At 68.3% G+C, this 228362-nt stretch carries 214 protein-coding genes, 1 tRNA gene and 3 pseudogenes (2 of these 218 running past the window's edge); 93 read left to right on the plus strand and 125 right to left on the minus strand.

The features are described 5' to 3' along the window. The 7 genes and pseudogenes from G6N14_RS14325 to G6N14_RS14355 form a co-directional block, all read left to right on the plus strand. Positions 1–94 carry the end of an NADH-ubiquinone oxidoreductase-F iron-sulfur binding region domain-containing protein gene (locus tag G6N14_RS14325; RefSeq protein WP_085135824.1) on the plus strand. It extends 1220 nt beyond the left edge of the window, so 94 of the gene's 1314 nt are visible here — the last part of the coding sequence; the start codon falls outside the window, past its left edge; it ends in the stop codon at positions 92–94. Next, positions 91–285, plus strand: a pseudogene (locus G6N14_RS14330) (ferredoxin); the annotation flags it as partial. The gene G6N14_RS14325 and the pseudogene G6N14_RS14330, both read left to right, overlap by 4 nt. 11 nt (positions 286–296) lie before the next feature. Beyond that, positions 297–1955 (plus strand): thiolase C-terminal domain-containing protein, encoded by a 1659-nt coding sequence (locus G6N14_RS14335; RefSeq protein ID WP_085135725.1) that lies wholly within the window; start codon positions 297–299, stop codon positions 1953–1955. A gap of 10 nt (positions 1956–1965) precedes the next feature. After that, the gene (locus tag G6N14_RS14340) at positions 1966–2847 is read left to right on the plus strand and encodes an alpha/beta hydrolase (protein WP_085135726.1); all 882 of its coding nucleotides are present in this window, start codon (positions 1966–1968) and stop codon (positions 2845–2847) included. Next, on the plus strand, positions 2847–3665 hold the full coding sequence (locus G6N14_RS14345) for an NAD(P)-dependent oxidoreductase (RefSeq protein WP_085135727.1): 819 nt from the start codon (positions 2847–2849) through the stop codon (positions 3663–3665). The genes G6N14_RS14340 and G6N14_RS14345 overlap by 1 nt, the downstream gene beginning before the upstream one ends. Positions 3666–3777: 112 nt before the next feature. Beyond that, a complete protein-coding gene (locus G6N14_RS14350) occupies positions 3778–4980 on the plus strand; it encodes a cytochrome P450 (RefSeq protein ID WP_085135728.1) in 1203 nt (400 codons plus the stop codon). A gap of 8 nt (positions 4981–4988) precedes the next feature. Then, entirely contained in the window at positions 4989–5201 is a 213-nt protein-coding gene (locus tag G6N14_RS14355) for a ferredoxin (protein ID WP_234808922.1), read from the plus strand. A 52-nt stretch (positions 5202–5253) separates the two neighbouring features. Here G6N14_RS14355 and G6N14_RS14360 read toward each other — a convergent pair whose 3' ends face one another. The 4 genes from G6N14_RS14360 to G6N14_RS14375 all read right to left on the minus strand — a co-directional run bounded on the left by G6N14_RS14360 (position 5254) and on the right by G6N14_RS14375 (position 8461). Continuing rightward, the gene (locus tag G6N14_RS14360) at positions 5254–5556 is read right to left on the minus strand and encodes a DUF1330 domain-containing protein (protein ID WP_085135730.1); all 303 of its coding nucleotides are present in this window, start codon (positions 5554–5556) and stop codon (positions 5254–5256) included. Further along, the gene (locus G6N14_RS14365; protein ID WP_085135731.1) at positions 5556–5771 is read right to left on the minus strand and encodes a ferredoxin; all 216 of its coding nucleotides are present in this window, start codon (positions 5769–5771) and stop codon (positions 5556–5558) included. Before G6N14_RS14365 ends, G6N14_RS14360 begins: the two co-directional genes overlap by 1 nt. Beyond that, entirely contained in the window at positions 5768–7063 is a 1296-nt protein-coding gene (locus G6N14_RS14370; protein WP_085135732.1) for a cytochrome P450, read from the minus strand. Before G6N14_RS14370 ends, G6N14_RS14365 begins: the two co-directional genes overlap by 4 nt. Before the next feature lie 117 nt (positions 7064–7180). Then, positions 7181–8461 (minus strand): amidohydrolase family protein, encoded by a 1281-nt coding sequence (locus tag G6N14_RS14375; RefSeq protein WP_085135825.1) that lies wholly within the window; start codon positions 8459–8461, stop codon positions 7181–7183. Positions 8462–8728: 267 nt separating this feature from the next. On the opposite strand from G6N14_RS14375, the gene G6N14_RS14380 reads away from it, so the two are divergent. From G6N14_RS14380 to G6N14_RS14410, 7 genes are read left to right on the plus strand one after another with little or no spacing between them, the layout of a single operon-like run. Next, positions 8729–9274 (plus strand): carboxymuconolactone decarboxylase family protein, encoded by a 546-nt coding sequence (locus G6N14_RS14380; RefSeq protein ID WP_085135826.1) that lies wholly within the window; start codon positions 8729–8731, stop codon positions 9272–9274. A gap of 4 nt (positions 9275–9278) precedes the next feature. Then, positions 9279–10556 carry an aromatic ring-hydroxylating oxygenase subunit alpha gene (locus G6N14_RS14385; RefSeq protein WP_085135733.1) on the plus strand — a complete coding sequence of 426 codons (1278 nt, stop codon included), beginning with the start codon at positions 9279–9281 and terminating at the stop codon, positions 10554–10556. Further along, positions 10540–10863: a hypothetical protein gene (locus G6N14_RS14390; protein ID WP_085135734.1), complete on the plus strand. Its 324-nt coding sequence runs from the start codon at positions 10540–10542 to the stop codon at positions 10861–10863. Before G6N14_RS14385 ends, G6N14_RS14390 begins: the two co-directional genes overlap by 17 nt. 2 nt (positions 10864–10865) lie before the next feature. Further along, a complete protein-coding gene (locus G6N14_RS14395; protein WP_085135735.1) occupies positions 10866–12095 on the plus strand; it encodes a metal-dependent hydrolase family protein in 1230 nt (409 codons plus the stop codon). After that, positions 12079–12501, plus strand: coding sequence for a nuclear transport factor 2 family protein (locus G6N14_RS14400; RefSeq protein ID WP_085135736.1), 423 nt, complete (start codon positions 12079–12081; stop codon positions 12499–12501). The genes G6N14_RS14395 and G6N14_RS14400 overlap by 17 nt, the downstream gene beginning before the upstream one ends. Beyond that, positions 12498–13670, plus strand: a complete 1173-nt coding sequence (locus G6N14_RS14405) for an acyl-CoA dehydrogenase family protein (RefSeq protein ID WP_085135737.1) — start codon at positions 12498–12500, stop codon at positions 13668–13670. Before G6N14_RS14400 ends, G6N14_RS14405 begins: the two co-directional genes overlap by 4 nt. Before the next feature lie 2 nt (positions 13671–13672). After that, on the plus strand, positions 13673–14476 hold the full coding sequence (locus tag G6N14_RS14410; protein WP_234808923.1) for an acyl-CoA dehydrogenase family protein: 804 nt from the start codon (positions 13673–13675) through the stop codon (positions 14474–14476). A gap of 79 nt (positions 14477–14555) precedes the next feature. Here the strand turns inward: G6N14_RS14410 and G6N14_RS14415 are convergent, their stop codons facing one another. After that, positions 14556–15728, minus strand: coding sequence for an acyl-CoA dehydrogenase family protein (locus G6N14_RS14415; protein WP_085135738.1), 1173 nt, complete (start codon positions 15726–15728; stop codon positions 14556–14558). A gap of 221 nt (positions 15729–15949) precedes the next feature. On the opposite strand from G6N14_RS14415, the gene G6N14_RS14420 reads away from it, so the two are divergent. The 3 genes from G6N14_RS14420 to G6N14_RS14430 all read left to right on the plus strand — a co-directional run bounded on the left by G6N14_RS14420 (position 15950) and on the right by G6N14_RS14430 (position 19300). Next, positions 15950–16636, plus strand: a complete 687-nt coding sequence (locus G6N14_RS14420; protein ID WP_085135828.1) for a TetR/AcrR family transcriptional regulator — start codon at positions 15950–15952, stop codon at positions 16634–16636. A gap of 110 nt (positions 16637–16746) precedes the next feature. Continuing rightward, positions 16747–18204 carry an aldehyde dehydrogenase family protein gene (locus G6N14_RS14425; protein WP_085135739.1) on the plus strand — a complete coding sequence of 486 codons (1458 nt, stop codon included), beginning with the start codon at positions 16747–16749 and terminating at the stop codon, positions 18202–18204. Positions 18205–18223: 19 nt separating this feature from the next. Further along, positions 18224–19300 (plus strand): NAD(P)H-dependent amine dehydrogenase family protein, encoded by a 1077-nt coding sequence (locus G6N14_RS14430; RefSeq protein WP_085135740.1) that lies wholly within the window; start codon positions 18224–18226, stop codon positions 19298–19300. Here G6N14_RS14430 and G6N14_RS14435 read toward each other — a convergent pair. The 10 genes from G6N14_RS14435 to G6N14_RS14480 form a co-directional block, all read right to left on the minus strand. Further along, positions 19288–19581 (minus strand): cytochrome C oxidase subunit IV family protein, encoded by a 294-nt coding sequence (locus G6N14_RS14435; RefSeq protein ID WP_085135741.1) that lies wholly within the window; start codon positions 19579–19581, stop codon positions 19288–19290. The genes G6N14_RS14430 and G6N14_RS14435 overlap by 13 nt on opposite strands. 6 nt (positions 19582–19587) lie before the next feature. Continuing rightward, the gene (locus tag G6N14_RS14440) at positions 19588–20181 is read right to left on the minus strand and encodes a cytochrome c oxidase subunit 3 (RefSeq protein ID WP_085135742.1); all 594 of its coding nucleotides are present in this window, start codon (positions 20179–20181) and stop codon (positions 19588–19590) included. Between the two features lie 16 nt (positions 20182–20197). Beyond that, positions 20198–20950: a hypothetical protein gene (locus G6N14_RS14445; RefSeq protein ID WP_179960840.1), complete on the minus strand. Its 753-nt coding sequence runs from the start codon at positions 20948–20950 to the stop codon at positions 20198–20200. Continuing rightward, positions 20947–21702, minus strand: a complete 756-nt coding sequence (locus tag G6N14_RS14450; protein ID WP_085135743.1) for a hypothetical protein — start codon at positions 21700–21702, stop codon at positions 20947–20949. The genes G6N14_RS14445 and G6N14_RS14450 overlap by 4 nt, the downstream gene beginning before the upstream one ends. A 105-nt stretch (positions 21703–21807) precedes the next feature. Beyond that, positions 21808–22404 carry a TetR/AcrR family transcriptional regulator gene (locus G6N14_RS14455; RefSeq protein WP_085135744.1) on the minus strand — a complete coding sequence of 199 codons (597 nt, stop codon included), beginning with the start codon at positions 22402–22404 and terminating at the stop codon, positions 21808–21810. A 21-nt stretch (positions 22405–22425) separates the two neighbouring features. Next, positions 22426–23295 (minus strand): methylmalonyl Co-A mutase-associated GTPase MeaB, encoded by an 870-nt coding sequence (meaB, locus tag G6N14_RS14460; protein WP_085135745.1) that lies wholly within the window; start codon positions 23293–23295, stop codon positions 22426–22428. Positions 23296–23302: 7 nt separating this feature from the next. Continuing rightward, on the minus strand, positions 23303–24070 hold the full coding sequence (locus G6N14_RS14465) for an enoyl-CoA hydratase/isomerase family protein (protein ID WP_085135746.1): 768 nt from the start codon (positions 24068–24070) through the stop codon (positions 23303–23305). Positions 24071–24205: 135 nt separating this feature from the next. Then, complete coding sequence (locus G6N14_RS14470; RefSeq protein ID WP_085135747.1) at positions 24206–25306, minus strand: acyl-CoA dehydrogenase family protein; 1101 nt, start codon at positions 25304–25306, stop codon at positions 24206–24208. Continuing rightward, positions 25293–26198 carry an acyl-CoA dehydrogenase family protein gene (locus G6N14_RS14475; protein WP_085135748.1) on the minus strand — a complete coding sequence of 302 codons (906 nt, stop codon included), beginning with the start codon at positions 26196–26198 and terminating at the stop codon, positions 25293–25295. The genes G6N14_RS14470 and G6N14_RS14475 overlap by 14 nt, the downstream gene beginning before the upstream one ends. After that, complete coding sequence (locus G6N14_RS14480) at positions 26183–27604, minus strand: class I adenylate-forming enzyme family protein (protein WP_085135749.1); 1422 nt, start codon at positions 27602–27604, stop codon at positions 26183–26185. Before G6N14_RS14480 ends, G6N14_RS14475 begins: the two co-directional genes overlap by 16 nt. Before the next feature lie 70 nt (positions 27605–27674). On the opposite strand from G6N14_RS14480, the gene G6N14_RS14485 reads away from it, so the two are divergent. Continuing rightward, complete coding sequence (locus tag G6N14_RS14485; RefSeq protein WP_085135750.1) at positions 27675–28676, plus strand: ferredoxin--NADP reductase; 1002 nt, start codon at positions 27675–27677, stop codon at positions 28674–28676. 15 nt (positions 28677–28691) lie between these two features. Here the strand turns inward: G6N14_RS14485 and G6N14_RS14490 are convergent, their stop codons facing one another. Genes G6N14_RS14490 through G6N14_RS14510 form a run of 5 tightly spaced genes read right to left on the minus strand, consistent with a single transcriptional unit; the run spans position 28692 to position 35255 of the window. Next, on the minus strand, positions 28692–30119 hold the full coding sequence (locus tag G6N14_RS14490; protein WP_085135751.1) for an aldehyde dehydrogenase family protein: 1428 nt from the start codon (positions 30117–30119) through the stop codon (positions 28692–28694). A gap of 16 nt (positions 30120–30135) precedes the next feature. Continuing rightward, positions 30136–31095, minus strand: a complete 960-nt coding sequence (locus G6N14_RS14495; RefSeq protein ID WP_085135752.1) for an SDR family NAD(P)-dependent oxidoreductase — start codon at positions 31093–31095, stop codon at positions 30136–30138. Positions 31096–31144: 49 nt separating this feature from the next. Further along, positions 31145–32989 carry a flavin-containing monooxygenase gene (locus G6N14_RS14500; protein WP_085135753.1) on the minus strand — a complete coding sequence of 615 codons (1845 nt, stop codon included), beginning with the start codon at positions 32987–32989 and terminating at the stop codon, positions 31145–31147. After that, positions 32986–34380 carry an aromatic ring-hydroxylating oxygenase subunit alpha gene (locus G6N14_RS14505; RefSeq protein WP_085135754.1) on the minus strand — a complete coding sequence of 465 codons (1395 nt, stop codon included), beginning with the start codon at positions 34378–34380 and terminating at the stop codon, positions 32986–32988. Before G6N14_RS14505 ends, G6N14_RS14500 begins: the two co-directional genes overlap by 4 nt. Continuing rightward, positions 34380–35255, minus strand: coding sequence for an SDR family NAD(P)-dependent oxidoreductase (locus tag G6N14_RS14510; protein WP_085135755.1), 876 nt, complete (start codon positions 35253–35255; stop codon positions 34380–34382). Before G6N14_RS14510 ends, G6N14_RS14505 begins: the two co-directional genes overlap by 1 nt. Before the next feature lie 369 nt (positions 35256–35624). Between G6N14_RS14510 and G6N14_RS14515 the strand changes: the two genes are divergently transcribed. From G6N14_RS14515 to phoU, 5 genes are all read left to right on the plus strand, one after another. Continuing rightward, on the plus strand, positions 35625–36209 hold the full coding sequence (locus G6N14_RS14515) for a TetR/AcrR family transcriptional regulator (protein WP_085135756.1): 585 nt from the start codon (positions 35625–35627) through the stop codon (positions 36207–36209). Between the two features lie 107 nt (positions 36210–36316). Next, positions 36317–37318 (plus strand): acyl-ACP desaturase, encoded by a 1002-nt coding sequence (locus G6N14_RS14520; protein ID WP_085135757.1) that lies wholly within the window; start codon positions 36317–36319, stop codon positions 37316–37318. Positions 37319–37359: 41 nt separating this feature from the next. After that, positions 37360–38517 carry a tRNA dihydrouridine synthase DusB gene (gene dusB / locus G6N14_RS14525; protein WP_179960841.1) on the plus strand — a complete coding sequence of 386 codons (1158 nt, stop codon included), beginning with the start codon at positions 37360–37362 and terminating at the stop codon, positions 38515–38517. Positions 38518–38762: 245 nt separating this feature from the next. Further along, entirely contained in the window at positions 38763–40829 is a 2067-nt protein-coding gene (locus G6N14_RS14530) for an LCP family protein (protein WP_234808924.1), read from the plus strand. A gap of 54 nt (positions 40830–40883) precedes the next feature. Beyond that, positions 40884–41552: a phosphate signaling complex protein PhoU gene (phoU, locus tag G6N14_RS14535; protein WP_046321270.1), complete on the plus strand. Its 669-nt coding sequence runs from the start codon at positions 40884–40886 to the stop codon at positions 41550–41552. Here phoU and hrpA read toward each other — a convergent pair. The 7 genes from hrpA to G6N14_RS14570 form a co-directional block, all read right to left on the minus strand. Further along, a complete protein-coding gene (hrpA, locus tag G6N14_RS14540; RefSeq protein ID WP_085135759.1) occupies positions 41541–45455 on the minus strand; it encodes an ATP-dependent RNA helicase HrpA in 3915 nt (1304 codons plus the stop codon). The genes phoU and hrpA overlap by 12 nt on opposite strands. Before the next feature lie 67 nt (positions 45456–45522). Next, positions 45523–46299: a phosphate ABC transporter ATP-binding protein PstB gene (gene pstB, locus G6N14_RS14545; protein ID WP_085129859.1), complete on the minus strand. Its 777-nt coding sequence runs from the start codon at positions 46297–46299 to the stop codon at positions 45523–45525. Positions 46300–46347: 48 nt separating this feature from the next. Continuing rightward, positions 46348–47262, minus strand: a complete 915-nt coding sequence (gene pstA / locus G6N14_RS14550) for a phosphate ABC transporter permease PstA (protein WP_085135760.1) — start codon at positions 47260–47262, stop codon at positions 46348–46350. Beyond that, entirely contained in the window at positions 47259–48212 is a 954-nt protein-coding gene (gene pstC, locus G6N14_RS14555; RefSeq protein ID WP_234808925.1) for a phosphate ABC transporter permease subunit PstC, read from the minus strand. Before pstC ends, pstA begins: the two co-directional genes overlap by 4 nt. Before the next feature lie 70 nt (positions 48213–48282). Continuing rightward, the gene (gene pstS, locus G6N14_RS14560) at positions 48283–49401 is read right to left on the minus strand and encodes a phosphate ABC transporter substrate-binding protein PstS (RefSeq protein ID WP_085135762.1); all 1119 of its coding nucleotides are present in this window, start codon (positions 49399–49401) and stop codon (positions 48283–48285) included. A 109-nt stretch (positions 49402–49510) separates the two neighbouring features. After that, positions 49511–50413, minus strand: coding sequence for a mycothiol synthase (gene mshD / locus G6N14_RS14565; protein WP_085135763.1), 903 nt, complete (start codon positions 50411–50413; stop codon positions 49511–49513). Next, positions 50410–51171 carry a winged helix-turn-helix transcriptional regulator gene (locus tag G6N14_RS14570; RefSeq protein WP_085135764.1) on the minus strand — a complete coding sequence of 254 codons (762 nt, stop codon included), beginning with the start codon at positions 51169–51171 and terminating at the stop codon, positions 50410–50412. Before G6N14_RS14570 ends, mshD begins: the two co-directional genes overlap by 4 nt. Positions 51172–51231: 60 nt before the next feature. Here G6N14_RS14570 and lmeA point away from each other — a divergent pair, with 60 nt between their 5' ends. The 7 genes from lmeA (at position 51232) to G6N14_RS14600 (ending at position 55076) form a co-directional block, all read left to right on the plus strand. After that, a complete protein-coding gene (gene lmeA, locus G6N14_RS14575; protein ID WP_170307443.1) occupies positions 51232–52023 on the plus strand; it encodes a mannan chain length control protein LmeA in 792 nt (263 codons plus the stop codon). Continuing rightward, positions 52020–52436 carry a thioredoxin family protein gene (locus tag G6N14_RS14580; protein WP_085135766.1) on the plus strand — a complete coding sequence of 139 codons (417 nt, stop codon included), beginning with the start codon at positions 52020–52022 and terminating at the stop codon, positions 52434–52436. The genes lmeA and G6N14_RS14580 overlap by 4 nt, the downstream gene beginning before the upstream one ends. A gap of 50 nt (positions 52437–52486) precedes the next feature. Further along, complete coding sequence (locus G6N14_RS21485) at positions 52487–52555, plus strand: putative leader peptide (protein ID WP_350355359.1); 69 nt, start codon at positions 52487–52489, stop codon at positions 52553–52555. Between the two features lie 93 nt (positions 52556–52648). Next, positions 52649–53104, plus strand: a complete 456-nt coding sequence (locus G6N14_RS14585; RefSeq protein ID WP_085135768.1) for a DUF4395 domain-containing protein — start codon at positions 52649–52651, stop codon at positions 53102–53104. Between the two features lie 39 nt (positions 53105–53143). After that, positions 53144–53977: a sulfurtransferase gene (locus tag G6N14_RS14590; protein ID WP_085135769.1), complete on the plus strand. Its 834-nt coding sequence runs from the start codon at positions 53144–53146 to the stop codon at positions 53975–53977. A gap of 1 nt (position 53978) precedes the next feature. Continuing rightward, the gene (locus G6N14_RS14595) at positions 53979–54281 is read left to right on the plus strand and encodes a DUF1416 domain-containing protein (RefSeq protein WP_085135770.1); all 303 of its coding nucleotides are present in this window, start codon (positions 53979–53981) and stop codon (positions 54279–54281) included. 117 nt (positions 54282–54398) lie between these two features. Beyond that, positions 54399–55076, plus strand: a complete 678-nt coding sequence (locus G6N14_RS14600) for a heme-binding beta-barrel domain-containing protein (protein ID WP_085135771.1) — start codon at positions 54399–54401, stop codon at positions 55074–55076. Positions 55077–55116: 40 nt separating this feature from the next. Here G6N14_RS14600 and G6N14_RS14605 read toward each other — a convergent pair whose 3' ends face one another. Next, positions 55117–55986, minus strand: a complete 870-nt coding sequence (locus G6N14_RS14605; protein ID WP_085135772.1) for an aminodeoxychorismate lyase — start codon at positions 55984–55986, stop codon at positions 55117–55119. A gap of 35 nt (positions 55987–56021) precedes the next feature. Between G6N14_RS14605 and ygfZ the strand changes: the two genes are divergently transcribed. Together ygfZ and G6N14_RS14615 are read left to right on the plus strand one after the other, a co-directional pair. Beyond that, positions 56022–57095, plus strand: coding sequence for a CAF17-like 4Fe-4S cluster assembly/insertion protein YgfZ (gene ygfZ / locus G6N14_RS14610; protein WP_085135773.1), 1074 nt, complete (start codon positions 56022–56024; stop codon positions 57093–57095). Between the two features lie 136 nt (positions 57096–57231). Next, positions 57232–57399: a DUF3073 domain-containing protein gene (locus G6N14_RS14615; protein WP_085135774.1), complete on the plus strand. Its 168-nt coding sequence runs from the start codon at positions 57232–57234 to the stop codon at positions 57397–57399. Positions 57400–57467: 68 nt separating this feature from the next. Here the strand turns inward: G6N14_RS14615 and purM are convergent, their stop codons facing one another. From purM to G6N14_RS14655, 8 genes are all read right to left on the minus strand, one after another. Further along, positions 57468–58553, minus strand: a complete 1086-nt coding sequence (gene purM / locus G6N14_RS14620) for a phosphoribosylformylglycinamidine cyclo-ligase (protein ID WP_085135775.1) — start codon at positions 58551–58553, stop codon at positions 57468–57470. A gap of 58 nt (positions 58554–58611) precedes the next feature. Continuing rightward, positions 58612–59841 carry an acyl-CoA dehydrogenase family protein gene (locus tag G6N14_RS14625; protein ID WP_085135776.1) on the minus strand — a complete coding sequence of 410 codons (1230 nt, stop codon included), beginning with the start codon at positions 59839–59841 and terminating at the stop codon, positions 58612–58614. Beyond that, the gene (locus tag G6N14_RS14630; protein ID WP_085135777.1) at positions 59838–60980 is read right to left on the minus strand and encodes an acyl-CoA dehydrogenase family protein; all 1143 of its coding nucleotides are present in this window, start codon (positions 60978–60980) and stop codon (positions 59838–59840) included. Before G6N14_RS14630 ends, G6N14_RS14625 begins: the two co-directional genes overlap by 4 nt. Positions 60981–61004: 24 nt before the next feature. Then, positions 61005–61850 carry a TauD/TfdA dioxygenase family protein gene (locus G6N14_RS14635; protein WP_085135778.1) on the minus strand — a complete coding sequence of 282 codons (846 nt, stop codon included), beginning with the start codon at positions 61848–61850 and terminating at the stop codon, positions 61005–61007. Positions 61851–61890: 40 nt separating this feature from the next. Further along, positions 61891–62226 carry a hypothetical protein gene (locus G6N14_RS14640; RefSeq protein WP_085135779.1) on the minus strand — a complete coding sequence of 112 codons (336 nt, stop codon included), beginning with the start codon at positions 62224–62226 and terminating at the stop codon, positions 61891–61893. Next, entirely contained in the window at positions 62223–63455 is a 1233-nt protein-coding gene (locus G6N14_RS14645; protein ID WP_085135780.1) for an aromatic ring-hydroxylating dioxygenase subunit alpha, read from the minus strand. Before G6N14_RS14645 ends, G6N14_RS14640 begins: the two co-directional genes overlap by 4 nt. After that, the gene (locus G6N14_RS14650; protein WP_085135781.1) at positions 63452–64210 is read right to left on the minus strand and encodes an SDR family NAD(P)-dependent oxidoreductase; all 759 of its coding nucleotides are present in this window, start codon (positions 64208–64210) and stop codon (positions 63452–63454) included. The genes G6N14_RS14645 and G6N14_RS14650 overlap by 4 nt, the downstream gene beginning before the upstream one ends. A gap of 86 nt (positions 64211–64296) precedes the next feature. Beyond that, positions 64297–64899: a TetR/AcrR family transcriptional regulator gene (locus G6N14_RS14655; RefSeq protein WP_085135782.1), complete on the minus strand. Its 603-nt coding sequence runs from the start codon at positions 64897–64899 to the stop codon at positions 64297–64299. 101 nt (positions 64900–65000) lie between these two features. On the opposite strand from G6N14_RS14655, the gene G6N14_RS14660 reads away from it, so the two are divergent. The 3 genes from G6N14_RS14660 to G6N14_RS14670 are packed head-to-tail and all read left to right on the plus strand — an operon-like array spanning position 65001 to position 68655. Next, positions 65001–66155 (plus strand): spirocyclase AveC family protein, encoded by a 1155-nt coding sequence (locus tag G6N14_RS14660; protein WP_085135783.1) that lies wholly within the window; start codon positions 65001–65003, stop codon positions 66153–66155. Between the two features lie 5 nt (positions 66156–66160). Next, entirely contained in the window at positions 66161–66979 is an 819-nt protein-coding gene (locus G6N14_RS14665) for a CbbQ/NirQ/NorQ/GpvN family protein (protein WP_085135784.1), read from the plus strand. Continuing rightward, complete coding sequence (locus G6N14_RS14670) at positions 66976–68655, plus strand: nitric oxide reductase activation protein NorD (RefSeq protein WP_085135785.1); 1680 nt, start codon at positions 66976–66978, stop codon at positions 68653–68655. Before G6N14_RS14665 ends, G6N14_RS14670 begins: the two co-directional genes overlap by 4 nt. On the opposite strand, the gene G6N14_RS14675 is transcribed toward G6N14_RS14670, so the two are convergent. The 10 genes from G6N14_RS14675 to G6N14_RS14720 form a co-directional block, all read right to left on the minus strand. Continuing rightward, positions 68656–69108: a MarR family winged helix-turn-helix transcriptional regulator gene (locus tag G6N14_RS14675; RefSeq protein WP_085135831.1), complete on the minus strand. Its 453-nt coding sequence runs from the start codon at positions 69106–69108 to the stop codon at positions 68656–68658. Between the two features lie 14 nt (positions 69109–69122). Beyond that, on the minus strand, positions 69123–70382 hold the full coding sequence (locus tag G6N14_RS14680) for a metal-dependent hydrolase family protein (protein ID WP_085135786.1): 1260 nt from the start codon (positions 70380–70382) through the stop codon (positions 69123–69125). After that, on the minus strand, positions 70379–70717 hold the full coding sequence (locus G6N14_RS14685) for a hypothetical protein (RefSeq protein ID WP_085135787.1): 339 nt from the start codon (positions 70715–70717) through the stop codon (positions 70379–70381). The genes G6N14_RS14680 and G6N14_RS14685 overlap by 4 nt, the downstream gene beginning before the upstream one ends. Further along, positions 70714–71979 carry an aromatic ring-hydroxylating oxygenase subunit alpha gene (locus G6N14_RS14690; protein ID WP_085135832.1) on the minus strand — a complete coding sequence of 422 codons (1266 nt, stop codon included), beginning with the start codon at positions 71977–71979 and terminating at the stop codon, positions 70714–70716. The genes G6N14_RS14685 and G6N14_RS14690 overlap by 4 nt, the downstream gene beginning before the upstream one ends. Positions 71980–72093: 114 nt before the next feature. After that, the gene (gene purF / locus G6N14_RS14695) at positions 72094–73611 is read right to left on the minus strand and encodes an amidophosphoribosyltransferase (protein WP_085135788.1); all 1518 of its coding nucleotides are present in this window, start codon (positions 73609–73611) and stop codon (positions 72094–72096) included. Between the two features lie 51 nt (positions 73612–73662). After that, positions 73663–74067 carry a sterol carrier family protein gene (locus tag G6N14_RS14700; protein ID WP_085135789.1) on the minus strand — a complete coding sequence of 135 codons (405 nt, stop codon included), beginning with the start codon at positions 74065–74067 and terminating at the stop codon, positions 73663–73665. A gap of 1 nt (position 74068) precedes the next feature. Continuing rightward, positions 74069–74911: an alpha/beta fold hydrolase gene (locus G6N14_RS14705; protein WP_085135790.1), complete on the minus strand. Its 843-nt coding sequence runs from the start codon at positions 74909–74911 to the stop codon at positions 74069–74071. 77 nt (positions 74912–74988) lie between these two features. Then, a complete protein-coding gene (locus G6N14_RS14710) occupies positions 74989–76680 on the minus strand; it encodes an alpha/beta hydrolase (RefSeq protein ID WP_085135791.1) in 1692 nt (563 codons plus the stop codon). 10 nt (positions 76681–76690) lie between these two features. After that, on the minus strand, positions 76691–78979 hold the full coding sequence (gene purL / locus G6N14_RS14715; protein WP_109559806.1) for a phosphoribosylformylglycinamidine synthase subunit PurL: 2289 nt from the start codon (positions 78977–78979) through the stop codon (positions 76691–76693). 28 nt (positions 78980–79007) lie between these two features. Then, complete coding sequence (locus G6N14_RS14720) at positions 79008–80273, minus strand: M18 family aminopeptidase (RefSeq protein WP_085135793.1); 1266 nt, start codon at positions 80271–80273, stop codon at positions 79008–79010. 52 nt (positions 80274–80325) lie between these two features. Here G6N14_RS14720 and G6N14_RS14725 point away from each other — a divergent pair, with 52 nt between their 5' ends. Then, positions 80326–81339 (plus strand): Dyp-type peroxidase, encoded by a 1014-nt coding sequence (locus G6N14_RS14725; protein WP_234808926.1) that lies wholly within the window; start codon positions 80326–80328, stop codon positions 81337–81339. Beyond that, positions 81340–82137 (plus strand): family 1 encapsulin nanocompartment shell protein, encoded by a 798-nt coding sequence (locus G6N14_RS14730; protein WP_085135795.1) that lies wholly within the window; start codon positions 81340–81342, stop codon positions 82135–82137. 39 nt (positions 82138–82176) lie between these two features. Here G6N14_RS14730 and G6N14_RS14735 read toward each other — a convergent pair whose 3' ends face one another. From G6N14_RS14735 to G6N14_RS14755, 5 genes are read right to left on the minus strand one after another with little or no spacing between them, the layout of a single operon-like run. Then, the gene (locus G6N14_RS14735; RefSeq protein ID WP_085135796.1) at positions 82177–83166 is read right to left on the minus strand and encodes a ferritin family protein; all 990 of its coding nucleotides are present in this window, start codon (positions 83164–83166) and stop codon (positions 82177–82179) included. A gap of 3 nt (positions 83167–83169) precedes the next feature. Continuing rightward, entirely contained in the window at positions 83170–83478 is a 309-nt protein-coding gene (locus G6N14_RS14740) for an MmoB/DmpM family protein (RefSeq protein ID WP_085135797.1), read from the minus strand. After that, entirely contained in the window at positions 83478–83810 is a 333-nt protein-coding gene (locus G6N14_RS14745; protein ID WP_085135798.1) for a Rieske 2Fe-2S domain-containing protein, read from the minus strand. The genes G6N14_RS14740 and G6N14_RS14745 overlap by 1 nt, the downstream gene beginning before the upstream one ends. Next, the gene (locus G6N14_RS14750; protein ID WP_046319159.1) at positions 83797–84048 is read right to left on the minus strand and encodes a toluene-4-monooxygenase system B family protein; all 252 of its coding nucleotides are present in this window, start codon (positions 84046–84048) and stop codon (positions 83797–83799) included. The genes G6N14_RS14745 and G6N14_RS14750 overlap by 14 nt, the downstream gene beginning before the upstream one ends. Before the next feature lie 4 nt (positions 84049–84052). Then, positions 84053–85561, minus strand: a complete 1509-nt coding sequence (locus tag G6N14_RS14755; RefSeq protein ID WP_085135799.1) for an aromatic/alkene/methane monooxygenase hydroxylase/oxygenase subunit alpha — start codon at positions 85559–85561, stop codon at positions 84053–84055. A 350-nt stretch (positions 85562–85911) separates the two neighbouring features. Here G6N14_RS14755 and G6N14_RS14760 point away from each other — a divergent pair, with 350 nt between their 5' ends. Continuing rightward, a complete protein-coding gene (locus tag G6N14_RS14760) occupies positions 85912–86430 on the plus strand; it encodes a MarR family winged helix-turn-helix transcriptional regulator (protein WP_085135800.1) in 519 nt (172 codons plus the stop codon). Positions 86431–86472: 42 nt separating this feature from the next. On the opposite strand, the gene purQ is transcribed toward G6N14_RS14760, so the two are convergent. Both purQ and purS read right to left on the minus strand, forming a co-directional pair. After that, a complete protein-coding gene (gene purQ / locus G6N14_RS14765) occupies positions 86473–87147 on the minus strand; it encodes a phosphoribosylformylglycinamidine synthase subunit PurQ (RefSeq protein ID WP_085135801.1) in 675 nt (224 codons plus the stop codon). Continuing rightward, entirely contained in the window at positions 87144–87383 is a 240-nt protein-coding gene (purS, locus tag G6N14_RS14770) for a phosphoribosylformylglycinamidine synthase subunit PurS (protein ID WP_085135802.1), read from the minus strand. Before purS ends, purQ begins: the two co-directional genes overlap by 4 nt. 83 nt (positions 87384–87466) lie before the next feature. On the opposite strand from purS, the gene G6N14_RS14775 reads away from it, so the two are divergent. Beyond that, positions 87467–88105, plus strand: a complete 639-nt coding sequence (locus G6N14_RS14775) for an MBL fold metallo-hydrolase (protein ID WP_085135833.1) — start codon at positions 87467–87469, stop codon at positions 88103–88105. A gap of 12 nt (positions 88106–88117) precedes the next feature. Here G6N14_RS14775 and G6N14_RS14780 read toward each other — a convergent pair whose 3' ends face one another. From G6N14_RS14780 to G6N14_RS14805, 6 genes are all read right to left on the minus strand, one after another. Next, entirely contained in the window at positions 88118–89773 is a 1656-nt protein-coding gene (locus tag G6N14_RS14780; RefSeq protein WP_085135803.1) for an FAD-binding dehydrogenase, read from the minus strand. Between the two features lie 19 nt (positions 89774–89792). Continuing rightward, on the minus strand, positions 89793–90506 hold the full coding sequence (locus tag G6N14_RS14785; RefSeq protein ID WP_085135804.1) for a DUF2334 domain-containing protein: 714 nt from the start codon (positions 90504–90506) through the stop codon (positions 89793–89795). A 68-nt stretch (positions 90507–90574) separates the two neighbouring features. Then, positions 90575–91912 carry a DUF2254 domain-containing protein gene (locus G6N14_RS14790; protein ID WP_085135805.1) on the minus strand — a complete coding sequence of 446 codons (1338 nt, stop codon included), beginning with the start codon at positions 91910–91912 and terminating at the stop codon, positions 90575–90577. Then, positions 91912–92400: a glutathione peroxidase gene (locus tag G6N14_RS14795; protein WP_085135806.1), complete on the minus strand. Its 489-nt coding sequence runs from the start codon at positions 92398–92400 to the stop codon at positions 91912–91914. The genes G6N14_RS14790 and G6N14_RS14795 overlap by 1 nt, the downstream gene beginning before the upstream one ends. A gap of 10 nt (positions 92401–92410) precedes the next feature. Next, positions 92411–94537 carry a S9 family peptidase gene (locus G6N14_RS14800; RefSeq protein WP_085135807.1) on the minus strand — a complete coding sequence of 709 codons (2127 nt, stop codon included), beginning with the start codon at positions 94535–94537 and terminating at the stop codon, positions 92411–92413. Continuing rightward, complete coding sequence (locus tag G6N14_RS14805) at positions 94534–95430, minus strand: phosphoribosylaminoimidazolesuccinocarboxamide synthase (RefSeq protein WP_085135808.1); 897 nt, start codon at positions 95428–95430, stop codon at positions 94534–94536. Before G6N14_RS14805 ends, G6N14_RS14800 begins: the two co-directional genes overlap by 4 nt. A gap of 127 nt (positions 95431–95557) precedes the next feature. Between G6N14_RS14805 and G6N14_RS14810 the strand changes: the two genes are divergently transcribed. After that, positions 95558–97711, plus strand: coding sequence for a cellulase family glycosylhydrolase (locus G6N14_RS14810; RefSeq protein ID WP_163787168.1), 2154 nt, complete (start codon positions 95558–95560; stop codon positions 97709–97711). 47 nt (positions 97712–97758) lie between these two features. Continuing rightward, positions 97759–98394 (plus strand): hypothetical protein, encoded by a 636-nt coding sequence (locus G6N14_RS14815; protein ID WP_085135810.1) that lies wholly within the window; start codon positions 97759–97761, stop codon positions 98392–98394. Between the two features lie 25 nt (positions 98395–98419). Here G6N14_RS14815 and G6N14_RS14820 read toward each other — a convergent pair whose 3' ends face one another. The 6 genes from G6N14_RS14820 to G6N14_RS14845 form a co-directional block, all read right to left on the minus strand. Beyond that, positions 98420–99643, minus strand: coding sequence for a cytochrome P450 (locus tag G6N14_RS14820; RefSeq protein WP_085135811.1), 1224 nt, complete (start codon positions 99641–99643; stop codon positions 98420–98422). Positions 99644–99648: 5 nt separating this feature from the next. Continuing rightward, positions 99649–101067, minus strand: coding sequence for an adenylosuccinate lyase (gene purB / locus G6N14_RS14825; protein ID WP_085135812.1), 1419 nt, complete (start codon positions 101065–101067; stop codon positions 99649–99651). A 76-nt stretch (positions 101068–101143) separates the two neighbouring features. Beyond that, on the minus strand, positions 101144–101671 hold the full coding sequence (locus G6N14_RS14830; protein WP_085135813.1) for a hypothetical protein: 528 nt from the start codon (positions 101669–101671) through the stop codon (positions 101144–101146). A gap of 268 nt (positions 101672–101939) precedes the next feature. Then, positions 101940–103361, minus strand: a complete 1422-nt coding sequence (pntB, locus tag G6N14_RS14835; RefSeq protein ID WP_085135814.1) for a Re/Si-specific NAD(P)(+) transhydrogenase subunit beta — start codon at positions 103359–103361, stop codon at positions 101940–101942. 35 nt (positions 103362–103396) lie between these two features. After that, positions 103397–104920, minus strand: a complete 1524-nt coding sequence (locus G6N14_RS14840; RefSeq protein ID WP_085135834.1) for a Re/Si-specific NAD(P)(+) transhydrogenase subunit alpha — start codon at positions 104918–104920, stop codon at positions 103397–103399. Positions 104921–105046: 126 nt separating this feature from the next. Further along, positions 105047–105664 carry a TetR/AcrR family transcriptional regulator gene (locus G6N14_RS14845; RefSeq protein ID WP_085135815.1) on the minus strand — a complete coding sequence of 206 codons (618 nt, stop codon included), beginning with the start codon at positions 105662–105664 and terminating at the stop codon, positions 105047–105049. Between the two features lie 89 nt (positions 105665–105753). Between G6N14_RS14845 and G6N14_RS14850 the strand changes: the two genes are divergently transcribed. Then, on the plus strand, positions 105754–106581 hold the full coding sequence (locus G6N14_RS14850) for an alpha/beta hydrolase (RefSeq protein WP_085135816.1): 828 nt from the start codon (positions 105754–105756) through the stop codon (positions 106579–106581). 37 nt (positions 106582–106618) lie between these two features. Here G6N14_RS14850 and G6N14_RS14855 read toward each other — a convergent pair whose 3' ends face one another. From G6N14_RS14855 to G6N14_RS14865, 3 genes are all read right to left on the minus strand, one after another. Then, on the minus strand, positions 106619–107242 hold the full coding sequence (locus G6N14_RS14855) for a hypothetical protein (RefSeq protein ID WP_085135817.1): 624 nt from the start codon (positions 107240–107242) through the stop codon (positions 106619–106621). Between the two features lie 29 nt (positions 107243–107271). After that, complete coding sequence (gene purD, locus G6N14_RS14860) at positions 107272–108540, minus strand: phosphoribosylamine--glycine ligase (protein ID WP_085135818.1); 1269 nt, start codon at positions 108538–108540, stop codon at positions 107272–107274. 116 nt (positions 108541–108656) lie between these two features. Further along, a complete protein-coding gene (locus G6N14_RS14865) occupies positions 108657–110834 on the minus strand; it encodes a hypothetical protein (protein WP_163787172.1) in 2178 nt (725 codons plus the stop codon). Here G6N14_RS14865 and G6N14_RS21235 point away from each other — a divergent pair. After that, complete coding sequence (locus tag G6N14_RS21235) at positions 110751–112925, plus strand: hypothetical protein (RefSeq protein WP_163787174.1); 2175 nt, start codon at positions 110751–110753, stop codon at positions 112923–112925. The two genes, G6N14_RS14865 and G6N14_RS21235, sit on opposite strands and share 84 nt — an antisense overlap. Here the strand turns inward: G6N14_RS21235 and G6N14_RS14875 are convergent. Both G6N14_RS14875 and G6N14_RS14880 read right to left on the minus strand, forming a co-directional pair. Then, positions 112906–113289 carry a hypothetical protein gene (locus G6N14_RS14875; protein WP_163787176.1) on the minus strand — a complete coding sequence of 128 codons (384 nt, stop codon included), beginning with the start codon at positions 113287–113289 and terminating at the stop codon, positions 112906–112908. The genes G6N14_RS21235 and G6N14_RS14875 overlap by 20 nt on opposite strands. A gap of 82 nt (positions 113290–113371) precedes the next feature. Further along, positions 113372–113764, minus strand: coding sequence for a hypothetical protein (locus G6N14_RS14880; RefSeq protein WP_163787177.1), 393 nt, complete (start codon positions 113762–113764; stop codon positions 113372–113374). On the opposite strand from G6N14_RS14880, the gene G6N14_RS14885 reads away from it, so the two are divergent. Both G6N14_RS14885 and G6N14_RS21240 read left to right on the plus strand, forming a co-directional pair. Next, on the plus strand, positions 113748–115394 hold the full coding sequence (locus G6N14_RS14885; RefSeq protein ID WP_163787179.1) for a hypothetical protein: 1647 nt from the start codon (positions 113748–113750) through the stop codon (positions 115392–115394). The two genes, G6N14_RS14880 and G6N14_RS14885, sit on opposite strands and share 17 nt — an antisense overlap. Positions 115395–115625: 231 nt before the next feature. After that, entirely contained in the window at positions 115626–116438 is an 813-nt protein-coding gene (locus G6N14_RS21240; protein WP_163787181.1) for a hypothetical protein, read from the plus strand. Between the two features lie 1243 nt (positions 116439–117681). On the opposite strand, the gene G6N14_RS14905 is transcribed toward G6N14_RS21240, so the two are convergent. From G6N14_RS14905 to G6N14_RS14925, 5 genes are all read right to left on the minus strand, one after another. Beyond that, positions 117682–118569 carry an SDR family NAD(P)-dependent oxidoreductase gene (locus G6N14_RS14905; RefSeq protein ID WP_085136351.1) on the minus strand — a complete coding sequence of 296 codons (888 nt, stop codon included), beginning with the start codon at positions 118567–118569 and terminating at the stop codon, positions 117682–117684. Beyond that, positions 118566–118991: a carboxymuconolactone decarboxylase family protein gene (locus G6N14_RS14910; protein WP_085136350.1), complete on the minus strand. Its 426-nt coding sequence runs from the start codon at positions 118989–118991 to the stop codon at positions 118566–118568. The genes G6N14_RS14905 and G6N14_RS14910 overlap by 4 nt, the downstream gene beginning before the upstream one ends. A gap of 10 nt (positions 118992–119001) precedes the next feature. Continuing rightward, positions 119002–119862, minus strand: a complete 861-nt coding sequence (locus G6N14_RS14915) for an NAD(P)-dependent oxidoreductase (protein WP_085136349.1) — start codon at positions 119860–119862, stop codon at positions 119002–119004. Between the two features lie 74 nt (positions 119863–119936). Beyond that, positions 119937–120689, minus strand: a complete 753-nt coding sequence (locus G6N14_RS14920; RefSeq protein ID WP_085136348.1) for an SDR family oxidoreductase — start codon at positions 120687–120689, stop codon at positions 119937–119939. Between the two features lie 31 nt (positions 120690–120720). Next, positions 120721–122190, minus strand: coding sequence for an aldehyde dehydrogenase (locus G6N14_RS14925; RefSeq protein ID WP_085136347.1), 1470 nt, complete (start codon positions 122188–122190; stop codon positions 120721–120723). A gap of 183 nt (positions 122191–122373) precedes the next feature. Between G6N14_RS14925 and G6N14_RS14930 the strand changes: the two genes are divergently transcribed. The 10 genes from G6N14_RS14930 (at position 122374) to G6N14_RS14975 (ending at position 131707) form a co-directional block, all read left to right on the plus strand. Next, positions 122374–123012: a TetR family transcriptional regulator gene (locus G6N14_RS14930; protein WP_085136346.1), complete on the plus strand. Its 639-nt coding sequence runs from the start codon at positions 122374–122376 to the stop codon at positions 123010–123012. Further along, complete coding sequence (locus G6N14_RS14935; protein WP_085136345.1) at positions 123009–124235, plus strand: cytochrome P450; 1227 nt, start codon at positions 123009–123011, stop codon at positions 124233–124235. The genes G6N14_RS14930 and G6N14_RS14935 overlap by 4 nt, the downstream gene beginning before the upstream one ends. After that, positions 124236–125063 carry an SDR family oxidoreductase gene (locus G6N14_RS14940; protein WP_085136344.1) on the plus strand — a complete coding sequence of 276 codons (828 nt, stop codon included), beginning with the start codon at positions 124236–124238 and terminating at the stop codon, positions 125061–125063. Next, positions 125060–126463: a lanosterol 14-alpha demethylase gene (locus G6N14_RS14945; protein ID WP_085136343.1), complete on the plus strand. Its 1404-nt coding sequence runs from the start codon at positions 125060–125062 to the stop codon at positions 126461–126463. The genes G6N14_RS14940 and G6N14_RS14945 overlap by 4 nt, the downstream gene beginning before the upstream one ends. Positions 126464–126482: 19 nt before the next feature. Then, on the plus strand, positions 126483–126689 hold the full coding sequence (locus G6N14_RS14950; RefSeq protein ID WP_085126802.1) for a ferredoxin: 207 nt from the start codon (positions 126483–126485) through the stop codon (positions 126687–126689). A 2-nt stretch (positions 126690–126691) separates the two neighbouring features. Further along, positions 126692–127246, plus strand: coding sequence for a nuclear transport factor 2-like protein (locus G6N14_RS14955; protein WP_085136342.1), 555 nt, complete (start codon positions 126692–126694; stop codon positions 127244–127246). A gap of 27 nt (positions 127247–127273) precedes the next feature. Continuing rightward, positions 127274–128380 (plus strand): NAD(P)H-dependent amine dehydrogenase family protein, encoded by a 1107-nt coding sequence (locus G6N14_RS14960; RefSeq protein ID WP_085136341.1) that lies wholly within the window; start codon positions 127274–127276, stop codon positions 128378–128380. An 18-nt stretch (positions 128381–128398) separates the two neighbouring features. After that, entirely contained in the window at positions 128399–129139 is a 741-nt protein-coding gene (locus G6N14_RS14965) for a glucose 1-dehydrogenase (RefSeq protein WP_085136340.1), read from the plus strand. Positions 129140–129198: 59 nt separating this feature from the next. Next, complete coding sequence (locus G6N14_RS14970) at positions 129199–130440, plus strand: cytochrome P450 (protein ID WP_085136339.1); 1242 nt, start codon at positions 129199–129201, stop codon at positions 130438–130440. Positions 130441–130579: 139 nt separating this feature from the next. Beyond that, complete coding sequence (locus tag G6N14_RS14975) at positions 130580–131707, plus strand: NDMA-dependent alcohol dehydrogenase (RefSeq protein ID WP_085136338.1); 1128 nt, start codon at positions 130580–130582, stop codon at positions 131705–131707. Between the two features lie 243 nt (positions 131708–131950). Here the strand turns inward: G6N14_RS14975 and G6N14_RS14980 are convergent, their stop codons facing one another. Next, the gene (locus G6N14_RS14980; RefSeq protein ID WP_085136358.1) at positions 131951–132481 is read right to left on the minus strand and encodes a YceI family protein; all 531 of its coding nucleotides are present in this window, start codon (positions 132479–132481) and stop codon (positions 131951–131953) included. Between the two features lie 111 nt (positions 132482–132592). Between G6N14_RS14980 and G6N14_RS14985 the strand changes: the two genes are divergently transcribed. Further along, on the plus strand, positions 132593–132997 hold the full coding sequence (locus tag G6N14_RS14985) for an HIT family protein (RefSeq protein WP_085136337.1): 405 nt from the start codon (positions 132593–132595) through the stop codon (positions 132995–132997). Positions 132998–133000: 3 nt separating this feature from the next. Here the strand turns inward: G6N14_RS14985 and G6N14_RS14990 are convergent, their stop codons facing one another. Continuing rightward, complete coding sequence (locus G6N14_RS14990; RefSeq protein WP_085136336.1) at positions 133001–134464, minus strand: sensor histidine kinase; 1464 nt, start codon at positions 134462–134464, stop codon at positions 133001–133003. 40 nt (positions 134465–134504) lie between these two features. Further along, positions 134505–135224 (minus strand): response regulator transcription factor, encoded by a 720-nt coding sequence (locus tag G6N14_RS14995; RefSeq protein WP_085136335.1) that lies wholly within the window; start codon positions 135222–135224, stop codon positions 134505–134507. A gap of 108 nt (positions 135225–135332) precedes the next feature. Here G6N14_RS14995 and G6N14_RS15000 point away from each other — a divergent pair, with 108 nt between their 5' ends. Continuing rightward, positions 135333–136106 carry a hypothetical protein gene (locus G6N14_RS15000; protein ID WP_085136334.1) on the plus strand — a complete coding sequence of 258 codons (774 nt, stop codon included), beginning with the start codon at positions 135333–135335 and terminating at the stop codon, positions 136104–136106. Between the two features lie 71 nt (positions 136107–136177). Next, a tRNA-Thr gene (locus G6N14_RS15005) sits at positions 136178–136252 on the plus strand. A 59-nt stretch (positions 136253–136311) separates the two neighbouring features. Here the strand turns inward: G6N14_RS15005 and G6N14_RS15010 are convergent. The 4 genes from G6N14_RS15010 to G6N14_RS15025 form a co-directional block, all read right to left on the minus strand. Further along, entirely contained in the window at positions 136312–137175 is an 864-nt protein-coding gene (locus G6N14_RS15010) for an alpha/beta fold hydrolase (RefSeq protein ID WP_085136333.1), read from the minus strand. 87 nt (positions 137176–137262) lie between these two features. Beyond that, positions 137263–138129: an SDR family oxidoreductase gene (locus G6N14_RS15015; protein ID WP_085136332.1), complete on the minus strand. Its 867-nt coding sequence runs from the start codon at positions 138127–138129 to the stop codon at positions 137263–137265. Positions 138130–138131: 2 nt separating this feature from the next. Then, entirely contained in the window at positions 138132–138956 is an 825-nt protein-coding gene (locus G6N14_RS15020) for an SDR family oxidoreductase (RefSeq protein WP_085136331.1), read from the minus strand. A gap of 64 nt (positions 138957–139020) precedes the next feature. Then, positions 139021–139953, minus strand: coding sequence for an enoyl-CoA hydratase (locus G6N14_RS15025; RefSeq protein WP_085136330.1), 933 nt, complete (start codon positions 139951–139953; stop codon positions 139021–139023). 99 nt (positions 139954–140052) lie between these two features. On the opposite strand from G6N14_RS15025, the gene G6N14_RS20560 reads away from it, so the two are divergent. Then, on the plus strand, positions 140053–140226 hold the full coding sequence (locus G6N14_RS20560) for a hypothetical protein (protein WP_109559861.1): 174 nt from the start codon (positions 140053–140055) through the stop codon (positions 140224–140226). After that, on the plus strand, positions 140226–141719 hold the full coding sequence (locus tag G6N14_RS15030) for an alpha,alpha-trehalose-phosphate synthase (UDP-forming) (RefSeq protein ID WP_407663125.1): 1494 nt from the start codon (positions 140226–140228) through the stop codon (positions 141717–141719). The genes G6N14_RS20560 and G6N14_RS15030 overlap by 1 nt, the downstream gene beginning before the upstream one ends. 41 nt (positions 141720–141760) lie before the next feature. Here G6N14_RS15030 and G6N14_RS15035 read toward each other — a convergent pair whose 3' ends face one another. The 13 genes from G6N14_RS15035 to G6N14_RS15095 all read right to left on the minus strand — a co-directional run bounded on the left by G6N14_RS15035 (position 141761) and on the right by G6N14_RS15095 (position 153989). After that, complete coding sequence (locus tag G6N14_RS15035; protein ID WP_133054927.1) at positions 141761–142300, minus strand: hypothetical protein; 540 nt, start codon at positions 142298–142300, stop codon at positions 141761–141763. 17 nt (positions 142301–142317) lie between these two features. Then, complete coding sequence (locus tag G6N14_RS15040) at positions 142318–142806, minus strand: mammalian cell entry protein (RefSeq protein WP_085136356.1); 489 nt, start codon at positions 142804–142806, stop codon at positions 142318–142320. Next, entirely contained in the window at positions 142803–143468 is a 666-nt protein-coding gene (locus G6N14_RS15045; protein WP_085136328.1) for an Rv1363c family protein, read from the minus strand. Before G6N14_RS15045 ends, G6N14_RS15040 begins: the two co-directional genes overlap by 4 nt. After that, complete coding sequence (locus G6N14_RS15050; protein ID WP_085136327.1) at positions 143465–145153, minus strand: MCE family protein; 1689 nt, start codon at positions 145151–145153, stop codon at positions 143465–143467. Before G6N14_RS15050 ends, G6N14_RS15045 begins: the two co-directional genes overlap by 4 nt. A gap of 6 nt (positions 145154–145159) precedes the next feature. Continuing rightward, complete coding sequence (locus G6N14_RS15055) at positions 145160–146347, minus strand: MCE family protein (RefSeq protein WP_085136326.1); 1188 nt, start codon at positions 146345–146347, stop codon at positions 145160–145162. Continuing rightward, positions 146344–147669 (minus strand): MCE family protein, encoded by a 1326-nt coding sequence (locus G6N14_RS15060; protein ID WP_085136325.1) that lies wholly within the window; start codon positions 147667–147669, stop codon positions 146344–146346. Before G6N14_RS15060 ends, G6N14_RS15055 begins: the two co-directional genes overlap by 4 nt. Next, a complete protein-coding gene (locus tag G6N14_RS15065) occupies positions 147666–148724 on the minus strand; it encodes an MCE family protein (RefSeq protein ID WP_085136324.1) in 1059 nt (352 codons plus the stop codon). The genes G6N14_RS15060 and G6N14_RS15065 overlap by 4 nt, the downstream gene beginning before the upstream one ends. Further along, on the minus strand, positions 148711–149748 hold the full coding sequence (locus tag G6N14_RS15070) for an MCE family protein (RefSeq protein WP_085136323.1): 1038 nt from the start codon (positions 149746–149748) through the stop codon (positions 148711–148713). The genes G6N14_RS15065 and G6N14_RS15070 overlap by 14 nt, the downstream gene beginning before the upstream one ends. Next, positions 149748–150920 carry an MCE family protein gene (locus tag G6N14_RS15075; protein ID WP_085136322.1) on the minus strand — a complete coding sequence of 391 codons (1173 nt, stop codon included), beginning with the start codon at positions 150918–150920 and terminating at the stop codon, positions 149748–149750. Before G6N14_RS15075 ends, G6N14_RS15070 begins: the two co-directional genes overlap by 1 nt. Before the next feature lie 40 nt (positions 150921–150960). After that, positions 150961–151803, minus strand: coding sequence for an MlaE family ABC transporter permease (locus G6N14_RS15080; RefSeq protein WP_085126764.1), 843 nt, complete (start codon positions 151801–151803; stop codon positions 150961–150963). After that, a complete protein-coding gene (locus tag G6N14_RS15085; protein ID WP_085126763.1) occupies positions 151800–152564 on the minus strand; it encodes an MlaE family ABC transporter permease in 765 nt (254 codons plus the stop codon). The genes G6N14_RS15080 and G6N14_RS15085 overlap by 4 nt, the downstream gene beginning before the upstream one ends. A 240-nt stretch (positions 152565–152804) precedes the next feature. Next, a complete protein-coding gene (locus tag G6N14_RS15090; protein ID WP_085136321.1) occupies positions 152805–153716 on the minus strand; it encodes a 3-oxoacyl-ACP reductase in 912 nt (303 codons plus the stop codon). A 78-nt stretch (positions 153717–153794) separates the two neighbouring features. Further along, on the minus strand, positions 153795–153989 hold the full coding sequence (locus G6N14_RS15095; RefSeq protein WP_046316706.1) for a ferredoxin: 195 nt from the start codon (positions 153987–153989) through the stop codon (positions 153795–153797). A 192-nt stretch (positions 153990–154181) separates the two neighbouring features. On the opposite strand from G6N14_RS15095, the gene G6N14_RS15100 reads away from it, so the two are divergent. After that, the gene (locus G6N14_RS15100; protein WP_085136320.1) at positions 154182–155360 is read left to right on the plus strand and encodes an acyl-CoA dehydrogenase family protein; all 1179 of its coding nucleotides are present in this window, start codon (positions 154182–154184) and stop codon (positions 155358–155360) included. A gap of 36 nt (positions 155361–155396) precedes the next feature. After that, positions 155397–156494, plus strand: a complete 1098-nt coding sequence (locus G6N14_RS15105) for an acyl-CoA dehydrogenase family protein (RefSeq protein WP_085136319.1) — start codon at positions 155397–155399, stop codon at positions 156492–156494. Between the two features lie 18 nt (positions 156495–156512). On the opposite strand, the gene G6N14_RS15110 is transcribed toward G6N14_RS15105, so the two are convergent. Beyond that, positions 156513–156986, minus strand: coding sequence for a nuclear transport factor 2 family protein (locus G6N14_RS15110; RefSeq protein WP_085136318.1), 474 nt, complete (start codon positions 156984–156986; stop codon positions 156513–156515). Positions 156987–157015: 29 nt separating this feature from the next. Here G6N14_RS15110 and fadD17 point away from each other — a divergent pair, with 29 nt between their 5' ends. Then, the gene (gene fadD17, locus G6N14_RS15115) at positions 157016–158533 is read left to right on the plus strand and encodes a long-chain-fatty-acid--CoA ligase FadD17 (protein WP_085136317.1); all 1518 of its coding nucleotides are present in this window, start codon (positions 157016–157018) and stop codon (positions 158531–158533) included. 38 nt (positions 158534–158571) lie between these two features. Here fadD17 and G6N14_RS15120 read toward each other — a convergent pair whose 3' ends face one another. Further along, a complete protein-coding gene (locus G6N14_RS15120; protein WP_179960842.1) occupies positions 158572–159117 on the minus strand; it encodes a TetR/AcrR family transcriptional regulator in 546 nt (181 codons plus the stop codon). A 186-nt stretch (positions 159118–159303) separates the two neighbouring features. On the opposite strand from G6N14_RS15120, the gene G6N14_RS15125 reads away from it, so the two are divergent. The 3 genes from G6N14_RS15125 to G6N14_RS15135 all read left to right on the plus strand — a co-directional run bounded on the left by G6N14_RS15125 (position 159304) and on the right by G6N14_RS15135 (position 163138). Next, the gene (locus G6N14_RS15125; protein WP_085136355.1) at positions 159304–160524 is read left to right on the plus strand and encodes a cytochrome P450; all 1221 of its coding nucleotides are present in this window, start codon (positions 159304–159306) and stop codon (positions 160522–160524) included. A 229-nt stretch (positions 160525–160753) separates the two neighbouring features. Beyond that, positions 160754–161542, plus strand: a complete 789-nt coding sequence (locus G6N14_RS15130; protein ID WP_234808959.1) for a serine hydrolase — start codon at positions 160754–160756, stop codon at positions 161540–161542. Between the two features lie 42 nt (positions 161543–161584). Then, positions 161585–163138: a succinic semialdehyde dehydrogenase gene (locus tag G6N14_RS15135; RefSeq protein ID WP_085136315.1), complete on the plus strand. Its 1554-nt coding sequence runs from the start codon at positions 161585–161587 to the stop codon at positions 163136–163138. A gap of 3 nt (positions 163139–163141) precedes the next feature. Here G6N14_RS15135 and G6N14_RS15140 read toward each other — a convergent pair whose 3' ends face one another. Together G6N14_RS15140 and G6N14_RS15145 are read right to left on the minus strand one after the other, a co-directional pair. Beyond that, positions 163142–164557: a WS/DGAT/MGAT family O-acyltransferase gene (locus G6N14_RS15140; protein ID WP_085136314.1), complete on the minus strand. Its 1416-nt coding sequence runs from the start codon at positions 164555–164557 to the stop codon at positions 163142–163144. Between the two features lie 64 nt (positions 164558–164621). Continuing rightward, entirely contained in the window at positions 164622–166274 is a 1653-nt protein-coding gene (locus G6N14_RS15145) for a medium/long-chain-fatty-acid--CoA/3-oxocholest-4-en-26-oate--CoA ligase (RefSeq protein WP_085136313.1), read from the minus strand. A gap of 69 nt (positions 166275–166343) precedes the next feature. Here G6N14_RS15145 and G6N14_RS15150 point away from each other — a divergent pair, with 69 nt between their 5' ends. The 3 genes from G6N14_RS15150 to G6N14_RS15160 all read left to right on the plus strand — a co-directional run bounded on the left by G6N14_RS15150 (position 166344) and on the right by G6N14_RS15160 (position 169170). Next, positions 166344–167144, plus strand: coding sequence for a crotonase/enoyl-CoA hydratase family protein (locus G6N14_RS15150; protein ID WP_085136312.1), 801 nt, complete (start codon positions 166344–166346; stop codon positions 167142–167144). Then, on the plus strand, positions 167144–168115 hold the full coding sequence (locus G6N14_RS15155) for an NAD-dependent epimerase/dehydratase family protein (RefSeq protein ID WP_085136311.1): 972 nt from the start codon (positions 167144–167146) through the stop codon (positions 168113–168115). The genes G6N14_RS15150 and G6N14_RS15155 overlap by 1 nt, the downstream gene beginning before the upstream one ends. Positions 168116–168294: 179 nt before the next feature. Further along, a complete protein-coding gene (locus G6N14_RS15160) occupies positions 168295–169170 on the plus strand; it encodes a type IV toxin-antitoxin system AbiEi family antitoxin (RefSeq protein ID WP_085136310.1) in 876 nt (291 codons plus the stop codon). Between the two features lie 73 nt (positions 169171–169243). Here the strand turns inward: G6N14_RS15160 and G6N14_RS15165 are convergent, their stop codons facing one another. Beyond that, entirely contained in the window at positions 169244–170461 is a 1218-nt protein-coding gene (locus tag G6N14_RS15165) for a cytochrome P450 (RefSeq protein ID WP_085136353.1), read from the minus strand. 40 nt (positions 170462–170501) lie between these two features. On the opposite strand from G6N14_RS15165, the gene G6N14_RS15170 reads away from it, so the two are divergent. Further along, a complete protein-coding gene (locus G6N14_RS15170) occupies positions 170502–171227 on the plus strand; it encodes an acetoacetate decarboxylase family protein (protein WP_109559863.1) in 726 nt (241 codons plus the stop codon). A 32-nt stretch (positions 171228–171259) separates the two neighbouring features. On the opposite strand, the gene G6N14_RS15175 is transcribed toward G6N14_RS15170, so the two are convergent. After that, positions 171260–172291 (minus strand): LLM class F420-dependent oxidoreductase, encoded by a 1032-nt coding sequence (locus G6N14_RS15175; RefSeq protein WP_085136308.1) that lies wholly within the window; start codon positions 172289–172291, stop codon positions 171260–171262. A 58-nt stretch (positions 172292–172349) separates the two neighbouring features. On the opposite strand from G6N14_RS15175, the gene G6N14_RS15180 reads away from it, so the two are divergent. Genes G6N14_RS15180 through G6N14_RS15195 form a run of 4 tightly spaced genes read left to right on the plus strand, consistent with a single transcriptional unit; the run spans position 172350 to position 176023 of the window. Further along, on the plus strand, positions 172350–173342 hold the full coding sequence (locus tag G6N14_RS15180; protein ID WP_085136307.1) for a Zn-ribbon domain-containing OB-fold protein: 993 nt from the start codon (positions 172350–172352) through the stop codon (positions 173340–173342). An 8-nt stretch (positions 173343–173350) separates the two neighbouring features. Beyond that, the gene (locus tag G6N14_RS15185; RefSeq protein WP_085136306.1) at positions 173351–174415 is read left to right on the plus strand and encodes a thiolase family protein; all 1065 of its coding nucleotides are present in this window, start codon (positions 173351–173353) and stop codon (positions 174413–174415) included. Continuing rightward, positions 174415–175599 carry a thiolase family protein gene (locus G6N14_RS15190; RefSeq protein ID WP_085136305.1) on the plus strand — a complete coding sequence of 395 codons (1185 nt, stop codon included), beginning with the start codon at positions 174415–174417 and terminating at the stop codon, positions 175597–175599. Before G6N14_RS15185 ends, G6N14_RS15190 begins: the two co-directional genes overlap by 1 nt. A 13-nt stretch (positions 175600–175612) precedes the next feature. Continuing rightward, positions 175613–176023, plus strand: a complete 411-nt coding sequence (locus tag G6N14_RS15195; protein ID WP_085126723.1) for a nuclear transport factor 2 family protein — start codon at positions 175613–175615, stop codon at positions 176021–176023. 99 nt (positions 176024–176122) lie between these two features. Here the strand turns inward: G6N14_RS15195 and G6N14_RS15200 are convergent. Next, positions 176123–176259: pseudogene (locus G6N14_RS15200) on the minus strand (gamma carbonic anhydrase family protein); the annotation flags it as partial. A 173-nt stretch (positions 176260–176432) separates the two neighbouring features. On the opposite strand from G6N14_RS15200, the gene G6N14_RS15205 reads away from it, so the two are divergent. Further along, entirely contained in the window at positions 176433–177596 is a 1164-nt protein-coding gene (locus tag G6N14_RS15205; protein WP_085136303.1) for a 3-ketosteroid-9-alpha-monooxygenase, oxygenase component, read from the plus strand. Between the two features lie 10 nt (positions 177597–177606). After that, positions 177607–178068: a hypothetical protein gene (locus G6N14_RS15210; RefSeq protein ID WP_046320120.1), complete on the plus strand. Its 462-nt coding sequence runs from the start codon at positions 177607–177609 to the stop codon at positions 178066–178068. 90 nt (positions 178069–178158) lie between these two features. Here the strand turns inward: G6N14_RS15210 and G6N14_RS15215 are convergent, their stop codons facing one another. The 3 genes from G6N14_RS15215 to G6N14_RS15225 are packed head-to-tail and all read right to left on the minus strand — an operon-like array spanning position 178159 to position 181216. Beyond that, entirely contained in the window at positions 178159–179304 is a 1146-nt protein-coding gene (locus tag G6N14_RS15215; protein ID WP_085136302.1) for a sulfotransferase family protein, read from the minus strand. Further along, positions 179304–180086, minus strand: coding sequence for an SDR family oxidoreductase (locus tag G6N14_RS15220; protein ID WP_109559862.1), 783 nt, complete (start codon positions 180084–180086; stop codon positions 179304–179306). Before G6N14_RS15220 ends, G6N14_RS15215 begins: the two co-directional genes overlap by 1 nt. A gap of 2 nt (positions 180087–180088) precedes the next feature. Next, positions 180089–181216: a hypothetical protein gene (locus tag G6N14_RS15225; RefSeq protein WP_085136300.1), complete on the minus strand. Its 1128-nt coding sequence runs from the start codon at positions 181214–181216 to the stop codon at positions 180089–180091. A gap of 97 nt (positions 181217–181313) precedes the next feature. Here G6N14_RS15225 and G6N14_RS15230 point away from each other — a divergent pair, with 97 nt between their 5' ends. The 4 genes from G6N14_RS15230 to G6N14_RS15245 are packed head-to-tail and all read left to right on the plus strand — an operon-like array spanning position 181314 to position 184396. Continuing rightward, entirely contained in the window at positions 181314–182264 is a 951-nt protein-coding gene (locus G6N14_RS15230; RefSeq protein WP_085136299.1) for an IclR family transcriptional regulator, read from the plus strand. Then, positions 182261–182731, plus strand: coding sequence for a nuclear transport factor 2 family protein (locus G6N14_RS15235; RefSeq protein WP_085136298.1), 471 nt, complete (start codon positions 182261–182263; stop codon positions 182729–182731). The genes G6N14_RS15230 and G6N14_RS15235 overlap by 4 nt, the downstream gene beginning before the upstream one ends. Next, positions 182728–183666, plus strand: coding sequence for a TIGR03619 family F420-dependent LLM class oxidoreductase (locus G6N14_RS15240; protein ID WP_085136297.1), 939 nt, complete (start codon positions 182728–182730; stop codon positions 183664–183666). The genes G6N14_RS15235 and G6N14_RS15240 overlap by 4 nt, the downstream gene beginning before the upstream one ends. Positions 183667–183676: 10 nt before the next feature. Continuing rightward, on the plus strand, positions 183677–184396 hold the full coding sequence (locus G6N14_RS15245; protein ID WP_085136296.1) for an EthD domain-containing protein: 720 nt from the start codon (positions 183677–183679) through the stop codon (positions 184394–184396). On the opposite strand, the gene G6N14_RS15250 is transcribed toward G6N14_RS15245, so the two are convergent. The 6 genes from G6N14_RS15250 to G6N14_RS15275 all read right to left on the minus strand — a co-directional run bounded on the left by G6N14_RS15250 (position 184371) and on the right by G6N14_RS15275 (position 190915). Beyond that, positions 184371–184634 (minus strand): heme-binding protein, encoded by a 264-nt coding sequence (locus G6N14_RS15250; RefSeq protein WP_085136295.1) that lies wholly within the window; start codon positions 184632–184634, stop codon positions 184371–184373. The genes G6N14_RS15245 and G6N14_RS15250 overlap by 26 nt on opposite strands. A 20-nt stretch (positions 184635–184654) precedes the next feature. Further along, positions 184655–186736, minus strand: a complete 2082-nt coding sequence (locus tag G6N14_RS15255) for a RecQ family ATP-dependent DNA helicase (protein WP_085136294.1) — start codon at positions 186734–186736, stop codon at positions 184655–184657. A 7-nt stretch (positions 186737–186743) separates the two neighbouring features. Next, entirely contained in the window at positions 186744–187772 is a 1029-nt protein-coding gene (gene dmpG, locus G6N14_RS15260) for a 4-hydroxy-2-oxovalerate aldolase (protein ID WP_163787145.1), read from the minus strand. Then, the gene (locus G6N14_RS15265) at positions 187765–188706 is read right to left on the minus strand and encodes an acetaldehyde dehydrogenase (acetylating) (protein WP_085134862.1); all 942 of its coding nucleotides are present in this window, start codon (positions 188704–188706) and stop codon (positions 187765–187767) included. Before G6N14_RS15265 ends, dmpG begins: the two co-directional genes overlap by 8 nt. Positions 188707–188726: 20 nt before the next feature. Next, positions 188727–189512: a 2-keto-4-pentenoate hydratase gene (locus G6N14_RS15270; protein ID WP_085135620.1), complete on the minus strand. Its 786-nt coding sequence runs from the start codon at positions 189510–189512 to the stop codon at positions 188727–188729. 143 nt (positions 189513–189655) lie between these two features. After that, the gene (locus tag G6N14_RS15275; protein ID WP_085135621.1) at positions 189656–190915 is read right to left on the minus strand and encodes a cytochrome P450; all 1260 of its coding nucleotides are present in this window, start codon (positions 190913–190915) and stop codon (positions 189656–189658) included. 255 nt (positions 190916–191170) lie between these two features. Here G6N14_RS15275 and kstD point away from each other — a divergent pair, with 255 nt between their 5' ends. The 3 genes from kstD (at position 191171) to G6N14_RS21380 (ending at position 195382) form a co-directional block, all read left to right on the plus strand. Next, complete coding sequence (kstD, locus tag G6N14_RS15280; protein WP_179960890.1) at positions 191171–192874, plus strand: 3-oxosteroid 1-dehydrogenase; 1704 nt, start codon at positions 191171–191173, stop codon at positions 192872–192874. 1 nt (position 192875) lies between these two features. Continuing rightward, positions 192876–193736, plus strand: a complete 861-nt coding sequence (locus G6N14_RS15285; RefSeq protein WP_085135622.1) for an enoyl-CoA hydratase ChsH3 — start codon at positions 192876–192878, stop codon at positions 193734–193736. A gap of 86 nt (positions 193737–193822) precedes the next feature. Then, on the plus strand, positions 193823–195382 hold the full coding sequence (locus tag G6N14_RS21380; protein WP_085135633.1) for a PPE domain-containing protein: 1560 nt from the start codon (positions 193823–193825) through the stop codon (positions 195380–195382). Here G6N14_RS21380 and G6N14_RS15295 read toward each other — a convergent pair. From G6N14_RS15295 to G6N14_RS15320, 6 genes are read right to left on the minus strand one after another with little or no spacing between them, the layout of a single operon-like run. After that, positions 195379–196536: a 17-hydroxy-3-oxo-4-pregnene-20-carboxyl-CoA lyase gene (locus tag G6N14_RS15295; protein ID WP_085135623.1), complete on the minus strand. Its 1158-nt coding sequence runs from the start codon at positions 196534–196536 to the stop codon at positions 195379–195381. The two genes, G6N14_RS21380 and G6N14_RS15295, sit on opposite strands and share 4 nt — an antisense overlap. Next, positions 196536–196937, minus strand: a complete 402-nt coding sequence (locus tag G6N14_RS15300; protein WP_085135624.1) for a MaoC family dehydratase — start codon at positions 196935–196937, stop codon at positions 196536–196538. Before G6N14_RS15300 ends, G6N14_RS15295 begins: the two co-directional genes overlap by 1 nt. Further along, a complete protein-coding gene (locus G6N14_RS15305) occupies positions 196934–197905 on the minus strand; it encodes a bifunctional MaoC family dehydratase N-terminal/OB-fold nucleic acid binding domain-containing protein (RefSeq protein WP_085135625.1) in 972 nt (323 codons plus the stop codon). The genes G6N14_RS15300 and G6N14_RS15305 overlap by 4 nt, the downstream gene beginning before the upstream one ends. Positions 197906–197918: 13 nt before the next feature. After that, positions 197919–199082: an acyl-CoA dehydrogenase FadE29 gene (gene fadE29, locus G6N14_RS15310; RefSeq protein ID WP_085135626.1), complete on the minus strand. Its 1164-nt coding sequence runs from the start codon at positions 199080–199082 to the stop codon at positions 197919–197921. Next, positions 199082–200086 (minus strand): acyl-CoA dehydrogenase family protein, encoded by a 1005-nt coding sequence (locus G6N14_RS15315; RefSeq protein ID WP_085135627.1) that lies wholly within the window; start codon positions 200084–200086, stop codon positions 199082–199084. Before G6N14_RS15315 ends, fadE29 begins: the two co-directional genes overlap by 1 nt. Positions 200087–200123: 37 nt before the next feature. Then, entirely contained in the window at positions 200124–201374 is a 1251-nt protein-coding gene (locus G6N14_RS15320; RefSeq protein ID WP_085135628.1) for a cytochrome P450, read from the minus strand. A gap of 179 nt (positions 201375–201553) precedes the next feature. Between G6N14_RS15320 and G6N14_RS15325 the strand changes: the two genes are divergently transcribed. From G6N14_RS15325 to G6N14_RS15335, 3 genes are read left to right on the plus strand one after another with little or no spacing between them, the layout of a single operon-like run. Beyond that, the gene (locus tag G6N14_RS15325; protein ID WP_085135629.1) at positions 201554–202705 is read left to right on the plus strand and encodes a steroid 3-ketoacyl-CoA thiolase; all 1152 of its coding nucleotides are present in this window, start codon (positions 201554–201556) and stop codon (positions 202703–202705) included. Next, a complete protein-coding gene (locus G6N14_RS15330; RefSeq protein ID WP_085135630.1) occupies positions 202705–203094 on the plus strand; it encodes a DUF8021 domain-containing protein in 390 nt (129 codons plus the stop codon). The genes G6N14_RS15325 and G6N14_RS15330 overlap by 1 nt, the downstream gene beginning before the upstream one ends. Positions 203095–203103: 9 nt before the next feature. Beyond that, the gene (locus G6N14_RS15335) at positions 203104–203592 is read left to right on the plus strand and encodes a nitroreductase family deazaflavin-dependent oxidoreductase (protein WP_085135631.1); all 489 of its coding nucleotides are present in this window, start codon (positions 203104–203106) and stop codon (positions 203590–203592) included. Between the two features lie 290 nt (positions 203593–203882). Here the strand turns inward: G6N14_RS15335 and G6N14_RS21530 are convergent, their stop codons facing one another. The 3 genes from G6N14_RS21530 to G6N14_RS21540 form a co-directional block, all read right to left on the minus strand. Further along, the gene (locus G6N14_RS21530; RefSeq protein WP_163787186.1) at positions 203883–207053 is read right to left on the minus strand and encodes a PE family protein; all 3171 of its coding nucleotides are present in this window, start codon (positions 207051–207053) and stop codon (positions 203883–203885) included. Between the two features lie 564 nt (positions 207054–207617). Further along, positions 207618–208715, minus strand: coding sequence for a hypothetical protein (locus G6N14_RS21535; RefSeq protein WP_163787188.1), 1098 nt, complete (start codon positions 208713–208715; stop codon positions 207618–207620). Continuing rightward, positions 208618–212235, minus strand: a complete 3618-nt coding sequence (locus tag G6N14_RS21540) for a hypothetical protein (protein WP_456085368.1) — start codon at positions 212233–212235, stop codon at positions 208618–208620. The genes G6N14_RS21535 and G6N14_RS21540 overlap by 98 nt, the downstream gene beginning before the upstream one ends. Positions 212236–213666: 1431 nt before the next feature. Here G6N14_RS21540 and G6N14_RS21260 point away from each other — a divergent pair. Together G6N14_RS21260 and G6N14_RS15370 are read left to right on the plus strand one after the other, a co-directional pair. Continuing rightward, positions 213667–215781: a hypothetical protein gene (locus tag G6N14_RS21260; protein WP_163787196.1), complete on the plus strand. Its 2115-nt coding sequence runs from the start codon at positions 213667–213669 to the stop codon at positions 215779–215781. 1052 nt (positions 215782–216833) lie between these two features. Further along, positions 216834–220091 (plus strand): LuxR C-terminal-related transcriptional regulator, encoded by a 3258-nt coding sequence (locus G6N14_RS15370; RefSeq protein ID WP_109559661.1) that lies wholly within the window; start codon positions 216834–216836, stop codon positions 220089–220091. 149 nt (positions 220092–220240) lie between these two features. On the opposite strand, the pseudogene G6N14_RS15375 reads toward G6N14_RS15370, so the two are convergent. The 3 genes and pseudogenes from G6N14_RS15375 to G6N14_RS15385 all read right to left on the minus strand — a co-directional run. After that, positions 220241–221167, minus strand: a pseudogene (locus G6N14_RS15375) (fatty acid desaturase); the annotation flags it as partial. A 367-nt stretch (positions 221168–221534) separates the two neighbouring features. Beyond that, entirely contained in the window at positions 221535–222440 is a 906-nt protein-coding gene (locus tag G6N14_RS15380) for an SDR family oxidoreductase (RefSeq protein WP_085134000.1), read from the minus strand. 14 nt (positions 222441–222454) lie between these two features. Next, positions 222455–223219, minus strand: a complete 765-nt coding sequence (locus G6N14_RS15385) for an SDR family oxidoreductase (protein ID WP_085134001.1) — start codon at positions 223217–223219, stop codon at positions 222455–222457. Positions 223220–223287: 68 nt separating this feature from the next. Between G6N14_RS15385 and echA20 the strand changes: the two genes are divergently transcribed. Genes echA20 through ipdC form a run of 4 tightly spaced genes read left to right on the plus strand, consistent with a single transcriptional unit; the run spans position 223288 to position 226737 of the window. Then, positions 223288–224043 carry a (7aS)-7a-methyl-1,5-dioxo-2,3,5,6,7,7a-hexahydro-1H-indene-carboxyl-CoA hydrolase gene (echA20, locus tag G6N14_RS15390; protein ID WP_085134002.1) on the plus strand — a complete coding sequence of 252 codons (756 nt, stop codon included), beginning with the start codon at positions 223288–223290 and terminating at the stop codon, positions 224041–224043. Continuing rightward, positions 224043–224924 (plus strand): cholesterol ring-cleaving hydrolase subunit IpdA, encoded by an 882-nt coding sequence (ipdA, locus tag G6N14_RS15395; RefSeq protein ID WP_085134003.1) that lies wholly within the window; start codon positions 224043–224045, stop codon positions 224922–224924. The genes echA20 and ipdA overlap by 1 nt, the downstream gene beginning before the upstream one ends. After that, complete coding sequence (ipdB, locus tag G6N14_RS15400) at positions 224921–225673, plus strand: cholesterol ring-cleaving hydrolase subunit IpdB (RefSeq protein ID WP_085134004.1); 753 nt, start codon at positions 224921–224923, stop codon at positions 225671–225673. The genes ipdA and ipdB overlap by 4 nt, the downstream gene beginning before the upstream one ends. After that, a complete protein-coding gene (ipdC, locus tag G6N14_RS15405) occupies positions 225670–226737 on the plus strand; it encodes a (3aS,4S,5R,7aS)-5-hydroxy-7a-methyl-1-oxo-octahydro-1H-indene-4-carboxyl-CoA dehydrogenase (RefSeq protein WP_085134005.1) in 1068 nt (355 codons plus the stop codon). Before ipdB ends, ipdC begins: the two co-directional genes overlap by 4 nt. A gap of 67 nt (positions 226738–226804) precedes the next feature. Here the strand turns inward: ipdC and G6N14_RS15410 are convergent, their stop codons facing one another. Further along, a complete protein-coding gene (locus G6N14_RS15410) occupies positions 226805–227194 on the minus strand; it encodes a VOC family protein (protein ID WP_085134006.1) in 390 nt (129 codons plus the stop codon). A 24-nt stretch (positions 227195–227218) separates the two neighbouring features. Then, positions 227219–227905 carry a DUF899 domain-containing protein gene (locus tag G6N14_RS15415; RefSeq protein WP_085134180.1) on the minus strand — a complete coding sequence of 229 codons (687 nt, stop codon included), beginning with the start codon at positions 227903–227905 and terminating at the stop codon, positions 227219–227221. A gap of 85 nt (positions 227906–227990) precedes the next feature. Here G6N14_RS15415 and G6N14_RS15420 point away from each other — a divergent pair, with 85 nt between their 5' ends. Then, positions 227991–228362, plus strand: partial view of a TetR/AcrR family transcriptional regulator gene (locus G6N14_RS15420; RefSeq protein ID WP_234808781.1) — the 5' portion only. Its footprint extends 231 nt past the window's final position; only the first 372 of its 603 coding nucleotides appear in the window; the start codon lies at positions 227991–227993; the stop codon falls past the right edge of the window.

The raw sequence follows: 228362 nt of genomic DNA on the forward strand, positions 1-228362 counted from the left end.
GGTGACCGCCCACCTGACCGACTCCTGCGCGACCTGCCGTGGTGGCGCCTTCCGCGCCGCACGTCCCTACGCGATCGAGGAGGCGACGGTATGAGGATCCGACTGGACCGCACGGTGTGCGACGGATTCGGCTACTGCGCCAAGCACGCACCGGAGTACTTCTCCCTGGACGACTGGGGGTATGCCTCCCTGACGGGCGACGGGTCGGTCGCCGCTGCCGACGAGCATGACGTCATGCGCGCCCTGCTGGACTGCCCGGTGCACGCCATCATCGAGGTCCCCGAGGAGGACGACGCGTGAGGTCACGCCCACTGCCCTTGGTCACGCCCGAGAACGAATTCTTCTGGACCGCCGGCGCCGACGGCGTCTTGCGACTGCAGAACTGCCTCGACTGCGCATCGCTGATCCATCCGCCCCAGCCGGTGTGTCGTTACTGCCGGGGGACGAACATGGGGGTACGAGACGTCTCCGGGCGGGCAACGCTGGCCGGTTTCACCGTCAACCACCGGTTCAGCCTTCCCGGGCTGCCGGCGCCCTACGTGGTGGCCCAGGTGGCGATCAACGAGGATCCCCGAGTTCGGCTCACCACCAACATCATCGACTGCGATCCCGACCAACTGGAGCTCGGCCGGCAGGTCGAGGTGGCGTTCGAGAACATCGAAGACGTGTGGCTGCCGCTGTTTCGTCTGGTACCGGCCGATGCGGAAGGGTCGCAGGACCGTCCACTTCCCGACGACGAGATCGCGCCCGAGGACTTCGCACAGCATGTGCGGCCGATGGTGACGACCGACAAGTTCGAGGACAAGTCGGCGATCACCGGGATCGGGGCTTCCCGCATTGGGCGACGGCTGATGGCTGCGCCCTTGGCTCTGACCGTGGAGGCATGCCAGGCGGCTGTCGCCGACGCCGGCTTGACCTTCGCGGACATCGACGGGCTCTCGACGTATCCGGGCCTCGACGTCGCAGGCATGGGCGAAGGCGGGATCTCGGCGCTGGAGGGCGCTTTGGGGCTGCGCCCGACCTGGATCAACGGCGGCATGGACACCTTCGGGCCCGCCGGCTCCGTGATCGCCGCGATGATGGCCGTAGCCACCGGACTGGCACGCCATGTGCTGTGTTTCCGAACGGTGTGGGAATCAACGTTCGGCGAGCTGATGAAAGTGGGCAAAGCCGCAATGCCCGGCGGGCGGCGCACGAACGGTTGGCAGGTCCCCTTCGGCGCCACCTCCGCGGCACACACGTTGGCGCTCAACGCTCAACGGCACTTCCACCGCTACGGCACCACCCGCGAGACACTCGGCTGGATCGCGTTGAACCAGCGCGCCAACGCCGCGCTGAACCCGACGGCCATCTACCGCGAACCGATGAGCATGGACGACTACCTGTCCGCCCGGATGATCACCACACCGTTCGGCCTCTACGACTGCGACGTGCCGTGCGACGGCGCGGTGGCGGTGATCGTCTCCGCCGTGGACGCCGCCCGGGACCTGGCCAAACCGCCGGTTCTGGTGGAGGCGGTCGGCACCCAGATCATCGAGCGGCTGGACTGGGACCAGAGCACCCTGACCCACGAGCCGCAGGTCCTCGGCCAGGCCGCACACCTGTGGTCGCGGACCTCGCTGCGCCCAGCCGACGTCGACGTCGCCGAACTGTACGACGGCTTCACCTTCAACTGCCTGTCCTGGATCGAGGCGCTGGGATTCTGCGGCATCGGCGAGGCCAAGAGCTTTCTCGACGGCGGCACCAATATCGCCCGCGACGGCGGCCTGCCCCTCAACACCCACGGGGGTCAGCTCTCGCACGGGCGCACGCACGGGATGGGGCTGATCCACGAGGCCGTCACGCAGCTGCGCGGGGAAGCCGGTGCGCGCCAGGTTGCCGGCGCCAGGGTCGCCGTGGCCAGCAGCGGCGGGCTGACACCGAGCGGAGTCATGTTGCTGCGGAACGATTCCTGAGGCTGGGCGTATGGGTCGAACAGTACGCCCGCGGATGATCAGCGCCGGCGGGGTGCCGATGTCGGCGCTGGTTGCCGAAGTCCCCGATCCGCACGCGGTCGTCGTCGCGCTGCACGGCGGCGGGACCACGTCGATCTATTTCGACTGCCCCGGGCAGCCGAGTCTGTCGCTGTTGAGAGCCGGTGCCGCACTGGGATACACCGTGATCGCACTCGACCGTCCCGGATACGGCAGCTCGGCACTGTACCCCGAAGAGACAGCAACGCCGCAGCAGCGGGTGCGGCTGGCCTATCTGGCCGTCGACCGGATTCTCGGGGACCGGGCGCGCGGCGCCGGCCTGTTCCTGCTGGGGCACTCCAACGGTTGCGAACTGGCGGTACGAATGGCCGCCGATGAGCGCGGCGCCGAGCTGCTGGGGGTGGAGCTGGCCGGTACCGGGCTGCGGTACAGCGACGCCGCCCGCGCCGCATTCAACGCACCCGCACCCGGCCAGCGCAACGCCGTCCTGCGCGACCTGCTCTGGGAGCCCGCGTCGCTGTATCCCGAAGCGGTACTGCGCGGGATCACCAAGGTGTCCTCGGGTGCGCCCTATGAGGCGGACATGGTCGGCAGTTGGCCACGCCGGGACTTTCCCGCGCTGGCCGCACAGATCCGGGTCCCGGTGCGCTTCACCTTCGCCGAGCACGAGAAGGTCTGGGAATCCGGCCCGGAGGCCCGCAAACAGATCCGCGAGGTGTTCAGCGCGGCAAACAGTTTCACCTGCAACGACCAAGAAAGCGCGGGCCACAATCTCAGCCTCGGATTCAGCGCGGAGCACTATCACCGGTCGGTGCTGTCATTCGTCAACAATTGCGCGGCCGCGGCGCTCGCGCGCGACAAGGAGGTCAGCTGATGCGGGTCGGTTTCATCGGGTTGGGCAGCCAGGGCGCGCCGATGGCGCGACGTATCGCCGAAGGCGGCTACCCCACCACGCTGTGGGCGCGCAGGCCGGCCACTTTGGAGCCCTTGTCCGACACCGAGGCGCGCGTCGCGGACTCCCCCGCCGAGCTGGGCAGCCTCAGCGACCTGGTCTGCCTGTGCGTCGTCGGTGACGCCGACGTCGAGCAGGTGGTTTGTGGCGACGACGGGGTACTGGCCGGTTTGCAGCCCGGCGGGATCATCGCGATTCACTCCACGGTGCATCCCGACACCTGCCGCCGCCTGGCGCAGCACTGCGAGCAGCACGGTGTTGCGGTGATCGATGCCCCGGTCAGCGGGGGCGGTCCGGCCGCTGCTGCCGGTACGTTGCTGGTGATGGCCGGCGGCGACGCCGAGGCCGTGGAGCGCTGCCGGCCGGTCTTCGAGACCTATGCGGACCCGGTGGTGCATCTGGGCGACCTCGGCTCCGGGCAGGTGACCAAGCTGCTCAACAATCTGTTGTTCACCGCCAACCTCGGGACCGCCGCCACGGCGCTGGCGCTCGGCAGGCAACTGGGTGTCGCCACCGAACAGCTTGCCGAAGTGGTGACACGGGGCAGCGCGAACAGCTTCGCACTGAACAGCATCCGAGGCTCCGGTGGAACCCTGGACCGGTTGGCCGGCCTGGCGGGTTCCTTGTTGCAAAAGGATGTTCGCTTGGTGTCGGACCTGGCGCAGCGGGCGGGAGCGGAGCCGGGAGCTGTGCTCGACGCCGCTGACGCTGCCCTGTCGCTGATGGACCACCCCCGGTGACATCGGTCAGCTGCATTTGCCTCCGGCGGCTTGCCGTTTGACTTACAGTAGCGGTTATAGTCCATCGTCTCTGCGTCGCCCGCTGCAGTGTGCGGCGCCCTGAGGAGGTCCGATGACCCAGGCCGAACTCGTCTTCGACCCGTTCTCCGAAGAGTATTTCGACAACCCGTTCGAGATCTATCGGCGAATGCGCGAGGAAGCCCCGCTGTACTACAACGCCGAAGAAGACTTCTACGCCCTGACCCGCCATGAGGACGTGGCAGCGGCGCTCAAGGACTTCGCGACCTACTCATCGACCCGCGGTTGCGACCTGGCGATGGTGCGCTCCGGTTCGGCGCCGGCGAAGATGATCATCTTCATGGACCCGCCGGACCACCGGAACATGCGCAGCCTGCTCAACAAGGCCTTCACCCCGCGCGCGATCCAGGCCCAGCGCGAGACTGTCATCGAACAGGTCGACCGGTTCCTCGGCGCCGTCGACCCCGACGGTTTCGACGTGGTGCAGGACTTCTCCGGGCCGTTCCCGGTGGAGGTCATCACCCGGATGGCCGGGGTTCCCGACGAGTACCGCCAGCAGGTGCGGCGCTGGATCGACACCGCGTTGCATCGCGAGCCGGGGCAGATCGAGACCAGTGAAGCCGGGATGCGCGCCAACATCGAGACCGCGACGTACTACTACGGACTGATCCAGGAACGGCGCGCCAACCCGCAAGACGACATGATCAGCAGGCTGATCGCTGCCGAAATGCCCGGCGAAGACGGCGAGATGCGTCGCCTCGACGATATTGAGATCACCGGATTCGCCTCGCTGCTCGGCGCCGCCGGGGCCGAGACCGTCACCAAGCTGATCGGCAACGCCGTGGTGATCTTCGCCCGTCAGCCCGATCAGTGGCAAAAGCTGCTCGATGATCGCAGCAAGATTCCCGCCGCGGTCGAGGAACTGCTGCGTTATGAGGGCCCGGTGCAGTACAACGTCCGGTACACCCTCAAAGAGGCCCACGTGGCGGGCGGAACGATTCCCGCCGGCAAGCCGGTCTTCCTGATCAGCGCCGCCGCCAACCGGGATCCGGAGGCCTTCACCGATCCCGACACCTTCGACATCGACCGGGACCAGACGCAGGCGCAGCATCTCGGCATGGGATACGGGATACACAGCTGCCTGGGAGCAGCGCTTGCCCGCATGGAAAGCGCCATCGCCTTGGACCGTCTCTTGGACTTCATGCCCCGCTACGAGGTGGATTGGGACGGCCTGCAACGGGTACACATGCAGAACGTCTCGGGATGGCACAACGTGCCGGTCCGAGTACGGCGGTAGGGGTAGCGGTGACCAAGCGTCAAGTGGTGGCGGATTACGGACTGTGCGAAGCCAATGCGGTGTGCATGGCCGTCAACCCCGAGGTGTTCCATGTCGACGACGACGACAACCTCTTCATCCTCAAACCCGACGTCACAGCCGACACCGAAGACGACATCGCCGAGGCTGTCAGACGGTGCCCCCGCCAGGCTTTGGCGATCGTCGAGGTGGACGACGACTAGGCGATCGCAAGCGCGGCGGAGCCGGGCGAAGCGGGTCGCCGTGTGAGGCTGCCTAACGCGCCGGGAAGCCCGCCAGGATCACCGCATTGCAGTCGGCCGCGCCCTGCCGGATCTTCGCGGCCGCCTGGTAGCCCTCGGAGTGGTACCAGGCGCGGGCTGCATCGACTGACTCGAATTCCAGCACCACGGTTTGGTTTCCGTGCCAATCGCCTTCCAGCAGCTCGGGCTTGGTGTCGACGGCCAGAATCCTCGCGCCGGCCATCGTCGGCCCAGCCGCCTTACCGTAGGCGAGCATGCCCTCCGGGTCCTTGATGGCCTCGGTCAAGATCACATACCCCTTGGGCGCGTCGGCCATCAGTTCTCCTTCGTGGGTGAGTCGTCGGTGATTTCGTCGATCGCATGTTCCGGGCATTGCTTGATCGCATCGCGCACCGCCCCTTCGAACTGCGCCGGTACCTCGTCGCCGGCGGCCTCGGCATACCCGTCGCCGTTGATGGCGAACACCTCCGGGCAGATCGTGGTACAGATGCCGTGTCCAGCGCAGCGATCCGGGTCGACCCAGGCCTTCATCGCGCCGCCCGCTCGACCGGGGTGAACTCCAGATTCAGTTGGATCAGCCCGCGCAGGATGTAGGTCGGGATGTAGTGGTAATTGCGTGCACCGTCGGGGCCGTGCAGCTCGTCAGAGATCCTGATGTCGCTGGTGCGGTCCAGCAGACGCTCGATGGCGATGCGGGTTTCGGCGCGGGCCAGCGGCGCGCCGGCGCAGCTGTGGATGCCACGCCCGAAGGTGATGTGCTGGCGAGCATTCGAGCGCGCCGGGTCGAAGGTCTCCGGGTCGGTGAACCGGCGCGGATCCCGGTTGGCCCCAGCCGCCAGCACCATCAGGGTCGTGCCGGCCGGGACGTGCACCCCACCAATCTCGGAGTCCACCCTCGACAGCCGGAAGTCGCCCTTGACCGGGCTCTCGAAGCGCAGCACCTCCTCGATGAAGTTCGGGATGAGGCTGCGGTCGTCACGCAGACGCTGCTGGATGTCGGGCCGCTCCCCGATGATCCTCAGAGCGGAACCGAGCAGACGCACCGTGGTTTCCTGGCCGGCCGAGTAGACGTTGGCGGCGACCTTGGCCACGTCCATCGGGTCGGGGATGGAGCCGTCCGGGAACGTCGCCTCCGCCATGCCGGTCAGCACATCGTCGCGCGGCACACTGCGCCGATCGGCGATGTAGCCGGCGAAGGTGGCGTAGAGGAACTCCAGCGGGCTGTGCGCCAGCGCCTTGGCATCGGTGCTGCCGATCCCGCCACCGACGTTGCGGTGCATGTTCTTGACGAATTCTTCGCGGTCCTCGTCCGGGACACCCAGCAGGTCCGCGATCACCAGCAGTGTGAACGGGGCTGCGAATCCTCCGATGAATTCGCCGGCCCCGGGCGCGAGGAACTCGTCGAGCACCGCGTCGGCGAGCTCCCACATGGCGTCCTCGTTCTCCTTGAGACGCTTGGGAGTCAGCAGCCGCATCAGCAGCGCGCGGTGGTCGGTGTGCGTCGGCGGGTCCAGCGTCGGCAGCTGGTCGCTGAACGGCAGTTCGTCACGGTGCTTGTCGATCAGGCTCGCGACGGTCTCGCCGCCGAGGTCACCGTCCAGCGGAACGGGGAAGCCCGGGAACGGTCCCGTCACCGCGATACACGAGGAGAACACCTCGGCGTTGCCGGCCACCGCGCACGCTTCCTCCCAGCCGGTCACCATCATCACGCCGTGATGGGCTTCCCGGGTGACCGGTGACCGCTCCCGGAGCGCGCGCAGGTAGGGGTATGGGTCGCCTACCACCGTTTGGTCGGTGAAGAAGTCGATTGTGTCTGGATCCATCGAGCTGTTCCGCTCCCTCTCGCATCCGAGAATGGCATTCTCGCAACCGGTGAACAGAATTTCATACCCCGATGGCCGCGTCAATGCCGACCATGACGCCGCTGCCGACGGCGAGACTCAGCTGTTGGACCGGGCGGCGTCCATCAGCGCGTTGGTCTGACGATCCCCATCCCGGTGATTGCTGAGCGCACGGATCGAGACGTCGTGCCCCTCGGCCGCCTTCCGCAGAGCGCCGACGGTGGCCTGCTCACGGGGGATGTGCGCGAACGGGTCGAACGAGTACCAGCGCATGGCGTTGCCGTGAGTCATCTTGTTGATGTCGTCATCGGACACGTTGTTGACGGTCAGCACATCCCACAACTCTTCGGGCGCCCCGGGCCACATCGAGTCGCTGTGCGGGTAGTCGGCCTCCCAGGCGATGTTGTCGATACCGATCAGGTGGCGTAGTTGAACACCCACCGGATCGGAGATGAAACAGGTCAAGAAGTGCTCCCGGAACACCTCGGAGGGAACCTTCCCGCCGAAGTCCTGGCCGGTCCAGGTCGAATGCATCTCGTAGGTGCGGTCCACCCGCTCCAGGAAGTACGGTATCCATCCGGTGCCACCCTCGGACAGGGCGATCTTGAGGTCCGGATACTGCTTGATCGGCTTGGACCACAACAGATCCGCGGCGGCTTGGACGATATTCATCGGCTGCAGGGTGATCATCACGTCCATCGGCGCATCGGGGGCGGTGATGGCCAACTTGCCGGACGATCCGATATGCACATTGAGCACCGTGCCGGTGTCGCAGAGCGCCTGCCACAGTGGGTTCCAGTATGCGTCGTGGAAACTCGGGTAGCCCATCGCGGCCGGGTTCTCGGTGAACGTCAAGGCGTGCACGCCCTTCTTGGACACCCGGCGCACCTCATCGGCGCACTTGTTCGCATCCCAGATCACCGGGATCGCCATCGGGATGAAGCGCCCGGGATAGGACCCGCACCATTCGTCGATGTGCCAGTCGTTGTAGGCCTGCACCAGTGCGACGGAGAAGTCCGGGTCGTCGGTGGCGAAGAGCCGGCCGGCGAAACCGGGGAATGACGGGAAGCAGATCGAGCCGAGAATGCCGCCGGCATTCATGTCCTTGACCCGTTCGTCGACGTTGTAGCAACCGGGCCGGATCTCGTCCAGGCCCTGCGGTTCCAGCCCGTACTCCTCCTTGGGCCGGCCCGCGACCGCGTTGAGCGCGACATTGGGGATCACCACGTCACGGAACTGCCACGAGTCAGAACCGTCGGGATTGTGCACCAGGCGCGGTGCGTCGTCGAGGTACTTGCGCGGCAGGTGGTTGGCGAACATGTCCGGTGGCTCCACGGTGTGGTCATCGACGCTGATCAGGATCATGTCGTCCTTGTTCACGGCCATCCTCCGTTCCGGGCGCGGCAGCGTGGCCGGCCCCCTGACGCTTCTGACGTCTCCGCTGAAAACTATCTTCCCCTTTTCGGAGAATCAACCTTCACGCAATCTCCAGGCGTTGCGGCGCCCGCGGCGCGACCGGCGATGCCGAGCGCTGCTCCGCCATCGCGCCTCACCTGCGCAAACGGCGAGGTGTTGACCAATCGAGCCAAACATGAAAATCTGTTGGTCAAATATGAGAATGCGATTCTCATGCCCGAGGAGGAACCGATGCGTCTGACTCCGCTGTCGGAGTCCCAGTGGGACGAGGAGGCGGTCCAGCGTGCGCTGGCCCAAGTGCTGACCGCGGACAGGCGCAACTCCCGCGACGCGGGCTCGGCGATGACCATGCTGGTTCACCACCCGAAGCTGGCCCGGGCGTTCCTCAAATTCAACGTCGAGCTGCTATACCGCGCGTCGCTGCCCGGAAACCTTCGCGAACTCGCGATCCTGCGGACCGCCCACCGCCGCGCCTGCGAATACGAGTGGGTGCACCACATCACGATCGGCAAAGCAGCCGGCCTCACCGACGCCGACATCGAAAACGTTCAGCACGGCGCGGGACGCGACGAGCTGTACCAGGCCGTGGTGAACGCGGCCGACGAACTCGACAACGCCTCCCGCCTGTCCCCCGCCACCGAGGCGGTCCTCACCAAACACCTGGACGAGCAACAACTGATGGAACTCGTCTTCACGGTCGGCTGTTATTCCATGCTGGCCATGGCCTTCAACACCTTTGGCGTTGAACTCGACGAAAACCCGGAATCAGAGAGGTAACACCGTGCCGCACTTCCCCAAGCCGGCTGCCGGCAGCTGGACGCAGAGCTATCCTGAACTGGGCACCGAGCCAGTCGATTACAGCGACTCTGTGGACCCGGCATTCTTCGAGGCCGAGCGCGAGGCGGTCTTCAAGCGCACGTGGATCAACGTCGGACGCGTCGAACGGCTCCCCAAGACCGGCAGCTACTTCACCCGGGAACTGCCCTCGGTGTGCAAGGGCACCTCGATCATCGTCGTCAAGACCAAGGACGGGTCGGTCAAGGCCTACCACAATATCTGCCGTCACCGCGGAAACAAGCTGGTGTGGAATGACTTTCCCAACGAGGAGACTTCCGGGATCTGCCGGCAGTTCACCTGCAAGTATCACGCCTGGCGCTACAGCCTGGACGGCGACCTGACCTTCGTCCAGCAGGAGGACGAGTTCTTCAACGTCAACAAGGCCGACTACGGCCTGGCAGGCGTGCGCTGCGAAGTATGGGAAGGCTTTATCTTCGTCAACTTCGACGACAACGCTCAGCCGCTCGCCGACTACCTCGGGCCCCTGGCCAAGGGGATCGAGGGCTACCCGTTCGGCGAGATGACCGAGACCTACTCCTACCGCGCCGAGGTCGGCAGCAACTGGAAGCTCTTCATCGACGCGTTCATCGAGTTCTACCACGCGCCGATCCTGCACCAGGGGCAGTACACCAAGGAGGAAGCCGCCAAAATCCAGAAGTTCGGCTACGAAGCGCTGCACTATGAGCTGGCCGGCCCGCACAGCCTGCAGTCGACGTGGGGCGGCCAGGCGCCGCCCCCCGACATGTCTATGGTCAAGCCATTGGACCGAGTGCTGCGCAGTGGGCTGTTCGGCCCCTGGGACAAGCCGGAACCCATCGCCAACCTCAAGGAACTGCCGCCGGGGGTCAACGTCAAGCGAGCGCCGCAGTGGGGCATCGACTCGTGGCTCTTCTACCCGAACTTTATGCTGCTGATCTGGGAGCCGGGCTGGTATCTGACCTACCAGTACTGGCCGACCGCCGTCGACAAGCACACCTTCGAGGCGAACCTGTACTTCGTGCCGCCGAAGAACGCGCGCGAACGCCTGGCCCAAGAACTGGCCGCCGTCACGTTCAAGGAGTACGCGCTACAGGACGCCAACACCCTGGAAGCCACCCAGACCATGATCGGCACCAAGGCCGTCAAGGACTTCCTGCTGTGCGACCAAGAGATCCTCATCCGCCACCTGCACAAGGTGAACCGCGACTTCGTAAAGGAGTACCACAGTGCCGCTGCCGTCTGAATTCGCTGCCCTGGAACCCTTTTTGGACTGGGACCTGGCTCATGAGCCCGACCGCTACGCCAAGCGGCTGGCGTCGTCCATGGCCGAGATGCAGCAGTTCTACGACGTCGCATTCCCGCTGCTGGAGGACGTCGTCACCTACTGCGACAAGTTCCCGCTGGACGACCTGCCCGACGACGCAAAAACTCTCATGCACATCATGCAGTCGCTGGTCATGGTGTCGTTCCCGATCGAGGCATGGAAGCAGCCGCGCGTCCCGGACAGCGGTGCGGCGTGGGTGGAACTGCTGAGCGAGCCGGTGATCTAGGGGTGCTGACGCTCAAGGCGGCAGGCCTTCTCGATGTCGACGCCGGTGAGATCATCCGGCCCGGCATCGTGCACGTCGACGGGGACCGGATCGTCGGAGTCGGCGAACGTGCCCCAGGCGACGCCGAAGCCGACGAGGTGCTCGACCTCGGCGACTCGATCCTGCTGCCCGGGTTGATGGACATGGAGGTCAACCTGCTGATGGGGGGCCGGGGCGAGAATCCCGGCCTGTCCCAGGTGCAGGACGATCCACCGACTCGGGTGCTGCGGGCGGTGGGCAACGCGCGACGCACGCTGCACGCCGGGTTCACCACGGTTCGCAATCTGGGCCTGTTCGTCAAGACCGGCGGATATCTGCTCGACGTGGCGCTGGGCAAGGCGATCGATGCCGGGTGGATCGAGGGGCCGCGGGTGGTGCCCGCAGGGCACGCGATCACCCCCACCGGCGGGCACCTGGATCCCACGATGTTCGCGGGTTTCATGCCGGGCGTGCTGGAGCTGAGCATCGAGGAGGGTATCGCCAACGGAGTCGACGAGATCCGCAAAGCGGTCCGCTACCAGATCAAGCACGGTGCGCAGCTGATCAAGGTGTGTTGTTCCGGTGGCGTGATGTCGCTGACCGGCGAGGCCGGCGCGCAACACTATTCGGACGAGGAACTGCGGGCGATCGTCGACGAGGCGCACCGCAGGGGTCTGCGGGTTGCCGCGCACACCCATGGCGCCGAGGCCGTCAAACACGCGGTGGCATGCGGCATCGACTGCATCGAACACGGCTTCCTGATGGACGACGAGGCCATCCGGATGCTGGTCGACAACGACCGCTTCCTGGTCACCACGCGGCGCCTGGCCGAGGCCATGGACGTGTCCAAGGCGCCCGCCGAACTGCAGGCCAAGGCGGCCGAGATGTTCCCCAAGGCCCGCACGTCGATCAAGGCGGCCTATGAGGCCGGGGTGAAGATCGCCGTCGGCACCGACGCGCCGGCCATCCCGCACGGCCGCAACGCCGACGAGCTGGTCACGCTGGTGGAGTGGGGCATGCCGCCGGCCGCCGTCCTGCGGGCCGCGACGGTGACCGCCGCCGAGCTCATCAACGCCGGCGACCGCGGGCGCCTGGCGGAGGGCTTGCTGGCCGATGTCATCGCGGTTCCCGGGGATCCGCTGACCGATATCGGCGTCACCCGCAACGTGAACTTCGTCATGAAAGGCGGCAAGGTATATGTCAACAAGAATTGACGACTTGGTCGAGATCCAGCAGACGCTGGCCCGCTACGCGGTGACCATCACCCAGGGCGATGTCGAGGGCCTGGTGGCGGTGTTCACCGAGGACGGCACCTATAGCGCCTTCGGCGAAACCTATTCGCTGGACCGGTTCCCGGTACTGGTCGAGGCAGCACCCAAAGGCCTGTTCATGACCGGCACCCCGGTGATCGAACTGGACGGCGACACCGCGACCGGCACCCAGCCGCTGTGCTTCATCGACCACGCCAGCCACGACATGCGCATCGGCTACTACAACGACACCTATGTGCGTACCCCCGAGGGCTGGCGGCTGCGGACTCGGGCGATGACGTTCATCCGTCGCAGCGGGGCCCATGACGCCGGGCGTCCGCACGCGGTCGGCCGTCCGTCCGCCCGATGACCACGCCGACCACAGCCGGGGGCGCTGCGGGCGCCGCCGGGGAAAGTCCGAGCTCGGAGGTCGATATCGCGCAGTTCCAGGCGGAGCTGCGCGCCTGGCTCGACGCCAACGACCTTCGCCCCGGCCCCGACGCGTCGCTGCAGGGACACCTCACACAGTTCGCCCGGGTCTCGGCCGCCCTCTACGAGGCGGGCTGGATGCGTTACGGCTGGCCCGTGCAGGCCGGTGGACTGGGCGGCCCGGCAATGCTGCGGGCCGTCGTCGGCGAAGAGGTGGTCGGTCGTGGGCTCGCCGAGCCCGGACCGTACTCGATGCTGGAAGTGCTGGCGCCCACCATGATCGACTACGCCTCACCCGAGCTCACAGCAGAGATGGTGCCGCGGTTGCTGTCCGGCCGCGAGCAGTGGTGTCAGGGCTTCTCCGAGCCCGGGTCCGGCAGCGACCTGGCATCGCTTTCCACCCGGGCCACGGCGCGCGGCGATCAGTGGGTGATCAACGGGCAGAAGGTTTGGACCAGCTTCGCCCAGTACTCGCACCGCTGCATCCTGTTGACGCGCACGGGTGGCGCCGATGCGCCGAATCACCAGGCCATCACCGCGTTCTTCGTGGACATGGACACCCCCGGCATCGAGGTGCGCCCGCTGGGCACCATGCACGGCGTCGACGAGTTCTGCGAGGTCTATTTCGACGATGTCGTCGTGGACGGCACCCGGATGCTCGGCCGCCCGGGCGACGGCTGGCAGCTGGCCATGGACCTGCTGCCGTTCGAACGTTCTACCTGCTTCTGGCAGCGCATCGCCTACCTGTACTCGCGCTTCGATGCGCTGATCGCCGAGGTGAAGCGCCAGGGCGCGGCGGTCGACGACGAGCTGGGCGCGGTGTACCTGGCGCTGCACACCCTGCGCTGCCGGTCCCGCGGCACCCAGCACCGGCTTGCCGACGGGCACCGGCTTGGCCCGGACACTTCCATCGACAAGGTGCTGCTGGCCAGCGCCGAACAGTTGCTCTACGACACCACGCGTGACCTGCTTCCGGGCCTGATCGAACTGAACGACAGCAGGTGGCGCCCGGAGTACCTGTACTCGCGAGCGGCCACCATCTACGGCGGCACCGCCGAAATCCAGCGCAACATCATCGCCCGCCGACTGCTCGATCTCGGGAAGGAGTGACGATGAGCACCGCCATGGATGCCACCTCGTTGGCTCTGCTGGAAGACACTCTGCGCAAGATCATGGCGTCTGCATCCGGCCCCGCTTTGGATCAGGCACTGGCCGAACTGGGCTGGGCAGAAATGCTTTCCGAGGACCCGGACGCGGCCATCCCACTGGTGTTCCGCCTGCTCGGCGAGACCGGGGCGCACGCCTCGGTACTCAACGACGTGGTACTGGAGACCATCGGCGGCCTGCCCGGCGGCACTCCGCCGATGCCGTACGCCGGTGGTAGCTGGGTGATTTGGGAGCGCAGCGAAAGCGCGGGCAACACCGTGCTGGGCGGCCTGCCGCTGCGCCAGGTGCCCAACGGCGAACTGATGCGTCTGGGTGAGGCACGTCGCGCGGTGGGCTGGTGGCTGGTGGGCTCGGCTCGGGCCATGCTGGCTCTGGCACGCCGGCACGCACTGGACAGAACACAGTTCGGTAAGCCGATCGCGGGATTTCAGGCGATTCGGCATCGGCTCGCCGAGACCCTGGTCGCCATCGAAGGGGCCGAGGCCACCCTCACCGTGCCCGTCACCGAGAGCCCGGACCTGACCTCGATGCTGGCCAAAGCGGCGGCGGGCAGGGCCGCGTTGACCGCGGCCAAGCACTGCCAACAGGTGCTCGCCGGCGTCGGTTTCACCGCGGAACACGACCTGCACCGCCACATCGAGCGAGCGCTGGTGCTCGACGGACTGCTCGGCAATGCCCGCGACCTGACCCGCCGGGTAGGCGGCGGCCTTAGGGCCCGGGGCTCGGCGCCACGACTGGTTCAGCTCTAGCCGGCGCCGGACAGCCCCAGGGGTTACGGCACTGCGGAATAACGGAGTTCCACCCCGACACGCGCCTGAATCCGGTGGCCTATCGCGGCAGTCCGAGCACGCGTTGCGCGATGATATTGCGCTGAATCTCCGAGGTTCCACCAGCGATGGTTCCCGAGAAACTGCGCAGGTACCGATCGAACCAGCTTCCGGTGGCGTAGTCCTCGTTGAGCGGCATGTAGACACCGGAGCTGGCGGGGTGGATCAGGCCGGCCGCGCCGGCATTGTCGAGTGCGTGTTCGGCAGCGTTCTGCACGGCCTCTGACCCGAGCAGTTTCAGCACCGACAGCGCGGGCACGTCCTGCTCGCCCCGGGCGGCCTTTGCCAGCGCCACCGAGCCGAGCAGCCGTAACGCCTCGTGGTCCATCAGCAGTGTGGCGAAGCGGTCGCGCGCCAGCGCATCACGCGGTCCGAAGTCGAGGATCAGATCGTGCAACCGGTCGGCGAAGCTCATCCACAGCAGTGTGCGTTCGTGCCCCAGCGAACCGTTGGCCACTGTCCACCCGCCGTTGAGCGGACCCACCAGATTCTCGGCGGGGACCACGACGTCGGTGAAGAAGACCTCGTTGAAGTCGACGTCGTCATAGGCGCAGGCCGAGGCGAAGGGCCGTCTCACCACGCCTGGGGAATCGGTGGAGATCAGCAACACGCTGATGCCCTTGTGCTTGGGCGCGTCAGGATCGGTGCGGACGAAGGTCAGCAACACGTCGGCGTCATGGGCGCCGGAGGTCCAGACCTTCTGGCCGTTGACCACGAAATGATCGCCGTCGAGCACCGCCCGGGTCTGCAGACCGGCCAGGTCCGAACCGGCGCCGGGTTCGCTCATGCCCAGCGACGCGGTGATCTCGGCCCGAAGAATCGGTACCGCCCACCGGCGTTTCTGCTCCTCGGTGCCGAAGGACAGCAGCGAGGCGGCGATGATGCCGACCCCCTGCGGATTGAAGCTGGGATAGATACGCCGGCGCGACAATTCCTCGGAATGCACGTACTGCTGCAGGATCGTGGCGTTGCGGCCGCCGAATTCGGGCGGATTGGCCGGCAGCAGCCAGCCGTTGTCGAACAACAATCGCTGCCACCGACGGGCCCAGCCAGGTACGTCGGAGCACGACTGAGAACGTTGCAGGGCCTCGGCGTCGGTGGGCAGATGTTCGTCGAGGAAGGCCGAGAATTCGGCCCGAAAGTTCTCGACTTCTGGATCGAAGGTCAGTTGCACTCCGAACTCCTCGGCTCGGGCGCCCCGGGAATACCGGTTTTCGAATACGGCGCCGATCTTGGGCGTCTGCTTCCCTAGACGCGCTGGTGAGAATATCATTCTCGAATGGAGAAGTTGCGATCTCTGAATCGTCACCCGCACGGCTCAGCGCTGCACCGGCGGCGCGCCACCCTCCCGTGCGCTCGCTCCGCGTCCCAGCCACCACGGCGTCCGGCACGCCGGTGACCACTCCCAGCGACGAACCCGCGTGGAAGCAGCGCGCGGTAGAACGCTCGATCAAGACCGCGAAGATCCGAGCCGGGCAACGTGTTCAACGGTTTCTCGATGCCGCGCAGTCGATCATCATCGAAAAGGGCAGCACGGACTTCACCGTCCAGGAGGTCGTCGACCGCTCGCGCCAATCCCTGCGCAGCTTTTATCTGCAGTTCGACGGCAAGCACGAGCTGCTGCTGGCACTGTTCGAAGATGCGTTGAGTCGCGCCGCGGATCAGATCCGCGCCGCAACGGCCAACCACTCCGATCCGCTGGACCGGCTGCGGGTTGCCGTCGAGTTGCTGTTCGAGTCTTCGCGCCCGGATCCGGCCGCCAAACGGCCACTGTTCACCGACTTCGCCCCCACCCTGCTGTTGACCCATCCCGCCGAAGTACGCGTGGCTCACACGCCACTGCTGGACCTACTCACCGAGCTGACCCAGCAAGCCGCCGAGGCGGGCCGGTTGCGCACCGACACCCACCCCCGGCGGCTGGCGGCCATGGTCATGCAGACCGTCCTGTTCAACGCCCAATCCAGCCCTTCCTCCGCTGACCCGGCCGTCAATCCGCTGACCGCCGAGGAGGTCTGGGACTTCTGCGCGCACGGCTTCGGACACCCTGAGCCGGACGCATCCATCTTGGCCGCACGCAGCTGAGATCCGGCGCCGGCTGCGCCGGCAGCGCCGCCGCGAACCCTGGACATCGACGGGGGAACCACATAGCCTCATGCGAACGGGATTATCGCTAGACGAGAAGGGGATTATCAATGTCGGTGCAGGCGGTGTTGGACGACATCCGGAAGGTGCCCGGAACCGGCGACGTGATCCCGATCATCGATCCGGCCACCGAGGAGCAGCTGACCGAATTCACCGACTGCGGACCTGAGGCGGTCAACGACGCCGTTGCCCGGGCCAAGGCCACCGCCGAGTCCGGGGTGTGGTCGCAGATGGCGGACTACGACCGGGCCCGGGTGCTGTGGAAGGTCGCCGACCTCATCGACGAGAACGCCGAACTCCTGGCCGAACTCGAGTCGGTCAACGCCGGCATCCCGGCCTCCCAGGCCGCAATCATCACCAAGGTCGGCTCCGAGTGGTTCCGCTACTACGCGGGCTGGTGCACCAAGATCGACGGCATCGCCCGCGACGTCAACACCGGCGGCCTGACCGGCATCGAGTCCCACCAGCACGTCTACACGCTGCGCGAGCCCTATGACGTGGTGGGGCTGATCTTCCCGTGGAACGGCCCGGTCTTCAACTTCTGCGCCAAGCTGGCACCGTCGCTGGCGGCGGGATGCAGCAGCGTCGTCAAACCGGCTGAAGAAACCCCGCTGTCCGCGCTGGTCCTCGACCGCATTCTGAGTGAAGCCGGCGTCCCCGACGGCGTGGTCAACATGGTGCTCGGCTACGGCCACACCGCCGGTGCCGCCATCACCGCGCACCCCGACGTGGACAAGGTCGCGTTCACCGGGTCCACCGAAGTCGGCCGCGAGATCGTACGCGCCTCTGCGGCAAGCAATCTGAACAAGGTGACCCTGGAGCTCGGCGGCAAATCACCGGTCCTGATCTACGACGACGCCGACCTCGACATGGCCATCACCATGGCGGCGTTCGGCACCTTCGTGCACTCCGGGCAAGCCTGCGTATGCGGTTCGCGCATCTTCGCCCAGCGCGGCGTCTACGAGCGCGTCGTCGAAGGCATCGCCAACATGGCCAACATGATGCAGCTCGGCGGCCCCAAGGACGAGGGCGTCATGGTCGGTCCGCTGATCAGTCAGAAGCAACTGAACCGGGTGCTCGGCTACCTCGAGCAGGGCCGGGCCGACGGCAACGAGCTCGTCACCGGTGGCCACCGGCTGGACCGCAAGGGTTACTTCGTGCACCCGACCGTGGTCACCAATGTCGACCCCGAATCCAGCCGGCTGTTCCAGGAGGAGATCTTCGGCCCGGTGGTCACGATCCTGCCGTTCGACGACGACGACGAGGCTATCGCGCTGGCCAACAACAGCAGCTACGGACTGGCCGCGACGGCGTGGACGTCCAACCTGGGCCGGGCGCACCGACTGGCCAAGCGACTCAAGGCCGGAACGGTCGGACTGAACTGTCAGATGCAGTTTGACCACTCGATGCCCTTCGGGGGCTACAAGCAGTCCGGCTGGGGTTACGAATCCGGCAAGGCGGGCATTGAAACCTATCTGCAGACCAAGATCGTCTGGGCGCAGATGTAGCCGAAGGACCTCACCCACCATGGCTGACTTCCCCACCGCCCCCTACCGGGTCGTCCAGTGGACGACCGGCAATGTCGGCAAGAGCTCCGTGCGGGCGATCGCCGGCAACCCCAACTACGAGCTCGTAGGCCTGTTCGCGTGGTCAGACGACAAAGCGGGCCGCGACGCCGGCGAGCTGGCCGGTATCGACCCGCTCGGCGTCACCGCGACCAACGACACCGCGGCGCTGCTGGGCCTCAAGCCCGACTGCGTCGTCTACAACCCGATGTGGCTCAACGTCGACCAGTTGGTGGACATCCTCTCGTCCGGAGCCAACGTGGTGACGTCGGCGTCGTTCATCACCGGACACAACCTCGGCGCAGACCGGGCGCGCCTCGAGGCGGCCTGCCGCAAGGGCGGGTCCACCCTGTTCGGGTCTGGTGTGAGTCCGGGATTCGCCGAACTGCTGGCGATCGTGGCGGCCACGGCGTGCGACCGGGTCGACAAGATCACCATCACCGAGACAGCCGACACCACCCTCTACGACTCTCCGGACACCGAACGGCCGGTGGGCTTCGGGACCGCGATCGACGATCCGGACCTGGAACCGATGGCCTCCCGTGGCACGGCGGTATTCGCCGAAGCCGTCCGCCTGGTTGCCGACGCGATGGGCGTCGAGCTCGATGAGATCACCTGCGTGGCCGAGTACGCCCAGACCACTGCCGACCTGCCGATGGCATCGTGGACCATCCCCGCTGGGCATGTGGCCGGGGTGTTCGCCAGCTGGCGGGGAATCGCGGGCGGCCGGACCGTCGTCGACATCAACGTGCGGTGGCGCAAAGGGCAGACCCTGCAACCGGACTGGCAGCTCGACGGCGAGGGCTGGAAGATCACCGTCGACGGCCGGCCCACGGTCAACATGCAGGTCGGTTTCACTCCGCCCCCCGACCTGATCGCCTCGGCCACATCCCTCGACGACTTCTTCGAACTGGGCCACATCATGACCGCGATACCGCCGATCAACGCCATCCCGGCCGTGGTGGCCGCCGAACCGGGCATCGCCACCTATAACGATCTGCCGCTGCCGCTGCCCCGGTTTCCCGCTCAGAACAAATAGATCACCAGTACGGCGAGCCACAGCACGGTCAGCCAGGCATCCGTGGCCCGGCGCAACCAGATCGGGGCGGTGCGCACCTCCATGAAATTGCGGATGATCAACCGGGCTTTGACGGCCGACAGCACGATCACAGTGACGGTGATGGGGATGCTCGGCTCCACGGGACCGGTGCTGTGTCCCGGCGACAGCCACCAGGCCAGCACGGTGATCGCCACCAGGACAACCCAACTGCCGGCGAGCACCGGGTCGGGATGGAAGCGGGAATGCTGCGGTGTGGTCACGGGTGATTACCTCATCACGTAGAGCAGGGCGAAGATGACGACCCAGAGCAGGTCGACCATGTGCCAATAGGTCGCGGCCTGTTCGACCATGCCGACCCGCGCCCGGCGCGGGTTGCGCAGGTCCCGGTATGCGACGCCCAGAATCAGCAGGCCGATTCCGACGTGGAAAAGATGCACGCCGGTCAGGACGTAGTAAAAGCTGAAGAACGTGCTGGAATTGGTGTAGCCGGCCTGTATTTCGGCGGACCACTCGTAGATCTTGAGCACGGCGAACAACACTCCGCACAACGCCCCACCCCGGATCAGCCCGAGGGCGCCGGCCCGATCACCGGTTCGGGCGGAGTGCACACTTTGGGCCACCAGCCACGAGCTGGTGATCAACACGATGGTGTTGACCACGCCGATGGTGATGTTGAGATGCTGCTGGTCGGCCAGGAACTGCTCGGGCGCGCGAGACCGGAATAGCAGGTAGGCGACGAAGTAGCCGCCGAAGATGATCAAGTCGCCGAGCACCATGAACCACATGTGGCCGTCACCGGGCAGGTGCGTCGCGCTCGTGGAATTCGGAGCCATCCGGGCGGGTGCTTGCTGGTCAGTCATGGCTGATCCCCCGTCTTCAGGTGACCGGCGGCGAGCCGGGGACTTCCCGCCGGCCGCTGAGATACATGATCGGAAAGATCAGCCCGATCCAAGCTGCGAAGATCACCACAGCGATGTAGAACGAGATGAGGCCGTTCCAGGCGAAGGCGCCCGATTCGAACAGCCACATCTGCGTCGCGATCACCTCGGTGACGATCTGCCAGACGCTCAGGTAGGCAAACCATTTCGGGAAGATCTTGTTTTTGTCGTAGAAGATCGCCACCGCCAGGCAGAAATAGGCGGCGGTGAAACAGCCCAGCGAACCGTTGTAACTCAGCGTGCCCAGGTCGTAGAAGAACCGCACCAGCTCAGGGTCGCGGTCCGGCCGGAACACCGCGAGTAGATAGCACAGCATCATCAGCTGAAAGCCCGGGACCGCCCCGACTGCCATAGCGCCGATGTAGCCGTAGGCCAGCACCGAACCGGAGCTCATCCGCTTCATGTGATATCCGATGAGCCCGTTGGAGATCGCGGCACCACCGGTGATCACCAGCAGCATCACGAAGCCGATCTGGATCGTCAGCGCGTGCTGGCGATACCAGCCCTGGATCTCGGGTATGCCGACATCGGGGCGCGGCGGCGGCGTCACCCTGCCCAGCAGACAGACGCCCAGGCCCATCAACAGGTAGAACGCCACCGACACCCAGAACACCACCCGCACATCCGGTCTGCCGCCGTCCGGCGGTGGTTCTTCGACGTCGGTGCCGTAGAGCAGCGCGGCGATGCTCACCGCGCCGGTCCTTCGATCAGACCTTCGCTCACCCCTTGCCGATACAGCGCGTCACGCAGCGCGAAGAACATCGCGATGACGAATATCGCGAAGGCACTGTTGCGGATCCAGAACGAGATCAGGCCGTCCCAGGCCAGCGGCCCGGTGGTGAACACCGAGGCCGCCGTGGAGGGCAGCATCGCCAGTGCGGTGAGCACCGACAAATGCGCCACCCAACGCGGGAACACCGGATCGGGCCCCCGGTCGAAATAGACGGCGCAGGCCAGCATCGCGAACTGCGCCACGCTCATGCCCACGGGCGCGATGAAGGACAGCCACGCCATGTCGTTGAGGGCTTGGACGATCTCTGGGTTGCGATCCGTGCGAAACGCCGCCACCCCGAAGTAGATGTTGGACAGCGCGAACAGTGTCGCGCCGCTGACCACGGCCGCCAGGTAGGCATAGGCGAAGACATGGCTTTGGGTCGACATCCGTTTCATCTGGCCCACGATCAGCACCAGGAACGGCACGATCATGATTCCGCACAGGTTGAAGCCGACCATGCTCAGCCGGATCCAGGACCGATGCTCGTCGTAGAACCGCGCCACCTGTTCGGCGGACATGGTCGGCGACATCGGCGGGAAGAAACCCGGGAACGCCACGAACATCGCCAGCAGCACCGCGGCGACCACCGGGCCCGACCACAGCAGCACCAGTTGGGCCCGGAATGCGCTGGCCTGCGGGGTCTCCTCCGCCGCGGCGATCATCTGCATGGTGTAGCCCCTTCGCTGCTCGCCCGGCGATCCCGACCAGTCGCACGGGAATCGCCGCCGCTAGCCGATCGACTACCCGAAAATAGCCGAGCGGCTACCCCACGGTCAATGCCCGTCGGACGCCTCCGGCGCGTCGATGAATCGTTTAGTGAGCCGGAGCAATTGGGCGCGCAGCTTCTCATCGTCGATATCGCCCACCAGGGGGTGCATCACGCCGACGGCGATAGCGCCGGACAGCATTGCCGCCGAGACCACCGCGTCGTCGCCGGCGTCGCCGACCAGCACCCCGTAGAGCCGCGCGATGAACTGCTGAAAGGGCTGATACTCGGCCAGCAGCCGGACGATCACCGGATCGAACTGCAAGGTGCTGGCCACACCTCGCCGGCGCACCGCCATGTCGATGACCCCATCGAGCAACACCTCGCGGGCCAGCGGGCGGCTCTGCTGGGCTTCGGCGGCCTCCAGAGCCTCCTCCAAGGCACCCAGCTCCCGCTCGGTGAGTGCGACCACGATTTCCTCTTTGGTTTTGAACTGGTGATAGACCGCTGCCTTGGTGACACCGATCGCATCCGCGATCATCTGCAGCGATGTTCCGCCCACCCCGTGGTCGCCGATCAGCACCAGCGCGGCATCGAGAATGCGGGTTTGGGCTGCGCTGCGGACGATGTGGCGGAATGGGCCGGCGGCCGGGGTGGAAGCCATGCGACGAGGGTAGCCATTCGGCTAGTCCGATAACAGCCGCTCCGCCGCCGAGTAGGGATCAAGGGCGCCGCCGGCGACCTGTTCGGTGAGGCCTTCCAGCGCGGGATGGGTGCGCAAGCGGGTCTGCGCCAGGGACAGGATCAGGGCCCGCGCGCGCGCCAGGCGCCGCAGCGGACTGTCGGCGCGGTCGTGGGCCTCAATGGCGGCCACCAGGTCGTCGAGCCCGTCGCCGCGCGCAGCGATCAGGGTGAGAATCGGTGCACCGGTGTGGTGCAACTCGACCCGCAGATCGCGAACGGTCTGCTCGGCCCCCTCGCGGTCGGCCTTGTTGACCACCACGATGTCGGCCACCTCCAGCAATCCGGCCTTGGCGGCCTGGATCGCGTCGCCGGCACCGGGATTGAGCACCACGACCGTCGGGTCGGCGATCGCGGCGATCTCGATCTCGGATTGGCCCACCCCCACCGTCTCCAACAGCAGCACATCGAAGCCGAGGGCGGCGAGCAACTGGATGGCCGCGGGCACCGCTTCGGCCAGCCCGCCCAGGTGCCCGCGGGCCGCCACCGACCGGATCAGCACCGCCGGGTCGTGGATGTGCTCGGCCATCCGGATCCGATCCCCTAGCAGCGCGCCACCACTGAACGGTGAAGACGGGTCCACCGCGAGCACCGCAACCCGCAGGCCGCGCTGCCGGTATGCGCCGACCAGCGCCCCGATCGTGGTGGACTTGCCCGCACCCGGCGGACCGGTCACCCCGATGACGCGCGTGGCGGCGGGTCCGACCGCGGACAGCACCTCGGCACGCCGACCGCTCTCGACCAGGCTGAGCAGTCGCCCGGTGGCGCGCACTGAACCGGCACGCGCCGCGGCGAGCAACTCGTCGATGGTCATCGGTGGATCAGTTCTTGTTGGCGGTGAGCCGATCGATGATGCAGGCGAAGTCGTCGGTCTTGAACGACAGGTCCTCGGCCATGTTCGCGAAATCCAGAGTGGCCAGCACCGCGCGCTCCAAGTGGATGTTGAGCAGCCGCTTGGTGCTCTCCACCGCCTGACGGGGAAGCTCGCAGATGCGCCGGGCACACGAGATCGCTTCGGCCACCGGGTCTTCCACCACGTGGTTGGCCAGCCCCAGCTGCGCCGCCCGGGCGGCGGGAATACGGGCCCCGGTCAGGGCGTACTCCTTGGCCAACAGCAGGCTCATCTGCAACGGCCAGGTCAGCGGACCGCCGTCCGCGGCGACCAGGCCCACCTGTACGTGCGGGTCGGCCAGATAGGCCGATTCGGCCATGTAGACGATGTCGCTCAGCGCCACCAGACTGCAGCCCAACCCGACGGCGGGCCCGTTCACCGCGGCGATGACGGGCGTGCGGCAGCGCGCCATGCCCAAGACGATCTCGCGCCCGTGTGCGATCGTCTTGGCGCGCAACTTGTCATCGCGCCGCAGTTCGTCGAGGTAGGCGAAGTCGCCGCCGGCGGAGAACGCTCGCCCGCTGCCGGTCAGCACCGCCGCCCGGGCGTCGTCGTCCTCATCGAGGAGCGGCCACAGTTTCGCCAGGCCGGTGTGCAGCGCGTCGTTGACGGCATTGAGCGCATCGGGGCGGTTGAGGGTGATGATCCGCAGTGGGCCGTCGGCGCGCACATCGATCTCAGCAGGCATGTCGTACACGTCAGACTCCTTTTTCGATACTGGCGATCACTGCTGCATTGGTCGTGACCCGCTTCGCCCGGGCTGCGCCCGCACCCGCGATCACTGCTTCATCGGTCGTGACCCGCTTCGCCCGGGCTGCGCCCGCACTCGCGATCACTGCGTCAATCCCAGAATGCGGCCGGCAATGATGTTCTTCTGGATCTGCGAGGTGCCACCCATCACGCTTTGGGCGCGGCTGTACAGGTAGGCGCTGAGCAGGTCCGGATCGTCGACGCCGCCCACCGCCAGCGCCGCATGGCCGACGGACTGCTCCACCCACGTCATCAGCAGCTTGTCCAGCGAGCCTTCCGGGCCGTGCGAAAGCCCGTCGAGCTGTTCGGAGAGCCGGCGGCGCACATGCAACCGCAGCATCTCGGTTTCCACCGCCGCCCAAGCCAATTCGTCGGGAACCTCGGCGCCGGCGGCGTCGACGCGTGCGGCCATCTGGCGGACCAGTTTGCCGTAGCGGGCCGAGTAGCCCAACGTCGACGGCTCCCGCTCGTGGCCGACCACTGTCATCGCCAGCGCCCAGCCCTCTCCCGGCTGACCGATCATCTGACTCGCCGGCACCCGCGCTCCGTCGAAGAGCACCTGACCGAACTCGGTGGTGACGCCGTTGATCATCCGCAGCGGCCGCTGTTCGATTCCGGGCTGGTGCATCGAGATGATGAATGCCGAGATGCCCCGGTGCCGTGGCGCGTCCTTGTCGGTGCGGGCCAGCAGCAGACACCAGTCGGCGACGTCGGAGTAGCTGGTCCAGATCTTGTGCCCGTGGATGACGTAGTCGTCGCCCTCCCGGGTCGCGGTGGTGGTCAGCGACGCCAGATCCGAGCCGGCCCCGGGCTCGGAGAATCCCTGGCACCAGCGTTGGCTGCCGTCGATCATTCCGGGCAGGAACCGTTGCTGCAGTTCCTTGCTCGCGTGCCGTCCAAGCCCGACGACCAGATACCCCAGACTCGGACGCGGCGGTGCACCGGCGGCGGCGAGTTCCTCGTCGACGATGACGTCGAAGACCGGCGGCAGCTCCTGGCCGCCGTACTCACGCGGCCAGGAGACCCCGAAGAACCCGCCCGCATAGAGTGCCTGGTGCCATTCGCCCTGACGCGTCCAGTACTCGTCGTCGCCGGCGGCGGGAAAGGTGCCGGCCCGCTCGGCCAGCCAGGACCGAAGCCTGCTGCGGAAGTCGGCCTCGGCGGGCGAGTCACGAAAGTCCATCTGCGATCTCCCTTATCGTCACGGGCCACAGGCCGGTCGAGGTCAAGGCGCGCCGCAGATACAGGTGCGCCGCGCACTCCCAGGTGTTGCCGATTCCACCGTGCACCTGGATCGCGGTCTCGCAGACCGTCCGGGCGGCCCGGGCGGAGTAGATCTTGGCGATCCGCGCGGCACGCACCGCCTCTGCCGCCGATGCCGCGTCCACCGCCCAGGCCGCATGCCGCAGCACACTCACCGATCCCTCGATGAGCGCCAGCCCCTCGGCGAGCAGGTGGGCGACGGCCTGATAGGAGCCGATGGGTTTGCCGTACTGCTCCCGGATCTTGGCGTAATCGCATGCCAGGGCGTGGGCGCCACGGGCGGTGCCGACCAGATCCGCGCAGGTCGCGACCAGCGCCAGCGCCTGCCAGCGCAGCGCGTCCTGGGCCCCGAGCTCGCCGAGTGACTGCGCCGTACCGGCAAGGTCGGCGACGGGCCGGGTCAGGTCAGCTCCGGTTCGGACCGCGCCGAGCGGGGCCGTCGCCACCTCGCGCTCGCGCACCCGCACGGCCTGTGCGGCACCGCGCGCGTCGATGGCGGTGTCGGCGACCGCAACGGTGGCAGGCCCCGCCCCAAGATCGACGTGGCGGCGAAGATCGTCGGCGAGCACCGGCCCTAAAAAGGCGACGTCGACCAGACCGCGACCGAACTCCTCGGCGACGATGGCCACCTCTACCCCCGATGCGCCATCGGAACGCAAAGCGCGCCAGCCGGTCTGGTTGACGGCACGTTCCAGCCTGGCGATCCGGCCGGCATCATCGAGCTCGGCCACCGAATCCGGCCCCAGATCGTCGGCAAGCTTGGCCGCTGCGTCCCGCAGCTGACGCTGCTCGGCATTCAGCCGGACGTCCATAGGCTCTCCTTCAGTAGTCGGCGCAACAGCTTTCCGGACGGCAACCGGGGAATCTCGGGAACGAACACAACCCGGCGCAGGCGCTTATAGGACGCGAGGCGCTCGCCGACCAGTTCGCACAGCTCCGCGTCGCTGACGGGTGCGCGCAGCGCGACCGCTGCGACGACCGCCTCGCCGTCACGCTCGTCGGGCACCCCGAACACGCCGCAGTCGGCGACCGCGGGATGTTCGTGCAGCACGGCCTCGATCTCGGCCGGGGCGACCTGAAAGCCGCGCACCTTGATCATCTCCTTACAGCGGTCGGTGATCCGCAGCCAACCGTCGCCGTCGAGGTATCCGACGTCACCGGTGTGAAACCACCCGTCGCGCACGACTTCTGCGGTCGCCGAAGCCGGAAGATAGCCGGCCATCAGCGATGCAGACCGCACCAGGATCTCGCCTGCGACGCCGGGCGGCACCGGCTGCCCGGCGGTGTCGCCATCGAGGCCCACCACCTTCACCTCGACTCCCGGCACCGGCATCCCGACGCTGTCCAGGCGCGCGGCGCCAACCGGATTGCAGGCGATCACCGGAAGTTCGCTGGTGCCGTAGGCCGGCACGAAGGGCACCCCGGTGCGCCGGGTGACGGTGTCGGCCACAGCCGCGGTCACCGGAGTGGCACCCCACATGATGAACCGCAGCGAGGACAGGTCGAATGATTCCAGGCCGGGGTGTGCGGCGATAGCCAGGGCGATCGGCGCCACCGCCATCTCCACGGTGATCCGGTCGGTCTCGATCGATCGCAGCATCACGTCGACGTCGAACCGCCGGTGCAACCGCACCCATGCGCCAACGCTGAGCGCGGTCGCGATGTTGAGCAGGCCGAGGATGTGGGATGGCGGCGTCGCCACCTGCAGGCGGTCGGCGGCGCTCAGACCCAGCGCATCGCGCCAGTGCTCCACCGCTGCGGCCAGCGAGGCGTGCGTGTGCCGAACCGCTTTGGGCATCCCGGTGGTTCCGGAGCTGAACACCAGCAGCGCGTCGGACCCGGCCGGCGGCGGATCGCCGGCCCAGCGGCCGGCGGGGGTGGTCGTGATGTCGTCCAGGTGCCGCATCGGCATCAGTTCGGCCAGCACCGGGTGGTCTCCGAGGGCATAACCCGGTTGCGCCAGCGCCAGGGCGTGGGCCACCTCGTCGCGCTTCCAGGCAGGGCTGATCAGGGCGGCCACGGCGCCCAGACGCCAGATGGCGCGCACCGCGATGACGAATTCCGGCCGGTTCGACGACATCACCGCCACCCGGTCCCCGGCCCGGACACCGTCGGCTGCCAGGACGGCCGCCAGGGCCTCGGCACGCGCGTCGATCTCGGACAGCTGCAACTGCCGGTCCTCGAAGGCGAGCACTGCGGTGGACGTGCCTGACAACATTTGAGAAGATCCTATCGGTTTGAGAGAATATTATTCTCTCAGGTGAAGAACGCAAACCGGAAGGGGTGGCATGGCGGTCCCTCATGTTTTCCAGCGGGCGACCGTGACGCGCATCGTGAAGGAGACCCCCGATGCCCACACCTTCGTGCTGGCGCCCCATGAGACACCGTTCGCCTACCGGGCCGGTCAGTACTCGACCTTCCGGGTGCAGGTCGACGGCACGGACCTCTACCGGTCCTACTCGATGTCGAGCGCACCCGAAGTCGACACCGAGCTGATGACCACGGTTAAGCGGGTACCCGGCGGCAAGGCCTCGAACTGGTTGCTGGACAACGTCGCCGAAGGCGACGAGCTGGTCATGACGCGTGCGGCGGGGGTGTTCTGCCTTGCGGAGTCGACGGCCCCACTGCTGGCGTTCTCCGGCGGCAGCGGGATCACGCCGATCCTGTCGCTGGCCAAGAGCGCCCTGGCGACCACCGGCCGCACGGTGCGACTGCTCTGCGCCGACCGGGACGCCTCCGCGGCGATCTTCGGGCGCACCCTGGACGAACTGGTCGCTCGCTACCCCGGGCGGCTATCGGTTCAGCGCACCTATGACACCGACCAGGGCCTGCTCGACGCCGCCGCGGTCACCGCCTTCGTCGGCGAGGACACCGCAGCGGACTGCTACGTCTGCGGCCCGGCGGGTTTCATGGCGGTGGTGCGCGCGGCCTGGCCCGGTCCGGGCCGGCTGTTCGTCGAGGACTTCGACATCGCGGCCGCGCCGGCGACCCCCGCCCCGGTCCGCGACTCCGAGGTCACGGGGACGGTGACGATCCACCTGGGGCGCCAGAAGGCGACGGTGCCCAGAGTCGCCCGCGAGACCCTGCTGGAAAGCGCCCGGCGCGCCGGACTGAATCCCCCGTTCTCCTGCGAGGCGGGCAACTGCGGTACCTGCATCGCGCAGATCACCGACGGCAGCGCGACCATGCACAACAACACGGCGCTCGACGACGACGAGGTCGCCGACGGGTACATCCTGACCTGCCAGGGCGTGCCCGACGGCGGCTCGATAACCGTGCGCTACGAGTGATTCGGGACGCGGAGCTCAGCCCGCCGCGCCATAACCCAATGTGCTCTTGGTCTCCAGGTACTCGTGGAATCCGGCGTCGCTCCACTCGCGGCCGTTGCCACTGCGCTTGTAGCCGCCGAACGGCGCATTGATGTCGAAGGCGTGGTTGATCGCCACCGAGCCGGCCCGGATCCGGCGAGCGATTCCGCGGGCGGCGTCGATGTCGGCACCCGAGACGTAACCGGCCAGGCCGTAGTCGGTGTCGTTGGCGATCTCGATGGCCTCGTCGAGGTTGTCATAGCCCAGGATGCACAGCACCGGACCGAAGATCTCTTCGCGCGCGATCGCCATCTGGTTGGTGACGTTGCCGAAGACCGTCGGCCGGACGAAGTAGCCGGCGTCGAGCCCGTCCGGCCGGCCGGCGCCGCCGGCCGCGACGGTCGCACCCTCGGCGATGCCCTGTTCGATCAGGCCCTGCACCTTGGCGAACTGTGCGGCCGAGGCAACCGGGCCGATGGCCTTGGGATCGGCGGGGTCACCGACCTTGACCTGCTCGGCCACTTCGCGGGCGATCGCGATGGCTTCTTCCATCCGTGAACTGGGCACCAGCATGCGGGACGGCGCATTGCAGCTCTGCCCGGAGTTGACCATCATGGCCCGCACCCCGGCGGTGACGCTGGCGGCGAACGCGTCGTCGTCGAGCACAATGTTGGGGCTCTTTCCACCCAGTTCCTGGGTCACCCGCTTCACCGTCGGCGCCGCGTTCTGGGCCACGGCGATGCCGGCGCGGGTGGAGCCGGTGAACGACACCATGTCGACGTCGGGGTGCTGCGACAGCGCCACACCCACCCCGGGGCCGTCGCCGTTGACCATGTTGTACACGCCGGCCGGGACGCCGACGGCGTCCATGATCTCGGTGAAGATGTACGCCGAGAACGGTGCGACCTCAGAGGGCTTCAGCACCATGGTGCAGCCGGTCGCCAACGCCGGATAGACCTTCACCGCAATCTGGTTCAGCGGCCAGTTCCACGGCGTGATGAGCCCGCACACCCCGATCGGTTCGCGGACCACCAGGGTGTCGCCGCGCTGTTCTTCGAACGAGAAATTCTTCAGCGCGTCGATCGCGGTCAGCAGGTGGCCGACGCCGAGCTGCACCTGGGCCCCGGCGGCCAGCGCCGGCGGAGCGCCGATCTCCTCGCTCACCGCATCCGCCAGATCGGCGCTACGACGCTGGTATTCGGCGAGGATCGCCTGCAGCAGGTCCAGGCGCTCCGCCCGGGTGCTCTGCGACCAGCTGGTGAAGGCCCGGCGCGCCGCGGCGACCGCCAGGTCGACGTCTGCCGCCGAGCCGAGCGCGATCTTGCCGCGGACCTGCTCGGTGGCCGGGTTGTCCACGTCGAGCGTGACGGGCTCTATCGGGTCCACCCACCGGCCGTCGATGTAGAACTGGGTGTACTCGCGCATCTGAAGACTCCTTCGACTACTGGGTTTTCTCGACATGGGGCGGGTTGGGTGTTGTCTGATCGGTCTGGGCCATCCCGAAGCTGTACCGGATGTGCGCGGCGTGCCCGTCGGGCACCACCGGGAAGATCACCGGGTCGGCCACGTCGCGGATCTCTGCGATGCGCGCCCCGACATCCTCGACCGTCCAGGACGGTTGATACACCCCCGGGCTTTCCATCAACGCGGCCCGTGCCACCCGCCCAGCCAGCGCGATCAGTACTTCTCCGGTGATCGAACAGGATTCGTGGGCGAGCCAGGCGACCACCGGCGCGACCAGTTCGGGCTCCATCGGCGGATAGCCGGAGGTGTCGATCCCCTCGGCCATCCGGGTGACCGCCGCGGGGACCACCACGTTGCACCGGACGCCCTGAGCTGCGCCTTCCAGCGCCGCAACGTTGCTCAGCCCGAGCACGCCGGCCTTGGCCGCCGCGTAATTCGCCACGTCGGCGTTGCCGTAGAGTCCGCCGATCGACGAGGTCAACACGATGCGACCGTATCGTGCGTCACACATCGCGGGGAAGGCCGCCCGCACCACATGGAACGCGCCGCGCAGGTGCACGTCGACGACCGCGTCGAAGTCGGCGGCGCTCATCTGCCTTAATGCGGCCCGCCGGACGTTGCCGGCGTTGTGGATCACGATGTCGACGCGGCCGTAGCGCTGCTGCGCTGCCGCGATGATCGCCGCTCCGCCTTCGGCCGTGGCGACCGACGCGGTGCAGGCCACCGCGTCGCCGCCGGCGGCGCGAATCTCGGCCACGACGCGCTCCGCCGTGTCATCGCCTACGCCGTCACCACTGAGGTCGGCACCGGTGTCGTTCACCACGACGGCCGCACCGCGCTGCGCCAGCAGTTGCGCGTAGGCGCGGCCCAGGCCCCGGCCGGCTCCGGTCACGACGGCGACTCGACCGTCGAACCGCAGCGGGTGTGGTGCGCTCAACCGAAGGGTTCCTCACGCAGATTTCGCATCGGCAACGCCGTTGTGGTCGTCATCGCAGTTCCAGGCCCTTCAGGTCACCGACATCACGCCACTGCCTCAACAGGTCGTCGAAGGCGTAGAAGCCCGGCGAGTAGACCTCACCGAGAAACGAGCGGCTGGCATCGCCGAAACCGCGACCCTCGTTGTTGTAATAGCCTGGTGTGCAGGATAAATCGAATGCCGAGTTGTCGAATGCCAGCTCTCGGATGGTGCTGACCCAGGCGTTCTGACCCTCCTGGCTGGGCTCGACGACCGCCGCCTTCCGTTTGAGAGCCTCGGCGATGATGTAGGCGATGTGCTCAGCCTGCTGCTCGAACATCGCGGTGGTGTTGGCCGACACGCCGCCCTGGATGAAACCGGTGTGGAACTGATTGGGAAATCCCCGACTGGTCATCCCGTGCAGGGTCTGGTACCCGTCGCGCCAGTGATCGAACAGCGATACCCCGTCGCGGCCCTCTATGACGTCGATCGCGTACCGACGGCTGATCTCCGTTGATATCTCGAACCCGCTGGCGAAGATGACGCAGTCGACTTCGTACTCGACGCCGCCCGCGACGATGCCCTTCTCGGTGAGCTTTTCGACGCCCTTGGACTCAGCCACGTCGACCAGGGTGACGTTGGGCCGATTGAACGCGGGCAGGTAGGAGTCGCTGGAGGTCGGGCGCTTGCACATGAATCGGTAATAGGGCTTCAGCGCCTCCGCGGTCTGCGGATCCTCGACGATCCCGTCGATGCGGCGGCGCAGCCGCTCCATGATCTTGAAGTCCTCCTCCTCCCGCATCGCCATGATCTCCTCGACACTGAGAGCCGTCGGGTCGGGGCAGGCGCCGATGCGAGCGGTCAGGTTGCGGCCCAACTCGGTCCAGAAGTCGCACACCATATCGGGAGCGTCGAATACCACGCCTTCGAACGGTGACCAGCGGTGGAAGTTGCGCTTGCGTTCGGCCTGCCAACCCGGTTGCAGCGACGCGACCCACTGCGGATCGGTGGGCTCGTTCCCACGGAAGTCGACCGACGACGGGGTGCGCTGAAAAAGGTAAAGGTGCTTGGCATCCCGCCCCAGGTGCGGGACCAGCTGCACACCTGTCGCGCCGGTTCCCACCAGCGCCACACGCTTGTCCGCCAGTTTGCGCAGACCACCGTTCGCGTCGCCGCCGGTGTAGTCGTAATCCCAGCGTGCCGAGTGGAAGACGTGGCCACCCGCCCTCATGAAGTCCTTGATGCCTTCGATCCCGGGAAACTTGGGCCGGTTGTAGGAGCCCTGTGCCATCACCACGAAACGCGCTCGCAGGTCGTCGCCCCGGTTGGTGGTGATCTGCCACCGACTGGTCTCCTCCTGCCATTGCAGCGCACGGACCTGGGTGGAGAAGATCGCCCCGTCATAGAGGCCGAAGTGCTTTCCGATGTTCTGGCAGTGCTGGAAGATCTCGGCGCCGTCGGCGAACTTCTTCGACGGGATGAAGTCGAGCTCTTCGAGCATCGGGATGTAGCAGTACGCATCGTTGTCGCATTGGATTCCGGGGAACCGGTTCCAGTACCAGACACCGCCGAAGTCGCCGCCCATCTCGATGATCCGCACCTCGGGAACGCCTGCCTTCTTCAGGTAGGCGCCGGCGAGCAGTCCGGCGATGCCCCCGCCGAGGACGACGACCTCGATGTCGGCATCGATGGGTTCACGCGGAGTCACCTCGGTGTAGGGATCGTCCTCGGCGAACTCCACGAAGTCATTCTTGAGTTCGAGGTACTGCTGGGCCCCGTCAGAGCGAACGCGTTTGGCTCGTTCAGCGGCGTATTTGCGCCGCATCGCCTCGATGTCGAAGTCGTCCGGGGTTTCCGTCGGCGAGCAGTTTGTCATCGATCCGTTCCTGTCGGGATTTCTTGAGGCGCACCGGCGCCCATGTATTTCGACAGCTTGTGGTGCAGGTTGACGATGGCGCGCTCCCGGTAGGGGTTGGGTTTGGCGCCGGGATAGCCGAGGGATTTCATTCCCTGCTGCACCGCTGCCATGTTGGAGAAGTCCTGTGGGAGAACGGAGCGCCAGCCCGGGTCGCCCGCCGGGGTGTGCTCCCACTGCGTCTGCGGTTCTTCGCCGGGCGGAAACAGTTCGATGACCGAGACTTCGAAGATGCACTTGTCGGGGTTGTAGCTGGGGTGCGGCCGGGCGCTGTAACACAGCGCCGTGGTCAGCCCCTGACCGATCTGGAAGTTCGGGAAGACCTGCCATGCGGTGCCGGCCTGCCCGAGCACGTCGGCCGGGATGGTCGGCCAGATGACCCCGCGGGCCTCGTCGTCGCGGCGAGCCGACGCCAGCCAGTGTTCGAGCACCTTGTCGGGCGCAGTTCCCTCGGGCAGTTCGTCGACCAGCCGCTTGGCGGCGTTCACCAGGGTCGCGGTGGTGGTGGCGTTGGTCTCTTCCATGGTGTAGACCTGCATCTGCGCGGTCGACACCCGCGGGTCGGCGCCCGTCCCCAACCGGATCTTGGACTTGGTCGCCTCCAGGTCGTCGGGAGCGTCGTAACCGAGGTTGCTGTGCTTGCCCTGCACCCGCGCCCACCCTTTGAACTCACCGAACCTGTTGAACTCCGGATGGGTTGTGTAGACGTGGTAGGTCTCGTTGAAGGCCTCCATGGCGACCTTCCAATTGCAGTCGAACTCCAGCCATCTGCGCCACTTGTAGCGCATGTTCTCCAGACCGAACGGCTCGAGGACCTTGGCCGCCGGATACAGGTAGTCGGCCAGCGATTCGCCGTCGGGATCCATGTTGATCCACAGCCAGCCGCCCCAGGTGTCGACCCGCACCGCAGCCAGATGGGTGTTCGCCGGTGTCAGCGCGCCCTGCCAGTCGTCTTGTTCGCGGATGTGGGTGCAGGTCCCGTCCAGGTCGTAGGTCCAGCCGTGGAAACCGCAGACGAACGACTTGCGGGTGCGCGCGCACGCGTTCTTCGCCCCGGCGGGCGTATCGACCAGGCGACGGCCGCGGTGCATGCACACGTTGTGGTGGGCCCGAAAGGACTCCGCGGAGGCACCCGGTCCGCTGCGCACCACGATGACCGAGTCGTCGAGGATGTCGTAGGTGAGGTAACTGCCCACCTCCGGCAACTCTTCGACCCGGCCCACCTGCTGCCATACCTTGCGCCACAGCTTGTCTCGTTCGGCACGGGCGTAGTGCTGCGACGTGTAGGCCTCGACGCCGATCGTGACCGGGTCGGCCAGCTCTTCGGCCGGCCCCTTGACCGGATCGGTCATCACATCCTCCTTATCGCCGCACGGAAGGTGTCGTCTTTGAGGAACAATGAGGTGTTGTCGGCGTCGAGGTGACTCCATTTGAGGTTGAGGCCGCCGTCGACCAGCAAGGTCTGCCCCGTGATGTAGCCCGCCAGGTCGGACAGCAGAAACACGATGGGCCCGGCCTGTTCCTCGGGCCGACCGCGCCGCCCCATGGCGATCGCCCGCAGGTCACGATCCGGGTCCTCGTCGACGTAGGCGGCCGACGCGGCCGTGTTGGTGACGCCGGGCGCCACCGCGTTGACCCGGATTCCGGCCGCGGCCAACTCCACGGCCATGGTGCGGGTCATCGCGACGATGGCAGCCTTGGCGGTGCCGTAGGCGATGTGGAACGGCGCGGTGTTCATCCCGCTGATCGAGGAGATCGACACGATCGAGCCGGGCAGCTGCGCGGCTACCAATTCCCTCGCGACCGCGCTGCTCATGAAGAAGGCGGTCTCCAGGTTGTGCGTGAATATCTGTCGCCAGTCGGCGCGGTCCACCCGGGTCGAAGGCATCCAGGTCGACGGCTCGGCTCCCCCGGCGACGTTGACCAGTCCGTAGAGCCGGCCGTCGGCGCGGCGCGCGGCATCCAGCACCGCAGCGACACCCTCGTCGGTCGACGCGTCGGCAGCCACCGGCAGCACGGAGAGCCCCCGGTCGGCCAGCGGCGCGATGTGCTCATCGAGATTGTTCCGGGAGCGACTCACCGCGATCACGGTCGCGCCGGCTTGTGCGGCCATCGTGGCCACCGCCGTGCCGATACCACCGCCCCCGGCGCCCGAGACCACCACGATCCGGCCCGTCAGGCTCAGGAGGCCACTCGGCAGGGTGGGAGGAGTGGAGTGATCGGCCATGACCCGCTTTCACCTGGCACAGACCGCAACCCGCCCCCGGCTCGCACCGGAATCACGGATTTGTCCGGACAACATATGGCATTCTTTTTTCCGAAGAACACTATTCCGCAGTAGCGAGCGCAGAGTCAAGAGCTCCGCATGCCGAGCGGCGGGCCTTATTGTCTGGACCAACACGATCACCGGGGCGGGGGCCGTCGCCACGCGCCTGGCCGGCGGAAAGGGCAGGAAGGGCGCCCCGGAGGCCTCGGACCGTGATGCTGGTTACCTACACGCCCCGACTGGGTTAGCCATGGGCCATGATTGGAAATTCCCGCCGCGCGTGGGTAACTTTGAATACAGCTGTTTTCAGAATTAACCCTAGGAGACGACGTGCCCCCCGGTCAACGCCGGGACCGCTGGTCCGGGGTCCCGCTTGCAGAGCGTCAGGCGCTGCGGCGCGACGAATTCATCGCCGCGGGGGTGGAGCTGCTCGGCGACGCGCGGGGGCCCGCGTTGACCGTCCGCTCGGCCTGCCGCGCGGCAGGGTTGACCGAACGCTACTTCTACGAGAGCTTCGCCGACCGCGACGAGTTCGTCCGCAGCGTCTACGACGACGTGTGTACCCGAGCGATGACCGCGCTGCTGGCCACCCGAACGCCGCGCGAAGCCGTGGAATGCTTCGTGTCCCTGATGGTCGACGACCCGGTGCGCGGCCGAGTGCTGTTGCTCGCCCCCGAGAGCGAGCCGGTGCTGACCCACTCCGGGGCCAGGTGGATGCCGACGTTCATCGCGATGGTCCAGCGCACTCTGACCCAGTGGAGCGAACCGGCGTTCCAGCAGATGGTGGCCACCGGCCTGATCGGGGCGTTGACCGCCCTGTTCAGCAACTATCTGGCCGGAACCCTCGAGGCCGACCGCACGCAATTCATCGACTTCTGCGTCGACATGATGCTCAGCACCCAGGCGCAGAGGTAAGGCCCCACCCGACGCCCGCCGGAACACGCCCGGCGAAAACTTGATGCTACCGTCAGCCACAGATATATTGCCTGCAACTAGTGGACACAGATACCTGGGGAGCTGGCATGGCACGGGAATGGACTGACCTGGAGTTGCTGCACGAGCTCGAACCGGTCGTGGAGGACTTGCTCAACCGACACCTCTCGATGAGCAAGGACTGGAACCCGCACGACTACGTGCCCTGGTCGGAGGGGAAGAACTACTACGCCCTCGGCGGGCAGGACTGGGACCCCGAGCAGTCCAAGCTGTCCGAAGTGGCCCGGACCGCGATGGTGCAGAACCTGCTGACCGAGGACAACCTGCCGTCCTACCACCGCGAGATCGCCATGAACTTCACCATGGACGCCCCGTGGGGTACCTGGGTCAACCGCTGGACCGCCGAGGAGAACCGGCACGGCATCGCCCTGCGCGACTACCTTGTGGTGACCCGCAACTGCGACCCGATCGAGCTGGAGACCCTGCGGATGGAGACCGTCAACCGCGGCTTCAGCCCCGGCCAGAACCACCAGGTCCAGGACGACCTGTTCGCCGAGAGCCTCTTCGACTCGGTCGTCTACGTGAGCTTCCAGGAACTGGCGACCCGGATCTCGCACCGGAACACGGGCCGGGCCTGCAACGACCCGATCGCCGACCAGATGCTCGCACGTATCTCGCACGACGAGAACCTGCACATGATCTTCTACCGCGACGTCAGCGCCGTCGGCTTCGACATCGCGCCGGACCGGGCGATGCACTCACTGCACCGCGTGCTGGCCAACTTCCAGATGCCCGGATTCGTGGTGCCGGAGTTCCGCCGCAAGGCCGTGATCATCGCCGTCGGCGGTGTCTACGACCCGATCATTCACCGCGACGACGTGGTGATGCCGGTGCTGAAGAAGTGGGGCATCCTCGAGCGCGATTTCACCGGCGAAGCCGCCCGCTACCAGGACAAGATCGGCCAGATCGTCGCCGAACTGGACGAGACGTGCGCCAAGTTCGAGACCGCCAAGCAGCGCCGGCTCGAGCGGGAGGCCAAGATGGCCGAGAAACGCGCCGCCAAGAAGGTGTTGGAGCCATCAGCACCGTAGTCGGTAACGGCGGCCCGGGGGCACCTCCCGCATGCGGTGACATGCGCCCGGGTGCGCGGCGTGCGCTGCGCATCGGCTCGATCGAGTTGGCCAGCCCCGTGGTGCTGGCCCCGATGGCCGGCGTCACCAACGTGGCCTTCCGAACGTTGTGCCGCGAACTCGAGAGGTCCCGAGCCGGAACGGTCAGCGGGCTGTATGTCTGCGAGATGGTGACCGCGCGGGCACTCGTCGAGCGGCACCCCGCCACCCTGCACATGACGACGTTCGCGCCCGACGAGTCCCCCCGTTCGCTGCAGCTCTACACCGTCGACCCCGACACCACCTACGCCGCGGCGAAGATGATCGCCGATGAGGGCCTGGCCGACCACATCGACATGAATTTCGGCTGCCCGGTGCCCAAGGTGACCCGTCTGGGCGGCGGGTCGGCGCTGCCCTACAAGCGTCGGCTGTTCGGCAAGATCGTCGCGGCCGCGGTCCGGGGCGCAGCCGGCGCCGGCATCCCGGTGACGGTCAAGTTCCGGATCGGGATCGACGACGCCACGCGCACCCATCTCGACGCCGGGCGTATCGCGGAGGCCGAAGGGGCCGCGGCTGTGGCGCTGCACGCCCGGACCGCGGCGCAGCGGTACTCCGGCACCGCGGACTGGGAGCAGATCGCCGCACTCAAGGCGCAGGTGCGCTCGATACCGGTGCTGGGCAACGGGGACATCTTCGAAGCCGGCGACGCGCTGGCCATGATGGCCGCCACCGGCTGCGACGGTGTGGTCATCGGCCGCGGCTGCCTCGGGCGCCCCTGGTTGTTCGGCGAGCTCTCAGCGGCCTTCGCCGGCCGCCCGGCCCCTACCCCGCCCACGCTGGGCGAAGTCGCCGACATCATCCGCCGCCACGGCCAGCTGCTGACGCAGCATTTCGGCGAGGACAAGGGCATGCGCGAGATCCGCAAGCACATCGCCTGGTACCTGCACGGCTTCCCCGCCGGCTCCGGCCTGCGGCGCGAGCTGGCGCTGGTCACCACGCTGGCCCAGCTCGACGAACTGCTGACGCAGCTGGACGCATCCATCCCCTTCCCGGCCGCTGCGACCGGGCCGCGCGGACGCCAGGGGTCGCCGGCCAAGGTCACCCTGCCCGAAGGGTGGCTGGCGGACCCCGACGACTGTGCCGTGCCGGCGGGGGCCGACATTATGCATTCGGGTGGCTGAAATGAGACTTTGTCGACATCGCGTGTCTAGAAGGTTCTCAGTAGAATAAGGAACTTGTTGTTCCCGGCAGGGATCGTCCCTGCAGGAGCAGAAGCTGGTGCGGAACGCATGCCGACCATCCGCACCGCGCCGAAGTGCGAGCGACGCACCCCGAGGACTCGGAGGCCCCTGAGGACATGAGTGACGGCGATAACGCCACTCCTGGCCCTGGGACGCCGGAGGGCCAAGACGGCGACCATCAGCTGATGACGATAACTCCGCCCGGACCCGCGCCGTGGGAACGCTGGCGGGACCCGGCGGACGTGCCTGCCTCCCACCGGCGCACCCCGGCGCGGCGACGCGACGCCGGCAACGGCTCGGTGAGCGTTGCCGACCTGATCGCCAAGGTCAACGCCGGCGCTCCGCCTTCCGGTGGCCGCAGCCAGCGCCGGGCCGCCGCGGCCCTGCCTCCCCAGGTGCCGACGACGCAGACCGATGGGCCCGCCCCCGCGTCCGAGCCGCCGGCCGCGCCCGCGCTCGACGTCGCCGAGCTGCCCGACGTGATGCCCGACATCGCCGCGGTGGCCCACCCCTCCGAGGTGCCCGACCTCGGCCGTATTCACGGCACGTCGCTGGCCCCGGCCGACAGCCCCGATTGGGACGGGTTGGCCGCGACCACCGAGCTCCCCGACATCGCACCGGAGATTCACCTGGACCCGGTCGGCCCGTATCGCTACGCCGAACCGGACGAGGACGTACCGCGCGCGCCGCACCGTCGGGCCAAGGCCGCGGGCCGGGCCGCCGCGGCGATGCTGGCGATCCTTGCCCTGGTGTTGACCGGTTCGGCCTGGCAGTGGAGCAGCTCGAAGAATCGCAGCCTCAACCACATCAGCGCCCTGGATCCCGATTCGCACGACATCCTCGACGCGGCCGGCCAGTACGGCGATGAGAATTTCCTGATCGTCGGCGCCGACACCCGGGCCGGCGCCAACAGCAGCATCGGCGCCGGAACCACCGACGACGCCGAGGGCGCCCGCTCGGACACCATCATGCTGGTCAACATCCCGGCGAACCGTAAACGCGTGGTGGTGGTCTCGTTCCCACGGGACCTGGCGATCACCCCGATCCAGTGCGAGGCGTGGAACGCCGCCACCGGGGTCTACGGTCCGGTCTACGACGAGGAAACCGGTAGCTACGGCAGCGACCTGGTCTACACCGAGACGAAGCTGAACTCGACGTACGCCTTCGGCGGCCCGAAGTGTCTGGTCAAGGAGATCCAGAAGCTGTCCGGGCTGGCGATCAATCGCTTCATGGCGGTCGACTTCGTCGGATTCGGCAAGATGGTCGACGCCCTGGGCGGCGTCGAGGTGTGCACCCCGAGCCCGCTGTACGACCTGGTGCTGGGCAGTGTGCTGGAGAACACCGGACGCCAGCGGGTCAACGGCGCGACCGCGCTGAATTACGTGCGGGCCCGCCACGTCACCACCGAGGACAACGGCGACTACGGCCGCATCAAACGCCAGCAGCTGTTCTTGTCGTCGTTGCTGCGCTCGCTGATCTCCACCAACACCTTCTTCTCCCCGACCAAGCTCAACAACGTGGTCAACATGTTCATCGGCGACAGCTCGGTGGACAACGTGACCACCAGGGACCTGGTGAACCTCGGCCAGTCGCTGCAGAAAGTCGCCGCCGGGCACATCACGTTCGTGACGGTGCCGACCAGCGAGACCGACGAGAACGGCGACGAGGTCCCGCGCATGGACGACGTCCGGGCCCTGTTCGACGCCATCATCAACGACGACCCGTTGCCGGGCGAGAACGACCACAACGCCACCTCCGTCCCGACCACCACGGCGCTGAGCGCGACAGCCCCGTCCACGTCGGCGCCCGAGTCGCCGGCCAGGCCACTCAGCGAGCAGGTGCGCGCCGTCACCACCTCACCCGCCGAGGTCACCGTGCGGGTTTCCAATGCCACCGAGCAGGCCGGCCTGGCGGGCGGCACCTCCGAACGCCTGCAGCAGTGGGGCTTCAACGTCGACAACGCCGACGACTATCCCGGCACCGTCAAGGCCACCAAGGTGTTGTTCTCCCCCGGCAACGAGCAGGCCGCGGCGACGGTGTCCTCGGCGCTGTCAGACGCGCCCATCGAGCGGGTCAGCGGATTGGGCAACATCGTGCGAGTGGTCCTGGGATCCGACTTTCGCACCGTGACCAAGCCGGCGGCCAGCGGCTCGCAGATCAACGTCGAGCTCACCCGCAACACCAGCGCCGAGCCGACCGAACTCCCCGACGACCTGACCGTCACCAACGCCGCCGACACCACCTGCGAGTAGCATCCGGCTCCGCCCTATCAACGCGCAGCGCCGTCCACGGCTAGTCTTGAGGGCATGCGAACCGCGTACCATGAGCAACTCTCGGATCTCGCCGAACAGCTCGGCACGATGTGCGGCTTGGCCGGGGCAGCCATGGAACGCGCCACTCAGGCCCTGCTGCAAGCCGACCTGATGTTGGCCGAACAGGTGATCACCGATCACGAGAGAATCGCCGCGATGAGCACCCGCGCCGAGGAGAGCTCGTTTGTGCTGCTGGCGTTGCAGGCACCGGTTGCCGGGGACCTGCGCGCCATCGTCAGCTCCATTCAGATGGTCGCCGATATCGACCGGATGGGCGCCCTGGCCCTGCACGTCGCCAAGATCACCCGCCGTCGGCATCCCCAGCACGCACTGCCCGAGGAAGTCAACGGTTACTTCGCTGAAATGGGCAGGCTCGCAGTCGAGCTGGGCAACAGCGCACAAGAGGTGTTGTTGTCGCGGGACCCGGAGAAGGCCGCCCGGATCCGCGAAGAAGACGACGCGATGGATGACCTGCACCGGCATCTGTTCTCGGTGCTGATGGACAAGGAGTGGCGGCACGGCGTGGCCGCCGCCGTCGACGTCACGCTGCTCGGCCGGTTCTACGAGCGGTTCGCCGATCACGCTGTCGAGGTCGCCCGCCGGGTGATCTTCCAGGCCACCGGCAAGTTCCCGGACGAGCACACCCTGCCGTCAAGCGAGTAGCGCATCAATCGCCCGGTAGATCCGCTGTTCGCTCACCGGGCGCGGGGTTCCGAGTTGCTGAGCCCACAGGCTCACCCGCAGTTCTTCGATCTGGCGGGCGATCTCACGCACCGCGGCGTCCTGGCGACGTGCCGCGGGCAGAACCGCCAGCAGGTCCTGGTAGGCCTGTTGCACGCCCTGCACCCGCGCCATCCGGTCCCGGTCGGCCTGCAGCGCGCGGGGCAACTGCTCCAACCGGCGGCGTATCGCGGCGAGATACCGGGTGAGGTCCCCCAGATGTGCGCGCCCCGTGGCGGTGACGAACCCGGGTGCCAGCAATGCCTCCAGCTGCCCGGTGATGTCGGCGATCGACTCGGCCTGAGCCGCCGGCGGCTGCACCGGCAGCGCCACCTGCGTTTCCCGCGCGGCGGCCAGCACCTGCGCCACCCGGGTGACGACGTCGGCCGTGGTGGCGACCAGGGCCGCAGCCACCCGCTTGCGCAGCGCGACGAACTCGTCTCGCGTCCACACCGGCGCGGGGACCAAGGCATCGGCGGCAGCGTCAGCACAGTCGTCGATCAGCGCTTGCAGCGACCCGTCCGGGTTGGCTTTGAGCATCAGGCGGGTCTGCGAATCGAGCTGACGCTCAACCGCTTTGACCGGAGAGGGGATCTCACACCGCAACAGCCTGCGGATGCCGGGGCCGAGCGCGCCGCGCTGTTGCGCCTCGGTGGCGAACACCCGCAGCTCGGCATCGCCGCCGGCGTCGGCGAAGGCGGGGAAACCGCGCACGGCACGTCCGGCCACCACCCGCTGGACGGTCTGCGGAAGGGTGTCGAGGTCGTCCGGCCAGCCGCGCAGCCCGGTGCGCTCCAACTCCGCGCCGACCGCATCGGCGATCGCTTCACGGGCCGATGCAGACAGTCGCTCCTGCAGGGCAGCCAGATCCTTGCCGCGGGCCAGCTCGGTGCCGTCGGCGGCTTCCACCGCGAAGGTGACCCGAAGGTGCGCCGGCAACGTGGTCATGTCGAAGGCGTCGACCGGCACGAGCACCCCGGTGCGGCGGCGCAGTTCGCCGGCCAGAGCCTCCAGCAGCGGTTCGGTCGACGTGCCGATGACCGACAACACTGCGCGGGCGGTGTCGGGCGCCGGTACGAAGTTGCGCCGCAACTCCTTCGGCAAGGACCGGATCAGGGCGGTGACCAGCTCTTCGCGTAACGCCGGTACCTGCCAGGCGAACTCGTCACCATGAAGCCGGGCCAGGACGTCGATCGGTACGTGGACGGTGACCCCGTCGTCGGCGGCGCCCGGCTCGAAACGGTAGCTCAACGGCAACGCGAGATCCGCGGTCGCCCATCTGTCCGGCCGGTCGGCGCCGAGCGTCTCGTCGGTGCGCAGCAACTCGTCGCGGGTGAAGGTCAGCAGTTCCGGCGTGTCCTGCCGCTGGCGTTTCCACCAGCTGTCGAAGTGTCGTGCCGACACCACCTCGGCGGGAATCCGGGCGTCGTAGAGGTCATAAACGGTGTCGTCGTCGACGATCAGGTCGCGACGCCGAACCCGGTCCTCCAACTCCTGCAGTTGGGTGCGCAACGCCGCGTTGTCGGCCAGGAAGCGGTGCCGGGCCGTCCACTCGCCCTCCACCAGCGCATGCCGGATGAACATTTCGCGGGCCACCACCGGTTCAACCCTGGCGTAGCCGACCCGCCGGCGCGTGACCAGCGGCAGGCCGTAGAGCGTCACCTTCTCGAAGGCCATCACTTCGCCGCGCTTGGCGTCCCAGTGCGGCTCGCTGTAGCTGCGCTGGACCAGATCGGCGGCCACCCGTTCGACCGCCTCCGGTTGGATGCGTGCGGCGGTCCGCCCGAACAACCGGCTGGTTTCCACCAGTTCGGCCACCATCGTCCAGCGCGGCGGCCGTTTGGCCAGCACCGAGCCGGGGGCGAGAACGAATTTCGAGTTACGCGCCCCGGCGTATTCGCGGCCGTCGGACCGGCGCATCCCGACGTGCGACAGCAGGCCGGCCAGCAGCGCGGCATGGATGGCCGCGGGTGCGGCCGGCTTGTCGGCTGTGTCACGGATGCCGACATCTCCGGCGATGCTGCGCAACTGACCGACCAAATCCTGCCATTCCCGGATTCGCAGGTAGTGCAAGAACTCATTTCGGCACATCCGGCGGAAGGCACTGCCGCTCAACGTCTTGCGCTGCTCGGACAGATATGACCACAAGTTGAGGTAGGCGATGAAGTCGGAGTCGTCGTCGGCGAACCGGGCGTGCTTCTGCCGGGCAGCCTCCTCACGATCGATGGGCCGCTCGCGCGGGTCTGGGATGGTCAGCGCGGCCGCGAGCACCAGCACTTCGCGTACACAGCCCTCGGTCTCGGCCGCCACGATCATCCGGCCCAGCCGCGGATCCACCGGAAGCCGGGCGAGCCGGCGGCCGATGTCGGTGATCTGCCCGTCCGCGGTGAAGGCACCGAGCTCGACCAGCAGCTGGACGCCGTCGCGGATGCTGCGGGCGTCGGGCGGATCGAGAAAACCGAAGTCCTCAACCGCGCCCAACCGAAGCGAGGCCATCCGCAGCAGTACCGCAGCCAGGTTGGTCCGCAGCACTTCGGGATCGGTGTAGCGCGGGCGCGCCTCGAAGTCCGCCTCGCTGTAGAGCCGGATGCACACCCCGGGAGCGGTGCGCCCGCACCGGCCGCTGCGCTGCGCTGCTGAAGCCTGCGAGATGGGCTCGATCGGCAGCCGCTGCACCTTCAGCCGGCGACTGTAGCGCGAGATTCGGGCGTTGCCCGGATCGATGACGTAACGGATTCCCGGAACGGTCAAAGAGGTCTCGGCCACGTTGGTGGCCAGCACGATCCGCCTGCCGGTGCGCGCCGGTGCGAACACCTTCTGCTGTTCGGCGGTGGACAGCCGCGCATACAGGGGAAGTATCTCGGTGTTGGGCAGTCCACCGAGAGCTTCTGCGGTATCCCGGATCTCACGCTCGCCGGACAAGAACACCAGGATGTCGCCCGGTTGTTCGGCGGAAAGTTCGTGCACCGCATCGACGATGGCTTCGATCTCGTCGCGGGTTTGGCTGCGAATGATCTCATGATCCGGGTCATCCGGGTCGTTGTCGGTATCGCCCACCACCGGCAGTTCCAGCGGGCGGTAGCGGATTTCGACCGGATAGCTGCGCCCGGACACCTCGACGATCGGCGCGCTGGCGCCATCGGGTCCGGCGAAGTGCGCCGCGAAACGTTGGGGTTCGATGGTGGCCGAAGTGATGATCACCTTCAAGTCCGGGCGGCGCGGCAGCAACTCGCGCAGGTAGCCCAGCAGAAAGTCGATGTTGAGGCTGCGCTCATGGGCTTCGTCGATGATCAAGGTGTCGTACCGCAGCAGCCGCCGGTCGCGTTCCAGTTCGGCGAGCAGGATGCCGTCGGTCATCAACTTGATCAGGGTGCGGTCAGAGACCCGGTCGGTGAATCGGACCGCATAGCCGACGACGTCGCCGAGCGGGGTGGCCAGTTCCTCGGCAATGCGCGCGGCGACAGTGCGGGCGGCCAGCCGCCGCGGCTGGGTGTGGCCGATGGTGCCCCGGATTCCGCGACCGAGTTCCAGGCAGATCTTGGGCAGCTGGGTGGTCTTGCCCGAGCCGGTTTCACCGGCCACCACCACCACCTGGTGTGCACTGATCGCCGCGGCGATCTCGTCGCGACGGGCACTGACCGGCAGGTCGGGGTAGCCGATGGCCGGTACCGCGGCGCGCCGCTGCGCGATCAGCGCCTGTGCGGCGCTCATCCGTTCGGCCAGCTGCCTGAGCTTCTCCGGTTGTTCGCCGCGCAGATCCTTGAGCCGCCGGCCAAAGTATGCGGCGTCGCGGATGGTGAGGCCGTCGAGCTGCGTGCGCAACTGTGCTACGGACGGCTCGGACACTCCGGCAAGGATAGGCGCGCCCAGCCTGCTCGGCCAAGCCGGCCGCGCTGCGGCGACCGTGCCGCGGTCAGCCGAAGCGGCCGGAGATGTAGTCTTCGGTTTCCTTGAAAGTCGGGTTGGAGAAGATCTTCTCGGTCCCGTCGATCTCGATCAACCGGCCCGGCTTACCGGCGCCGGACAAGTTGAAGAACGCCGTCTGGTCGCTCACCCGCGCCGCCTGCTGCATGTTGTGAGTAACGATGACAATGGTGTATTCCTGCTTGAGCTGGGCGATCAGCTCTTCGATGGCCATCGTGGAGATGGGGTCCAGGGCCGAGCAGGGCTCATCCATCAGCAGCACGTCGGGCTGGACCGCGATGGCCCGGGCGATGCACAACCGCTGCTGCTGACCACCCGAGAGCCCGCCGCCGGGCCGGTCCAGCCGGTCCTTGACCTCGTTCCACAGGTTGGCGGCGCGCAGCGAGAATTCCGCGGTTTCATCGAGCGCACGGCGGTTGCGGATGCCCTGCAGTTTGAGGCCGGCCACCACGTTGTCGCGAATCGACATGGTGGGAAACGGATTCGGACGCTGGAACACCATTCCGACTGCCTGCCGAACGCCCACCGGGTCGATTCCGGGCAGGTAGATGTCCTCGCCGTCGAGCAGCACCGTGCCCTCGATCCGGGCCCCGGGAGTGGTCTCGTGCATCCGGTTGAGGGTGCGCAGGACCGTCGATTTCCCGCATCCCGAAGGCCCGATGAACGCGGTGACGCTTCGCGGCGCGACCGACAACGTCACGTCGGCCACCGCATGAAACGACCCGTAGTAGATGTTGAGGTCGGCCAGGTCCAACCTTTTAGCCACCGTGCAGCTCTCCTTGTTCGCCCACCGCTGGGTGTTGCCGAGTCAGATCTAGAACTTTTTGGGCGCGAAGATGCGCGCCCCGAACCTGGCCGCGACATTGAGTATCGCGATCAGCAGGATCAGCGTCAGAGCAGCGCCCCAGAGACGGTCTGTCGGCACTGCACTGGCGCCGGCGCCCGCCGACGTCTGGTCGTACATCATCCCCGGCAACGATCCCATGAAGCCGTGGAACATATCGAAATTCATCGCCTGCGAATAGCCGACCAGAATCAGCAGCGGCGCGGTCTCGCCCATGACCCGGGCCAGCGCCAGCAGAATCCCGGTGACGATCCCGGACAACGCGGTGGGCACCACGATGCTGGTGATGGTCTTCCACTTCGGCGCCCCCAGCGCGTAGCTGGCTTCGCGCAAGTCCATCGGAATGATCCGCAGCATCTCCTCGGTCGCCCGCACGATCACCGGCACCATCAGCAGCACCAACGACAGCGACACGGCGAACCCGGATCGCTGAAACCCGAGGGTGGCGACCCACAGGGCGTAGATGAACAGCGCCGCGACAATCGACGGCACCCCGGTCAGGATGTCCACGGCGAACGTCGCAAGCTTGCCCAGCCTGGTGCCGGCGCCGTACTCGACCAGGTAGATCGCCACGAAGATACCGATCGGGATGGAGATGGCGGCGCACAGCAGTCCTTGCAGCAGCGTCCCGACGATCGCATGGTAAGCGCCGCCGCCGGCCACGAATGCGGTCATGCCGGCCTGCGAGTGCGTCCACCAGTCGCTGGAAGAGACAGCGCCGAAACCGAGTCTGAGCACTGAGTACATCACCCAGACCAGCGGCACCAGGGCCAACGCCATCGCGAGGGTCACCAGCACCGTGGCAATCGCATTGGCCATCCGCCGGCGCGGACCCACCCCGGCGAACGTGCGCGGTTTGACGGGCCGGTCCAGCAACGCGGTCATGACGGAACCTTTCGGGTGATCGCAATGCGCGCCAGCGCGTTGACGATCAGCGTCAGCACGAACAGCACCAGCCCGGCCGCGATGTAGGCGCCCGCCTTGTACTGGTCGTTGAACTCCGATGCGGTGGCGGCGATCTTGGTGGCGAAGGTGGAGCCGCCGTCGAACAGCGACCAGTTGAACGCCTTCTGAGTGGAACGCAGGATGATCAGCAGGGCGACCGTCTCACCGAGCGCGCGGCCCAGACCGAGCATCGCGGCACTGATGTAGCCGGAACGGCCGAACGGCAACACCACCATCTTGACCACCTCCCAGCGAGTCGCCCCCAGCGCCAAGGCGGCCTCGATCTGGCCACGGGGTGTCTGGGCCAGCACCTCGCGGGTGACGGCGGTGATGATCGGCAGGATCATCACCGCCAGCACGATTCCGCCGGTGAAGATGGTGCCGCCGCCGGCCACCGAGGCGTTGCCGGTCGCGAACAGGAAGAACCCGCCGAGGTGTTCGTTGAGCCAGAGCGCGGTGCCCCGCAACTGCGGAGCGAGCACGTACAGGCCCCAGGCCCCGTAGATGATCGACGGCACCGCGGCCAGCAGTTCCACCATGTATCCCAGCGGCCCGACGAGGCGCCGGGGCGCGTATTGGGCGAGATAGACGGCCACACCCAGGGCAACCGGCATGGCCAGCGACAGGGCGAACAGCGAGACGAACACCGTCACCTGCAGCATCTCCGCAATGCCGAAATGCATGGCGGAGGTGTCGGTGGTGACCCAGCTTCCGCCGTAGGTGAAGAAGTTCTCCCGGTTGCGCTGCAGCGCCGGTATGGCGCGCACCAGCAGGAACCCTCCGACAGCCGTGATCACGACGATGATCAGCACCGCCGAGCCGGCCGCGGACAGGCGGAATATCCGGTCCTGGAGGCGGCTTGCGGCCGAACGCGCCGCCGTCGACCTCACCGATGACGCAGGCGCGGACACAGACGACTCGGCGATGCTTGACACCCCCTGATCGCTTGCGGGACGCCGGCTACTGGATCGCGTCGATCGCGGCACTCAAGCGCCGTTTCAACGGATCCGGCAACCGAACGTATCCGGCGGCGGCCAGTTCGCCCTGGCCAATGGTGGAGGCCGACCGCAGGAACGACTTCACGCCGGCGGAGGTGTCGGCGTCGTAGCCCTTCGAACAGACGATCTCGTAGGTCACCAAGACTAGCGGGTAAGCAGCGGCCTGCTCGGTGCCGTACAGCGACTTCAGGTCCAGCCGCATGTCATTGCTGTCCTCGGAGAGGTATCCGGCGGACTGGATCGCGGCGCCGACCGTGTCGTCGGTCGCGGCGACTGCTCCCGAGCCCGAGTCGATCAGCGCCGAGAGCAGGCCGGCCTGGTCGGCGAAGCCCTTCTCGACATAGCCGACGGCACCCGGAGTGCTCTGCACCGCCTGCACCACCCCGGCCGACTTCTGGGCGCCTTCGCCCACGCCGCCCTGGAACTCGCTGCCCTCGCCCTTGGTCCAGGCCTGCGGCGCTGCGGCGCTGAGGTACTTCTGGAAGTTGTCGGTGGTGCCCGAAGAGTCCGATCGGTAGATCGGCGTGACGTCCATCGCGGGCAGTTGCGTTCCCGGGTTGAGGGCGACCAGCGCGGGGTCGTCCCAGCGGGTGATGCCTCCGCTGAAGATGCGGGCGAGTACGTCGCCGTCGACCACCAGGTTGTCCACCCCGTCAAGGTTGTAGGCGATGCTTACCGGCCCGAACACCAGCGGCAGATGCCACGCCGGGTTCTGGCCGCACCGGGCAGCGGCCTGGGCCACCTGCGCCTGGCTCAACGGCGAATCGGATCCGGCGAAGTCGACGTGCCCGGCGATGAACTGTTCGCGGCCCGCACCCGAACCGGTCGGGTTGTAGGACAGGTTCTTTCCCGCGCACTGCTTGCCCCACACCTGGTTGAACACCGCGATCGCATTCTGCTGAGCGGTCGAGCCCTCGGCAGTCAACGTGCCCTTCCCGGAGCATTCAGCGGAATCCGCTGCGCCCGTGGCGATCCCGGTACTGGTCGCGCTCGGGCCGTTGTCATCGCTGCCACAGCCGCTCAATGCCAGCCCGGTCATCGCGGCTGCCACCAGCGCAAGACCCGCCGTCGTGCGTGTCATCAGTTCTCGCTTTCTCCCTCGGCATTGAGATCACTCCGGAACGTATGCGGCACTCATGGATGGCAACCACATGGCAGATGAACGGGTGGTGAATTGATTGGGCGAGTTGTCAAGCCTGATCAACCGCGGCGTAAGCGGTGTCGACGCTGTACACGGCGAAACCCAACTGCTCGTAGGTGCGCAACGCCGCGGTGTTGTCCGCCTCGACATACAGCAGCACGATCGGCGGGTCGGCATCGGCGAGCCGCTCGGCGAGATAGGCCAGCCCCACCTCGGTGAGCACCCGGCCCAGACCGCGTCCCTGGGCCGCCGGATCGACCCCGACGACGTAGACCTCCCCCGCGCTTTCGGCGCCCGGCTTGTCGCGGTGGATCTTCGTCCAGTGAAACCCGAGCAGCGTCGGTCCCTCGAACGCCAGGAACAGACCGGCGGGGTCAAACCAGTCCTCGGCGCGCCGGTGGGCGAGATCGTCCGCCGTCCAGCCGCCCTGCTCCGGGTGCCAGGCGAACGCGGCGTTGTTGACCCGCAGCAACTCGGGGTCGTCGGCGGGGCCCGCGTAGCTGCGGATCGACACGCCCGGCGGAATCACCGGCTGCGGTATGCCCCGGAGTGATCTGCGCATCTGCAGCAGTTCGCGGACCGCGACCAGCCCCAGGGCTTGAGCGGTTGCGCGGGCGGCGGGCAGGGTTCCATGAGCCCAGAACCGGTTCTGGCCGCCGGTTCGGGCGAGCGCGGCGCGGGCCATCGCCGTCCCCAGGCCCCGGCGCCGGGCCGGCGGCGCCACCACCAGCTCTGCCATCGGGATGGCATCGCCGGCAGCCAGATTCAGGTAACCCACCACGGCGGCCCCGTCGGCGACGACCAGGTGTTCGGTGCGAGCGGCGGCGAGCTCGCGCAGCACCTGCTCCCCCACCGGCGCGACGCCGTCGTGCTCACCGGCGGCGGCGATCAGCTCACGAATCTGCCGCTGCTGGTCCGCGGTCAGTGCGCCGTGCCAGTGCGGAGCGGTCACTGACTGGTCAGCGACTCGGAAGCACCGCCGTCGGCACCGTTGAGGTCGTCGAGCACCTCGTCATTCGCGGAGTCGGCGGCGTGTTGTCCCCGCGCCGGCCGGACCGCCTTGTAACCGACATTGCGAACCGTGCCGATCAACGACTCGTATTCCGGCCCGAGCTTGGCGCGCAACCGCCGGACGTGCACATCGACCGTGCGTGTGCCACCGAAGAAGTCGTAGCCCCACACCTCCTGCAGCAACTGCGCCCGGGTGAAGACCCGGCCGACGTGCTGCGTGAGGTACTTGAGCAGCTCGAACTCCTTGTAGGTCAAATCCAGCGGCTTGCCACGCAGTCGCGCGGTGTAGGTGCCCTCGTCGATCAGCAGCTCACCGAGCTTGGTCTGTCCGGATGCCTGCTCGGCAGCCGGTGCACCGCGCCGGCCCGTCAGCAGCCGCAGCCGGGCATCGGTCTCCGCCGGTCCGGTACCGGGAAGCAGAATCTCGTCGATCCCCCATTCGGCGTTGACCGCCACCAGACCGCCTTCGGTCAGGACCGCGACCACCGGTACCGACCCCGCGGTGGCACTCAGCAGCCGGCACAGCCCACGTGCCCCCGCCAAATCGGTGCGCGCGTCCACCAGAACCACCTCGGCTGACCCGGCTTCAAGCAGCGCAGAGACCTCCGGCGCAGCCGTCCGCACGGTGTGTGCCAGCAACGACAGGGACGGCAGCACCGTGTCAGGGTGCAAGTCAGCAGTCAACAGCAGTAGCTCCAACGAGGCCCTCCAGCGTCCCAGGTGCTCTAACGATAGCGTGCGACCTGCCAGAATGACTCGGTGCGCAGGGTGCTTATCGGGATGTCGGCCGCGATCGCGGCACTGGTCGTGGCGATTGCCGGGGTCGATTTCGGAGCGGGCGTCTACGCCGAGTACCAATTATCCCGGGCAGTACGCCAAGCAACGGACCTCACCGCGGACCCGTTTGTGGCCATCCTGGACTTCCCTTTCCTGCCGCAGGCGCGCCGTGATCACTACGACGAAGTGGAGATCAAGGCCCCCGCCGTCGCGCAGCCGATGATCGGCAAGGTGATGCTGGAGGCCACCATGCACTCGGTCGACTTGACCGAGGCCACCTGGCGATTCCGACCCGACGCTCCGATACCCGTGGCCAAACTGGAGAGCCGAATTATCATCGGTTCTGTGCATTTGGGCCGCTATCTGGGCATTCGCGACCTGATGGTGGAGGCTCCGCCGGCCGAGACCGACGACAATACCGGCGGCACCACCGAGTCCGGAATCTCCAGCAGCCACGGTCTGGTGTTCACCGGCACCCCCGCGGGCTTCGGCAAGCGGGTGAGCGTGGCGGTGGACCTGTCGATCGCCGGCCCGGACCACAGCACCTTGGTGATCACCCCGACGGGCATCCTCACCGGCCCGGACACCGCCGATCAGGATGTTCCCGACGAGCAGCGCGTCGCGGTACTGACCGCGTTCCGTGGCAGCCTGCCCCAGCAGCGACTGCCGTTCGGGGTGGTCCCGACCAGCCAGGGCGCCCGTGGGTCCGACGTGATCATCGAGGGCATCGCCGACGACATGACGGTCACCCTGCCGGAGTTCCGGCCGCGATGAGCGTCATCGCGATCGCCACCGCCCTGCTGGCCGCCGGGGCCATCGGATGGTGGCTGAACCGGCGGGGCGGAGTCTTGCGGGAACTGCCCGAACGCGGCGACTCCACCGCGAGCGCCGACGCCGCCTTCCTCGGCTTGGAGCCCGGCCGCCCGGCGGTGGTGCACTTCTCCGCGCCGTGGTGCGGACCGTGCGCCGGGGTGCGCCGTGTGGTCGAGAAGGTCTGCGATGACCTCGGGGGTCTCCCCCATCAGGAAGTCGACATCGACGCCAACCCGGAGGCCGCCCGCAGGTTCTCGGTGTTGTCGCTGCCGACCACGGTGATCTTCGACACGAACGGCCGGCAGCGCTACCGCGCCAGCGGCGTCCCGACACTGGCGGACCTGCGTTCGGCGCTCGAACCCCTGTTGACCTGACCGGCCCTGCGTTGGGTAGGCTGTACGTCGTGTTCGCCCGCCTTGAGCTTGTGCTCACCAAGCGCCGCACAGTCGACCTGTGCCGCACCGCGGGCTGCTGCTGTTGTCGTTGTCGCTGAAACGCCGCGTTTTCGCGTCGCTATCGGAGCCGCCCGGAATGCCGTGGCATGTCTCCACCAGCCATTCGCAACGACAACACCAGGGAGCATTGCATGCAGGACACTCACACCGACACTGCTCAGGTAGATGTCCGAGGTCCCCGATTCGCCGCCTGGGTCACCACCGCCGTACTGGTGGCCGTGCTGCTCACCGCGCAGTTCAGCCCGGCGGCCGCAGCCGTTGCGCTGGGCGCCCAAGCAGCCGTTTTCGCGATCGGCGCGGCGCTGGGGCCCCGCCGCCACCCCTACGGGCGGTTGTTCGCCCGATTCATCGCACCGCGGCTGGGGCCGGTCAGCGAGCGTGAGCCGGTGGCGCCGCTGCGCTTCGCCCAGCTCGTCGGCCTGGTGTTCGCCGTGCTGGGCGTCGCAGGTTTCGCCTTCGCACCCACGCTCGGTCTGATCGCGACCGCCTTCGCCCTGGCGGCGGCCTTCCTCAACGCCGCGTTCGGCATCTGTCTGGGCTGTCAGCTCTACCCCCTCGTCGTGCGCCTGCGGCCGAACGCGGCGTGACCACCGCTCTTTCCTCGTTGTAACCGAAAGGATCCCACCATGGCACGCTCGGACGTCCTGGTCTCCACCGACTGGGCCGAGAGCAATCTCGACGCGCCCGGCATCGTCTTCGTCGAGGTCGACGAAGACACCAGCGTCTATGACATCAACCACATCCCCGGCGCCATCCGGCTCGACTGGCGCAAGGACCTGCAGGACGGGGTGCGGCGCGATGTCGTCGACGCGGCCGCGTTTTCCAAGCTGCTCTCCGAGCGCGGTATCTCCAATGACGACACGGTGATCCTCTACGGAGGCAACAACAACTGGTTCGCCGCCTTCGCCTACTGGTACTTCAAGCTCTACGGGCACGAGTCGGTCAAGCTGCTCGACGGCGGCCGCAAGAAGTGGGAGCTCGACGGACGCCCGTTGTCGAGTGAAACCGTCAGCCGACCGGCCACGTCCTACACCGCCAAGCAGCTCGATGAGTCGCTCCGTGCCCGCCGCGACGAGGTGATCGCGGCGATCAACACCAAAAACCTCGTCGATGTGCGCTCCCCCGAGGAGTTCTCCGGCAAGATTCTGGCCCCGGCACACCTGCCGCAGGAGCAGAGCCAGCAACGCGGCCACGTCCCCAGCGCGATCAACGTGCCGTGGAGCCGCGCCGCAAACGAGGACGGCACCTTCAAGTCCGACGAGGAGCTGGCCAAGCTCTATGCCGACGCCGGCCTCGATGGTGAGAAGGAGACCATCGCCTATTGCCGTATCGGTGAGCGCTCGTCACACACCTGGTTCGTGCTGCGTGAGCTGCTCGGACATCGCAATGTCAAGAACTACGACGGTAGTTGGATGGAATACGGCTCCCTGGTGGGCGCCCCGATCGAATTGGGAAGCTGATATGTGCTCTGGACCCAAGCAAGGACTCGCCCTGCCGGCCAACGTCGACCTGGAGAAGGAGACCGTGATCACCGGGCGCGTGGTGGACAGCTCCGGCGCCACGGTGGGCGGTGCCTTCGTCCGGCTGCTGGACTCCTCCGACGAGTTCACCGCTGAGGTCGTCGCCTCGGCCACCGGCGACTTCCGGTTCTTCGCGGCGCCGGGGGCCTGGAAGGTCCGGGCACTGTCCTCGGCCGGCAACGGCGACGCCGTGGTGACGCCGTCGGGCGCGGGCCTGCACGAGGTGGACATCAAAGTCGCCTGACGGGTCGCGGTAGAATCCTCCCGTGGTGTTGTTCTTCGAATTGATGCTGGTGGCGGCAACTGGCCTGATCACCTGGTTCGCGCTGTACACGCTGTATCGGCTGATCACCGACGAGATGTGAGCGGTTCCGACGGGGGCACGCAGGCCGGCGGTGAGCGCCCGGTCGAGCGCGGCTCCGGCGACCGCGCGGTAGCCGCCGCTGCGGAGCGGGCCAGGCAGACCGCCGCGCGCAATATCCCGGTCTTCGACGACCTGCCGTTCGCCGACACCGCCAACCTGCGCGAGGGCGCCAATCTGCACGACGCGCTGTTGGCGCTGCTGCCGCTGGTCGGCGTGTGGCGCGGCACCGGGCTGGGTCACAGCGCGCAGGGCGACTACCGGTTCGGCCAACAGATCGTGGTCTCCCACGACGGCGGCGACTACTTGAACTGGGAAGCTCGATCCTGGCGACTCTCCGACGACGACGAGTCCACCGAACCGGCCCTGCGCGAGACCGGCTTCTGGCGTTTCATCAACGATCCGGACGACCCCGACGAGTCCCAGGCCATCGAACTGCTGCTGGCGCACTCCACCGGCTATGTGGAGCTGTTCTACGGGCGTCCGCACGGCCCGGCCTCCTGGGAACTGGTCACCGATGCGCTGGCGCGCAGCAAATCGGGGGCGTTGATCGGCGGCGCCAAACGTCTTTACGGGATCGTCGAAGACGGCGACCTGGCCTACGTCGAGGAACGGGTGAACGCCGACGGTGAGCTGGTGCCGCACCTTTCGGCGCGGCTGTCCCGCTTCGTCGGCTAAGCGCCGCACCGACGGGCTTCACCCGCCTGCAACCGCGGGCTCAGCGCCCGATAGCGGTGTCGACCAGCCCGGCGAATTCGCGCTCGGACACCCGGGGGTTCAGCGCCCGGCCGTCGAGGGTGTGCACCCTGGCCGCCAGCGTGATACTGGAGACCAGCCAGATGTCTTGCGCCGCGGCCAGATCGGCCTGCCGCAGCGGGGCGTAGTCGCATCGGTAACCGGCGCCGCGGGCCACCTCGAACAACGCCTCCTGGGTGGTGCCGCGCAGGATCGGGTGCGACAGCGGCGGCGTGATGAGACGCCCGGGTTCCACCAGGACCACCGTCGAGCGCGGGCCTTCCAACACGTAGCCGTCGGAACTGACGAAGATGACGTCGTCGGCGCCCTGTTTCGCGGCGTAGCGCAGCGCCGCCATGTTCACCGCGTAGGACAGTGTCTTGGCGCCGGCGAGCAGCCATGGCATCTGCAGGCCCTGCGCGGACAGGCCGCGGTCCAGGGTTACCGCCGCCACACCCTGGCGACGGGCCGCGAGGATACGTTCGGGCAGCGGTGTCAGCATCACGTACTGGGTTGGCGCCGAGCCGCTTTCCCGGCCACGGCTGTAGATCAGCCGCAAGGCGCCCTCCCCGGACCCCGCCCACTGCTCGACCGCGGTCTCGGCCGCACGGCGCCATTGGTCCAGATCCGGGACCGGCAGGTCCATCAGCTCGGCCGAACGCGCCAGCCGGTGCAGATGCTCGTCGAGGAGGCAGGCGGCGCCGTCGCGCACCAGCAGGGTCTCGAACACCCCGTCGCCGCGCAGCGCCGCCAGGTCGTCGGCGTGCAGGAGTGGGGAGCCCGGAGCGGCCGGCCCGCCGCCCACGGTGACGATCGTCACGACGGTGTCGTCCTCATCGGCGTCGGCTGCCATGGACCGTGAGCGTAGCGGCTCCGTAGAGTTGGCATGTGTCCGCCGTCCCCGCACCCGATTCCGGCCCCGACGCCGGTGCTGTCTGGCACTATGGCGACCCGTTCGGCGAGCAGCGCAGCGCCGAAACCGGCGCCGTGCTGGTGGACCGGTCCCACCGCGCGGTCCTCGAGCTGAGCGGCTCGGACCGCAAGACGTGGCTGCACAGCCTGTCCACCCAGCACGTCGCCGAGCTTGCCGACGGCGCCAGCACCGAGAACCTCACCCTGGACCCCAAGGGGCACATCCAGAACCATTGGGTCCAGACCGAGATGTCCGAGCGGACCTACCTGGACACCGAACCGTGGCGTGGCACGCCGCTGATGGAACACCTGCGCAAGATGGTGTTCTGGGCCGATGTGCGCATCGAGCCCGCCGACTTGGCGGTGCTCTCGCTGCTGGGTCCGGGTCGCGACGGCCCGGAGGTCCTCGACGCGCTGGGGCTGGCCGCGCCCCCCGGAGCCGTCGCAGCGCCGATCCCCGGCGGGTTCGTTCGCCAGACACCCGGCCAGGACGCGCTGGAGTTGCTGGTCCCGCGTGCCGACAAGGGCAAGTGGCAGCAGCGGTTGGCCCGCGCCAGGGTACGGCCCGCCGGAGTGTGGACCTATGAGGCCCACCGGGTCGCAGCGGTGCGCCCCCGGCTCGGCGTGGACACCGACGAGCGCAGCATCCCGCACGAACTGAACTGGATTGCGGGGCCGGGCTCCGGCGCGGTGCACCTGGACAAAGGGTGCTACAGCGGGCAGGAGACCGTGGCCCGCGTGCACAACCTGGGCAAGCCGCCCCGCATGCTGGTGCTGCTGCACCTGGACGGATCGGTGGACCGGCCCACGACCGGCGACCCGGTCACCGCGGGGGGCCGTCCGGTGGGCCGGCTGGGCACCGTGGTCGACCATTTCGAGCTGGGGCCTATCGCACTGGCGCTGCTCAAGCGCGCGCTCCCGGCCGACACTGCGCTGCGGACCGGCGCCGACGCCGAGGTCAGTGCGGTGATCGACCCGGAATCGATGCCGCCGCCGGATGCACCGGGCGCCGGGCGGCTGGCCGTCGACCGGCTACGGGGCCGGGCTTGACGGTGATCACGCCGACACAGGGCAGGTCGATAACTGGTCTGGCGGCACGGTAAGCTGTCGGCAGGACAAAATACACATTCAGATCGGAGCCGCCTGTTCATTGGGCCGCTCCGTTATTGCGCGAGGGGGTCCCCCCATGGGCCGCGGCCGGGCTAAGGCGAAGCAGACCAAGGTTGCTCGAGAGCTGAAGTACAGCTCACCATCAACCGATTTCACCCAGCTCCAACGTGAGCTGGCAGGGTCTGAGGTCAACGACTCCGACGGTGACGACTCCTGGAACGGCGACGACGACTGGCGCCGCTGAGCGCGCAGTCGTCTCCGAATCTGTCACACCCCACAGGACGGTGGGACCCGGCCTAGACCCGCTGGGGCCTAGAACCTCGGGTGCTCCCCGACGAGCCTGGCCCCGTCGCCCGGTTCGCCATCCTTGCCCGGCTTGGTGATGGTGCCGAGCGGCCAGCAGTCCACGTGGCGGGCGGTCAGAATGGCCAGCGCGCGGTCGGTGTCCTCCGGCGCGACGACGGCCACCATGCCGACACCCAGATTGAACGTCTTCTCCATCTCCGCACGACTGACCCGTCCGCGCTGGGCGATCATCGCGAACACCGGCGCCGGCGTCCAGGTGCCACGGTCCACCTCGGCGATCAGCCCGTCGGGGATGACGCGCGCCAGGTTGCCGGCCAGTCCGCCACCGGTGACGTGACAGAAGGTCCGCACCTGCGTCTCGGCCGCCAGCGCCAGGCAGTCCTTGGCGTAGATGCGGGTGGGCTCGAGCAGCTCCTCGCCCAGGGTGCGGCCGAACTCCTCGACGTGGCCGGCCAGGTTCATCCGGTCGATGTCGAGCAGCACCGCGCGGGCCAGCGAGTAGCCGTTGGAATGCAGTCCTGAGGAACCCATCGCGATCAGCACGTCGCCGGGACGGACCCGATCCGGGCCGAGCACGTCGTCGGCCTCCACCACCCCGACACCGGTCGCGGAGATGTCGTAGTGATCGGGTTCCATCAGGCCGGGGTGCTCGGCGGTCTCACCACCGAGCAGCGCGCAGCCGGCCTGCACACACCCCTCGGCGATCCCGGAGACGATCGCGGCGACCCGCTCGGGCACGGTGCGGCCCACGGCGATGTAGTCCTGCAGGAACAGCGGCTCGGCACCGCAGACCACCAGGTCGTCGACGACCATCGCCACCAGGTCGATGCCGACGGTGTCGTGCTTGTCCAGGGCCTGAGCGATCGCCAGCTTGGTGCCCACGCCGTCAGTGGAGGACGCCAACAGCGGCTCACGGTAGTCGTTGCGCAGGGCGAACAGGCCGGCGAAGCCGCCAAGCCCACCCCGCACCTCTGGCCTGGTGGCCTTGGCCGCCAACGGCTTGAACAACTCGACGGCCCGGTCTCCGGCCGCGATGTCCACTCCGGCCGATGCGTAGGTAACGCCCTGGGAGCTCGATTCTGCTGAGGTCATCGCGGTAAAGGCTACCGGTAGCCGACTGCGGACGGTATCGCGCTCGGTATTGGGGCCGTCACAGCCGGTTATGGCGTACCTGATTGAACGGCACACCACGGTCGGCGGCGTACTCGCGGGGCAGGCCCAGGACGCGTTCGGCGATGACGTTGCGCGCCATCTCGTCGCTGCCCCCGCCGAGTCCCACGGTCTGGCGCGACAGGTAGCGGCGACCCACTCTGAGCAGGTGCGTCTCGTCGTCCACCACACCCAGCGGTCCGGCGACCGCCATGGCGGTGTCGACCTCCAGATAGGTCACGTCGGAGTGGAACAGCCGGATGATCGAGGCCGCGGCAGGCGGGAGCTCACCGCTGCGCATGCCCCGCCCGGCGTAGTCGATGAGCTTGTCGCGGACCATGCGCCGGGCGAGAACCCGGCCGATCTGATCCCGGGTCAGTGGATCGTCGGCGGTGCCGCAGTCCTGCGCCAGGGTCAGGAAGTCCCCGGCGGCCATCTCGGTGCGTTCGGGCCCCCGCCCGCTGGCGAACTCCGAGCCCTGGCCCACGGCCCGGCGCTCGTGGTAGAGCAGCCGCGATGCGACGTCCCAGCCCTTGTTGACCTCACCGACCACCGCGTCGGGCCCGAGCCGCAACCCGTCGAAGAACTCCTCGCAGAACTCGTTGGAGCCGTCGACCTGCTCGATGCGGCGCAGCGTGACGCCGGGCGCGTCGATCGGCACCAGAAACATGGTCAGGCCCTCGTGCTTGGGCACCGTTGAATCTGTGCGCACCAGGAGCAGCCCGAAGTCGGCCGCGAAGGCGCTGGTGCTCCACGTCTTGGCCCCGGTGACCACCCAGTCGTCCCCGTCACGCTCGGCGCGGGTGATCAGGCCGGCCAGGTCGGAACCGCCGCTGGGCTCGGAGAGCAGCTGCACGAGCACCTCGTCGCCGCGCAGCGCCGCGCTGATGTGGCGGCGCTTCTGTTCCTCGCTGCCGGTGTCGAGCAGGGTGGCGCAGCAGATGGTGAACGTGGGGACATTGAGGATCAACGGCATCTCGTAGCCGGCGCACTCGGCGTCGAACGCCTTCTGGTAACGGATGTCCAGGCCGAGGCCGCCGTATTCGCGGGGGAAGCAGATGCCGGCGAAACCGCCGCCATACAGCAGCCGCTGCAGCTCGCGTGCACGTTGCCAGGCTCCCTCGTCATCGCGGCCGTTGCGCGGGGGGTGCTGCGGGTCCAGGCGCGGCATGTTGGCGGCCAGCCAGTCGCGGGCCGACGCGGCGAAGGATTCCACGGAGATGTCGGTCATGCGGCGGGCTCCGTGCTGCTGGCGGCCGCGAAGATGGCCTGGTGATGCTCTGCGGGGGTGCCGAGCAGACCGCGGTACAGGGTGGCCCGACGCAGATACAGGTGCAGGTCGTGTTCCCAGGTGACGCCGATCCCGCCGTGCAGTTGCACGCATTCCTGAATCAGCCGGCCCGCGTGCTCGCCGAGATAGGACTTGGCGGCCCCGACCCACATGGCCGCGTCGGCGTCGCGTGCGGCCACTTTGTCCACAGCGCCGTCGGCTATCGCACGGCAGGCGTGCAGCCACATGGTCATGTCGGCCAGCCGGTGCTTGATCGCCTGGTAGGACGCCAGCGGCCGGCCGAAGCTGTACCGATCCCGGGCCCAGTCCACCGTCATGGTCATGACGGCGTCCAGGATGCCGGCGACTTCGGCGCAGACCAGTGCGATGCCCACCTGGGTCTGTCGCTCGATGAGGGCACCGGCCTGTGCCGCGGTGCCGACCACCGCCGAGGCGTCGACTGCGGCATCGCAGAACTCGATGCGGGCGAACCGCTTCACCAGATCGATGCCGGGCTGCGGCGTCACCCGCACTCCGGGTGCGTCGGTACGGATCAGGAACTGGCGCAGCGCGCCGTCGTCGGTGCGGGCGCCGATCAGCACCAGGTCCGCCCGGTCCCCGGCCTCTACCCGGTCTTTGACTCCGTTGAGCCGGTAGCCGCCGTCGGTGGCGGTCGCGGCCAACGCCGGCTGATGGGGGTGAAAGCCCCGGCCCGGTTCGTCGGCGGCCCAGGTCGCCACCAGCTCCCCGCAGAGCAGCGCGGCGATGCTGTGGGCGTGTGCCTGCCGGTTGTCGGCGTCGACCAGACCCGCCAGAACCATGCTGATCGGATACAGCGGGCCCGGTGCCACGGTGCGTCCGATCTCGGTGGCGATCGCAGCCAGGTCCCGCAGCCCACAGCCAGAGACGCTGCCGCCGCCGAGTTGCTCGGGCACCAGCAGCCCGGCCCACCCCAGTTCGGCCGCCTGCCGCCACCAGGCCTCGTCATAGGATTCACCGCGCGCGTGCAGGTCGCGCTGGTCGCTCAGAGCTGCGGTCTTGTCCAGAAAGGCACGGGCCGTGGCAACGAAAAGCTCGGTTTCGGTAGAGAGTTCGCTCATCTCATCTCCTCGTGGCCGCCAGGATCACCGGATCGGCTCGTCGCCGAGCACGGTGGTGCGCAGCATCTCCCGGGGGGAATCGGGGTCATAGGGCGCGGCCCGGTGCAGGACTCCGCGGTTGTCCCAGATGACGGTGTCGCCCACCGACCACTGGTGACGATAGACCCGGTCGGCCACCGTGGCGCGTGCCAGCAGTTCGTCGAGCAGTGCGCGCCCTTCGTCGAGATCCATCCCGACGACGTAGTCGGCGGAAGCGCCCAGCACCAGTGATTTGCGTCCGTTGCGGTGAGTCCACACCAGCGGGTGTTCGTGGGAGGGTCGTGCGCGCCAGCGGGCCAGCTCTTCCGGTGCCGGATCGGGGGTCACCCGGCGCTGGGACGCCTCCAGCGAGTGCACCACGCGAAGCTGCGCGAATCGGCGTTTCTCGTCGTCGGTGAGCTGGTCGTAGGCGGCATAGGAGCTGGCGAACTCGGTCTCACCGCCGCGTTCGGCGACCTGCACCGCCGAGAGCACGGTGGCTTTCTGCGGATACTGATCCCCCGTGGGCGTGCACCCGTCGATGTGCCAGTCGAACGTGGCGCGCAAGTAGCTCGCCGACGAGTTCTTGGCCCGGTTCAGGGTGACCGGGTAGATGCCCGCAACCTCGTGGTGACCGTCCGCCGTGTAGTCGACACTGCCCAGGCGCTCGCAGAACGCCACCTGGGAGCGGGGGTCGATGTGCAGGTTGCGAAAGACCAGGACACCGTTGTCCTCCAACGCCTCGAGGACGGCAGCACCGAGACTGTCGTCGGAGGCCAGGCGTTGCGGGTCCAGACCGAGGACCTCCGCGCCGACCGATGCTGTCAGCTTGCTGACGGTGAGCAGACTCATTGGCCTGTCCTTCCTGACACGGGTTTGGTTCCTGGCAGCGCTAGGGAACGGGCCAGCCGGTGCGGACCATGACGGCATCCGCGGCGTCGACGGGGGCGGGCTGCCCCATGATCTCGACGGCCATCGCCACCATCACCAGGGAATAGATCAGCTGCAGCAGGTTGAGAGCGTCCTCGGGAAGCTCGTCCAGGGCGAACTTGTCGCAATAGTCGATCGCCTCTTCCAGCCGCGGAAAGAACGCGTCATAGAACTGCCGCAGCTCGCCGATGCTGCTGGCCAACCTCCGGTTGTAACGCTCGGTCTCGGTTGCCAAACACCAGGTTTGCGCGAAGGGCTCCAGTTCGGAGAAGGCACTGGGCAGCCGTGCGGCGCTCATCGCTGCGCTCCCGTGCCGGCCGCCTCGCGCCGGTAGGCGTCCACCCAGTCACCGACTGCCTTGTGCAGGTGACGAACCAGGATCTCCTGGTCGTTGAGCGGGAAACCGTCGACGACGCCGTACTCCAGAGCGGCCTGGGTGCCGCCGAGCATGCCGGCATCCTGCAGCGCAAACTCTTTGAGCACCACCGCCGCCACCTCGTGCTGAATGCGTTCACGCACCGTTTGGGCCGGATAGAAGTAGGTGTGCGCCTCGAACCGGTGGGTGTTGTAGGAGGTCGGCCAATACCGGTAGAGCAGGTACCAGCCTCCGTAGATGAGGATCTCGGTGTTGGGGAAGATCTGGAAGTTGCTGATCCCCCACGGCTGGATGCCGCCCGGGTTCACCCCGGCGGGCAACTCGCCGAGGTCGGGGGTTTCCCAGGGGCCCACCAGCCCGCTGCGGGTGGCCCGCTCGATCGGGTACATGTACTCCGGCGGTAGCAGCCATCGGCGCCGGCCGGCCGTCGAGACCAGTCGGTGCGGGCCGTCGAGCTGGAAATGGCCGCAGGTGAATCCGGCGCCGGGAACCCGGACTTGGGCGGGAACCTGCTGGGAGTGCAGCGCCGGAACGTGGTAGTACTCCTGGAAAGCGTCGGCGAAGATCTTCCAGTTGCTGTTGTTGTGGGCCACCCAGTCATAGCGTTCGGTCAGTTTCTCGAACGGGTAGTCGTCCAGTCCGGTGATCATCGGCCCGAGGAATTCCCGCAGGCCCTGACGTGGCGTGGTGTCGAGGTTGACGAAGATGAAACCGTTCCAGGTGTCGCAGTGCACCGCGGCCAGATGGGCGTCGGCTTCGCCGCACCGATAGGTGTGCCGACAGCGCTTGCAGGTGATCTCCTCGCCCTGCCCGGCGGCCTCGCGATCGGGGAACTCGTGCCATACCAACGTGGTCGCGCACCGCGGGCAGACGTTGTGGAACGCCCCGACTCCGCGGTCGGTGTGCAGGAGAAGGATGCAGGCGCGGGCGACCTCGATCCGTTTGGTGGCATAGCTGCCGGGCTCGGCGACTTCCTCGATCCGGCCGATGTTCAGCCAGGCCCGCTTGAACACCGCCTCGCGTTCGAGTTCGTAGAACTGCGGCGATGTCGAGTCGGCGAACGAGACCGGACCGGTGCCCAGTTCGGGGTGATACTCGGTCCACGAGCCCGCCGGGGTCCTCCCGGATCGCACTGAAGACTGTTCTTTCACATCACCGCTCCTCCGTTGACGCCCAACACCTGGCCGGTGATGAAGCCGGCTTCCTCCGAGCACAGGAACCCCACGGCCGCGGCGATGTCCGCCCCGGTGCCCAGCCGGCCCAGGGGGATGTTCGCGGCGATCTGCTCGTTGGACGGCAGGAACCCGGCCGCTTGGCCCTGATGCTGCATAGGCGTCTCGATACCCGACGGCGGGATGTTGTTGACCGTGATGCCGCTCGCGGCGTACTCGCGGGCCAACGACTTGGTCAACGTGATGACCGCGCCTTTGGATGCCGCGTAGTGCGCGGCGAACGGCGATCCGCGCTGGGCGCTGGACGACGAGATCATCACGATGCGCCCCCAGCCGGCGGCGACCATGTCCGGCAGTGCCGCCTGGCAGCAGTGGAACGTCCCGGTCAGGTTGACGTCGATGATCTGGGCCCACGCCTGCGCGGTGATGTCGGCGAACGCGCAGTAGCCGAAGAGACCGGCACTGGTCACCAGCGCGGCGACCGGCCCAAGCTCGCCGCGCACCGATGCGAAGGCCTGGTCGACAGCGGCCCGGTCGGTGACGTCGGCCTCGACGCCCAGCGCGGCCAGACCCTCGGCGCGCAGGTCGTCGGCAACGCGTTGCGCCGCTTGGCCGTTGATGTCGAGAACACCGACGCGGTAACCGCGCCTGCCCAGTTCGCGGCAGGTGGCCTCGCCCATGCCCGAGCCCCCGCCGGTGACCACCGCGACTCGTTGCGGCGGCTCTGCGGTCATCGCATCCCCTTCGGACGGCACCGGCCGATATTATCAAGTACTTGTCATTAATCTCAAGTGTCGACGCCGGATCGGCGCGCAGACGCTCAGGGCAGGGCGATCATCGCGACGTACATCGCCACCACCGGCCGGTAGAGGTCGATGCCGTCGAGTTCACTGGCCAGCACCGCCGCATCACTGGTGGCGACGAGCACCTGCGCCAGGGTCAGGGCCGGGATCCGCAGGGCTCCCCCGAGGCGTTCGACGCCTTCGACGATGAAGTCCGCCAACTGCTCGACGACCTCCGCGCGCTTGGCGGCCACCCGGGCGCGGGCTTCGGGGTTGCGCAGCAGGTACAGGGTGAACTCATAGCCCAGCGCGGCATGCTCGGCCCCGCGGTCACGACTCAACCGCTGCCAGCGCTCGGCGATGTCGTCGAGTTCTCGCACCCCCACCTCGGTGGCGTTCGCCATCACCTCGGCGAAGTTTTCGAAATAGCGCTGCCAATACCGCTCGCTGACCGCCAGAAAGAGCTCGTCCTTGGCGGCGAAGTGCTTATAGATAGCGCCCTTGGTGTAGCCGGCAGCCTGCGCGATGTCGTCGAGAGTCGCCGTGGTGAAGCCTTTTTCGGCGAACACCTCCTCGGCGGCGTCCAGCAGTAACGAGCGCGTTCGCTCCAACCGCCGCTCGCGCGTCCACCGCTCCACCACGACGGCGATTGTCCCACAGGATCTGCGATACCTATTGGCATCACAGATACTGATGAGTATATTTCGGCACACACTGCGTCATCCGGGAAGGGAACCGCAACATGGGTAGCGGCGTGCCGAGCCAGCAGAACGTGTCAGTGGCCGCACGGCCGGAAGCCGCCGGGCCTCAGAGCGCCGGGGCCATCCGGATCTGGGCTGCCGCCGGCGGGGCACTGCTGGCGCTGCAGCTGTATGTGTGGGCGCGCTGGATCACCGGCCCGTACTTCGAACGCGTCCCGGTCGGGCCGAACGATCCGCCGATGTACATGAAGGTGCCACTGATGGCCAACGCCGTCGTGCTGTGGGTCGGCCTGCCGTTCGCCATCTGGTGGTTCTTCATCCGCCCCTGGCGCCGCGAACGGCGAATCACGCTGGACGGCATGCTCTTCCTGTCGATCGGCCTGATGTTCTTTCAGGACCCGCTGCTCAACTACTTCAACACCTGGTGCACCTACAACACCTGGCTGTTCAACCGGGGATCCTGGACGTCGCACATCCCGGGATGGGCCTCACCGGAGGAACCCGGCCGCCAGGTCGCCGAGCCGCTGTTGACGAACCTCCCGGGCTACGCCTACGGGGTGCTGCTGATCACCATCGTCGGATGTGCCGTGATGCGAAAGATCAAGGCGCGCTGGCCTGCAATCAGCAACCTTCGCCTGATCGCCGTGACGTATGCGATCGCCTTCGTCTTCGACTTCGTCATGGAGGGCCTCGTCCTGCTGCCGATCGGCATGTACACCTACCCCGGCGCCATGCGTTCGGTGTCGATCAATGCCGACACCTACTACCAATGGCCCGTCTACGAAGGACTCATGTGGGGAGCCGTGCAGGCGGCGCTGTGCTGCCTGCGTTACTTCACCGACGATCGCGGTCGCACCGTCGTCGAACGCGGATTGGACGGTGTCCGGGGCGGATTCGCGCGACAGCAGTTCACCCGCTTCCTGGCGATCTTCGCCGGGGTCAGTGCGTGCTTCTTCGCCTTCTACATGGGCCCGGCGCAATGGATCGCCCTGCACGCCGACCCGTGGCCGCAAGACCACCAGAAGCGCTCCTACTTCACCGGTGGCATCTGCGGGGACGGCACCGACAAGCCGTGTCCGCATCCGGGGCTGCCGATGCCCTCCAACCGGTCCGGCTACATCAATGTCGACGGTCAACTGGTGCTGCCCGAAGGCGTTTCGGTGCCCCCGATCGTTCCGTTCGAGCGGGGAAACTGACCAAGGTGCTGCAGCACAGCCACGTACCGGCCGAAAGTCGTTCCGGGGAATCCTTTTACCGTGCGATCGGCGATGAGGTCGAAATCTTCCGGGCGGCGGCGCGCCGCGGGCTGCCGGTGCTGCTGAAGGGCCCCACGGGATGCGGGAAGACGCGGTTCGTGGAGGCCATGGCCGAGCAGTCGGGTCGCGATCTGATCACCGTCGCCGGACACGAGGACATGACGTCGGCGGACCTGGTGGGCCGGTTCCTGCTCCAGGGCTCGGAGACCCGCTGGGTGGACGGGCCGTTGACCCGGGCGGTGCGCGAAGGCACCATCTTCTATCTGGACGAGGTGGTCGAGGCGCGCCAGGACACCACGGTGGTCATCCATCCGCTCGCCGATCACCGCCGTGCGCTGCCGGTCGACCGGCTCGGCACGACAGTGCCGGCGGCACCGGGGTTTCAGCTGGTGATCTCCTACAACCCCGGGTATCAGAGCGTGCTGAAGAACCTCAAGGAGTCGACCCGTCAACGGTTCGTCGCCATCGAGCTCGGCTTCCCTCCTGCGCAGGCCGAGATCGACATCGTCGCGCACGAAACCGGCGTCGATCCGCAGACGGCGCAGTCACTGGTGGCGCTGGGCAACGCGATCCGCAACCTGGACGGCTCACCGCTGCGCGAGGGCGCCTCCACCCGGATGCTGATCCTGGCCGGCGGCCTGGTCTCCGAAGGCCTCGGCCTGCGCAGCGCGGTCCAGGCCGCCATCGTCCAAGTCCTCTCCGACGACGCCGATGTCATCCGTGCACTCGGCGAACTCGCCGACGCCGTGCTTCCCCCGATGTGACCGCGCCGGATCCGGCGACACCCGACCGGTTCAGATTCCTCGCCGGCTACCTCGCGGGCCGGTCGATCGAGGTGTCGCAGGCCTCCCCGGGCGAGGCCGCACACACCAATGGTCACGCCATCTTCGTGTCGGCCGGCGCTTCGGCGGCGACGCAGCGTCGCGAGGTCCTGGTCCAGGGCGCGCTGCTGGGCGCCCGGAGCCTGGAACCTCGGCTGGTCAAGGCGCTACGGGCACGCCCCTCGGTGGCCCGGCGCTACCTGGCGCTCGAGGGCAACCGGGTGCTCAGCGAGGTCGCCGACCGGCTGCCGCTGGCCGCGACGCTGCGCCCGGGGTCGCCGCCGCCTACCGCCACGGCCGACGAATCGCTGCGGCTGGCCCGGGGCCGGCTGACCGTCGCCGACCCACCGGAGTGGTTCGGTGTCATCAAACCCGCCCGGCTGTTGCGGTCGGCCGGCGCCGCCGGTGGGAAGGCCACCGAGGCGGACCTGCGTTTCGAGGTCGACGTCGCGCAGGCACCGGCCGACGATGACGATGACGATGCCGACGAGAGCAGGATTCTCAAGCTGTTCGACAACCCGGTCTTCAATTTCCCAGCCCTCTCCGACTTCCTGCGAAAGCTGCTCGGCGGCTCGCGGTCCGGCGACAGCAACTCCGGCGGTGAGCTGCCGTCCCGTGCGCTGCGCCGCGGGCGGCCGGCCGGGCCGAATGCCCGCCCGCTGCCCAGCCGGATCCGCTTCGCCGACCTGAAACCGGCCGCCACCGCGGGTATCGGCGGAGCCTGGTATCCCGAGTGGGACGTCTTCGCCGACAGCTACCGGCCCGACTGGTGCCGCGTCGTCGATTTCCCGCTCACCGCCGCCGCCGGCTCCGGCGCCGGGGTGATCCACGACGACGTGCTTCGCCGACGGCTTTCACGGGTCGGATTGGGCCCCAAGGTGTTACGCGGCCGATCCGACGGGGACGAGCTGGACCTCGAGGCGCTCATCGATGTGTTCGTCGACTTGCGCGCCGGGCATTCGCCCCCGGAACACGTCTACACCGAACGCCGCAAGCTGGACCGCAATCTCGGTGTCCTGATCCTGCTGGATGCGTCCGGGTCCTCGACCGACACCGATCCGGCCGGCCTGGCGGTGCACGACCACCAGCGACGGGCGGCCGCCACACTGGCCGCCACGCTCGAGGAGCTCGGCGACCGGGTGGCCGTCTACGGGTTCCGGTCACAGGGCCGGCACTGTGTTGAGCTGCCGGCCATCAAGACCTTCGACCAACGTTTCGGCGCCGCCGGGCGAGCCCGGCTCGACCAGCTTCAACCATCGGGCTACACCCGGCTCGGCGCCGGAATCCGCGGGGCCGGGCAGATTCTCAAGACCCGGGCCGGCACCCCGAATCGGCTGTTGCTCGTCCTGTCCGACGGTTTTCCCTACGATGTCGGCTACGAAGGCCGTTACGCCGAGGCCGACGTCACCAAGGCCATCGAGGAACTCCGCAGTGACGGTCTCGGCTGCCTGTGTCTCACCATCGGCGCCACCGGACAGGCCCATCGGCCGGCCTTCGGCGCCGCCGGCCATGCCGCCGCCATGACGCTGGCCGAGTTGAGCCCGCAGATGGACGAGTTGTTCTCGGCGGCGCTGGCCGAACTCGCCGCGCCGCGACCCGGGCCCCCACGGTCCGGCTAGTCAGGACTCGACGTGGTCGTCGAACAGCGTGTGACCGGTGCCCTGCTCGACGACCCGCGACAGCAGGGTCCGCAGCGTCTCCTGCTCGTCGGCGGTCAGCACGCCGAACACCTGGTCGTGGGCGGCGACCGCATCCGCGACCACCGCCGACGTCACCGCGCGTCCCTCGTCGGTCAGGTAGCCACGCAGGATGCGGCCGTGGTGGGGATCTTGCTTACGCTCCACCAGGCCGCGGCGCTCGAGCGCGCTCAGCGCCAGTTGCACGCCCTGCGGCGTGATGAGCAGCCGGCGCGCCAGTTCGGCGCCGGACAACCCTGGTTCGCCGGCCAGTTGGCGCAACAGACCGATCTGCGCGGTGCTCACGCCGTGCTCGCTGATCGCCTCGTTCACGGTGGTCAGCGAGTAGTAGAAGGCCTGCTTGAGCAGCCACAGGATGTTGCTGGTCAGATCCATGTCCTGCTTCCCTGTCACCTGCGTGTGTAGACCTGGCCGTCCTTCATGACAAAGCGCACGTCGAGGGTGGCGCTGATGTCGCGGGTCGGATCTCCCGGTACGGCGATGATATCGGCGCAGTAGCCCGGCGCCAGCCGTCCCAGTTCGTGGCCGGCGTCGATGAGTTCGGCGCTGACGACCGTGGCCGCCCGCAATGCCTGTACCGGCGTCATGCCGCGCTCGACCAGCGCGCACAGTTCCCTGGCGTTCTGGCCGTGCGGGATGGCCGGCGCGTCGGTGCCGCAGGCGATGCGCACGCCCGCCTCGATCGCCCGGGGCAACATGGCTTTGGCCCGCGGGAACACCTCGGCCGCCTTCTTTCGTAGCTCCGGAGCGATCCGGTCGACGGCCAATGCGTCGGTCAGGTAGGTGGTGGAGACCAGGAAGGTGCCGTGTTCGGCCATCATCTGCAGGGTTTCGTCGGTGGCCAGGAAGCCGTGCTCGATACAGTCGATGCCCGCCCGGATGCATGCCCGGATCGCGGTGTCGCCGATCGCATGTGCGGCCACCCGCACCCCGGCACGATGCGCCTCGTCGGCGATCGCGGCCAATTCGGCGTCGGAGTACTGCTGGGCGCCCGGGGCCGTACTGTGCGACATCACCCCGCCGGACGCCGACACCTTGATCAGCTTGGCGCCGTGGCGAATCTGGTAGCGCACGCAGGCGGTCACATCCGGCACCCCATTGGCGATACCCTCGGCGACCGACAGCGGCAGCACGCCGGGGGCGAGCCGCTGAAAGACCGTCGGATCCAGGTGTCCTCCATACGGCGTGACGGCATGACCGGCCGGGTAGATCCGCGGACCGACGTGCCAGCCCTGGTCGATGGCGCGCTGCAGAGCGACGTCGAGCAGATAGCCGCCGGTCTTGACCATCAACCCCAGATTGCGCACGGTGGTGAACCCGGCCTCCAGCGTGGTGCGCGCGTTGACCGCCGCGCGCAGCGTGCGGTAGGCGGGATCGTCCTGAACACCGTGCAGCGGCGAGGGCAGCCCTTCTGGGCCGCCCGGCCCCCCGATGAGCAGGTTGAGTTCCATGTCCATCAGCCCCGGCAGCAACGTCACATCGCCCAGGCGGATTTCCTCTGCTGAAACCGGAAGCGGCGCTTCGGGATTGATGGCGGTGATGCGGCCGCTCTCGACCACCACGACGGCCGGCGAGCGCACCACGCCGGCATCGATGTCGAGCCAACGGTCGGCATACAGGATGCATACCGTGCCGTCGGGGCCGCTCACGGGTACGGCTCGGCGATGCACTCGATGACCGCCGCTCCGGAGTCGGGAACACGCGGCTGCTTCCAGGCTTCGGCCGGGAAAGCCACCGTCACCATGGAATACAGCAGATGCATCAGGTTCAGCACATCCTCGGGCAGGTCGTCGAGGCTGAACTTGTCACAGTAGGCCAGCGCGTCTTCGGCGCGGGCCGTGACGGCGTCGTAGAACTGCTGCATTTCGAGCATGGAACTGCTCAGGCGCTTGGTGTAGCGCTCCGGCTCCGACGGCAGACACCAGTCGCTGAACGGTTCGAGGTCGGCGAATTCCTTCGGCAGCTTGGCGGTCACAGCACTCATGCTCCCGCCGCCGCGCGCTCGTATTCGGCTATCCACGCGGCGGTCTCGGCGTGGAAGTGCCGGATCAGGATTTCTTGATCGTTGAGCAGGAAGCGGTCCACCGCTCCGGTCCCGATCATGGTGTGGGTGGCTTCCAGGGTGCTGGCGTCCTGCAGCCCGTATTCCTTGAACGACACCGCCGCCAGTTCCTGGGCCACCCGCTCGCGTGGAGTCCGCGGCTGCGGAAAGTACAGCGTGCCTTCGAAGATGTGGGAGTCGTGGGCGGTCGGCCAGTAGTGATAGGTCAGATACCAGCCCTGCCCCCAGAACAGAATCGTGAAGTTGGGGAAGATCTGGAACGAATCCAGGCCCCACGGATCACATTTCGCCGGATTGAGGCCGGGAGGCATCGGGCCGATATCCGGCGGGTCCCAGGGGCCGAACAGTCCGCTCTGGCAGATCTCCTCGATCGGCTTGCGCATCTCCTCCGACATCTCCCAGGCACGCACCCCCGAGGTGCTCACCAGGCGATGCGGACCCTCGATCTGGTAGTGCGGCGCCTCGAAGCCGGCCTGTTCGGCGGCTACCCGAAAGGCGGTCGGCGTCTGGTTTCCGTGCAGCACCGGTGCGTGATAGAACTCCTGGAACGCGTCCAGGAACAGCTTCCAGTTGGCGTTGACCGCGGAGCGGTATTGCCACCGCGAGGTCATCAGCCCGAAGGGGTAGCCCTCCAGCGCCGTCACCATCGGGCCCAGGAATTCGCGTAAGGACTGCTCCGGGGTGGCGGCGAAGTTGACGAAGATGAACCCCTCCCAGACCTCGCAGTGCACACCGACCAGTCCGTAACGGCTCTTGTCGAGGTCGAAGAACTCTTCCTCCTGCTGGACGAAGGCCAGATTGCCGTCGAGGTCGTAGCGCCAGGCGTGATATTTGCAGGTGAACTGGCGGCAGGTTCCGCTGGACTCCTCCAACGGCATGGTGTCCCACACCAGCTTGTTGCCCCGGTGGCGGCAGACGTTGTGAAAGGCCTTGATCTCGCCGGATCCGGTCCGCACCACGATGATCGAGGTGTTGACGACCTTGAGTTCTTTGGTGAGGTAGCTGCCTTTGCGCGGAATCTGCTCGACCCGGCCGACATTGAGCCAGGCCCGCCGGAAGATGGCCGCGCGCTCCTTCTCGTAGACGTCAGGGCTGACCGAATCCCGGTAGGACACCGGCCCGGTCCCGAGCTCGGGATAGTGCTGGGTCCAACTGCCCTCGGGAGGCTTGGGAAATCGCGCCACCGCCACTCCTGTCTGCGACCTGGTGTTGGCGCCGACGCTAGCGAGCAGCACCCTCAGTGTCAAGTAGTTGATACTGAAGTGGTCGTGCCAGGCCGACGCGGTATGCCCGGGGGCTCAGGACTGACTCAGCGCGGCGTCGTTGCCGCTTTCGGCTTTGAGCGCCGTGTTGGTCAGCATCTGCTCGATGACGTTCTTGCCCAGGGCACTGTCGTCGGGCAGCTCGATCGGGTAGCTGCCGTCGAAACACGCGCAGCACAGCCGCGAGGTGGGCTGTTCGGTGGCCGCGATCATGTCGTCCTGGCCGACGTAGCCCAGGCTGTCGGCGCCGATGGTGCGCCGCACCGCCTCGACCATCCCCTCCTCGTCACCGACGGCGTTGGCGATCAGCTCCGCCCGCGACGCGAAGTCGATGCCGTAGAAGCACGGCCACTTCACCGGCGGGGACGCGATGCGCACGTGCACCTCCACCGCGCCGGCCTCCCGCAGCATCCGCACCAGGGCACGCTGGGTATTGCCCCGCACGATCGAGTCGTCGACGACGATCAGCCGCTTACCGCGGATGATCTCCCGCAGCGGGTTGAGCTTGAGCCGGATGCCGAGCTGGCGGATGGTCTGGGACGGCTGGATGAACGTCCGTCCGACATAGGCGTTCTTGGTCAGGCCCTGCCCGTAGTCGATGCCGGACTCCTGGGCATAGCCCACTGCGGCCGGGATGCCGGACTCCGGCACCCCGATGACCAGATCGGCATCGACCTGGTGGGCGCGGGCCAGCCGACGGCCGATCTCCACCCGGGTGGCGTGCACCGACCGGCCGCCGATCGTGCTGTCCGGCCGCGCCAGGTAGACGTACTCGAAGACACAACCCTTGGGGGTGGGATTGGCGAACCGGCTTGAACGCACACCGTCGGCGTCGATCGCCAGCAGCTCACCGGGCTCGATGTCGCGGACGAACGAGGCACCGACGATGTCGAGCGCTGCGGTCTCCGATGCCACCACCCAGCCGCGGTCCAGTCGGCCCAGCGACAGCGGCCGCACGCCCCACGGGTCGCGGGCCGCGTAGAGGGTGTTCTCGTCCATGAAGGTCAGGCAGAACGCCCCGCGTGCCGTCGGCAGCAGCTCCAGCGCCGCCTGCTCCAACGAGGTGTCGGCGGCACCGTGGGCCAGCAGGGCGCCCAGGATGTCGGAGTCGGTGGTGGCCACCCCGGGCTGGCGGGTGTCGATCAGTCCCAGTTCGCGGGCTCGTCCGGCCATTTCAGCGGTGTTGACCAGGTTGCCGTTGTGACCGAGGGCCACGCCGGTGCCGGCCGCGGTATGACGAAACACCGGCTGGGCGTTCTCCCAGGTGGTGTCGCCGGTGGTGGAGTAACGGCAGTGCCCGACCGCCACGTGCCCGGGCATGGCAGCCAGCGTCTGCTCCTCGAACACCTGGCTGACCAAGCCCAGGTCCTTGAAGACCAGTACCTGCGAGCCGTCGCCGACCGCGATCCCGGCGGCCTCCTGGCCGCGGTGCTGCAGCGCATATAAGCCGTAATAGGTGAGTTTCGCCACGTCTTCCCCGGGCGCCCAAACCCCGAAGACGCCGCACTCTTCACGGGGTGCGTTCTCAAGGTCTACTACCTGCTGGTCCGGCACGTTTCAGCTGCTCCAGGGGGACGGGCCTTAAGTGACGCGTTCAGTCTACGGTCAACACGCGTCAAGTTTCACCAACGGCAGCAATTCGGCGATCTCGCCGGCCCGAGAACCCGACAACCGCAGCTTCGCCGCGGCGGTCGCGTCGGCGGGATCGAGCAGTCCGGCGACCAGCAGCAGCCAACTGCGCGGATCGGTCTCGACCACGTTGGGCGGGGTGCCACGCGTGTGCCGCGGCCCGGCGATGCACTGCACCGCAACGAACGGCGGGATCCGCACCTCGACGCTGGCGCCGGGCGCCAGCTCGGCCAGTGTGCGAGCCGTCAGACGGACCGCGGCCGCCAACTCGGCGCGGTCGGGGGCCGGCAGGCTCTCATCGCGCAGCCACGCCGCCAGCGCCTGCACGGCTGCGCGGGTCTGTGCCGGGTCCGGCTGCCGGCGGGGGCGGGCGGGGGCCATGTCAGTCCGTCGGGTGTGCGGCGAACCAGTCGAGCAGCAGGTCGGCGAGCCGGTCCGGCTCGGTGTCCGGGATCCAGTGCGAGACACCCTCCAGTACCTCGAACCGGTAGGCGGCGTCGACATACCGGGCCGTGTCGTGCGCCGCTTTGGGCTTCAGCGCCATGTCGTGGTCGCTCCACACATACATCGTCGGCACCGAGATCTGCTGGTTGCTGTCTCCCAGGTTCGACAGCGGCATACCCCGGTACCAGTTGAGCCCGCCGGTCAGCGCACCCGGTTCGGTCATGGCCCGCACATCCCGCTGCGCCGCGTCGGTGGTCTGGCCGCTGCGCCGCAGCGACTTGGCGGCCAGCGCGCCTTGCCGGCGCGTTAGCAGCCACTCCGGAAGCCAGGGCAGCTGGAAAAAGCCCATGTACCACGAAGCCAGCCCCTGACTGCTGGTGACAAACGACTTCAGGAAGGCGGCGGGATGGGGCACCGACACCGGCGACACCGTGGCGAGCCGTTCGGGCAGCTCGGCTGCCACGCCCCACGCGACCGCGGCGCCCCAGTCATGTCCCACCAGGTGCACCCGCTGCGCGCCACTGGCGTCGATCAGCGCCGCGACGTCGGCCACGAGTTCCGACATCCGATAGTCGCGGCGCCGGCGGGGCCGGGCACCGGGCGAGTAGCCGCGCTGGTTGGGCGCCAGGCATCGGTAGCCGGCGGCGGTGAGCCGGTCGATTACGGCGTTCCAGCTGTCGTTTCGCTGCGGGAAGCCGTGCAGCAACACCACGACGGGTCCCTCCGGCGGCCCGGCGTCGCGGACATCGAAGACCAGGCCGTCACGGGTATAGCGATCCATCGGTGAAGCATCCCGCATCTCGTCGCCCAGCGGTACGCGACCCCGGCGCAGGAGAGCCGCATCAACCCCGCGAGTGTCTACCGGTGCAGGGCAGCTCGGACCCGCTCGGTGTCGGCCGCCGTCCAGCCGTCGGGTGGCAGCACTGCCACGAGTCCGTCCAGAACCGTGCCGGAGTAGTTGTGGCCGTGCCCCGCGGGCATCTGCTCGCCGTGAAACAGGTCCGCGCTGACCTGCCAGAACGTCACCACCGGATACCAGCGCATCGAGGCGGTGCGGTCCGGGCCGGGTGGTTCGGTCAGCCAGTCGGGCCGCGCGAACAGCAGATCCGGTGTCCACCAGACCACCGGGTCGGAGGCGTGCTGAAGGAACAGCACGCGGGGGCCGGGCCACTCCGGCGCGGCAGTCTCGGCGATCTCGGTCGGCAGTGTGCCCTGGGCGAAGCGCACCGTGCGGCCGTTGTCGTAACGCGGAAGTACGGCGGTGGTGCCGGGGTCGCGCCGCACCAGCAGGGCATGCCAGAGCGGGCTGGCATGCGGCGGCCCCACCCACAGCACGGCCTCATAGCCCATGTCGGCGATGTCGGGCAGCCACTCGAAGGCGGCCTGCCCGGCCATCGATCCCAGACTCTCGCCGTAGAGCATCAGTTTGGGGCGATGCGCGGCGGGCAGGCTTCGCCAGCGCTCGGCGATGGTCTGCACCAGCAGGCGTCCGGAGTCCATCGACTTGCGCTGATCGGCCAGGAACGAGATCCAACTCGGCAGGTAGGAGTACTGCACACCGACGATTGCGGTGTCGCCGTTGTAGAGCATCTCCACCGCGTCGGCCGCCGCCGGGTTGATCCACCCCGTTCCGGTGGTGGGCACCACCACCAGCACCCGCCGGTCGAAGGCGTGGGTGCGATCCAGCTCGTCGAGCAGCAGCCGCATGCGCGCCTGGTCGTCGGCGGCGCTGTTCAGACCGGCGTACACCCGGATGGGTTCGCGGGCGGGCCGGTGGTTGACCCGGCTGAGCTCGTCGGCGTGCCGTCCCCCGGCGACGAAGGTGCGGCCCTGACTGCCCAGGCTGGCCCAGGACGCCAGCGAATCCGGGCTGCCGGAGCGCCCCGGTTGCTGCGGCTGGAAAGTCCCGGGCACCGTGCCGCGGTCCTCGGGCTGGAACACCGCGCTGGCGCCGGCGAAGAATCCGCGGATCAGCACACCATTGATCAACATGGTCAGCACCACGACGACGATCGCGCTGCCGATGAACATGGCGACTTCGCTGTTCAGGTGCCACCGCCGGATCAACGCCCGGGCCAGCAACCGGCTGGCGTCGATCAGTACCCGCACGACCGCGACGAGCGCGGCCGCCACCCCGATCGCCACGCCCAGGGTGCGCAGGTAGCCCAGGGTGCCGGGGCCCTGGATGCCCAGCAGCTCGGAGACCTGGCGTTGCCAACCCGCGGCCGGGACCAGCATCACGACGCACGCGGCCGGCGCCCCCACCACCACCGCTGCCTTCAGCGCTACCAGGACCCGGCGCGGCGGCGGCCACCAGTTCGCACCGCGCAGCACCAGCCGGTCCATCGTTGCGCCGATCAGCACACCCAGCCCATAGCCGAAGGCCGCGTTGATGCCGCCGATCAGACCTTGGAACAACCAGTCGCGGGGCAACAGCGACGGCGTCAGCGACAGGCAGAAGAACAGCGCCCCGAACGCCATTCCGACGAAATTCAGGCGCAGCAGGCTCCACGCCCACACCAGCAGCGGGTGTCTCGCCGGCGCCTGCATGCCGATCTGGCTATCCGAAGATCCCCGGCAGCACTGCTTCGGAAATGCTGCGCAGCTCTGCCAGCGACACAGTGAACTGGCCCTGGACCTCCAGCTCCTGCGACGCCTGGTCAACCACGCCGACGCGGGTGGCTGCCAGGCCGCGCGCCTCGCACATGGAACGGAACCGGCTCTCCTCGGTGCGCGGCACCGCCACCAGCACCCTGCCCGCCGACTCGGAGAACAGGAAGACGAACGGATCGGCGTCTTCGGGAAGCAGGATGCGGCATCCGGTCTCACCGGCGATCGCCGATTCGACCACGGCCTGGATCAGCCCGCCTTCGCTCAGGTCGTGGGCGGCCGACACCAGACCGTCGCGCGATGCCGCACTGAGAACTTCTGCGAGCAGCTGCTCGCGCGCGAGGTCGACCTTCGGCGGCAGCCCACCGAGGTGGTCGCCGGTCACCTGCGCCCAGATCGATCCGTCGAACTCGTCGCTGGTGTCGCCGAGCAGGATCAGCGTCTCGCCGGGCTCGACGCCGAAGGCGGTCGGAATCCGCCGGGCGACGTCGTCGATGACGCCGAGCACCCCGACCACCGGGGTGGGGTGGATGGGGGTGGCGCCGGTCTGGTTGTAGAAGCTCACATTGCCGCCGGTCACCGGAATACCCAGTGCCGCACAGCCGTCGGCCAGACCGCGGACGGCCTCGGCGAACTGCCACATCACCCCTGGGTCTTCCGGCGAGCCGAAGTTCAGGCAGTTGGTGACGGCGATCGGCGTGGCGCCGGTGACGGCCACGTTGCGGTAGGCCTCGGCCAGCGCCAGCTGCGCGCCGGCGTAGGGGTCGAGCTTGGTGTAGCGGCCGGAGGCATCGGTGGAGATCGCGATACCGCGCCCGGACGTCTCGTCGATCCGCAGCATTCCGCCGTCGGCATGCTCGGCCAACACGGTGTTGCCGCGCACGTAACGGTCGTACTGCTCGGTGATGAACGCCCTGCTGCACAGGTGCGGACTGCCCAGCAGGGCAAGCAGCGTCGCGCGCAGCTCCTCCCCGGTCGCCGGGCGCACCAGGCGCGCGGAGCGGTCCGCGTTGAGGGCGTCCTGGGTCTCCGGGCGCTCGACCGGGCGGTGATAGATCGGGCCTTCGTGGGCAACCGTGCGCGGCGGCACGTCCACGACGGTCTGTCCGTGCCAGGTGATCTGCAACCGGTCGCCGTCGGTCACCTCGCCGATGACCGTGGCGAGCACGTCCCACTTGGCGCAGACCGCCATGAAGGCATCCACATTCTCCGGGGCGACCACGGCGCACATACGTTCCTGCGACTCGCTGGACAGCACTTCCGCCGGGGTCATGTTCGCCGCGCGCAGCGGCACCTTCTCCAGCTGAATCGCCATGCCGCCGTCACCGGCGGAGGCCAACTCGGAAGTCGCGCAAGACAACCCGGCTCCCCCGAGGTCCTGAATGCCGACCACCAGCTTGGCGGCGTACAGCTCCAGGCAGCACTCGATGAGCACCTTCTCGGTGAACGGATCGCCGACCTGAACCGACGGGAGCTTCTTGCGGCCCGCACCGCTCTCGTCGCCGCCGAAAGTTTCCGATGCGAGCACCGACACCCCACCGATGCCGTCCAGCCCGGTCCGCGCCCCGAACAGGATGATCTTGTTGCCGGCGCCGGAGGCGAACGCCAGGTGCAGGTCTTCCCTCTTCAGCACGCCGACACACAGCGCGTTGACCAACGGGTTGCCCGCATAGCAGGGGTCGAAGACCGTCTCGCCGCCGATGTTGGGCAGACCCAGTGAGTTGCCGTAGCCGCCGATGCCGCGTACCACGCCGTCGAGCACCCGGCGGGTGTCGGGCGCGTCGGCGGCGCCGAAGCGCAGCTGGTCCATCACCGCGATCGGGCGGGCGCCCATCGCCATGATGTCGCGCACGATGCCCCCCACGCCGGTGGCCGCTCCCTGGTAGGGCTCGACGTAGGACGGGTGGTTGTGCGACTCCACCTTGAAGGTGACCGCCCAGCCGTCGCCGATGTCGACGACGCCGGCGTTCTCGCCGATACCGGCCAGCATCGCCTTGCGCATCTCGTCGGTGGTGGTCTCCCCGAAGTAGCGCAGGTGCACCTTGGAGGACTTGTAGGAGCAGTGCTCGCTCCACATCACCGAGTACATGGCCAGTTCGGCGTCGGTGGGGCGGCGGCCCAGGATGTCGCGGATGCGCTGGTACTCGTCGTCTTTGAGGCCCAGCTCGGCGAACGGTTGCGGGTGATCGGGCGTCGCCGCGGCGTGTTCGACGGTGTCCGGCGTGGTCAGGGACGTCACGGGGTCAGTGTATGGCACCGATTTCGGCTCACTGCGGGGCCAGGAAGGCCGTCAGAGCCGCGGCGTAGGCGGCCACGTCACTGGCACCCATCAGCTCCCGCGCCGAATGCATGGCCAGCTGCGCAGCGCCCACGTCGACGGTGGGTATGCCGGTACCTGCGGCGCTCATCGGACCGATGGTCGAACCGCAGGGCAGGTCGGCTCGGTGCTCGTAGCGCTGCAGCGCCACCCCTGCCTGGTCGCAGGCCAGCGCGAAGGTGGCCGCGGTGCGGCCGTCGGTGGCGTAGCGCAGGTTGGGCTGCACCTTCAGAACGGGGCCGGCGTTGACCGCGATCGGATGACCCGGTTCGTGGCGGTCCGGGTAGTTGGGGTGGGTGGCATGCGCCATGTCGGCCGAGGCCATGGTGGAGGCGGTCAGCCGGCGCAGAAAGTCCTCGCGGTCCCCGCCGGCGGCCAGGGTGATCCGCTCCAGGACCGTGCGCAGCAGATCCGACTGGGCGCCGTGATCCGAGGTCGACCCCACCTCCTCGTGGTCGAAGAGCACCAGCACCGGAAGGTAGCGCCCCGGCCGGGCGGCCAGCAGGGCTTCCAGCCCGGCATAGCAGCTGGCCTGGTTGTCCAACCGGGGCGCACTGACGAACTGCTGGTCCACCCCGGTCACCGTCGCCGGCGCCAGGTCGTGGGTCATCAGGTCGAAGCCGAGCACGTCGGCGCGATCGACACCGGCGCGTTCGGAGACGTGGCGCAGGAAGTCTCGGGCCGGGCCGCCCGCGCCCCACACCGCGTTGAGGTGGCGTTGCGCGTCCAGCGCGACCGCGGCGCGGTCGGCGGCCAGATGGATCGCCAGCTGGGGAACCCGCAGAATCGGTTCGTCGATCCGGACCAGGTGCTGGCTGATCGACGAGCCTGCGCTGCGCACCGAGAGCCGCCCGCTGACGCCCAGGTCGCGGTCCAGCCACGAGTTCAGCCAGGCACCGCCGTAGGGCTCCAGCGCCACCAGATGCCAGCCGGCGACCTCCCGGTCGGGACGTTGCTTGACCCGCAGGTTGGGGCTGTCGGTGTGCGCCCCCACCACCCGGAACGGCGCCCCGGGATCCGTCGCGGCGCCGTCCCAGGCGATCAGCGAGCCGGCCCGGACGGTGAAGTACCGCCCGGGCAGGGCGGGCCATCGGTCGGTCTCGGCGACCTCGGTGTAACCGGCGGCCCGCAGGCGTTCGGCGACGCTGGCACAGACGTGGAACGGCGAAGGCGAGGCGTCGATGAACTCGCACAAACCGGTCGCGGTGGCAGCCATGGGCTCAAGTCTTTCCCATCGCAACGCCGATTGGGGCGTTAGGGTCGATACTGTGCCGACTGCTCAGCCCGTCACCACTCCGCTGACCTGTGCGGCCATCTTCCTGGTCGCCACCATCGACGAGGGTGGCGAGACCGTGGTGCACGACGCGCTGCCGGACCTGGCGGGCTTCGCCCGCGCCATCGGCTTCCGCGACCCGACCAAGCGGCTGTCGGTGGTGACCTCGATCGGGTCCGACGCCTGGGACCGGCTGTTCGCCGGGCCCCGGCCGGCACAGCTGCATCCGTTCGTCGAGCTGACCGGTCCCCGTCACACCGCCCCGGCCACCCCGGGCGACCTGCTGTTCCACATCAAGGGCGAGACCCTCGACGTCTGCTTCGAGCTGGCCGGACGAATCGTCAAGGCGATGGCCAGTGCGATCACCGTGGTCGACGAGGTGCACGGCTTCCGGTTCTTCGACAACCGCGATCTGCTCGGCTTCGTCGACGGCACCGAGAACCCGGTCGAGGAGGCGGCCTGCGAGGCCACCGCGATCGGCGACGAGGACCCCGACTTCGCCGGCGGGTCGTATGTGCACATCCAGAAGTACCTACACGACATGGCGGCCTGGGAGGCGCTGCCGGTTACCGAGCAGGAACGGGTGATCGGCCGCACCAAGGCCGACGACATCGAGTTCGACGACGCGGACAAGCCGGCCAACTCCCACATCGCGCTGAACGTGATCACCGACGAGGACGGCAACGAGCTGGACATCGTGCGGCACAACATGCCGTTCGGCTCGGTGGGCAACGGCGAGTCCGGCACCTACTACATCGCCTACTCCCGTAGTCCCGCGGTCACCGAGCAGATGCTGCGCAACATGTTCTTCGGGGACCCGCCCGGCAACACCGACCGCATTCTGGATTTCTCGACCGCCGTCACCGGCGGCATGTTTTTCACCCCCACCGCAGACTTCCTCGACGGTCCGCCGCCGCTCCCGGGCCGGCCGGCCCCGAGCCCGGCGCAGCCCGCCGAGCCCGCGTCTGGGGGCTCCCTGAACATCGGCAGCCTGAAAGGAATCTCCTGAATGAACAACCTGTATCGCAATCTGGCCCCGGTCACCGACGCGGCCTGGGCCGACATCGAGCAGGAGGCGGCCCGCACGTTCAAGCGACACATCGCCGGGCGCCGGGTAGTCGACGTCAGCGAGCCCGCCGGCCCCACGGCGGCGGCGGTGGGCACCGGCCGGCTGACCGGCATCGGCGCCCCGGCCGACGGGGTCCAGGCAGCGCTGCGGGACAGCAAACCACTGGTGCGTCTGCGGGTTCCGTTCACCCTGTCGCGGGAAGAGATCGACGACGTGGAGCGGGGCTCGCAGGACGCGGACTGGGACCCGGTCAAGGCCGCGGCCAAGAAGCTGGCATTCGCCGAGGACCGGATCGTCTTCGGCGGCTACCCGGACGCCGCCGTGGAGGGCATCCGCAGCACCAGCTCGAACCCGGAGTTGACGCTGCCCGAGGACCCGCGCGACATCCCGGACGTGGTCAGCCAGGCGCTCTCAGCGCTGCGGCTGGCCGGGGTGGACGGTCCCTACTCGGTGCTGCTGTCGGCCGACACCTACACCAAGGTCAGCGAGACCTCCGACCACGGCTATCCGATCCTGGAGCACCTGCGCCGGCTGGTGACCGGCGACATCATCTGGGCCCCGGCGATCGACGGCGCATTCGTGTTGACCACGCGCGGCGGCGATTTCGACCTGCGGTTGGGCACCGACGTGGCGATCGGCTACCTGTATCACGACGCCGACAACGTGGAGCTCTACCTGGAGGAGACCTTCACGTTCCTGTGCTACACCGCCGAGGCCGCTGTCGCGCTGACCGCCTAGCTGGGTCCGGCCCGCCGAGCCGACTGACCGCCCGGCGGTTCAGTCGGCCCACGAGGCGGTGAATGCGGCCACCGAGCGCGCGGTGCGCTCGACGGCGGCGTCCGGATCGGGCAGTGCGGCGGCCAGGCCCTGCACCGCACGGTCGGCCAGCGGGCGCCAGTCCTGGATCCAGCCCTCGATGACAGCGCGGTTGGCGGGATCGGCGGCCAACGCGTAGCGGGCGAGTGCGGCGTTCCAGGCCTGATTGCGGGTGGTGTCCACCCGGGATTCCTGCAGCAGCGCCGCGGTGAGGCCGTCGCCGCGAAGGTTGGCCACCTCGGCGAAAGTCTCCTTGAACAGCGCGTCGAGCGCCGGTTTGATCACCAGGTTCAGCGCGGTGAAGGCCTCTCCCCAGTCATAGGCCAGCAGCAGGCGTTCCAGCGCTTCCCGGGCCGGCTGCCAGGCCTCGTCGGTCTCCCAGATTCGCCGCGTCGCTTCGGTATTGGCCAATCCGACATCGTGGCTCAGCGACAGCGACTTGGCGCGATAGGCGATCCACTGCAGAGCCCGCAGCTCGTCGGCGGCCTGGAAGAACGCCGCATTGGTGATATAGGCGCTCGGCGCCAGTTGCCCCACGTAAAGGCTGGTGATCTGCAGCACGTGGAACAGATAGCGGGCGGGCAGGTAGATGCGGCCCAGTGTTTCGACCCAGTCGGGCGCCAGGGCCTGATCGGCATCGAGTGCCTCGTAGTGATCGACCACGCCTTCGGCGTAGACCTCGCGGTCGTGCTGCGACGCGATGTAGCGGCGGTAGTTCAGCGCGGCAGGATCGCGGAAACCCTCCCAGCTCTCGGCCTGCAGCGGCGAGCCCTCGCGGTGCTTGAGATACCACCGGTTGATCGGGCTGCCGGGGTCGAGGTCGAAAGGAGCCGGCTGGCGGTTGAAGTGATAGTGGAACTGCCCGGTGACGGCTTCGTATTCGGTGGGTTTGCGGCGGGTGTCGCCGGCGATGCTCCAGGTCTTGAGCTGCCGGGTTTTCGCGGTGGTCATGTGTCAGTCCTCTCGGTCCAGGTACCAGTGCAGTTCGTCGTCGCCGACGTAGCGGATCCGGCCGGCAAAGCCCACCAGCGCCGGCTCCAGGGTGGCCAGCGGGAATGCCTGGCCGGCAGCCGATTCCAGGCTCGCCCGGGTGACGCGCAGAAAGCGCGGGGCATGGATGCGGACGTACCCGGCGTGGTCCTCGATGGTGATGGCCGCATCGGGGTTGTCGGCGTGGATGGCCTCGGTCAGGGCGGCGACGACATCGGGGTCGAAGCCGCGCACCACCGGACCGACGAGCTTGTCCTGTTCCAAAGCGGTCATCAGCGGTCTCCTTCGGTGAGCAGGATGGCGATCTGGTCGCCTTCGAGGCGAACGGGATGGCTGCGCAGCCGGCAGTTGGCGGGATTGACCCCGGCGCCGGTGGACAGGTCGAATTCCCAGCTGTGCGCGCCGCACGTCAGGATTTCGTCGTCGACGTCGCCGTCGGCCAGCGGGAATCCGGCGTGCGGGCACAGTCCGTCGTAGGCACGGATCGCTCCCCCGCGCAGATGCGCGATCAGGATCGGCCGATCGCCCACCTCGAATTCGGCCACCTCGCCCTCCCAGAGGTCGTCGAGGCTGGCCACCGGGGTCCAGGTGCTAACGCTGGTCATAGAAGACCTCGACGTGGTCCAGTGGGCCGACACCGGCGGCGCCGATCGCCAACGCCGGGTCCAGCACATTGCCGTTGTGGCGCAGCCGGATCGGGGCATCGCGTTTGGCGACGCGGTGTCCGACCACATGGTGGGCGATCGCCGCGCTGACGGCGTCGACGGTGTCGGCGTCGTCGACGGGGATGAGCAGTTCGAGCACGTCGCCCTCGAACAGCGCGGTCAGGGGAAGCAGCGCCATGGTGTCAGACCTTCGATCCTGGGCGGGCACCGTGCTGTGCCCACCGGTAGTTGTCGGCGTCCTGGCCCTGCTCTTCGGCCGAGAGCCCGAAGTACTGCAAAACGGTGCCGAGGTCGGGCGGGCTGATCTCACCGGAGAGCACCCGGTCGATCAGCGACTGGTGACCGGCGAAGCGGTCGGGCCGCTGGGTGAAGATCCACCGGCAGGGCTCCGAGCAGAACAGGTACTTGCGGTCGTTGTGCACGTGGGTCAGCGGGGCCGCATCGGTGTGGGCACCGACGATCACGCCGGCGGCGCGCACGATGGGCAGTTGGCACAGGTTGCAGGTGATCGGCAGGGTCTCGGGCAACGTGGCGGCGATGTCGCCGTTGCGGATGTTGTCGGTGATGACGTCCCAGTGCTTGCCGAAGTCACGGTTCCAGCCGGGGTACTTCTCCTCCAGCCACAGCCGCTCCTCCTCGGAGACCCCGGCGTCGGGGTTCCACCACACCGTGGGCCGGTAGTACCACACGCCCAGATGGATGGCGTGGTGGTACCAGGTCAGTTCGTTGATGAATTCTTCCCAGTACCAGGGCAATTCGAGGCCATAGTCACGGAATTGGTCGGCGAACTGCTTGACCACCCAGTCCTCGATGAACTCCTTGAAGCTCATTCGCCGACTTTCCAGCGGGGTGTAGTAATCCATCGACAGACCCGTCAGCAGCGCGAAGATGCGCCACGACCGCCAGAACATGTGGTCGATCAGGAACTGCCCCCACGCGCCCTCGCCGCTGTCGGTGAGCACCTTGATCGTCGGCTCGCCCTGCTGGGCGTGGCGCGCTTCGTCGGTCTGGATGGAGCTGATCAGGGCGCCGAACTCCAGGTCGCCGACGTCGATGGCGTCGGCTGCCATCCCGAGGAACTGCAGGTTGGTGAATCCGGTCTCCAGGGTGAAGGTCAACTGCAGCGCGATCGACAGCGCGTCGTTGGCCACGAACATGTCGTCGAACAGGTAGCGCACCGCCAGGACGATCCAGTTGTTGGTGTGGAACGCCTTGAGCGCCCAGTCGCCGCGCGGCTCTTTGTCGAGCAGGCCGTAGGGGAAGAATGCCTGGATCTGACCGTGCCGGACCTCGTCGAGGGTGCCGAAGGTTGCGGTGTTGCGCCACGCCGCCGAGCGGCCGAAGCGGCCCATTCGCGCTTCGCCGATGGAGGCCAGGTATTCGGGCATGGTGATGGCGCCGTAGTGCGCCACGATGACCGACTTCCAGCCCGGGTCGAGCTGTTCGAACAGCTTGGACCGCCCGATGGCGTTCTTCAGCGAGTAGGTGGTGGTGTCCTTGGTCACCTGGTTGTGCACGTACTCGCGGTAGCCGACTTTGTAGGGCTCGTCCCACTTGAGCCAGGCCTCGGCGGGAACCCGGTGGGTGCCGGAGAGGTCTTCGGGGAACACCTCCTCCTCGGTCACATAGCGAAACGTCCAGTTGGTGTCGCGGGCTAAGTCGTACCAATCGCTGCGCGAAAGTTTGGGCATGTGTCGTCCTCGGTCGGGCATGAGCTGCGAACTGAGCTGTCGCTCACGGATCGAGACCATGATGCAGTAATTCCCCAGGACTCCTAAGTATTAGGATCAGCCTGATTCACACCATTCGGTACGACGCGGGCAGCGGCTACGCTGCGATCCCGGCGGCAACGCGCGCAGCACTGGGCAGGGGAGGTCACGATGACGGGCACCGACGAACACCCGGCGGACGCGACCGCCATGGCCGCCCGCGCCGTCGGCACACGCGACGGGATCGTGCCCTGAAATCCGGGAGCGAGCGCCACCGCAGCCTGGACTCCAAGATCGTCGCCGCCCTCGACAAGGTCGGCGACGCCCTGCACGTGCTGGCCCGGCGAGCCGCCGAAAACCACGATCTGTCGAGCACGCAGATGCGGGTTCTGGGCTGGCTGCACGTCGGCCCGCCGCCGGCCGCCTACCCCACCACGCTGGCCCGCGAACTCAACGTCACCGATTCCACCGTGAGCGACGCCATCGCCGCGCTGATCCGCAAGGGCCTGGTGGTGCGCACCCCGGACCCCCACGACCGCCGCCGTCACGACCTGTCCCTGACCCCCGAGGGACGCAAGACTGCTGCCCAGATCGCACGTTGGACCGCACCGGCAGAGATCGCCACATCCAAGCTCGAGCGCGCCGAAGCCGAACAACTGCTGGACACGCTGCTGGCCGTGCTGGCCCGACTGCACGACGCACAGATGATTCCCGTCACCCGCGCCTGCAGCACCTGCACGCAACTGGAAAACGTGCACGCCGACCGGCGCAGCTACCGCTGCAAGGTCTACGACATTCCCATGACGATTCCGGATCTGCGAGTCGACTGCGCCGACCACGTCCCGGCATAGCAGACGCCCCGCGCGAATCGGATCGCAGAGCGGGCCGGAAGGTCAGGCGGCCAGCACCGCGTCCAGCGCGGAGTAGAACAGTCCGAGGCCGTCATCGCTCGGCCCGGTCAGCGCCTCGATGGCGTGCTCCGGATGCGGCATCAGCCCGACCACCCGGCCGTTGGCCGAGCTCACCCCGGCGATGTCGCGCAGCGAGCCGTTGATGTTGTCGAGGTAGCGGAAGACCACCCGGTCCTCGCCCTCCAGTTCGTCGAGCACCGCCTCGGAGGCGACGTAGCGGCCCTCGCCGGACTTCAGCGGCACCAGCAGGTCGGCGTCGGCCTCGAACCGCGACGTCCAGGCCGTGGAGGTGGATGCCACCCGCAGCCACACGTCGCGGCAGACGAAGTGCAGGCCGACGTTGCGGGTCAGCGCACCCGGCAGCAGGCCCGCCTCGCAGAGCACCTGAAAACCGTTGCAGATGCCGAGCACGGGCATTCCCCGGTTGGCCGCGGCAACCACCTCCCCCATCACCGGGGCGAACCGGGCGATGGCGCCGGCCCGCAGGTAGTCGCCGTAGGAGAAGCCACCGGGTACCACGACGGCGTCGACACCCTTGAGGTCGGCGTCGGCGTGCCAGAGGCTGACGGCCTCGGCACCGACGAACCGCACCGCGCGGGCGGCGTCGACGTCGTCGAGGGTGCCGGGGAAGGTGATGACGCCGACCCGCGCGCTCACGGCGTCTCCCGGCTGACGGTGAAGTCCTCGATCACCGTGTTGGCCAGCAGAGACTCGGCGATCTCGGCCAGCGTGGCATCGTCGATCGAGTCATCGACCTCGAGCTCGAAACGCTTGCCCTGCCGGACGTCCGACACGCCGGTGTGGCCGAGGCGAGAAAGCGCTCCGAGGATGGCCTGACCCTGCGGGTCGAGGATCTCGGCTTTGGGCATCACGTGCACAACCACCCGGGCCACGCGCGCTCCCTACTGTCGACGGGGAATCGGTCGCGTCAACAATACCGATGCCTGTCCGCGGCGCCGGAGCGCACAATCAATCCATGCAATTGACCCACTTCGGCCATTCCTGCCTGCTCGCCGATTTCGGCGATGCCTCGGTGCTGTTCGATCCGGGCAACTTCTCGCACGGGTTCGAGGGCATCACGGGTCTGGCCGCGATCCTCATCACCCATCAGCACCCCGACCATGTCGACCTCACACGGCTTCCGGCCGTGCTCGACGGCAACCCCGGCGCCGCGCTCTACGCCGACCCGCAGACCGCCGCCCAGCTGGGTCCGCCCTGGCAGCCGGTGCACGTCGGGGACGCTTTCGACGTCGGCCCGCTGCGGGTCCGCGGGGTGGGCGGGCGGCACGCCGTGATCCATCCGGAGCTGCCGATGATCGACAACATCTCCTACCTGGTCGGCGATGCCGAACATGCCGCGCGGCTGATGCACCCCGGCGACGCGTTGTTCGTGCCCGGAGAACCGGTGGACGTGCTGGCGGCGCCGGCCGCGGCGCCGTGGATGAAGATCTCCGAGGCGGTCGACTACCTGCGCGCGGTGGCGCCGCGCGTCGCGGTACCGATCCACCAGGGCATCATCGCCGCCGATGCCCAGGGGATCTATCACGGGCGCCTGGCCGAGATGGGCCGCGCCGACTTCCGGGTCCTGCCGCAGGAGAACGCCGTCACCCTCTAGCCAGGCCTGCAACTAGGCGATGTCGCCGGCGGCACCTCGCCCGGCGGCCCGCCCGGAGAAGATGCAACCGCCCAGGAACGTGCCTTCCAGCGCCCGGTAGCCGTGCACACCGCCGCCCCCGAATCCAGCCACCTCGCCGGCCGCGTACAGTCCGTCGATCGGCTTGCCGTCCGCGCCCACCACCCGGGAGTCAAGGTCGGTTTCCAAGCCCCCCAGCGTTTTCCGGGTCAGGATGTGCAGCTTCACCGCGATCAGGGGTCCCGCGGACGGGTCGGTCAGCCGGTGCGGGGCCACCACCCGGCCCAGCCGGTCACCCAGGTAGGCCCGGGCGCCGCGGATCGCGGTGATCTGGCCGTCCTTGCTGAATCGGTTCACCACCTCGCGGTCGCGCGCGGTGACCTCGGCCTCGACGGTGGCGTAGTCCAACGGCAGCACGTCGGGCAGGTCGTTCATCGCTGCCACCAGATCCCGCAGCGTCGTCGCCTGCACGAAGTCCACCCCGCGGTCGATGAACGCCTGCACCGGTGGGGGCGGCCCCGAGCTGACCCGCGATCGGACCAGCTGACGCACGCTGCGGCTGGTCAGGTCGGGGTTCTGCTCTTGGCCCGACAGCGCGAATTCCTTCTCGATGATCTGCCGGTTCAGCACGAACCAGGTGTAGTCCTGACCGGAGCGGGCGATGTGCTCCAGCGTGCCCAGGGTGTCAAAGCCCGGATACAACGGCCCGGGCAGGCGCACGCCGGATGCGTCCAGCCACAGCGGCGACGGACCGGGGATGATCCGGATGCCGTGGCCCGGCCAGACCGGGTCGTAGTTGGTGATGCCCTCGGTGTAGTGCCACATCCGGTCCCGGTTGATAACCCGGGCGCCGGCGGCCTCGGTGATACCGATCATCCGGCCGTCGACGTGGGCGGGCACCCCGGCCAGCAGTTGCGCGGGGACCCGGCCCATGCGCTGCGGCCAGTTCTGCCGAACCAGGTCGAGGTTGCCCCCGATACCGCCGCTGGTCACCAGGACCGCGGCGGCACCGAACTCGAACTGCCCGATCGCTGTCCGCGAGGAAGCCACCCCGCGTGCCGCGGTGCAGGATTCGAGCACGCTGCCCCGCACCCCGCTCACCCGGCCGGCCTCGACGATCAGTTCGTCGACCCGGTGCCGATGGGCGAACCGGACCTTGGGGTTGCCCCGGAGCCGGCGGGCGAAGATCTCCACCAGGGCGGGGCCGGTCCCCCACGTGATGTGGAAGCGGGGGACCGAGTTGCCGTGCCCGATCGCACCGTAGCCGCCCCGCTCGGCCCACCCCACCAGCGGGAAGATCTTCAGACCGCGGTCCCGAAGCCAGCTGCGCTTCTCGCCGGAGGCGAAGTCCACATAGGCGTGCGCCCATTGCCGCGGCCAGTGATCCTCGGGCCGGTCGAAGCCCGCGGTGCCCAGCCAATCCTGCAGTGCCAGTTCGTGACTGTCGCGAATCCCGAGCCGGCGCTGCTCGGGGCTGTCGACGAGGAACAGCCCCCCGAAAGACCAGTACGCCTGTCCCCCGAGGTTGGCGCTGTTCTCCTGGTCGACGATGAGCACACTGCGGCCCCGGTCCACCAGTTCGCAGGCCGCGACCAGGCCTGCCAGTCCCGCCCCGACGACGATCGCGTCAGCGTCCGCCCTATCGCTCATGGCGTGACAGCGTATCGAGTCAGGCGCTCAGCTCAGAGGCCACGTCGACCGGTGGGAGGGGCCAGCGATAGCGCTCCGGCCGGCAGCCGTGCCCCAACGCCGCGTCCGCCGCATCCAGCATCGCCTCGGCCACGCCCGGCTTGGCGAGCGCCCGGGCACCCACCGACAACCGCACCATGCCGCCGCGGCGCGCGATGCGCTCGCCGGTCGCCACCACCATCCGGCACCACCAGGGCGCGGTGAGGAATCCTCCCCCGATGCCGAGCACACGCGCCCGCACGGTGTGCTCGGGCATCAGGTCGGTCACACCGTGCAGACCGGCCAGCAGCCGGAAGCCGTTACGCGGCAACGCTCTGAGTGTTCCCGGCGACACCGTCCAGCCGGGGGCGGCGAACAACCGGGTGCGCAGTCCCAGGTGCTCGAGCACGCGGTCGGCGCCGAGCAGCCGCAGATTGGCCTCGTGGGCCGCCAGCGTGGCGAACTCGCCGCGCCGCTTCTTGGTGGCCGCCTCGTCGAAACCGTGCAAAACGATCGCGGCGCCCGCCGCGCGCCGCTGCGCCAGCCACGCCACCGTTTCGGGGTCGCGGTCCAGCCGGTAACCGGCACCCAGTCGCGGCGCCACCAGCAGCGATACCGGCACTGCCCGGGCGTCGAGTTCCGCGCAGAAGGCCTCGGCGCGGTCACGGGTGTGCACCCCGATACCGGAGACGGAAACGATCAGTTGTCCGGCCACGCCTTCAGTGTGACCAGCGCAGGTGTCCAGCCGGTGACGTCGAGGAGGACACCGGATAGCGCGCTGGGTTACGCCCGGCGGCGGCTGTGGTCGGCCGGGTCGGTGCTGGTGGCGGCGATCGCCTTGAGCCGGGCCAGATCGCGGGGGTGCAGGCCGGGCGTAGCCTCCAACGATTCCACCAGCAGGTCGGTCTGTTCCCGCAGGGCGGGCAGGTGCTCGGGCCGGCCCGACTCCTTGACGTGGGCGATCAGCATCCGCACCACCCGCAGGATCGTCGCCGCGACCAGGGGCTGGCTGGGCGCGGCCTGGCGAAGCTGGTCGAAACCGTGCGCGATGTATTCCTTGGGGTCGAGGTCCCAGGGCCGCAAGAGGACTCGCCCTTCGGGGCCGGCCACCGCGCGAGGCCGGGGTGGGGCCACCAGCACCCGCCGCAGCAGGCTGCCCACCCGCAGCGTCGCCTCCACCGCCGTGGTCGGGTCGTTGATCGCCGAGCTGAGCGCACGCAACCCGATGTCGACCAACTGGCGGAACGCGAAGTCGACGTCCTCCTGCATGGTGCGGCTGCCGCTGACGACGATGGCCCTGGGCAGCTTGCGCCGCACCCGGTCCGGGTTCTCCGGTACCGGCCAGATGGTGACCAGCGGCTGCCCGAGGTGGATGTAGGCGCCCACCCGGGTGTCCAGCCTGATGGTCGTGCCGGGCGGAATGGCCGCCAGCAGCCGTTCGGCGTCGACCTGGCTGACCCAGCCGTTGCCCGGCGAGGTCAGCCGCAGCGCCTCCGCCGGGGCGTTCATTTCGGCGTCGGGAGCGGGCTGTTCGTGGACGGCGGCGGCCACGACCGCATCGATCACCGTGGCCCCCTCGGCCGCGATCTCGCGCACCACCTGGCCGACCTCCAGCCGGTGGGCCAGGTGATCGACGTGGCCGATGATCGTGACCACCGTGGCGATCGTCAGCACGATCGCCACGGTCACGGTCAGCGGTGGAGCCGGGACGGGCGAGGATCCATCGAGGTCGGGCAGGCTCAGCACGCAGTACACGAATGTCGCGACCAGCAGACCGATCACGACCTGGCTGAGCCGGTCGCGAATGAACCACCGCATCACCCGCGGCGACAGCTGCGAACTCGCCAGCTGCAGGCTGACGATGGTCAAGGAGAAGATGACACCGGCCGTGGTGATCGTGGCGCCGGCGATGGTGGAGAGCAGCGTGGTGGCCACGCCGCTGTCCATTTTCAGAAGATAGCGCGGCGACGGACCGATGTTGCGGTCAGCCACTCGGGTGATGACGGCCAGCGCCATCCCGCCGAAGACGATCAACAGCGGCAGCGCGAACAGGCTCTCTCGGAACCGGTACGCCAGCGCCGCCGCCCGCACACTGGGGAAGCGTTCCGACTGGGTGCTCATCAGCCAGGCAGGACGGCTTCGATAGCGGCAATCACCTCGGGAGCGTCCGGCACGGTGGTCGGCCGGAAGCGGTTGACTACGGTGGCGCCCGGGGCGAGCAGGAACTTCTCGAAGTTCCACTGCACATCGCCGGCCGCACCTTCGGCGTCGGCGGCTTTGGTCAGCTCGGCATACAGCGGGTGGCGATCCGCTCCATTGACGTCGGTCTTGACCAGCAGCGGAAACGTCACGCCGTAGGTGGTGGAGCAGAAGGTCTGGATCTCCTCCGCGGTTCCGGGCTCCTGGCCCATGAACTGGTTGCAGGGCACGCCAAGGACCGTCAGTCCCCGCTCGGCATAGTCGCGCGCGAGCTTCTCCAGGGCGCCGTACTGCGGGGTCAGCCCGCACTTGGAGGCGACGTTGACCACCAGGACGGCACGGTCGGCGAAGTCAGCCAGCGAGGTGGAACGGCCGTCGAGGGTGGTCAGCGGGATTTCGGCGAGGCTCATGGCCGCGACGTTACCCGCAGTCCACCACCGCCAGCAGCCAGGCGTAAGAGAACGCGATCTCCTTCCAGCGTTCGTATCGCCCGGAGATTCCACCGTGACCGGCGTTCATCTCGGTTTTCAGCAACACCGGGTTGTCATCGGTCTTGGTGTGTCGCAGTGCCGCGATCCACTTCGCCGGCTCGACGTAGTACACCCGGGTGTCGTGCAGCGAGGTCATCGCCAGGATCGGCGGGTAGTCCCGGCGAGCTACGTTCTCGTACGGCGAGTAGGACTTCATGTAGCGGTAGACCTCCTTGTCCTCCAAGGGGTTTCCCCACTCGTCCCACTCGGTCACGGTCAACGGCAGCGACGGGTCCAAGATGGTGGTCAGCGGGTCGACGAACGGCACCTGGGCCACCACTCCGGCGAACAGTTCCGGCGCCAGGTTGGTCACCGCGCCCATCAGCAGCCCACCGGCGCTGCCCCCCATGGCGACCAGGCGGCCCTGCCGGCAGATGCCCGCATCGATCAGGTGGCGGCCCACCGCGACGAAGTCGGTGAAGCTGTTCTTCTTTTCCAGCATTTTGCCGTGCTCGTACCACAGCCGGCCCAGTTCACCACCGCCGCGGACGTGGGCCACGGCATACACCATGCCCCGGTCCAGCAGCGACAACCGGGCGATGGAGAACTGGGGATCCTCGCACATCTCATAGGCGCCGTAGCCGTAAAGCAGCGTGGGAGCGGGAAGTTCGAGGTCGGCCCGGTGTACCACCGACACCGGGACGCGGGTGCCGTCCTCGGCATAGGCCCAGTCGCGGTACTCGACGTAGTCGGTGCTGCGGTACTCGCCCAGCACCGGCTGCTCTCGCAGCAGGGTTCGCTCACCGGTGGGCAGGTCGATGTCGTAGATCCGCACCGGGGTGATGAACGAGGTTGCGCCCACCCGCAGTTTCGGGGCGTCCCAGTTCGGGTTGGCCGCCAGACCCGCAGACGTCAACTCGGTGTCGAACGTGATCTCCTGCGGCGGTAGGACATCACCGTCGTCGCCGATCGGCCACAGCTGGAGGCGAGGCAGGCCCTCGGCCCGGTACCCCACCACCAGATGGCGCGCGAAGGCATCCACCGAGTCGAGCCGCACGTCGTCTCTGCCGGGGATCAGCGTCTGCTGCGTGGCGGGGTCGGCGGCCGTCGATACCGGCACCTGCACCAGCGTGAAATTGACTGCCCCATCGTTGTGCAGGATCAGGAAACGGTCTTGACCGCCGATGACTGCGTGTTCCACCGAGTACTCGACGCCCTCGCGGCGGGGCAGGACCACGGTGAACTCTGCATCGGAGTTCGCGGCGTCGGCGTAGCGCACTTCGGAGGTGATCGACGAACCGGCGGCGATCAACACGTAGGAGTCACTGCGGGTTCGCCCTACCGCCAACCAGAATCGCTCGTCGGCCTCGTGGTAGACCTGTTCGGCCGAGTCCGCCGGGTCGCCGACCCGATAGCGCCACACGGTATCCGGCCGCCAGGCTTCGTCGACGGTCACGTAGTAGACGGTCCGGTTGTCGGTCGCCCAGGTCACCCCGGCGCCGATCCCGGCGATCTCCCCGGGCAACAGTTCGCCGGAACGAAGGTCCTTGAACCGCAGGGTGTATCGCTCGTCGCCGACGACGTCGACCGAGTAGGCCAGGAGGTTGCCGTCCGGGCTGACGCTGGCGGCACCGAGCGCGAAGAAATCGTGCCCGTCGGCCTCGGCGTTCTGGTCGAGCAGCACCTGCTCGCCCGGGATCGCGGTATTCTCGTCGAGTTCCGGCGGAGTCCAGTCGTCGGGGTCGGCGACCGGGCAGCGGCACTGCACGCCGTACTGCTTGCCTTCGAAGGTCCTGGCGTAATACCACCAGTCGTCGCGGCGGGCGGGTACCGACAGGTCGGTCTCCTTGGTACGGGCTTTGATCTCGTCGAAAATGCTGCTCCGCAAGGAGTCCAGGCGGGCGGTGACCGCCTCGGTGTAAGCGTTTTCGGCTTCCAGGTGGGCGATCACCGCGGGGTCGGACTTGTCCCGCAGCCACTCGTAGGGGTCGACGAAGACGTCGCCGTGGTGGGTGCGCGTGCTGTCGACCCGTTTGGCCGTCGGCGGGGCGGGAAGACTCTGCTGCTCGGCGGTCATGCTCCGGGACCGACCCAGTCATCGAAGGACAGGCCTGAAATACGTTCGTAGGCCTCGACGTAACGGGCGCGGGTAGCGGCGATGATGTCGTCGGGAAGTGGTGGGGGCGGCTGGTCCCCGGATCGGTCCCACCCGGATTCCGGGCTGGTCAGCCAGTTGCGGACGAACTGCTTGTCGAAGCTCTCCTGCACCACCCCGGGCCGATAGTCGTCGGCGGGCCAGTACCGCGACGAGTCGGGAGTGAACACCTCGTCGGCGAGCACCAGGTTGTCGTGCTCGTCGACGCCGAATTCGAACTTGGTGTCGGCGATGATGATCCCCTTGGTCAGGGCGTGGTCGGCGGCCTGCACATAAGTTGCCAGGGTGCGGTCGCGCAGCTGGCCGGCCCGGACCGGGCCCACCAGGTCGATCACCTGGGCGAACGAGATGTTCTCGTCGTGTGCGCCGATCTCGGCCTTGGTCGCCGGTGTGAAGATCGGATTGACGAACTTGCTGGCCTCCACCAGACCCTCCGGCAGGGGGATGCCGCACACGGCGCCAGTGCGCTGGTAGTCCAGCAGGCCGGAGCCGGTCAGGTAGCCGCGTGCGACGCACTCGACGGGCATCATCTGCAGCTGACGAACCACCAGGGCGCGGCCGAGTACCTCGTCGGGGATACGCGGGTCGTCGGGAGGGCCGGCCAGATGGTTGGGAGCCTCGACGAGGTCGAAGAAGAAGACACTCATCGCGGTCAGGATGCGGCCCTTGTCGGGGATCTCGCTGTCGAGGACGTAGTCGAACGCGGAAATCCGGTCGGTGGCCACGAACAGCAGGTGCTGGTCGTCTATCCGGTAGAGCTCGCGGACTTTGCCGCTGGCCAGGTGCTGGTAATCGGTGAGCGCGGGTCGCGACATTGCGTCAGCCTAATGGGCAGCGCATGGCCGACCCCAATCCAGCGCAGCGCACCTCATATGACTTACAGTGAATTGTCAGACTTTTCATACCTAACACATAGCAGCATCGGCCCCAAGGTAGCGACTGATGACATACGCACACACCGCCAGCACCAACCGCCCACGGCCTCGTCCCACCGGGCGCGCCCGCCTGACCGGAGCTGCCCTGGCGGCCGGGGTGGCCGTCGGTTTCAGCCTGGCACCGGTGAGCGCACCTGTCGCCCAGGCCGACGCCGTCGACGACGTCTTCGACCAGTTCCTGGCCGGTATCGCCGCTGACTGGGGCGACTCGCTGGGCGCGTCTGCGGCCACCTCGTTCGACCTGGCCGAATGGTTCCAGCAATCGATCTACCTGCCCGTCTACAACGGACTCGATCAGTGGCTGGACAGCCAGGCGGGCCAGCAGGTCGCCGACTTCCTGAACGGGTTCGGCTCGTTTGTGATCGGCGACGGCGCCACGGGCAGCGAGGCGAACCCCGACGGCGGTGCCGCCGGTTGGCTGTTCGGCACCGGCGGGGCCGGCTGGGACAGCGACCAAGCCGGCGTCGCCGGCGGGGCCGGTGGCGCGGCAGGGCTTATCGGCAACGGTGGCGCGGGCGGCGCGGGCGGTGAAGACGCCGGCGGCGCCGGCGGCGCAGGCGGCTGGTTGCTGGGCAACGGCGGTGTCGGCGGCGCCGGCGGCGAGGGCGGCTACGGCGGCGACGGCGGCCACGGCATCGGCCTGTTCGCCGCCGGCGGCCACGGCGGGGACGCCGGCGACGGCGTCAGCGCCGCGGCGGCGGCCGGCTTCCCGCGCCCGGCGCTGGGCGGGGCGGGCGGCAATGCCGGCCTGTTCGGCACCCACGGCTCCGTCGGCGCCTTCGGCACCTTGGACAGCGGCCCGCCGATCGGCAGCGGAGCTTTCAGCACCGCCGGCACCTGGCTCACCGACGCCGACGGCCGGGTGCTGATCCTGCACGGGGTCAACGAGGTCAACAAATACGCGCCCTTCAGCCCGGAGGCCGACCACTTCGACGAGCAGGATGCGGCGTACCTGGCCGCCAACGGCATCAACGCGGTTCGCGTCGGCGTCATCTGGGCCGCGGTGGAGCCCAGCCCCGGCCAGATCGACTACGACTATCTGGCGTCGATCAAGGGCACCGTGGACCTCCTCGGTTCCTACGGCATCGTCAGCGTCATCGACATGCACCAGGACCTGTACAGCGATGTCATCACCGGCATCGGCGACGGGGCGCCGGAGTGGGCGGTGCAGACCGGCGATGCGATCAACATCAACTTCGGCTGGCCGTGGAACTACCCGCTCAATGCCGCGGTGAACCACGCCTGGGACGCGTTTTGGAACAACTCCCCCGGACCCGACGGCCTAGGCCTGCAGAACCATTACGCCGGGATGTTCCAGGCCGTCGCCGGCTACCTGAACGGCAATCCCCACGTCGCCGGCTACGAGATCATGAACGAGCCCTGGCCGGGCTCGGGCTACCTGTCGACAGCGTTCGGCAACCCGTTCTTCGACACCCAGCAGTTGTCACCGTTCTACGAGCAGGTGACAGCGGCGATCCGCTCGGTGGACCCGAGCACCCCGGTCATCTTCGGGTCCAACACGCTGTTCGGCAACCTGCCGGTGCCCACCTTCGTGACCCCGCCGGATGACCCGAACACCATCTTCGCCTTCCACAGCTACTGCCCGTGGTACGAGGTCTTGGGCAGCGACTTCGGCTGCGGGGCCTACGAGGGCTACATCATGCACCACGCCGCGGCCTACTCGCAGGCCAACGGCGTGCCGGCGCTGCTCACCGAGTTCGGCAACACCACCAACCCCGGCGTCATCAACGGCGCCACCGGTGCCGCCAACCAGCACGGCTTCGGCTGGCTTTTCTGGGACTACAACAACGTCCTCGTCCGTGATATGGAGCAGCCGCCGGTCGGTGACAACGTGGCAACCGACGCGGTGAACGCGCTGGCGGCGCCTTACCCGCAGGCAGTGGCCGGCATCCCGGGCAGCTGGTCGTTCAACGACGGCACCTTCGCGTTCAGCTACTCCACCGAGATGGCTGACGGCTCCGGGCAGTTCGCCGCGGGGGCGCACACCAACATCTCGGTGCCGCCCAGCCTCTATCCGGACGGCTACCAGGTAGCGGTCACCGGCGGGCACGTGGTCTCGGCCGCCAACGCCCCCGTGCTGGTGATCGCCTCCAATGCCGGGGCGGGCACCGTCACGGTGACGGTGACGGCCAACGGCTGAGTTCGCTTCGGCCGCCGGACGGGCTTCGGTGTGCTGGGATCGCAGGTATGACGTCCCGCCTGCTGCCCTATGCCACCTCCCCTGGCCGCTTGCTGGCCCAGCTGTTCAGCGATCTGATGGTCGCGGCGTGGACCTGCCTGTGGGTGCTGGTGGCGCTGGCGGTGCACGGTGCCGTGACCACCATCGCCGGTGTGGGTCGGCAGTTCGAGCGGGGGGCCACCGGTGTGGCCGACAGTTTGGCCTCGGCCGGCAAGAGCGCGGACCGTATCCCGCTGGTGGGTGACGCGGTGAGCAAGCCGCTCACCGCAGCCGGGCATGCCGCGGTCGACATCGCGGGTGCCGGCCACAACCTGAACACCACCGCCGGGTGGCTGGCCTATGTGCTGGCATTCGCTGTCGCGGCCCCGCCGATTCTGGCGGTGGCCATGCCGTGGCTGGCCTTGCGGCTGCGTTTCTTCCTGCGTAAACGAGCGGTGTTGGGCCTGTACTCCAGCCCGGCCGGGCAGCAGTTGCTGGCGCTGCGTGCCCTGACCAATCGCCCGTTGGGGAAGCTGACCGCGGTCAGCCCCGACCCGGCCGGAGCCTGGCGGCACGCCGACCCGACGGTCATCGGCCGTTTGGCCGCCTTGGAACTGCATGCCGCGGGCTTGGCCCGGCGATCTCGGGGCGGTCCCGTTCCGTGAGCGACCGGTATTGCCGCTTGCGCCGTTAGGGCCGCAGTTCCACCATCATGTGCCGCATCCCGGTGTGCCGGTTGCTGCGGGTCCACTCCAGCGGTGCCGCCATCGCCACCTCGCCGAACCGGCCCAGCAGCTCCTCGTAAAGCACCCGCAGTTCCAAGCGCGCCAGGTGCGCGCCCAGGCAGAAATGGGCGCCGTGGCCGAATCCGATGTGCGGGTTGGGTTTGCGGGAGATGTCGAACTGATCGGCCCGGTCGAAGGCCGCCGGATCGCGGTTGGCCGAGCCCTCCCACACCAGCACCTTCTGGCCGGCGTCGACGGTCTGCCCGCCCAGCACTGCGCGCCGGGTGGCGGTGCGCCGTTTCGACGGAGCCGGTGAGGTCCAGCGCAGGATCTCTTCGATGGCGGTGGGCAGCAGCCCGTAATCGCTGCGCAGCAACCGATATTGGTCCGGGTGCTGGGCCAGTGCCAGCAGCCCGCCGGCGATCGCGTTGCGGGTGGTCTCAGCGCCGGCACTGAACAGCAGTTGGAAGAACAAATACACTTCGAGATCGCTGAGTTCGGGGTCGGTGGAGTTCGCCACCACCGACAGCATGTCTTCGGCAGGGGCCGCGCGCTTGGCCGCGATCAACTCGAGCCCGAAGTTGTAGACGCGGTTGCCGGCGTCCTCGATGGACAGTCGCGACACCACCGCTTTGCGGGAGCCGCGGAAGTCGAAGCTGGGCTCGATCGCCTCGAACAGCCAGTGCCGGTCTGCCTCAGGCACCCCCAACAGGATGCAGATCATCTGCATCGGGATCTCGGCGGCGACGTCGACCAGGAAATCGAAGGGCACCCCCGGCTCCACCGCGTCCAGCAGCTTCCGGGCCCGCTGCCGCAGGTCGGTCTCGACGCGGCGGATCATCCGCGGCGTGAGCCCGGAGCTGACCAGCCTCCGGACCTGCGCGTGCCGCGGGTCGTCCATCATGTTCAGCAGCTGGCCCGCGATCGGCAGGTCCTGCAGCACGGTGCCGCCGAACGGCCGGTCACCACCGGTGACCGATGAATACGTTTCGGCATCACGCAGCACTTCCAGGGTTTCGGCGTGCGTGGCCACCGACCAGAAGCCCTCGCCGTCGGGGGTGTGTGCGGTGGGTTCGTGCCAGAACACCGGGGCGACACGGCGGTGCAGCGCGAACAGGTCGTGGGGGAAGCCGTCGGCGAAATTGTCCAGATCGGTGAAGTCGATGCTCGCGAGCTGCCGGGCCTGCATGAGGGTCAGAGAATCGCGCCCGGCTGGTAGGCGGCAGCACCCGGGTAACGCTCGACCAGTTCGGCGACTTCGGCGGCCACCCGATCGACCTGGTCGGCGGCGGCCCCGGTGAATGCCTGCCGGTCGGCGACCGCCTCCTCCAGGGCCGCGCGGTCCAGCGGCAGCCGCTCGTCGGCGGCAAGCCGGTCCAGCAAGTCCGGTTCGGCGCCACGTTCTCGCATCCCCAGCGCTACCGCGACCGCGTGTTCTTTGATGACCTCGTGGGCGGCTTCGCGGCCCACGCCGGCGCGCACCGCCGCGATGAGCACCTTGGTGGTGGCCAGGAAGGGCAGGTAGCGGTCCAGTTCGCGGGTGATCACTGCCGGGTACGCCCCGAACTCGTCGAGCACGGTCAAGAACGTCTCGGTCTGCCCGTCGACGGCGAAGAAGGCATCCGGCAGCGCGACGCGGCGCACCACCGAACAGAAGACGTCACCCTCGTTCCATTGCGCGCCGGCCAGCTCGGCAGCCATCGAGGCGTAGCCGCGCAACACCACCTGCAGGCCGTTGACCCGCTCGCAGCTGCGCGTGTTCATCTTGTGCGGCATCGCCGAGGACCCCACCTGGCCGGGCGCAAATCCTTCGGTGACCAGTTCGTGGCCGGCCATCAGGCGAATCGTCTGGGCCAGCGATGAGGGGCCGGCACCCAGTTGCACCAGGGCCGAGACCACGTCGTGGTCCAGCGAGCGTGGGTAGACCTGTCCGACGCTGGTCAGCACCGTGGAGAACCCGAGGAAGGCGGCGACTCGGCGCTCCAGCTCGCTGAGCTTGGCGGTGTCGCCGTCGAACAGGTCCAGCATGTCCTGTGCGGTGCCCATCGGCCCCTTGATGCCGCGCAACGGGTAGCGGTCGATCAACTCACCTACCCGCTGCAGCGCGAGCAGCATCTCCTCGGCCGCTGAGGCGAACCGCTTGCCCAGCGTGGTGGCCTGCGCGGCGACATTGTGGCTGCGCCCGGCCATCACCAGGTCGCGGTAGGCCAGCGCATGCCTGACCAGGCGGGCCGCGACGGCGACCCCGTGCTCGTGCACCAGTTGCAGGGACTGGAGGATCTGCAGCTGCTCGACGTTTTCGGTCAGGTCCCGGCTGGTCATGCCTTTGTGGATGTGCTCGTGGCCGGCCAGCGCGTTGAACTCCTCGATGCGGGCCTTGACGTCATGGCGCGTCACCCGCTCGCGATCGGCGATCGATGCCAGATCCACGTCGCCGATCACGGCCTCGTAGTCGGCGATCGCCTCGGCCGGGACCGCCACGCCGAGCTCGGACTGCGCACGCAACACCGCCAGCCACAGCCGCCGTTCGGCAACGATTTTGGCCTGCGGCGACCAGATCTCTGTCATCGCGGTGCTGGCGTAACGGGTGGCCAGCACATTGGGGATGCTCACGAGCAGCTAGCTTACGGTCGCCCGATCCGCCCCGGGCCGGCTGGCCCGCGCAGCGCGGACCGGGAAGTTGCCGGCGTCACCAGCCGCTCGGTGCCAGCGCTCGCTCGTCGACGGGGCCGCGGCCTTCCGACAGTGATATCGCAGCGTCGATGAGGTACTGCGCCACGACCTCGACGGCATGCCGGGGCGGCAGCGGCTCGCAGAGGAAAGCGGGATTGCTTCGGGTGGCGCGACGCAGCACGTTGTGACATCCCGGCGCGAACTGCACCCGGACGACCGTCCGGTCATCGGCCCGATTGATCAAGGGGTATCGATTCTGCATGTAGCGCACACAAGTTCCGGTGCGGTCGATGCCATACCCGGCCACCATGGCGTCGAAGCGGTCCACGGTGACCGGCCAGAACGGCGGCGCGAGGTCGAAGGACCGCACGATCTCGTGCCGGGGTCCCACCGCTACGTGCCGGGTCAGGGTCCGTTCCCGGCATCGGGCGGCGATCTCATGGGGGCGCACCCGATTGATCCGCATGATGTCGAGGAACACCTCGACCGCAATCCGGGCCGCGGGCGCCTGCTGCTCGGCCGTGAGCTGCTGCTGCACAGACATGGCCGACCCCTACGGCCGACCGGTTCGTTTCTGTTTACGGACGTCGGTCCACGGTATCGCCGCTAGGCGAACACATTCTGCGCTCTGGCAACAAGCGGTCAACATGGCGACTCCATATGTCGATAAAAACGGACCGAACGGAGTCTGGCACAGGCGGGCGGCTGGTGACGGTGCTTTGTGGCAACCTGGCGCGGGGGAGTTCAGGCCGGCCCCGGCCGCAGCACCGCGGGTCGCGGACCGCGATCCGCTCGTGGCGGCAGCGAGCGCGCTACAGCGCGTGCAGGATGTCCTCGACCCGGTCCTTGGCGTCGCCGAACAACATGGCGGAGTTCTGCCGGAAGAACAGCGGGTTCTGCACACCCGCGTAGCCCGAAGCCATGGAGCGCTTGAAGACGATCACGTTGTCGGCTTCCCACACGGTGAGCACCGGCATGCCCGCGATAGGGCTCGACGGGTCTTCGGCGGCGGCCGGGTTGACGGTGTCGTTGGCGCCGATCACCAGCACCACGGAGGTGTCGCCGAAGTCGTCGTTGATCTCGTCCATCTCCAGCACGATGTCGTAGGGCACCTTGGCCTCGGCCAGCAGGACGTTCATGTGTCCGGGCAGCCGGCCGGCGACCGGGTGAATGCCGAAGCGCACGTTGACCCCGCGGTCCCGCAGCTTGCGGGTCAGCTCGGCCACTCCGTACTGGGCCTGCGCGACGGCCATACCGTAGCCGGGGGTGATGATCACCGACTCGGCGCCGCTCAGCAGTTCGGCCACTCCCTCCGCGGTGATCTCCCGGTGCTCGCCGTAGTCCTTGTCCTCGGCCGGGCCGGCTTCGATCCCGAAGCCGCCGGCGATCACCGAGATGAACGAGCGGTTCATCGCCTTGCACATGATGTAGGAGAGATAGGCACCCGAGGAGCCGACCAACGCGCCGGTGATGATCAGCAGGTCGTTGGAGAGCAGGAAGCCCGACGCCGCAGCCGCCCAACCGGAGTAGCTGTTGAGCATCGAGACGACCACCGGCATGTCCCCGCCGCCGATAGAGGCCACCAGGTGCCAGCCCAGCGCCAGCGCCAGCACCGTCACGGCGATCAGCAGCCACAGCTGCGGCTCGTAGACGAACCACACCGTCAGCGCGACGAACCCGACCAGGGCGCCGACGTTGAGGAAGTTCTTGCCCGGCAGCATCAGCGGGTTGGACTTCATCCGCCCCGACAGTTTGAGGTTGGCCACGATCGAGCCGGTGAAGGTGACCGCACCGATGAACACCCCGATGAAGACCTCGGCCGAGTGAATGCCCAGCAAGCCCGACGCCGCCAGCTCCTGGGCGTCCGGCCCGTTCCTTGCCGCCTCGACGTGCAGGTAGCCGTTCCAGCCGACCAGCACGGCGGCCAAACCGACGAACGAGTGCAGCAGCGCGATCAGCTCGGGCATGCCGGTCATCTCGACGACCCTGGCCCGCCACAGTCCGATCGCCGCGCCCACCACGGTCGCGCCGATCAACAGCGCCAGGCCCACCGAGGGGATGCCGTGGTGCACCGCCAAGGTGATGGTCGCGGCCAACGCAACCGCCATCCCCAGGATGCCGAAGCTGTTGCCGGCCTTGGACGTCTCGTGCTTGCTCAACCCGGCCAGGGCCAGGATGAACAGCAGGGCCGCGACGATGTACGCCGCCGAGGCGGCGGTCTCAACTGAAAACATAAGCGGTGTCTACTCCAAGTCGGGGTGCGCAGCGCCTAGCTGCGAGAGAACATGGCGAGCATGCGGCGGGTCACCGCAAAACCACCGAAGATATTGATGCTGGCCAGCAGGATCGCCGCGGCGGCCAAACTCGTGATGACCGGGTCTTCGTGGCCGATTTGCAGCAGCGCTCCCACCACGATGATTCCCGAGATCGCATTCGTCACCGACATCAGCGGGGTGTGCAGCGCGTGGTGCACGTGCCCGATGACGTAGTAGCCGATCACGATCGCCAGCGCGAAGACGGTCAAATGCACCTGCAGCGCCGCGGGCGCCAGGGCGACCAGCGTGAACAGCACCGCCGCAGCGCCCACCACCAGGCGCAGCCGACGGCCCGCCGACATCGGCTCCTTGGCCGCCTGGGCGGGCGCCGGGGCTTCGGCGGCCTTGGCCGGTGCGGCCGAGACCTGAACCGGTGGCGGCGGCCAGGTCGACTCGCCGTCGCGCACGACGGTCATCGACCGCTGCACCACGTCGTCGAAGTCCAGCACCAGCTGGCCGTCCTTGCCGGGGGTCATCAGCTTCATCAGGTTGACCAGGTTGGTGCCGTAGAGCTGCGACGCCTGCGCGGGCAACCGGCCGGCCAAGTCGGTGTAGCCGATGATCGTCACGCCGTTGGCGGTGACGATCGCCTGGTCCTTGACGGTGCCCTCCACGTTGCCGCCGTTGGCCGCGGCCATGTCGACGATCACGCTGCCCGGCTTCATCGACGCCACCATGTCGGCGGTGATGATCCGCGGGGCGGGCTTACCCGGGATGAGCGCCGTGGTGACGATGATGTCGACGTCGGCGCACTGGTCGGCGTAGAGCTGTGCCTCGCGGGCCTTGTAGTCGTCGCTCATCTCCTTGGCATAGCCGGTGGCCGACACCTCGGTCTCAGTCGACTCGATCGACAGGTACTCACCGCCGAGCGAGCGAACCTGGTCGGCTACCTCCGGGCGTGGGTCGGTGGCCCGCACGATCGCGCCCAGGCTGCCGGCGGCGCCGATCGCGGCCAGGCCCGCCACTCCGGCGCCCACCACCAGCACCTTGGCCGGCGGCACCTTGCCTGCCGCGGTCACCTGACCGGTGAAGAACCGGCCGAAGACGTGGGCAGCCTCGATCACGGCGCGGTAGCCGGCGATGTTGGCCATCGAGCTCAGCACGTCCAGCGACTGCGCGCGCGAGATCCGGGGCACGGCGTCCATCGACAGGGCGGTGATGGGCCGGCGAGCCAGATCCTCGACCCGGTCGGGGTTCAGCGCCGGTGCGAGCAGGCTGACCAGGGTCGCGCCCGGCTTCATCCCGTCGAGCTGCTCGGCAGACGGGGCGTTGACGCCGAAAACGATGTCTGCGCTGCGCGCATCGCCGATGGTGGCGCCGGCTTCGATGTAGGCCGCATCGGAAAATGACGACGCTTCACCGGCACCGGAATCCACCACGACGTCATAACCGAGCTTGGTCAGTGCAGCGACCGTCGTCGGCGTCGCCGACACACGCGTCTCACCGGGCTGCGCCTCGGATAGGACACCGATATTCATGACGTAGCTCTCCACATTCACATCTCGTCGCCGTCTTCGGGCGTTTCCAGGCGTCTCCTACCCCCTGTTACCCGCCAGTAGCTAAGGAGGCACAAAGGGATCGAGGCAGCATACCGTGTGCGCTTCTCAGGCTGACACCGCGCGCTGATCCAGCGGCACCAGCACGTCGATGACGTCGATGACGGCAGCTCGGGCGGCCGCCCGCGGCCCCTGGAGGTCATCGACCAGCGCCGCCATCACCGCGCCGTCGACCATGCAGACCAGGGCATACGCCATCTCGACCCGCGCGATCCGGCCGGATCGTTCGACAGCTTCGGTGACCGCCTCGGAGCGTTGATGCAGGATGCGTCGCTGAATGTCGCGAAGCGCCGGGTGCCGCGAGCACACGATGTAGCGCTCGTAGCGGGAGATCAGTTGCTCGTCGATCTGCCCGTCCCCGTCGTGACCGACCAGCAACTCCACAAGGATGTCCGCGGTGGTTTCGGCGCTGCGCCGGCGCCGGGACAGGTCGGTGATCCGGGCGCGCAGTTGGGCGAGTTCCAACATCCCGATGTGTTCCACCGCGTGGGCGATCAGGTCGTCGAGCGAGGAGAAGTAGTACGTCGTCGATGCCAGCGGCAGACCGGCCCGTCGCGCCACGGCACGGTGGCGTACCGCATCGAATCCACCTTCGCGCAGCAGCTCGGCGGCGGCGCTGATCAGCGCGTACCGTCGCCGTTCACCCTTGGGCGTCACTGCTGTCATCACGCCTAAAGATGCTGCCAGCCCGGCTGGTGCCGCATCATGCGTTTCGGCTTTTCGAATCAAACCGCACCCGCTGGCATGATGACCCAATGCCGGAGTTGAACCGACGCGCGGTGCTACGCATGGCGGCCACGATGGGCACGGCGGGCGCGCTGGGCGCGAGCTCGCTGCTGCAGCCACGGACATGGGCCGCCCCGCTGCAGACCGCACCGACGATGGTCCGGGGTTCGTTCACCTCGGCGGCGCGCGGTGGGGTCACCACCAACTGGGCGATCGCCCGGCCGCCCGGTCAGACCGGCGCGCTGCGTCCGCTGATCGCTCTGCACGGCAAGGGAAGTGACACGGAAACCGTGATGGCCGGCGGCGTCGAGCAAGGGCTGGCACAAGCAGTCGATGCGGGGCTCCCCCCGTTCGCAGTGGTGGCCGTCGACGGCGGCGGAAGCTACTGGCATCGCCGCGCGTCCGGGGAGGACTCCGGGGCGATGGTCACCGACGAGTTGTTACCGTTGCTGGCCGAGCAGGGCTTAGACACCTCCCGGGTGGGTTTCATCGGCTGGTCGATGGGCGGGTACGGCGCCTTGTTGCTGGGCGGCCGACTCGGCCCGCGCCGGACCGCGGCCATTTGCGCGGTCAGCCCCGCGCTGTGGCTGTCGCCCGGGGCCAGCGCCCCGGGCGCGTTCGACGGGGCAGCCGACTTCGCCGCGAACTCGGTGTTCGGCATGCCGGCGTTGGGTTCGATCCCGATCCGGGTGGACTGCGGCAACGACGACCCGTTCTACGCGGCCACCCAGGCATTCATCGCCCAGCTGCCCAACCCGCCGGCCGGGGGTTTCTCCCCCGGCGGCCACGACGGGTCTTACTGGAGTTCGCAGTTGCCCGCCGAATTGACCTGGCTGGCACCGCTGCTGGCCGCCTAGCCGGTTTCCGGTCCGGCGGCCTGCGGGTCGCCGGGCCCTACTGGCAGAGCTTGCCCAGCGCGGTGATGTGCGAGTCGAGGTCATGCCCGAGCTGCTCGCGTTCGGCGTTGGGCTGCCCGACGAGGTAGCTGAGGTTGAGACGCTCAAGCCCTCCGGCCATCTTCTGGGCCTGGTCGGCAACGTCTTCCGGCGTCGCGGGGTTGGCCTCCAACCGGCCGCGCAGGTAGGCGGCGCTCGCGGTCAGCGACAACCTCGCGTTGGCGGCCACCGCGAGCTGGGCCACCGGGTTCTCCGGCTCCGGGTTCTTCATGTGCATGTTGTTGGCCACCGCTTGACGGGAGAGCACGACCGCACTGCAGACGTCCTTCTTCGCGTCGTTGGCCTGCTGATCGCTGAACTTGGCAGAGCCACCACCCGATGACGGATGCCACACGGCGGCCACCGCCGCGCCACCGATCAGGCCGGCGGCCAATCCGACCGCCGCGGCGATCAGCAACGGGCCGCGGCTCGGCTGCACCGGCGCGGGAAGGGGAGCCGATCGCCGCTTCTCCGCGGCTTCGGTCTTCTTCTCCGCGGCTTCGGTCTTCGCCGGAGGAGACTGCTTTACGGGTTCATCCGGCTTCTCGGATTCAGTGGACTCCGGTTCAGTTTGGTCAGCCATGCCCCAAGGATAGCGGTAGGCGACCCGCGTCAGATCTGTATCGCGCCCTGCGCGGCAGCTGCGCCGATGTCACTGCGAAAGTGACTCCCCGGCAGGCGGATTGAATTGAGGATGCGATAGGCCTCGGCACGTGCGGCACTCAGATCGGCTCCGACGCCCACGACCGAGAGCACGCGCCCCCCAGACGACACCACCGCGCCGTCCTCGCGGCGGGCGGTACCGGCGTGCAACACTCCGTCGCCCTCGGCCCCCACGATCACGTCGCCGACGCGCGGCCGCCCGGGGTAGTTCTCCGCAGCCAGCACCACCGTCACCGCCGCGGCATCGCGCCAGCGCAACGCGCCGAACTCGCTCAGTCCGCCGGTGGCAGCGGCGCGCAACAACTGCCCGAGTGGCGACTCCAGCAGCGCCAGCACCGCCTGCGTCTCGGGATCGCCGAAGCGGCAATTGAATTCGACCACCGCCGGCCCGGTCGAGGTCATCGCCAGACCGGCATAGAGCAGCCCGGTGAATCGGCTGCCCCGCCGCAGCAGTTCGGCCGCGACGGGTTCGACAATGCCAGAGACGATCGCGTCGGCGGCCTGCGGAGACAACCACGACAGCGGGGCGTAGGCGCCCATGCCGCCGGTGTTGGGTCCGCTGTCGCCGTCGCCGACACGCTTGAAGTCCTGCGCCGGCAGCAACGGCACCACGGTGGCACCGTCGACGATGCAGAACAACGACAGTTCGGGCCCGTCCAAGAAGGACTCCAACAGCACCGGATGGCCGCTGTCGAGCAGGCCGGCGGCATGGGCCCGGGCGGCCGCCCGATCCGCCGTCACCACCACGCCTTTGCCCGCGGCCAGGCCGTCGTCTTTGACCACCCAGGCCGCCTCCCCGGCGTCGGGGCCGAACCGGCTCAGGGCGGCGTCGAGGTCAGCGGGGCTGTCGACGATCTCCGATCGAGCGGTGCGTACCCCGGCGGCGGCCATCACGTCCTTGGCGAACGCCTTGGAACCCTCGATGCGAGCGGCGTCCTGCGACGGCCCAAAGCACGCGATTCCTGCGGCACGTACCGCGTCCGCGACGCCCAGGACCAGCGGCACTTCCGGTCCGATGACCACCAGGTCTGCCTCGACCTCGCGTGCCAAGGCGGTGACCGCCGACCCGGAGGTGATGTCGATGTCGCGCTGCTCGGCCACCGCCGCGGTACCGGCGTTGCCGGGAGCGATCACCAGGTGATCGACCTGGGGGTCCTTGCGCAGCGCGAGGAGTAACGCATGTTCCCGGGCACCGGAACCGATCACCAGGACGCGCATGGGCGCCACTCCTCTCTGTTTCGCCTCGCTGTTCATCGGCGGGACGCGACACAAAGGATATATAAGGTACGAACCGGTTTCCGGCCCGAGTTCCCGCCCGCGCCGGCGGCTCCGGCCTACCCCGCGGGGCTCGCGGGGTAGCCGGGCTGGCCGCTCTGGCCGGACGCGCCGCCGGTACCGCCTTGACCAGCAGCACCGGCGGATCCTCCGGCACCGCCCACGCCTGCGACGCCGGGGTCGCCGCCTCTGCTGGTGGAGTCGACGACCGCCCCATTGCCGCCGTCGCCGCCGTTGCCGCCGTCACCGTTCAGGCCGCCGGGTTCGCTGTTGCCGCCCGCACCGCCGTCACCGCCGGCACCGCCGTCGCCGTTGTTGACGTCGATCACGCCGTCTGCGCCGACGGCGCCGTCGCCGCCGTGGCCCCCGTTTCCGATGACACCGCTTCGACCGAGGGCGCCGGTGCCGCCGCCATCACCGCCGTGACCGCCCTTGCCGCCGTAGCCGTTGTTGTAGCCGATCTGACCGGCGGTGCCGTGGCCGCCGTGACCGCCGTTGCCACCGGATCCGGCCTGCCCGGTGGCACCTCCGGCGGTGCCGCCCAGGCCGCCATGGCCGCCGTTGCCGCCGTAGCCGTTGTTGAACGTGATGAAACCGTGGGCGCCGGCACCGCCGTCGCCGCCGTCACCGCCGTTACCCACCCGGCTGGCGATGCCGACGGTCCCGGTCAGGCCGCTGTTGCCGCCGTAGCCGCCGTTGCCGCCGTAACCGTTGTTGTAGCCGATCTGCCCCTCGCTGCCATGGCCGCCGTGACCGCCGTTGCCGCCGGCGCCGGCGCGACCGCTGAGGTCACCGGCGTTGCCACCGGCACCACCGTGGCCGCCGTTGCCGCCGTAGCCGTTGTTGAACGTGATGACGCCATGGGCGCCGGCACCACCATCGCCGCCGTCGCCGCCGTCGCCGACCGCACCGGCACGACCAACGGATCCGGCCTGCCCGCCGGTACCGCCGTTGCCGCCCGCTCCGCCGTGGCCGTTGTTGTAGTCCACCTGGCCGGCCGCACCGGTACCGCCGACACCGCCGGCGCCACCGTTGCCGGCCCGACCACTGGCGTCACCGGCGTTGCCACCGACGCCGCCGTTGCCACCGTTGCCGGCCTGGCCGTTGTTCGTCGTGACCACACCGGTCGCACCCATCCCGCCGACGCCACCGTCACCGCCGTCACCGACCGCACCGGCACGACCGACAGAGCCGGCCAACCCACCGGTACCCCCACGACCACCCGTACCGCCGTAGCCGTTGTTGTAGCCCACCTGACCGGTCGCACCCGTACCGCCGACACCCCCGGCGCCACCGTTGCCGGCCCGACCACTGGCGTCACCGGCATTGCCACCGACGCCGCCGTTGCCACCGTTGCCGGCCTGGCCGTTGTTCGTCGTGACCACACCGGTCGCACCCATCCCGCCGACGCCACCGTCACCGCCGTCACCGACCGCACCGGCACGACCGACAGAGCCGGCCAACCCACCGGTACCCCCACGACCACCCGTACCGCCGTAGCCGTTGTTGTAGCCCACCTGACCGGTCGCACCCGTACCGCCGACACCCCCGGCGCCACCGCTACCGGCCCGACCACTGGCGTCACCGGCATTGCCACCGACACCACCGTTGCCACCGGTGCCGCCGTAGCCGTTGTTCGACGTGACCACACCGGTCGCACCCATCCCGCCGACGCCACCGTCACCGCCGTCACCGACCGCACCGGCACGACCGACAGAGCCGGCCAACCCACCGGTACCCCCACGACCACCCGTACCGCCGTAGCCGTTGTTGTAGCCCACCTGACCGGTCGCACCCGTACCGCCGACACCCCCGGCGCCACCGCTACCGGCCCGACCACTGGCGTCACCGGCATTGCCACCGACACCACCGTTGCCACCGGTGCCGCCGTAGCCGTTGTTCGACGTGACCACACCGGTCGCACCGGTACCGCCGACGCCACCGTCGCCGCCGTCGCCGCCGGTTCCGCGGGTGCCGGCGAACGCCCCGCCCGCACCGCCTTTGCCGCCGGTGCCGCCATTGCCGCCGTCGCCGCCTCGGCCTCCGGCATCCATGCTGGTGGCTGCGCTGCCTGCGGCGCCGTCGCCGCCGTTGCCGCCGCCGCCGCCGTTTCCGCGGTCACCGCCGTTGCCGCCGTTGCCGCCGTTGCCGCCGTGGGCGCCGCCGATCGCCCGGCCGTCGGCGGCGGCGTTATAGCCGTCGCCACCGTTGCCGCCGTTGCCCACCACACCGGTCACGCCGTTGCCGGCCGTGCCGGTGCTGCCCGCGGTGCCGGTGCCGGCGGCCCCGCCTGTCCCGGCCTCACCGCGGCCCCCGGCGGATCCGGCAGCACCGACGTTGCCGCCGTGGCCGCCGTTCCCGCCGGCGTGGTGGGTGGCGTCGCCATCCTTGCCGTCACCGCCGTCGCCGGGGGTTCCCGCATCGCCGCCGGTGCCGCCGTCGCCGCCGTTGCCGTTCGCGCCAGCTGTACCGCCCGGCACGGTCGATGCCCCGCCGTTACCGCCGGCGCCGCCGGCTCCACCATTACCGCCGTCGCCACCGTTGCCTGCGTTTCCGCCGTGGGCGCCGGCTGCGGCGGTCGCATCGGTTGCCGCGTTGTAGCCGTTGTGCCCGGCACCGCCACTGGCGCCCTGGCCGCCGTGACCACCGTTGCCGCCGGCCCCGCCGACGAGCCCGGAGCCGCCGTTGCCGCCGATTCCGGCGGCGCCGCCGTGTCCGCCACGCTGTCCGTCATCACCGGCGTTCGCGCCGTGGGAACCCTGATAGCCGTTGCCACCGTTGCCACCATTGCCGCCGTTGCCGCCGTCGCCCTGCGTCCCGTCGAGCCCGCTGGCGCTGCCGTCGGCATTCCAGCCGCCCTTGCCGGCTGCGCCGCCGTTACCGCCGTGACCACCGTTGGTCCCGGCGACGCCGTCGCTGCCCGGTGCTGTGGCGTGATCGCCATCGGCACCATCAGCGCCCCGGCCCCCGGCACCACCATTGCCACCGACCCCGGCACTGCCATCAACACCGGCAGCGGCCTGACCCTCGCGGCCCACGCCCCCAGCACCACCGACACCGGCGTTACCCCCGGCACCACCGGCCTGCCCGGCCTCACCATCAAGCGAAGCGTTGCCCGCACTCAGCCCATCACGACCGGCCGCCCCATCCGCGCCATCAGCACCATCGCCGGCGTCACCGCCCACACCCCCACGGCCCTGCAACCCATCCACCCCGGCCGCACCATCAGCAGCCCGGACACCATCACCACCGAGACCACCCACACCCCGGTCACCGGCCGCACCCCCAGCGCCGCCATCACCCCCAACGCCACCAGCACCACCATGACCACCGGCAGCACCCGCATCCACCGCAGCGAAACCATCCCCGCCCGCGCCACCAGCACCACCATCGCCGCCAGCACCACCATCACCGGCAGCACCACCCACGCCCCCAACACCGGCCACCCCATCACGGGCACCCGTACCGGCCACACCCCCATTACCCCCGGCACCACCATGACCACCGCGCTCACCGACACCACCATCAGCACCCCGGCCACCAACACCACCATCAACGGCCCCCACCGTCCCAGCAGCACCCTGCGAACCCGCACCACCGGCAACACCGACCGCACCCGAGAGCCCCGCACCCCCGGCACCACCGGCACCACCATTGCCCCCATCACCCTGCACCGCCCGAGTCCCATCGGCCTGCACCCCACCCAGACCACCATGACCACCGGCACCACCATGACCACCCGCAGCACCATCCACCGCACCGGTAACGCCATCGGCACCATCAGCGCCCCGGCCCCCGGCACCACCATTGCCACCGACCCCGGCACTGCCATCAACACCGGCAGCGGCCTGACCCTCGCGGCCCACGCCCCCAGCACCACCGACACCGGCGTTACCCCCGGCACCACCGGCCTGCCCGGCCTCACCATCAAGCGAAGCGTTGCCCGCACTCAGCCCATCACGACCGGCCGCCCCATCCGCGCCATCAGCACCATCGCCGGCGTCACCGCCCACACCCCCACGGCCCTGCAACCCATCCACCCCGGCCGCACCATCAGCAGCCCGGACACCATCACCACCGAGACCACCCACACCCCGGTCACCGGCCGCACCCCCAGCGCCGCCATCACCCCCAACGCCACCAGCACCACCATGACCACCGGCAGCACCCGCATCCACCGCAGCGAAACCATCCCCGCCCGCGCCACCAGCACCACCATCGCCGCCAGCACCACCATCACCGGCAGCACCACCCACGCCCCCAACACCGGCCACCCCATCACGGGCACCCGTACCGGCCACACCCCCATTACCCCGGCACCACCATGACCACCGCGCTCACCGACACCACCATCAGCACCCCGGCCACCAACACCACCATCAACGGCCCCCACCGTCCCAGCAGCACCCCAGAACCCGCACCACCGGCAACACCGACCGCACCCGAGAGCTCCTGCACCCCCGGCACCACCGGCACCACCATTGCCCCCATCACCCTGCACCGCCCGAGTCCCATCGGCCTGCACCCCACCCAGACCACCATGACCACCGGCACCACCATGACCACCCGCAGCACCATCCACCGCACCGGTAACGCCATCGGCACCATCAGCGCCCCGGCCCCCGGCACCACCATTGCCACCGACCCCGGCACTGCCATCAACACCGGCAGCGGCCTGACCTCGCGGCCCACGCCCCCAGCACCACCGACACCGGCGTTACCCTGGCACCACCGGCCTGCCCGGCCTCACCATCAAGCGAAGCGTTGCCCGCACTCAGCCCATCACGACCGGCCGCCCCATCCGCGCCATCAGCACCATCGCCGGCGTCACCGCCCACACCCCCACGGCCCTGCAACCCATCCACCCCGGCCGCACCATCAGCAGCCCGGACACCATCACCACCGAGACCACCCACACCCCGGTCACCGGCCGCACCCCCAGCGCCGCCATCACCCCCAACGCCACCAGCACCACCATGACCACCGGCAGCACCCGCATCCACCGCAGCGAAACCATCCCCGCCCGCGCCACCAGCACCACCATCGCCGCCAGCACCACCATCACCGGCAGCACCACCCACGCCCCCAACACCGGCCACCCCATCACGGGCACCCGTACCGGCCACACCCCCATTACCCCCGGCACCACCATGACCACCGCGCTCACCGACACCACCATCAGCACCCCGGCCACCAACACCACCATCAACGGCCCCCACCGTCCCAGCAGCACCCTGCGAACCCGCACCACCGGCAACACCGACCGCACCCGAGAGCCCCGCACCCCCGGCACCACCGGCACCACCATTGCCCCCATCACCCTGCACCGCCCGAGTCCCATCGGCCTGCACCCCACCCAGACCACCATGACCACCGGCACCACCATGACCACCCGCAGCACCATCCACCGCACCGGTAACGCCATCGGCACCATCAGCGCCCCGGCCCCCGGCACCACCATTGCCACCGACCCCGGCACTGCCGTGACTGCCGTCAGCGGCGGTGGTGCCGTTGCCGCTGGCACCGCCGGCACCACCCACACCGGCGTTCCCGCCGTTGCCGCCGTCCTGCCCGGCCTGCCCGTTGATCTGCTGGGCGGTGCCGTTGGCGCCGTGCGCGCCCTGCGCACCGTGCCCACCATTGCCGCCGTTACCGCCCACACCACCGGCGCCGTGCGCACCGGCAAGCGTGCCGGTGCCGCCGACTCCGCCATCGCCACCGGCACCGCCATTGCCACCGCGGGTGCCATCGGCACCGGGGGCCAGCCCGTTGGCGCCGTTGAAACCATTACCACCCCGGCCCCCAGCACCACCGGCACCACCATTGCCGGTGACCGCCCGAGCGCCGTCGGTGTTCAGACCACCCAGACCACCATTACCGCCGGCCCCACCGGCAGCACCGGCGGTGGCATCGACATCCTCGGCGGTGCCGTTGACCCCGTCGGCACCGGTGCCCCCGGCCCCGCCATGACCACCGTTGCCGGCGATCCCGTCGTACCCGGAGGCCGACCGCGATCCGCCGCCACTGTCGCCGCCCAGACCACCACGACCGGCATTGCCGCCAGCGCCACCATGCTGTCCGTCATAGCCCTGGCCCTGCTGCCCATCACCGGCAGCGCCGTCAGCGCCATCAGCGCCATCAGCGCCATGACCGCCATTACCGCCGTTGCCGCCCAAACCGCCCACCCCGTGGGCCCCGACGGTGGCACCGGCACCACCGCGGCCGCCATCACCGCCAGCACCACCATGACCGGCGTGCTGGCCATCACCGCCGGCCACCGCACCGTTGGCGCCGTTGACCCCGTTGCCGCCGGCACCACCATCACCGCCGGCACCGCCATCGCCTTGCGCCGCCTGCGACCCGTCGACGTAGAAGCCGCCCAAGCCGCCATCGCCACCGTCACCACCGGCGCCCCCGGCGATCCCATCGCGTTCCAGCGCGGTGCCGTTGGCCCCCAAAAAGCCCGCGCCCCCGGCACCACCCGCGCCGCCGGTACTGGCCGCCCCGTCCAGACCCGCCGCACCCCCGGCACCCCCGGCGCCGGAGTCCCCACCCCGGCCGCCGGCACCACCATGACCGGCATCGCGATGCTCGGCGGTGCCGTGCGCGCCCGCTCCACCGACGCCAGCGGCACCCGCACCACCGCCGTCACCACCGGCACCGGCGGCACCGACTGCCCCGGCCGCACCGGCCGTCGCGGTGCCCGCCGCACCCCCGGCACCCCCGGTGCCGCCGGCCCCACCATGACCGGCGTCCCCACCGGCACCACCGTTGCCGTCTCCGCCATCAACCCATGACCCGGCCGCACCCTGAGCACCACTGCCGCCCGCACCACCAGCGCCGCCGGACCCGCCGGCACCGCCGGCACCGGCATCACCGAGCACCGCACCCCCGGCACCCCCGGCACCCCCCGCGCCCCCCTGCCCGCCGGCACCGCCAGACACCCCCGCCTCGCCCGGCTCGGCCCCGTCGGCCCCGGCCGCCCCCGCCGCGCCCGCACCCCCGGCGCCGCCGGCGCCACCATTACCGTGCGCACCAGCATCACCACCAGCGCCGCCGGCACCCCCGGCAGCGCCCTGACCCTGGCCGTCGACCCCGATACCCGCACCCCCGGCGCCCCCGGCGCCGCCATGACCACTGGCCCCCGCCGGCAACACCCCACCAGCACCCGGGCGCCCGGCATTGCCCCACAACCACGCCATGAACTTCTCACCAGCAGCGCCCCCGGCCCCGGCCGTCGTCCCGATCTGCCCGCCGGCGCCCCCAGCGCCGCCATCGCCACCACCGCGAGCACCGGCACCCCCAGCACCCCCGGCACCACCGTCACCGGCGATCCCGGCGTTGCCGCCCACACCCCCATGACCGGCAGCACCGAAATGCCCACCGACACCCCCGACACCACCACGGCCCCCCGCACCGCCATCACCACCGACACCGCCGGCCCCGCCAGCACCCCCAAAGTCATCCACACTGACCGCCCCGGCACCCCCGGCGCCCCCAGTGCCGCCGGCGCCGCCGGCACCACCAGCACCGCCTACACCGCCGATGCCCAGCACAAACCCGGCTGCCCCGCCGGCACCGCCATTGCCGCCGAGTCCACCGGTCAGACCATCACCACCGGCCGCGCCCTCCAACGCCGCCAGCACCCCGTCAACACCGGCGGCACCCGCCGCCCCCGCAGCACCCGCACCGCCGGCACCCCCGGCACCCCCGGCACCACCAAACCCGAACAGGCTCACCACATCGCCGCCGGCACCCCCGTTACCGCCGGCCACCGCCACATCCAACGACGCCCCACCGGCGCCGCCGGCACCCCCGTCACCAAAGAGCCAACCCCCTAAACCACCGGCGCCCCCATCACCACCGTCAGCACCGATACCACCGACACCGCCATTGCCGAACATGCCCGCATCCCCACCGGCACCCCCCGCACCCCCATTGAGCCCGGCCACCCCCGCAACACCGGCGCCGCCATCGCCGAACAAGAACCCGCCGTCACCGAGATCGCCGAACCACCCCGACCCGCCCAACAACGACTCGTTAGCCCCGACGAACCCATCCAGGCCGTTACCGATCAACTCCCGCCCGAACAGGTCCACGAACGGCTGGTTGATCAACTCCAAAAACGGCTGGTTACCAGCGATGAAGTCCTGTGACAAGTTGTACAGGGGCAGGTACAACTGCTCGTGGTAGAACGACGCCACCGCCAGATCGAACTGCTCGAACACCCCATAGAAGAACTCTGCGGCATCTGCCGAGCCCGCATCACCGAGCCCAGCCCACAGACCCGCGTCCACCGACGCCTCAGCCGGCCCCGGCCCCTCAAACCACCCCGCCCACACCACCGGATCCAACAGATCCTCAAAATCCGCCGCCGCCACCGGCGCTGGCGACAACCCCATCGCCAAAAACGCGGCAACAGCACTACCGGCCCCCACCGCAGCACGCCCCACCGAACGCCGACCCGACGAACGAACAACTTTGTTGGTGCACTGACGAGCCACGTCTGCCCTGCTCCTGGATTGGCGTGTCCTCAACGAGGGTTGCGGCGATTCCGCGAAGACGGAAGCTACCTAAGCGCCGTTATGGCCGCCAATCGAAAACTGGAGAGAAGTTTTCTGATGTGGACCAAATGAGAGTGAACAGCGCCTAAACGGCCAGGTCGCGTTCACTTGGGCGATGATGTCCATCACAGAAGACAGTTGAAGTGAAATTACTCATAGGATAACTAACCGAATGGTCGTTTTTCTCTGAGAACTGACGCAATCCCGCGTCGGTAATTCTTGCCCAGGACCACGGTAGCGCCCAAAAGGGCCTAGCGATAGGCAGTTGTCGGGGTACTTTTCTCCACTTATCCGCCATCTGATCCCCAGCGGTTCAGCGAAGATGCACGCCGAGAACCGCCACCCCGACTTCTACGGTCCTTCAGCCGCGCCCACTACCACGAGGAGCAGACCCCACACCCGACTCTCAGCGCGATGCGCCGCGCGCCACTGGTCACATGGCTGGCCCGCAACTGCCTGCAAACAGATGACGGACGCAGGAAAAAATGGCACCGCTGCCGTGGCGAACCGTCCGGACCGGTCAGCCCTTCGCCACCATCGCGTGCAACTCGTCGAAGGACCACGGCGCACAGCTCTGGTGATCGCGGTAGCCCAGAACCGCGGGAATCGGCCGCTCGAAACGGCCCACGAAACCCCCCGATGCCAGAAAGACCGACCCGGTCACACCGGCAGCCAGGTCGCTGGCCAGGTAGGCATACAACGGTGCGACATAGTCGGCGGGAGCCGGGTCCAGCGACGCCCGCATGCTGATCTCGTCCAGCAGCCCGCGGGCGTGCAAATCGCGGATATGCCGCTCGTAGTCCGCACCGGTTGACAATCGCGTCTTCGCACCGGGGCACACGACGTTCGCCCGCACCCCGTACTGAGCGAGCTCGGCGGCCACGGCCACGGTCAGCCCGTTGATCGCACCCTTACCGGCCGGATATCCCGTGCCGCCGTAGTCACCCAGGAACGCCACCGAACCGCTGTTGACGATCGAGCCGCTGCGCTGTTCGGCCATGATCAGCGCGGCCGCCCGGCAGGTCTGAAACACCGTGCCCAGATGGGCGTCGAGCAGCTCGTGAAATTGCGCGGTGGACACCGACAGGATCGATGAGCCCGCGGGTTCGGCGACACCGGCACAGTTGATCAACACGTCCACACTGCGGTATTCCTCGCGGCAGGCCTGCACCAGCGCCACGGCGGTCGCCTCGACATGGGCGGCGCCGGATATCCCGACAGCGTGCCCGCCCGAACCGGTGATCGCGCCCACCGTCTCGGCTACCGCGTCCGGGTCCCGGCCGTTCACCACCACTCCGGCGCCACACGCCGCCAGCAGGCGCGCCACGGCTTGGCCGATACCCCGGCTGCCGCCGACGACGACGGCTCCCCGGCCGGCGAGCAAGTCCGGCGCGGCCTGCTGCGTCACTTGCCCTTCTGCTTGTCCAGCACCGCCGTGACGTTGGCCCTCTTGTCTTCGCCCTTGCCTTCGGCGGCGGCCTTGTTGCGCTTGGCGATCACCTTCTCGACCACGGCGTTGAGCACCGAACCCCGCGGGAAACCCACGTAGTGGGTGATGAAGATCGCCATCTCCCGCAGCTCGTCCTCAGTGAGCTCGCCGTTGTGCAGGGCCGCGTTGACCTGGATCTCCGCCAGATCCTTGTCGCCGACCGAGGTGACCACCGTCAGTGTCATCAACCGCTTGTCGCGCATGGAAAGCCCCGGGCGGCTCCAGATTCGGCCGAACAGGTGATCGGCGGTGAGCGCGAAGTACTCACCCGGCATGTCGGGCATGTCCCAGGCGTAGACCTCGTTCATCTTGGCCAGCCCGGTACGGCGCAGTTCGTCCATCAGATCTCTCCTAATCCTCGGCGTGCGGCACACCCAGACCGGCCGCGAGTTGGGTCAATGCCACCTGGGCGAGCGGGAGGTCGACCCCGTTGGCCTGACCCAATCCCAGGGCGAGGCGCAGGTCCTTCTCCCCGAGCTCGCGGGTGTGCGTGAAGGCGTCGCGCAGGAAATGGTCCTGGGCTAGTGGGGCGGTCGAATCCAGCAGCATGATGGCGCCGGGACCACTGGTGAGGGCATCGGTGTGCCGCACCACCCGGCCCAGGGCCTGCAGATCGAGCCCGGCCGCCTCGGCCAATTTCATGGCTTCGCCGGCCGCCGCGTAGGCGGTGAACGTCAACATATTGCGCGCCAGCTTCATCCGGGTTCCGGCGCCGGGCTGCCCGGCGTGGATCACCAACGACGCCCACTGCTTGAACGCCGGCTTGATCTGTTCGTAGACCGCCCGCTCGGCACCGACCATGGTGGCCAGTTGGCCCTTCTCAGCCGCCCCGGCACCACCGCTGACCGGTGCGTCGATGACGTGAATGCCCTGCGGCGCCAGCTCTTCGGCCAACTCGGCGGCCGTGGTGTCGGCGATCGTCGAGTGAATCGCGATGACGGTCCCCGGCTTGGCCGTGGTCACCAGTTCGGCGACCACCTGGCGGACCTGGGCATCGTCGAGCACCGTGATGCTGATGATGTCGGCGCTCGCTCCGACCTCGGCGATACTGTCGACGACGCCGGCCCCGGCCTGCTCCAGTGGCGCCATCGCCTCAGCACGCAGGTCGAATACCGTCAGGCCGCCGGGCCATTCGACCAGCCGCTGGGCCATCGGCGCACCCATGTTCCCCAGCCCGATATAACCCAGGCGGGGTGTTTCCGTTGCCGTCATACGTTCGGGCTCCTTCTCATCGCTTCGTCACCTTCGCCGTGCGGCCGGGGTTCCCGGCACCCCGTCTGCGACGGTCAGGAGCGGATGATCTGTCCGCCGTCGACGTTGAAGATCTGTCCGGTGATCCACGACGCCTGATCCGACAGCAGGAACAGACACATCGGGACGAGGTCCTCGGGCGTGCCCATCCGGGCCAGCGGCAGCTGCTGCACCATCTGCTTGACGATGGCCTGCGGGGTGGTGACCCGGTTGGCCTCGGTGTCGATCGGCCCGGGCGCGATCGCGTTGATCCGGATGTTGCGCCAGCCCAGTTCGCGAGACAGCTGCTGGGTCAGACCGTTCACCCCCACCTTGGCCAAGCCGTAGAAGTTGGAGTAAACCCATGCCGCCGTGGAGGACTGGTTCACGATGGCGCCACCGCCCCGCTGGGCCATGTGCTCGTAGACGGCCCGGGTGCAGATCAGCGCACCGTCGAGGTTGACGCGCATGAACTTCTCGTAGTAGTCCCAGGGAACGGTCAACAGACCGTCGAGCTTCATTCCCCCGAAGATCGCGGCGTTGTTGACCAGGTAGTCGATCCCGCCGAACTCCGCCACGGCGGCAGCCGCCATCGCCTGGGCCGACTCCACGTCGGAGACATCGACCGGCACGGCGATTGCCTTGCCGCCGTCGGCGACGATCTGCTCAGCCACAGTCTTCGCGCCGTCGATGTTGATGTCGGCGACCACCACCGCGGCACCGCCTGCGGCCAGGGCCTGGGCGTAGGCCTGCCCGATCCCGCCACCGGAACCGGTGACAATGGCCACCTTGTCGTCGAATTGGCCCATCTGTTGTTCTCCCTTGATCCGGTGTTTGTCGCTAGTTCGCTGCTGTGGCAATGGCTTTGATTTCCAGGTACTCCTCGAACCCGGCCACGCCCATTTCCCGGCCGTTGCCGGACTGCTTGTATCCGCCGAACGGCACATCCGCCGAGTACCAGACGCCGCCGTTGACGTTGACGGTTCCGGCCCGCAGTCGGGCCGCCACCCCCGCCGCCCGCTCCGCATCGGCGCCGTAGACGGTGGCGGACAACCCGTAAGGCGAGTCGTTGGCGATGCGGACCGCGTCGTCGTCGCCGTCATGCGGGATCACGGTGAGCACGGGCCCGAAGATCTCCTCGCGGGCCACCCGCGCCTCATTGGTCAACCCGGCGATCACCGTGGGCTCGATGAAGAAGCCGGCGGGCTGATCGGCCGGACGTCCACCACCGCAGGCAAACTCACCGCCCTCGGTAATGGCAAGGTCCAGGTAACTTTGCACCCGGTCGCGCTGACGCGCCGAGATCACCGGGCCGCAGATGGTGCCGGGCTTCGACGGGTCGCCGGGCTTGATCGAGCCCATGGTGCGGGCCGCGATGGCGACCGCCTCGTCGTAGCGGGCCCGCGGGACCACCAGTCGGGTGGTGATCGCGCAGCCCTGCCCGGCGTGCAGGCAGACCGAGAATCCCGCCACGGAGCAGGCCGCGGCCAGGTCGGCATCGTCGAGCACCAGGAAGGCGGACTTGCCACCGAGCTCCAGGAACACCTTCTTGATGGTTGCGGCGGCGTCTGCCATCACGCTGCGACCGGTGGCGGTCGAACCGGTGAAGGAAACCATGTCCACCCGGGGGTCTTTGGCCAACATGGCGCCCAGCGCGTGGTCGGTCGAGGTGACGATGTTGACCACGCCCGGGGGGATGTCGGTGTTCGCGGCGATCAGCTCTCCGAGCACCGCGGCAACCCACGGCGTGTCGGGTGCGGGCTTGAGCACGACGGTGTTGCCGGCGGCCAGTGCAGGGCCCAGCTTGGCCAGGTTGATCTGGTGCGGGAAGTTCCACGGGGTGATAGCGCCGACGACGCCCACCGCCTCCCGCACCACCGAGCGTCGAGTGGGGATGCCCATCGGCGAGGCCTGACCGAGATCTCTTGTCCACTCGTAGTTTTCGGCGGTGTCCGCGACGAAACTGAGATCGTTGATCGGCCCCTCCAATTGGGCGCCGGCGGTCAGCATCCGGGGCGCGCCCACATCGGCGATCGTCAGATCGCGAAGCTCCTCGACGTGCTCGAGCATCGCGTCACGCAACTGGCGTACACAGCGCACCCGCAGTTCGGTGTTGGTCGACCAGTCGGTCTCGTCGAAAGCCCGCCGCGCCGCACCGATCGCGCGATCCATGTCGGCGGCGTCGGCATTGGCCGCCTCACCGAGCACCTCTTCGGTGGCCGGGTTGACGGTGGCGAAGCCGCCGGCTCCGCCCGAGGTCAGCTTGCCGTCGATAAGCAGCCGGCTCACGCCGTCGGCCACTAGCGCCATCAGTCACTCCCGCAGCTTGGTCGCAGTGCCCCGTGAAGAAACACTGCGAAAAATGGACACATGTCCGTTCTCACCGGCTCGAACCCTAGACCCAGAGCTGGCGCCCCCGCAACCCTCTCGGCCTGAAACCCTTGCTCCCCAGGGAACTTGCCTAACAAATCCATCTTCAGCTACGTTGGACACGTGTCCAGCGAATCGGTGGCGGCAGTCACATCGACGAACGCTGCCGTAGCCGACCCCGTAACTCCGGGTGCCACACCCGCGACCCGGAACCGGCGCCAGGAGGAGACCTTCCGCAAGGTGCTGCGCGCCGGCGTGGAGATGCTGCGGGAGAAGTCCTACGCAGATCTGACCGTCCGCGCCGTCGCTGCGCGCGCCAAGGTCGCCCCGGCCACCGCCTACACCTATTTCTCCTCCAAGAACCATCTGATCGCCGAGGTGTATCTGGACCTGGTTCGTCAGGTCCCGTACTTCACCGACGTCAACGAACCGATGCCGAGTCGGGTCAACCAGGCGCTGCGGCACCTGGCACTGGTAGTCGCCGACGAGCCCGAGGTCGCGGCGGCCTGCACGGCGGCGCTGCTCAGCGGCAACAGCGACCCAGCGGTGCGCACGGTGCGCGATCGGATCGGCGCAGAGATCCACCGCCGCATCACCTCGGCGTTCGGCCCGGACGCGGACGCCCAGAAGGTCTCGGCCCTGGAGATGACCTTCTTCGGCGCCCTGGTCAACGCCGGCAGCGGCGCCTTCACCTACCACCAGATCACCGATCGGCTGGCCTACGTCGTCAGCCTGATCCTCGAACCAGGAGCACCGCAATGAGCCCGCAGGCTGCGACATCCAACCCGCCGGTCCTCAACCCGTACGACTACGACTTCCACGAGGACCCGTTCCCCTACTACCGGCGGCTGCGCGACGAGGCCCCGGTGTACCGCAACGAGGAACTGGACTTCTGGGCGATTTCGCGCCACCAGGATGTGCTGCACGGGTTCCGCAACAGCGAAGCCCTGTCCAACCGAGACGGGGTCTCCCTGGACCCGGTCTCACGCGGCCCGCATGCCCAGCTGGTGATGTCGTTTCTGGCCATGGACGATCCGCAGCACCTGCGGCTGCGGACCCTGGTATCCAAGGGCTTCACCCCGCGCCGGATCCGGGAGCTGGAACCGCAGGTGATCCGGCTGGCGCGCCAGCATCTGGACAATGCGATCCAGCCCGGAGCGGACGGCACCTGCGAGTTCGACTTCGTCAATGACTTCGCCGGCAAGCTGCCGATGGACGTCATCTCCGAGCTGATGGGTGTGCCCGAGGCCGACCGGGCGCGGATCCGGGAACTCGCCGACGGGGTGCTGCACCGCGAGGACGGGGTGACCGACGTTCCGCAGTCGGCGATCCAGGCGTCGGTGGATCTGATGACCTACTACAACGAGATGATCGCCGAGTTCAAGAAGCGCCCCGCGGACAATCTCACTTCAGCGCTGCTGGAGACCGAGGTCGACGGCGACCGGCTCGGCGACCAGGAGATCTTGGCGTTCCTGTTCCTGATGGTGATCGCCGGCAACGAAACCACCACCAAGCTGCTGGGCAGCTCGGTCTACTGGGGCCACCGCAACCGCGACCAGCTTGCGTCGGTGTTCGCCGACCGCTCGCGGATTCCGCTGTGGGTCGAGGAGACACTGCGTTACGACACCCCCAGCCAGATCCTGGCGCGGACCGTCGCGCAGGACTACACCCTGCACGGAACCACCATTCCCGCCGACTCGGTGGTGCTGCTGCTGCCCGGTTCCGGAAACCGCGACGAACGCGTCTTCGAAGACCCCGACAGTTTCCGGATCGGCCGTGACATCGGCTCCAAGCTGCTCAGTTTCGGCAGCGGGGCCCATTTCTGCCTCGGCGCACACCTGGCCCGGATGGAGGCACGGGTGGCGCTCGACGAACTGTTCAACCGGATCAGCGACTACCAGGTCGACGAGGCCAACGCCGTGCGGGTGCACTCCTCCAACGTGCGCGGCTTCGCCGACCTGCCGATCACCGTCAAGGAGGCATAAGTGCCACGTTTCGACCCGTCCCCCGCCCGGCGGCCCGCCATCATCACGGGCGCGTCCTCGGGTATCGGCGCGGCCACCGCAGAAGAGTTGGCGCGCCGCGGATTCCCGGTAGCGCTCGGCGCCCGCCGCACCGACCGCCTCGCCGACCTGGTCGGCAAGATCCGCGACAACGGTGGCGAGGCCGTGGCATTCAGCCTGGACGTGACCGACGCCGACTCGGTCAAATCCTTCGTGGCGCAAAGCGTCGACGCGCTCGGTGACATCGAGTTGCTGGTCTCCGGCGCAGGCGACATGTACCCCGGCCGCATTCACGAGCTGCCCACCGAGGCATTCAACGACCAGATCCAGGTACACCTGGTCGGCGCCAACCGGCTGGCCACCGCGGTACTGCCCGACATGGTCGCCCGCCGGCGCGGCGACGTCATCTTCGTCGGTTCGGACGTCGCACTCAACCAGCGCCCGCACATGGGCGCCTACGGCGCCGCGAAAGCCGCGCTGGTCGCGATGGTGCGCAACCTGCGGATGGAATTGGAGGGCACCGGGGTACGGGCCTCCATCGTCCACCCGGGGCCGACCCTGACCGAGATGGGCTGGAAGTTGTCGGCCGAACAGGTCGGACCGATGCTGGAGGACTGGGCCAAATGGGGCCAGGCTCGGCACAACTACTTCCTTCGCCCAGAGGATCTGGCCCGAGCCATCGCGTTCGTCGCGGAGACGCCGCGCGGCGCACACATCGTCGACATGGAGGTGCAGCCGGAGGCGCCCCTGCTCGACACCGCCTCCGATCGCCACCACCTGCAACTGGGTGAGGAAGGAATGCCGTCATGACCCGCGACATCGACAATGCCGCCGCCGGAGAAGCAGTGGCGCCAACGGCGCTGGCGACGGAGGTTCCCCGGGTGTCGGGGGGCCAGGCCGAGCACGGCCATCTCGAAGAGTTCCGCACCGACCCGATCGCGTTGATGCAGCGGGTCCGCGAAGAGTGCGGCGACGTCGGCTGGTTCGATTTGGCCGGACGCAAGGTAATCCTGCTGACCGGCGCCGAAGCCAACGAGTTCTTCTTCCGCTCCACCGACGACGACCTCGACCAGGCTGCGGCCTACCCCTTCATGACCCCGATTTTCGGCAACGGCGTGGTGTTCGACGCACCGCCGGAGCGGCGCGCAGAGATGTTGCACAACACCGCACTTCGCGGTGAGCACATGAAGCGGCACGCCAGCACCATCGAATACGAAGTGCGCCAGATGATCGCCGACTGGGGCGACGAGGGCGAGATCGACCTGTTGGAGTTCTTCGCCGAGCTGACCATCTACACCTCGACGGCCTGCCTCATCGGCCGCAAGTTCCGGGAGGAGCTCGACAGCCGGTTCGCCAAGCTGTACTACGAACTGGAGAACGGCACCGACCCGCTGTGCTACGTCGATCCCTACCTGCCGATCGAAAGCTTCCGCCGCCGCGACGAAGCCCGGGTGCAGCTGGTGGAACTCGTGCAGGGCATCATGGACGGCCGCCGCGCCAACCCGGAGACCGACAAGAAGCGCCGGGACATGATCGACGTGATGGTGTCGATCCCCGACGAGAACGGCAATCCGCGATTTTCCGCCGACGAGATCACCGGAATCATCATCTCGATGATGTTCGCCGGGCATCACACCAGCTCGGGCACCAGCGCCTGGACGCTGATCGAGATGCTGCGCCACCCCGAAGCCCACGCCGCTGTGATCAAAGAGCTCGACGAGCTCTACGCCGACGGCGGCGAGGTAAGTTTTCATGCACTGCGCCAGATCCCGAATCTGGAGAACGTGCTCAAAGAGACGCTGCGGTTGCACCCCCCGCTGATCATCCTGATGCGGGTGGCCAAGGGCGAATTCGAGGTCTGCGGCTACCCGATTCACCAGGGCGACATGGTTGCGGCTTCGCCGGCCGTCTCCAACCGGATTGCCGAGAACTTCCCCGAACCCAATGCCTTCATTCCGGAACGCTACAACGAGCCCCGCGAGGAAGACGTCGTCCATCGCTGGACCTGGATCCCGTTCGGAGCCGGGCGGCACCGCTGCGTGGGTGCGGCTTTCGCCACCATGCAGATCAAGGCGATCTTCTCGGTTCTTTTGCGCGAGTACGACTTCGAGATGTCGCAACCGCCGGAGAGCTACCGCAACGACCATTCCAAGATGGTGGTTCAACTGGCCCGCCCCGCCAAGGTGCGGTACCGCCGGCGCAGCAAGTAGAGACCGAGGGAGCACGGTAATGGGTAGCTACACAGTGAAAGTGGATCTGGACTTGTGCCAGGGGCACGCCATGTGCGAACTGGAGGCACCCGACTACTTCCAGGTCCCCAGGCACGGCAAGGTCGAAATCCTGAACTCCGAGCCACCCGACTCCGACCGTGGTCAGATCAGGGAGGCCGTACGGGCCTGCCCCACCCGAGCGTTGTCCATTGAAGAGAAGGAATAGAGATGCCGACTTCCCACCCACACCCCCGCGAGGTTCTCGAGGACTGGGTCGAGCGCTGGTTGCAGGCCAACCGGGACGCCGAGGCGGCCGGTGACTGGCGACCGCTGGCCGACTTCTACGCCGATGACGCCACCTACGGCTGGAACATCGGCCCCAAAGAGGACGTCATGTGCGTCGGCATCGACGAGATCCGCGACGTGGCCCTGGGCCTGGAGATGGAGGGGCTGGACAACTGGCAGTACCCGTACCAAAAGGTCCTCATCGACGACAAGCAGGGCGAGATCGTCGGCTTCTGGAAGCAGGTCGCGACAGACGCCGACGGAACCCAATCGGAGATCTACGGGATCGGCGGCAGTTGGTTTCGACTCAACGCCGACGCCAAGATCGAATGGCAGCGTGACTTCTTCGACTTCGGTCACGTCCAGAAGCTTTACCTGGATCTGATGACGGCGGGCAAGCTCTCCGCCGGCATGCAGAAACGTATCGAGCGCAGCCTGGCCGGCGAGAAACTGCCCGGCTACTACCCGCTGGGCAAGTCGCCGGTTCCGCTCTGGTAGGGCACGACTGAAATCCCAGGAGGTCTCGTGGCCCTACGCGTCGCTCTGATCGGCACCGGCAATGCCGGCCGCATCGCCCTGCGCGGGCTGATCACAAACCCCGCCTACGAGCTCACCGGGGTGTGGGTCGCCACCACGGCCAAGGTGGGCCGCGATGCCGGCGAGCTCGCCGGTCTCGACGTCCGGACCGGCATCGCCGCCACCGATGACTTCGATGCGATTATCGAGGCCAAACCCGAGGCCGCGGTGTACTGCGCGATGGGCGACACCCGGCTGCCCGGCGCGATCAGGGACGTCTGCCGGCTGCTGGCCGCGGGTATCAACGTGATCGGGACGGCTCCGGGGGTGCTGCAGTACCCCTGGGGCGTCATCCCGGACAAGTTCATCGCCCCCATCGAAGACGCGGCCCGGCAAGGCAATTCCAGCGTCTACGTCAACGGCGTGGACCCCGGCTTCGTGACCGACCTGGTGCCGCTGGCTTTCACCAGTACCTGTGCGCACATCGAGCAGGTCCGCTGCCTGGAGATCGCCGATTACGCAACCTACGACGGCGCCGAGGTCATATTCGACGTGATGGGCTTCGGCAATTCGCTCGACGAGGTGCCGATGCTGCTGCAGCCCGGCATCCTGAGCGTTGCGTGGGGCGCGACGATCCGCGAGCTCGCCGCCGGCCTGGGCGTGACGCTGGAGGCCATCACCGACTCCTGCGAGCGCGAACCGGCCCCCGAGGCGTTCGACATCGCCGCCGGGCACATCCCGCAGGGCGGCGTTGCCGCACTCAAGTTCGAGATCAACGGCATCGTCGGCGGCAAACCCCTGATCGTGGTCGAGCACGTCACCCGGCTGCGCAGCGATCTGCGGCCCGACTGGGCGCAGCCCGCACAGCCCGGCGGCTCCTACCGGGTGGTGATCACCGGGGAACCGTCCTACACCGTCGACATCTGCCCAACCAGCCGGCACGGCGATCACAACTACGCGGCGATCGCCGCCGGTGTGGGCCGGGTCGTCAATGCGATTCCCGCCGTCGTGGCAGCACCGGCCGGCATCGTCACCACCCTCGACCTGCCGTTGGTCAGCGGACCCGCCGTCATAGCGGCAACCGGCGACCCAGGCACCGAAGACAACCAGCACTGACCGAAAGGCGGACGGCCCATGGGGCGGGTAGACGGCAAGGTAGCACTGATCAGCGGGGGCGCCCGCGGCATGGGCGCGGCGCACGCGCGGATGCTGGTCGATGAAGGCGCCAAGGTGGTCATCGGCGACGTGCTCGACCAGGAGGGCGAGGCACTGGCGGCAGAACTGGGCGACGCCGCGTTGTATGTCCATCTCGATGTCCGGGACCCCGAGCAGTGGGCTGCCGCGGTGACGGCGGTCATCGAACGGTTCGGGAAGCTGAACGTGCTGGTCAACAACGCCGGAACCGTCGCCCTGGGACCGCTGCGCAAGTTCGACCTGGACCAATGGCACAACGTCATCGATGTGAACCTCAACGGCACGTTCCTGGGCATGCGCGCCGCCATCGACTCGATGATCGCCGCCGGCGGCGGGTCCATCATCAATGTGTCCTCGATCGAGGGCCTGCGAGGTGCGCCGATGGTGCACCCCTACGTGGCCTCGAAATGGGCCGTGCGGGGCCTGACGAAGTCCGCCGCGCTGGAGTTGGCGCGCCATAACATCCGGGTCAATTCGCTGCACCCCGGTTTCATCCGCACCCCGATGACCGAACACCTGCCCGAGGACATGGTGACCATCCCGCTGGGCCGGCCCGGTGAATCCGAGGAAGTCGCCACGTTCGTGGTGTTCTTGGCCAGTGACGAGTCTTCCTACGCCACCGGTTCGGAGTTCGTCATGGACGGCGGCCTGGTCACCGATGTTCCACACAAGACCGGTTGAGCCCGGCATCGGGATGACCGAGCGCTATTCAGCTCCAACGACAATCAGAGGCGGCCGTCTTGACATCAGCACAATCAGCCTGTCCCTTCGGGTCGGGATTCGACTTCACCGACCCGGATGTCCTGCTCCGCGGAATGCCGATCACCGAGTTCGCCCAGCTGCGTAAGACCGCACCGGTCTGGTGGAACGAGCAGCCCGCCCACAGCAACATCTTCGACGACGGCGGCTACTGGGTCATCAGCAAACACCAGCACATCAAAGAGATCTCGCGTGACAACGACGTGTGGTCGACCAACGCCAAGGGCGCGGTCATGCGACTTCCCGACGGCATCACCGCCGACCAGTTGGACTTGACCAAGGCGTTGTTGATCAACCACGACCCGCCCGAGCACACTCGGCTGCGCAAGCTGGTCTCTCGCCTGTTCACGCCGCGCTCGGTGGCTTCCCTGGAGGAGAAGCTGGCCCATTCCGCCCGGGAGATCGTCGCCGCGGCCGCCGCCAAGGACACCGGCAACTTCGTCGACGACATCGCGATGGAACTGCCGCTGCTGGCCATCGCCGATCTGATCGGGGTTCCCGAAGCCGATCGGGAGAAACTGTTTCACTGGACCAACTCCATCATGAACACCGACGACCCGGACTTCGACTCCGATCCGGCGATGGCCAACGCCGAGCTGATGGGCTACGCCTACACCATGGCCGAGCAGCGGCGGCGCTGTCCGGCCGACGACATCGTCACCCGGCTGGTCCAGGCCGACCTCGACGGCGAATCCCTGGGCGAGACCGAGTTCGCTTTCTTCGTCATCCTGCTGGCGGTGGCGGGTAACGAGACCACCCGTAACGCCATCACGCACGGTATCGACGCGTTCGCCGAGCACCCCGACCAGTGGGAGCTCTACAAGCGGCAACGGCCCGAGACCGCCGTCGACGAGATCGTGCGCTGGGCGACCCCGGTGCACTGTTTCCAGCGCACGGCCAGGGTCGACACCGAGGTCGGCGGGGTGGCCATCGGCCAGGGCCAGCGGGTCGGACTGTTCTACAGCTCGGCCAACTACGACGAGGACGTCTTCGACCGGCCGTTCGACTTCGACATCCTGCGCGACCCCAACCCCCACCTGGCGTTCGGCGGGCAGGGCACCCACTACTGCATCGGCGCCAACCTGGCCCGGATGGAGATCCGGCTGATCTTCGACGAGATCGCCAATCAGCTCCCGGACATCACCAAACTGGCCGAGCCGCAACGACTGCGTTCCGGCTGGATCAACGGTGTCAAGGATCTGCAGGTCGCCTACCACGGCTAAGCCGCCGGTCGCGCGACCGGATGCCGGTCGATGCATGGGGTGTTTGCGGGGACCTTAACGCCGCCCGGCAGCGGGTTATAGGCTCCGAGCAAGTGGACTGCCGGACGTCCCGGAAATTCAAAAGGAAAGCAGGTTTGCGGTGAAGACTAAGGGTGCGTTGCTCTGGGAGTTCAACAAGCCGTGGTCGGTCGAGGAGATCGAGATCGGTGACCCCCAGAAGGACGAGGTCAAGATCCAGATGGAGGCGGCCGGCATGTGCCACTCCGACCACCACCTGATGACCGGCAGCATCCCTATGGCCGGTTTCCCGGTCCTTGGCGGGCACGAGGGCGCCGGCATCGTGACCGAGGTCGGTCCCGGGGTGGAAGATCTGGCTCCTGGCGACCACGTCGTGTTGTCGTTCATTCCGTCGTGTGGCACCTGTGGGACCTGTCAGTCCGGCATGCGCAACCTGTGCGACCTGGGCGCCGGCCTGCTCAACGGCGTGGCGGTCAGCGACGGCACCTTCCGGGTCAGCGCGCGCGGCCAGGGCGTCTACCCGATGACGCTGCTGGGCACCTTCTCGCCGTGGATGGTGGTGCACAAGTCTTCGGTGGTCAAGATCGACCCGTCCATTCCGTTCGAGGTTGCGTGCCTGGTCGGCTGCGGCGTCACCACCGGCTACGGGTCGGCTGTCCGCAGCGCCGACATCCGTCCGGGTGAGGACGTGGCGGTCGTCGGTGTCGGCGGGGTGGGCATGTCGGCACTGCAGGGTGCGGTCAACGCCGGGGCCCGCAACATCTTCGTCATCGACCCGGTGGACTGGAAGCGCGACCAGGCCCTGAAGTTCGGCGCCACCCACGTCTACCCGGACATCTTCGCCGCGATGGGCGGGATCATGGAGGTCACCGCCGGCCTGATGGCCCAGAAGGTGATCGTGACCGTCGGCGAGGTGCACGGCGCCGACATCGACAACTACATGATCCTGACCGCCAAGGGCGGCACCTGTGTGCTGACCGCGATGGGGTCCATGCTGGACAACCAGGTCACGCTGAACCTGGCGATGCTGACGTTGCTGCAGAAGAACCTGCAGGGCACCATCTTCGGCGGCGGCAACCCGCAGTACGACATCCCGCAGCTGCTGTCGATGTACAAGGTCGGCAAGCTGAACCTGGACGACATGGTGACCCGCCAGTACAAGCTGGAGCAGATCAACGAGGGCTACCAGGACATGCTGGACGGCAAGAACATTCGGGGCATCATCCGCTACACCGACGCCGACCGCTAGCGCGGCGGAGCCGGGCGCGGCGGGTCGGCGTTAAGGCTCCGCCGACCGCTAGCGCGGCGGAGCCGGGCGCGGCGGGTCGGCGTTAAGGCTCCGCCGACCGCTAGCGCGGCGGAGCCGGGCGCGGCGGGTCGGCGTTAAGGCCCCGCCGACCGGTAAGACACCAGTTGACTCTGCGCTTACCAGGCGACCTTCTCGCACTTTTGTCTGGTAAGCGCAGAGTCAGCGAAAGACGTCAACGAGAGATTAGGTACGCCGAAAGACCAGGCTGGCCTTGAGCTTGGTCCGGTTGCCGACCATGCCCAGGAAGTTCCCCTCGACGGCGAACTGTTTACGGGTGACGGCCGCCTCCGTGTTCAGGCGCACGCCGCCGTCGTCGAGCGGGGACACCTCAACGTTCAGCGGCAGTGCTCCGGTGATCCCCTTGACGGTCAGTTCGGCGTCCAGCCGGACGGTATCGCCACCGGTGGACTCGCCCCCGGTGACCACGACAGTGATGTCGGGGTACCGGTCGGTGTCGAAGAAGTTCGATCGGCGCAGATCGTGGTCGCGGGTGCCCAGTCCGGTGTTGATCGAGGCGGCCTTGACCTCGACCCTGCCGGTCACGGTCTTGTCGTCCTTGATCTCGCCGCTGCCGCTGAAATCGGTGAAGGCGCCCCGAACCTTCAGCGCTCCCCACATGGTTCCGTTCTCGAACCGGATGCTCGACTGGCCCGGATCCAGGTCCCAGGTACCGACCGCCGCCGGGCTGCTCAGAAAGGTTGCGACAGATGACATCTCATCTCCTCGGCCTGTGGCGTGGAAAGCCCGCACCAAGAGCATCAGCTCGTCTTCGATAATACGCAGCAGCGGCCGTTTCATCAGGCCCTCGGCGCATATGCTGAACCCATGACCACCGTCTTCACCAAGATCATCAACCGGGAGCTGCCCGGGCGTTTCGTCTACGAGGACGACGACGTCGTCGCGTTCTTGACCATCGAGCCGATGACGCAGGGCCACACGCTGGTGGTGCCCCGCGCTGAGATCGACCAGTGGCAGGACGTCGACGGCGCCGCCTTCGCTCAGGTGATGGCGGTGGCGCAGCGGATCGGCAAGGCGGTGTGTCGCGCGTTCGACACCGAACGCGCCGGGATGATCATCGCCGGCTTGGAGGTCCCGCACCTGCACGTGCACGTGTTCCCCACCCGCAGCCTGGCCGACTTCGGCTTCGCCGGCGTGGATCGCAGTCCCGCACCGGAATCGCTGGACGAGGCGCAGGCCAAGATCAAGGCCGCCCTCGCCGAACTCGGCTGAGGCTCAAACGATCTCAGCAGGAAGCTCGGCCGCTGGAGCGGGTGCGCTGACAAGACGCGGCAGCGCGACCCGGAACGTGCATCCCTGGCCCGGCGGAGAGCTGACGGTCACGGTGCCGTTGTGCGCCCGGGTCAGCGAGTCGACGATCGAGAGCCCCAAGCCGGTGCCGCCGCTGGCCCGCGCCCGCGACGAGTCGGTTCGGAAGAATCGCTCGAAGACCCGTTCCAACTCCTGCTCGCTCATCCCCGGGCCGTGGTCGACGACCTCGAGGATGGCGTCGTCGCCTTCGGTGCCGACGCGCACGGTGATCGGGGTTCCGTCCGGGGTGTGCTGGAGCGCATTGGTGACCAGGTTGCTCAGCACCTGGCGCAGTCGCGCTTCGTCACCGAGCACCTCCGGCGTCCCTGGGCCGTCGAACACCTCCAGCTCGACACGGCGGTCCGGTGCGGTGGCCCGGGCGTCGTGCACAGCGTCGGTCGCCAGCACCAGCAGGTCGACCCAATGCCGCTCCAGCGGGCGCTGAGCATCGGTGCGGGCCAGGAGCAGCAGATCCTCGACGAGCAGTCCCATGCGGCGTGCCTCGCTCTCGATGCGTGACATCAGCAGCTCCACATCGCGGGCCGCGCCCTGCCGGTAGAGCTCGGCGAAGCCGCGAATCGTGGTCAGCGGGGTGCGCAGTTCGTGGCTGGCGTCGGTGATGAACCGGCGCATCCGTTCCTCGGAGAGGCGCGCATTTTCCGCGGAGGCCGCCGACGAGGCCACCGCCTCCTGAATCTGGGCCAGCATGCCGTTGAGGGCCAAGGTGAGCCGTCCGACTTCGGTGCGGGGATCCCGCTCCGGGACACGACTGTCCAGCTGGCCGGCGGCAATGGCCGCGGCGGTCCGTTCGACCTCGCCCAGCGGCCGCAGGCTGCGGTTGACCACTACGTATCCGACGGCCCCCAGCACCACCAGCACCCCAACGCCGATCGTCACCCGCCACCAGGCGACGTAGCGCAACGTGGCCCGGGGATCGGAAAGGTCCCTGGCCACGGTGATCAGCCTGCCGTTCTCGCCGTGCACCGACAGGGCCCGCCATTGCACGCCCGATCCGTCGACGGAGCCGATCGTGATCGGTACGGGCCCCACGTCGTTGTCCGCCGGCAGCAGCGGCTCGGCGTTCTGGTCGTTGACCACCGTCCAGACCCTGCCATCGGGGTCGACGTCGCGGACGTAGTAGCTCGTCGGCGGCCGGCCGGCGTGGGGATCCTCGCCCGCCCGCGACGGCACCCGGGTTCGTTGTTCAAGGGCCCAGCCCTGGGCGGCGTCGATGAGGGTGGCGTCGATTCTGCTGATCAGACGGTGTCGCAAGATCGTGGTCACGGCGTACCCCTGTGCCAGCAACCCGATGGCCACCATGGCCAAGGTGGCCGCGACCAGACTCACCTTGAGCGGCAAGATGTCCCGGAGGGGTTTGACCGTCTCCATGACTACGACTGCATTCTGGTGTTCGCCGGCCTGACGCCGCTCATCGCGGCTCGCGAAGCACGTAGCCGACGCCGCGCAGGGTGTGCAGCAGACGCTTGTCCCCGGTGTCGATCTTGCGCCGCAAGTAGGAGACGTAGGATTCCACGACGTTGACATCGCCTCCGAAGTCGTAGCGCCACACGTGGTCGAGGATCTTCGGTTTGCTCAGCACTGTGCCGGCGTTGATCACGAAGTACCGCAACAGGGTGAACTCGGTGGGCGACAACGACACCGGTTCACCGGATTTCCACACTTCGTGGGTGTCTTCATCGAGTTCGATGTCGGCGAACTTCAGTCGGGAGTTACGCGGCTCCTGGGCGCCCTTGCCCGCCCGGCGCAGGATGACGCGCAACCGGGCCACCACCTCCTCCAGGCTGAACGGCTTGGTCACGTAGTCGTCGCCGCCGAGCGTCAGCCCGGTGATCTTGTCCTGCAGAGCGTCGCGGGCGGTCAAGAACAACGCCGGGGCGTCGATGCCGTCGGCGCGCAGCCGGCGCAGCACCCCGAAGCCGTCCATGCCCGGCATCATCACGTCGAGGATTACCGCGTCCGGCCGGATCTCCCGTGCGCGGTCCAGCGCCGCGGGGCCGCTGGAGGCGGTGTAGACCTCGAACCCCTGGAATTTGAGGCTGACCGACAACAGTTCGACGATGTTGCTTTCGTCGTCGACTACCAGGACGCGGGCCTCCGGTGCGGCGTCTTGCGCAGCTATTGCTCCCATACCGACAATTCCCCCGCGGACCGCTGAAAATGACCTGGATATTGGCTGTACGTCTGTTGTCAATCAATCTAGCCGATGGGCGCTCCGAACGGCCCCTAGACTGGCCTCGTGAGCCTGGTCAAGCAGCTGGTCGCCGTATACACCGCTCCGGCGCGTATCGGTCTGTCGATCGCCGACGCCGGCCTCGGCGTTGCCAGCACGGCACTGGGGCTGGCGCGGCAGGCGCTCGGCGAAGCCGGAAGGCCGGGGTCGAGCAACTCCATGGCGCAGATCCTGGGCCTGGAAGACACCATCAGCCGGGCCAATCGGCTCGCCAAATTGATGGACGACGACGCCCCGCTGGGGCGGGCGCTGGCGCCGGGAGGTCCGGCGGACCGGTTGCTGGCACCGGGCGGCCTGGTTGACCAGTTGACCGGGCCGGGAGGGGTCGTCGACCGGCTTACCGCCGAGGGCGGCGGCCTGCAGCGCGCTCTGCAGCCCGGCGGCCTGGTCGATCAATTGACCGACGAGGACGGGCTGATCGAACGCCTGCTGGCCGAAGACGGGCTGGCCGACCGCCTGCTGGCCGAAGACGGGCTGGCCGACCGCCTGCTGGCCGAAGGCGGGCTGATCGACAAGCTGACCGCCCGTAACGGACCGCTCGAGCAGCTCGCCGGTCTCGCCGACACCCTGAGCCGGCTGGCCCCCGGTATGGAGGCCCTGGAGCCGGCGATCGAGACCCTGCAGGAGGCGGTGATCGCCCTGACGCTGGTGGTCAATCCGCTGAGCAATATCGCCGAACGTATTCCACTGCTGCCCCGCCGATCCAGTCGGCGCTCGCCGACCCGGACTGTGCGCTCCCAACGCGTGATCGACCAGGATCCGACCGATCCAGCGAGCTGATCCCACCGCGATCGGGCGGTGCCCGGGTCTGCTGCGCTCGCGGTCGCCGCTTAAGCTGGCAGCACCAACCCGCCTCCTTAGCTCAGTGGTAGAGCACTCGCCTTGTAAGCGAGCGGTCGTCAGTTCAATCCTGACAGGGGGCTCCAAAAGATAGCTGGTAGCGCGGCCGCAGGCGCACTTGCGGCTGGCCTCCCACCCCGGGCGGCTAGTGGTCGCGGGTCAGGTACTCCAGCACCACGCGGGTGAAGGCGTCCTTGGCCTCGATCATGGTCCAGTGCCCGCAGTTGGGGAACACGTGTACCTCGGCGTCGGGGATGGTCCGCATCGGGATCAGCGCCATGTCCAGCGGGCTGACCCGGTCGTCGCGGCCCCAGGTCACCAGGGTCGGCGCCTTGAGCCGGTGCATCATCGCCCACGGCAGCGGCCCCTTCGATGCCTGCATCATCTTCACCATGTTGGTGAAGGATTCCTTGCCGTACATCCGCCGGGCGCTGGCCAGGGTGTCGGGGTCGGTGGCCAGTGCCCACCGCTCCTCGATGAGCTCGTCGGTGATCACGGACGGGTCGTAGACCATCGAGTGCAGCCACCGCACCAGCGCTTCCCGGCTGGGGTTGTCGACGAAGTCCTGCAGCAACCGGATGCCCTCGGCCGGTCCCGGGCTGAGCAGGTTGGTGCCGATCCCGCCGATGGTTACCAGTCGGTTGACCTTGTCGGGGTTGCCGATGGCGTAGCCGATGCCGACGCCACCTCCCATCGAGTTGCCGATGATGCTGAACCGATCCAGGCCCAGCGCCTCGGCGAATGCCGGCACCGCGCCGAACGCCGTCACCATGGGGTGCCCGCCGAAGTCGTCGCTGACCCCGAAGCCGGGAAACTCCAGCACCAGGCAGCGGAAACGTTCGGCGAAGGCGGGCAGCACGCCGCGGTAGTTGCGCCATCCGGTCACCCCGGGGCCGGAACCGTGCAGCATCAGCAGCGTCGGCCCGTCACCGGCCTCGTGGTAGCGCAGCACCCCCTGCTCGGTGGTGACCTCGCGCAGGGTCTCGTCGTGGCTCAGCTCTGCCGGCATGTGTCTCCTCAGGATCCCCGAAACTCTTAGACACGCTAACGCCGAACTGCTCCGGGGACGGTGCCGGGGTCGAATCTCGCCGGCGAGCTAGCCGCGATCGGGCCCCGGCGACGTCGACCGGAACTTGCCGAACCGCATCAGGTAGCGCGGCACACCCGTGGCGCCGACGCAGCGCGGCCAGTCGTCGGCGCGGAAGTAGGCGTCCGAACCGCCGTCGACAAAGATCACGCTGCCGCAGAGGAAGTCCGCCGCATCGGAGAGCATGAACAGCATCCAATCCGCCAACTGGGCGGGATCGCCGTAGCCGCCGACCGGCACCGGGAAACTGCGGACCGCCTTCTCCTGACCCGGTGTAGCGAGCTGCTTTTCCAGCAGCGGTGTCATGATCGCCCCCGGCGCCAGGGCGTTGAGCCGGATGCCGGCGCCAGCCCAGGCCGGCTGGACCGCCTGGCGACGGACCCACCGCGAGACGGCGATCTTGGAGGCCGCGTAGGCAATCGACGGCGCACCGGGCCCGAACAGACGCAGCCGGCGCACCGCCTTGGGCGCTTTGCCGGCCAGCAGTGCCCGCACCGCCGCCCCCGGCACCACCGGCACGGTGGTGGTCGAGTTGCTGGCGATCACCACCACTTTGGCTCCGCCCGCCGCAGCCAGCGCCGGTCGCCACGCCTGCAGCAGGTCGACCACGCCGAAGTAGTTGACCTGCAGGATCAGTGGCACCGCCCGCGGTGTGGGTCCGACGCCGGCCGCCAGTACCGCCCCGTCGAGGTGCCCCCCGCAGCGCTCCAGAACCTGTTGGGCTGCCGCCGCCCGACCGTCCGGGCCGGAGAGGTCGGCGACAACGTCGGCGTCGCGCAGGTCGACTCCGATCACCGTGTGGTCTTGGGCCCGCAGTTTCTCCGCGGCCTGTCGTCCCATCCCGGATGCCGACCCGGTGACCGCATAAGTGCCCATGGCTAGTCCTCCCCCACCACTCCGCGCAGCCCGTCCGCGCCGAACGCCGGCTCCAGCATCGCCGAAAAGTCCGGCCCACGGCGCAGCATCTGCCCACCGTCGACGTTGATGATCTGGCCGGTGATATACCCGGCCGCGTCGCTGAGCAGGAACAGTGCCAGGTTGGCCACGTCCTCGACTTCACCGGCACGGGGCAGCGGCGTACAGATGCGGTAGTCCTCGCTCAGCTCGGGCGAGTCGAGGATCGGGGCGACCAGCTCGGTGCGGGTCAGGCCCGGTCGGATGCTGTTGACCCGTACCCACGAGGGCCCCAGTTCGTCGGCGGCCAGCTGCATGAGGTGGTCCAGCGCGGACTTGGTCGGCCCGTAGGCGCCGAACCAGCGGTGGGTATTGCTGGCCGCGATCGAGGAGATCCCGACGAACGAGCCGCCCCCGCCGCGCACCAGGGCCCGCCCGGCGTGCTTGAGCACGTACATCGAACCGTTGACGTTGAGGTCGACGGTGCGCCGCCAGGCCTGGGAGTCGATCTGGGTGATCGGTCCGATGGTCTCCGAGCCGCCGGCGCAGTGCACCACCCCGTGCAGCCTGCCGTGCGGGGCAGCGGCGGCTTCGACCGCGGCGATCACGCTGTCTTCATCGGTGACGTCCACCGGCAGATGCCGCACCTGACCGCCGAGTTCGGCGGCGACGGCCGCCAGCCGTTCGGCGTTGCGACCCACGATGAGCACGTCAGCGCCGGCGGCGGCCAGCGCGGCGGCCACGGCCTTACCTATGCCGCTGCCGCCACCGGTGACCAGGTAGCTGCGGTCTTCAAAGCTGAGCTGCACGCCGGCCCCTCACGTCGTCACGGTCGAAACAAGTCTGGCTGCCGTCCACGCGAGCACCGGCCGGTCAGGGCTGGTCGCGGCGGGCCAGGCCGGTGGCCTTGGCGGTGCGCCAGTCCGGCACCTCGGGCGGCAGCGCGATCGGCGCGTTGTTGTCGTTATGTGCGGTCCAGTGCGCGTGGCCCAGCTGGTGGATGTGGAAGCCGTGTCGCAGGGCCTCGGTGAAGCCCATCGCATCGGCGGCGGCGTTCACCGAGTCCTTGATGAGCAACGCGGCCATCGTCGGCAGGTCGGCGATGCGGCGGGCGAACTCCAGGGTGCGGTCGGCCAGCTCCTCGGTGGGAAACACCTTGGAGACCATGCCCAGCCGGTAGGCCTCGTCGGCGTCCAGCGAGTCGCCGGTCAGCAGCAGCTCCTTGGCCTTGCGCGGCCCGAACTCCCAGGGGTGGGCGTAGTACTCCACCCCGGGCATCCCCAGCCGCACGCCGACCACGTCGGAGAACCGGGCGTTGTCGGCCGCGACGATCAGGTCGCAGGCCCAGATCAGCATCAGCCCAGCGGAGATGGTGTTGCCCTGTACCGACGCGATGGTGATCTTGCGCAGGTCGCGCCAGCGGCAGGTGTTGGCGAAGTAGTAATGCCACTCTTGCAGGTAGGTCTTCTCGACACTCGCCTCCCGGGTGCCGCCGTTGCCGGTGAAACTCCGGTGCTGGTTCGGCCCGGGCAGGCGTTCGGTCACCGCCGCCTCCGAGCCCAGGTCGTGACCGGCCGAGAAGTTCTTGCCGCGCGCCCCCAGGATCACCACCCGCACGTTGTCATCGGTTTCGGCCCGGCAGAACGCTTCGTCGAGCTCCACCAGCAGGGTCCGGTTCTGTGCGTTGTGGGTCTCCGGGCGATTCAGCCAGATTCGGGCGATGCGCCCGTCGTCGACGGTCTCATATTCGACATGGCCGCCCGAAGCGTCGCCGGCCTGGTTCGATGCGGTCTGCGATGTGACCATTGCCTCCACCCTCGTCGTCGTCGCATCACAGGCTACGGCGGCGGGCACCAGCTGCCCGAGCCAGGTGTGACACAGCGCGCACTTCGCTAGAGTCAAGTCATGCCTGCTAAATCCGAACCCGCCGACATCGAGGACGTGGAACCGCTGGCCGACAGCACCGCGAGCCAGGCCCGGCGCGTGGTTGCCGCCTACGCGGAGGACGCCGACGAATGCCGGGTGTTTCTCGCCATGCTGGGGATCGGGCCTGCGGCACCCGAGAAAAACGGGGCGTAATGCCCGAGTCGGGGGGCCCCGGCGCGTCTCGGCCGCACCAACCCAACGGTTCGGGCCAGGTGCCGCCGGTTGAACCGGGAGACTCCGATTTCGTCGTCGTGGCCAACCGGTTGCCCATCGACATCGAGGTGCAGCCCGACGGCACGACAGCGTGGAAGCGCAGCCCGGGCGGGCTGGTCACCGCGCTGGAGCCGCTGCTGCGTAAGCGGCGCGGTGCCTGGGTGGGCTGGCCGGGCAGTCTGGATGCCCCTGCCGAACCCATCGACGTCGAAGATCTGCGCCTGCATCCGGTTCCGCTGAGCCCCACCGATATCGCCGAATACTACGAGGGCTTCTCCAACGCCACGCTGTGGCCGCTGTATCACGACGTTATCGTCAAGCCCATCTACCACCGGGAGTGGTGGAACCGCTACGTCGACGTCAATCGCCGCTTCGCCGAGGCCGCTTCGCGGGCCGCCGCGCCGGGCGCCACGGTGTGGGTCCAGGACTACCAGCTGCAACTGGTCCCCAAGATGCTGCGGACCCTGCGCCCCGACGTGACCATCGGCTTTTTCCTGCACATCCCGTTTCCGCCGGTAGAGCTGTTCATGCAACTGCCGTGGCGCACCGAGATCGTCGAGGGGCTGCTCGGCGCCGACCTGGTCGGCTTCCACCTGGCCGGCGGGGCACAGAACTTCTTGTTCCTGGCGCGCAAGCTCGTCGGCGCGCCCACCTCACGCGGGTCGGTGGGGGTGCGCAGCCGGTTCGGCGAAGTGCGACTGCCCGACCGCACGGTGCGAGTCGGCGCCTTCCCCATCTCGATCGATTCCGGCGAACTCGACCGCAAAGCCCGGGAGCGCGGAATCCGGCGTCGCGCCAAGGAGATTCGCGCCGAGCTCGGCCATCCCCGCAAGGTCCTGCTCGGCGTCGACCGGCTGGACTACACCAAGGGCATCGACGTGCGGCTCAGGGCGTTCAACGAACTGCTGGCCGAAGGACGCGCCAAACGCGACGACACCGTGCTGGTGCAATTGGCGACGCCGAGCCGGGAGCGGGTGGAGAGTTACCAGATCCTGCGCGACGACATCGAACGCCAGGTGGGCCACATCAACGGCGAGTACAGCGAGGTCGGCCACCCGGTGGTGCACTATCTGCATCGCCCGGTCCCCCGCGACGAACTGATCGCGTTCTTTGTGGCCAGCGACGTCATGCTGGTCACTCCCCTGCGCGACGGGATGAATCTGGTCGCCAAGGAGTACGTGGCATGCCGCAGCGACCTGGGCGGCGCCCTGGTGCTGAGCGAGTTCACCGGTGCCGCGGCGGAGCTGGGCCAGGCCTACCTGGTCAACCCGCACGACATCGAGTGCGTCAAAGACGTCATCGAGGCAGCGATCAACCAGACCGAGGATGAGGGCCGCCGGCGGATGCGGGCGCTGCGCCGCCAGGTCCTGGCGCACGACGTGGACCGCTGGGCCCGGTCGTTCCTCGACGCGCTCACCGACGCGGTGACCTGACGGGGGATCCCCGCCGCGGCCGAGCGCGGCGGATGCCGGGCTCAGCTACACAGGTGGATCGGGTTGTCCTGGCAGGTCAGCGGGTAGTGAATCACCGGATTGGGCAGCGGCGAAACGAATGTCAGCGTGAAGGGGTGTTTCTCCAACCCGGGCTGCAGCCCGCAGACCGCGCTGTGGGAATGGGTATAGGTGCCCCGCAGCGACGTGTCGAACTGGTACATCTCTTCGCTGGCGGCCGTGGTGCCGTCGGAGCATCTGGTGCCGGCCAGGATGGGCGTCTTGTAGGTCCACTGTCCGTTGGACAGCCGGTAGGCTCCGGCCTGCCCCGGCGGACCGTTGCTCTCGACCTGCAGTTTGCAGCCGATCGCCAGGTGCAGCGGCACCCTTCCGTCGCCCACGGTGGGGACGCACAGTGGGTAGATCCGCCAGGTGGCGGTGGTGTTGCCCTGCGTGTAGGTGAAGACGCCCTCGAGCGTGCCCTCCGGCGCCGCATCGTCGTCGGCGGCGGCCGGGGCTGCCAGCCCGGTGGCCGCCGTCATCGCCACGGCCACAGCCACCAGGCCTCGAATGAGTTTCCCCATGGCACCCATCCTTTCCGCTAGATCGGCACGATATTGCTGATGAGCCACTTGCGGTCGATCTTGCGGAAGTCGACGCGCAACCGGCTGCCCTCGTAGTACTTCTCCTTGGACTTGCCCGTCACCACGCGGTTCACGAATACCAGCACCGAACCGGTGGTCCGCTTGGCGTCCAGTGCGCCGACGCCTACCACGTCGACCTGGTTCACCAGCTGCTTCTCCCGGGCCTGCGGAATGATCTCGTTGACGGCCCGGGCCTCGAACTCGCGACGGTAATCCCCGGTGAACAACGGGAACGTCTCGGTCAGGCTGCGCTCCACGGTCTTGTACTCGTAGCCGAGCACTTTGGGAATCTCGTCGGTGGTCAGCTGGGTCAGCTCGGTGCGGGTCGTCTGTTCACCGCGCGCCTCGACCCGGCTCCAATACAGCGATCCCGCGGTGGCACCGAGACCCACGAATACTCCCAGCAGCCCGACCATGGCGACGAGCCCTGCCCATCGGCGACTCATCGGCTGCCGTCCGGCCACTTCAGGTCGTAGGCGGTCATGTTGCCGGCGGCGTCTTCGTGGACGATGATCCGCAGCGCGTAGGGCTGCGACGGCTTGTTGACGCCGTCAGCGTCGGTCGCGGTCGCGCGCATCGCCACCAATACCGACGCATTGCCGGCGACATCGTCCACGGTCTCCAGGGCCGCGGCGTTGACCACGGCCTCGGAACTGTGCTTGGTCTCGCGCAGCAGCGCCTTGAGGTTCTCGGTATTGCTGGCCATCGTGTCGCGCAGCGGGCCGCTGGTGCCCGCGACGAAGCGCTCCACCTGCTCGTTCACGGTGTCAGGTGTGTAGGTGTACATGTTCAGGACGGTCTGGACTGCGGTGTCGACGAATCGCTGGTCGCGGCTGTCGGAAGCGACGGCGTGCCGATGCTGCAGCAGCAGCACCGCCACCACCCCGCCCAGCACGGTACTGGCGCCCAGCACGACGGCAGCGGCCAGTACGGCAACCTGCCGGGCGTTGGCTCGCCGCCGCGGCGGCGGTCCCACCGGGCGGGCCGCTCGCACGGCGGCCCGGCTCGGCGTCGGTACCCCGACGGCCGTCGCCTCGGCGGTATCGCCGGCCGGACCGGCCGCACGCGAGGCCCGGCGTCGCGGCCTGGTGGGCTCGGGACCGGTCACGTCTGCCTCGGCTCGAGCATCAGGTCGGCCCAGTTCTCGGCGGGCAGCCATTTGTCGGCCCCTGAGACGAACACGCCGGTCTCACCGGCCGGGTCGACAAACTTGCCGCTGCGCTGGTCGTAGCTGCTGTAGGCCACGCCGTTGGCCTGGGCCTCGGCCGGCGCCGGCGCAGGCGCGGGATCGCGTCCGTAGGCCGGCAGGCCGCCGTTGCCCCCGGGGCTGGTCGGCATGTTCTGGTCCGGCGGCGCGTAGTACGGCCACGGCGCCGGGGCCGGCCCCAGCGCGTTCGGCGGGTAGGGCAGCGGGAAGGGCGGGTTGGGCGCCGGCCCGGGGCCCGCGGGCACACCGGGCGGCAGGGCCACCACCGGCGGGCCGGGATCGTAGTCGGCCTCCGGCGGGATGTACGGGAACTTGTTCATCGGGTTGGTCATCCGGGGGTCGGTGACCGGCGTGCCGTAGGGAACCGGCGGACCACGCCACGCATTGCTGCCGATCGGGACAAAGCCCCTGGGGTCACGGCACAGTTGAATGGTCGGCGCCCGTTTGCCCGGGTATTCCATACAGGGATAGTTGCGCGCACCGCGGACCGCGACCGAATCGTTCTGGGCCGCTTTGCAGTACAGATCCTTAGGCAGATCACGCACCGTCTCGTCGGCCGGCGAGCGCATGTCGGTGAACGGCAGGAACCCGACGGTGCACGGCGGCGGGTCGTGCATGTCGATCTTGAAGTCCAGCTTGACGCCTTCTTCCATGGGCACGCCACCGGCGACGGTCATCAGCGCGGCCATCAGCGCGGGGAACACCACCAGCGCCTGTTCGATCGACTTGCGGTAGATGACACCGATCCGCCCGAAATTGGCCATGCTGGCGGCCAATGTTGGGAACGACGCCCGGATGCCGCTGAAGGTGGTGTTCGCCTCGTCGGTGACGGACGGCAGGATCTGCAGCACCTCGCGCAGTTGCGGGTCGGCGTTGCGCACCTCGGTGGTGACCGCCGCCAACGAGCGGGCCAGTCTTTTGATGTCGTCCCCGCTGCGAATCTGAGCGTCCAGGAACGGCTCGAACTGGTCGATGAGCGCCGACGTCGCGTCGAAGTTGTCGTTGGCTTCGTCGACCAGTTGCCGCGATGACGCGATCATCCGGGCCAGTTCCTGCCCCGAACCGTTGAAGCCCTCGAACGCGCTGTGCAGCAGTTCCCGCAGCCGGCTGTTGGCGACGCTGTTGACCAGCGTCTGGGCCTCGTCGAGCAGCCCGGCGATGTCCTGGCCGATCGCGGTGCGGTCCTGGCCGATGCGGGCACCGCCGCGCAGCGACCCGGCGGCCGCGACCGCGGCGGCGTCCGCGGGCGGCACCAGGTCGATGTACTGCTCACCGATCGCGGACATGCTCTTGACGGTCGCGGTGACGTTCCCCGGGATCTTGGTGCTGCTGTTGAGCCGCATCTGGGCGTCGACCCCGTGGTCGGTGAGACGCACGTCTTCCACCCGGCCCACCGTCACGCCGCGGTAGGTGACATTGGCGCTCTTGTAGATACCGCCGCCACCGATGAAGTCGGCGGTCACCTTGTAGGTGCCGATGCCCAGCCGGCTCGGCGCATGCAGGTACAGGATCGAGATGGCGCCGACGGCCAGCACCGTGACCACGGCGAAGATCCCGAGTTGGATTCGGACGAGTCGGCTCAGCATGGCAGGTCATTCCTCATAACGGACAGCCGTTCCGGGCGGGATCTTGAACGGGTCCGCCGCCTGGCCCGACAGGTTGGCCATCTCGCCGATCAAAAAGTCGGGCGGGTTCAGGACCTCGTGCATGTGCGGCATGTTCGGGTCGAAGGCCCCGGTGGTGAACACTGACTCGCCGAACCGCCGCAACGTCATGTCGAAGGTGGTGTACACGTTGAGGTAGTCGCCGCGCACCGCATTGCGCAGGTACATCGACGGGAACGGGAATGTCGGGATGAACGGGAACGCCGACACCAGTTCGTTGGCGTTGTCGGCGAAGGCTTTGACGACCGGGTACAGGTCCTTGACGTCGGCGGCGAAGTCCTCTTTGGTCTCGGTCATGATCCGCGAACCGACGATCGCCAGCCGCTGCAGCGCCCCGAACGCATCGACGATGTTGGAGCGGTTGTCGTTGAGTACCTGCAGTGCGGCGGGCATGGTCTCCAGCGCCCGAGCCAGGCTGGGAGCACTGCCGGCCAGGGTCGCCCCGACCCGGTTCAGGCCGTCGGCGGCCGCGATGATGTCGCGGGCCTGCAGGTCCAGTGACGCGGTGAGCTCGGCCAGGCGCGGCAACAGACCGGTGAAGGTGGCGACCCGGCCGGCGACCGCCGCGTAGGCCTCCTCGGTGATGTCCTGCAGCGCTCCGAGATTGCCCTGGTTGACCACCACTCCCAGCGACGACAGCACTTCTTCGGTGCTGGGGTAGCGCCCGGTCCGGCTCAGCGGGATCTGATCGCCGTGAGCGAGCCGGCCCACCGCCGCCTCATCGTGCGGTTCGGACAGGTCGATGTGTTGGGAGCCCAGCAAGGAGGTCTGCGCGACTTTGGCGATGGCGTTGGCCGGCAGCACGACGTCGCCGTCCAGCGACAGTTTGACCGCTGCATAGAAGCTGCCGTCGGGCTGCTGGACGGCCTCAAGCCCGGAGACACTGCCGACGGTGACGTCGTCGACCATCACCGGTGAGTTCTGCGGCAGGGTCGTCACATCCGGCAGTTGCACCGTGATGCTGTAGGACCCGCGGCCATGGCCCGCGGTGCCTGGCATGTTCAGCGAGTTCAGACCGCCGAACTGGCATCCGGACAGCACCAGCACGCCGGCGCCCAGGACCGCTGAGCGCCGCCCGGCCCGCCGGGCGGCGCCGGCCAGAGACTTCACGCTCATCCGCCCTCCCGTGGTGCACCGGCTCCAGGCTGCTGCGGGCCCGGCGCCGTGCCCAGCTGCCCCGGCGCCGGCGGCGGCAGGAACAGGGCGGCGACGTCCTCGTGGCTCGGCGGCGTGACACCCGGCTCCGGCATCCACTTCAAGTAGGGCACCGGGGTCTGCGCCTTGGCCTCAGTGGCCGGGGTGTCGTAGATGATCTGGCCCTTGTAGGCGGTGATCGAGTTGATCGGGTGGAACAGGAACGGTATGAAGTTCATCGCCCAGCGGCGCATCACCGGACCCATTCGTTCCTTGCAGATCTCGGCCCGCTTGAAGTTGTCCGGCACCGAACCGACGTCGAACACGCCGCCGCAGATGAACTGCACGGGATTGGCGAAGTCGGGCAGGGACAGCAAGCCCGACAGGGTGCCCTGGGCGGGGTTGTAGATGTTGTAGAAGTTGACCAGGCCGTGCGGCGTGATGTGCAGCACCTGCTCCAGGTCCTCGCTCTGGTCACTGAGCACCTTGGTGAACTCCGACAGCTTGTCGACCTGGGCGATCAAGGCGTCGTTGTTGTCGCGCAGGAAACCCCGCACATCGCGCAGCGCCTGGTTCAGGGTGCCCAGTGTGACGTCCAGATCGGTCGAACTGTCGGCGAGCACCGCGGACACGGCGGCGACGTGGTCGGTGAACTGCACGAGCTGCTCGTTGCTGCCGGACAGCGCATCGACCAGCACCTGCAGGTTCTTGACGGTGCCGAACAGGTCGGTGCGCGAGTCGCCGAGCCGGCCGGTCGTGGCCGACAGCTCCCGCAGTGCGTTGCGGAAGGAGTCCCCGTTGCCGTCGAAGGTGTCCGCGGCCTGGTTGACGAACACGCTCAGCGCGCCGTTGGCCTTGCCCGGCTCGGGTGCCAGTTGCGCGCTGAGTTGCGTCAGCTCCTTCTTAACCTCGTCCCACTCGACGGGCACCGCGGTGCGATCCTCGCCGAGCACCGCTCCATCAGCCAGTCGCTCGCCGCCGGTATAGGCCGGCGCAAACTGAATGACCCTCGCCGACACGATGTTCGGCGCCATCAGCACCGCGTGCACGTCCGCCGGCAACGACACGTCCCGGTTCACCGACATGGTGATCTTGACGTTCTCGGCGCGCGGTTCGATCGACTCGATCCGACCGACCGGCACCCCCACCACCCGAACGTCGTCACCCGGATACAGGCCGACCGCCGAGGCGAAGTAGCCGGTGATCCGGTAGCCACGCTGCGCGGGCAGCACTAGATACACTCCGGCGGCCAGCAACACGGCCAGCATGCCGGCGAGCACGATTCGCGAAGTCGGGCGCGTCACGGCGACTTCGGCTTAATCACGGTGCGCTCGGAAATCATCCCGCGCAGGTAGTCGGCCAGGCTGTCCGGCAGTTTGCCGGGCTGGAAGTACATGTCGAGCAGCACCTCGGACATAGTGGGCGGCGGCAGGCCATAGAGGTTGATCTGGAAACCTGGGCCCGAGGAGACCACCTCGCCCAGTGTGGTGGCGTATCCGGGCAACCGGTCCAGCGCACCGGCGATCCGGTCCTTGCGCTCGATCATGTTGTCCAGCACCAGGTTGAGCTTGTCCAGGGTCGGACCGATCTCCTGGCGGTTGTCGGCGACCAAACCGGACAGCTGTTCGGATACGTCATCGATGCCCGCGATCAGTGCGCCGAGCGCCTGCCGGCGCTCGTCGAGCGCTGCAAAGAGCTGGTTGCCGTCGAGCACCAACTGATTGACCTGCGCGGCGCGCTGGTTGAGCACACCGGTGACCGACTTGGCGTGGGTCAGCAGCTGGCCCAGCGCCTCGTCACGGCGGTTGATGCTGCGGGACAACGCCGCCACCCCGTCGAGCGCCCCGCGTAACTGCGGCGTCGCTTCGCGCATCGAGTCGGTCAGAACGGCCAGCGCCTCCTCGAAACGCGGCTTGTCCAGGTCGCGAACATTGCCGCCGAGGTCCTGCAGCGCGCTGTTGAGCGTGTAGGGCGAGCGGGTGCGTTCCAGCGGGATCTCCCGCACCGATCCGGCACCGCCCGGCGTGATCGACAGCGCCTTCTCGCCCAGCACGGTGTCGGTGCGGATCGCGGCCAGCGACTGGTCCCCCACCCGTACATCGCGGTCAACGGTGAAGTTCACCTTCGCGCTGGCTCCGTCCAGCGCCACCTTGGTCACCTTGCCCACCCGGATCCCCGACACTGTCACGTCGTTGCCGGGCATGATCCCGCCGGCATCGGCGAAGTAGCCGTGATAGGTCTTGCCCTGCGGGTAGAACGGCAGGCTGGTGTAGCCGAAAGACACCAGGAGCAGGCAGGCGATCAGCGCCATGCCCAAGGTTCCGGTGCGAACCGGATCTGAGCGGTCAATTTTTGACAGGAGAACACCTCCCCTTGGTGGTGTCGGTCTGTCCGCCCATCGGCAGGATGATGTCGCTGCCGGCGGGTCCGTTGAACTTCATCGAGACCGTGCAGTAGTTGATGTTGAAGAATGAACCGTAGGCGCCCAGTGCGTTAAGCCGCAGGTAGTTCTCTTCCAGCGGATCGATGACGTCGTTGAGCTCCTGCTTGCGCTTGTTCAGCACGGTGGCCAGCGGCCGCGCATTCTCGATCACGCCCTGCAGCGGCCGCCGGGTGCGGCGCAGCGTGTCGGTGAGATCGTTCTCGACGGCGGCCAGCGGGCCGATCGCCCCGGCGATCGCGTCCTTGCCCTCGGCCAGGCCGGTGATGAGCTGCTGCAACCGGTCGACCGTGGCGTCGAACTGCTCGCTCTTTTCGTCGACCGTGGTCAACACCGTGTTCAGATTGTTGATCACGTCGCCGATCAGCTGGTCGCGGGAGGCCAGGGTGGTGGTAAAGGAGTTGGTGCTGGCCAGCATCTGCGTCAAGGCGCCGCCCTGGCCCTGCAGCAGCTCGATGATCGCGTTGCTGACCTCGTTGATCTTGTTGCCGTCAAGGCCCTTGAGCAGCGGGCGCATCCCGCCCAGCAGGGCGTCGAGGTCCAGCGCCGGCTGGGTGTGCTCCCGGGTGATGGTGCCACCGGGCGGTAGCTTGCGCAGGTCCCCGACGCCCGAGGCGATCTCCAGATAGCGGTCGCCCACCAGGTTCTCGTACCGGATCAGCGCACGGGTCGAGTCGTAGATCTGGTAGCGCTTGTTGACGTCGAAGGTGACCTCGACGTTGTTGTCCGGTGTCAGCTCCACACGTTTCACCGTGCCCACCGGGATCCCGGCGATCCGCACGTCCTCCCCGCCCCGGAGGCGAGACGCGCTGGCAAAGTCCGCGTGATAGGTGTGGCTGGACGCGAACCGGAATTCGCCGAATACCACCACCAGCCCCGCCGACACCAGCAGCATGGCGACGGTGAAGATGCCGACCTTGATCAGGGTCCCGCGCGTGTTCATCAGTACTCATCCCGTTCCGCGTAGGCGCCGTTGAAGAGGAACTGTGCGGTGGACGGGGCGTCGAACTGCACCTCGGTGTTCGGCTGGAACGGGATGTAGGCGCTGTCGGTCACCAGGAACGGCGACCGGAACCAGGAGCCGCCGAACTGCTTGCTGGGGATGTCCGGCAGGCCACGACAGTTGGGGCCGCCGGTCGCGTTGGCGATCGGCAGGCTCTCCGGAAAGGTGTAGGCCGGCGCACCGGGCAGGAAGTTGGAGTGCACGTACAGTGCCGGCTTGGTGCCGCCCAGGGACGGGCCGAACCGCTCCAGAGACTGCTTGATCCCCTTGAAGAGGCAACCGAACTCCGGGGAGTACTCGGCCAGCAGGCTGCCCAGGGAACGGAAGCGCTGAATAGCGGCGATGAAGTCGTCGGCGGCCGGCGCGAGCGTGTCGTAGCCGTTGTTAGCCAGACCCGTGGTGGCCAGCAGCGCCTGGCTGAGGTTGTCGCGCTGTTCCAGCAGTGTCTTACTGAGGGTCGGAACGTTGTCGAACGTCGTCGCCAGGTCCGGTGCGGCGTCGCCGTAGATGTCCCCGACCACCGCGGTCTTGGCGAATCCCGACTGCAGCTGCGGCAGTTTGGGGTTGATCTTGTCCAGGTAACCGTTGAGTCCCGACAGCAGCGCGCCCAGGTTGTCCCCGTTGCCCCGCAGGCCCTCGCCCAGCGCGCTGATGGTGCCGTTGAGCTGAACGGGGTCGACCTTTTCCAGCACGTCGGTGAGCTTCTCGAACAGCGTGTTGACCTCGAGCTGGACGGCGGACGCCTGCACGTTGGCCCCGTTGTGCAACGCCTTGCCCGACGGCTCCGGCGGGGGGATGAACTCCACCGACTTGGCGCCGAAGATGGTGTTGCCGGCGATGCGCACCGCGGCGTTGGACGGGATGTAGGACATCGCCGAGCTGTCCATCGCCAGGATCAGCTTGGCCTGGTCGCCCTGATATTTGATCGCCTTGACCTTGCCGACCTGGATGCCGCGGTACTTGACCTTGGCGTCCTGCTCCATCACCAGCCCGGCGCGCGACGAGGTGACGGTGACCTTGTCGGTGGAGGTGAACGCCGACGTGTAGGCCAGGTAAGTGAACACCGTGGCGGCAAGCAGGATCCCACCCAGGATTGCCGCAGCAATCCGCACCTGGGTACGCCTCGATCCCGTTTCCACCTGTATGTCCTTGCTAGCCCGAGAGGTTGAAGTTACCGGACCCGCCGTACACGGCGAGTGAAACGAACAGCGTAATGACCACCACCACCACAAGCGACGTCCGCACGGCCTGACCGACGGCGATGCCCACACCGACCGGACCGCCGGCGGCGTTGAATCCGTAGTTGGTGTGCACCAGCATCACCGCGATCGACATGATGATCGCCTGCAGGAAGGACCACAGCAAGTCGGTCGGGATCAAAAAGGTGTCGAAGTAGTGGTCGTAGAGGCCCGGCGACTGCGCGTTGATGAACACGGTGGTGGAGCGTGCCGCGAAGAACGCGGCCAGCACCGACAACGAGTACAGCGGAATGATCGCGATCAGGCCGGCGACCAACCGGGTGGACACCAGATACGACACCGCATGGACCGCCATCGATTCGACGGCATCGATCTCCTCGGCGACCCGCATGGCACCGAGCTGGGCGGTGGTGCCGGCGCCGATGGTGGCGGCCAGGGCGATCCCGGCGACCACGGGCGCCACGATCCGCACGTTGAGAAACGCCGACAGGAATCCGGTCAACGCCTCGATGCCGATATTGCCCAGCGACGAGAAGCCCTGAACGGCGATCACCCCACCGGAGGCCAGCGTCAGGAAGGTGGCCACGCCGACGGTTCCGCCGATGATCGCCAGGGCACCGGTGCCCATGGTGATCTCGGCGATCAGCCGGACCGTCTCCTTGCGGTATTTGGTCAGGGCGTTGGGGACGTAGCGGATCGAGTCGGCGTAGAACAGGGCCTGCTCGCCGAAGTTGTCGACGGCTTTGGGCATCCAGCGGAACAACCGCCGGAACCGCAGGGTGGCGTCATAGCTCACTTGACCAACACCCGCACGCTGATCGCGGTCATGACGACGTTGATGACGAACAGGCAGATGAAGGCGTACACGACGGTCTCGTTGACCGCGTTGCCGACGCCTTGGGGCCCGCCTTTGGCGGTCAGCCCGCGATAGCACCCGATCAGTCCGGCCGCGGTACCGAACAGCAGCGCCTTGATCTCGGCCATCACCAGCTCGCCCAGTCCGGTCAGCACCGTGAGGCCGTTGATGAAGGCACCCGGGTTGACGCCTTGCAGGAAGACGGAGAAGACGTAGCCGCCGACCAAGCCGATGGCGCACACCAGCCCGTTGAGCAGTAGCGCGACGAATGTCGAGGCCAGCGCGCGCGGCACCACCAGCCGGTGGATGGGATCGATGCCCAGCACCCGCATCGCGTCGATCTCCTCGCGGATGGTGCGCGCGCCCAGATCGGCGCAGATGGCGGTGGCGCCCGCACCGGCGACCACCAGCACGGTGACCACGGGCCCCAACTGGGTGATGGTGCCGAAAGCGGTGCCGGCCCCCGACAGGTCGGCGGCGCCGATCTCACGCAACAGGATGTTGAGGGTGAACGCCACCAAGACGGTGAACGGGATCGCGACCAGCAGGGTCGGCACCAGCGAGACGCGGGCGATCATCCAGGTCTGATCGAGGAACTCGCGGTACTGGAACGGCCTGCGGAACATGGCCCGGAAGGTCTCGATCGACATCTCGACGAAACCGCCCACGGCCCGGGCCGGAACCGTGAGCTGTTCGATCAAGGCACGTCCTTCCCGCAAATGCGCTTCCGCGGCGTCGGTGGTCGCAAAACTGTATCCGGCAACCTCCTACGACCGGTGTCGTTCGTGCAAATTCGGACGCCACCAAGCGTGAGCCGGATCATACTAACTAGAACACGTTCTCAGTGTCAAAAGGCACTTCTCAGCTCAGCAAAGTGGGCATTTTCCCTGCTCAGAGGCTATAACTCCCCGCAGCACGGTGGAACGCGTTCTAATGGGACGCTAGTCGCCGGCCATCAACTCCGAAGCGGAGAACGTCCGGGCGGGATCACGCCCAGCGAAGTAGTTGGCCAGGGTGTCCGACAGCACGGTGGGATCCCACGCCTGCCCGTCCGCGCTGAACCTACGCTCCACCGTCGGCGCGGCCATCAGGGTGACCTCGGGCCCGTAGACCACGAACACCTGGCCGTTGACCGCCGCGGATGCCGGCGACGCCAGGAATCGGACCAAGGTCACCACGTGCTCGGGCGACAGGGGATCGATCTCGCCCTCGCCCACCTTGGCCTCGCCGAACACATCGACGGTCATCGCAGTGCGGGCCCGCGGGCAGATCGCATTGGCGGACACGCCGTAGCGGCTCAGCGCCCGGCTTGCCGACAGCGTCAGCGCGGTGATCCCCGCCTTCGCCGCGCCGTAGTTGGCCTGGCCGACCGGTCCCATCAGGCCGGCTTCCGAAGATGTGTTGATGATCCGGCCGTAGACGGTTCCGCTGTCGGACTCCTTGGCCTTCTGCCGCCAGTAGGCGGCCGCGTTGCGGGTCAGCAGGAAGTGCCCACGCAGATGCACCGCGATCACGGCGTCGAAGTCGTCGTCGGTCATGTTGAACAGCATCCGGTCGCGGGTGATCCCGGCGTTGTTGACCACGATGTTGAGCCCGCCCAGGCCGTCGGCGGTGCTGACCAACTCGTCGGCGGTGGACCGTTGGCTGATGTCACCGGCGACCGGCACGCCCTTGCCGCCCGCCGCGGCGATCTCGTCGATGACGTCGGAGGACTCCAGCGCCGCAGCAATGTCGTTGACCACCACGGTCGCCCCGGAGCGGGCCAACCCGATCGCCTCTGCTCGGCCCAGGCCGGCGGCCGCGCCGGTCACCACGGCGACCTTGCCGGTCAGATCCCTCGCGCTGTCAGTCATCTACGCCGCTCCTTATGCGTCGCCGGCGCCTTGCGGCGCCGGCGGTTATGAATACCTCTAGTCGTTGCCGGTGGGAGATTAGTCCTCGACGCGGCGCAGTGCGGCGCGCGGGCATTCGGCGATCGCCTGCTCCGCGTGGGCTTCCCGGTCGGCGGGAACCGGAGCGAATTTGACCTCTGCCTGCTCGTCGTCGTTCAGATCGAAGAGGTCGGGGTCGATTCCGACGCAAATCGCGTTGCCCTCGCAACGATCCAGATCTACCTCAACTCGCATGACATTCTCCTGTTAAAGCCCTGCGCCGACCGAGCACGTCGGGCCGACGTCGTCTACTAGTGCCACCATACGATCAGACAGCGTCCCCACACGACCCGCTAGGGCCGTTGGACCCCGGGAATAGAACGTGTTACAACGAGCTGTCGAACTGAATCTTATCGTGACACCGATCACCAGCGAAGGACTCCCCCGATGCAGATCAGCTACACGTCGGCCCAAGAAGAGCTGCGCAGCGAACTGAGGTCCTACTTCGCCACGCTGATGACGCCGGAGCGGCGCGAGGCCCTGAGTTCGACCCAGGGCGAGTACGGCACCGGCAACGTTTATCGCGAGACCGTGGCCCAGATGGGCAAGGACGGCTGGTTGACGCTGAGCTGGCCGAAGGAGTACGGCGGCCAGGCGCGTTCGGCGATGGATCAGCTGATCTTCACCGACGAAGCGGCGATCGCCGGCGCCCCGGTGCCGTTCCTGACCATCAACAGCGTCGCCCCGACGATCATGGCGTTCGGCACCGAAGAGCAGAAGAAGTTTTTCCTGCCCAAGATCGCGGCAGGCGAGCTGCACTTCGCGATCGGCTACTCCGAGCCGGGCGCCGGCACCGACTTGGCCTCGCTGCGCACCACCGCGGTGCGCGACGGCGACGAGTACGTGATCAACGGCCAGAAGATGTGGACGTCGCTGATCGCCTACGCCGACTATGTGTGGCTGGCGGCCCGGACGAACCCGGAAGCCAAGAAGCATCGCGGTATCTCGATGCTGATCGTTCCCACGAGCGCCGAGGGGTTCTCCTGGACCCCGGTGCACACCATGGCCGGCCCGGACACCAGCGCCACCTATTACCAGGATGTGCGGGTGCCGGTGAGCAACCTGGTCGGCGAGGAGCACGCGGGCTGGAAGCTGGTCACCAACCAGCTCAACCACGAGCGCGTCGCGCTGGTGTCGGCGCAGCCGATCATCGTGGCTCTCGAAGAGGTCCGCGAGTGGGCGCAGAACACCAAGGATGCGCACGGCAACCGGATCATCGACTCCCAGTGGGTGCAGCTCAATCTGGCGCGGGTGCTGGCCAAGGCCGAAGTGCTCAAGCTGATCAACTGGGAGCTGGCCTCCTCGGACACGGCCGCGCCGTCCCCGGCGGACGCCTCAGCGGCGAAGGTCTTCGGCACCGAGCTGGCCACCGAGGCTTACCGGCTGCTGATGGAGGTGCTCGGCACCGCCGCCACCGTGCGCCAGGACTCCCCCGGCGCACTGCTGCGCGGACGGGTGGAACGGATGCACCGCGCGTGCCTGATCCTGACGTTCGGCGGCGGCACCAACGAAGTGCAGCGCGACATCATCGGCATGGTCGCCCTGGGCCTGCCCCGTAACCGCTGACCTAACTACCCCAAGGACTCTGGAGGCAACGCACTCATGGACTTCACCACCACCGAAGCATCCGACGACCTCTCGGGGCTGGTCGCCACCATCGTCGACACGGTGTGCACCCCAGAACACCAGCGCGCGCTGGACGCCCTGGAGCAACGCTTCGACACCGACCTGTGGCGCAAGCTCATCGACGCCGACGTGCTGTCCAGCGCGGCCAGTGAGTCGCTGGACGGCGGCGGGTTCGGTGTGCTGGAGCAGACGGCGATCCTGACCGCGCTCGGGCGTCAGCTGGCTGCCGTGCCGTACCTGGAGTCGGTGGTGCTGGCCGCCGGCACGCTTGCGAAGTTCGGCTCCGCCGAGCTGCAGCAGCAGTGGGGCGCTCCGGCTGTGGCCGGCCAGAAGATCCTCACCGCCGCACTCGACGGTGACATGGGCGAGGGTCCGGTCGCCGCATCGGCGACCGACGGCGGATTCCGGCTGACCGGTACCCGCACCCAGGTCGGTTTCGCGCCGGTCGCCGACGCCTTCCTGGTGCCGGCCGAGACGGATTCCGGTACCGCGGTGTTCCTGGTGGCCGCCACCGATCCCGGTGTGACGATGACGCCGTTGGCCACCACCGGCCGCGGCAGCGTCGGTCACCTGGAGCTCGCCGGGGCGCAGCTGGCGGCCGAACGCCGCGTCGGTGGCGCCGACGCGCTCGACCACCTGATCAGTCTCGCGGCGCTGGGTCACAGCGCCTACCAGCTCGGAGTGCTGGAGCGCGGATTGGCACTGACGGCCCAATACGCCCGTGAGCGGGAGCAGTTCGACAAGCCCATCGGCAGCTTCCAGGCCGTCTCGCAGCGGCTGGCCGACGGCTACATCGACGTCAAGGGCCTGCGGCTGACTCTGACCCAGGCCTCCTGGCGCGTCAGCGAGGGGCTGCCGGCTACCACCCAGGTGGCCACCGCCGCGTTCTGGGCGGCTGAGGCCGGGCACCGGGTGGCGCACAGCATCGTGCACATTCACGGCGGAGTCGGCATCGACACCGACCACCCGATCCACCGGTACTTTCTGGCGGCCAAGCAGACCGAGTTCGCGCTCGGCGGCGCCACCGGTCAGCTGCTGGCGATCGGCCGCGAACTGGCCGAAACACCGGCCTAGTTGGCCGGGCGGGGCGCTTCAGCGGTTCAGCGCATCCCCGAACGTCACCTTGAACCCGGGAAGGTCCGACAGCGGCACGGTGGCGTCGTAGGTGCGCTGGTAACCGGTAGCGCTGATCTTCCAGCCGTCGGCGGTCCGGCGGTAGGTGTCGTGGTAGAACGCGGCGCCGATCAGCATCAGGTTGAAGTCGGGCACGATCACCCGGTCCTGCAGATACCAGATGCCGGTGGCCGTGTCGGCTCCGGTGAGGGTGATCTCGGGGTGGTTGACCCGGTGCTCGCTGATCAGGTTGCCCGGCAGTGCGTTGCGCATGAACTCCACCAGCGATTCGCGGTCGGTGAAGGTGCGGTCGCTGCCCATCGACTTGCCGTAGTCGGCGGTGACGTCTTCGGTCAGCGTGGCCGCAAAGTCGTCCCAGTGCTTGGTGTCCAGTGCCCTCAGGTAGCGGTACTTGACGCCCTTGATGGCTTCTATGGCCTCGAAATCAGTCACCGCCCTATTGCAGCACTAATCTGACCCCCATGTCAGCACCGACCCTCCCCGACGAGCAGCCCACCGTTACAGCTCTACTGGCGCCGTTGGCCGACGTGGACGACCGGGGCATCTTCTACCAGGACAGCTTCGTCAGCTGGCACGATCACATCGCTGCGGGAGCCCGGCTGGGCGCCGCACTGCGGGCCCGCCTCGACCCGGAGAAACCGCCGCATGTCGGTGTGCTGCTGGGCAATACCCCTTTCTTCTCGACGGTGCTGGTGGCCGCCGCACTGACCGGCATCGTGCCGGTGGGCCTCAACCCCACCCGTAGAGGAGCGGCACTGCAACGCGACGTCGCCCACGCCGACTGTCAGCTGGTGCTGGCCGACAACACCGCCGGTGTCGAGGTGACGGGCATGATCGATGTCGAATCACCAGGGTGGAACGCGGAATTGGCCGGCTATGACGGTGCTCCGGTGACCTTCCGCGACGCCGACGCCGACGAACTGTTCATGCTGATCTTTACCTCGGGGACCAGCGGCGACCCGAAGGCGGTGCGCTGCACCCAGTGGAAGGCGGCGTTCCCGGGGGTGATGCTGTCGCAACGATTCGGGCTGGGCACGTCCGATGTCTGCTATCTGTCCATGCCGCTGTTCCACTCCAACGCGGTGATGGCGGGTTGGTCGGTGGCAGTTGCCGCCGGCGCGTCGATCGCGTTGCGGCGCAAGTTCTCCGCCTCCGGGTTCATTCCCGACGTGCGCCGGTTCGGGGCCACCTACGCCAATTACGTGGGCAAGCCGCTGTCGTACGTGCTGGCAACGCCCGAGCAGCCCGACGACGTCGACAACCCCCTGCGGCTGCTCTACGGCAATGAGGGTGCGCCGCGGGACCTGGAGCGGTTCGCCACCCGCTTCGGCTGCACGGTGGTCGACGCCTTCGGTTCCACCGAGGGCGGGGTGGCGATCGGGCGCACACCGGACACGCCGCCCGGCGCACTGGGCCCACTGATCGATGGGAACACCATCATCGATGTGGAGACCGGCCAGGAATGCCCGCCCGGCGTGGTCGGCGAGCTGGTGAACACCAGTGGGCGCGGCCAGTTCCGGGGCTATTACCGCGATCCGGAGGCCGAGGCGCAACGGATGGCCGGCGGCATCTATCACTCCGGCGACCTGGCCTACCGCGACGAGGCCGGCTACGCCTACTTCGCCGGCCGGCTCGGCGACTGGATGCGGGTGGACGGCGAAAACCTGGGTACCGCTCCGATCGAACGGATCCTGTTGCGCCACAATGCCGTCGCTCAGGTCGCGGTGTATCCCATCCCGGATCCCGCGGTAGGCGATCAAGTGATGGCGGCACTGGTGCTGGCCAAGGGGGCGTCGTTCGATACCGAGGAGTTTCGCGCGTTTCTCGCCGAGCAGCCCGACCTGGGCCCCAAACAGTGGCCGTCCTATGTGCGAGTGTCCGGCGAACTGCCGCGCACCGAGACGTTCAAGGTGCTCAAACGGGTGTTGTCGGCCGAGGGCACCGGGTGCTCCGATCCGGTGTTCCAGATCTGTCGATAACCGCATCCTTTCCGCTAAAGACGCTGGTGCGCAACCGATCAGCTGAAGGCCGGCGCGACGAATCGCCGCACCATCTGTTGTTCGGCCTGACTGTCACCGATGGGCCATATCGCCAGTGACATGACCACCCGCACGATCCACTGGGCCGCCTGTGGATCGTCGGCGGCGATTCCGGTGAGGTCCACGGCGAGACGGCCCAGCACCGGCGACGCGGGCAGCTCGGTGAGATCGCGGCCGTTGGTGACACCGACCATCATCTTGCGCACGGGGTCGGCCCGGATGTGTTCGAGGGCCACGGTGATCGCCTTGACCACTCGCTCCGGTCCGCTCAGGTCCTGCACGGCAGTTCGGACCGAGTCGACGATGCGGGCCGCCAGGCGCAGGAGCACGGCGTCGCGGATCTGGGCTTTACCGCCGGCGTAGCGGTAGATGGTCGCCCGCGAGCAGTGCACCTGCTGGGCCAGCGCCTCGATGTCGAAGGCCTCCAGCCCATCCCGCAGGACGAGTTCGGTGGCGGCTGCATAGATGCGGTCCGCGGCTGCCGCGCGTCGCTCGGCCCCCAACAGCCAGTCATCTCGTGCCACGGTCCCGCCTCCCGATTCGTGTGCGCTCATCGTCTCAGCATGGAGACAAAACCGGACATTAATCTCAGCATTCGCGCTGGTGCGTTCATCGGCATGCAACGTCGTCACCGACTGCTGGTGATCGGCAAATCTCAACATTGGCCGCGACGGTTGACGCACCACGTCCGCACCGGTCAGCGTGACGACGTGACGACGCGCGAAGGCCGGCTGGGCATGCTGTTGTTCGATGACAACTACGTACAGGACCCGTACCCGCTGTATCGGCGAATGACCGACAGCGCACCGGTTCATCGCATCGGCGACTCGGGTTTTTATGCGGTGTGCGGCTGGGATGCGGTGAACGAGGCCATTGCCCGACCCGAGGACTTCTCCTCGAACCTGACCGCGACCATGACCTATCAGCCCGGCGGCGATGTCGGCACGTTTGCGATGGAGGGCCTTGGCGGCAAGAGTCACGTGCTGGCCACCGCCGACGAACCCGCACACGCCATGCACCGCAAAGCGCTGCTTCCACAATTGGCGGCCAAGCGCATCAGAGCGTTCGAGCCATTTATCGCCGAGACCGGCCAGCGGCTGTGGAACGCCCATCTGGCCCAGGGGCGCATCGAGTGGATGGGCGCCATGGCGAATCGACTCCCGATGATGATCGTGGGTCGCATCATCGGCGTACCCGATTCCGACACCGACAAGCTGGTCCGCTGGGGGTACGCCGCGACCCAGGTGGTCGAGGGACTGGTCAGCGAAGACCAACTCACCGCGGCCGGCATCGCCGTGATGGAGCTGTCGGGCTACATCGCCGAACAGTTTCAACGGGCCGCTGAAGATCCCCGGGACAATCTGCTGGGCGATCTGGCCACGGCCTGCGCGCGCGGAGAGCTCGAGGACCTGACCGCGCTGACCATGATGATCATCTTGTTCAGCGCCGGTGGTGAATCCACGGCGTCGTTGATCGGCTCCGCGGCGTGGATTCTGGCCACACAACAGGACATCCAGGACCAGCTGCGCCAACAAGCGGAACTGCTCGGCGCGTTCCTCGAAGAGGTCCTGCGCTATGAGCCCCCCTTTCGGGGCCACTATCGCCACGTGGTCAACGACACCGAGCTGTGCGGCGTGCGGCTTCCCGCCGATGCGCGCCTGCTGCTGCTCTGGGGTGCGGCCAACCGCGACCCGGCCCACTTCGACGACCCCGACCGATTCAGGCTGGACCGTCCGGGCGCCAAGACGCACCTCACCTTCGGGAAGGGCATCCACTTCTGCCTGGGGGCCGCCCTTGCGCGATTGGAAGCGCAGATCGTGATCGGCCAGCTGCTCGCAAACACCACCGGACTGCGCGCTGCCGAAGTGGGCAGATGGCTGCCGAGCCTGCTGGTCCGGCGGCTGGAGAGCCTGCAGCTGGCCTGCGGGTGACGTCCCCGGCGGCCACATCCGTCCCGTCGGAGTTGCTCAGCGCGGTGCCGACCGCCGAAATGGGGTGAGCGTTCCTCCCACCGGGTCGCAATTCTGGGCGAATAAATACACCAATGGGGCGCCTTACGTTCGCCTTCCCGGCCCCATCGGGTTACTCGGGCATTGGCGGGGTCCGACACGGGCGATCCTCATCCGCATTCGCTCGGCCGTGGCAGGCAATACTGAGTCAATGCCTGTTGCCCGCCGCCTCGTCGTCGCAGCCCTGGCCGCTGCCATCGCTCTGGCCCTGCCCACCCCCGCAACCGCGGAGCCCCTGCAGGCATCCTTCGCGCAGCTGGCCAACACCATCCCGGGCAACGTCGGCCTCGCCTATGCCCCCGTCGGCCAGAACGGCGTCGTCACTCTCGGTTCGCTGCAGAGCGGCGTCGCCTGGTCGACCATCAAGGTTCCGCTGGCGATCGCGGCGATCCACGCCAACCGCCCCAACGCCCAGGAACTGGCGGCCAAGGCGGTCACCGCATCGGACAACGACGCCGCCGAACAGCTGTGGTCCTCCCTGGGGCCCGCACCCCAGGCCGCCCAACAGGTGCAGGCCGTGCTCCGGGCCGGCGGTGACACCGGCACCGCCGTCGAGTCCCGGCGACTGCGTCCTGAATTCAGCGCCTTCGGCCAGACCCAGTGGCCGCTGGGCCGCCAAGCGGTGTTCGCCGCGCATCTGCCCTGCATGGCCGCCGCCGCGCCCGTCTACAGCTTGATGCGCAACACCGTGACCGACCAGCGCTGGGGGTTGGCCGGCATCGGCGCCCCGACCAAAGGCGGCTGGGGCCCCGGCCAGGGCGGCGGGTATCTGGTGCGCCAGTTCGGCATCGTCGGCACACCGCGGGGTGATCTGGCGGTGGCACTGGCGGCCGAGCCCAAGGACGGCAGCTTCGGATCAGGGGTCGCGGCACTCAACCAGATGACCCAGTGGCTGAGCGCTCATGCCGCCGAGCTACCGGGTGGCCGCTGCGCGGGGTAGGTTGGCCGCTAACCACGTGTTACCCGCGAGTAGGAGACACCCATGCCCGCCCCGTCCGCCGCAGAGTTCGACCGGCTGCGTCAGTTGGCCGCCATCGACGACATCAACGCGCGGCAGTCGAAGACCATCGACGAGGTCTTCACCGGCCAGCCGCTGACCACGATCCCGGTCGGCAACGCCGAGGATGTGGCGGCCGCGTTCGTCAAGGCCCGCGCAGCCCAGCGCGTCTGGGCGGCACGGCCGGTCAAGGAGCGCTGCGCCATCATCGAGGGCTACCGCGACCTGGTGATCGCCAACCGGAACTTCCTGATGGACGTATGCCAGGCCGAGACCGGCAAGGCACGTTCGGCGGCGCAGGAGGAGATCCTCGACATCATGCTCAACGCGCGTTACTACGCGCGTCAGGCAGCCAAATTGCTGGCCTCCAAGCGGGTACCGGGGCTGTTGCCCGGCGTCGTCAAGACCGTGATCAACCACCACCCGAAGGGTGTCGTGGGCGTCATCGCCCCCTGGAACTACCCGATGACACTGTCGATTTCGGACGCCATCCCCGCGCTGCTGGCCGGCAACGCCGTCGTGATCAAACCCGACAGCCAGACCCCGTACTGCACCCTGGCCAACGCCGAGCTGCTGTATCAGGCCGGTCTGCCCCGTGACCTGCTCGCAGTGGTGCCCGGTCCGGGCTCGGTAGTCGGCACGGAGATCGTGCAGCAGTGCGACTACCTGATGTTCACCGGTTCCAGTGCCACCGGCCGGACCCTGGCCGAGCAGTGCGGCGCCCGGCTGATCGGCTTCTCCGCCGAACTGGGCGGCAAGAACCCGATGATCGTCACCAAGGGCGCCAACCTGTCCGAGGTCGCCAAAGCCGCCACCCGCGCCTGCTTCTCCAACGCCGGGCAGTTGTGCATCTCGATCGAGCGGATCTACGTCGAACGCGAGGTGGCCGACGAGTTCGCCGCGAAGTTCGCCGAGCAGGTACGCGCCATGAAGCTCTCGGCCACCTACGACTTCAATGCCGACATGGGCAGCCTGATCTCCGAAGACCAGGTCAAGACCATCTCCAACCACGTCGACGACGCCAAGGCCAAGGGCGCCAAGGTGATCGCCGGCGGCAAGGCCCGCCCCGACATCGGCCCGCTGTTCTACGAGCCGACGGTGCTGACCGACGTCACCGACGAGATGGAGTGCGCCCGCAACGAGACGTTCGGCCCGGTGGTCTCCATCTACCCCGTCGCCGACGTCGAAGAGGCCATCGCGAAGGCCAACGACACCGAGTACGGACTGAACGCCAGCGTGTGGGCCGCGAGCAAGTCCCAAGGGGAGGCGATCGCCGCGCGCATCCGCTCCGGCACGGTCAACGTCGACGAGGGCTACGCGCTGGCCTTCGGCAGCGTCGCCGCCCCGATGGGCGGCATGAAGGCCTCCGGGGTGGGCCGCCGCCACGGTGCCGACGGGATCCTCAAGTACACCGAGTCGCAGACCGTCTCCACCGCCCGGGTCCTGAATCTGGACCCGCCGCCGGGCATCTCCGGGCCGGTGTGGCAGAAGCTGCTGACCCCGATGATCCGGGTGATACAGGCGCTACCGGGCCGGTAGCGCTCAGTGCCGGCCGGTCCGGTTCTTGCCCCGGTCGATGTCGCGCTCCAACTCGGCCAGCGCGGGCTCGATGGCGTCGGCCATCTTGTGGATGTCCTCGGCGACTTCCGGCGTGGTCACGAATCCGAAGTCGAGGTGATCCCGGTACGAGAAGCAGGTGATGTTCAGGGCGACGTCCATCACCGGCGGACCCAGCGGGACCAGTGACTCCAGTTCGGCCCCGGCCATGTAGATCGGAACCGGCGGTCCCGGAACGTTGGAGACCACCAGGTTGATCGGGGCCAGCCGGTTCGACAGTCCGGTCGCGGTGTAGGCACGCGCGGCGAGTTGCAGCAGCCCAGGCGGCGTGGTGTCGGTCAGCCCCATGATCTGATGGGCCGACAGCGCCTTGGCCATCTGCTTGGCGCTCTGGGTGTTGGCGTGAATGGTCTTGAGCCGCTGCGCCGCTCCCTCGATGTCGGTGGCCATGGACACCGTCATCGAACTGACCTTGTTGCCGACCTCTCCCTGGCTCTCCTCGGTACGGGTCGACACCGGGATCTGGGCCACCAGCGGCTTGTCGGGCAGCTCACCGCGCTCGCCCAGGTACTGGCGGACGGCGCCGGCCACGATGGCCAGTACGACATCGTTGAGCTTCACCCCGTAGGCGTCCTTGACAGCCTTGATCCGGGCGAGCTCGATGCGGGCGGCACTGATCCGCCGGTGCGGCGAGACGCTGGCGTTGAACCGGGTCACCGGCGCATCGAAGTACCGCGGGGGTTTGCGGGGCAGCCCCAGCCCCACGGTGGCGATCTGCTGGCGGACGGTCTGCTGCAGCAGCCGGCCGATCCGGTACGGCGTCTTGACGGCGACGTTGACCAACTCCTCGACCACACGGCGCTCGTAGCTGGGCATGGCAGCACCATTCGACGAGCCGCTGGCCGCCGGCGGCGCAGGCCGAGGCTCCGGCGTGATGTCCAGCATGATCTCGAACAGCCCTGCACCCGAGACACCGTCGACGATCGCGTGATGCATCTTGGTCAGGGTCGCGACCCGGCCGCCGCTGACGCCCTCGATCACCCACATCTCCCACAAGGGGCGGGAGCGATCCAGCTTGTAGGACATCAGCCGCCCCACGAGCTCTTCGACCTCACGCCGGCCGCCCGGCGCGGGAACGCCGATTCGTCGCAGGTGGAAGTCGATGTCGAGGTCGTCGTCCTCGACAAACCACGGCCGGTCCAGACCCAGCGGGGCAGGGGTGACCTTCCAGCGCAGCTGCGGCAGTTGCGGCAGTCGCTCGATCAGCAGCTCGCGGACCCGCTCGAAACTGTAGTTCGGCGCATTGGTGGTGTCACAGACCGCGAGTCCACCGATGTGCATGTGCCAGCCCGCCGTTTCGGCAGACCAGAACGCGGCGTCCACGCCCGAAAGTCGCTGCATCGAAAGAGAGTAGCCCGGACACCGGCTCGCCGGGGGCGGCTCCCCGGCAAAAGATTCGGTGAATCTAGTTCTCGACCGTCACGTGCTTGGCGTGCACCTCATCAGCCGGCCGGGCCTCGGTCTGCTCCTTGGCCCAGCGGTAGTCCGGCTTGCCCGCCGGGGAGCGCTTGACCTCGTCGACGAACCACAGACTGCGGGGCACCTTGTAGCCGGCGATCTCGGTACGCGCACAGGTGTTGATCTCCGCCAGCGAGGGCCGGGCGTCTCCGCGGGCCTGCACCACCGCGGCGACATGCTGGCCGTAGCGGGCGTCGGGCACCCCGACCACCAGCGCATCGAAGACGTCCGGGTGGGTCTTGAGAGCGGCCTCGACCTCTTCGGGGTAGATCTTCTCCCCGCCGGAGTTGATCGACACCGACCCGCGGCCCAGCATGGTCACGGTGCCGTCGGCCTCGACCTGCGCGAAGTCGCCGGGGATCGCATACCGCACTCCGTTGATGGTGCGGAAGGTCTCGGCGGTCTTCTTCTCGTCCTTGTAGTAACCGACCGGGATGTGCCCCCGCTTGGCGATGATGCCCCGCACGTCCGAACCGGGCTGGACCTCGTTGCCGTCGTCGTCGAGCACGACCGTGTTCTTGTCGATGGTGACCCGCGGCCCGCCGGTGTGCGCCTCACCCTTGGCGACGATGCTGGTGCCGCCGAAACCGGTCTCCGAGGACCCGATGGAGTCGGTGATGATCCGGTTGGGCAGCAGCTCCAGCAGCCGCTCCTTGATGCTCGGGCTGAACAGCGCCGCGGTGGAGGCCAGCAGAAACAGCGACGACAAGTCGTACTCGTTGCCGGCGTCCTGGTGGGCCAACAGGGCATCCAGCAGCGGACGCGCCATCGCATCCCCGGTGAAGAACAGCAGGTTGACCTTGTGGTCGTGGATGGTGCGCCATACCGTGTCGGCGTCGAATTCCGGTGCCAGCACCACAGTTTGGCCGCTGAACAGCGACATCCAGGTGGCCGACTGGGTCGCGCCGTGGATCATCGGCGGAATCGGGTGACGGACCATCGGCGGGTTGGCGGCGGCCTGCTTGGCCAAGTCGTACTCGTCGGCGATCGGCTCGCCGGTGGCGAAGTCGGTGCCGCCGAACAGCACGCGGTAGATGTCCTCGTGGCGCCACATCACCCCCTTGGGGAACCCGGTGGTACCGCCGGTGTAGAGCAGGTAGATGTCGTCGGCGCTGCGGGGACCGAAGTCACGCTCGGGCGAGCTCTGCGCCAGCGCGGCCTCGAACTCCACCCCGCCGTAGCGCTGACAGTCCAGGTCGCTGCCGTCCTCGACCACCAGGATGGTCTTGACCTTCGGGGTGTCGGGCAAGACGTTGGCCACCCGATCGGCGTACTGGCGCTCGTGCACCAGGGCGACCATGTCGGAGTTGTCGAACAGGTAGCGCAGTTCGCCCTCGACGTAGCGGAAGTTGATGTTGACCAGGATGGCGCCGGCCTTGATGATGCCGAGCATCGCCACGACGATCTCGTTGCGGTTGCGGCAGTACAGGCCGACCTTGTCGTCCTTCTTGACGCCTTGCTCGATCAGGTAGTGGGCCAGCCTGTTGGCCTTCTCCTCCAGCTGCGCATAGGTCAGCTGTTCGGTCCCGCAGATCAGGGCAACCCGATCGGGGACGGCGTCGATGGCGTGTTCGGCTAAGTCGGCGATGTTGAGAGCCACAACACACAAACTAGAACGTGTTACATTTCGATTTCAAGTCGAGGATCCAACCCGGAAAGGCGGACGCCGGTGTCCGAGTCGTCAGAGCAGCCCCACGCCCTGCTTGAACAGCGGGGACACACCCTGATCGTCACGCTGAACCGGCCCGAGGTGCGCAACGCCCTGTCCGGCGAAATGCTCGCGATCATGGTCGAGGCGTGGGACCGGGTGGACAACGACGACGACATCCGCTCATGCATCCTGACCGGTGCGGGCGGCTATTTCTGCGCCGGCATGGACCTCAAGTCCGCCAACAAGAAGGCCCCCGGCGACTCCTTCAAAGACGGCAGCTACGACCCCTCACGCATCGACGGCCTGCTCAAGGGCCGCCGCCTGACCAAGCCGCTGATCGCCGCGGTGGAGGGCCCGGCTATCGCCGGCGGCACCGAGATCCTGCAGGGCACCGACATCCGCATCGCCGGCGAAAGCGCCAAGTTCGGCATCTCCGAGGCCAAGTGGAGCCTGTACCCGATGGGCGGCTCGGCGGTGCGACTGGTTCGCCAGATTCCCTACACCATGGCTTGCGACCTGCTGTTCACCGGTCGCCACATCACCGCCGCCGAGGCCCTGGAGATGGGGTTGATCGGCCACGTGGTGCCCGACGGTCAGGCTCTGACCAAGGCTCTGGAGATCGCCGAGCAGATCAACAACAACGGGCCGCTTGCCGTGCAGGCGATGCTGCGCACCATCCACGAGACCGAGGGCATGCACGAGAACGACGCCTTCAAGATCGACACGAAGATCGGCATCAAGGTGTTCTTGAGCGAGGACGCCAAGGAAGGCCCGCGGGCTTTCGCCGAGAAGCGCAAACCGCAGTTCAAGAACCGCTGATGCAGGTCGCGGTCACCGGAGGCACCGGCTATCTCGGCGCCCACACCGTCAAGACGCTGTTGGAAGCCGGACATTCGGTACGGCTTCTGGTCGCGCCCGGCTGCGGCGCCGAGCCCGTCATCCCCCGGCTGCGTGAGCTGGGCGCCCTGGAGGTGCTCGACGGCGACATCCGCGACACCGGCGTGGTGGCGGCGCTGCTGGACGGCTGCGACTCGGTCCTGCATGCCGCCGGGGTGGTCGGCACCAACGATCGCCAGGAAAAGCTGATGTGGGACATCAACGCCTACGCCACCGAGGCGATCCTGACCCGTGCGGTGTCGGCGGGCCTGGACCCGGTGGTGTCGGTCAGTTCCTACAGTGCGCTGTTCCCGCCGCCGAACGGGATCATCGGCCCGGACTCGCCCACCGTGCCCGGCCGCAGCGCCTACGCCCGAACCAAGGCCTACGGCGAGCGGGTCGCGCGCCGGCTGCAGGACGAGGGCGCCCCGGTCGTGGTCACCTACCCCTCCAGCGTGGTCGGCCCGGCGTTTCACACCGCACCGGGCGTCACCGAGCGGGGCTGGGCGCCGATCGTGAAGTACCGGGTGGCGCCGGTGGTGCGTGGCGGGATGGCGATGGTCGATGTCCGCGACATCGGCCTGGTGCACGAGGCGCTGATGCGGCCCGGCCGCGGTCCGCACCGCTACCTGTGCGGCGGGATCATGGTCACCTTCGACGAGATGATCAGCGCCGTCGAGCGGGGCCTGGGCAAGCCGGTGCGGCGAATCCCGGTGGCCCCCAGTGTTTTCAAGGGCATCGGCCGTGTCAGTGATCTGGCCAGCAAGCTGCTGCCGCTGCCCGAGTCGCTGAGCTACGAAGCGGCCTGGTTGCTGACGTCGGCCACCCCGACCGACGACTCGGCCACGCTGGCCGATCTGGGCCTGGCGTGGCGGTCGCCGACCGAGGCGATCATCGCGTCGCTGCAGGCGTAGCGCGCCGCAGGCTCGCCTGCTCGCCTGCTACTCGCCCCTGCTCGCCTCCAACGCGCCCTCCTGCTCGCCTACACCCCCCTCCTGCTCGCCGAACGTGTAATCAGCCCGACTTTTCCGGCGTCTTTTCGGTCTGAGTACACGCTCGGGGTTGTGTCGGTGGTCGTCGGCAGACTCCCGGCATGGGTGAGCCCTTTCTAGGCAGCGAGGCCGTCGCCGCGGGACGGTTGACGAAGTATGCGCTGAGCAGTCGGTTCGTCGCAGTCCACCCGGATGTCTACGTGCCGCGCGGCACGGCGCTCACCGCCGTGCCGCGGGCGCAGGGCGCGTGGTTGTGGTCGCGTCGTCGCGGGGTGATCGCCGGTCAGTCCGCCGCCGCACTGCATGGCGCGAAGTGGGTCGACGACCACGCCCCCGCCGAGTTGCTCTACGACTGCCGACGGCCACCGCCCGGGGTGCGAACCTGGTCGGACCGGGTTCGGCCCGACGAAGTCCAGCTGATCGACGGCATGCCGGTCGCCACCCCGGCGCGCACCGCGGTGGACCTGGCCTGCCGCTATCCGGCCGGAAAGGCGGTGGCCGCCATCGACGCACTGGCCCGGGCGACCCGACTCACCACGGCCGACGCCGACATGATCGCCCGGCGTTATGCGGGTCGGCGCGGCATCCGGCGTGCGCGGCAGGCCCTGGCACTCATCGACGCCGGCGCCGAGTCACCCCGCGAGACGTGGTTGCGGCTCTTGCTGATTCGAGCGGGATTCCCGCCGCCGCAGACCCAGCTGCCCGTCCACGACCAGTGGGGACAACTGGTGGCCGTGCTGGATATGGGCTGGGCGGAGATCAAACTGGGCCTGGACTACGAGGGCGACCACCACCGCACCAGCACACGGCAGTTCCACCGGGACATCCGCCGCCACGAGACCGTGACCGATCTGGGCTGGATCGACCTGCGGATCACCCGGGAAGACACCGAAGCCGGGATCATCGCCCGTGTCAGCAATGCCTGGGAACGCCGAGCGTGCACTGAGACCGCGAAACAACCCGGATTTCCGGGCTGATTACACGCTCGCCGGGCGGCCGAGCCGGCCGGGTCGGTCGAGGCGGCTAGGGCGGTCGAAGCGGCTGGTGCCGCTAGCTAAGCAGGGGCTTGCTGGGCGTGAACACCACCGGCATCGACTCCAGACCGCTGACGAAGTTCGCCGGGCGCAGCGGCAGGGGGTCGCCGGAGGCCAGGCGCAGGTCGGGCAGCCGCTGCAGCACCCGCTGCGTCATCAGCCGCAGCTCCAGCCGGGCCAGCTGGTTGCCCAGACAGAAATGGGTGCCGAAGCCGAATGCCACGTGACTGTTGGGGTCTCGGGTGGCATCGAAGCGTTCCGGCTCGTCGAAAACCGTCTCGTCGAAGTTGGCCGACTCGAACAGCAGCAGCATCTTCTCGCCCTCACGCAGCTGCGTGCCGTGGAACTCGATGTCGCGAGTCAGCGTGCGGCACATGTTCTTCACCGGGGAGGTCCACCGCAGCATCTCCTCGATCGCCACCGGCACCCGCTCGGGTTCGCGTTGCAGCATCTCCCACTGGTCGCGATGACGCAGCAGTTGCTCCGTGCCGCCCGACAGGGTGTGCCGGGTGGTCTCGTCGCCGCCGATCAGGATCAGCAGCGTCTCGAACACGATCTCATCGTCGCTCATCCGCTGCCCGTCCACCTCGGCGTTGACCAGGATGGAGAACAGGTCGTCGGCGGGTTCGGCGCGACGCTTGCCGATCAGGTCCATGGTGAACGCGGTGTAGGCGCTGAACGCCTCCATGACGGCTTGGAAGGTGGCCGACTCGACGTCCAGGTGCGAGCTCAGCCCGCACACCAGGTCATCGGACCACTTCAGCAGCATGCTGCGCTGTTCGGGCAGCACCCCGAGCATGTCACCGATCACCGCCATCGGCAGCGGGGCGGCGATGTCGCGGACGAAATCGCACTCGCCGCGCTCGCAGACCGCGTCGATCAAGGTGTCGCACAGTGTCTCGATGGACGGCAGCTGGGCGTGCACGCGTTTGCGGGTGAACCCGGCGTTGACCAGCTTGCGCCGCAACAGGTGCGCGGGGTCGTCCATGTCGATCATGTACGGAAAGCCCGGCTGGTCGGGACGGATGCCGCCGGCGTTGGAGAACACCTCGGGAGTGCGCTCGGCGTCGATCACCGCCTGGTAGGCCGACGCCGCGGCCAGCCCGTTGCGATCCCGGAACACCGGCTCGCATGCCCGCATCCACCGGTAGGCGGCGCGCGCACCGCCGTCGGCGTAGAAAGTTCCGTTGGTCAGGTCGATATCCGGCTTGGTGGTCGGCGCGACATCGGCCATTACCTCGGTCATGGGCGTCCTCCGGATTACAGTGGGAGTCATGGTTCTTTCGCAGCACACCATCGCTGGCACTGTGCTTACCATGCCGGTCCGCGTCCGTCACGCGGATGTGCATACCGCGATGTTCTCGGTGCCCGCGGACGCGACGCAGGCGATGATCGACTACAGCGGCCTGCAGGTCTTCCAGCACCAGCCGGGACGGGCGGTGGTGAACCTGATGCTGGCCCGCTACCTCGACGGCGACCTGGGCCGCTACCTCGAATTCGGCACGGCGGTGATGGTCAACCCGCCGGGTAGCGAGGCGAGCGGCTGGCGGGCCCTGGGCTCTGCCGGAGCGTTCATCCACCACCTGCCGGTGGACCAGGAGTTCACTCTCGAGGCTGGGCGCACGATCTGGGGATTCCCGAAGATCATGGCGGACTTCACCGTTCGTGACGGCCGACGTCTGGGCTTCGACGTCGCCGCCGACGGTCAGCACATCGCCACCATGGAGTTCGCCCGCGGCCTGCCGGTCCCGGGGCTGTTCACGTCTCGGCCACGGACGCTGCAGGCGTTCAGCCATCTCAATGGTGTTGCCCGTCAAATCCCTTGGGAGATGAAGGTTTCCAAAGTGCGTTGGGCCCTCGGCGGCGCCGAGCTGCGGCTGGGCACCCACCCGTATGCCCGCGAACTGGCCGCACTGGGCCTGCCCAAGCGGCCGATGCTGTCCTCGACCGTGGGCCGCGTCGAGATGACGTTCGGCGACGCTGAGGTCCTCAGCGCCTAAATCGGCACCGCGCCGCCGAGCCCCGCCCCGCGCTAGACGAGCGAGGCCAGCTGGTTGATCTGCTCGACGCTGCGGCCGCTGACCACCATCGTGGTCACGCCCGCGGCCGCCCAGACGTCGATCTGCTTCCGCACGTAGTCGACGTCGCCGACGATCGCGGCATCGTCCACCAGCTCGTCGGGGATGACCTGTGCGGCCTTGTCCTTCTGGTTGCTGCGGAACAGCTTCGTCACGTCGTCGACCACCTCCGCATAACCCATCCGGCGGTAGACCTCGGCGTGGAAGTTGGTTTCCTCAGAGCCCATCCCGCCCATGTAGAGCGCCAGGTAGGGCTTCATGGCCGCGAACGCCGCCGCGCGGTCGTCGGTGATGACGATGTTGGCCGTCGCGCAGATCTCGAAGTCCTCCCGGGTGCGCCGAGCCCCGGGCCGGGCGAAGCCCTCATCGAGCCACTCGTTGTACATGTCGGCCAGCCGCGGCGCGTAGAAGATCGGCAGCCACCCGTCGGCGATCTCGGCGGCCAGCGCGATGTTCTTCGGGCCTTCGGCACCGAGCATCACCGGGATGTCGGCACGCAGCGGATGGGTGATCGGCTTGAGCGCCTTGCCCAGCCCAGTGGTGCCCTCACCGCTGATCGGCAGCGGGTAGTGCGGGCCGGCGCTGGTCACCGGGGCCTCGCGGGCCCACACCTGGCGCAGGATGTCGATGTACTCGCGGGTGCGGGCCAGCGGCTTGGCGAAGCGCTGGCCGTACCAGCCCTCAACCACCTGCGGTCCGGACACGCCGAGCCCCAGGATGTGGCGGCCGCCGGACAGGTGGTCCAACGTCAAGGCGGCCATCGCGCAGGCGGTCGGGGTGCGCGCCGACAGCTGCACCACCGAGGTGCCCAGTCGAACCCGTGAGGTCGACGAGCCCCACCAGGCCAGCGGCGTGTAGGCGTCAGAACCCCAGGCCTCGGCCGTGAAAATCGAGTCGAATCCCGCGTCCTCGGCGGCGGTCACCAGTTCTCGGTGGTTGGCCGGCGGCTGCGCGCCCCAATATCCCAGTTGCAGTCCCAGCTTCATCCTCGGCTCCTCGCTCGCCTGCTTGCCACCATTGTTAGAACCTGTTCTACTCGATGCCGTGACTGCCAGCCAAAGCCACCGCGCGCAGATCGATGAGCATGAACCGCCGCTGTCTGCGCCGCTGAAGTTGTCCTTTGACTACACGCGTTCAGTCGGCCCAACCCTTGGCGCATTCTTCACCGCTCTGCGTGAGCGCCGCATCGTCGGGGTCCGTGGTTCCGACGGGCGGGTCTACGTTCCCCCGGCCGAATACGATCCGGTCAGCTACGAGCCGCTCACCGAGATCGTACCGGTGGCCAGTGTCGGCACTGTCGTGTCATGGTCCTGGCAGCCGGAGCCGCTGCAGGGCCAACCGCTGGACACCCCGTTCGCCTGGGCGCTGATCAAGCTCGACGGCGCCGACGTGCCGATGCTGCACGCGGTGGCGGCCGAGAACCCCAAGGCCATCAGTGTCGGCACCCGGGTGCACGCGCACTGGGCCGACGAGACCGTCGGAGCGATCACCGACATCGCCTACTTCGCGATCGGCGAGGACCCCGAACCGGTCTCCGACACCCCCGACGAGCGCGACCCGGTGACCATGGTGGTGGTTCCCAGCAGCATCGAGATCCAGCACAGCGCGTCGCGCCCGGAGAGCGCCTACCTGCTGGCCCTGCAGGAGGGCAAGCTGCTGGGCGCCCGGACCGGTGAGACCGGCAAGGTGTATTTCCCTGCGCGCGAAGCCGATCCGGCTACCGGACTGCAGTTGGACACCTTCGTGGAGCTGCCCGACAGGGGCACGGTGACCACCTTCGCCATCATCAACATCCCGTTCGCCGGCCAGCGGATCAAGCCGCCGTATGTGGCCGCCTACGTGCTGCTCGACGGTGCGGACATCCCCTTCCTGCACTTGGTGTCAGACATCGACGCCCACGAGGTGCGGATGGGCCTGCGCGTCGAGGCGGTGTGGAAGCCCCGCGATCAGTGGGGCCTGGGCATCGACAACATCGAGTACTTCCGGCCCACCGGCGAACCGGACGCCGACTACGACACCTACAAACACCACCTGTGAGGGGCAGCATGACGCAACGCGATGTCGCGGTGGTGGGCTTCGCCCACGCCCCGCACGTCCGCCGCACTGACGGAACCACCAACGGCGTCGAGATGTTGATGCCGTGTTTCGCCCAGTTGTATGCCGAGTTGGGTATCGCCCAGACCGACATCGGCTTCTGGTGCTCGGGTTCGTCGGATTACCTGGCCGGCCGGGCGTTCTCCTTCATCTCGGCGATCGACTCGATCGGCGCCGTTCCGCCGATCAACGAATCGCACGTGGAGATGGACGGCGCCTGGGCCCTGTACGAGGCCTACATCAAGGTCCTGACCGGCGAGGTCGACACCGCCTTGGCCTACGGTTTCGGCAAGTCCTCGGCCGGCCAGTTGCGCCGGGTCCTGGCGTTGCAGACCGACCCCTACACCGTCGCCCCGCTATGGCCGGACTCGGTGTCGATCGCCGCACTGCAGGCCCGACTGGGCCTGTCCGGCGGCCAGTGGACCGCTGAGCAGATGGCCCGCGTGGCGCTGGACACCTTCGCCGTCGCCGAACGGGTGGATTCGGTGGAGTCGACCGACAGCCTCGACGAACTGCTGCAGCGACCCTTCTTCGCCGACCCCCTGCGCCGGCACGACATCGCCCCGATCACCGACGGCGCCGCCGCGATCGTGCTGGCCGCCGGCGACAAAGCCCGTGAGCTGTGCGAAAACCCAGCCTGGATCACCGGTTTCGAACACCGGATCGAGTCCCCGGTACTGGGCAGCCGCGACCTGACCCGGTCGCCCTCGGCCGCCGCCTCGGCACAGGCCGCCACCGGCGATGAGATGCCCGCCGTGGACGTCGCCGAGATCCACGCTCCGTTCACCCATCAGCATCTGATCCTGACCGAGTCCATGCGACTGCCCTCGAAGACCAAGGTGAACCCGTCCGGTGGAGCCCTGGCGGCGAACCCGATGTTTGTCGCGGGGCTGGAGCGCATCGGCTTTGCCGCCCAGCACATCTTCTCGGGTTCGGCCAGCCGGGTGCTGGCGCACGCCACCAGCGGGCCTGCCCTGCAACAGAACCTGGTCGCGGTGATGGAAGGACGCAACTGATGGCCCAACTCGCTGCGGTGCTGGGCACCGGACAGACCAAGTACGTCGCCAAGCGCCAGGACGTGTCGATGAACGGCATGGTGCGCGAAGCCATCGACCGGGCACTGGCCGATTCGGGCTCGACGTTTGCCGACATCGACGCCGTGGTGGTCGGTAAGGCGCCGGACTTCTTCGAGGGCGTGATGATGCCCGAGCTGTTCATGGCCGACGCCGTGGGCGCCACCGGCAAGCCGCTGATCCGGGTGCACACCGCCGGTTCGGTGGGCGGCTCGACCGCGGTGGTGGCGGCCAGCCTGGTGAAGTCCGGCAAGTACCGGCGGGTGCTGGCGATGGCCTGGGAGAAGCAGTCGGAGTCCAACGCCATGTGGGCGCTGAGCATCCCGGTGCCGTTCACCAAGCCGGTCGGCGCCGGCGCCGGCGGTTACTTCGCTCCGCACGTGCGCGCCTACATCCGCCGTTCCGGGGCCCCGTCCGACATCGGCGCGATCGTCGCGGTCAAGGACCGGCTCAACGGCGCCCGCAACCCGCTGGCCCACCTGCACCAGCCCGACATCACCGTCGAGAAGGTGATGGCTTCCCAGATGCTCTGGGACCCCATCCGTTTCGACGAGACCTGCCCGTCGTCGGACGGTGCCTGCGCGATCGTGATCGGCGACGAAGCCGCCGCGCAGGCCCGCATCGACGCCGGCGAGCCGGTGGCGTGGATCCACGCGACCGCGCTGCGCACCGAGCCGCTGGCGTACGCCGGGCGCGACCAGGTCAATCCGCAGGCCGGCCGCGATGCCGCGGCCGCGCTGTGGAAAGAGGCCGGGATCACCAGCCCGATCGATGAGATCGACGCCGCGGAGATCTATGTGCCGTTCTCCTGGTTCGAGCCGATGTGGCTGGAGAACCTTGGCTTCGCGGCTCCCGGCGAGGGCTGGAAGCTCACCCAGGCCGGGGAGACCGCGATCGGAGGGAAGCTGCCGGTGAACGCCTCCGGCGGTGTGTTGTCGTCCAACCCGATCGGCGCCTCGGGCATGATCCGGTTCGCCGAGTCGGCGATCCAGGTGATGGGCAAGGCCGGCGATCACCAGGTTCCGAATGCGCGTAAAGCGTTGGGCCACGCCTACGGCGGCGGTTCGCAGTACTACTCGATGTGGGTGGTCGCCGCCGACAAGCCGGCCGACAAACCCGCCAACTGAGAGGACGACCGGCATGAACGCAGATCACCCCGCCCACGTTGCAGGTAAGCGCTCCCGGGACGCGGTCGTGGCTCGCGACAAAGAGGCCTGGCTGGCGAACTTCGCCGAGGACGCGATCGTGCAGGACCCGATCGGGCCGTCGCACTTCGACCCGGAGGGCAAAGGTCACCGGGGCCGCGACGAGATCTCCGCGTTCTGGGACAAGGCGATCGCCAGCACCGACAAGATCGAATTCAACTTCTCCGACACCTTCCAGTGCGGCGACGAGGAAGCCAACACCGGAAACATCACGATCACCATGGGCGGGCACCAGATCGTCACCGAGGGCGTGTTCACCTACCGCGCCAACGACAAGGGTGAACTGGTCGCCCTGCGCGCCTACTGGGAACTGGACCGCGCGGCCAAGACCGCCAAACCCGTCTAGCCAGCCGGTTAAGCCGGCGCCAATACGCGCGCCGAGCGTGTAATCAGACCGACTTCCTGGCGATTTTTCGGTCTGATTACACGCTCGGCGAAACCTGCATCATTCGCCTAGTTCGACCGGCGCCAGACCTTCGCGGTAGCGCTGCGCCAGATCCGGTAATACGGCGGGTTCGCGTTGATCCACAGCTCGGCGCCGGTGCCCTCGATGGGGCCTTTGACGACGGCCGGCGAACCGGTGGGCGCGACGAAGGCCGTGGGGTCGATCTTCGGTGCGCGACCGTTGAACCAGAACAGCTGCATCGTTCAGATATTCCAGGGACCAAAGACCCCGACCCAGCAGGGTTTATTGCGCAATCGGCGGTAAAAACTGTAACGTGTTCTAGTTAGAAGCACAGGGTTGGAGGCAACAGGTGAGCACTGACAGCGCCGAAGTAGGCGTCCGCCACATCGACACCGGCACACTGCCGGATCGCTACGCCCGGGGCTGGCACTGCCTGGGCCCGGTGAAGGACTTCCGGGACGGCAAACCACACTCCATCCATTCGTTCGGCGCCAAGCTGGTGGTGTTCGCCGACTCGCAGGGCGAGCTGCACGTGCTCGACGCCTACTGCCGCCACATGGGCGGCGACTTGAGTCGCGGCGAGGTCAAGGGCGATGAGATCGCCTGCCCGTTCCACGATTGGCGCTGGGGCGGTGACGGCCGCTGCAAGCTGGTGCCCTACTCCAAGCGGACGCCGCGGATGGCGCGCACCCAGGCCTTCCCCACCGACGTGCGCGGCGGCCTGCTGTTCATCTACCACGACCCGGAGGGCAACCCGCCGCCGGACGAGGTGCGGATCCCGGAGATCCCGGAATGGTCCAGCGGTGAGTGGACCGACTGGCGCTGGAACTCGATGGTGATCGACTCCAACTGCCGCGACATCATCGACAACGTCGTGGATTTCGCACACTTCTTCTACATCCACTACGGCCTGCCCACCTCCTTCAAGAACGTCTTCGAGGGCCACGTCGCCTCGCAGTACCTGCACAATGTCGGGCGTTCCGATGTGCCCGGTCTGGGTACCAGCTACGGCGGTTCGGAATTGGACTCCGAGGCGTCGTACTTCGGCCCGTCGTTCATGATCAACTGGCTGCACAACAGCTACGGCGGTTTCAAGGCCGAGTCGATCCTGATCAACTGCCACTACCCGATCAGCCAGGACCAGTTCCGGCTGATGTGGGGTGTGATCGTGCAGAAGCCCAAGGGCTTGGACGACGCGACCACCGAGAAGATCGCCGACGCCATGACCGACGGTGTCAGCAAGGGCTTCCTGCAGGATGTCGAGATCTGGACGCACAAGAGCCGGATCGAGAATCCGCTGCTGGTCGAGGAGGACGGGGCGGTCTACCAGCTGCGCCGGTGGTACTCGCAGTTCTACGTCGACGCCGCTGACGTCACCCCGGAGATGACCGATCGCTTCGAGATCGAGATCGACGCCACGGTGGCCAACGAGAAGTGGAACGCCGAGGTGGCCGAGAATCTGCGCGTGCAGGCCGAGCAGGCGAAGGACGCAGAAACCGTCAAGGCAGAGTAGGCCCGACGCCATGGCCCGCGAGGTTCCCGACGCCGGCGAGCTGGCCCGGTCCATGCTGATGTTCTACGGCCCGCACGACGACCATGACGGGCACGGCGACTCGCCCGACGACGACGGCCCCGATACCCGGTATTCGCGACACCCGGTGGACCCACAACGCTACGCGGCGATTCGTGCTGCGACGCAACGCGATACCGACCGCTACCTGCATTCGGGCCTGATGCCGGTGCAGTGCCGGCACTGCACGGCCACGGTCGAGGTCAAGAAGCTGGGCCCCGGACACACCTCGGTGCAATGGGATTCGGCGGCGGTCAAGCAGTGCGCCCACTTCGCCGCCGAACGCGAGGCCGGCCACAGCAGCGGCCGAAGCCGCGGCTGCCCGAAGCTGGCGAAGAGCATCGCGCACGCGATCGCCGAGGGTGCACTGGAGGAGTTCTCCAGCGCTCCCCCGCCCGGCGACGGGATCGACTAGCTCAGTTCACCCCGCGAGCAGACGCAAAATCGCACCCAACGCGATGGTTGAGTGCGATTTTGCGTCTGCTCGCGCCCAGGTATCAGCGCGTCACAGTCCGGCGAAGCGCTCCCGGACCTGCTCGGGGGTCAGTCCGTAGTCGGCCAGCGAGTACTCGTGTTTGGGTGCCCGCGGACCGGTCTTGCTGGCGGCGTAGTCGTCGGCCATGGCCTGGCGGGCGTCATCGGAGAGCTCGATACCGAAACGCTCGTAGATGCTCGCCGCGGTGGCCAGCGGATCGGCGACGAAATCCCGGTAGTCGATGTCGCAGAACTGGGCCTGGTCATAGTTGGCGCGTTGAGCGTTGAACAACTCCAGCCCGCGCGCCCAGGTCTCCATCTCGTCGGCGCCGATCTGCGCGCCGACGAACGTGTTGGACTGGCCTTCGGTGGTGTGCTGGGCCAGCGAGCACATCGACGCCAGGATGGTCTCGGGCGGGCGGTGGCACTGCACGATCAGCGCGTCGGGGTAGACCGTCATGATCGCGTCCAGCGCGAACAGGTGACTGGGGTTCTTGAGCACCCACCGCTTGTCCTGGTCGTTGAGCCCGATCAGTTGCAGGTTGCGGCGGTGTCGCCGGTACGCCGGAGTCCAGTCCTGCTGGGAAAGCCAGCGCGAGTACGTCGGCAGGTGCGCCAGCGTCTCGTAGGACACCGAGTGCAGGGACTGGCGTAGCAACTGCCAGCACTCCTCGAGGCCGTCGGCAGTCATGTAATGCAGCCCGGTGTACTCGGGGTTCTCCTCGTGGTGGCGGGCGAACTGCGACTGCATCTGGGCGAAGACCGGGTTGCTGTCCCAGGTTTCGCGTGGCGGACGCGGCTGGGGGAACTCGGCGAGCCACATCTGTAGGCCCTGGTTGGCCGGGTCGGCACCCAGCAGGCGGTGCAGCGCGGTGGTCCCGGTGCGGGGCAGTCCGGTGACGAAGATCGGCCGCTGGATGTCGACCTGGGCGTACTCGGGATGCTGATTCCAGCCCGCCTGCGAGAGCAACCGCGCCACCAGCGCACCGCGCAGGAAGAACCGGTTCATCTTGCTGCCCAGCTCGGTGAGATCGGCCTCGGCGCGGTAGGACTCCAGCAGTACCGCGAGCGCTTCCCGGTAGTTGTCGTCGTCGGGGCCGAAGTCGTCCAGGCCCACCATCTTGGTGGCCGAGGCGTGCAGATCCTCGACGGTTCCGACGTTGGTTCGCGTCGTCATCAGTTGTGGTACTCCCCGCAGTTGACGTCGAGGACCTGGCCGGTGATGCCGCTGGCCAGATCGCTGGACAGGAACAGCACCGCCGAGGCGACCTCGTCCTCGGTGGGCAGCCGCTTCAGATCGGAGCTCGCTGCCGTGGCGGCGTAGATCTGCTCGACGGTGGTGCCGTACTTGCCGGCCTGATGGGCGAAGTAGCCCTGCAGCGTGTCACCCCAGATATATCCGGGCGCAACGGAGTTCACCCGGATGCCCTGCTCTCCGAGTTCGGAGGCCAGCGACTGCGACATCGCCAGCAGCGCGGCCTTGGCCATTTTGTAGGCGCCGTACTTGGGCTGCGAATGCCTGATCACCATCGAGTTCAGGTTGACGATGGCGCCGTCGGCGGCGGCCAGGGCGGGCGTGAGGCCCTGCGTCAGCCGCAGCGCACCGAGGCAGCTGAGCTCGATGGCATCACGGATGTGCGAAAAAGTGGTCTGCGCCAGCGGCTTCATCGACGGCACCCGGAAGGCGTTGTTGATCAGCACGTCGATGTGGTCGAACTCCGCAGTGGCCGCCTGCACCAACTGTGCCACCTGGTCGTCGTCGGTGATGTCGGTCGGCACCGCCAGCGCCCGGCGCCCGGCGGCCCGAACCTGCTGCGCCACCTCCTCGAGGCGATCGGCACTGCGCGCGACCAGCACCAGGTCGGCACCTTCGGCTGCGAACCGGTGCGCCAAAGTGGTGCCGAGCCCCGGCCCGACTCCGCTGATGACAACGACTTTGTCGGTCAGCATTCCGGTCATCTTCACCCCAGCATCCTGTTGGCGATTTGGCGCTGCCGCTGCGCGATACGTGCGCGCCAGCCGTCCTGCGAAATCTTGTTGTGGTCGTAGAAGGGCAGTGCGGCCTCGACGCCGTCGACGTCGATGAGATCCACGGTTGGACCGTCGGCCTCGGTCAGTGTTCGCGACACCCGCTGCCAGCGGAACTGCAGGAAGCCGCGCCGGTGCCCACACGTCTCGACCCAGTTGGTGATCCCGGGGTCGGTGTCGGAGACCACGATCCGGATCTTGCCGTCCGGATCGGCTTGTGCCTGAGTTCCGTTCAGCGATGTCTGGTGATTGATGTAGTCCAGCGAGATGTACCACAGGCTGCCCAGCTGGAAGCCCAGGTACGGCGCATCCGAGACCGGCAGGGTGATCAGCAGCGCCTGGCCGGGCTCAAGCTCGTAATGCCCGGCCGAGGAGTACTGGGTGGCCAGGCCGCCCGGCGTGAGGCGCGGTGCCACCATGGTGTTGACCGGCAGGTTGAGGTAGAACCACTGCGGAAAGGCCAGCCAGGTCTTGACCCGGTTGATCAGTTGCTTTCCGGCTGCGGCATAACGCTTCTCGATCAGTTGGCGGGTCGGCGGCGGCGGGGCGGTGCCCTCGGTGTCAGTGCGGGAGATCGACAGCGTGCCGCGCCGGGCGTCCCAGTCGTTGTAGACCTCGCGGATCACCAGCTGGGCCGGGGTCTTCGGCTGGAAGCGCCAGCTGAAGCTGCCGTCGGGGGCGATGTCGAGCTCGCGGTCGTCGAAGGCCGCCTCGCTGGCCGGGACGTGGGCGTCGGTGTATTCGCCACCGAGCAGCTGGAAGCTCAGGTCGGTGGTGGTTCCGCGAGTGCCGCGCACCACGTAGTCGTTGCCGGGGCGCACCACTGTGCCGAAGTAGAGCGTGTCGGGGTTGTCCAGACCCATCTTGGTGAACGGCCCGGTGCCCGACAGCAGGAACGGGTGGTCGCGCTCGCCGTTGAAGGCGGCGTGCACGCAGGCCTCGATGCCGCCGGCGAGGTATTGCAGGCCTTCGAGCAGGTCGGCCTCGGTCTCGATGTGCGGGGCGGCGGCGACCAGCTTCTCCGCCTCGGCGATCGCGGCCGACAGGGGTTCGGAGTACATCGCTGCAGCACCTCTCAAATCGCCAGCCTGGTCCATAATTGTACCGATATGGTAGATATCTCGAACCGACTGTAAACGGTCGCGGTAGCATGCTGCAATGGCTGCGGCTGAACAGGAGGCGTTGCAACCCCCGGCACCCCGACGAGCCGTGCGCGCGTCGCCCCCCACCGAACGGGTAGTGACAATCCTCCAATTCCTGGCCGGCCATCCAGACCAGAGCTTCGGACTCTCCGAACTCGCCCGCCGCACCGGACTGGCCAAGCCGACGTGCCTGGGCATCGCCAACGCCCTGGCCGACGCGGGTTACCTCAGGCGCGACGATTCCGAGAAGGCATACCGGCTCGGGCCGGGACTGATCTCGTTGGGCCGCGCCGCCCAGCAGTCGCTGCGGGTGGGTCCCGAGGCACGCGAACTCCTGCGCCGGCTGTCCGCGGAGTTCGCCACCTCCGCCGCGCTGAGCGCGGTGGTCGACGACCGGATCACCGTGCTCGAACTTGCCGCGGCTCCCAACGCACATCCGGGGGTTCAGCCCGGCCAGAGCTATCCGTTCGCCCCGCCGGTCGGGTTGATGTTCGTGCTCTGGGACGACCACGCCCTGCGCGAGTGGCTCTCCCGGGCGCCCACCGTCCCGTTGCGATCGGAGAGCGAGCGTCTGCAACGCGTCATCGACGAGTGCCGCGCCGACGGGTATCTGGTCGAGCGGCTGACGCCGGGCGGTCAACGGCTGTACGCGTTGATGGCGGGCCTGCCCAGCGACCTGCCCGGCGAACTGCGTGCCCTGCTCGGCGAACTCGTCTCCGATATCGGCGAACGGGTGTACCTGCGCAGCGAAGCCGGCGGCCGGGGCCGGCACGACATCAGCGTGCTCTCGGCGCCGGTCTACGATCATCATCAGCGCCAGGCGATGGTGCTGTCGCTGCACGCGAGGCAGGCGCTGACCGACTCGGAGATCACCAAGTGGGCCCGGGGGCTGCTCCGGACCGCCGACGCGCTCACCGCCCAACTCGGCGGCAGCAAGCCCGCGCCGCTGTCAGGCACGGCGCCATGACGTTACCGGCCGCCGAGCGGCTCGCACTGTCCGAACTCGTGCACCGCTACGCCGGGTACGTCGACGCGCGGCGATTCGACGAACTTGCCCAACTGTTCACCGCCGACGCCGAACTCGTCCTGCCCGACCCGCCGGATCGGCTGGAGCCGTGTGTGCACCACCACGGCCACGCCGGCGTGCGAGGGGCGATGTCGGGCCTGGCCGGTGTCACCCGGACTCAGCACGGCGTCGTCGGCGAGTTCTACACCGGCGCCGACACTGAGAACGCCGGCGGCGACGTCGCGTTCGGCGAGATCACCGGGATTGCGCATCATTGGATGAAACGGGGCGCCACGTTCACCGATTACGTCTGGTACCTGCGCTACCGCGACACCTATCACCGTGTCGGGCCGGGCTGGCGGATCGCCCGGCGCGCGCTGACCATCGACGCCATCGAATCCCGGCCGGCTGATCAGGTGCGGTCATGACACCTGCCCGCCCACCTCAGATCTCTTTGCAGCTGCGGACTTTCACCGACGACGCCGATCACGACTGGGCCAACACCCTGGCACTCGGCCGGGCGATGGACGCCGCCGGCGTTGATCGCGTCGTGGTCTCCGACCATGTTGTGTTCGGCGAGAATCCCCAGGCCTACGCCGACCCCCGGCTTGGCGGGATCGCCGGCGGACGCCAGCCGACCGGGCCGGACGGCCAGTGGCTGGACCCCCTGATCGTGCTGACCGCGCTGGCCGCGACCACCACCCGCATCCGGCTGGGCACCGCGGTGTTGCTGGCGGCGCTGCGCCGGCCCGCGGTGCTGGCCAAGGAACTGGCCACGCTGGACGTGCTGTCACAGGGGCGGCTGGATCTCGGGGTCGGTGTCGGCTGGCAGCGCGAGGAATACCAGGCCGCCGGCTTGTCCTTCGAGCGCCGTGGGCGCCTGCTGGACCACACCCTGGAGGTGTGCCAGGCGCTGTGGACCCAGCAGCGCAGCAGCTACGCCTCCCCGGAGCTTACTTTCGCCAACATTCATCAGATGCCCAAACCGCTGGCGCCCGGAGGCATTCCGATCTGGGTGAGCGGGACCGTCAACGACGCGGTAGCGCGCCGGCTGGCCCGGTTCGGGTCGGGCTGGATCCCCTGGGGCCCTGCCATGCGCGACCCGGCCGGCGCCATCGCCGCGATGAAGGACCGCATCACCGCTTTCGGCGGCGACCCGGGCCGCCTGCAGGTACTGGGTCACGCAACCACCGTCAAACGCCCGGACGGCTCCCTCGACACCGGCGCGACCGCGGCCTGCGCCCCGGCGCTGGTGGCCGCGGGGGTCACCGATGTGCGCGTCACATGCTCGTTGCCCGCCGACCCCGAGCGGGCCACCGATCTGCTCACCGAACTCGTCGCGGCATTCCGCGCCGCAACCTAAGGAGACGCCGATGGAAAAGGTCATGATCGTCGCGCGGACAGCCGATTTCAACGAACAGTGGTGCCAACGGCTGCGGGGCCCGGTCGCGGCGACGTTGCTGGACCTGGGGCTGCCGGGCGTGGTGGTCAACGTGCGCGATGCGCCGGTGCGCGACTCCATGATGACCCTGACGACGCTGGACCCGCCGGCGGCGGCCGTCATCAGCCTGTGGACGCAGCAGTGCTACGGGGAACAGACCCGCAGCGCCATTGCGGCGATTGCCGCCGAATCCGATTCCGCGGCAGCGTATCTGGTCACCGAATCGGTTCCTATGCCGCCGCCGGATCCCGGCGGAGGCCGCCGCACCCGCGGCCTGGCCAACGTTGCGTTGCTACGCCGGCCTGCCGAGCTGGACGAGGCGACCTGGCTGCATCGCTGGCACATCGACCACACCCAGGTGGCGATAGACACCCAGGCGACATTCGGCTACACCCAGAACACGGTGGTCCGCCCGCTCACCGAGGATGCGCCGCGCATCGACGCGATCGTCGAAGAGCTGTTCCCCGAGGAGGCGGTGTCGGACCCGTACGCGTTCTACGGCGCGTCCGATGAAGCCGACTTGGGCGACCGGGTCAAGAAGATGGTGGACAGCGTCTCTCGCTTCGGTGCTCACCGCGACATCGACACGGTGCCCACCAGCCGCTATGTGTTCCGGTCGCCGTTCGTCACACACACTGCTGGGACAGCGTGATCAACGCCTGGCGCACGTTGGGGTGGCGTTCCAGATAGGCGAGCGTCGGATTCGGGGCACCGGGATCCTCTTGTCTTCCCCGTTCATCCAGCTCGGCCCTGACATCAGGATGACGGTTCAGGTATGCGTCGATGGATTCGCCCACTGTTTGATCGCAGGGTTCGGCGTTGGCCACCGGTGTCAGGACCCCCGTCGCGCTCAGCAGGCCGACCGCAATCGCTCGAGTAATACCGCTCATCTTTCGACGGTACCCGCGTCCTAGTTCACGCTGGCCAGGGCGAACGGCAAGACCTGCGGCGCTCCGGCCGCGCGCACCACGCGGGCCGCCATGGTCAGCGTCCAGCCGGTGTCGGTCACGTCGTCGATCAACAGCACCGGACCGACGCCGGCGGGAAGCGGCGCCGGCGGCTGCCAGCACCCCTGCAGCGCGGCGACCCGGTAAGCCGAATTGGCCGCCGCCGTCGCGCGCCGGCCGGGCGCATACCGCAGGGTGTCCAGGCGCACCAGGCGACCGAGCTCGGCCAGCCGGTCGGCGAGCGAACCGATCAGCACCGGGTGGGTCGTCGAATCCAGTGCCATCACCGCGGTGGGCCGTTGCTGCCACTCCCAGCCGGCCAACACGTTCACAGCCGCGCGCACCACGTCGTCGGGAACCTCGCGGTCCGGCTCGTCGAGCAGGCGACGCAGCCGCACGCCCCACCCCAAGTCGGTGAGCCGGCCGATCACCCGGCCGGGTTGCGGTCCGTCGGTGATCCGGCCCGACAAGTCCACCCCGAGCTGCGCCAGTCCCGACGGCCACTGCCGCCGCGGCGTGATCTCCACTCCGGGGCGCATCAACCGTTCACGGGTGGCGGCGGCGGCGGTGGCGTCCACTTCGCCGTCAAACCGCGGCCCGGCGCAGTTGTCGCAGCGCCCGCAACGCTCCCCCGCCTGCAGCTGCGGGTCGTTCAGTTGGGCACGCAGGAAACTCATGCGGCAGTCGCCCGTGGCCTGGTAGTCCAGCATCGCCTGCTGCTCTGCCCGGCGCAGTTCCTCGAGCTTGCGGTAGCGCTGCTCGTCGTAGGTCCACTGCGCGCCGGTGCCCAGCCAGCCACCCTTGACTCGGCGCACTGCGCCGTCGACATCGAGGACCTTGAGCACCATCTCCAACCGCGACCGGTTCAGGTCGACCCGCGCTTCCAGCGCCGGGGTCGAGAGCGGCTGATCGGGCGACAGTTCACCGATCACCTTGCGCACCAAGGACTCCGCGGGGAAGGCCAGCGACGCGAAATAGTGCCAGATGTCTTGGTCCTCGGTGCCGGGCAACAGGATCACCTCGGCGCTGGCGGTGGCGCGCCCGGCACGACCGACCTGCTGGTAGTAGGCGATCGGCGAGGACGGTGCACCCAGGTGGACCACGAAACCCAGGTCGGGCTTGTCGAATCCCATGCCCAGCGCCGAGGTGGCGATCAGCGCTTTGACCCGGTTGGCCAGCAGATCGGCCTCGAGCTGCTCGCGATCGGCCGAGTCGGTCGAGCCGGTGTAGGCGGCCACCGCGAACCCCTGAGCGCGCAGGTCGGCGGCCACGTCGTGGGCTTGGGCCACAGTGAGCGTGTAGACGATCCCGGATCCGGGCAGCTTCTCCAGGTGAGCGCCGATCCAGGCGGCGCGCTGCGCCGGTCCACCGGCGGTCACCACCGACATCCGAAGCGACTCGCGGTCCAGGCCGCCACGCAGCACCAGCGTGTCGCTGCCGCCAACCCCGAGCTGGCCCGCGACGTCGGCGACCACCCGGTCGTTGGCGGTCGCCGTGGTCGCCAGCACCGGGATGTCGGCGCCGAGCTCGGCGATCAGCGTGCGGATACGCCGGTAGTCCGGCCGGAAGTCGTGGCCCCAGTCCGACACGCAGTGCGCCTCGTCGACCACGACCAGCCCGGCCTTAGCGGCCAGCGCCGGTAACACTTCATCGCGGAAGTCCGGATTGTTGAGCCGCTCCGGGCTGACCAGCAACACGTCGAGATCACCGGCGGCCACCCGGCGTTGCACGTCTGCCCATTCGGTGACGTTCGAGGAGTTGATGGTGGCCGCATGCACACCGGCACGCTCCGCTGCCGCGACCTGGTTGCGCATCAGCGCCAGCAATGGCGACACGATCACCGTCGGACCGTGGCCGCTGGCCCGCAACAGCTTCGCGGCGATGAAATACACCGCCGACTTGCCCCAGCCGGTTCGCTGCACCACCAGCGCGCGGCGGCGAGCCACCACCAGCGCCTCAATCGCGATCCACTGGTCGTCGCGCAGCCGCGCCTGCGGTCCGGCCAGCTGTTCCAGAATCGCCTGGGCCTGCGGCCGTGTCGTCATGCCGCGATTATTTCGCGGCCCGCTCCCGCTGGATCTCCAGGGCGATGTCGATGAGCTGGTCCTCCTGGCCACCGATCAGCTTGCGCTGCCCGGCCCGGTGCAGCAGCTCATGCGCCGGCACGCCGTAACGCTCACCTTGACGCACCGCGTGCTTGAGGAAGCTGGAGTACACCCCGGAGTAGCCCATGATCAGTGCGTTGCGGTCCAGCACGCACTCGGCCGGCATCGCCGGGCGCACCACTTCCTCTGCGGCATCAGCGATGTCGAAGAAATCGATTCCGGTCTTGATCCCGACCTTGTCGAACACCCCGATCAACGCCTCCACCGGGGCGTTACCCGCGCCCGCACCGAAGCGGCGCACCGAGCCGTCGATCTGCTTGGCGCCGGCACGCACCGCCTCCAGCGAGTTGGCAACGCCCAGCCCCAGGTTCTCGTGGCCATGGAAACCCACCTGGGCGTCATCACCGAGCTCGGCGACCAACGCGGCCACCCGATCGCGAACACCCTCCATCACCAGCGCACCGGCCGAATCCACCACGTACACGCACTGGCAGCCGGCGTCAGCCATGATGCGGGCCTGGGCGGCCAGCTTCTCCGGGGAGACGGTGTGAGCCATCATCAAAAACCCGACGGTCTCCAGACCCAGCTCCCGAGCCAGGCCGAAATGCTGAATGGAGACATCGGCCTCGGTGCAGTGGGTAGCGATCCGGCAGATCTGTCCGCCGTTGCCCTGCGCCTGCTTCATGTCTTCCTTGGTGGCCACGCCGGGCAGCATCAGGAAGGCGATCTTGGCGTCCTTGGCGGTCTGCGCCGCGAGCTTGATCAGCTCCTGGTCGGGCGTCTTGGAGAACCCGTAATTGAAGCTCGATCCGCCCAGGCCGTCACCGTGGGTCACCTCGATGACCGGCACCCCGGCGGCGTCGATCGCCGCCACGATCGCCGCGACCTCCGCAGGCGTGAACTGGTGACGCTTGTGGTGCGAACCGTCGCGCAGCGAGGTGTCGGTGATCCGCACATCAAAAATGTGATCAGACATAGCGATTACGCTCCTCCAGCCTTGCTGCCGCCATCTCACGGGCGATCTCTTCGCCGACCTTGGTCGCAGCGGCGGTCATGATGTCCAAGTTGCCCGCATACGGCGGCAGATAATCGCCGGCGCCCTCGACCTCGACGAACGTGGTCACCACCGCACGCCCACCGGAGTTCAGCGACGGCTCATCGAACTGCGGCTCGTTGAGCAACCGGTAACCGGGCACATAGGTCTGCACCTGAGCCACCACATCCTTGATCGACGCGGTGATCGCGTCGCGGTCGGCGTCCTCGGGGATCTGGCAGAAGATCGTGTCGCGCATGATCATCGGCGGGTCGGCCGGGTTCAAGATGATGATCGCCTTGCCGCGCTGCGCACCACCGATGGTCTCCACCCCACGCGAGGTGGTCTTGGTGAACTCATCGATGTTGGCCCGGGTCCCCGGCCCAGCCGACACGCTCGCGACACTGGCCACGATCTCCGCATAGGGCACGGTGCCGCCCTGCTCTTTGACCGCACGCGTGACGGCATACACGATCGGAATGGTGGCCTGACCACCGCAGGTGATCATGTTGACGTTCGGCGCATCGACATGCTCATGCAGATTCGCCGGCGGGATCACCGCCGGACCCACCGCCGCCGGCGTCAAGTCGATGGCCCGGATACCGGCGGCCTCATACTTGGGCGCATACGCCTTATGCACGTAAGCACTGGTGGCCTCGAACACGAAGTCCGGCTTCTCATCGAGGGCCAACAGCCAGTCCGCCCCCTGCGCCGAGGTCTCCAGGCCGAGCTTGCGCGCCCGCGCCAAACCCTCAGACTCGGGGTCGATGCCGATCATCCAACGCGGCTCCAGCCACTGCGAACGCAGCAACTTGTACAACAGGTCGGTACTGATATTGCCCGACCCGACGATCGCAACTGAGGCCTTAGCAGCCATGAAAGCTCCTCTATTCGAATCTATTCGAAAACCAGCCGGACCGAACCCAGCCCGGCGAAATCGGCGACGCAGTCGTCGCCGGCATGGACGTCGATGGCCCGGGTAGCGGTGCCGGGCAACACGATGTCGCCAGCCTTGAGCCGCACTCCGAAGCTTTCCACCTTGCGAGCCAGCCAGGCCACCGCGGTGACCGGGTTACCCAGCACCGCGTCGCTACGGCCTTCGGCGACCACCTCGCCGTTCTTGGTCAGGGAGGCGTCGATGCTCTTGATGTCGATATCGCCCGGCTTGACCCGCTGCTTGCCCAGGACGAAGCCCGCCGATGAGGCGTTGTCGGCGATGGTGTCGCACAGCTTGATCTTCCAGTCGCTGATCCGGCTGTCGATCAGCTCGATCGCCGGGGCGAAGGCCTCGGTGGCCGCCAGCACATCCTCTTCGGTGCAGTCCGCGCCCGGCAGATCCTTGGCCAGGATGAACGCGACCTCCACCTCGACCCGGGGATAGAGATAGTTCGACGCCTTGACCGGCTTGTCCTCGAACACCTGCATCTCGCTGAGCAGGTGTCCGTAGTCCGGTTCGTCGACACCCATCATCTGCTGCATCGCTTCGCTGGACAGGCCGACCTTGTGTCCCACGACGCGCGCGCCCTCGGCGATCCGCTGGCGAATGTTGATCAGCTGAATCTCGTAGGCGTCGACGACGTCGATCTCGGGCTGAGCCGCAGTCAACGGGGAGATCGGAACCCGACTGCGCTCCGCCTGCGCCAACTCGGCAGCGAGCTCCTCACGGATCTGGGCGCTGAGCATGATGGTCCCCTCGGGTGGTGGTGAGCGGGTGAAACGGGCCGTTCAGCGGCAATTCTAGGACGTGTTCTAATTTTTCGTTCTGTCGGTCCGGGCCCGGCCAAAACCGGTGGTAGGCAGCCCACCGGCCCGGCGGCGGCACAGAACTACGATTTGCCGGCGTAGTCGACGTGCCAGTGCTTGATGCCGTTGAGCCAGCCTGATCGCAGCCGCTGAGGACGGTCCAGCGGGGTCAGGTCGGGCATGTTGTCGGCGATCGCGTCGAAGATCAGCCCAATGGTCATCCGCGCCAGGTGCGTGCCGATGCAGTAGTGCGCACCGGTGCCACCGAAGCCGACATGCGGGTTGGGCTCACGCAGGATGTCGAAGGTGTATGGGTCGGTGAACACGTCCTCGTCGAAGTTGGCCGAACGGTAGAACATCACCACTCGCTGACCCTGCTCGATCAGCGTGCCGTTGAGGTTGTGGTCGCGGGTCGCGGTGCGCTGAAAAGCAGTCACCGGCGTTGCCCACCGCACCACCTCGTCGGCCGTGGTGGCCGGACGCTCCCTGATGAACAGCTCCCATTGGTCGGGATGTTCGGTGAACGCCATCATTCCCTGCGTGATCGAGTTGCGAGTGGTCTCGCTGCCGGCCACCGCCAGCAGAATGATGAAGTAACCCAGCTCGTCGTCGTTGAGCTTCTCCCCGTCGATATCGGCTTCCACCAGGGTTGTCACGATGTCATGGCCCGGATTGCGGCGCTTGAGCTCGGCCAGCTCCAGGCCGTAGCCGATGATCTCCAGCGCTGAGGCCGCCGGGTCATAGTGCGCGAACTCCGGGTCGTCGTAGGAGGTCATCTGGTTGGTCCAGTCGAACAGCTTTCCGCGATCCGCCTGCGGCACCCCCATCAGCCCCGCGATGGCCTGCAAGGGCAATTCCGAAGCCACCTCCACCACGAAGTCGCCGCTGCCCCGGGCCAGCGCATCCTTGGCGATCTGTTGCGCCCGCGCCCGCAGATCGTCGTGCAGCGGCAGGATGTGGCGCGGCGTGAAGCCACGGGAGATGATCCGGCGCTGCCGCGTGTGTTTCGGCGCATCCTGATTGAGCATCAGGATCCGCTGCGCGTCGAGCTGTTCGCGGGTGGTCTCGTCGTGAAACCGGGGGATCGCCCCGTTCACCTCGCTGGAGAACACCTCGTCGAGCCGCGAGATCTCCTTGATGTCCTCGTGCCGGGTGATGGCCCAGTAGCCACCGTCTTTGAAGCCGCCGCTCCTGTCATCCGGCTGCGCGATCCACTTGATCGGTTCGTTGCGCCGCAGTTCGGCGAACTCTGCGTCGGGCAGTCCCTCGGCGTAGATCTCCGGATCGGTGAGGTCGAATCCGGCGGGAAGGCGAGTGGCTGACGAGACGGTAGGGCTGGCCACGATGGCGACTCCTCACTGGTGAACCGGTTCCGACTACGATACTTTTTCGCCTACGCTGAGCAGGGCTTTACCAGAGGAAAAAGGGCATAAAGACCCCGCTGACGAGGCGGAAATGGAACACGTTCTACCTGGTGGCCGGCTGGGCTCAACCGGCCCGGAACAGCCGGATTACCAGCAGGCTGGGGAGTCGTTTCCGCGGGGCCGGCCGGGCAGTACGGCCAGCCAACTGGCGCCCGGGTGGGGCGGTTTTATAACGTGTTCTACATGGCCGAACAGGAGTACGACGTCGTCGTGGTCGGAAGCGGCGGCGCCGGTATGGTCGCCGCGCTGACTGCCGCCCACCACGGACTGTCCACCATCGTCATCGAGAAGGCTGCCCACTTCGGCGGCTCGACCGCCCGCTCCGGCGGTGGTGTGTGGATTCCCAACAACGAGGTGTTGCAGCGCGCGGGGGTCAAAGACGACCCGCAGGCGGCGCGCACCTATCTGCACACGATCATCGGCGACGTGGTGCCGGCCGAGAAGATCGACACCTACCTGCAGCGCGGGCCGGAGATGCTGTCGTTCGTGCTGAAGCACTCACCGCTGAAGATGTGCTGGGTTCCCGGTTACGCCGACTACTACCCCGAGCAGCCCGGCGGCAAGCCGACCGGACGTTCCATCGAGCCCAAGCCGTTCAACGCCAAGAAGCTGGGCGCCGACATGGCCGGCCTGGAGCCGGCCTACGGCAAGGTGCCGCTGAACGTGGTGGTCATGCAGCAGGATTACGTTCGGCTCAACCAGCTCAAGCGCCACCCGCGCGGGATGCTGCGCAGCCTGAAAGTCGGCGCCCGCACCATGTGGGCGCAGGCCACCGGCAAGAACCTGGTCGGCATGGGCCGCGCCCTGATCGCGCCGCTGCGCATCGGCCTGCGCGAGGCCGGTGTCCCCGTCGAGCTCAACACCGCGCTGAGCGACCTGTATGTCGAGGACGGCGTGGTCCGGGGCGTTTACGTACGCGGGGCATCCGACCCCGAATCGGCGGAGCCGCGGTTGATCCGGGCCCGGCGCGGGGTGATCCTGGGCAGCGGGGGCTTCGAGCACAACGAACAGATGCGGGTCAAGTACCAGCGCGCCCCGATCACCACCGAGTGGACGGTGGGGGCAACGGCCAACACCGGCGACGGCATTCTGGCCGGCGAGAAGCTGGGGGCCGCACTGGACATCATGGAGGACTCCTGGTGGGGGCCGACGGTGCCGCTGCCCGGGGCGCCGTGGTTCGCGCTCTCGGAGCGCAACTCGCCCGGATCGATCATCGTGAACATGGCCGGCAAGCGGTTCATGAATGAGTCGATGCCCTACGTCGAGGCCTGCCACCACATGTACGGCGGCCAGTACGGTCAAGGCCCCGGACCCGGCGAGAACGTGCCGGCGTGGCTGGTCTTCGACCAGCGCTACCGGAACAACTACATCTTCGCCGGCCTGCAGCCGGGGCAGCGGATTCCCAAGAAGTGGCTGGAGTCGGGCGTGATCGTCTCCGCCGACACCCTCGAGGAGCTGGCAACCAAGACCGGTGTGCCGGCCGCCGCATTGAGCGCGACCGTCGAGCGCTTCAACGAGTTCGCCCGCAACGGCGTGGACGAGGACTTCCATCGCGGCGAGAGCGCCTACGACCGCTACTACGGCGACCCGACCAACAAGCCGAACCCCAATCTGGGCCAGATCGCTCAGGGCCCGTTCTACGCCGCCAAGCTGGTGCCCGGAGACCTGGGCACCAAGGGCGGGATCCGTACCGACGTGAACGGCCGGGCACTGCGCGACGACGGCACCGTCATCGCCGGGCTGTACGCGGCCGGCAACGTGAGCGCTCCGGTGATGGGCCACACCTATCCGGGGCCCGGCGGCACCATCGGCCCCGCCATGACATTCGGCTACCTGGCCGCTCTCGACATCGCTGGCGCGCAAACCGGAAAGGCCTGATATGGCGATCGATCTCGAGGTCGCACTGGGAGCAGAGTTCGGCCAGGTCGAATTCTCCTGGACCGCAACCAATGTGCAGCTCTACAACCTGGCGCTGGGCGCCGGGTCGGACCCGATGGACCCGCGGGAGCTGAGCTACGTCGTCGACGGCAGCCCGCAGGTGCTGCCCACCTTCGGCTGCGTCGCCGCCTCCTTCAACGAAGTGGAGCCGCCGAAGGTGAGCTGGCCCGGTGTCGAGATCGACCTGGCCAAGATTCTGCACGCCTCGGAGCGGGTCACCGTACCGGCGCCACTGCCGCCGTCCGGCAGTGCCCGCGCGATCAGCCGGATCTCCGACGTGTGGGACAAGGGTAAAGCCGCGGTGGTGGTGCTCGAGACCTCGGTCACCAGTACCGACGGCACTCCCCTGTGGACGCAGCACCGGTCGATCTTCGCCCGCGGCGAAGGCGGCTTCGGCGGCCAGCGGGGACCGTCGACGGCGAGCGAACTGCCCGACCGCGCACCGGACTTCGAGATCGATATTCCGGTGGCGCCGCAACAGGCGCTGTTGTACCGACTCTGCGGCGACCGCAACCCGCTGCATTCGGACCCCGCATTCGCCGCCGCAGCCGGTTTCGACCGCCCGATCCTGCACGGGCTGTGCACCTACGGCATGACCTGCAAGGCCGCGGTCGACACCGCGCTGGGCGGTGACGCCGGAGCGGTCCGCTCCTTCGGCGCCCGGTTCGCCGGCGTGGTCTTCCCGGGCGAGACCCTGCTGGCCCGGCTGTGGAAGGACGGCGACCGGCTGGTGGGCAGTGTCGTGGCACCCTCACGCGACGACGCCGCCATCCTCAACGACGTGGAGTTGGTCCCGGCTTAGCCTCCCCCGCCGCGCCCCCGCGCCGGCGTCCGCGCCCCTGCGGCACCTAATTGAAAATGACATTCATCTTCGATATGGTGAGCGGCATGACCGCGCCGGTATGGATGGCATCTCCGCCAGAAGTACATTCGGCCGCACTGAGCACCGGCCCCGGGCCGGGTCCCGTCCTGGCTGCCGCCAACGCGTGGTCATCGCTGAGCGCGGAGTACACCGCTGTCGCCGAGGCGCTGCGGGAGGTGCTCGGCGCCACCGCGGCAGCGGCATGGCAGGGACCGAGCGCCGAAAGCTATCGCGCCGCGCATCTGCCCTACCTGGCCTGGCTGGCGACCGCCAGCGCCGACAGTGCCGCGCACGCCGCCCAGCACGAAACGGCGGCCGCCGCATACGTCAGCGCGCTGGCGGCCATGCCGACGCTGGCCGAGCTGGCCACCAACCACGCCGTCCACGGGGTGCTGGTCGCCACCAATTTCTTCGGCATCAACACCATTCCGATTGCGCTCAACGAGGCCGACTACGTTCGGATGTGGGTCCAGGCCGCCACCACGATGGCCGGCTATGAAGCGGTCGCCGGCGCAGCGCTCGCGTCCGCTCCCCAGCTCACCCCGGCACCGGCCGTCGTCAATCACGACGAGCACGGCCATGACGACCACGATGAGCACGATCACGATCACGACGACCACGACCATGACGACCACGGCGATCACGGCGATCACGATGACCACGACCACGACCACGGCGGCGGCGATCACGACCACGACCACGGCGGCGGCGGAACCCATGACGGCTCGCTGACCCCCGCCGACTTGGAGTGGTGGACGGAATTCTTCGGCGAACTCGGCCACTACGGCGAGATCCTGCTGAACGACCTGCTCACCAATCCCGGGGCGTTCATGAGCGACCTGTCGTGGATCATGGCAGATCTGACCTTTCACGCCGCCCAGATCGCCTCCACCCTGAATCAGTTCGCACCGGCGCTGCTTCAGCCGGCTCTGACGCTGGCGGTAGGCAACCTGGGCTGGGCCGCCGGCTTGGCCGGACTGGCCGGAATCCAGCCCCCGCCGGTCGCCGCTGTGCCCCTGGAACCGGTCACCCCGATGCTGCCGACCGCCGGCGCTACGACGCCCGCCCCGGCCCCTCCCGCTTCGGCTACCGCCGCACTTCCCCCATCGGCGTCGGTGCCGGCAACCAGCGCTCCGCCCAGTTCGATGCCGCCGTCGTCACCGCCCCCCGCCGGTGGGCCGGGCTTCTTCCCGCCGTACGTGATCGGGCCGCCCGGCTCGGCCGGCTGGATGGCGTCCAAGGCCCGCACCCGCGGGGTGACCAAAGCGGTGACCCCGGAGCAGGCCGCCGAAGAGGCCGCGGTGGCCGCTGCCGCACGAGACCGCGCCCGCGGCCGGCGACGCCGCAGCGCCCGGGGGCGCGCAGACGAGTTCATCCGGGTCTATGCCGACAGCACGCCGTCTCCCGAGGCCGGCCGGGACACCTGCGCCCGGCCCTCTGCAAGCAGTGCCGGCGGACTCGGATTCACCGGCGCTTACGCCGCGGCGAACACCTCCGCAGCCGGATTGGCCACGCTGGGCGGGAGCAACTTCGCCGACAGCCCGACCATGCCGCTGCTGCCCGAGAGCTGGGGCGAGGGAAACTAACCCAGGATCAGGCCAGAGGTGGGAACGCCGGTCCCCGCGGTGACCAGGACGTGCTCGACGTTTTCGACCTGATTGACCGAGGTTCCGCGCAGCTGGCGCACGCCCTCGGCGATGCCGTTCATGCCGTGCACATAGGCTTCGCCGAGCTGGCCCCCGTGCGTGTTGATCGGCAACCTGCCGCCGAGCTCGATGGCACCGCCGGCGATGAAGTCCTTGGCCTCCCCCTTGCCGCAGAAGCCCAACTCCTCCAGCTGGATCAGGGTGTAGGGGGTGAAGTGGTCGTAGAGCACCGCGGTCTGGATGTCGGCCGGTGTCAGACCGGACTGCGCCCACAGTTGCCTGCCGACCAGGCCCATCTCGGGCAGCCCCAGCTCCTCGCGATAGTAGGAGTACATGGTGAACTGGTCGGCCCCGGCGCCCTGGGCTGCCGCCTCGATGACTGCGGGGCGGTGCTTGAGGTCGCGGGCCCGCTCCGGGGTGGTCACGACAATCGCCACCCCGCCGTCGGTCTCCTGGCAGCAGTCCAGCAGGCGCAACGGTTCGGCGATCCATCGCGAGTTCTGGTGATCCTCGATGGTGATCGGCTTACCGTAGAAGTGCGCCTTGGGGTTGGTGGCGGCATGTTTGCGGTCGGCCACCGAGACCACGCCGAAATCGGCGCTGGTGGCGCCGTATTCGTGCATGTAGCGCTGGGCGATCATCGCCACCGAGGCCGCCGGGGTGCTCAGCCCGTGCGGATAGGACCAGCTGTACTCCACACCGCGGGAATCGGCGTTGACCGTCAGGCCGGTCATCACCTGGCCGAACCGGAACTCCGAACGCTCGTTGAAAGCCCGGTAGGCCACCACGACCTCGGCCACGCCGGTCGCCACCGCCAGCGCAGCCTGCTGCACGGTGGCCGCGGCGGCACCGCCGCCGTAACCGATCTGGGAGAAGAACGTCAGATCGCCGATTCCGGTGGCACGCGCAACGGCGGTCTCCAGGTTGGAGTCCATGGTGAAGGTCACCAAGCCGTCGACGTCGGAGGGCTTCAGGCCCGCATCGTCGAGGGCGTCGAGCACCGCTTCGGCGGCCAGACGCAGTTCGCTGCGCCCGGATGCCTTGGAGAAGTCGGTCGCGCCGATGCCGGCGATAGCCGCCTTGCCGGACAACATCATGCCTCCCCGAGGGTGAGAGTGGCGGTGGCGATGACATGGTCGCCGAGACTGTTGTTGCCCACAACCTTCACGGTGATCAGGCCCTCTTCGACGGCGGTCACTTCACCGGAGAAGGTGACGGTGTCGTAGGCGTACCACGGCACGCCCAGCCGCAGGCCGATCGAGCGGATCACCGCGTTGGATCCGGCCCAGTCGGTGACGTAACGCTGAACCAGTCCGGTGTCGGTCAGGATGTTGACGAAGATGTCCTTGGATCCCTTGGCCTGCGCCTTGTCTCGGTCGTGGTGCACGTCTTGGTAGTCGCGGGTGGCGATAGCCGTGGAGACGATGAACGTCGGGTCGCCGTAGATCTTCAGCTCGGGCAGCTTGGTGCCCACCTCGACCGTCGGAGCACTCATTGACTGTCTCCTTCCACAGGCTCCCAGGCGTACAGCGTCCATGCGGGCCCGGAATCGCTGGCAGGGAAATCGAGAAAGGTTGCGCGAACCGGCATTCCGATCTTGACCTCGGCCGCGTCGGCGCCGCGGAGCTCACCTAGCATCCGCACGCCCTCCTCCAGCTCGACCAGTGCGATCACGAACGGCAGGCTGCGGCCGGGGACTTTCGGCGCGTGGTGCACCACGTAGCTGAACACCGTTCCCCGGCCGCTGGAAACGACGTAGTCGGTGGTCTCGGTCTTGTCCTTCCAGACTGCGGGCACCGGCGGATGCTGCAGACTGCCGTCCGGCCGCTGTTGGATACGCAGTTCGTGCGCGGCCACCCCGTCCCAGAAGTACTGGGAGTCCTTCGACCACGACGGGCGCATCATCTTGTCGGGATCAAGGTCCTCCGGTACCGCCGCTGACGGGCCCGGCTCCTCCTTGTCTGCAGGCAGGAACTTGAGGATGCGCCAGATCATGTCGGCGACGTTCTCTTCGCCGACCCACCAGCGGATCTTCTGAGTGATGAAGTAGCCCTCGCCCAAGCCGGTCTTCTTAGGGCCCACGATGTCGGTCACCTCAGCGGTGACACTGACCTCTTCGCCGGGCTGCAGATAGCGATGGTAGGTCTGCTCGCAGTTGGTGGCCACCACTCCGACGTAGCCGGCGCCGTCGAACAGGTCCATGACCTTGCCCAGCGGGTCGTCGGCGGGACGCTGCCCACCCAGGCCCATCATCGTCCACACCTGGATCATGGCCGGCGGTGCGACTACTCCCGGGTGTCCCGCCGCACGGGCGGCGGCCTCGTCGGTGTAGATCGGGTTGGTGTCGCCGATCGCGTCGACCCAATGGCGGATCATCGGCTGGTTCACCGGATCCCGGCCGGACCGTGGCTTGCTGCGGCCCGACGCCAGTATCTGCTCGATCCCGGAGGAAAGGTCGCTCATCGGTCTCCTCGACTCATCGTGGCACTCGCGGGACCTTCAGGCCCGAGGCGGCGATCATCTCGCGCATCACCTCGTTGACCCCGCCGCCGAAGGTGATCACCAGGTTGCGCTTGGCCATCTTGTCCAGCCAGTTGAGTACCTGGGCGGTCTCCGGGTCCGCTGGGTTGCCGAACCGCCCGACGATCTCCTCGGCCAGGCGGCCCACTTCCTGGATCCGCTCGGTGGAGAAGACCTTGGTGGCGGCGGCGTCCGCCACGGCGATGGTCTCGCCGGACGCGGCGACCTGCCAGTTGAGCAGTTCATTGATCCGCCAGATCGACTTGATCTGCCCCAGCAGCCGCTTCACGTCGTCGTGCTCGATCGGGGTGACGCCGTCGGATCCGGGCTTGGACGCCCAGGCGTGTACCTGGTCGTAGATGCCGGCCACCCGACCGGCCGGACCGAGACCGACCCGCTCGTGATTGAGCTGAGTGGTGATGAGCTTCCAGCCGCCGTTCTCCTCACCGACCAGCATGTCGGCCGGGACCCGCACGTCGTTGTAGTAGGACGCGTTGGTGTGGTGAGCCCCATCGGACAAGATGATGGGCGTCCAGGAGTAGCCCGGGTCCTTGGTGTCGACGATGAGGATCGAGATGCCCTTGTGCTTGGCCGCGGTCGGATCGGTCCGGCAGGCCAGCCAGATGTAGTCGGCATCGTGCGCACCCGTGGTCCACATCTTCTGTCCGTTGACGATGTATTCGTCGCCGTGTCGGACCGCAGTGGTGCGCAGCGAGGCGAGGTCGGTGCCGGCGTCGGGCTCGGAGTAGCCGATTGCGAAATGCACGTCGCCGGAAAGAATTCCGGGCAGGAACTTCTTCTTCTGTTCCTCGGTGCCGAGTGCCTGCAAGGTGGGGCCGACGGTCTGCAATGTGACCATCGGCAGCGGGATGTCGGCGCGGTTGGCCTCGTTGATGAAGATCTGCTGCTCGACGGGGCCGAACCCCAGACCGCCGTACTCCTTGGGCCAGCCGACCCCCAACTTGCCGTCGCTGCCCATCCGCTTGATCACCGCGCGGTAGGCCTCATTGTGGCGATCGGACTCCATCGCTTGAGCCTCTTCGGGCGTGATGAGAGTCGAAAAGTATTCCCGGAGTTCGGTTTGCAGTGCCCGCTGCTCGGGCGTGAGGTCGATGAACATTACGCTCCCACCAAATCCAGGCGGTGGTTCGGACCACCCAACAACCGAGTCACGTCTTTGATCGAGGAGTAGTAGCGGTCCATCGGATAGGTGATGTCCATACCCATACCGCCGTGCAGGTGGTGGCAGAGTCGCATCGCCGGCGGGGCCTGCGAGGTCAACCAATAGCCCAGAATGCTCAGGTCTTCGTCGGCATCAAGGCCCTCGGCCAGCCGCCAGACCGTGGAGGTGGCCAACAAATCGATTGTCCGAGAGGCGATGTAGACCTCGGAGAGTTGTGCCGCCACCGTCTGGAACGTCGACAGCGGGCGGCCGAACTGCTCGCGGGTCGCGACGTAGTCGGCGGTCAGTCGCAGGGCGCCGGCCACCAGCCCCGCCGCGAACGCTCCCGTGGCCGCCAGAACCAATTGGTTGAGGCGACGCACGCCGGCGCCCGCGAGGACGTCGGACTGCTCTACCGCAACGTCGGTGAAGGTCACCACGTATTCGTCGGATCCGTTCGACGTCGGGGTCTTGGTGAGGGTGACCCCGGCGGTGTCAGGAGAGACCACCACCACGCCCTGATCGCAGGAGACGATCAGCCATGCCGCGGTCTCGGCGTACGCCACACCGGTTTTGACGCCGTTGAGCTTTCCATCGGCATAGCTGGTCTTGGGGTGCTCCGGCAACTGTTGTCCGGGCTCGTTCAGCGCAGCCGACAGCACCGCACCGGCGGGGACTTCGGCCAGGTATCGGTCCTGCTGAGCTTCGGACGCCAGATCCAGCAGCGGCACCAAGCCCAGACCCAGGGTTGCCAGCGCAGGACCGATGGTGCCGTGCCGGCCGATCTCAGTCAGTGCGGTGGCCAGCTCCGCGAGCCCCTGGCCGTCGCCGCCCAGTCGCTCCGGCACACCCAGCGCCGCGACTCCCCCGGACACGAGCGCTTCCCAGGTGTTCTCTCGGTCGAGCACCGAGGTCACCACATCGGCGACAGCCTGCTGCTCCGGGTTCGGTGTGAAATCCACCCGAATCCTCCTTGATTCGTCTACGCCGTCAGTCTGCTCAGTGCGCGACCGGGCACTTACCCGAGTAGTCGACCTGCCAGTGCTTGATGCCGTTGAGCCAGCCCGACTTCAGCCGCTCCGGCTCGCCGATCGACTTCAGATCGGGCATGTGGTCGGCGACCGCGTTGAAGATCAGGTTGATGGTCAGGCGGGCCAGGTTGGCGCCGATGCAGTAGTGCGCCCCGGTACCGCCGAAACCGACGTGCGGGTTCGGGTCGCGAAGGATGTTGAAGGTGAACGGGTCGTCGAACACCTCTTCGTCGAAGTTGGCCGAACGGTAGGACATCACCACGCGCTCGCCGGCCTTGATCTTGACGCCGGAGATCTCGGTGTCGACGCTCGCCGTGCGCTGGAAGGCCGAAACCGGTGTGGCCCAACGGATGATCTCGTCCACGGCGGTCTGCGGCCGTTCCCGCTTGAACAGTTCCCACTGGTCGGGGTTCTGCGAGAACGCGATCATGCCGTGCGTAATCGAGTTGCGACTGGTCTCGTTGCCGGCCACCGCCAGCATGATGACGAAGAAGCCGAACTCGTCGTCGCTGAGCTTCTCACCGTCGACGTCGGCCTGAATCAGCTTGGTCACGATGTCATCAGTCGGGTTCACGCCCCGCTCCTCGGCCATCTTCATGGCGTAGCTGATGACTTCGAAGGACGACATCGCCGGGTCCACGTCGGCGTACTCGGGGTCTTCACCGGCGGTCATCTCGTTGGACCAGCGGAACAGCTTGTCCCGATCGTCCTGGGGCACACCGAGCAGTTCGGCGATGGCCTGCAGCGGCAGTTCGCAAGACACCTGCTCGACGAAGTCTCCGGTGTTGGCCGCCGCGGCGGTCTCAGCGATCTTCTGTGCGCGCGCCTTCAGCTCGTCCTCAAGCCGCGACAGAGCGCGGGGGGTGAAGCCCCGGGAAATGATCTTGCGCAGCCGGGTGTGGTGCGGCGCATCCATGTTCAGCAGGACCGCGCGCTGCAGGTCGACCGCCTCACGAGTCATCTCCTGCGGCCAGACCGGGATCGCGCCGTTCATGGCGCTGGAAAAGACGTCGCTGCGCAGCGAGACGTCCTTGACGTCCTTGTGCTTGGTCACCAGCCAGTAACCCTTGTCGCCGAAACCTCCGGTCCCCCCGGGAACGTCGACCCAACGCACCGGTTCAGACTTACGCAGCTCAGCGAGCTCTTGGACCGGAAGGCCCTTCAGGCTCATCTCGGAGTCGAGGAAGTCGAAGTCGCTGGGGATGGCGGGGCAGCCCATGTCTCTACTCCTAGGGTGTTCGGTAGGTAACTGTCGGTTCGACGACGTTTGAACCCGGAAGCAGGAACAACACCGTCTAGTGCCTGATTGCGACCATTGAAACACGCCCCGACCGCAGATCAAAGGCAGTGCCGCATCCTCGCTTGTCAGACTAATGAAACGTGTTCTAGCCTGGCCGCATGGGTAATCCTGTCATCGTCGAAGCCACCCGCAGCCCTATCGGCAAACGTAATGGCTGGTTGTCCGGCCTGCACGCCACCGAACTGCTCGGGGCGGTGCAGAAGGCACTGATCACCAAGGCCGGCATTGACGCGGGCAGCGTCGAGCAGGTCATCGGCGGCTGTGTCACCCAGTTCGGCGAGCAGGGCAACAACGTCACCCGGCAGTCCTGGCTGGTGGCCGGGCTGCCCGAGCATGTCGGCGCCACCAGCATCGACTGCCAGTGCGGCAGCGCGCAGCAGGCCAACCACCTGATCGCCGGCCTCATCGCCGCCGGCGCCATCGACATCGGCATCGCCTGCGGCATCGAGGCGATGAGCCGGGTTCCCCTCGGCGCGAACGGCGGCGGCGCCCGCGCGGCGTCGTGGGACATCGACCTGCCCAACCAATTCGAGGCGGCCGAGCGCATCGCCAAGCGTCGGGGCATCACCCGCGCCGACGTGGACGCGCTCGGGCTGCGGTCCCAGCAGCTGGCCAAGCAGGCTTGGGCCGAGGGCCGATTCGACCGGGAGATCTCCCCGATCGAGGCCCCGGTCATCGACGAGAACAAGCAACCCACCGCCGAGCTGAACATCGTCAGCCGCGACCAGGGCCTGCGTGACACCACAGCCGAGGGCCTTGCCGCACTCAACCCCGTCATGGAGGGCGGTATCCACACCGCCGGTACCTCGTCGCAGATTTCCGACGGGGCCGCCGCGGTGCTGTGGATGGACGAGGACAAGGCCAAGGCGCTGGGGCTCAAGCCCCGTGCCCGCATCATCAGCCAGGCCAACGTCGGCTCGGAGACGTACTACCACCTCGACGGTCCGGTGCAGTCCACCGCGAAGGTGCTGGAGAAGGCCGGGATGAAGATCGGCGACATCGACCTGGTGGAGATCAACGAGGCTTTTGCCTCGGTCGTGCTGTCCTGGGCCGCTGTCCACAAACCGGACATGGACCGGGTCAACGTCAACGGCGGGGCCATCGCCCTGGGCCACCCCGTGGGCTCCACCGGCGCCCGGTTGATCACCACGGCACTGCACGAGCTCGAGCGCACCGACAAGTCGACCGCCCTGATCACGATGTGTGCCGGCGGAGCACTGTCGACCGGCACCATCATCGAGCGCATCTAGTGGCTCCGGTTCCCGAGAGCGAGCGCATCGCCGCGGCGCAGGCCTATATCGACGCATTGGTCAGCCATGACGCCGCTGCGGTCCGGTTCAGCCCGGACTGTGTCCGCATCGAGGTCGGAATCAAGACCGGGTTCTCGGGAAACCACCTGCGCCGCAGCCTCAACCGCGGTCCGCAATTCCGATTGATCTCGGCGGCGACGCTGCCGGAGTACAGCATCGACGGCGACGACGTCCGGGCGGTCTACGACATCATCACCAAACCGTCGCTACTGGGGGCCCGGGTGTGCTCCCATGTCGACGAGGTTTTCCGGATTCCCGCCGAAAGCCCAGACGGCACTGCTGTCATCCACCACATCCGCGCCGGGATTCGTCCGTTCATCCACCGTTAGAGTGAATCCGTGAGCAACCGAGACATACCCGAGAAGCCGAAGGCTCTCGATTCGCCGGCCACCGGGAATTTCATCAAGTGGATGTCTCGCGCCAACACGTGGGCCTACAAGGCGACCGGTGGCCGGGTCGGCCGAAAGTGGCGGCTGGGATCCAAGCGTTTCGGTGACGTTCCCGAGGTGGGCATCCTCACCACGACAGGTCGCAAATCCGGCCAGCTGCGGGAGTCCCCGCTGTTGTTTCTGCGGGAAGGCGACCGGGTGATCCTGGTGGCGTCCCAGGGCGGACGCGCCAACAACCCGCAGTGGTACTTCAATCTCAAGGCCAACCCGCAGGTGAGCTTCCGCATCCGTAACGAGGTGCTGTCGCTGCGTGCCCGCGATGCCAGCGATGCCGAGCGGGCCGAGTACTGGCCCAAGCTCGACGCGATGTACCCCGACTTCGCCAATTACCGGGCCTGGACTGATCGGGAGATCCCGATCGTCATCTGCGAGCCCTGACGAGGCGTCGCTGCCGGCGCACGTGAGCCCCTGAAGCACCCATGGGTCGGTGGCCGCGTTGTCGCCGTTGACCGCTCGTCGCGTTGGTCGTGAGCGACCCTGATCCATGCGGAACACCATCCCCGTTGCTAGGCCGTGGCCCTTTCCGGTTGGCACATCTGCGGCGTGGCAGTTCGACGATCTCGTTCCACGGCACGTAGCCGCCCACCATGCAATGGCCGGGAGGCCCCGCGCGCCATGCGTGCGGGGCCTCCCGGTACTGCGTCTCTGTCGAGGGTCGTCGACCTCGATCAGTAGTTCGCGCCGTACGCGCCTTGGTGGCCCATGCTGCCGCCCTTGCCCGTGCCGCCGTTAGAACCGTCCTGACCGTTCGGCCCGCCGACACCACCGGCGCCACCCTGACCACCGATTGTCCCGGCGGCGCCACCAGAGCCACCGGGGCCGCCCTGGCCACCGCTCGGATGGTCTTCTGTTCCTTGGCCGCCGGTACCGCCGGTACCGCCGCCGCCACCGGTCCCGGCGCTACCGCCGTTACCGCCGTTACCGCCGGCACCTGTGTTGCCGTTGGCCGCTGTGCCACCGTTTCCGCCCGCACCGCCGTCAGCGCCGATACCGCCGCCGCCGCCGGGTCCGCCCTGGTAGCCAGTGCCACCACCCGCTTCTCCGGTCTCACCGCTCTGGCCCGGGCCGCCACGACCACCGGTGCCGCCGACGCCGCCGTTACCGCCGGCGCCGCCATCGCCCGAGTTCCAGCCGCCCATGCCGCCGTCGCCGCCGGCGCCACCGACTCCGCCGATCCCGCCGGTGTAGCCCGGGCCGCCCTTAACCGGCGAAGTGCCGCCGGTCGTACCTTGGCCGCCGGCCCCACCGTTGCCGCCCTTACCGCCGTCGCCGTCGGGTCCGGCGTTGCCGCCCTTACCGCCGACGCCGCCGGCCTGACCGGTCTGGGGCTCGCCGTTACCGCCGTTACCGCCGTTGCCGCCGTTGCCGGTACCGGCAGCCTCAGCACCCTGCTGGCCATCAGCAGCCTGACCACCAGCACCGCTACCACCCTGGCCACCGGCCCCGGCAGCACCGCGCTCACCGCCGTCACCACCGGCACCACCGGCACCCGCAGTCGGGTTGGCCCCGCCGCCGGCACCGGCACCGCCGTCGCCACCGTTGCCCGCGCCACCGGCAGCACCACCGTCGCCACCGACACCGCCAACACCCTGGCCACCAGCACTGCCATTGGTCGCCGAACCACCGGAGCCACCGGCACCACCGTTACCACCAGCGCCACCGTTGCCACCGTCGCGACCGTCACCCCCGGCCGTGCCGTTGCCGCCACTGCCGGCCGCCGCACTGCTACCCGCCGAACCGTTGGTCCCCGAACCGCCGGCGCCACCGACTCCACCAGCGCCACCAGCACCACCGACGCCACCATCACCCGACTGTGAGCCGCCCTTACCGCCGGCACCACCGGCGCCACCGGCACCCGCGTCACCACCTGCAGTGCCATTGCCGTCACCGTCGGTGACACCCGCAGCACCATCAGCACCGGTACCGCCGGCACCACCGGCGCCACCGTTACCGACCGTTCCGGCGTTGCCGCCCTTTCCGCCGTCGCCGCCGGCCTGACCGAAGCCTTCGCCGTCGCCGCCGTTGCCGCCGTTGCCGCCGTTGCCGGTACCGGCAGCCTCAGCACCCTGCTGGCCGTCAGCAGCCTGACCACCGGCACCGCTACCGCCCTGGCCACCGGCACCGGCAGCGCCGCGGTCACCGCCGTCACCGCCGGCACCACCGGCACCCGCAGTCGGGTTGGCCCCGCCGCCGGCACCGGCACCGCCGTCACCGCCGTTGCCCGCGGCACCGGCAGCACCACCGTCGCCACCGACACCGCCGACACCCTGGCCACCAGCACTGCCATTGGTCGCCGAACCACCGGCACCGCCGGCACCACCGGCGCCACCCTTGCCGCCGTCGCCACCACTGCCGCCGTGGTCAGCAGCCGAACCATTGCCGCCACTGCCGGCCACCGCGTCGGCACCCGCCGAACCGTTGGTCCCCGAACCGCCGGCGCCACCGACGCCACCAGCGCCACCAACACCACCGACGCCACCATCACCCGACAGTGAGCCGCCCTTACCGCCGGAACCACCGGCGCCACCGGCACCCGCGTCACCACCGGCAGTGCCATTGCCGTCACCGTCGGTGACACCCGCAGCACCATCAGCACCGGTACCGCCGGCACCACCGGCGCCACCGTCGCCGACCGTCCCGGCGTTGCCGCCGGCACCACCGTCACCACCGGCCTGACCGGTCAGGGCTTCGCCGTTACCGCCGTCGCCGCCGTTGCCGCCGTTACCGGTACCGGCAGCCTCAGCACCCTGCTGGCCATTGGCAGCCGCACCACCGGCACCGCTACCGCCCTGGCCACCGGCCCCGGCGGTACCGCGCTCGCCGCCACCACCACCGGCACCACCAGCGCCGGCCGTCGCACCGCCGCCGCCACCGGCACCGGCACCGCCGTCACCGCCGTTGCCCGCAGCACCGGCGTCACCACCGGCACCACCGACACCGCCGACACCCTGCGCACTTGCCATACCACCGGCACCGCCGTCGCCGCCCTTACCGCCGGCACCACCGCTGCCACCGTCGCCGCCGTCACTACCGGCCGTGCCGTTGCCGCCACTGCCGGCCGCCGCATCCGCACCGTCGACGCCCTCGAGACCAGCACCACCGGTACCGCCGACACCGCCGACACCGCCGGCGCCACCGACACCGCCGTCACCGGACACCGAGCCACCGGCACCACCGGCACCACCGCGACCACCGGCACCGGCGTCAGCGCCGTCGGTGCCATTACCGGAGCCATCCGTGACACCCGCAGCACCGCTGGCACCCGTACCCCCGGCACCACCGGCGCCACCGTCGCCGACCGTCCCGGCGTTGCCGCCGGCACCACCGTCACCACCGGCCTGACCGGTCAGGGCTTCGCCGTTACCGCCGTCGCCGCCGTTGCCGCCGTTACCGGTACCGGCAGCTTCCGCACCCTGCTGGCCATTGGCAGCCGCACCACCGGCACCGCTACCGCCCTGGCCACCGGCCCCGGCGGTACCGCGCTCGCCGCCGTCACCACCGGCACCACCAGCGCCGGCCGTCGCACCGCCGCCGCCACCGGCACCGGCACCGCCGTCACCGCCGTTGCCCGCAGCGCCGGCGTCACCACCGGCACCACCGACACCGCCGACACCCTGCGCACCGGCCTTGCCATTGGTGGCCGTACCACCGGCACCGCCGTCGCCGCCCTTACCGCCGGCACCACCGCTGCCACCGTCGCCGCCGTCACTACCGGCCGTGCCGTTGCCGCCACTGCCGGCCGCCGCATCCGCACCGTCGACGCCCTCGAGACCAGCACCACCGGTACCGCCGACACCGCCGACACCGCCGGCGCCACCGACACCGCCGTCACCGGACACCGAGCCACCGGCACCACCGGCACCACCGCGGCCACCGGCACCGGCGTTGCCGCCGTCGGTGCCATTACCGGAGCCATCCGTGACACCCGCAGCACCGCTGGCACCCGTACCCCCGGCACCACCGGCGCCACCGTTGCCGATCGCGCTGCCGTTACCACCGGCACCACCGTCACCACCATTGGTGCCCGACGCCGCACCCGGGTCACCGGCCGCGTCATAACCGGCACCGCCGGCACCACCATTGCCCTGCGGACCATGCGCCGCCGAGTCGCCTCCGTCAGCACCATCGGCACCCGCAGACGATCCCGCGCCACCGGTACCACCGGCACCACCGGTGGCCAGCGCACCGCCGTCACCACCGTTACCACCGGTCGTATTACCAGCCGTGCCGGCCGCACCCGCGCCACCGTCACCGGCCTTACCCGCGTCACCCCCGGCACCGGCACCGCCACCGGCGCCCTGGTTACCCGCACTGCCGTTGGTGGCCGAACCACCGGCACCACCGGCACCGCCATCGCCACCTTGCCACCGGCGCCAGCCGCACCACCGGTACCGCCGTTACCGTCACCACCGGCAAACGAACACACCGGTCGCGCCGTCGCCACCGGCACCACCAGCCGCACCGGTACCACCCGCGCCACCAGCGCCACCGTTACCCGACACCGAGCCACCCGCACCGCCGGCACCACCGGCACCACCGGAACCACCCGCGTCACCGGCACCACCGGCTTCACCGGAGTTCGCGGCACCATCGGCACCGTGGATACCGGCCTTGCCGTTACCACCGGCACCACCGGCGCCACCGTTGCCGATCGCGCTGCCGTTACCACCGGCACCACCGTCACCACCATTGGTGCCCGACGCCGCACCCGGGTCACCGGCCGCGTCATAACCGGCACCGCCGGCACCACCATTGCCCTGCGGACCATGCGCCGCCGAGTCGCCTCCGTCAGCACCATCGGCACCCGCAGACGATCCCGCGCCACCGGTACCACCGGCACCACCGGTGGCCAGCGCACCGCCGTCACCACCGTTACCACCGGTCGTATTACCAGCCGTGCCGGCCGCACCCGCGCCACCGTCACCGGCCTTACCCGCGTCACCCCCGGCACCGGCACCGCCACCGGCGCCCTGGTTACCCGCACTGCCGTTGGTGGCCGAACCACCGGCACCACCGGCACCGCCATCGCCACCCTTGCCACCGGCGCCAGCCGCACCACCGGTACCGCCGTTACCGTCACCACCGGCAAACGAACCGGCCACACCGGTCGCGCCGTCGCCACCGGCACCACCAGCCGCACCGGTACCACCCGCGCCACCAGCGCCACCGTTACCCGACACCGAGCCACCCGCACCGCCGGCACCACCGGCACCACCGGAACCACCCGCGTCACCGGCACCACCGGCTTCACCGGAGTTCGCGGCACCATCGGCACCGTGGATACCGGCCTTGCCGTTACCACCGGCACCACCGGCGCCACCGTTGCCGATCGCGCTGCCGTTACCACCGGCACCACCGTCACCACCATTGGTGCCCGACGCCGCACCCGGGTCACCGGCCGCGTCATAACCGGCACCACCGGCACCACCATTGCCCAGGACCATGCGCCGCCGAGTCGCCTCCATCAGCACCATCGGCACCCGCAGACGATCCCGCGCCACCGGTACCACCGGCACCACCGGTGGCCAGCGCACCGCCGTCACCACCGTTACCACCGGTCGTATTACCAGCCGTGCCGGCCGCACCCGCGCCACCGTCACCGGCCTTACCCGCGTCACCACCGGCACCGGCACCGCCACCGGCGCCCTGGTTACCCGCACTGCCGTTGGTGGCCGAACCACCGGCACCACCGGCACCGCCATCGCCACCCTTGCCACCGGCGCCAGCCGCACCACCGGTACCGCCGTTACCGCCGTTACCGTCACCACCGGCAAACGAACCGGCCACACCGGTCGCGCCGTCGCCACCGGCACCACCAGCCGCACCGATACCACCCGCGCCACCAGCGCCACCGTTACCCGACACCGAGCCACCCGCACCGCCGGCACCACCGGCACCACCGGAACCACCCGCGTCACCGGCACCACCGGCTTCACCGGAGTTCGCGGCACCATCGGCACCGTGGATACCGGCCTTGCCGTTACCACCGGCACCACCGGCGCCACCGTTGCCGATCGCGCTGCCGTTACCACCGGCACCACCGTCACCACCATTGGTGCCCGACGCCGCACCCGGGTCACCGGCCGCGTCATAACCGGCACCACCGGCACCACCATTGCCCTGCGGACCATGCGCCGCCGAGTCGCCTCCATCAGCACCATCGGCACCCGCAGACGATCCCGCGCCACCGGTACCACCGGCACCACCGGTGGCCAGCGCACCGCCGTCACCACCGTTACCACCGGTCGTATTACCAGCCGTGCCGGCCGCACCCGCGCCACCGTCACCGGCCTTACCCGCGTCACCACCGGCACCGGCACCGCCACCGGCGCCCTGGTTACCCGCACTGCCGTTGGTGGCCGAACCACCGGCACCACCGGCACCGCCATCGCCACCCTTGCCACCGGCGCCAGCCGCACCACCGGTACCGCCGTTACCGTCACCACCGGCAAACGAACCGGCCACACCGGTCGCGCCGTCGCCACCGGCACCACCAGCCGCACCGATACCACCCGCGCCACCAGCGCCACCGTTACCCGACACCGAGCCACCCGCACCGCCGGCACCACCGGCACCACCGGAACCACCCGCGTCACCGGCACCACCGGCTTCACCGGGCACGGTGCCGTCGTCGCCGTTTCGGCCGGCGAGTCCGTCGCCGCCGTCACCGGCGTCGCCACCGTTGCCGACGGCGCCCGCGTTGCCACCGGCGCCACCGTCACCGCCGCTGATGCCACCGCTGCCGCCGTGCCCGCCGCGACCGCCGTCGCCCGTGTCGGTGCCGCCGTGGCCGCCGGCGCCGCCGTCACCACCGGAGCCGGTCTGGCTTCCCGCGCCGCCGTTGCCGGCGTCGCCACCGTTGCCGTTGTTGCCGGCGTTCCCGCCGGCGCCGCCGACACCACCGTCGCCGGCCCCGGTGCTGTTACCGCCGTCGCCGCCGGCGCCGCCGCTGCCGGATTCGGTGCCACCGGCACCACCGGCACCACCGGCTCCACCGTTGTTGCCGTCGCCGCCCTTGCCGGCGTCACCACCGTTGCCGTTGACACCCGCGTCGCCGCCGGCGCCGCCGTTACCGCCGTCGGCCGAGCCATCGCTGGAGCTGTAGCCGTCACCACCGCTACCGCCGTTGCCGCTGATCGGCGCGGCGTCACCGTCGGTGCCGTCGTTGCCGACGGCACCCGTTCCGCTGGCCCCGCCGCTGCCGGCCGCACCGCCGGTGCCACCGGCTCCCGCCGTGCCGGTGTCGCCACCGCGACCGCCCTGACCACCGTCGGGGTTGGCTGCGCCACCGGCAGCTCCCTGGCCGCCGTTGCCCGCCGCGCCCGCGTTACCGCCGGCACCGCCGTCACCACCGTTGCCGTTGTTACCCACGGCACCGTTGGTCGCGCTGCCACCGGCACCGCCCGCGCCAGCGGCACCACCGGCACCACCATCGCCACCGTCACTGCCGGCGCCACCGTTTCCGCCGGGCACCGTGGCGTCCGAGCCGTCGAACCCAGCACCACCATGGCCGCCGGCACCACCGTTACCGCCTAGGCCACCAGTGCCACCGGCACCGACGACCGAGCCGCCCGCACCACCGGCACCACCAGTACCGCCGGCACCGCCGGCAGTGCCGTCGGAGCCGGCAACACCCTCCGCGGTGCTGTCCGCACCGGCAAGACCCGCGGCGCCGTTGCCAGCGTTTCCGCCCGCGCCGCCGTTGCCGTGGTCACCGGCGTCGCCACCGGCACCACCATTGCCACCGGCGGTTCCCGGCGCAGCGCCCGCATCAGCGGCCGCGTCATAGCCGGCACCACCGTTACCACCGTTACCACTGGCAGGTGCCACACCGTCGGCGCCGTTGGTGCCGGCGGAACCGCCCGCCCCGCCGCTGCCGGCCGCACCGCTCGCGCCGCCGGCGCCGACCGTGCCGGTGTCGCCACCGCGGCCGCCGTTGCCGCCGTGCGGATTGGCGGCGTTGCCGTTCGCACCGTGCCCGCCGTCGCCGGCCGCGCCCGCGTTACCGCCGGCACCGCCGTCACCACCGTTGCCGTTGTTACCCACGGCACCGTTGGTCGCGCTGCCGCCGGCACCGCCGGCACCAGCGGCACCACCGGCGCCACCGTTACCGCCGCTGCTACCGGTACCGCCATCACCGCCGGGGACCGTGGCGTCCGCGCCGTCGAACCCGGCGCCACCATGGCCGCCGGCACCACCGTCGCCACCGAGGCCGCCGGCGCCACCGGCACCGGCAATCGAGCCGCCCGCACCACCGGCGCCACCGGCACCGCCGGCACCGCCGACCGTCCCGTCAGAGCCGGCAACGCCCACCGCAGTGCTGTCCGCACCGGCAGTACCCGCAGCGCCATTGCCACCGTTTCCGCCGGCGCCGCCGTTGCCGCGGTCACCGGCAGCACCGCCGGCACCACCGTTGCCACCGGCGGTTCCCGGCGCAGCACCCGCATCAGCGGCCGCGTCATAGCCGGCACCACCGTTGCCGCCGTTGCCGCCGCTGGTCGGGGTGCTTCCGGCATTGCCGTCCGCACCGCTGGTCGCGCCCGTGCCACCGGTGCCGCCGGCGCCGCCCGCACCGACGTTGCCGCCGCGCCCACCGTTTCCGCCGTCGGGGTCGGTTGCGGTTCCGTTCGCGCCGTCGCCACCGTTGCCGGCCTGGCCGCCGCCACCACCGTTGCCCGCACGACCGCCAACGCCGGTCGTGCCACCTCCGGCACCACCGTCGCCGCCCGCACCGCCGGCGCCACCGTGTCCGCCGTCGAAGCCGTCCCGGTGGCCGGCGCTGCCGTCAGCACCGTGGAAGGCGTTCCCACCGAAGCCGCCGTTTCCGCCGTAGCCACCGGCGCCGTCGCCACCGTTCGAGGCGAACGTGCCGCCGCCGCTCGAGCCGCCGGCACCTCCCGCGCCACCAGCACCACCGGACCCGCCCACGCCACCGGCGTAGCCGTCCAGGTGTTGGGCGTCGCCGTTGGCGCCGTTGAGACCATCGGCGCCGTTACCGCCGTTACCGCCGTTGCCACCCATGCCACCGGCGCCGTGCGCACCGGTGTTGGCGCCGGTACCACCGACACCACCGTTACCGCCGGCACCGCCGTTACCGGCGTCGGAGCCGTCTGCTCCCGGTGCCGTGCCGTTGCTGCCGTTGAAACCGTTACCACCGGCGCCGCCGGCACCACCGACGCCGCCGTTGCCGGTCACGGCCTGGGAACCGTCTGCGTTCAGGCCGCCCTTACCGCCGCTGCCGCCGGCGCCGCCGTGGCCGCCGGCGGTGCCGTCCACCGAACCCGCAGTGCCGTTGACGCCCGCCACACCCGCGCCGCCCGAGCCACCGTCTCCGCCGATACCGCCGACTCCGCCGACTCCGGCGGCCGCGAAGGTGCCGTTGCCGCTGTCACCACCGGCACCGCCCTTACCGGCGTCGCCTCCGGCGCCACCGTTCTGCCCGGCATAGCCGTCGCGGTGCCCGGCGTCACCGGCGGCACCGGCGTCACCGTGCGCACCCTGCCCACCGTTACCGCCGTTGCCGCCCACACCACCGGCGCCGTGCGCACCGGCCACCGCACCACTGCCGCCGACACCACCGGCACCGCCGGCACCACCATTGCCACCACGCGTGCCATCGTCACCCGACTCGACACCGTTGACACCGTTCAGACCATTACCGCCACGGCCACCAGCACCACCGGTACCACCATCACCGGTCGCAGCCACCGAACCATCGGTGTTCAGACCACCCTTACCACCGTTACCGCCGGCGCCACCGGCACCACCGGCAGTGCCGTCCACCGCACCGGCGGTGCCGTTGACACCGTCGAGACCGGTGCCACCGGCACCACCATTGCCACCCACGCCGGCCACGCCGTCACTGCCGGCGCCCGCGAAGGTGCCGTTGCCGCTGTCACCACCGGCACCGCCCTTACCGGCATTGCCACCGGCGCCACCGTCCTGACCGGCCTGGCCCGCGATCTGCTGGGCACTGCCGTTGGCGCCATTGGCACCGTGCGCACCCTGCCCACCGTTACCGCCGTTACCGCCCACACCACCGGCGCCGTGCGCACCGGCCACCGCACCACTGCCGCCGACACCACCGGCACCGCCGGCACCACCATCGCCACCACGCGTGCCATCGTCACCCGACTCGACACCGTTGACACCGTTCAGACCATTACCGCCACGGCCACCCAGGCCACCGGCACCACCATTGCCGTTGGCGCCCTGCGTGGCGCCGTCGGCCTCTAGGCCGCCCTGGCCGCCGTTACCGCCGGCCCCGCCAGCGGCACCAGCCGTGCCATCAGGGTTTTCCGCGGTGCCGTTGACACCGTCCAGGCCGGTGCCGCCGACACCGCCGTTGCCACCGATACCCGCGACGCCGTCGGCACCACTGGCCGAGTAGGTACCGCCGCCACTGGAACCTCCGGCGCCACCCTTGCCGGCATTTCCACCGTTACCGCCGTCTTGACCGGCATAGCCGGCCGCGTGCTCGCTGTCGCCGCCGGCACCGTCACCGCCGTCGGCACCATTGCCACCGTTGCCGCCGTTACCACCCAGACCACCGATGCCGTGGGCGCCGACAGTGGAGCCCTGGCCGCCCTGGCCGCCGTTGCCACCCGCGCCACCGTTTCCGGCGTTCGTGCCGTCAGCGCCCGGCCCATCGCCGTTGAAACCGTTGAAACCGTTACCGCCAGCGCCACCATCACCGCCGATACCGCCCACGCCCTGCGCAGCATAGGAACCGTCTGCGGCCAGACCACCGGCACCGCCGTCGCCGCCGTTGCCCCCGTGGCCGCCACCAGTGCCGTCAATGCTGCCCTGGACACCGTTGGTACCCAGGAACCCGTCACCGCCGGCACCACCATTGCCACCGACCGTGGCCGCGCCATCAAGCCCATCAGCACCCTGGCCGTTGCCGTCACCGTCGGTGCCACCGGTCCCGCCGGCGCCGAAGTCTCCACCCCTGCCGCCCGCACCACCCTGGCCGGCATCGGGGTGCTCGGCCGTGCCGGCAGCGCCCTGACCACCGGCACCTGCAGTCCCGGCGTTGCCGCCGTCACCGGCCGCACCGCCGGCGCCGGTGACACCGGCGGCACCATTGGTGGCGCTACCGGCGGCACCACCGGCACCACCATTGCCGCCCGCGCCACCGAATCCAGCGTCTCCGCCGGCCCCACCGTTGCCATCGCCCTCGTCATCGAAAGTGCCCGCCGCTCCGTCGGCGCCACGGCCACCGCCACCACCGGCAGCACCCTTACCGCCGGCACCGCCACTGCCGGCGTTACCGACCACCGAGCCGCCAGAACCGCCGGCACCACCGGCGCCACCGTTGCCGCCAGCACCACCGGAGGCCCCGGCACCGCCCGCGAGCGTGGCATCGGCACCGGTCACACCGGCAACACCGTCGCCGCCCACACCGCCAGCGGCGCCATTGCCGTGCGCGCCACCGTCGCCGCCGGCACCACCATTTCCACCGGAGGAACCGTCGCCATCGGCCAACAGGCCGGTGCCGTTACCGCCCGCACCGCCTACGCCGCCATTGCCACTGATCCCGACGGGCAACTGGCCGTCGGCTCCGGGGCGGCCTGCGTTGCCCCACAACCAGGACATGAACTTCTCACCCGCGGCACCGCCGAGACCGACCACCGTGCCGATCTGGCCGCCGGCGCCACCATCGCCACCGTTGCCACCACCGAGTGCGCCATCGCCACCGAGACCACCGGCGCCACCATCGCCGGCCAGACCCGCATTGCCCCCGACCCCACCGTTGCCGGCAGCACCGAAGTGTCCACCCACACCACCGACGCCGCCACGGCCACCGCCGCCGCCATCGCCGCCGAGACCACCGGCACCACCGTTGCCGCCCAGGTCGTCCAGGCTCACACCGCCGGCGCCACCGACACCACCGACACCACCACTGCCGCCAACGCCGCCGGCGCCGCCCAGGCCACCGATGCCGAGCACAAACCCGGCCGCGCCGCCGGCACCACCATTGCCGCCAAGACCACCGGTGAGGCCGTCGCCACCGGCAGCGCCGTTCAAGGCTCCCAGCACCCCATCGAGACCCGCGGCACCTGCCGCACCGACCGCCCCCGCGCCGCCGGCGCCACCGGCGCCACCGAAACCGACACCGAACAGGCTCACCACGTCGCCGCCGGCACCACCATTGCCACCGGCCACCAACGCATCGATCGACGCCCCACCCGCGCCGCCGGCACCGCCATCGCCGAACAACCAGCCACCGACACCGCCGGCGCCGCCGGCACCGCCCTCCACACCGAGACCGCCGACACCACCATTGCCGAACATGCCGGCGTCGCCACCGACACCACCGACACCACCGGCGATCCCGGCCACACCCTCTGCGCCGACTCCACCGTCGCCGAACAGGAAACCGCCGTCACCGAGGTTTCCGAACCACCCCAGCGAACCGAACAGCGTCTCGTTGGTCCCCGTGAACCCATCGATGCCGTTACCGATCAACTCACGACCGAACAGGTCTACCCACGGCTGGTTGATCAGGTCGAGGAACTGCTGGTTGTCGGCGATGAAGTCCTGGCTCAGGTTGTACAGCGGTAGATACAGCTGCTCGTGGTAGAAGGACGCCACGGCCAGGTCGAACTGCTCGAACAGGTCATAGATGAAGTCCGCATCCGCCGCGCCGGGGTCCGCAAACCAGCCCGACCAGACCTCGGCACTCTCAGCTGCGTCCGACAGACCCGACCAGAACACCGGGTCGAACAGGTCCTCGATATCCGCGGAGGCCACGGGCGCCGGGCCGACGCCAAACGCCAAAAACGCCGCAACAGCGCTGCCCGCCCCCACCACGGAACGTCCCACCGAACGCCAGCCCGACGAACGTACAACTTTGCTGGCATCCCGCCGGCCCATGGCGCAACCTCTCATAGCTTTTACTTAGATTTGGAGCAGGTTCGAATTATGGTCGTTCGTTTACTTTGCGCAACTCGGGTGCCGCTTTATGTGGCTAAAGCCACAACCAGTCCCCGTTTGTGACGTATTCTGATCCCCAAGACCCGCAGTTCAAACCCATAAATGAGAGCTTGGACACAGTGTGGGGTGAGTTCGAACACAGTCGCTCCCGATGGCTTATTTGGCGGAAATTATGGTTAACTTCAGGAATCTTCATCGACGGAGGCGTGATTCACTTCGCGCTACCGCCGGAGATTCAGGGGCGCCCGCATGACGCGGATGGGCGCTTTATCTGCAGTTTGCTGGCATCACAAATGGAGCAGAAAAAGGACGCCGCACATACCGCCGACGGCTCACCGAGCCGCCGTGGCCTTGACGAGTGGGGACCGCAACCAGGTCATCCTTGCTGGCACTGCCCACAGTCCGGGGATCGCGACCAGGGGGAGATCGGCGAAACAACTCCACGCGAGGTGGCGGACCGGGCGAGCGCAGCTCTGCCACCTGACACTCTGCGGTGGTTCGGGCTCAAGATCATCAGCAAAACTGCCCAAACTCCGCTGGTATGGTGTCGCCCAGACGGCAGTAAAAGTGCGTAGATGTGGAACAAGAGCCACGCCTGCGGGGTTGGGGAGCCGATCCATCCGTGTGAGTGGACGACTGCCCGCCCGTGTTGGGCCTACTTGCCCTCCGAGGAACGGTAGATGATGTCGAACGCCAGCGAAGCGGTTTTGCCGCTTTCCCCTGCGCGCACGGTCCTCGTGGTCAGTCCCGGAGACTCCCGGCCGCAATGGCAGCCGCCGACGGAATCTTTCACCGCTGGGCTCTCGTGGTTGGAAGGCGCACTCGGTGAAGCGGTCACCGCGCACGACGGAGAGCGGCTGCCCGAACAGGACCACGCGGACCGGTTCGCCGCCGGGTTCGCCGACGCCGGCAACGCGGTGGCCTGCGCCCTTGCGTTGCAGCGCGCTCCCGGGGCATCGATCCGGCCGCGAATCGCCGTACATGCCGACGAGGCGCCGCTGGTCGAACCCAGCGCCCATCCGCGTTCCCTGGTGAACCGCGCGGCCCGGCTGTGCGACCTGGCCCACGGCGGTCAGACGTTATTGTCAGAGACCGCCCACCAGCTGATGGCCGATCGACTGGGGCCCCGGACGTGGCTGCTCGACTTGGGCGCCTTCCGGCTGCGCGGGATCCCCTACCCGGAGCGGGTGTTCCAGCTCTGCCACACCGGGCTTCCAACTGAGTTTCCACCGTTACGCACGGGACGTGCGGTACACGGGCCTTATTTTCCGACGCCGATGACGAGTTTTGTCGGCCGGGAAGCCGAGCTGGCCGAGCTGCGGCGGTTGGTCGACGGCAACCGCCTGGTGACGCTGACCGGTGCCGGTGGCGTCGGCAAAACCCGCTTGGCGCTACAACTGGCCGCGGAGTTCGTCGACCGGTTCCGGGACGGCGCATGGTGCGTAGATCTGGCGCCGATCACCGATCCGGAGTTGGTTCCCGAACGGGTGACTCACGTGCTGGGCCTGCCCGACCGACCGGACCGCTCCCCGGTCGACACCCTGGTGCGCTTCATCGCAGATCGGCAGTTGTTCATGGTGCTCGACAATTGCGAGCATCTGCTGGACGCCTGCGCGCGGCTGACTGCCACCTTGTTGGCTACCAGCGCGGAGCTGACCATCGTGGCGACGAGTCGGGAACCCATCGGGGTGGCAGGGGAAGTGACCTGGAAGACCCCGTCGCTCTCCCTGGTCGATGAGGCCGCCGAGTTGTTCCGGCACCGCGCTCGCCTGGTCCGGCCGGGTTTGATCGAGACCAGCGATGATGCGGAGTTGGTCGTCGAGATCTGCCGCCGGCTGGACGGGGTACCGTTGGCCATCGAGCTGGCGGCTACCCGGGTGCGGGCTTTGTCGTTGACTGAGATCGCGGACGGACTGGGCGAGCGCTTCCACCTGCTGACCGGTGGTGCCCGCACGGTGGTGCCCCGCCAACAGACGCTGCGTGCTTCCGAGGACTGGTCGCACGACCTGTTGAGCGAATCCGAGCGCGTGGTGTTTCGCCGGTTGGCGCCGTTCATGGGCGGGTTCGACCTCGATGCCGCCCACGCGGTGGCCGGGGGCCCCGACCTGACCCGCGCACAGATCATCGACAAACTTACCCAGCTGGTGGACAAATCGCTGGTGGTAGCCGACAACGCCGGAGAGGCGACGCGGTTTCGGCTGTTGCAGACGGTCCAGCAATACGCTCTGGAAAAGCTCGAGCAGTCCGGGGAATCGGAGACCATCCAGGTACGACACCGCGATCATTACACCGCGCTGTTTGACGCCGGGGTGACCGCCGGGTACGGGTGGCATATCGCCCAGGCCGAACTCGAGATCGACAACCTCCGGGCCGCCTTCACCTGGAGCCGGGAGCACAACGACATCGGGGCCGCCGCGCGTTTGGCTTCCTCGTTGCTTCCGCTGTGGATACACAGCCGGACCTTGGAGGGGCTTGCCTGGTTCAACACCGTGCTCGCCGCCGGCAACGCGATGGCGCCCGGCGCCCGTTCCCGCGCGCTGGCGGATAAGACGATCTTGGAAGCGGTGACCGGAAACTACGAACAAGTCGAACAGGCCGAGGAAGCCGTCGCGCTTGCACGGCGCCTGGACGAACCCGACCTACTCGCCTGGGCACTGGCCGCCTGCGGATTCACCTGTAGCTACAGCCCCGAACTCGCGCTGCCCTGCTTCGAGCAGGCCATCGCGCTGTCCCCCGCATTGAACGACGACTGGCGACTGAGCCAGATATATGCCATACAGGCGTATTCGGCGTTCGTGGCAGGTGATCTCGCCGCTACGCGCCTTGCGGCGGACAACGGCGCCGTGCTCGCCGAAGCCATCGGTGACTGGTCGGTTTCGCGCCTGTGCCGGCTATGCCTGGGTCTGGCGCACTTGCATCGCGCAGAGCTGGACAACGCCGTCGATCAGGCCAGACACGTGGCGATGGAGGCCGAGGCGGCACGTGACCCGCTGTTCAGCGCCCAGAGTCTGACGCTGCTGGCTGAAGCGCTCGCCTGTCAGGGGCATCTGCGCGCTGCGCGGGCAGCGGCGAACGCATCGGTCGAGGCGGCCGCCGAACTCATCGACTTTCACCGCGGCATCAGCTTCGGAGCGGTGGCCGACACGCTGCTTGCCGCCGGCGATGTGTCCGGGGCGCGCGGTGCCGCCGACGCCGCGTGCGACGCCTGCGCGCTGCCCCAACTCCTGGCAATCAACGGCAATCCAGTCGCCCGGGTGGCGCTGGAAACCGGCGACGTGGCCGCGGCACGCCGCTGGGCCGACGCGGCGCTGTCGGTGGGCATGGGCTTCCACCGGATTCTGCTGCTGGAGGTCCGGAGCCGGGTGGCCCTGGCCGAAGGCGACCCCGAGCAGGCCAAACGAGACGCGCTTGACGCGCTGACGCTCGCAACAGAATCCGAGGCCTATCTGGCCGTCGCCGACCTGCTCGAGGTGCTGGCAGCCTGCGCCGCCGCGTCCGGCCGCCACGACGAGGCGGCCCGGTTCCTCGGCGCGGCGAGCGCCGTCCGACGGCGAACCCGCGCGGTCCGGGCCAAAGTTTACGACGCCGGCTACGAGTCCACCGTCGATGCTGTGCGAGAAGCCCTGCCGCAGAGAGTTTTTGAAAGTCGGTGGGCGCAAGGCGCCGCATGGTCGATCGCGGAGGCCATCGACCACGCGCGCCGGGGCGACGCGAAGGGCAAAACCGAGGCCAAACGTCCGTCCAGCGGTTGGGCCTCGCTGACTCCGGCCGAACGCAACGTCGTCCGGCTCATCAGCGCCGGGCTGCGCGACAAAGACATCGCCGCGCACCTGAGCGTCTCGCCCCGCACCGTGCACTCACACCTGAACCGGATCTACACCAAGCTCAATATCTCTTCGCGCCTGCAACTCGCCCATGAGGCGGCCCAGCATCTCTGACGCCCGGCAGCCGGCCGCGCGGCGTCTCAGGCGACCCGGGGCTCGGGTTCGGGCTCTAGCTCGGGTTCGAGCTCGAGCTCGGGCTCGGGCTCGGGCTCTAGCTCGGGCTCGGGCTCTAGCTCGGGCTCGGGCTCGACGAATTGCCACCGTTTCCAGTGCCGGGTTTCCTCGGTGTTCAAATCCCGACCCAGCAGGGTGGTGACGGCGGCACCGTGCTCGAGGTAGAGCTCCTCGTTGCGGCGCCAGGCCGCCAGGTACCGGTAGAACGGCAGCCACGGGTGCAGGTGATGGATCAGGTGATAGTTCTGCGACAGCATCAGCGGAGCCAGCAGCCATTCCATCCCGACCCGCAACCGGCTGGCGCGATACCGATCCTGGCGCTGCGTGACGTCGATCCCGTGGTGCGGCAGCCAATCGAACGCCCAGCCGATGATGAACAGACCGAGCCGTTGCGGAATCAGCACGACCTCGGCAAGCAACCAGAGGTGATCGGTCAGGATCGCGCCCACGATCAGGGCGACCGTCAGGGGCAACACCACCGAAGTCTCGGCGACTTCGGCAACCGGTCGCCGCCAGGAGTGGCGTATGCGTTGCCGCAGCTTGCGGGTGTACCACGCCGCGTAGAAGACATCGATCAGCGCCCAGCGGAAGGGCAACTGCCAGGTCGGTGCGTGGGTGGCGAACACATCGGGATCGCGCTCGGGGTCGTTGGTGTGGCGGTGATGCTCGCCGTGGACGTACCCGAAGGAGGGCAGCGAGAACGACGGTGACACGAACAGCCAGGCCAGGCGGCCGACCACGGTATTGACCCAGCGCACCGAGCAGAAGGAGCGGTGCAGCGCTTCGTGCGCCACCGAGAACATCACGTAGGTGACCGCGGTGCTCAGGGGGATCACGACCCAGGGCGGCAGAGTTCCGCGGGCCGCCCCGATGGCGACCCCGGCGAAGACGGTCACAGCGCCGACCGCGAGCCAGAAGGTCGGCCAGGCGAAGGTGGGGATGCCCTCCCCGGGATGCGGGTGTCGTGGCCGTGGTGCCGCGCGCGACCTGCCCGGCACCTCAACCACCAACCACACGAGACCTCCAACGCGAGCGCCAACGAACCTGGGAAACTTTTAAGAGCAGCTGAAAGATTACCGCGACGTCGGGGCGGCGCGACCGCCAATAGTCCGTTGTCCGGCAACGTGTTTATCACATTATTGACGCCGCCGTATAAACCCGCTGGTCGCTGATCGAAAGCTGGTCAGGACGCCTTGTGGGCGGGTCGTGCCTACCCGCCTCGATCCGTGACCGAACGTAGGCACCGGCCCCTTTGTCGCCGCGGCGCCGAACCGGACGAACCGGCTCCGGGCCCGACGTACGTGGCGAGCGCCCCACGATCAGCAAGCACTGACTTATGCGGGATGGAGGCGACCGCCACCGTCGCCGGACCGTACGAAGCCGTCAGGCTCCGTACACCGGAACCGGCGGCCGCGACGCCGCCAGCAGGTCGGTGACGACCGGCCCCAGCTCGGCGGGTTCCCAGCGAGCGCCCTTGTCGGCCTGCGGGCCGTGCGCCCAGCCCTCGGCAACCCGGATCTTGCCGCCTTCGACCTCGAAGACCTTGCCGGTCACATCCCGCGACTCGACGCTGCCCAGCCACACCACCAGCGGGCTCACGTTCTCCGGCGCCATCGCGTCGAACTCCTGGCCCTGGGTCGCCATCATGTCGGCGAAAACAGTCTCGGTCATACGGGTGCGTGCCGACGGGGCGATCGCATTGACCGTGACGCCGTAGCGGCCCATCTCGGCGGCGGCGACCAGGGTCATCGCGGCGATACCGGCCTTGGCGGCCGAGTAGTTGGCCTGGCCGACACTGCCCTGCAGGCCGGCGCCGGAACTGGTGTTGATGATGCGGGCGTCCACCGTTTCGCCGGCCTTGGAGCGCGCCCGCCAGTAGGCCGCGGCATGCCGCATGGTGGCGAAGTGCCCCTTGAGGTGGACTGCGACGACGGCGTCGAACTCCTCCTCGCTGGTGTTGGCGAACATCCGGTCCCGCACGATGCCGGCGTTGTTGACCAGGACGTCGAGCCCACCGAAGTGGTCCACCGCGGTCTGGATGAGCGCCGCGGACTGCTCCCAGTCGGCCACATTCGAACCGTTGGCGACGGCCTCCCCGCCGGCTGCGACGATCTCGTCGACCACGCCCTGGGCAGCACTACCCCCACCGGCCGGTGAACCGTCCAGGCCCACACCGATGTCGTTGACCACCACCCGGGCGCCCTCGGCGGCAAAGGCGAGCGCGTGCGCCCGTCCGATCCCCCCGCCCGCTCCGGTGACGATGACCACGCGGCCGTCGAGAAGTCCCATCTGCGTTCTCTCCTTTATTTGTTGGCGCTCGTAGCGTTCAGGTAGGCGGGCGGCTCGCCGCCGCCGTGTGCTTCCAGGCTGGCGCCGCTGATGTACGCCGCGGCATCGGAAGCCAGAAACGCCGCCGCCCAACCGACATCGGCGGGCTTGGCGAGCCTGCCCAGCGGCACCGTGGCAGAGACCATGGCCAGCGATTCGGCGTCCCCGTAGAACAGCTCCGACTGCTCGGTCTCGACCATGCCGACCACCACCGAGTTCACCCGGACCTTGGGCGCCCACTCGACGGCCAGGGTGGCGGTCAGGTTGTCCACGCCGGCCTTGGCGGCGCTGTAGGCGGCCGTGCCCGGGGACGGCCGATGGCCGCTGACACTGGTGATGTTGATGATGGAGCCGCCTGCCGCCTGGGTCTGCATGACGGCATTGGCGTGCTGGGCGACCTGCAGCGGGGCCAGCAGGTTGAGTTCGATGATCTTGCGACTGAAGTTCGCCGACGCCTCGGCGGCCGGCGCGTGCGGGGAGCCGCCGGCGTTGTTGACCACCACGTCCAGGCGCCCGTGCCGGGCGACGACCGCCTCGATCAAGCCGCGCACCGCGTCGTCGTCGCGCACATCGCACGCGTGGAACTCGTACGGCAGGCCGTCCACCGGGCGCCGCGCGCAGGTCACCACCGTGGCACCTTGGTCGGCGAAGACGGCACTGACGCCCGCGCCGACGCCGCGCACTCCACCGGTCACCAGCACCACCTTGCCGGTCAATCCAAGCTTGATCGCATCATCCACTGTGCTAGCGTACCAAGCAAGTGCTTGCTTAGGTATCCAAGTCCCCAATACGACAGGGAAGTCCGCCCATGCCGATCACAACCACAACCGTCGAACCGGGGATCGTCGCGGTCACCGTCGACTACCCGCCGGTCAACGCCCTGCCGTCGCGGGCCTGGTTCGAGCTGGGCGACGTCATCACCGCAGCGGGCAAGGACATGTCCACTCACGCGGTCATCCTGCGGGCCGAGGGCCGCGGCTTCAACGCCGGTGTCGACATCAAGGAGATGCAGAACACCGAGGGCTTCACCGCTCTGATCGACGCCAACCGCGGTTGCTTCGCCGCCTTCAAGGCCGTCTACGAGTGCGCGGTGCCGGTGATCGCCGCGGTCAACGGCTTCTGTGTCGGCGGCGGTATCGGCCTGGTCGGCAACGCCGACGTGATCGTGGCCTCTGACGACGCCAAGTTCGGTCTGCCCGAGGTCGAGCGCGGCGCCCTCGGTGCGGCCACCCACCTGTCCCGGCTGGTGCCGCAGCACATGATGCGCCGGTTGTTCTACACCGCAGCCACCGTCAACGCCGCCACGCTGCACCAGTACGGATCGGTGCACGAGGTGGTGCCACGCGCCGAGCTCGACGAAGCTGCACTTCGAGTGGCCCGCGACATTGCGTCCAAGGACACCCGGGTGATCCGGGCGGCCAAGGAAGCCCTCAACCTCATCGACGTGCAGAAGGTCAACTCCAGCTACCGCATGGAGCAGGGCTTCACCTTCGAGCTCAACCTGTCCGGTGTGGCCGACGAGCACCGCGACGAGTTCGCCGGTACCGAGAAGGGGAAGAAGTAATGGCCTCGAAGATCACCACTCTCGACGACGCCGTCGCCGAGCTGCGCGATGGCATGACCATCGGCATCGGCGGCTGGGGCTCGCGCCGTAAACCGATGGCGTTCGTCCGCGCCATCCTGCGCACCGACGTCAAGGACCTGACCGTGGTCACCTACGGCGGACCGGATCTGGGCCTGCTGTGCGCGGCAGGCAAGGTGCGCCGGGCCTACTACGGCTTCGTCTCGCTGGACTCCGCGCCGTTCTACGATCCGTGGTTCGCCAAAGCCCGCACCACCGGTGCCATCGAGGCGCGCGAGATGGACGAGGGCATGCTGCGCTGCGGGCTGCAGGCCGCCGCGCAGCGGCTGCCGTTCCTGCCGATCCGCGCCGGGCTGGGCAGCTCGGTGATCGACTTCTGGGAGGGCGAACTCAAGACCGTCACCTCGCCGTACCCGGTTGAGGGCGGACACGAGACCCTGGTCGCGATGCCGGCGCTGAATCTGGACGCCGCATTCGTGCACCTGAACATCGGCGACGAGCGCGGCAACGCCGCCTACACCGGGATCGATCCCTACTTCGACGACCTGTTCCTGATGTCGGCGCAGCACCGCTTCCTGTCGGTCGAGAAGATCGTGCCCACCGAGGAACTGATCGCCGGCACGTCACCCCAGACCCAGCTGATCAACCGGATGATGGTGGACAAAGTTGTGGAAGCCCCCGGGGGCGCCCACTTCACCCTCGGCGCAGCCGACTACGGCCGCGACGAGAAGTTCCAGCGGCATTACGCCGAGGCCGCCAAGTCCGATGAGACCTGGGCGGAGTTCAAGGCCACGTACCTGTCCGGTAGCGAGGACGACTACCAGGCTGCGGTGAAGAAATTCGGAGCGGAGGCGCAAGCATGACAGACTCACCCACTCGCGCGGAGATCTGTGCCGTAGCCTGCGCCGAGCTGTTCCGCGACGCCGGCGAGATCATGGCCTCACCCATGGCCACCGTGCCCACGGTCGGCGCTCGGCTCGCCCGCCTCACCTTCTCCCCCGACCTGGTTCTCACCGACGGCGAGGCCCGCATCCTGGCCGACACCCCGGCGATCGGCAAAGTCGGTGCGCTGGAAGGCTGGATGCCGTTCAACCGGGTCTTCGAAACCCTCTCGTGGGGCCGGCGCCACGTGATCATGGGCGCCAACCAGATCGACCGCTACGGCAACCAGAATCTGTCGGCGTTCGGCCCGCTGCAGCACCCGACGCGGCAGATGTTCGGGGTGCGCGGCGCACCGGGCAACACGATCAACCACACCACCAGCTACTGGGTGGGCGCGCACTCGTCGCGGGTGTTCTGCGAGGCCGTCGACATCGTCTCGGGCATCGGCTACGACAAGGTGGACCCGGACAACCCGGCGTTCCGCTTCTTCAACCTGGGCGGCGTGGTGTCCAACCTCGGCGTGTTCGACTTCGGCGGTCCTGACCACCAGATGCGCGCGGTCTCACTGCACCCCGGGGTCACCGCCGACGAGGTCGCCGACAACACGTCGTTCGAGGTATACGGTTTGGCCGACGCCCCCGCCACCCGGCTGCCGTCCCCGGAGGAGCTGCAGCTGATCCGTGAGGTGATCGACCCGAAGTCGCTGCGGGACAAAGAAGTGCGCGCATGAGGTTAAAGACCCCGCTGACCGAACTGGTCGGCATCGAACATCCGGTCGTGCAGACCGGTATGGGCTGGGTGGCCGGCGCCCGGCTGGTGTCGGCGACCGCCAACGCCGGCGGTCTGGGCATCCTCGCCTCGGCGACCATGACGCTCGATGAGCTGGCCACCGCGATCGCGAAGGTCAAGGCAGCCACGGACAAGCCGTTCGGGGTGAACATCCGCGCCGATGCCTCCGACGCCGGCGACCGGGTGGACCTGATGATCCGCGAAGGCGTCAAGGTGGCGTCGTTCGCGCTGGCACCCAAGGCTGAACTGATCGAGAAGCTCAAAGAGGCGGGCGCCGTGGTGATCCCGTCGGTGGGCGCGGCCAAGCACGCCAAGAAGGTGGCGTCCTGGGGCGCCGATGCGGTGATCGTGCAGGGCGGCGAGGGAGGTGGGCACACCGGTCCGGTGGCGACCACACTGCTGCTGCCGTCGGTGCTCGACGCCGTCGCGGGCACCGGGGTGCAGGTGATCGCCGCCGGTGGATTCTTCGACGGCCGCGGCCTGGCCGCCGCGCTGTCCTACGGCGCCACCGGCGTCGCGATGGGCACCCGGTTCCTGTTGACCAGTGACTCCACCGTTCCGGACTCGGTCAAGCAGCGCTATCTGACCGCGGGCCTCGACGGTACGGTGGTCTCCACCCGAGTCGATGGGATGCCGCACCGAGTGCTGCGCACCGAGCTGGTGGACAAGCTCGAAAGCGGCTCTCGGGTGCGCGGTTTCAGTGCCGCGATCCGCAACGCTGCGAAGTTCAAGAAGATGTCCCAGATGAGCTGGCCCACGATGGTGCGCGACGGCTTGGCCATGCGACACGGCAAAGAGCTGACCTGGTCGCAGGTGCTGATGGCCGCCAACACCCCGATGCTGCTCAAAGCGGGCCTGGTGGAGGGCAACACCGAAGCCGGCGTGCTCGCCTCCGGCCAGGTCGCCGGCATCCTGGAGAGCCTGCCGTCCTGCGCGGAGCTGATCACCTCGATCGTCGACGAGGCGGTCGAGCAGCTGCGGGCGGCCAGCTCCTTCATCGCCTGAGCCCCCGATCCCGCGACGCCGGCCCGTGGGCCGGCGTCGCGCGATACTCCTGCGGGGAACGCGTTGATCAGGCCTCAACCATCAACAACGTGTGTCCGCTCGGATCGCGGAAGAAGAACATCGGCGGAACGGGGTCTCCCTGACGCATGATCTCTGCGTCGACATCGACTCCGAGTTCCCGCATCCCGGCGTGTGCGGCATCGATGTCGTCGGTGTTCAGCGTTATCCCGGTGTCGGACGGCTCAACGGGGCCACTGCCCGGTGGCGGTGGAGCCAGCGCAATGCCCGCCAGGCCCTGCGGCGGGTAGACCTCGACCCACCGGTAGCCGTCGCCCATGTGGATGTCGGTGCGTTTCTCGAAGCCCAACGACTCGTAGAACGCGATGGCCTTGTCCTGGTCGACGGTGGGCACGCAAACGAGGTTGATCGACTTCAGGCCGATCTTGGCGGTACTCATCTTGCTCCTTCTCGGTTGGGGACACTACGAACTGGCGCCATAGAGCTGGGCGATTTCCGGCGAGCCCGCCCAGCGGCTGTAGGTGGGGCTCTGCGGCCAGCCGTCGGGTGAGTCCTGCCACTCTTCCTGGCGCCCGTAGGGCAGCACATCGAGCAACGAGAACACGTGGCCGAGCTGTTCGGTTCCGCGCCGGTTGGTATGCCAGGTTCGATACACCGCATTGCCCTGCCGCAAAAAGACATTCACCGCGAACTGTCCGCCCGGCGGTGCACCGACGTCGGCCCCGAACGAACTGTTGGCGGTGCTGTACCAGGCCATCTGATTGCCGACGCGCCGCTTGTAGGCGATCGCCTCGTCGATTGGCCCCTGCGTGACAATCACGAACCGCGCGTCGTAGGCGCCCAGAAATTCGAGGCGGGTGAACTGCGAGGCGAAGCCGGTGCATCCCGCGCACTGCCACTGCTGGCCCGGGGACCACATGTGGTGATAGACGATCAGCTGACTGTTGCCCTCGAACACCTCGGCCAGGCAGACGGGCCCGCGTTCGCCCTCGAGCACGTAGTCGTCCATGGCGACCATCGGCAGACGGCGGCGCTGCGCGGCGATCGCGTCCAGCTCCCGGGTCGCCGCTTTCTCGCGGGCGCGCAACGCATCCAGTTCGCGCTGCCAAGTCTGATGGTCCACAACCGGAGGCACCCCGACACCCGCCATCACGAGAACTCCCATTGCTATGTGTACAACGTCCACATTGACTATGTTCACACCGTACACTTTTTCCCGAGGGGGCTGTCAAGAGGTGTCTGGGATACGGGGCTACCACCACGGCGATCTGGGCGCGGCACTGATCGACGCCGGCCTGCAGCTGACTCGCCTCGGCGGGCCGGAGGCCCTGACCGTACGGGAGGCGACGCGGCGCGTCGGGGTCTCCCCCAATGCCGCCTACCGCCACTTCGCCGACCGGGAGGAACTGCTGAGAGCGGTGGCCGTCGCCATCTGGGACCGCATGGCCGCACGGATGAGCCCACCGGCAACCAGCCGAGGCACCCCGCAAAGCCGGGCGCGCAACCAGCTGCGCGCGGTCGGACTCGGCTACATCGGATTCGCCCTGGACGAGCCGGGGTGGTTCACGGTGGCCTTCTTCGGCTCCGGCGTCACCGCAATAGGCGAC

The sequence above is a fragment of the Mycolicibacter hiberniae genome (genome assembly GCF_010729485.1).
In the GTDB taxonomy this organism is placed as follows: domain Bacteria; phylum Actinomycetota; class Actinomycetes; order Mycobacteriales; family Mycobacteriaceae; genus Mycobacterium; species Mycobacterium hiberniae.

What these genes read in the sequence shown, in the direction of transcription:
- G6N14_RS14340 (WP_085135726.1), top strand. Translation starts at nt 1,966, where the DNA reads ATGGGTCGAACAGTACGCCCGCGGATGATCAGCGCCGGCGGGGTGCCG.
- G6N14_RS14345 (WP_085135727.1), top strand. Translation starts at nt 2,847, where the DNA reads ATGCGGGTCGGTTTCATCGGGTTGGGCAGCCAGGGCGCGCCGATGGCG.
- G6N14_RS14350 (WP_085135728.1), top strand. Translation starts at nt 3,778, where the DNA reads ATGACCCAGGCCGAACTCGTCTTCGACCCGTTCTCCGAAGAGTATTTC.
- G6N14_RS14360 (WP_085135730.1), bottom strand. Translation starts at nt 5,556, where the DNA reads ATGGCCGACGCGCCCAAGGGGTATGTGATCTTGACCGAGGCCATCAAG.
- G6N14_RS14365 (WP_085135731.1), bottom strand. Translation starts at nt 5,771, where the DNA reads ATGAAGGCCTGGGTCGACCCGGATCGCTGCGCTGGACACGGCATCTGT.
- G6N14_RS14370 (WP_085135732.1), bottom strand. Translation starts at nt 7,063, where the DNA reads ATGGATCCAGACACAATCGACTTCTTCACCGACCAAACGGTGGTAGGC.
- G6N14_RS14380 (WP_085135826.1), top strand. Translation starts at nt 8,729, where the DNA reads ATGCGTCTGACTCCGCTGTCGGAGTCCCAGTGGGACGAGGAGGCGGTC.
- G6N14_RS14400 (WP_085135736.1), top strand. Translation starts at nt 12,079, where the DNA reads ATGTCAACAAGAATTGACGACTTGGTCGAGATCCAGCAGACGCTGGCC.
- G6N14_RS14405 (WP_085135737.1), top strand. Translation starts at nt 12,498, where the DNA reads ATGACCACGCCGACCACAGCCGGGGGCGCTGCGGGCGCCGCCGGGGAA.
- G6N14_RS14410 (WP_234808923.1), top strand. Translation starts at nt 13,673, where the DNA reads ATGAGCACCGCCATGGATGCCACCTCGTTGGCTCTGCTGGAAGACACT.
- G6N14_RS14425 (WP_085135739.1), top strand. Translation starts at nt 16,747, where the DNA reads ATGTCGGTGCAGGCGGTGTTGGACGACATCCGGAAGGTGCCCGGAACC.
- G6N14_RS14430 (WP_085135740.1), top strand. Translation starts at nt 18,224, where the DNA reads ATGGCTGACTTCCCCACCGCCCCCTACCGGGTCGTCCAGTGGACGACC.
- G6N14_RS14440 (WP_085135742.1), bottom strand. Translation starts at nt 20,181, where the DNA reads ATGACTGACCAGCAAGCACCCGCCCGGATGGCTCCGAATTCCACGAGC.
- G6N14_RS14450 (WP_085135743.1), bottom strand. Translation starts at nt 21,702, where the DNA reads ATGCAGATGATCGCCGCGGCGGAGGAGACCCCGCAGGCCAGCGCATTC.
- G6N14_RS14455 (WP_085135744.1), bottom strand. Translation starts at nt 22,404, where the DNA reads ATGGCTTCCACCCCGGCCGCCGGCCCATTCCGCCACATCGTCCGCAGC.
- meaB (WP_085135745.1), bottom strand. Translation starts at nt 23,295, where the DNA reads ATGACCATCGACGAGTTGCTCGCCGCGGCGCGTGCCGGTTCAGTGCGC.
- G6N14_RS14470 (WP_085135747.1), bottom strand. Translation starts at nt 25,306, where the DNA reads ATGGACTTTCGTGACTCGCCCGCCGAGGCCGACTTCCGCAGCAGGCTT.
- G6N14_RS14475 (WP_085135748.1), bottom strand. Translation starts at nt 26,198, where the DNA reads ATGGACGTCCGGCTGAATGCCGAGCAGCGTCAGCTGCGGGACGCAGCG.
- G6N14_RS14480 (WP_085135749.1), bottom strand. Translation starts at nt 27,604, where the DNA reads ATGTTGTCAGGCACGTCCACCGCAGTGCTCGCCTTCGAGGACCGGCAG.
- G6N14_RS14485 (WP_085135750.1), top strand. Translation starts at nt 27,675, where the DNA reads ATGGCGGTCCCTCATGTTTTCCAGCGGGCGACCGTGACGCGCATCGTG.
- G6N14_RS14490 (WP_085135751.1), bottom strand. Translation starts at nt 30,119, where the DNA reads ATGCGCGAGTACACCCAGTTCTACATCGACGGCCGGTGGGTGGACCCG.
- G6N14_RS14500 (WP_085135753.1), bottom strand. Translation starts at nt 32,989, where the DNA reads ATGACAAACTGCTCGCCGACGGAAACCCCGGACGACTTCGACATCGAG.
- G6N14_RS14505 (WP_085135754.1), bottom strand. Translation starts at nt 34,380, where the DNA reads ATGACCGATCCGGTCAAGGGGCCGGCCGAAGAGCTGGCCGACCCGGTC.
- G6N14_RS14510 (WP_085135755.1), bottom strand. Translation starts at nt 35,255, where the DNA reads ATGGCCGATCACTCCACTCCTCCCACCCTGCCGAGTGGCCTCCTGAGC.
- G6N14_RS14520 (WP_085135757.1), top strand. Translation starts at nt 36,317, where the DNA reads ATGGCACGGGAATGGACTGACCTGGAGTTGCTGCACGAGCTCGAACCG.
- dusB (WP_179960841.1), top strand. Translation starts at nt 37,360, where the DNA reads ATGCGCCCGGGTGCGCGGCGTGCGCTGCGCATCGGCTCGATCGAGTTG.
- G6N14_RS14530 (WP_234808924.1), top strand. Translation starts at nt 38,763, where the DNA reads ATGACGATAACTCCGCCCGGACCCGCGCCGTGGGAACGCTGGCGGGAC.
- phoU (WP_046321270.1), top strand. Translation starts at nt 40,884, where the DNA reads ATGCGAACCGCGTACCATGAGCAACTCTCGGATCTCGCCGAACAGCTC.
- pstA (WP_085135760.1), bottom strand. Translation starts at nt 47,262, where the DNA reads ATGACCGCGTTGCTGGACCGGCCCGTCAAACCGCGCACGTTCGCCGGG.
- pstS (WP_085135762.1), bottom strand. Translation starts at nt 49,401, where the DNA reads ATGACACGCACGACGGCGGGTCTTGCGCTGGTGGCAGCCGCGATGACC.
- G6N14_RS14580 (WP_085135766.1), top strand. Translation starts at nt 52,020, where the DNA reads ATGAGCGTCATCGCGATCGCCACCGCCCTGCTGGCCGCCGGGGCCATC.
- G6N14_RS14585 (WP_085135768.1), top strand. Translation starts at nt 52,649, where the DNA reads ATGCAGGACACTCACACCGACACTGCTCAGGTAGATGTCCGAGGTCCC.
- G6N14_RS14590 (WP_085135769.1), top strand. Translation starts at nt 53,144, where the DNA reads ATGGCACGCTCGGACGTCCTGGTCTCCACCGACTGGGCCGAGAGCAAT.
- G6N14_RS14595 (WP_085135770.1), top strand. Translation starts at nt 53,979, where the DNA reads ATGTGCTCTGGACCCAAGCAAGGACTCGCCCTGCCGGCCAACGTCGAC.
- G6N14_RS14605 (WP_085135772.1), bottom strand. Translation starts at nt 55,986, where the DNA reads ATGGCAGCCGACGCCGATGAGGACGACACCGTCGTGACGATCGTCACC.
- G6N14_RS14615 (WP_085135774.1), top strand. Translation starts at nt 57,232, where the DNA reads ATGGGCCGCGGCCGGGCTAAGGCGAAGCAGACCAAGGTTGCTCGAGAG.
- purM (WP_085135775.1), bottom strand. Translation starts at nt 58,553, where the DNA reads ATGACCTCAGCAGAATCGAGCTCCCAGGGCGTTACCTACGCATCGGCC.
- G6N14_RS14625 (WP_085135776.1), bottom strand. Translation starts at nt 59,841, where the DNA reads ATGACCGACATCTCCGTGGAATCCTTCGCCGCGTCGGCCCGCGACTGG.
- G6N14_RS14630 (WP_085135777.1), bottom strand. Translation starts at nt 60,980, where the DNA reads ATGAGCGAACTCTCTACCGAAACCGAGCTTTTCGTTGCCACGGCCCGT.
- G6N14_RS14635 (WP_085135778.1), bottom strand. Translation starts at nt 61,850, where the DNA reads ATGAGTCTGCTCACCGTCAGCAAGCTGACAGCATCGGTCGGCGCGGAG.
- G6N14_RS14640 (WP_085135779.1), bottom strand. Translation starts at nt 62,226, where the DNA reads ATGAGCGCCGCACGGCTGCCCAGTGCCTTCTCCGAACTGGAGCCCTTC.
- G6N14_RS14650 (WP_085135781.1), bottom strand. Translation starts at nt 64,210, where the DNA reads ATGACCGCAGAGCCGCCGCAACGAGTCGCGGTGGTCACCGGCGGGGGC.
- G6N14_RS14660 (WP_085135783.1), top strand. Translation starts at nt 65,001, where the DNA reads ATGGGTAGCGGCGTGCCGAGCCAGCAGAACGTGTCAGTGGCCGCACGG.
- G6N14_RS14675 (WP_085135831.1), bottom strand. Translation starts at nt 69,108, where the DNA reads ATGGATCTGACCAGCAACATCCTGTGGCTGCTCAAGCAGGCCTTCTAC.
- G6N14_RS14685 (WP_085135787.1), bottom strand. Translation starts at nt 70,717, where the DNA reads ATGAGTGCTGTGACCGCCAAGCTGCCGAAGGAATTCGCCGACCTCGAA.
- G6N14_RS14700 (WP_085135789.1), bottom strand. Translation starts at nt 74,067, where the DNA reads ATGGCCCCCGCCCGCCCCCGCCGGCAGCCGGACCCGGCACAGACCCGC.
- G6N14_RS14705 (WP_085135790.1), bottom strand. Translation starts at nt 74,911, where the DNA reads ATGGATCGCTATACCCGTGACGGCCTGGTCTTCGATGTCCGCGACGCC.
- G6N14_RS14710 (WP_085135791.1), bottom strand. Translation starts at nt 76,680, where the DNA reads ATGCAGGCGCCGGCGAGACACCCGCTGCTGGTGTGGGCGTGGAGCCTG.
- G6N14_RS14720 (WP_085135793.1), bottom strand. Translation starts at nt 80,273, where the DNA reads ATGGCTGCCACCGCGACCGGTTTGTGCGAGTTCATCGACGCCTCGCCT.
- G6N14_RS14730 (WP_085135795.1), top strand. Translation starts at nt 81,340, where the DNA reads ATGAACAACCTGTATCGCAATCTGGCCCCGGTCACCGACGCGGCCTGG.
- G6N14_RS14735 (WP_085135796.1), bottom strand. Translation starts at nt 83,166, where the DNA reads ATGACCACCGCGAAAACCCGGCAGCTCAAGACCTGGAGCATCGCCGGC.
- G6N14_RS14740 (WP_085135797.1), bottom strand. Translation starts at nt 83,478, where the DNA reads ATGACCGCTTTGGAACAGGACAAGCTCGTCGGTCCGGTGGTGCGCGGC.
- G6N14_RS14745 (WP_085135798.1), bottom strand. Translation starts at nt 83,810, where the DNA reads ATGACCAGCGTTAGCACCTGGACCCCGGTGGCCAGCCTCGACGACCTC.
- G6N14_RS14750 (WP_046319159.1), bottom strand. Translation starts at nt 84,048, where the DNA reads ATGGCGCTGCTTCCCCTGACCGCGCTGTTCGAGGGCGACGTGCTCGAA.
- G6N14_RS14755 (WP_085135799.1), bottom strand. Translation starts at nt 85,561, where the DNA reads ATGCCCAAACTTTCGCGCAGCGATTGGTACGACTTAGCCCGCGACACC.
- G6N14_RS14775 (WP_085135833.1), top strand. Translation starts at nt 87,467, where the DNA reads ATGCAATTGACCCACTTCGGCCATTCCTGCCTGCTCGCCGATTTCGGC.
- G6N14_RS14780 (WP_085135803.1), bottom strand. Translation starts at nt 89,773, where the DNA reads ATGAGCGATAGGGCGGACGCTGACGCGATCGTCGTCGGGGCGGGACTG.
- G6N14_RS14790 (WP_085135805.1), bottom strand. Translation starts at nt 91,912, where the DNA reads ATGAGCACCCAGTCGGAACGCTTCCCCAGTGTGCGGGCGGCGGCGCTG.
- G6N14_RS14795 (WP_085135806.1), bottom strand. Translation starts at nt 92,400, where the DNA reads ATGAGCCTCGCCGAAATCCCGCTGACCACCCTCGACGGCCGTTCCACC.
- G6N14_RS14800 (WP_085135807.1), bottom strand. Translation starts at nt 94,537, where the DNA reads ATGACCGCCGAGCAGCAGAGTCTTCCCGCCCCGCCGACGGCCAAACGG.
- G6N14_RS14805 (WP_085135808.1), bottom strand. Translation starts at nt 95,430, where the DNA reads ATGTCGCGACCCGCGCTCACCGATTACCAGCACCTGGCCAGCGGCAAA.
- G6N14_RS14810 (WP_163787168.1), top strand. Translation starts at nt 95,558, where the DNA reads ATGACATACGCACACACCGCCAGCACCAACCGCCCACGGCCTCGTCCC.
- G6N14_RS14815 (WP_085135810.1), top strand. Translation starts at nt 97,759, where the DNA reads ATGACGTCCCGCCTGCTGCCCTATGCCACCTCCCCTGGCCGCTTGCTG.
- G6N14_RS14820 (WP_085135811.1), bottom strand. Translation starts at nt 99,643, where the DNA reads ATGCAGGCCCGGCAGCTCGCGAGCATCGACTTCACCGATCTGGACAAT.
- G6N14_RS14830 (WP_085135813.1), bottom strand. Translation starts at nt 101,671, where the DNA reads ATGTCTGTGCAGCAGCAGCTCACGGCCGAGCAGCAGGCGCCCGCGGCC.
- pntB (WP_085135814.1), bottom strand. Translation starts at nt 103,361, where the DNA reads ATGTTTTCAGTTGAGACCGCCGCCTCGGCGGCGTACATCGTCGCGGCC.
- G6N14_RS14840 (WP_085135834.1), bottom strand. Translation starts at nt 104,920, where the DNA reads ATGAATATCGGTGTCCTATCCGAGGCGCAGCCCGGTGAGACGCGTGTG.
- G6N14_RS14845 (WP_085135815.1), bottom strand. Translation starts at nt 105,664, where the DNA reads ATGACAGCAGTGACGCCCAAGGGTGAACGGCGACGGTACGCGCTGATC.
- G6N14_RS14850 (WP_085135816.1), top strand. Translation starts at nt 105,754, where the DNA reads ATGCCGGAGTTGAACCGACGCGCGGTGCTACGCATGGCGGCCACGATG.
- G6N14_RS14855 (WP_085135817.1), bottom strand. Translation starts at nt 107,242, where the DNA reads ATGGCTGACCAAACTGAACCGGAGTCCACTGAATCCGAGAAGCCGGAT.
- purD (WP_085135818.1), bottom strand. Translation starts at nt 108,540, where the DNA reads ATGCGCGTCCTGGTGATCGGTTCCGGTGCCCGGGAACATGCGTTACTC.
- G6N14_RS14885 (WP_163787179.1), top strand. Translation starts at nt 113,748, where the DNA reads ATGACCACCGCGCTCACCGACACCACCATCAGCACCCCGGCCACCAAC.
- G6N14_RS14910 (WP_085136350.1), bottom strand. Translation starts at nt 118,991, where the DNA reads ATGGACGAACTGCGCCGTACCGGGCTGGCCAAGATGAACGAGGTCTAC.
- G6N14_RS14915 (WP_085136349.1), bottom strand. Translation starts at nt 119,862, where the DNA reads ATGACGGCAACGGAAACACCCCGCCTGGGTTATATCGGGCTGGGGAAC.
- G6N14_RS14920 (WP_085136348.1), bottom strand. Translation starts at nt 120,689, where the DNA reads ATGGGCCAATTCGACGACAAGGTGGCCATTGTCACCGGTTCCGGTGGC.
- G6N14_RS14925 (WP_085136347.1), bottom strand. Translation starts at nt 122,190, where the DNA reads ATGGCGCTAGTGGCCGACGGCGTGAGCCGGCTGCTTATCGACGGCAAG.
- G6N14_RS14935 (WP_085136345.1), top strand. Translation starts at nt 123,009, where the DNA reads ATGAGCCCGCAGGCTGCGACATCCAACCCGCCGGTCCTCAACCCGTAC.
- G6N14_RS14945 (WP_085136343.1), top strand. Translation starts at nt 125,060, where the DNA reads ATGACCCGCGACATCGACAATGCCGCCGCCGGAGAAGCAGTGGCGCCA.
- G6N14_RS14950 (WP_085126802.1), top strand. Translation starts at nt 126,483, where the DNA reads ATGGGTAGCTACACAGTGAAAGTGGATCTGGACTTGTGCCAGGGGCAC.
- G6N14_RS14955 (WP_085136342.1), top strand. Translation starts at nt 126,692, where the DNA reads ATGCCGACTTCCCACCCACACCCCCGCGAGGTTCTCGAGGACTGGGTC.
- G6N14_RS14965 (WP_085136340.1), top strand. Translation starts at nt 128,399, where the DNA reads ATGGGGCGGGTAGACGGCAAGGTAGCACTGATCAGCGGGGGCGCCCGC.
- G6N14_RS14980 (WP_085136358.1), bottom strand. Translation starts at nt 132,481, where the DNA reads ATGTCATCTGTCGCAACCTTTCTGAGCAGCCCGGCGGCGGTCGGTACC.
- G6N14_RS14985 (WP_085136337.1), top strand. Translation starts at nt 132,593, where the DNA reads ATGACCACCGTCTTCACCAAGATCATCAACCGGGAGCTGCCCGGGCGT.
- G6N14_RS14990 (WP_085136336.1), bottom strand. Translation starts at nt 134,464, where the DNA reads ATGGAGACGGTCAAACCCCTCCGGGACATCTTGCCGCTCAAGGTGAGT.
- G6N14_RS14995 (WP_085136335.1), bottom strand. Translation starts at nt 135,224, where the DNA reads ATGGGAGCAATAGCTGCGCAAGACGCCGCACCGGAGGCCCGCGTCCTG.
- G6N14_RS15010 (WP_085136333.1), bottom strand. Translation starts at nt 137,175, where the DNA reads ATGCCGGCAGAGCTGAGCCACGACGAGACCCTGCGCGAGGTCACCACC.
- G6N14_RS15015 (WP_085136332.1), bottom strand. Translation starts at nt 138,129, where the DNA reads ATGGGCACTTATGCGGTCACCGGGTCGGCATCCGGGATGGGACGACAG.
- G6N14_RS15025 (WP_085136330.1), bottom strand. Translation starts at nt 139,953, where the DNA reads ATGGTCACATCGCAGACCGCATCGAACCAGGCCGGCGACGCTTCGGGC.
- G6N14_RS20560 (WP_109559861.1), top strand. Translation starts at nt 140,053, where the DNA reads ATGCCTGCTAAATCCGAACCCGCCGACATCGAGGACGTGGAACCGCTG.
- G6N14_RS15030 (WP_407663125.1), top strand. Translation starts at nt 140,226, where the DNA reads ATGCCCGAGTCGGGGGGCCCCGGCGCGTCTCGGCCGCACCAACCCAAC.
- G6N14_RS15035 (WP_133054927.1), bottom strand. Translation starts at nt 142,300, where the DNA reads ATGGGGAAACTCATTCGAGGCCTGGTGGCTGTGGCCGTGGCGATGACG.
- G6N14_RS15040 (WP_085136356.1), bottom strand. Translation starts at nt 142,806, where the DNA reads ATGAGTCGCCGATGGGCAGGGCTCGTCGCCATGGTCGGGCTGCTGGGA.
- G6N14_RS15050 (WP_085136327.1), bottom strand. Translation starts at nt 145,153, where the DNA reads ATGCTGAGCCGACTCGTCCGAATCCAACTCGGGATCTTCGCCGTGGTC.
- G6N14_RS15055 (WP_085136326.1), bottom strand. Translation starts at nt 146,347, where the DNA reads ATGAGCGTGAAGTCTCTGGCCGGCGCCGCCCGGCGGGCCGGGCGGCGC.
- G6N14_RS15070 (WP_085136323.1), bottom strand. Translation starts at nt 149,748, where the DNA reads ATGAACACGCGCGGGACCCTGATCAAGGTCGGCATCTTCACCGTCGCC.
- G6N14_RS15090 (WP_085136321.1), bottom strand. Translation starts at nt 153,716, where the DNA reads ATGACTGACAGCGCGAGGGATCTGACCGGCAAGGTCGCCGTGGTGACC.
- G6N14_RS15095 (WP_046316706.1), bottom strand. Translation starts at nt 153,989, where the DNA reads ATGCGAGTTGAGGTAGATCTGGATCGTTGCGAGGGCAACGCGATTTGC.
- G6N14_RS15100 (WP_085136320.1), top strand. Translation starts at nt 154,182, where the DNA reads ATGCAGATCAGCTACACGTCGGCCCAAGAAGAGCTGCGCAGCGAACTG.
- G6N14_RS15105 (WP_085136319.1), top strand. Translation starts at nt 155,397, where the DNA reads ATGGACTTCACCACCACCGAAGCATCCGACGACCTCTCGGGGCTGGTC.
- fadD17 (WP_085136317.1), top strand. Translation starts at nt 157,016, where the DNA reads ATGTCAGCACCGACCCTCCCCGACGAGCAGCCCACCGTTACAGCTCTA.
- G6N14_RS15130 (WP_234808959.1), top strand. Translation starts at nt 160,754, where the DNA reads ATGCCTGTTGCCCGCCGCCTCGTCGTCGCAGCCCTGGCCGCTGCCATC.
- G6N14_RS15135 (WP_085136315.1), top strand. Translation starts at nt 161,585, where the DNA reads ATGCCCGCCCCGTCCGCCGCAGAGTTCGACCGGCTGCGTCAGTTGGCC.
- G6N14_RS15140 (WP_085136314.1), bottom strand. Translation starts at nt 164,557, where the DNA reads ATGCAGCGACTTTCGGGCGTGGACGCCGCGTTCTGGTCTGCCGAAACG.
- G6N14_RS15155 (WP_085136311.1), top strand. Translation starts at nt 167,144, where the DNA reads ATGCAGGTCGCGGTCACCGGAGGCACCGGCTATCTCGGCGCCCACACC.
- G6N14_RS15160 (WP_085136310.1), top strand. Translation starts at nt 168,295, where the DNA reads ATGGGTGAGCCCTTTCTAGGCAGCGAGGCCGTCGCCGCGGGACGGTTG.
- G6N14_RS15165 (WP_085136353.1), bottom strand. Translation starts at nt 170,461, where the DNA reads ATGGCCGATGTCGCGCCGACCACCAAGCCGGATATCGACCTGACCAAC.
- G6N14_RS15170 (WP_109559863.1), top strand. Translation starts at nt 170,502, where the DNA reads ATGGTTCTTTCGCAGCACACCATCGCTGGCACTGTGCTTACCATGCCG.
- G6N14_RS15175 (WP_085136308.1), bottom strand. Translation starts at nt 172,291, where the DNA reads ATGAAGCTGGGACTGCAACTGGGATATTGGGGCGCGCAGCCGCCGGCC.
- G6N14_RS15185 (WP_085136306.1), top strand. Translation starts at nt 173,351, where the DNA reads ATGACGCAACGCGATGTCGCGGTGGTGGGCTTCGCCCACGCCCCGCAC.
- G6N14_RS15190 (WP_085136305.1), top strand. Translation starts at nt 174,415, where the DNA reads ATGGCCCAACTCGCTGCGGTGCTGGGCACCGGACAGACCAAGTACGTC.
- G6N14_RS15195 (WP_085126723.1), top strand. Translation starts at nt 175,613, where the DNA reads ATGAACGCAGATCACCCCGCCCACGTTGCAGGTAAGCGCTCCCGGGAC.
- G6N14_RS15210 (WP_046320120.1), top strand. Translation starts at nt 177,607, where the DNA reads ATGGCCCGCGAGGTTCCCGACGCCGGCGAGCTGGCCCGGTCCATGCTG.
- G6N14_RS15215 (WP_085136302.1), bottom strand. Translation starts at nt 179,304, where the DNA reads ATGACGACGCGAACCAACGTCGGAACCGTCGAGGATCTGCACGCCTCG.
- G6N14_RS15220 (WP_109559862.1), bottom strand. Translation starts at nt 180,086, where the DNA reads ATGACCGGAATGCTGACCGACAAAGTCGTTGTCATCAGCGGAGTCGGG.
- G6N14_RS15225 (WP_085136300.1), bottom strand. Translation starts at nt 181,216, where the DNA reads ATGTACTCCGAACCCCTGTCGGCCGCGATCGCCGAGGCGGAGAAGCTG.
- G6N14_RS15230 (WP_085136299.1), top strand. Translation starts at nt 181,314, where the DNA reads ATGGCTGCGGCTGAACAGGAGGCGTTGCAACCCCCGGCACCCCGACGA.
- G6N14_RS15235 (WP_085136298.1), top strand. Translation starts at nt 182,261, where the DNA reads ATGACGTTACCGGCCGCCGAGCGGCTCGCACTGTCCGAACTCGTGCAC.
- G6N14_RS15240 (WP_085136297.1), top strand. Translation starts at nt 182,728, where the DNA reads ATGACACCTGCCCGCCCACCTCAGATCTCTTTGCAGCTGCGGACTTTC.
- G6N14_RS15245 (WP_085136296.1), top strand. Translation starts at nt 183,677, where the DNA reads ATGGAAAAGGTCATGATCGTCGCGCGGACAGCCGATTTCAACGAACAG.
- G6N14_RS15250 (WP_085136295.1), bottom strand. Translation starts at nt 184,634, where the DNA reads ATGAGCGGTATTACTCGAGCGATTGCGGTCGGCCTGCTGAGCGCGACG.
- G6N14_RS15255 (WP_085136294.1), bottom strand. Translation starts at nt 186,736, where the DNA reads ATGACGACACGGCCGCAGGCCCAGGCGATTCTGGAACAGCTGGCCGGA.
- dmpG (WP_163787145.1), bottom strand. Translation starts at nt 187,772, where the DNA reads ATGTCTGATCACATTTTTGATGTGCGGATCACCGACACCTCGCTGCGC.
- G6N14_RS15265 (WP_085134862.1), bottom strand. Translation starts at nt 188,706, where the DNA reads ATGGCTGCTAAGGCCTCAGTTGCGATCGTCGGGTCGGGCAATATCAGT.
- G6N14_RS15270 (WP_085135620.1), bottom strand. Translation starts at nt 189,512, where the DNA reads ATGCTCAGCGCCCAGATCCGTGAGGAGCTCGCTGCCGAGTTGGCGCAG.
- G6N14_RS15285 (WP_085135622.1), top strand. Translation starts at nt 192,876, where the DNA reads ATGGCGATCGATCTCGAGGTCGCACTGGGAGCAGAGTTCGGCCAGGTC.
- G6N14_RS21380 (WP_085135633.1), top strand. Translation starts at nt 193,823, where the DNA reads ATGACCGCGCCGGTATGGATGGCATCTCCGCCAGAAGTACATTCGGCC.
- G6N14_RS15295 (WP_085135623.1), bottom strand. Translation starts at nt 196,536, where the DNA reads ATGTTGTCCGGCAAGGCGGCTATCGCCGGCATCGGCGCGACCGACTTC.
- G6N14_RS15300 (WP_085135624.1), bottom strand. Translation starts at nt 196,937, where the DNA reads ATGAGTGCTCCGACGGTCGAGGTGGGCACCAAGCTGCCCGAGCTGAAG.
- G6N14_RS15305 (WP_085135625.1), bottom strand. Translation starts at nt 197,905, where the DNA reads ATGAGCGACCTTTCCTCCGGGATCGAGCAGATACTGGCGTCGGGCCGC.
- fadE29 (WP_085135626.1), bottom strand. Translation starts at nt 199,082, where the DNA reads ATGTTCATCGACCTCACGCCCGAGCAGCGGGCACTGCAAACCGAACTC.
- G6N14_RS15320 (WP_085135628.1), bottom strand. Translation starts at nt 201,374, where the DNA reads ATGGGCTGCCCCGCCATCCCCAGCGACTTCGACTTCCTCGACTCCGAG.
- G6N14_RS15325 (WP_085135629.1), top strand. Translation starts at nt 201,554, where the DNA reads ATGGGTAATCCTGTCATCGTCGAAGCCACCCGCAGCCCTATCGGCAAA.
- G6N14_RS21540 (WP_456085368.1), bottom strand. Translation starts at nt 212,235, where the DNA reads ATGGGTGGCAACGGCGGTAACGGCGGTAACGGCGCCGATGGTCTCAAC.
- G6N14_RS15370 (WP_109559661.1), top strand. Translation starts at nt 216,834, where the DNA reads ATGATGTCGAACGCCAGCGAAGCGGTTTTGCCGCTTTCCCCTGCGCGC.
- G6N14_RS15380 (WP_085134000.1), bottom strand. Translation starts at nt 222,440, where the DNA reads ATGGGACTTCTCGACGGCCGCGTGGTCATCGTCACCGGAGCGGGCGGG.
- echA20 (WP_085134002.1), top strand. Translation starts at nt 223,288, where the DNA reads ATGCCGATCACAACCACAACCGTCGAACCGGGGATCGTCGCGGTCACC.
- ipdA (WP_085134003.1), top strand. Translation starts at nt 224,043, where the DNA reads ATGGCCTCGAAGATCACCACTCTCGACGACGCCGTCGCCGAGCTGCGC.
- ipdB (WP_085134004.1), top strand. Translation starts at nt 224,921, where the DNA reads ATGACAGACTCACCCACTCGCGCGGAGATCTGTGCCGTAGCCTGCGCC.
- ipdC (WP_085134005.1), top strand. Translation starts at nt 225,670, where the DNA reads ATGAGGTTAAAGACCCCGCTGACCGAACTGGTCGGCATCGAACATCCG.
- G6N14_RS15410 (WP_085134006.1), bottom strand. Translation starts at nt 227,194, where the DNA reads ATGAGTACCGCCAAGATCGGCCTGAAGTCGATCAACCTCGTTTGCGTG.
- G6N14_RS15415 (WP_085134180.1), bottom strand. Translation starts at nt 227,905, where the DNA reads ATGGCGGGTGTCGGGGTGCCTCCGGTTGTGGACCATCAGACTTGGCAG.